The organism is Alteromonas sp. BMJM2 (genome assembly GCF_027257845.1).
Taxonomy (GTDB): domain Bacteria; phylum Pseudomonadota; class Gammaproteobacteria; order Enterobacterales; family Alteromonadaceae; genus Alteromonas.
The window spans coordinates 1-230686 of sequence record NZ_JAPVOT010000006.1; the positions used below are offsets into that span (position 1 = coordinate 1).

The following is a 230686-nucleotide window of genomic DNA, read 5'->3' on the forward strand; positions in this document are numbered from 1 at the left end:
CAATTTGCCTAACATCAACCATGACAGACGAAGTAAACGAGTTCTAAAAAGGCAACGGTATTGATCTTGAAATAGCGGTCAAAGGGCTATCTTTTTTCATTGACAGCCCGGAGGCTCATATGTGTTAACCGCCTATTGTCAAAACCGCTGCTTGAACCATTTTATACATACCATATGCGAACGAGCCAAAAGCAACTAAACCTAACGCCCAAGAACTATATTTATCTTAAACAAATGCTTATTTATAAGCTGCGGCTTAAACTGCCTAGTCATAGCAATGCTAATAAAATAAACTTTAATTAGTAAGAAGCAAATAATCGCTGTTAGCAGGAAATACTATGCAAGCGTGATATTTTCGAGAAGAGGCGCAGAGAGCTTAAGTTTGCTTTTGTTGCCCACCATAACATTTATCGACAACGACAACGCACCTCCCGTAAGCAAAAATACTGCCGTGGCTATTGAATCGGCCCTTGACCTAATTTCCTTCCACTCCTCGTAATCATTTTCTATTGCCATACAACCTCCTTAGTAGCTAACTAGTTTTCAATAAACCATTCTTGAGTATCGAAACTCATAAAAGAAAGAGTCACTATGCTCCCTTCCTTTAAGTCTGCGAAGAATGATGCCGTTGTAGCCAATCTCTCCCGCTTGTAAATTGGTACATCTATCTTCATGCCCTTTACCAGCTTTGTTTCAATACCCAGTTGGACATAGACGCTAAAGCTCAGTTCTAACTGAAGGCTGCAATAGTGATTGTTGTCAATGGAATAACCATTATTGGGCAAAAAGTGAAGCTTCTTAAAATCTGTCAAATTGACGTTGCTCAACTCAAACTGCTCACAGTGTTTAGGAGATAAATCTTGAAGCTTGCGTCCCACGTAAATTTCAAACGAGGTCATTTCTTTAAACTTTTCTACAACCAACTCATTTAGTTCGATAAAGTTTTGTCCCGATAGTAATGCCTGTTTAAGGGTAGCTAAAAAGCTAGATGATTCAGTTAGTCTCTCATCAATGAAAAAGGGCAGAGACTTATAGCAAGTAAATTTGTCTTCGTTTTTACAGAATTCTACCCAATCTTGATCGGCAGTTATCACATACAGCATCCCGTATTGAACTGTTTTGAGGGCTAGAAGAGAAATAGCATCAGGAAATTCGCTTTTTTTCGCGTCACTAAAAGGTGGCTGCCTATTGAAGTAAAGTTCTAAAACATCATCAACCTTTACTGATTGGTTACCAACCACTTTGACTCTGAATTTTAATTTAAACTCATCGTAAGCTGTTAGAGCTTCTTCCAAAGCATCTTCTAAAGAAATTTGGGGAACTTTAAAATAACTGAGGTAACTCTTTTCTTTGAGAAGGCCAGCGTGAACTTTCCTAATCCTTTCACTAAGTCGTTTAGTTACTTCCCTGTCTACGACTGTCGGCAAGATAATATCAAAGTCATAGAAGGATTTTAGATTCTTAAGCTCTGTAAAGTAAGAATGCAAAAAGTTAAATTTTAGATTCTCGAATACTTGTGTATCTAGAACTAGAGCACTCCTGTGATCATCCATGAAGTTAACCTGTAATTGTATGATTGTCTGTCTAAAATAACACTACCAGAAACCATTTCACTCTTGTAACAAAAGAATTGCTCCCTCTATCGTAGTCACTACATCATCAAAGGGTATCTTAAAACATTGCTTATCATTATCGAGAAGCCTTAAAAGGCTAGTTAGAACAACTTCAGCATATTCATTACGCTTTCTTGAATCAAGCAACTCAATTTTGAGAGTATCAATGTTGTTCATCGTTATCCTTACTGTTTGAAGTTATTAGAGGCTAACGCCCCCCTTTGTTGAGATCTAGCTGTACCCATATACGTTTTAATACGTTAAATACTTCTGACAACCCTATAAAACCACTAGCTTAATTTATTGTAAAACTTTGATATGAAATGAATTAGTGAAAATTAAGCAGTATTTTTTAAACGATTTTAACTATCAAAGAGAGTCTTGATTTGCTTAAAATAATTAGAGGTAATTGAATAAGAGCTGTAACCCTTTTAACGCATAAAAGTCTCCAGCTAGAAAACCTCACTAATTGAAAAGAAGGGTACTGGCGAGATAAGTAATCTCTACAGGCTACCTGTACATTAAATTTCAGTCTACATAAAGAAACTCACTAACGCCCCGAGACCGAAACTTCTTCTCTTCACTCACGAAATTATCGGTTAACTCTGCTTTGAATGAAATTTGGTAGATACTATTTCGTTTTAGTTTGGCTAACGTCTGAACGCTTATTGTAGCATTTGGAGGCACTTCGTTTGAGAGGACTTGCTTTGATCCATCAAAATGATGCGATACCAATTTAGGTAGTATAGTAGATGAGCTATCGATTGTTAATCCATAGTCTTTGACGTCTGTAATTAAAGTTAATTGAAATGATTTTTCGGCTGAGTATGAGAGTTCAAGAATCTCATTTCCAATGTTGGTTACTTCAACTTTTATCTGATAAATGCTCTCTTTCTCTTCCTTTTTAATCAATCTAGTTTTCAAAGAAAGTGCAGGTATTTTAATTTTCTTTATTCTATTGTTTATTTCTTCTAACTGCCCTTTGGCTATTTCTCTTTGGTTCAGAGCTTCAAATGAAATTAAAGTCCAGATACCTCCAATCACCACAGCTAACGCAACGACGATATGTTGAAAGCCGCTGCTGTAATTATTGAACTTTTGACTATCCATGTTTCAATCCAACTTTAAGCTATATTATGGGAATTTAAAGTAGACTACAGCGATGAAAAGTCAAACGTTGACTATTGATAAGCTAATTTGTCAGAGCAGTTACTTTCAAATAGACAATTAAGGCCTGCAAGCCATTATGAGAGATTAAAAATACAACCCACTCTATAATGTATAAATTATACAAGATCCCTCCCCACAGCGCCTTACAGGAACCTTAAATAGCGCCTTCAGAAGCACTCTTTAACCCATACTTTTCATAGGCTTCTAAATACTCATTTACTTTTGCTGTACCATCGGTAATCTCACGCTTACGCTTAGCTGTTAATTCCTTATCCACCAGCTTAGACATCCCGTACATTTTTTTATGATTTGGTAATGCATGTTTAGTAACAGTCTTTGCGATGTAACTAAGAGCATATATACACTCTTGAAGTACCCCCCCGATTGGTTCTCCTTTTAAGTGAATGCGTTTAGCTATCACATCAAGTCTTAGATAAGCATATCCTTCGTTAAACTTGGTCTTATCCTCTAACTTAGATAACGCCTCAGTAATTCTGAATTTTTGTGATTCACTCTGTTCAAAAGGTAGCATGGAACGTTTCAACCAAAAGTATCCAGGAATGGTAACGTAAGGGCAATTAGGTTTTTCGTTACTATTGCTCAGTTTGAAAGGCGTTATCTGTTGTAGATAACTTTCTAAGAGTTTCTTCTTTCGCTTACGATTAACGAACCCCTCTTTTTGCAACTTTGCATCGATTAAACCTTTAAGAGACTTTGCCGCGCTTTCTCTAAACTCGTCATTTACCTGTTTCTGTGTCATCCTATCTGGTGTGCGAAATACAGCAAAGCAATGGTAGTGTATTCCCCCACCAGCTTCATGACCACCTCGTTCTCTTACCCAGAAATATTTAAGATCTTTGAAAATGGCGATACCCTTATCTGATTTCAACGTACTCTTTGTTTTATCGTTAACTCTACGAAGCCTTTTTAGTTTCTTAGTAAGACTATTGTGAAACTCAGAGATTGTTATATCTGAATCAGCTGGATAGAAGTCATAGCGCAGCACTGTTATTTCGTTGTGTCTGTAAAGAATCCACTTAAGGACTTCAAAGATACTGTCTAATATCTCAGGTACGTGACTACCACGTATTCTATTGTCTTCGGTATCTTCTGGTACTTGTAGCTTGAAACCCCTATCGTATTCTTTCCATTCTGAGGTGGGAGTAGTGGTGTATTCATTGTCAAACTTTCTAAGTTCAGGGTCTTTTACTACTACGGCCACTTCTTTACCAAACTTGCTTTTGATAGTCATTACTCTTCCTTGTATTAGCTGCTCTTTTACTAAGATATTATGTAGACCGAATAAAACACAATAAAAGCTTTAAAACCTTTCAAAGCAAAGGATAGAAGCTAACAAAAAGATACTAAAAAGTGGCAGACTTAATTTCACCACTAATCAGAAGTGTTTGCGATTGACTTAATTTGTAGAGCTAAATGCCTATTTTTACTTTTTCGATATTTAACTTCAGTTCATTAAGTGGAACTTCATGAGAATACTGAGAGTCAGTTAGCGTTGTTATTCCTTGATGATGTCCAACAAGAGCTTGAGTAATGTGTCTATTAACGTTTAGTACTTGCAATTCTGTGATAACAAAGTGCCGTAAACTGTACAGTGAGAGCGGCTCTTCCTTGTCGTTGTAGTCTGGGAGATGACAAGCTCGTTTGATTTCGTTAGCGTAATATCTAGTTAAGAATTTGCTATTAGCATCGAACAAAAACATAGTTTTGGTTTGCACATACTCAACAAAACTATGTTTGATGAGTAAATTTGGTAGAGGAACTTTCCGCACACTAGCTTCTGTTTTTACGCTCCCATTTCTACCGTGTACGTCAATATACCAAATACCTTGTTCCAATTTAATATCATCTTTGGTTAACTGCATTACCTCCTGATTTCGCATACCTGTTACGCACATTATTAACACTGGCCACTTCTTATCTCCCCCCTGTCTCATACAGTATTCAGCAATAGACTTTACTTGCTCTCTGGTAAAAGCTCCTCTTCTATTCTTGTCACCTCTAACGGTATATCGCATGTCAGGCAAAGGTGACTTTTCGTAAAGATAGGAATCAAATAAAAATCGATAAAATGACTGTAAGGTTTTGAGATACTCTCTAACTGCCTTTTTGGAGATAAGAAGCGAATCACCTTTGTTGTCAAACTCTTCTACTTCGCCATTGAGGACAGAGTTGATTCGTTTCTCCCAAGTCATTGTATTGTAGGGCTTTTTGTTTGATAGCGGCAGGTTACTAATTACTTCTTTGAACAGATAATCTAGATCTCTAGCTTTAATAGCTGATAACTTTAAGTCTTTCCAGAAAAACTCAAAAACGCCTAGATGGCGTGAATGCATCTTATATGTTGAGTCATCCCAAGGTTCGCGCTTGCCTGACTTTAGATCTGAAAGTCTTCCATTCTTACCAGCAACAAGAAAAAGTTCTTTAGCTTCCATAAATAGGGGAGAGGTATCAGTTTCACCAACATAATTAGCTTTCTTTTGCGCTGAAGAATAATCCCCTTCAACAATACTGTCATGTATCGATTTTGCGATAGTAAGGAGTTGTTCTAAACGCTCTCCAAATTCATGAAATGATTTTTGTTGCCATTCAAAATTATGTTCTCCAGTTTCAGAATCTACAAACATACTCACTAGCAAGTCACTCGCCTTTTCTAAAGGCGTTTTAGTATCATCATGTAGTCGCTTTAATTTATAAGCTTTTAAAGACATCGGAGCTGGAACTTCTGCAACATTCTTTAAGAAATCAGGAGGAGTATTCATGTAACCATCATAAGCGACCATAGCGTTACTGTAATACGCCATATAATTTTCGCTCGCTTCTTGTGCTTCAGCGCTATCCAGATCAATTAAAGAATTTGTCGAATCTAAAACTTCTCTCCGCACTCTATCTATTAACGACCTAACCTTTTCTTTATCCATGAAAACAAGCTCACTTATTGACTTGGTACAAAGTATCAACTGATTAACTATTTTAAAAGCAAGGGATGAGTCTTTTGTGCCCAATGAAGCTTTGAGCCAGTATTCACCATTTCTGATGTTGAGATAATAATAATTGTTACGCAGATACGTGTAGGGGACTTTGATGTGTCTCATATTGTGATTCACCTAGTGAAACACATAGCTTTTGACAAAAACAAACCTTCTCCAAAAGACTGAAAAACAACAACTTATGGATAAAGGTGGAGTTGGCCGATAAGCCGGGTTCTGTCGTGGGCAACCATTCCTCTAGATCAGCAATTACTCACTGATTCAAGCAACCTACCCGATCCCCATGCGGGCCACACGTTAAGGGATCCTATTTGGTCTTGCTCCGGGTGGAGTTTACCTCGCCACACTCTGTTACCAGAGGTGCGGTGCGCTCTTACCGCACCCTTTCAGCCTTACCGGCATGTAAACATGCTTAGGCGGTCTTCTCTCTGCTGCACTTGTCGTCGGCTTGCGCCGCCCAGACGTTATCTGGCACCCTGCCCTGTGGAGCCCGGACTTTCCTCCCCTTTCTTGCGAAAGCGGCGATTGCCTGGCCAACTCCGCGGCGCATTCTACAGTATGCCAACATGAATAGCGACTAGGTAACGCCTTTGACGAGAAAAAATGCAGCTTCATCTTTATTTGTAATCGTTTCGGCTTCTACCGTAGAATCAGGCCTCTCATTTTTTCTATAAGCGTATCAATTGATGTTTACTCAAGCTAAATCAAACTCTTTGCGAGTAGCGGGTGTTTTAGGCCTGTTAATGACCAGTACAGTGCAAGCCACTGTGGTTGAAGTACGAACCGTGCTAGGCGACGTACAAATAAACCTTTTCGATGAAAGAACGCCGGAAACTGTCGAAAACTTTTTGGAATACGTAAACTCAGGTGCATATGCAAATACAGTGGTACATCGTTTAGAGCCAGGCTTCGTTGCGCAAAGCGGCGGTTTTGTTTTTAACGGCATGTTCCCTCTTGATAGCGTAGCCACGGGCACTCCAGTTATTAATGAGCCAACGTTGTCTAACGTTCGCGGCACTATTGCAATGGCAAAGCTCGCTAGCTCGCCTGATAGCGCCACATCACAATGGTTTATCAATTTATCTGACAACAGCGCGAACCTAGATGTGCAAAATGGCGGATTTACCGTATTTGGCCAGGTGTTAGGTAATGGCATGGAAGTGCTTGATGCTATTGAAGACCTACCGCGTTTTAATTTAGGCGGGGCAGCGGACTCTATTCCCCTGATAGACTATACCAGCGCTGATGCAAATAATGATGTTGAGGTAACGGGCGACAACTTGGTGATTATTACTGACATAGTAGTGACAGATAGCGCAACAGTGACCAATCCAGATATTGTTCCTGTTGAAAATACGCTGATAAACGCAGGCACTCCGGATGTTCCAGGCTCTGGCAACAGTTCGTCTGGCGGAGGAAGCTTAGGCTTTTTCTTACTTAGCTTAGCGCTGGTATGTCGCTGCGTTAAGTTTAAGCGTTCATAAACTTCTAGCTGCTTTTGCAAAGCCTTTAGCTTTAATGGAAAGCCTTTAGCTTTAATGGAAAACCTTTAGCGCTATTGTAGAGCCTTTAGCTATATAGAAAAGCATTTAGCGGCCAAATAAAAAGCCACCTCTTGTGTAAGAGGTGGCTTTTTTAGTATTGCGAAAAAAGGCTTCTTCTAAACTCAAATCAGCCTTATCAACAACATTTATTTCTGAGGATTGATTAAATACTTTTCGCCGGTTTTCTTTGCATTATATTGAGCGATTCTTTCAGGCTGCAATGCCTCTTCTAAGCTCAATACATCAGTAAAATCGCTCTTAAACGTGGTGTTAATTTCATTTGCCACGCGATGGTGTAGCGCACCCACTTTTTCAGGGGCTAATTTGCCTAAGAAGCGCATTAATAGCCACCCGCCAATTCCCCAAGTCATGCCATAGGCACGGTTTAAGATAGTAGGTGAGAAGTCTAGGCCGCCGTAAATATACACTTGTTTGTTGGCGTCTGAGCCGTAGGTATTAAAACCTTCAGCGTCTTTGCTTCCAACCGCTTCCATTGCCGTTAGAATGTCGCTAACCAACTCGCCCCCACCAATGGCATCAAACGCCAATGTGGCACCGGTTGCTTCAATAGCTTTGTAGAGGTCCTTTTTAAAGCTATCGCTTGACGAATTACATACGTATTTCGCGCCAATTTCAGTCAATAAATCTGCTTGAGACTGCTTGCGTACTATATTGACCAAGGGCACGCCTTCGGCAATACAAATTTTGTTTAGCATAATACCTAAGTTAGAGGCCGCTGCTGTATGAACCAACGCGCTATGTCCTTCCAAGCGCATAGTTTCAACCATCCCCAAGGCCGTTAGGGGGTTAACAAACGATGACGCAGCTTGCTGGGGCGTAGTCCCTTCTTTATGAACAATACACGCTTGAACCGGCACGCAGCAGTACTGCGCAAAACACGCCCCCGAGAGCACTGCTACTGTTTTACCCAACATAGATTGAGCTGCTTCACTTTCACCGGCAGCCACTACCACGCCAGCACCTTCATTACCGATAGGTAATGACATGTCCAAGCGGGATTTTATACGAGGTAGTAAACCGGCATGCACGGGTGCCGTTAGCTGACCCTTGTCTGCATCGAAGGTCGCTTCATTCAAATTTGCTGGGCCAAACATAGGCCACATATCCGACGGATTGATAGGTGTGGCTTCAATTTTAACAACAACCTGGTGTGCTTTTGGCTCAGGAATATCCGAGTCAACGAGGTTAATTTCTAGCTGACCTTGCGAAGTAATTTTTGTTAGTAGTTGTTTTGATGTTGTCACAGTAATCATTCTCCGTGTAATTATATTGAGTAATAGCGTTTGCTTATAACCTTACGCTAGCACTAAGAAAAGCGGTACGCGAATCACTTAGGTGGATAGGCAACCATAAGAATTTTATCGGTATACGGTGCTGACTGTTGTACTTATGCAGTCAGTTGTACTTTACAAAAACGTACTGTCGTCTCTTTATAAAACCACCAGCAACTTGTGCCTACTATCAATAGTTACTATTGTAGAGCGACTAAAGCGTGTCGCTCTACCATCCACCTAAGAATAAATAGAAGGGATTACTCCATGAAAGCAGGTACTTACCTCTTTGGTATTATTGCTTTGGCAACTGCGATAACCGCATGTGCCCCTACTGCGCCATCCTCCAAAGATAGTGTAAAAAAAGAAGCAAAGACGGAAGAGCCAGGTCTTAATATCGAATATGAGAAATATCAGTTAGACAATGGTTTAACGGTCATTCTGCATGAGGATAAGTCTGACCCTATTGTATCGCTTGCCACTGTGGTGCACGTAGGCTCCAACAGAGAGAAGCCTGGAAGAACAGGGTTTGCCCACTTCTTTGAACACATGGCCTTTAACGATTCTGAAAATGTGCCTAAAGGCGCCAATCGCAAAATGATCCCTGAATTAGGTGGGAGTCGAAATGGCGGCACCTGGAGTGACGGTACTATTTACTACGAAGTGGTGCCAAAAGATGCGTTTGATAAGCTGCTTTGGATAGACTCAGACCGTTTAGGCTTTATGATCAATACGGTTACCGAGCCTACTCTTGAGCGCGAAAAACAGGTGGTGAAAAATGAAAAGCGCCAGCGTGTGGACAACCGCCCTTACGGCCATACCGACCACGTTATTCGCAAAGCGCTTTACCCCGCTGAACACCCTTACAGCTGGACGGTTATTGGCGATTTAGAAGACTTACAAGCGGCTACGCTGGAAGATGTAAAAGGCTTTTACAACGAGTTTTATACCCCATCAAACGTAACGCTAGTGATTGCCGGTGATATCGACATTGAAACAACAAAAGAAAAAGTGGCTTATTGGTTTGGCGAAATTGATGCCGGCAAGTCGGTGGCGCCTATAGAGCCTAAGCCAGTGTCGTTAGATAGCGATATTACTTTGGTGCATGAAGATAATTTTGCTCGCCTTCCTGAAATTAGAATTACGCTACCTACTGTTGAGCAATATCATCCCGACGCATACGCCCTTGATATGCTTGGCGAATTATTGGCAGGGTCTAAAGACACACCGCTATACGAGTTACTCGTTACTGAAAAGCAAGTGGCTCCAAATGTATCGGCTTATCACTCTGCGCAGGAAGTTGCTGGTACGTTCACATTGCGAGTACGGGCAAACTCAGGCCAACCGTTAGATGAAGTCCATGCCCTTATTAAACAAGGTTTAGCTACTTTCAAAGACAAAGGCGTTACCGAGGCCCAACTAACTCGCATACGCGCGCAAACCGAAACCGCGTTTTATGAACAGTTTGAAAGCATTCTTAACAAGTCCCTGCAGCTTGGAATATACAATGAGTATGCACAATCGCCTGATTTTTATAACACTGAAATTGCGCAGATAAACAGTGTTACTACCGAAGACATCATGCGTGTGTTTAACCAGTATGTGCTAAACAAGCCTGCCGTTATTACCAACTTCGTTCCTAAAGGCAAAATTGAACTTGCTATGGACAACGCCACCAAGGCAAACGTGGTTGAAGAGCAAATTATAGAAGGGGCAGAAAAGGAGTTTAACGAGTCGGATAACGTCGTATTCAAACGTACTAAAACCAACAACGATCGCAGTGAACCCGCACTAACAGACCTGCCTGCTATTAACGTACCTGATGTGTGGCAGCATACTACTGAGTTAGGTATCAATGCCTATGGTATCGAAGATACCGAGCTGCCATTAGTGAATTTCAGCATGCGTTTTCCAGGTGGCCAGTTGTTAGACCCAAGCGGTAAAGAGGGCACATCAGCGCTGCTTGCCGATATGTTATTCGAGGGTACGGAAAAAAGAACGGCGGCAGAGTTTGAACAAGCACTTGGTCTACTTGGTGCGTCGGTTAATGTAAGCGCATCGAAGTATGATATTACGCTTCGAGGAAGTGTGCTCGCTAAAAACTACCGCGAGACAATGGCGATGGTCTCTGAAATGCTAACCATGCCTGCCTTTAAACAAGCTGATTTCGATAGAATAAAACAAGCTCAGCTGACGAACATCAAGCAGAGCTTAAGTAACCCATCGCGCACAGCATTCAACGTTTTCTCTACCAAACTTTATGGCGATAACCACCCATTAGGCGTTGCCACAGGTGGTACGCTAATTAGTATCGATACCATTACATTGGATGATGTTGAGGCCTATTACGCAGCTAACATTAAGCCGCTAGGTAGCCAATACCACAGTGTGGGTGCAGTCGATAAAGCGTCGGTGATTGCCGCGCTTTCTTCGTTCAGCGATTGGTCTGGCGCAACGGCTTCACTGCCTAAGCTAAAACCTGCCGGTACATCGGCAGATAGCCGCGTGTTCTTTATTGATATTCCAGATGCAAAGCAATCTGTTATCTATATGGGCAAGCTGCTTCCAAATGCACAAAACGACGACATTTACCCCATTGAATATGCCAACACATCACTTGGCGGTGGAATTAGCGGACGTTTAGCTCAAACATTGAGAATTGAGAAAGGTTACACCTACGGCGCTTATTCGTATGTAAGAGGTGGCCCTTATCATTCAGCATTTATTGCAAGTTCTCAGGTGAGAAGCAATGTAACTAAAGAATCGTTAGAAGAATTCAAACGTCTTGTGGGCGATTACAAAGACACCTTTAACCAGCAAGATTTGTCTGTCATGCAAAACATGGTGCTTAAAGGCAATGCGCGAGCGTTTGAAACCTTGGGAAGCAAGTTACGTATGCTAGAGGAGATTAGCGAATACAACCGCCCTGCTAATTACGTAGAGCTACAGCAAAACTATGCACTAAATGCCAACTTAGATGAGGTGCATCGGGTTATCGAGCAGTATATGCAGGAGCCAGCTATGATTTATGTTATTGCGGGCGACGGCGCGACTCAGCGAGAAAAAGTAGCTGCATTCGCGGTATCTCTAGACTCGCCTCTGGTAGAACTGGATATTCACGGCGCCAAACTCTAGTAAGCTTTAGTACGCTTTAGACGCCTAAATACTCTGTAATACTGAGAATAAGCCAGAGGCTACAATGTGCCCTTCGGCTGCGGCATTGAAAAGCGCTAGTACCAAAAGTGCGAGTATCAACAGTGCTAGTATCAAAAGCGCTGCCATCTTAATGCCCTAGCATCTTAAGGCCCTAGCATCGTAAAAGCATAGGGCCTTTTCTTTGTGTCGAGAAAGGCTTAAGTTTACAATTCACATCACAAAGATGATTTCCTTTTGCACATTCTTTTAGCAAACAGGGTAATTTTTGATAAACTCACCGCAGTATTTTTGAGAACACATAAACAGGAAACCCCAATGGCCGTATTCGGTACCGTATTCATGCCTGAGATGGCGCTTACCCGCTTTGAAAACGACGCATGGTCTGAGACTGAGTTTGTCAGTTCAGACGCCATACAAATGCATCCTGGCGCGCATGTTCTTCACTACTCGAGCACATGTTTTGAGGGTCTTAAGGCGTTTAAGCACGAAGATGGCAGTATTAACATTTTTCGTATGGACAAAAATATCGAACGCTTTGCGCAAAGCAGTCGTTTACTCAACTTGCCTGAAATAGATAAAGCGCAAGTTGAAAAAATGATCCTCGATGTTGTGGCAAAATACAGCTTGGAGGTGCCAGAGCCTCCTGGTTCAATGTATATTCGTCCAACGCATGTGGGTACTGAAGCGTCTATTGGAAAAGCAGCCGCACCGTCGGCCACATCAATGCTATACGTGCTTTTATCACCCGTTGGTGATTATTTTGCCGGTGGTTTAAAGCCGCTTCGTCTTTTGCTAGACGAAACGGGTATGCGCTGTGCGCCGCACATGGGTATGGTAAAAAGTGGTGGCAACTACGCCAGTGCATTACCGCCTATTCTAAAGGCAAGAAAAGAAGTACAGGCAGACCAAATTCTGTTTTGTCCAAATGGTGACGTACAGGAAACTGGCGCGGCAAACTTTTTACTTATCGATGGCAACGAGATCATCACCAAAGGCCTAGACTCCAGCTTCCTGCACGGTGTAACTCGCGCGACAGTTTTACAACTAGCAAAAGACCACGGCATGACGGTAAGCGAAAGAGAGCTTACGGTGAGCGAGCTGCTAGAACGCGCAGCCAAGCCTGGCGCAGAGGCAGCGTTATCTGGTACTGCGGCGGTGCTAACGCCTGTGGGCACGCTTATTCACAACGAAAAAGAGTATCAAGTAGGTAACGGCGAGGCAGGCCCAGTTACTATGAAGCTTCGTCAAGCGCTGAACGACATACAGTGGGGCAAGGCAGAAGATACGCATAACTGGTTAGTAAAAATTAATCCGTAGCCGTAGGCAACTGATTAAGAACCGTTGATTAGGCTCGTTAGATATTTCCTCTCGAGCCGCTATTGACAGCACGGAGAGGACGCATGTTGTGCTGTCAGAGTCTCTATCACGGTGCGCTCAAACTATTAAGAGCACGCTTTGGACTAAGGCGCACTATATTGCTTCACCTGATTTCTCCCACGGGTTTTCGCTTGGAACAGTGCTATGTCGGCCTGTTTATATAGCACATCGTATTGAGCCACTTTCATACATCCGATAGCAACACCTATACTTACCGTAACGCTTATATCTTGCGGGCATTCACTTGGTGGAATCATCGCCTCCACGTGTCCTCTCAAACGTTCAGCAAACGCCATTGCGTCAACTTCGCTTTTGTTGAAAGTCATAATGACAAATTCTTCGCCCCCAATACGGGCAAAAATATCATCACTTTGACATAGCGCTTTCACTGCATTAGCCAACGCAACCAGCACTTTATCACCAGCATCGTGACCGTGAGTGTCGTTTATGGCTTTAAAATAATCGATATCTAGTAACAGAAAGGCCATGTCTATATTGATGCCCCGCTGACTTCGAAACTTACGGTCAAGGTAACGACGATTGCCAATTCCTGTTAAATAATCCGTTTCTGAGGCATCGATTAACACCTCATTGGCATGCTCAAGTCTAAGTAGCTTTTGTCTTCGCAATAATAACGTGAGGAACAATAGTGCGCATATTAATGAGATAACTACAGCAGAAAATAAATAGAACGAGGAATGACGAGCCTCACGCTCTCGTTGTAACAGGTTTTCTTGAAGCTTAATCAACTCTTGTTCGTTTTTAATCTGAGCTTCGAGTTTTTTGATAATACCCGACTGAGTCACTGGCTGAATTGCATTTCGCCTGTCAATATATTCCGCCTGAACTTTTGCTGCTTCTTCGTAGTTTCCTAGCTTTAATTCAAGCATGGCTAAGCTTTCATACAGCGCTATTTCACTCTCAACTGAGGTCTTGTTTTTAACAGTGACAATGCCCTGGCGATACAAACGCAGCGCATCATCATACCGTGTTAATGACTGGTACAAATCGCCTAACCCGAGATAAGCGGAAGCTAAAGCTTGAGGGTAAGAGCCTGCGCGAGCATTTTCGATAACGTATTTGTACATATCGATAGCTTTGTTATTCAATCCTCGCTGTTGATATACATGCGCCAAACTTACACTAGCTTCGCTGTAGGTGAAATCAACAATGACATCATCACTGGCAAGAACGCTTTCAAAAATATCTTGTGCCTTATCTAATTGCCGAGACTTTAGGTAAGACATACCCAAACCAACGGTCATATTCATCACCATCTCAGTGTTGTTGGTTTGCTTGTGAATGTCCCTCGCCTTTTTAAAATAATCGGCAGCCTCATCGTAGTCACCCTGAGAGTTGAGTACGTTGCCTAAATTGCCATAAACCATGGCTAAATCGGTAGTATCTTCGCTAAGCTTTGCAAACTTTAGGGCGTCTATATAGAACTTCATGGCATTATCGTAATCCACCGTTAACTCGTAAAAAACACCAAGAGATCGATTACAAACAGAGAGTAGATGAGGATTGTTCGTGTTACGTGCGGCGGTAATTGCTTGGGTCAGATACGTAAGAGCTTCTTCGTTTTTACCTTGATACATAGTTGCCATACCAAGTAGGCGAGACACCTCAGAGCGGCGGATATCATCTGTGTTCTCTACGCTTAGAGGCAGAGCTTGTAAAGCATAGCGCTCTGCCAAGCTAGGATCTTTGTATAAGTAAGTCGACGCTAGCTCAACCAACAAAGGTAACGTAGCAACACTTTTTTCATCTAGCTCAGAAAGTTGCTGCTCTACCGTTGCGATACGCTCTTCATTAGCAACTCCGTACTTAACCGGTAAAATGAGTAACAGGGCGATAATAAAACGATACGGCATTTTTCTTCCAGTTACATGTTATGGACAGTGCTTCTTGTTTTTTATTGGATTGAGAGGAGGCATTAATGCCATAGCCCCTTCTCGCAAGCATAATAGATAGGTTAACAATTGAACAGAAGAAATAAAGCTTTCAACCATTTATAATCGCTTTTGCCTGATCAAACGTTAGAAAGTGCAACCGTTAGAAAGTGACAGAACCGCGAATGAAAAATGTTGTTCTGACCCCCTTTATGCTTTTATCTTAGCGCTGCAAGCGTGCGGGCTAAATCATTCACGTCTGACACATTGTAGTTAGGCTTTTCCGCTAACGGAAAAAGGACTTTACCAGGGCGACGAATAAAGGCGGTTTTAAGACCAGCTTTGTTCGCACCTGCAATATCCCAACCGTGGGCCGCTACCATAAGCGCGTCGCTAGCATCGACGCCCAAGTCATTAAGCGCCCATTGGTAGGTTTTTAAATGAGGTTTAAATACACCCACAGATTCTATGCTGAGGTTAGCATCAAAATATTGGCTTAAATTGGCATTTTTTAGCTGTAATTGAACGCCTTCAAGAGATGAGTTAGTTAAGGTTACTAACTTATATCCTTGTGCTTTTAATGCCGCTAGCCCTTCGGCAACATCTGGGTGCGCCGGCAAAGAGCGCAGCGGTGTCACGATGGAGGTTCGTGCCTTATCGTGTGTAATAGCAATATCATTATTTTCTGCCACCATTTCTAACGCTGCAACACCGATATTTCCAAAAGATTGGTATTCGCCTGTCGCTGACACCACTAAAGAATGATGCAACATAGTGGAAAACCACAATGGCAGTAAATCGTCTCGACCATTGAGCGCCTCGCCCACTGAGGTGCGCATGTTTTCAAGGTCTAACAAGGTTTCGTTAACGTCAAAAATAATCACTTTGGGTTTTGTGTGTTGAACCGTTGCCTCTGCTGAGTCGTTGGCAAATACGCTGTTATTAAACAGCCAAAATACGCTAAAAAGGGATAGTAGTGTGCGATTCCTCATAATACCTCTGTCTATTTACGTTAAAGGTGAATGTCTATTTACGCTAAAGGCAAATGTGTATTTACGCTGAAGACGAATGAATTGAACGACCGTTCAGGTCATTCCTAGACTAAATGAAACACCGAGGAAAATCACGGGTTAATTGCAACATTGCGTAAATCACAGCTAAACGCATTGTTGAAGTAAGTAGGGGGGATAAGCGCGTTTTTATCTTTTCAATTAGCCCTTTATAAAGAATCGCTCAGATGCAATCTAGTACGATACATCGAGTGTAATTTTTATATTTAAACGCTAGGCTACGCACCCACACAGCACGTTAAAAAGGAAAGACAAATGAGTTGGATATATTTGATATAAGTACAACCTAAATAAATAAAGTGAATACAATGGTCATTGTCTCAATTCCGTACGGTAATAACTACCGCTGACAAAGGTGAGAGAGACTTGTTGGTGCTTTGATATGACGCAAACGCATATGCAGATACCACATTGCCCTTGTGTAAAAGCGTGTTACTTCTCCCAATCATTCGGAGTATATCTTCAAAACACCAAGGCTTTTGGCAAATCCAGTAAATTATCGCCCTCTCGCCAAAGTGAACATCAGATATACCCAATAAAAAATAGCTATAAATAAAGCACATCTGCCACAGGTGGATTACACTAGTGTTGCGACATACGCTAAAATGTAAAATAACAACGTGTTTGCTTGGGCGTACTTGCTTGGCTTTTGCTTTGTGGCTGAGCTTACTCAATAAAATACATATTCGACTGATACAGCAACAGGTTAACGTTTTGAAAAATATGAGTTTACTTAACAATGCCTTGAGCCTGCTTGCGCTCTGCTGGTGTTCTGCTTCTTTTGCAGACAACAGTGATATAGAATTTTCTGGATTTGCGCGTGCGGTAGGCGGTTATTTAGATACGTCTTCAGCAGAGTATGAGGGCTACGATAACTCAGTCAGTTTTTCAGAAAAGTCACTACTAGGGCTTCAAGCAGATTACACGCTAAATCAGTATTTTTCGGCATCGGTTCAAGTGCTGCTTCACAGTGATGAAGACCGTGAATCTGGCATTGAATGGCTTTATCTCACCTATGCGCCAACCGATTCTCTTCAATTTAATATTGGTCGCTTACGTACTCCCTTTTTAAAGTATTCAGACGTCACTGACGTTGGCTTCGCCTACCCGTGGATTAACGCCCCTCAGCAACTTTATAGCAGCTATTTATTTTCTCAGTACGAGGGTGGAAACGCTCGCTATAGAGGGCGATTAGGCAATTTCACTTACGACATTGAAGGGTATTTCGGCCAATACAACGACGAATTGAGAACCAGTGGTATTACCGCAGATGTGGACGTTAGTTCGCTTTATGGTGGCGTTTTAGAACTTAATTATGGCGGCTTTCAGTTGAGAACGGCTGCAGTAGAAGCAAAAACAGTAAAAGCTCAAATAGAGGGAGTCGCTCCTCTTATAAATGGATTACAAGCCGCTGGGTTTGATGATATAGCCGAAAACTTCATTATTGACGACAGTGCGAGTTCATTTTTAGTGGGTGCAAGCTACGACGGACTAAAATGGTACGCGAGTGCAGAATGGATGAGCGTGAGTTCAGACATTGAGACACTGGCTGAGCTTAAAAGCTACTATGTCTCGGTAGGCTACTACATTGACAATGTGCTGTTACACGCGACGTTTGCATCTTCAAACCAGTCAGTTAATAACATTGAGAACACCATACCTTTTGGGGTTAATCCCGACTTAGACAACCTATTTTTTGCCGTAGAACAGCTAAACACTTTCTTTCCAACTGATAACCTCGATACGATAACGCTTGGCGCTCGTTGGGATTTCAAAACCAATATGGCATTGAAAGCCGAAGTCTCCTTTCTTGATGGTGAAAAAGGCAATACCTCATTTTTCGAAGTGAAAGCGGGAGAGGAAGACTTTGATAGGCAAGCCACACTCTATCAAGTGGCATTGGAGTGGGTGTTTTGATGAAGCAGACTCTCCTTCTTTTCGCACTATTAACACTATCAGGAGCCTCCTTTGCTTCTGAGCGTGTGGTCGTGGTGGCCAACATTGCCCACAGCAGCGTAACATTAACTAAATCTCAAGTAAGAGACCTATTTATGAGCGGGACTTCTCCCGAGTTATTATCTCTTACGCCAGTGTCGATTGTGCCAGGAGAGCAAAGCAGAACGATATTCAACACACGCATTATTGGATTACCAGAATCTCGCATACAGGCGTACTGGGCACAAATGCGATTCAGTGGACGTTTGACGCCTCCTAAAGAAATGGAGAGTGCAGAGCAAATGCTAAACTATTTGAGAGCGAATGAAGGCAGTGTCGGTTATTTGCCTGAGTCGACCCAACTGCCTGAGGGTTTAAAAGTGGTGTACACCACAAGGTAAAGTAGCACCGTACTATTTCGCTGTAACCTGCTGCTGTAACTCACTAAGTGTAGAGGGCCGGCTATATAGAAACCCTTGTAATAAATCGCAATCGTGCGTAAGAAGAAAAGTTTCCTGCTCTTCGGTTTCAACACCCTCCGCACATACGGCAAAATTGAGACTTTTTGCCATAGTAATAATAGCAACGGTTATCTTCTCAGACCGCTCAGACTGACCTATTTGACTAACAAACTGCCTGTCAATCTTAAGTGTGTCGATATTAAACTCGGTGAGATAGCTTAGCGAGGAATAGCCCGTACCAAAGTCGTCTAGGGATAAATGGCAACCGTGCTTTTTTAGCGCCTCAAAAAAACTATTCGCTACACCAAAGTTATTCATATAAGCAGTTTCTGTAATTTCAAACTCGATATGTTGAGCGGAAATCTCTCCCGAATTTAACCCGTTTAAAATACAGTTAGTCACTTCGGTATTGTTAAGATCGTGAGGACTCAGATTAATAGACACACGAATATGGCTACCAAACCGCGCTAATAGCTGTGGCAATTCCTTACAGGTTTGATTAATAACCCATAGCGAAATAAGCGATATTTTGTCGGCTTTTTCTGCAACAGGAATAAATTCAGCAGGAGAAACGTGGCCTAATATTTCATCATGCCAACGAAGCAGTACTTCAACACCTTCAATATTTTTCTGCGGGCCGACTTTTGTTTGGTAGGTAAGGTAAAAGCTATCATTCTCTAGTGCATTAGCAAGACGCATCGATATCTGCATCTTTCGCTGTGTATCTTCAAACATGGCACTGTTAAACCAAACTAGGCGACCCTTGCCTTCTTTTTTGGCGCGATACATTGCCACATCAGCATTAGTAATTAGGGTCGAGGCTTCGTAATTACACTCACTCGCGACAGCAATACCGATACTTAGGCTAGAGTCTAACCTCAGCCGGTTAACATCGTGTGCTTTCATTACCGAATCAATGAGATTTGTTGCTATATGCTCCACATCTTCGTGGGTGCTCACGCTGTCTACAATAACGAGAAACTCATCTCCACCCAGTCTTCCCAATGTGGCATTATCTGGCAACGCACGACTCATAATAGCGCTAATATGGAGTAAGAATTTATCCCCGGTGTCATGACCAAATGAGTCGTTGATGCTTTTAAAGCCATCAACGTCTAAAAACATAAGGCATAACTCGGTATTTTCTCGCTGATTTTTTGCTAACCGTGATGATAAGGTTTTCATTAAGAACTGCCGATTTGGCAGGCCCGTTAAAACGTCAAAATTGGCAAGGGTTTCTAGCTTTGACTGTTGCTGTTCAAGTAACAGGTTTTTCTGTGCATTCATCTGTGACTGAGATTTGATATTAGCCATCATATTGTTGAATGCGTGGGACAGTGCCGCAGTCTCTGACTTATTCGTTTCTTCTACCGTAACATCATAACTTTGTTCATCCACGACACTATCCATTGTTTTTATCAGGTTTTCTAACGGACGTAGGGAACGACGATGGAGTCGTGTAGAAATAAATAATGATAACAGTGTAAGTGCAATAACCGATGGAGCAACTAAAATCACATACCGTTTGCGGTTTTCATGAAGCGCCTCTTGTAAGTTAAACGTGAGAACTAACTTACCCATTGGAAAACTCATTTCACCAATGTTTTTGACAACGACAACTTTAGATTCAAGATTATGCATTCCCAAAGACAGCTGGCTGTAATCGCCATTTTCAGGGGTGCGATCAAATTCCATTGACGACTGAGCGAGCGCTTCATCGCGACTGTTTTTAGCAACCGATAACCCTGCTGCACCCACATAGCTATTTAGCAGGTTGTTTTCATCATCGTACAAGTTGGCTGTTTCAACGTACTCATATTCTTCAAGTCTAAGTAAGATTTGGGTTTGATTGAATTGGCCTGCAGGCTCATCGATATAATCAAGCAAGTCGATGGCCATATTTTGTGCAATCGCTTCAACTTCTGTTGCTATAAACTCGATATATAGCTTTTCATACACATAAATCGACAGGCTGATAATGAGCGTGCTCACAACCGCTATCGATGTAATAGTAGTAAAAGAAATTTCAAAACGAAGACTTTTCAAAGGTACTCTCTATTTATTTACCAACTCATTAACAGCAGAACATATTGGCAGACGCTGTCGAAAAATCATTTTGTATAGTTTTTGTTTTAACGTTTTGTATTATGACAAAAAAACAGCGCGGTAAATCGCACCCAAAAAAGCGGGACGAATAGTAGCAAAACGTACAGTGAACACTAATTATACTTTAGATGCTTCCTTTGTTTGCGCAAGTATAGTGAGCTTACGAGCTGCGAGATAATTAGTCTTGAAACAGAAAAGCCCACTAAGAAGTGGGCTTTGGTAGTCTAATCGACTGCTTTCATTTAATTAGGTGTTATTGCGTTGTGATAAACGTCTTGAACGTCATCACAATCGTTAAGCATGTCCATGAACTTTTCAAACATTGGCATATCATCTTCGCTGATTTCCGTTTCTGTTTGCGGCATCCAGCTCATTTCATCGGCTAGGAAGTTTATATCTGGGTAAGCCTCGGTAAGCGCAGTTTTAACTTGATAGAACTCAGTATGTGGTGCGTATACTGTTACCTTGCCGTCTTCTACTTCAACGTCAGTAACGTCCACATCAGCTTCCATCAATACTTCTAAAATGGCATCTTCGTCGTCACCTTCAAACTGAAACACAGCTTGATGGTCAAACATGTGTGATACCGCACCTTGCGCACCAAGTTTTGCATTGGTTTTAGTAAAGCAGTTACGCACCTCAGTGATAGTACGGTTAGCGTTGTCAGACAAGCAATCCACAATAACCATACAGTTACCAGGCCCGAAACCTTCATAACGCATGGGCTGAAAATCTTCTCCAACACCGCCCGCCGCTTTATCTATTGCTTTATCTATAACGTGGCCAGGCACTTGATCTTTTTTTGCTTTTTCCATCAAGCGACGCAGTGCAAGGTTCGTGTCTGGATCGGCACCGCCATTTTTGGCGCACACGTAAATCTCTTTACCGTATTTAGAATAAACCTTGGTTTTAGCGCCAGCAGTCTTTGCCATGGCGTTTTTTCTTACTTCGAATGCTCTTCCCATCTTAAAATTCTCTTCCTCGCAATTTTTAGTGCAACGTTGCGTATATTGTATCCAGTTGCTGCGCCTACCTTCACCAAAACGTTACATTGGTTGACAACACGTGTCGTCACAACAGGCGAAACACCGACATTATGGTAAAATTCTACCTAGTTTATGCACAACAATACAGTGTTTATAGCGTTTTACTTGGCTCGTTTTCTTATGGTAAATGTTCAGTAGCTAGGTATTCATGAGATTGCATTTCTTTCAGTCTGCTTAAACAACGCCTAAATTCGAAACTAAGCAGCCCCTCGGTGTAGAGTTCTTCCAACGCCACCTGCGCAGAAATAATTAACTTAACGTTTCGCTCGTAAAACTCATCAACCATGGCAATAAAACGCCTTGCAACATCATCCGTACCCAGCCCCATTTGTTCAACGTTAGCTAACAATACTGAGTGATAACAGCGGCTAAGCTCTATGTAGTCGCTTTGGCTTCGCGGCCCTTTACATAAACTGCCAAACTCAATCATGAGTACGCCATCGGCGTTTCTTATCGTGGAAATTTGGCGATGATTGACTTCTATACTTTCGTTTTGCGAGCCTGATTCTGGAGCCAGCTGGGTAAAGTAGTTATTAAGATTTTCCGTTGCTTGAGTATCCAAGGGGTAATGATAAATCTCGGCTTGCTCAAGGGTTCTCAATCGATAATCGATTCCGCTGTCTACATTCACCACGTTGGTATTTTGATTGAGTAAGTCTATTGCAGGTAAGAAGCGTGCCCGCTGCAGCCCATTTTTGTAAAGTTCGTCGGGAATGATATTAGAGGTTGCCACCAGCACAATACCGTGACCGAACAACTCTTCCATTAACGTACCAAGTATCATGGCATCAGTAATATCTGACACAAAAAACTCATCAAAACATATAACCCGCGCTTCTTTGGCAATTTTAAGCGCAATCGTTTTAAGCGGGTCTTGTGCGTTTTTCAACAATTTAAGTTCGTCGTGAATTCGATGCATAAAGCGGTGGAAATGCACTCGCATTTTTCGCTCGAAAGGTAAGCATTCAAAAAAGGTGTCTACGAGATATGTCTTCCCCCGTCCTACGCCACCGTAAAAATAGATACCTTTAATATCTGCTTGGGCATCATCTTTACCAAAGGCTGCTTTTAACTTGCTTCGCCAACTCGCTTTGCTTTCTGGCTGAGTAAGTTCATCGTATAAACGTTGAAGCTCTTTCACCGCAGTTTCTTGCGCTGCGTCGTAATGAAAATCGGCTAATTCGAGATCTTGCTGATATTTTTCCCAAGGCGTCATCGCCAAAACCACTCCATACGAATGTCAATAGTGGTGCACGCTGCACCGACCTGCTTGAATTTCTCAATTATGACCTTAATTTTAGTGAAAATCACGGTAGAATCACTCGTTCACAGTGCGCTATCTCGTAAGCATGAGAATTAATGTTTACGAACAATGCGCTTTTCAGGTTCGACCTTGCTATATTCAAGGTTTGGTCGAAAGCAGCAAAACCTACGTATCAAGGGTTGTGCTGTGGGATGTAGATTGATTCGGAGAATATAATGGAATTGTTAGTATCTCTTGCGTTGTTAGTCGTCGGCTTAATTATCGGCTTTTTTGTCGGTCGTTTTGCTCAGTCGAAAAAAGGGGCAGGTAATGCTGCACAAACAGAGAAGCAAGTTAAAGAGATCCTTGCACAGCAAGCGCAACACCATATACATCAAACCCGTCAAAGCCTTGAAAGTATCGAAGGCCAGTGCGATGTGTTAAAGCAACAACTTGAAGAATATGAAACGCTGCTTGATCAAAGCGGTGATGATAATGATAGCAAGGTCCCTTTTTACGGGGAGCAAGCAACAACCTATTTACGTAATAACTTAAAAGGGTCTGATGGGTCTAAGGTTAAACGTGTGTCAGACACTCAACCAAAAGACTTTGCAAATTCAGGTTCTGGGCTGTTCGTCGGCGGTTCTGGTGAGAATACCGCAGAAAAACAGTAACATCGGGAACTTTTGAAAGGCCACAGACTCTTTAAGTGAGATCATGCTTTATTGCATATAACATTAAGGAGTGTATACGAACATGAAAATGTCTTTCCGCCATTGTGCTTTGGCGTCAGCCGTTGTTGTAAGTTCATTAGGCTTTACCGCTAGTACACAAGCGGCGTTGCCTTTCTTTTCTGATAAAAAAGCAGAAGTGCCCTCTTTAGCCCCCATGCTTGAAGAGGCCACACCTGCTGTTGTAAGTATTGCTGTTGAGGGAACGCAAACTTCTCGTCAACGAGTGCCTGAAATGTTCCGCTACTTTTTTGGCGCACCGCAAGAACAAGCACAAGAACGTCCTTTCAAAGGACTTGGCTCGGGCGTCATTATCGACGCTGAAAAAGGCTACGTGGTAACCAATAATCACGTTGTTGATAATGCTGACGAAATCACGGTTAAGTTAACGGACGGCAGAGAGTTCACTGCCAAAAAACTTGGCGCCGACGAGCAAAGCGATATAGCACTTCTTAAAATCGATCCTGACAATTTAAAAGCACTGCCCTTAGCTGACTCTGATGCCGCTAGAGTGGGCGATTTTGTTGTAGCAATCGGTAATCCATTTGGGCTATCTCAGACTGTGACCTCGGGTATTGTAAGCGCGCTGGGACGCTCTGGTTTAAACATTGGCGGCTACGAAGACTTTATCCAAACCGATGCAGCTATTAACCGCGGCAACTCTGGTGGAGCCCTTGTAAACCTTCATGGCGAACTCGTGGGTATCAATACCGCTATATTTGGCCCTAATGGTGGCAATGTGGGTATTGGTTTTGCCATTCCTGCCAACATGATGAAAAGCTTAGTCGATCAAATTGCAGAGTATGGTGAAGTTCGTCGCGGTTTACTTGGCATTTTAGGCAGCGATATTGACGCAGGGCTTGCTGAAGCCATGAATGCTGAAGTTAATCTTGGCGCTTTTGTTAGCGAAGTACAGCCAGAGTCAGCAGCGGAAGATGCAGGCCTTCAAGCTGGTGACATTATCACCGCCATCAATGGAAGGAAAATCAACAGCTTCCAAGAGCTACGTGCGAAAATCGCAAGTATGGGCGCAGGCGCAGAAGTTGAACTAACCGTGATGCGAAAAGGCGACGAAATGAGCGTTGATGTCACCTTAGACGACGCCACAGAACAAACAGTCACCGCAGCGCAAATTCATCCTGCATTAGAGGGTGCGACGCTGACAAACGGCAGCGATGGTGCTGGAAATGCCGGTGTTATTGTTTCTGATATCGAACGAGGCGCACCTGCGGCTCGCATTGGCTTACAGTCTGATGATGTCATCATTGGTGTTAACCGCGTTCGCGTGGCGAGTGTAGCGGATTTCCGCAATGCCCTAGAGGAAGCAAAAGGGGTTATAGCACTTAATGTGAAACGTGGTAATTCAACCCTTTATTTGGTGATTCGCCAATAAACACTTTTCGATGTACTGTGATTTGAAAAATTCACTTTCATGAAATGAACATCGATAAATTAAAGCAGCGCCTCAGGGCGCTGTTTTCTTTTCTTGTATTTCTTTCATTCCCCCTATTCCCAAAGGCCTATAAAAAATAATCTGGGTTAGAGTAGTTTAGTAAATAAAATGATATCCTCATTTCACGAGTTATAATAAATAGCTGTTTTTCGTATCGGTGTGACATTGAGTGAGTGGAAAATTGTTTTTTTTACAGTTAACCCATAACTTCAAATACGCTAACGATAAGAGAACACCGTGCTAACTAACAAAAAAGTGTGATCAGTGACAAGCCGCTCAATTATTCGTTTCTTCATTAAATCTGTTGTTCTTGGCGCCGCGGTAGCAGCGCTTCTACTCTTATTGTTGCCCGACTTACGTCAGGGTAATGGCTTTACAAACGGCCTATTCACAGAGCCGTCGGTGAGTGCAAGTAGAGAGAGCTACTTCGCATCACTCAGTCGTTCAGCGCCAGCTGTGGTCAATATTTATAGTGTTAGCATTGAAACCGATGCAGGCCTATTTAGAAATCAACCTCGTGAGCGAGCAAGCTTGGGTTCTGGTGTGATAATGACTGAAAACGGCTATATTCTTACCTGCCATCACGTAGTGGAAAATGCAGACAGTATTTATGTAGCCGTGCAAGATGGGCGAGTGCTTGAAGCGCAGATAGTGGGTAACGATCCGCTTACCGACCTCGCGGTATTAAAAGTTACCGCAGAAAGCCTTAATATTATTCCGCAAGTTGCCGAACCCGATACACACGTTGGCGATGTGGTAATGGCTATCGGTAATCCTTTCGATCTTGGTCAAACTATTACACAAGGCATTGTGAGCCGTGCTGGTCGCAATGGACTATCGAATTATGTCGACTTCATTCAAACCGACGCCGTGCTAAACCAAGGTAACTCTGGCGGTGCACTTGTTGACAGTAACGGTATTTTGTTAGGAATTACCAATGCTAACTTTCAGGTGAGAGATTCTCGCAACAGAGTACGAAATGTTGATGGAATTAACTTTGCAGTTCCTTATGAATTGGCAAAGCGGGTTATGGATGAAATTATTAGTAACGGCAGGGTTATTCGTGGACAGCTTGGCTTTATTGGCAGTGAAAGGCGTAATTTAGCCGGCATATTGGGTATTGATGTGACCGCTGTCGCTAAGGGCAGCCCTGCTGATACCGCAGGACTACAACCTGGGGATATCATACTGTCTATTGACGGCGTAAGAGCAGAAAGTGCATCAAAGACTCTAGATATGATTGCTGAGACAGAGCCTGGCACCAAACTTGAAATTGAAATTAGTCGTAATGAAAAATCGATGATATTAACGGCCACCGTGGCTGAGCTTCGTACCAGTCAATAAAGATCTGAGCTAGTCACAGTGTACGTAAAATCTCAGTACGTAAAATCTCAGCAAGCTTTTAAGCTCAGCCAGTGTGCATGCTTATAAGCTACCATGATGAGAAAAGTGAGAAACAAACAGACATAAAAAAAGCGCCTAAGGCGCTTTTTTTTATGTCTGTTTCGCAGAGAATTAGCTCTGCATTCTTTTCCTTTACTCTTTATTCCTTTACGCGCTCGATGATAGCGCCAAGGCCACGTAGCTTTTCTTCAATGGATTCATAACCTCTATCTAGGTGATAGATACGATTAACGTGGGTCTCGCCTTCTGCAATAAGCCCGGCAATAACTAAGCTTGCCGAAGCACGCAAGTCGGTAGCCATCACTGGAGCCCCCTTGAGTGCTGAGCTTCCTTTAGACACTGCAGAATTCGCTTCAAGCGCTATTTCAGCTCCCATCCGCTGTAACTCAGGCACATGCATAAAGCGATTTTCGAAAATGGTCTCTGTAATAACACCCGTGCCCTCGGCAACGCAGTTAAGCGTAACAAATTGCGCCTGCATATCCGTTGGAAATGCCGGATGAGGCGCAGTTTTCACTCTAACCGCTTTGGGCTTTTGGCCTTTCATATCAAGCTCTATCCAATCCTCACCAACAGTAATGTGGGCACCGGCTTGTTCAAGCTTATCAATAACGGCATCAAGGGTATCTGGCGCGGCATGGGTGCAGCGCACTTTCCCGCCAGTCGCTGCTGCCGCCACTAAGAATGTGCCCGTTTCAATCCGATCAGGAAGCACGGCATAGTCACAGCCATTTAGAGCTTCTACGCCTTCAACGGTAATTTTGTCGGTCCCTGCGCCTTTGATTTTAGCTCCCATTTGAATGAGGCAGTTGGCAAGGTCAACAATTTCAGGCTCTCTTGCAGCATTTTCTAATATAGAGGTACCGTCTGCCAGTGCTGCTGCCATAAGCAGGTTTTCAGTTGCACCGACGCTGACCATATCCATAAAGATACGGGCACCTTTCAAACGACCATCTACGTGGGCACGAATATAGCCTTCTTCTACCTCAATGATAGCGCCCATTTTCTCAAGGCCAGTGAGATGGAGATTCACCGGGCGAGCACCAATGGCACATCCACCGGGCAAAGACACATTTGCCTTCCCTTGTTTTGCAAGTAAAGGACCAAGCACTAAAATGGAGGCACGCATGGTTCGAACAAGGTCGTAAGACGCCGTCACACTCTCAAGCGTGCTAGCATCGATTAACACGTCGTTAGGAGATGGCTGAGCTACTTCAACACCTAGTTCCCGCAGTAATGCAGTTGTTGTATTAATATCTCGAAGGCGAGGTACGTTGCTGTAACGACAAGGAGAGTCTGTCAGCAAACTGGTCATCAACAACGGCAGAGCCGCATTTTTAGCACCAGAAATTCGCACTGTTCCATTAAGTGCAGGACTCTTTTTAATAACAAGTTTATCCACGAAAAGCGCCTATTACTGAGGAATATTGAACTGGCGCTCGCGCTCCCAGTCTTTCACTGAAAAAGTTTTGATTGAAATCGCATGCATTGAGCCATCTGCGATTTTATCGGCAAGCGGCGCATAAACAGCTTGTTGGCGCTTAACACGGCTCATTTCATTAAACGCATCACTGACGGCGATAATGTTAAAATGAGAGCCTTCGGCTTTTACGTGAACTTCGTGAAGGTCTAATGCATCCTTCAAAATGCTTTCGATTTCTGACAATTCCATAATGTACTTCTTTATCTTAAAAATTGGCGTTATTTTACCGGCAAAAAACCATCCACATTACTTATTTTCGCAAGCTTGTGTAGTTTTTCAGGCATATGCTGTATGACCATGCTAACACCGTTTTGGTTCGTATCCCTAACGGCATTTATTAGCCAAGCCAATCCAGCACTGTCCACCCGCTCTACATCGCCTAGGTCAACGGTACAAGTGCCTGCGCTTTTCAGGCTGTCTTGCTGCTGTGAACTGAGACGCTGCCAAAGGTTCGTAGACAGGGTTTCACGGTCTAAGTCACCGTGAACAACAATATCTCCGTTTCCGCCAACGTCGAAAAGGCTCACACAGATTCTCCGTCAATTTCGATAGATTCACCGGCATTGAGTTCTACTGGCTTGCCAATTTTTTCACGCATCAGCGAGATAACCGCGTCAATACCGTCTGTGCGTAGGATAGACTCAAACTCGCTGCGCTTGCTGTTCAGCATACTGATACCTTCAGCAACCATATCGTAAGCTTTCCACTCATTGGTTTTACTATCTCTGCGCACTTTAAACGCAATTTTGATATCTGGACGGGTAGGATCTTTTACCACAGCACGCACCGTGACTGACTTTTCTTTAGAGAAGTCTGACTCAGGCTCAAAAATCACTTCTTGATTGTCATAATATCCCATTGCTACGGCGTAGGTAGTCACAAGATACTGGCGGAATACACTGATGTATTCGCCCATTTTTTCTTTAGGCACTGACTTAAAATGTTTGCCCAACACCATAAATGCAGCAAACTTATAGTCGATATGAGGCACTAATTCTTCTTGCATAATTGTGCGCAACATCTCAGGGTCAGCTTTTATTTCAGACTGATTTGCCTTAATTCGCTCAAAGGTTGTATTCGCTACACCGTGAACTAATTTATAGGGATTCTGCTCGTCTATCTCTTGTGCACTGACGGCACTTGATAACGACAACACAACTATGCCCAATATGGCGATTAATTTTTTCAACGTAATTCTCCTAACAAAACATGCTATACAGCAGACTGGCCTGATGCTTGATAAGTTTCACCCGCGCTGCTGATAAATTTTTAATAATCTTCTACCCTATTCGTCGCTACCGCGATTGAATAAGAACTGGCCGATGAGGTCTTCAAGCACTAATGCTGATTTGGTGTCTTGTAAATAATCACCGTCTTGCAAATCTGCCACGCCGTCAAACGAAAACCCCGGTTGGAAACCAACGTATTGCTCGCCAAGTAAACCAGACGTCAATATTGATACTGAGCTTGTCTCAGGAAAGCCGTTGTACTGCTTAAGAATGGACAACTCTACTATTGGGGTGAAATCGTCTTTATCTAGCGTAATGGAAGAAACTCTTCCCACTGTAACACCGCCCACTTTCACCGCAGAACGTGCTTTTAAGCCGCCAATGTTGTCGAATTTTGCGTAAAGGGTATAGCTGTCGCCTTCAGTGGCAACAGACTGCTCGGCAACTTTCAGTGCCAACAACAGTAATGCGCTAATAGTAAGGGCAACGAAGAACCCCACCATGACTTCCGTTTTATACTTGTTCATTCTATCCTCTACTCGATACCAAACATGAGGGCGGTTAGCACGAAATCCAGCCCCAATACTGCTAATGATGAATAGACCACTGTTTCAGTAGTCGCTTTACTGATCCCTTCCGATGTAGGAATAGAATCGTAACCTTTAAATATGGCAATCCACGTTACCACCAAGGCGAATACGATGCTCTTTATTACGCCGTTGATAACGTCTTGGTTCCAATCTACTGTGGACTGCATGATAGACCAGTAGCTTCCTGAATCTACGCCTAACCAATCAACACCCACCAAGTGCCCGCCTAAAATACCAATGGCACTGAAAATAACAGCTAACATTGGCATGGCAAGCATACCCGCCCAAAATCGCGGAGCCACTATTCTGCGAAGCGGGTCTACCGCCATCATCTCTAAGCTGCTTAGCTGTTCAGTTGCTTTCATCAACCCAATCTCTGCCGTTAACGCAGAGCCTGCGCGCCCGGCAAATAGCAGGGCCGTTACCACTGGACCAAGCTCTCTCAGTAAAGACAGTGCCACCATGGGCCCAAGGCTTCCCTCAGCGCCGTAGTCAACCAAAATAGTGTAGCCTTGCAGCGCCATTACCATGCCGATAAACAAACCCGACACCATGATGATAAGCAAAGACTGCACGCCCACCACATAAAGCTGCTTTATAACAAGGGGAATATTTTTAACCCGTGGCACCGCAACTAACGCACCAACAAGCATCAATGTAGCTCGTCCGATAGCGGTTAATTTTGAAATAGTAGAAGCGCCTAAAGACTGCAAGAATTTCATTTACGCTCTCCCAAGAAACTCTTTTCTAGTTCTGGCGCAGGATAATGGAAAGGAACAGGCCCATCGGCCCTTCCGTTCAAAAACTGCTGCACTAACTCGGAATCGCTGTCTCTGATTTGCTGAGCAGTTCCCTCACCAATCACCCGCTTATCCGCCAAAATATAAATATAGTCAGCAATAGTAAGTACCTCTTTCACATCATGGGTTACCACGATGCTGGTGAGGTTTAGGGCATCGTTGAGTTCGCGAATAAGCTTAACTAATACGCCCATAGAAATAGGGTCTTGGCCTGCAAAAGGCTCGTCATACATTATAAGGTCGGGGTCCAATGCTATAGCTCGTGCTAACGCTGCACGCCTTGCCATGCCTCCAGATAACTCGCTTGGCATCAAGTTGGCAGCACCACGCAAGCCCACTGCCTGTAGCTTTAATGCGACAATGGTTGCAATGACGTCATCAGATAAGTTGGTATGCTCTTTAAGTGGAAAAGCGACATTGTCGAACACGGTCATATCAGTAAACAGCGCACCGCTTTGAAACAACATACTCATTTTACGCCGTGCTTTATAAAGTGCCTTGCGAGACATAGACACGATAGATTCGTTATCAAAAAGAATATCGCCCTCGTCTGGAGTCAACTGCCCGCCAATTAAGCGCAACAGGGTGGTTTTACCTATTCCGCTAGGCCCCATTACCGCAGTAATTTTGCCCTTAGGTACGTTTAGCGTTATACCGTCGTAAATAACGCGGTCACCCCGACTAAAGGTTAAGTTATCTATCTCAACTAAATGTTCCATAGTGTTTTATTGTCGGCCCTCGACTAGACATCGCTGCTTGAATAACGCGCCATTTGAAAAACGCGTTGTGCAAATTAGATATAAATCGTCCAAAAGCAATACAAGATTCATGCCCTCGAACAGTTACTGACCCCGGTATAAGCGGGAAGTTTAAATTTTTCAGCATTGTACGCTTTTTTGAATCACTCGCCAAAGTCAAAAAGTTACAAGTTATGTTCGATGAAGACGAATGATTCATAACATAAGCTGAATCTCATTAACAAAACCTGAACACGAGTTCTTTTTGAACAATTCAGCTCGATAATGAAAAATAAAAGCCTAGCAGCATAGGCAAAGGGCACCGTTTTTGCGACAATCTTTCTAAATTGATATTTAAATACAGGTCGTTGTGCTTTTAAACATTGTTATTTTCATCATTGGATTGATTGTTTTAAGCTGGAGCGCTGATCGTTTTGTTTACGGCGCCTCTGCATTAGCAAAAAATATTGGCATTTCCCCCATGATGATAGGATTAACTATCGTTGCCATGGGCTCTTCCGCGCCTGAGATTGTCGTATCGGCTATTGCATCTATTAATGGCAATATGAATACTGCTGTAGGTAACGCACTAGGTTCTAACATTACCAACATCGCGTTAGTACTTGGTATAACCGCGCTCGTAAAGCCCCTTCTTGTTTCATCAACAACACTTAAGCGTGAACTTCCCGCTTTATTGATAATCTCACTTATTGCCATCGCATTTATGTTTGACGGCGAGCTAAAGTCTTATGAAGGCGTGATTTTGCTCGGTTTGTTTATTTTCGTGCTGGCAATGATGGCGTGGCTTTCTCTGCAGGTAGATAAAGAAGACCCTCTTATTGCAGAAACTGCTGATGAAATTCCAAAAGGGGTATCTAATACCGCAGCTCTAATTTGGATTGGCTTGGGTCTAATTGTTTTGCCCGTCAGCGCACACTTTTTAGTAAACTCGGCTGTTGAAATAGCCCGATACATGGGGCTTTCTGATTTGGTTATCGGACTGACTATAATTGCATTCGGCACTAGCCTTCCAGAACTTGCTGCGAGTATTGCAGGCGTTTTAAAAGGCGAGGATGACTTAGCACTGGGAAATATAATCGGGTCTAACATTTTTAATTTGCTTGCGGTTTTAGGTATGCCTGGTCTAATCGCTCCAGGGCTGCTTGACCCAGGTGTGCACAATAGAGATATGTACGTCATGCTGGGGTTAACATTACTACTATTTTTGTTTAGTTTTGACTTAATTGGTAAACGCAAAATATCTCGCACAAACGGTGTAATACTTTTAGCCTGCTTCGTTGGCTATCAATTTTGGCTGTTCGGATAATGACAAATAAACAAAACGACTACATTACCTCGGCAAAACGTGTCATCGATATAGAGGCTCGCGCAATTAGCAATTTAGCACAGCGACTGGACGAGAGTTTTGTTACTGCTTGTGAAATGCTTTACGCCTGCTCTGGCAAAGTGGTAGTTAGCGGTATGGGCAAGTCGGGACATATTGGCAATAAGATAGCGGCTACGTTAGCAAGCACTGGCACACCAGCCTTTTTCATGCACCCTGGTGAAGCGAATCACGGCGACTTGGGAATGCTCAGTAAAAATGATGTGCTTTTGGCTATTTCAAATTCAGGCGAAACTGGCGAGTTAGTGAATTTACTGCCGGTTGTTAAACGCCTTGGCGTAAAAGTCATCGCCATGACTAATAGTATTTCAAGCACCCTTGGCCAGTACGCCGATGTGGTACTGAATATTAGTGTAGAACAAGAGGCCTGCTCATTGGGGTTAGCACCGACCACAAGTACCACCGCTACATTGGTCATGGGCGATGCGCTCTCGGTTGCATTACTCGACAAAAAAGGGTTTACCTCCGACGATTTTGCGTTGTCACACCCTGGGGGCTCCCTAGGACGAAAGCTACTGCTTAAAGTCAGTGATATCATGTTAACCGGCAGTGATATTCCGCTGATTGAACCGACAGCAACCGTTGCCCAAGCGCTTCTTGAAATATCGCAAAAAGGCTTAGGCATGACAGGGATTGTAACTGAATCCGGTACACTAACGGGCGTATTCACCGACGGCGACCTACGCCGTATCCTTGATGCTAGGGTTGACCTTCATGAGGCAACCGTGAGCGAAGTCATGACCAAAGGTGGTAAAACAACCACCGCCGACCAACTCGCCGTTGAAGCTCTCAATGTCATGGAAAGCTGTAAAATAAGTGCATTAATGGTCGTTGATGAAAGCGATCATCCCGTGGGCGCGTTTAACATGCATATGCTGTTAAAAGCAGGAGTGTTGTAATTAGATGATAGACTGGCGTGGGATAAGAATTTGGAATTGGACATTAGCCAAGAAATGAATAATAAAGTTGAAATGACAAGCACGCTTTACACCGAACTCAATACGAACTTATTTGATGCACTAGCCAATATTAAACTGCTGGTGTGTGATGTTGACGGTGTTTTTTCAGACGGACGGATTTATCTTGGAAATGACGGTGAAGAATTAAAAGCCTTTCACACTCGCGACGGGTACGGCGTTAAAGCACTTGTCAGTCATCATATTGATGTTGCAGTTATTACCGGTAGGCGCTCAGCCATTGTTGAAAAAAGAATGAAGGCGTTAAACGTAGCGCACATTATTCAAGGTGAAGAAAATAAATTTGACGCGTTAAAGCAGTTAATGGACCGCCTTGAACTAACACCTGAACACATTGCCGTTGTTGGTGATGATATGCCTGACACAGGTATGTTTAAACATGCTAGCGTGAAAATAGCCGTTGCTGATGCGCACCCATACGTTATCAAACAAGCAAACTGGATCACAACCCTACCAGGCGGCTTTGGTGCAGTCAGAGAGATTTCTGACACACTACTACAAGCCCATGGCGTCACCGATGGGATATTTGGGGCTAGCGTATGAATCAATTCGGCTTCAACCGTCTTGGCGTCAGTATTTCAGCGCTGTTTATTTTAGCTATGCTGATGTACATTCCTACTTGGATGGAAGAAGACCCGGTGTTAGAAACATCTGAGGGGTTAAACGCGTTAAAGCCGGCTTATAGAGCCAAAAATTTAACGACAACCCTTTATAACAGCGAAGGGCAACTTAATCATAAGGTATTCGCTTCTTCTATGGAGCATTACGACCAGCTTGGCTTTGTTTCTTTTGAGAGGCCAAACTACACTCTCTATACCAATGATGCCGGCTCACCGTGGATAGTGACGGCGTTAGAGGGAACCTTGTATAACAATGAATTAATACAATTAGAAAACAATGTGACAATTGAAAATCAAAGTCGTGACGACTTTGTAAAATCAATTACCACCGAATATATTCAGATTAATTTGAATGACAAACAGATGACGTCAGATCAACCCGTAGAGATACGCGGCATGCAGTATGTTATTCAAAGCAACGGATTCAACGCAAACCTGCGTACCCAAAAATATGAGCTCATCGACCATGTACAAACTACGTATTCTCCTAGCAATTAGTGCGCTGCTAGTGCTATGCACTCGCTCTGCATTTAGTAATGAAAACGACTTCGGCCTACCCATTGAGATTGGCTCTAACTCTCAATTCATCGATGGTAAAAATAAGACTGCTTTATACAAAGATAATGTACTTATTACTCAAGGCTCACTCACCATCGAGGCAGATGAAGTTGAAGTTATCGCGTCAGAAGGAAGTGGGCGTGAGATTTTTGTAGCTCGTGGAAATCCAGCAAGTTATTCGCAAGAGCTTGAGGACGGTAACCCGGTGTCTGCGAAAGCGAATGAAATACGCTATGAAGTGGCTAAGCGCACGATTTCACTCAATGGAAATGCGGAACTTAAACAGGATACTAGCCAAGTTAAAGGCAACAGCATAACCTTCGATATGGTGACTGAACAGCTGCTGGCAACTGGTGGCGCTGATGATGCCAGTGGACGTGTTACTACCGTATTCACACCAGAGTCTATCCGCAAAGTGAAGGATGAGCGCAGCCAAGATAATGACGGTAATAGCAGCAATAACGATGGCAAAGGCGAGCAGTAACAATGGCAACTCTCAGCGCAAAGAACCTTGCTAAGGCATATAAATCTCGACAAGTAGTCATTGACGTCAGTCTGTCAGTCTCTACCGGGCAAATTGTCGGGTTATTGGGGCCTAACGGCGCGGGAAAAACCACGACCTTTTACATGATTGTGGGGTTGGTTCCCTCAGACAAAGGCCAAATATCTATTGATGATAATGAATTAACTCATCAACCAATGCACGAACGTGCACGAGGCGGTATCGGTTATTTGCCACAGGAAGCGTCAATCTTTAGAAAGCTGACTGTGCATGAAAATATTATGGCTATTTTGCAAACTCGAAAAGAGTTAAATTCTCAGCAACAAGAAGAAGAAGCTGACGCGCTACTTGATGAATTTAATATCAACCATATACGTAATAGTACGGGTATGAGTCTTTCCGGTGGAGAACGCCGTCGAGTGGAGATAGCACGTGCATTAGCAGCAAAACCTGAATTTATTTTGCTCGATGAACCATTTGCTGGTGTTGATCCAATATCAGTTAATGATATAAAGAAGATAATACAGCACCTTCGTGACAGAGGGTTGGGTATACTCATTACCGACCACAACGTGCGGGAAACGTTGGATGTCTGTGAAAAGGCATACATCGTAAGTCATGGTGAACTTATTGCGCAAGGAACGGCGGAACAGGTTTTAAGTAATCAAAAAGTAAGGGATGTATACCTAGGCGAACAATTCAGGCTATAGTTATTGTATGTAACCTAATTGTCCTTTTTCAAAAACAGCTCAGGTATATTCACTCAAGAGCATTAAAATAAGATATAGATGAAACCATCTTTACAGCTAAAATTTAGTCAACAACTAACGATGACTCCGCAACTTCAGCAGGCAATCAAGCTGCTGCAGTTGTCTACACTTGATCTTCAACAGGAGATCCAAGAGGCTCTCGATTCCAATCCTCTTCTCGAAATAGAAGAAGGTAATGACGAGCCTCAGGCAGAAAAAAACAACATGGACAATGACGATAGCCAAAATGAGGCTACCGCGTCAGCGTCCAGCGACACCCTAGAATCGGGCGATGCTCTCGAAAAGAATGACTTACCCGATGAGCTGCCAATCGATAGCACTTGGGACGAATATTACTCAGCTTCTTCAGCGCCAGCACCAGGTCCATCTAACAATGATGATGATCATATTTTTCAAGGCGAAACCACTGACGACATTCAAACTCACCTTCTTTGGCAAATGCGTTTAACGCCTTTTTCTGATATCGATAGAGCAATAGCCATTGCCATTATCGACTCAATTGACGAGTCGGGCTACCTCACCGCTTCGCTAGATGAAATATTAGAAGCGGTAAATTTTGAAGATATTGAAACAGAAAACATAGAAGAAGAAATTGAGCTTGATGAAGTAGAATGTGTATTAAAACGCATTCAAATGTTCGACCCTATTGGTTCAGGCTCTCGCTCTCCACAGGAATGTTTAATGGTGCAACTGCGCCAGTTTGCCGACGATACACCTTGGCTAGAAGAAGCGAAAAGGCTAATTGAAGACTACTCTGACCTTTTGAGCAGCAAAGACTACAGAACGCTTATGCGCAAGAGTCGATTGAAGGAAGATGAACTTCGGGAGGCCATGCGTTTACTTCAAACCTTGAACCCTCGCCCAGGTAGTGCTTTAGTTACTAAAGAGCCTGAGTATGTTATTCCTGATGTATCTGTGGCGAAGAAAAACGGTCGCTGGACTGTTGAACTTAACCCCGACAGTTTACCTAAGCTTGGTGTAAATCAGCAATACGCGGCAATGAGCCGTAAAGCAAAAAACAGCAGTGACTCTCAGTTTATTCGTTCTCATATGCAAGAAGCTAAATGGTTTATAAAGAGTTTAGAGTCTAGAAACGATACCTTAATGAAAGTGGCTAACTGTATCGTTCAACAGCAAATGGGATTTTTTGAGCACGGACCAGAAATGATGAAACCAATGGTGCTCAATGATGTCGCAGAAATGGTGGATATGCACGAATCCACAATATCGCGAGTAACGACTCAGAAGTATATGCATACGCCGCGCGGTATTTACGAATTGAAGTATTTCTTTTCGAGCCATGTGGCAACTGAGTCTGGCGGCGAATGCTCGTCAACGGCCATTCGTGCATTAATTAAGAAATTGGTAGCAGCAGAAACGCCAAGCAAACCATTAAGCGATAGCAAAATTGCTTTATTGTTGGCAGAGCAAGGCATAAAAGTCGCTCGGCGGACAATAGCAAAATACCGGGAGTCTTTATCGATACCCCCGTCTAACCAACGCAAAAGCCTTATCTAAAGGCGTAATATTAAAAGGAAGACGAAATATGCAAATCAACCTAACTGGTCATCATGTGGAAATCACCGATTCTTTGCGTAATTATGTCGATACGAAGTTTAGTAAACTCGAGCGTCACTTTGATCACATTTCTAATGTGCATGTCATCCTGAACGTAGAAAAAATAAACCAAAAAGCAGAAGCTACGATGCACTTAAGTGGTGCCGAAGTATTTGCATCCTCAGAAAATACCGATATGTATGCGGCGATTGACAGCATGGTTGATAAACTCGACAGGCAGGTGATCAAGCATAAGGAAAAGCTGAAAAAGCATTAATAGATAATTAAGCATGGATATTAAAGCCATCGTAAGCCTGAACCGCACCGAGTGTGCGGTTCAGTGCAATAGCAAGAAGCGAATATTAGAAATCATTTCTGACATTGCTGCCCAAGACAATGAAAGCATTGACCAAGTCACCGTGCTGAACAGTCTCTTATCAAGAGAGCGGATGGGCAGTACAGGAATAGGTAACGGTATAGCGCTCCCCCATGGCCGCCTAGCGGGTTTAGAACACGTTATGGCCATCATTGTAACCTGCATTCCAGCGATTAATTTTGACGCCCTCGATGAAAAACCTGTCGATATATTTTTTGCACTTCTAGTGCCTGAAGAACAGACAGAGGGACATTTACAAACCTTAGCGACAGTGGCTGGTAAGCTCAGCGACAAAGACACTGTCAAAGCGATACGCAGAGCCAAAACCAACGAAGATATTGTTTCAGCACTTGGCATGTAAAGACAGTTTCAAAAGATACATTGACGTTTTCGTCATTTTTTTGTTTAGGGAGAAATATCGGTGAAGCTGATCATTATCAGTGGTCGTTCAGGCTCAGGAAAGTCGGTGGCATTAAGAGCACTGGAAGATTTGGGCTACTATTGTGTCGATAATATTCCCGTCAATTTGCTACCAACGCTCACCCATACTGTTGTGGATGAATACGATCAGGTAGCGGTGAGTATCGACGTACGCAATTTGCCAAAGAATCCCAACGATTTGGTAGAAATATTAGACTACCTACCCTCCTCTTGGTCGATGACGATTGTTTACATTGACGCCAGTGACGACGTGTTAGTAAAGCGCTTTAGCGAAACTAGACGTTTACACCCTCTAGCGAAATTAAATAAATCGCTCTCTGAGGCCATAAAGGCAGAATCAACGTTGCTTGGGCCTATTGTTGAGCGTGCTGACCTCTACTTAGACACAGATAAGCTTACTATACATCAGTTGGCCGAAATTATTCGCGAGCGGATTTTAGGTAAAAAGAGTTCTCGTTTAGTGTTGGTGTTTGAATCTTTTGGCTTTAAGCACGGTATACCTAAAGATGCTGACTATGTATTTGATGCTCGTTTCTTGCCGAACCCTCACTGGGAGCCTGATTTGCGGCATTTGACGGGTTTAGACGCACCTGTAGAAGTATTTCTTGGCTCACAACCTGTGGTAACTAAGTTTGTATGGCAAATCCAAAACTTAATGACCACATGGCTGCCTCATCTTGAGCGAAATAATAGAAGCTATGTCACGGTAGCTATTGGCTGTACGGGTGGTCAGCACCGGTCTGTCTATATTGCGCAGACGTTGTCAAAAACATTCGGTGAAATTCATCCTGATGTGCAGATACGCCACAGAGAGCTAAATTAACCACTCGCAATAATAAACAAGAGCGTAAATACTAGTGACTATTGAGAAAACACTCACCATCGTCAATAAACTTGGCCTTCATGCGAGGGCAGCAACCCAACTGGTTCAGCTTGCTAATCAGTTTGATGCCAAAATAATTCTTGAAAAAGGTGATAAACAGGCCGACGCAAGCAGCGTGCTTGGGTTGATGATGCTTGAAAGCCATCAGGGTGAGCAGGTTAACGTGATTGTTGAAGGCGATGATGCAGAGGACGCCTTAGCCGCTATTGAAACACTCATTGAAGGTCGCTTTAACGAAGACGAGTAACCTCGTAGGCCTTCTTATAGGTCAGCTCTTCACTGGCCGCTGGCTAAGCGTTTATATAACGTCTTATATAAGTGCTCTGGTAAACGCTTATATCACCGATGATATAACTGCCGACAAGACAGCCAACATAAGCGCTGACACGTAAAAACCCATTTTAAAACAATGTATTTATCATGACACTGCTAGGGTAAATACGCTATTCTATAAGCTCAATATATTTGGTCATTGTCTACGGCGTGAAATACGCTTTCTTTGGGCACACTCTTGGTTAGGAATTGCTTTTCATGGCAGAAGCTCTCGTTTCTAAATATGTACAAACTCAATTGCGAACGCTCAACAATGCGCTGAGTAACGGCCAGTTTGTGTCGGTTAGAAAGCTCCTTCTCGAACTTCCGCCTTCCGACGTAGCCCACATTTTAGAGTCTAGCCCTAGCCGCACTCGTGACGAGCTATGGGAGTTGATTGACGGCGACTTTCACGGCGATATTTTAGAAGAGCTTTCTGACGATGTGCGAAACGGTATCATCACTAAAATGCTGCCTGCAAACGTCGTTGACGCGCTTGAGGAAATGGACACCGATGATTTAGCAGAGACCCTAAGCAGTCTGCCAGAGACTGTACTACTCGATATCTTGGATTCTATGGACGCACAAGACCGTGTGCGCGCCGAACAAGCCTTGTCTTATGGTGAAGAGACAGCAGGCTTCATCATGAATACCGACACTATCACCCTGCGTCCCGATGTCACTATTGATGTGGTGTTGCGTTACATCCGCCTTAAGGGCGAACTGCCAGAAAACACAGATACCTTTTATGTGGTCAATCGCACTGACAACCTGGTTGGTATCGTACCGGTTACCAGACTATTAACTGCCGACACCAGTGACAAGGTGTCTGATGTGATGGACGAAGAGTCAGAGGCCATTCCGGTCAACATGCCAGACGATGAAGTCGCAAGTCTGTTTGAGCGCTATAACTGGCTTTCGGCACCTGTTGTTGATGAAAACAATCGCCTTGTAGGGCGTATCACCATTGATGACGTGGTTGATATTATCCGCGAAGACGCGGAACACTCCATGATGAGTATGGCTGGACTAGACGATGATGAAGATACCTTCGCCCCCGTTATGCAAAGTACCAAGAGACGTTCAGTGTGGCTAGCGGTAAACCTTGCCACGGCCTTAATGGCTGCAATGGTGAGCGACTTGTTCGAAGAAACGTTAAGCGCATTAGCTGTACTCGCTATTTTAAACACCATTGTACCAAGCATGGGTGGTGTGGCAGGTAACCAAACTCTGACTCTTGTTATACGCGGTATGGCATTAGGCCATGTCAACGCGAATAACTCCCGCTGGCTGATTAGCAAAGAGATTGCCATTGGTGTATTAAACGGCATTATTTGGGCGGTATTAATAGCGTCTGTCATCGCACTGTGGAAGCAAGACTATATGCTAGGCGTCATCATTGCATTTGCTATGCTTGTTAATATGATTGCGGCTGCATTAGCCGGCGCTACATTGCCCATGATAATGAAACGATTGAAGATAGATCCAGCACTTGCAGGAAGCGTCATTTTAACCACCATCACAGACGTGGTGGGTATTTTTGCATTCTTAGGTACCGCCACTCTTTTTTTGGTGTAGCGCCAAAATAAGATTGTCAGCAATTCGGGGATATACTCATGAAACGCATAATATTAGCCGTTGGTTTACTTACTCCCTTCTTAGTAGCTGCTGGAAACGTTAGTTACACGTCAACGCCTATTCAAATTGATGGTGTTTCAGAAGATGCTTGGGATAAAGCCACATGGCACGATATGCCCTATTTAATGGATGGAGCACTCCCTGATTCAGATGGAGACTTTAAAGGCCGCTATCGATTACTGTGGGATGAAAACTATCTCTATTTGCAGGCGAGTATCAGCGATGATGTGCTCATTGACACTCATGCTAACCCCACTAAAAAATATTGGAATGATGATGCGCTTGAAGTATTTATAGATAGTGATGCCTCTGGTGGTAATCATCAATTTAACCATACTGCATTTGCCTATCACATAGGCCTTGATAACCAAGCGGCCGACTTTGGGCCTGACAGAAAACCCCACCTGTACACAGAGCATCTTACAAGCCGATGGCAACGACAAACATCGCCGCCTTATAACATCATCTGGGAAGTGGCGATTAAACTCTTTCCCAATAATTACCAAGAAAGTGCCGATAACGCCCCATTAGTGTTACATAAACACCAAATTGTTGGTTTCATGCTGGCTTATTGTGACAATGATGGCAGTGAATTACGTGAGCATTTTATGGGATCTCATGAGATACAGGCGGTAAACGGTGACAAAAACCGTGGATACATCGATGCAGATGTTTTCGCAAAGATAACCTTACTACCTAAAGAGTAGCGGTTGTGACCTAACACTTTTAATAACTATCACGATTAACAGCTACCGCTCTAAAAAATCAGCCTTAAACACAAAAACCGCAGTATTTCACAATACTGCGGCTTTTGAATAGTTCGGGCTTACAAGTAAGCCATTACTGTTATCAATGCTACTTAATGACCTTCAGCGTAGGCTTACCTTTTTTAGGTGGTACAGGCGCATTGCTTGAAGCAGGCCCATCAGCATCTTCAATAGAAGTTGGCCCTGTTTGTTCTGGCTCGCTAAGAATGCGCTCTTCCGACTCCAAAGAATCTGAACGTGCTACGTCTTCTTCTGTGGCAAAAACAGTACCAGCACCATTCTCACGTGCGTATATTGCAATTACCGCTTCGCAGGGCATGCTTAGACGACGAGGTTGGCCTCCAAAACGCGCTTGAAAAGACAAACCGTTTATATCGAGGTTAAATCCAACGCAGGCACTCGGCGATACATTAAGTACAATCTGGCCGTCTTTAACAAATTCTTGCGGAACTTCAACCAATTCGTTTGTTGCATCAACAACAACGTATGGCGTCATATCGTTATCCACTATCCATTCATAAAAAGCCCTAAGTAGATAGGGCTGGTTTGACGTCATAGATGTCATAATGGGTTGTGGATCTCGCGCTCTTGGTCAGTCAAAGATGCTTTGAACGAACTGCGAGAGAAAATACGGTTCATGTAAGTACTAATTTCCTTGCTACCTGTTCCACTAAGCTCGATGCCTAATGCAGGTAAACGCCATAATAGCGGCGCTAAATAGCAATCTACCAAGCTGAACTCTTCACTCATAAAGTAAGGCATTTCAGCAAAAACAGGTGCTAAAGATAGAATAGCTTCACGAAGTTCATTACGTGATGACTCAACATCGCCTTCACCGCGGAAAATGCGTGCAGCTAGTGAATACCAATCTTGCTCGATGCGGTGCATCATTAAACGACTAGTACCACGAGACACTGGGTATACCGGCATCAATGGTGGGTGCGGGAAGCGCTCATCAAGGTATTCCATGATGATGTGAGACTTATAAAGTACGAGTTCACGATCAACAAGAGTGGGTACCGTACCGTATGGGTTTAACTCCAACAGATCTTCAGATAAGTTACTAGGATCTGTGTAGCTGATTTCAACACCCACACCTTTTTCTGCCAACACAATACGAACCTGGTGGCTATAAATATCAATTGTGTCAGAGAACAACGTCATGATAGAACGTTTATTCGCGGCTACGGCCATTCAATTTCCTCCGTCGAGAAACAAGTTAATGCCCACTGTTAAAATGAGCGAATTACAAATGCCAAAAAAGGGGGCGAGAAGCCCCCTTTTGGTATTATACATAAATCTGTGCGATTAGTGCACTTCTCGCCAGTAATCTTTCTTGAGCAAGTAAACAAACACAAATAATACGGCAATAAAGATAAGTACCCACTTACCAATTTTGTGCGACTCAAGTTTAGATGGCTCGCCGGTATACTCCAAGAAGTTCACGATATCAGTAACCGCTTGGTCGTATTCGTCAGGAGACATTGAACCTGTGCCATCTGACTTGATACCCACATAGCGCTTAACCATCTCGCCATCTACCATCTGCTCTTCATAAGTACGCGTCGGCGTGCCTTGAAGAGGTTGTAAAACGTGAGGCATACCCACTTCCGGGAACACGGTATTGTTAACACCAAACGGTCTGCTTTCGTCCACATAGAATGCACGCAAATAGGTGTATATCCAATCTGTTCCACGAACTCGAGCGACTAACGTAAGATCAGGTGGCGCAGCACCAAACCAACCGGCAGCAGCGTCTTCAGGCATTGCACGAGTGATATAGTCAGACACTTTTTCACCTGTAAACTGAAGGTACTCTTCACCTAACTCATCTGGAATACCCAAATCAGTGAATGAACGTTGATAGCGCTGATACTTCATTGAGTGACAGCCCAAGCAATAGTTCATGAACAACTGGGCACCGCGCTGCAATGAAGCCTTATCTGACAAGTCATTCGGCGCTGAGTCCAAGTGCACATTCCCACCTGCCGCCATCGCGACGCCAGGTAGAAAGAATGCTAAAAAGCATATCATTTTTTTCATTTAGGAATCCTCTCTGGCACAGGTTTAGTATTTTCGTTTTTGCTGTACAAGAACAATGCGATGAAGAAACCAAAGTACATGATTGTAGCAACCTGCGACGCAATGATTTTCCAGTTTTCTTGTGGCGTACCGCCTAGGTAACCTAGGAAGATAAACACAATAGCAAACACGATGAGGTTCACCTTGTGTAAACCACAACGATAGCGCCATGATTTAACGCGACCACGGTCTACCCACGGCATCGCGAACAAGGCTGCAATAGCACCAAACATAGCAAGTACACCAAACAGCTTGTCAGGTACTGCTTTCAAAATTGCGTAGAAAGGCGTGAAATACCAAACAGGGAATATATGCGCTGGTGTTTTCAGAGGGTTAGCAATTTCAAAATTAGGGTGTTCAAGGAACTTACCACCCATTTCTGGAGCGAAGAACAATACGTAAGTAAATAGCGCCAAGAATACACAGAACGCCACTAAGTCTTTCAACACAATGTGAGGGAAGAACGGTAGAACATCGTCAGCAATGTCGTATTTGCTCGTATAGTACTCGTGAATTTTGTACTTTGTTTTCTCTGACTCTGGCAGTGAGCCCTTCTTATGCTTAATGGCTACGCCATCCGGGTTGTTAGAGCCCACTTCGTGAAGCGCAATAATGTGCAAGAACACAAGAATTACAATCACTAATGGCAATGCAATAACATGCAATGCAAAGAAACGGTTTAGCGTGGCACCTGAAATAACGTAGTCGCCCTGTAACCAAATAACGAGGTCAGGACCCACTACCGGAATTGCACCAAATAATGAAACGATTACCTGAGCACCCCAGTAAGACATTTGTCCCCATGGAAGTACGTATCCCATGAAGGCTTCAGCCATCAGTGCAAGATAGATAAACATACCAAACACCCACAGTAGCTCACGTGGCTTTTGGTACGAACCGTATATCATCCCGCGGAACATATGCATGTATACAACGATGAAGAACGCTGATGCGCCTGTACTGTGCATATAACGGATTATCCATCCGTAATCAATTTCACGCATGATGTATTCAACAGATGCAAAAGCGCCCTCTGCTGAAGGTACAAAGTTCATGGTTAGCCAAATACCAGTAATTATTTGGTTGACCAGAACGATGGTTGCTAAAAACCCAAATACATACCAAAAGTTCATGTTTTTTGGCGCTGGGTATTGAATAGCGTGCATGTTTGCAACGCGCATCACCGGGATGCGGTCTTCAATCCAACCTAGAAAAGCGTTCATATAATTAAGCCTCCGCTTCTGAACCAATGATGATATTTGTATCATCAACGAACTGATAAGGCGGCACTACTAGGTTTAATGGTGCAGGAACGTTTTGAAATACACGTCCTGCCATATCAAACTTAGAACCGTGGCACGGGCAGAAGAAACCTTCAGGAACACCCTCGACGTATTCTTCAAATGCACCGTCTTTGAGATGCTGTGGAGAGCATCCAAGGTGAGTACAAATACCCACTAAGATTAAGTATTCTTCTTTCAAGGAGCGGAAGCGGTTTTGAGCAAACGTAGGTTGCTGTTCGGCTTCTGAATTTGGATCTTTAAGCTGATCTTCGTGCCCACTAAGTGCTTCTAAAAGCTCAGGGGTACGACGCACAATCCACACGGGTTTGCTTCGCCACATTACACGCACTAACTGTCCAGGCTCAATCCCGCTGATATCTACTTCAACGTCAGCACCGGCCGCTTTCGCTTTGGCACTTGGATTCCAGGACGCAATAAAAGGCACTGCAGCACCAACGACACCTACACCGCCAACAACCGACGTGGCAACGGTCAAAAACCGACGACGGGTGTTGTTCTCAGGCTGATCTTCGTTATGTGCAGACTTTGTTGCATCTACAGATACATTGCTCATCCACATTTCTCCAGGTTTGGATAATTATGATGCCATCTTAAAGGCTTATACTGGTTTTATCTCGCCTGTATTACCGCATCATATGGCTTGTCGTGATAGCGAACACACAGCAAAATGCGCTGTTTGATAACTCCACGAAAGTTTTCAAATTTTTCGACTGTAAATGATAAAAGAAAAGCCCTTATAAACACAAGGTTTTACTGGTATTTAAGCACAAATTTAATTCATTAGAATTGAGGGCGAAACTGATCATAAGTGTGCTAAATCAAGGCTTTGCTGCATATCGCGGTTGAAAAGCTGAGGAAATTAAACCTTTTTTATTTTATTCAATTTCTTACAGGCAATAAAAAACCCGGCATAGCCGGGTTTTTGCAATACAAAAAACGTAGATTAACGTTTTGAGAATTGTGGACGCTTACGCGCTTTGTGTAGACCCACTTTCTTACGTTCAACCTGACGAGCGTCACGAGTAACGAAGCCAGCTTTGCGTAGTGCAGGACGTAGTGCTTCATCATACTCCATAAGAGCACGAGTGATGCCGTGACGAATAGCGCCAGCTTGACCATTTGAACCACCACCTTTAACAGTGATGTATAGGTCAAACTTTTCTAGCATTTCTACAAGCTCTAGAGGTTGACGAACAACCATACACTCTGTTTCGCGACCAAAGTACTCATCAAGAGCACGTTTGTTTACCTGAATGCTACCTGTGCCTGGACGCAAGAAAACACGAGCGGTAGAACTTTTGCGGCGGCCGGTGCCGTAGTATTGAGTATCTGCCATGTCGAATTCCCCTTAGATGTCCAAAACTTGTGGTTGCTGTGCTGCATGATTATGCTCTGCACCAGCGTAAACTTTCATTTTACGGAACATTGCACGGCCTAGAGGACCTTTTGGCAGCATTCCTTTCACTGCTTTCTCAATAACCATTTCTGGTTTGAAAGCTAGCAGCTTTTCAAAGTTAGTTTCTTTCAGACCACCTGGATAGCCACTGTGTGCATAGTAGATTTTGTTTAATGCTTTACGGCCAGTAACCGTAATTTTGTCAGCATTAATAACAATAATATAATCACCAGTGTCTACGTGAGGCGTGTACTCTGGCTTATGCTTACCACGAAGGCGCAATGCGATTTCTGAAGCCAAACGGCCTAGAGTTTTGTCTGTGGCGTCAACCACGTACCAGTCACGTTGTACCGTTTCTGGCTTTGCAACAAAAGTTTTCATTTAAATATCACCCGAATAATATCGTCGTTACTGATTTCTGAACACCAGAAATCACCATAAAATCAACACAAAGACCCCTTCGAGCCGGTCGATTCTTCCACCTTCCCAAAGGTGGGCGTAACTGGGCAGGGCGCGAATTATACAGATTTTATCGCAAATGCGAACCCCTATAGTGAAAAAAATGTACAGTTTTTCTGCTTTAAACGGTGACTTCCATTTCAATATAAGATAATGTTTATCTGCTTTATTTTTGACCAATTATAATAACGACAAAAATAACTAAACAGATAAATAGAAAATAACGACAGCATCATGAATCGCCCTACAGCATTTTTTATTGTCAACCTTATGGCTTGTGCCGTAACGTTGTCTGTTTTGCCTTACCCAGCGACTGCCCTCTTCTATGAGTCGGCTCAAGATGTAGTTAATGATGATGGTGTTGAAAGGATTAATGAAAATTCTGATGACGCACCTAGCGACTCGCTTGACAAGAAAGACGGTGCAGCGAACACGGTTGTTATATCCAAAGCCTTTGCGAACAATGACTTTGGGAAATACCAAATATCAGTGTTGTCCCGAGCCCTTGAAGTCACTTCAGATTTCGGCGAACTAACCGTTTCCCTTCACCCACAGCCAATGTCCCAAAGCCGTCAATTGCGAAGCGTACTTGAGGGCTCTGTCGATATTATGTGGAGCGTAACGAGTAAATCTAGAGAGAGTAAACTCACTCCAATACGCTTACCCTTACTGCGTGGCTATTCTGGTCATCGCATCATCGTCGTGAACAAAAAGGAAAAAGCACAGTTCGAAGGCATAACTTCACTGAAAGTTTTAAAAGAAAAGAAGTTTGTGCAAGGTTCTGATTGGCCAGATTTGAAAATACTCAAAGCCAACGGCTTCGGCGTAATGAGTGAAGATTGGAGTACGTGGTTTAGCTCTATGTACCTACTCGTTGAGCGCAATGTGGTAGACGGCTTTCCTAGAAATATTATTGAGATACATAACGACATTCAGTACTTTGATAGTAGCACCTTAGCCATAGATGAAAATCATCTCATTACTTATCCCAACTACGAGTATTTCTTTGTACGCTCAGACAAACAGCAATTAGCCAATAGGATCCGTCTTGGACTTATAAGGCTGATTCAATCGGGGGAGCTAGAAGAAATTTTCCATAGTATTGATACTCACTTACTCGCTAATGAGCTACTTAATGACACCAAACGCCAAGTACATCAATTAGAAAACCCCCTCATTCCTGGCCCCCTTGACTATGCAGATTGGGTCAAAACTCCTCAGCTTGCAGTTAAAGCTATGGAGCTGGAAATGGGTTCCCCCTCGGTGGCTATTGATGTGAGTAATTAGTAACTATAAGTTCTTAGCAGTTCCAATTTAACCAGCGCGCTCCTACTATATTTAAAAAATAAAAAGGATTGTTTATGCCTAAAATCCCCCGCTCTCCAACGCATGATTACACCCGTGACATGAGCGAAAAACGCAGACAGTTTATCGAAAACGAAACCAATGCATCGCTTGCTCATTCGAGCCAATTTTCCATTGAGCCGGAATCGTTGGCTGGAAATATTGAAAACTTCACCGGTGTGGCGCAAGTTCCTATTGGGTTTGCAGGTCCGATGTTGGTTAACGGAGAAGCTGCACAGGGTGATTTTTATGTGCCTATGGCGACCACTGAAGGTACGTTAGTGGCCAGTTACAGCAGAGGAATGCGTTTAACTCGAGAAGCAGGCGGCATTAAAACCACGGTAATAGACGATGCAATGCAGCGCGCCCCTATGTTTGCTTTTGCTGACGCAAGAGACGCCCTCGCCTTTGGAAAATGGGTTGATGCCAATTTTGATCATATTAAAGTTGCATGTGAAGAAACCACTTCAGTGGGAAAGCTCAGAGACATCGAACAATATGCAGTTTCAAAACTGCGCTGGCTGCGCTTTAACTTTACCTGTGGTGACGCTGCTGGGCAAAACATGGTGAGTAAAGCAACAAAAGCAGGATGCGACTGGGTATTAAAAAACTACCCTCAAAACGTTGACCACTTTGTGCTTGCCGCCAACTTAGACACCGATAAAAAGCACTCTCACCTTAACTCATTGCACACTAGAGGTAAGCGAGTTGTTGCTGAAATCACGCTGCCTAAACAATTGATGACAGACATCATGCATTGTCCCCCTGAGGCGCTTTTTAAGCAGCGTCAATATTCTAATATGGGAGCCTTTATGGCTGGCAGTGTAAACAACGGTGCTCATTTTGCTAATGGCATTACCGCGGTATTCATTGCCTGTGGCCAAGATGTAGCCAATGTCGCTGAGTCATCTGCAGGCTTCACCTATGCTGAAATTTTACCAAACGGCGACTATTACTTTTCAGTTACCATACCATCGCTTATCGTTGCAACCTATGGTGGAGGGACCGGCTTAGCAACACAGAAAGAGTGCTTAGATGTACTGGGCTGTGCGGGTAAAGGAAAAGTGAATAAGCTTGCAGAGATTATTGCGGCAACTGTGCTATGTGGCGATTTATCTCTTGGCTCTGCCATTGTGGCGAACGAATGGGTGTCTAGTCATGAAAAACTGGGCAGAAACCGTTAAGCATTAGCGCATTCAGGGCGCGATATCACAAAGTAAGCGCCTGCGCTCATAAATACTACAACACCAGCATATGCATAAAGCGGCGCGTTGGCGAATATACAAAATACGATAAAGCTAAGCAGCATGCTGCAGCAAGCCACGCACTTTGTCCGTTTAGATATTGCGCCATTGTCGCGCCATGCGCGCAGGGTTTGGCCGAAACGAGGATGCTGCAACAACCAGCGCTCGAGCTTGGGCGATGAGCGCGTAAAGCAATAAAGCGCACCAATGAGAAAAACGGTGGTTGGCATAACGGGTAAGAAAGCACCAATGACACCTAAGAGTGTGAATAACGCACCGAGTACAGCGAAAAATGGCTTACTCACTTTATTAATGATGCGAACGCTCAATTAACTCCCCTTAAGACCGTTGACAGTGACGCGTAACAGAAGCAAGTCAGCACACTGACGATTCAACAACGGTCAAATTTCGATTTGATAATAGTATTAGCGTAGCACGGGTTTGTTATTACAGCGCTGAAATCTCGCTACTTTTTTTGCGATTTTTCCTGCGCTTTTACTTTCCCCCATAGCAACTCCATCTCCTCTAGCGATAAATCGGTTAATGAGTCATGCTGAGCGTGAGCCAGATCCTCTACCGCGCTAAAGCGCTTTGCAAACTTAATACTGGCTTTGCGCAGTGCTGTATCCGCGTCTATGTTGCAATGCCTGGCTAAATTCACCATTGCAAAGAGTGCATCGCCAATCTCTTCTTCAATAGCGTCTTGGTTTCGGGTTGAGGCATTAAGCTCTTGCTTAATCTCCTCTAACTCTTCTTCCACTTTATCTAGCACGGGCAGAGTATCTGGCCAATCAAACCCTACTTTGGCACATTTTTTTTGCAATTTTTGTGCGTACATTAGTGCAGGCATTCCTTTAGGCACACTATCTAAAAGAGGCTCATTGTTTACTCGATGAGGCTGGCTGCTGTCTGTGTTGGCTTGTTTTGCTGCTTTTCTCTCTGCTTTTTCTTGGGCCTTAATGGCCTCCCATTGCTGAACCAAATCTTCTTGAGATAGCCCTTCTTGAGATAATCCTTGTTGAGAAAAGGAGGATTGACTGGTTTTGGTGCCGGTTTTTACGCTGGCCTGTCCCTGAGCGAATACATGAGGATGGCGACGTTCCAGCTTATCGCTAATGGCTGTTGCCACATCGTCAAAGTCAAACTGCCCGTCTTCTTGTGCAATGTGGGCATAAAAGACAATTTGAAACAGCAAGTCACCTAACTCGTCTCGGATATCGTCTATATCGCCACTGGCGATTGCATCGACAACTTCATACGCCTCTTCAATAGTAAATCCCGTAAGGGACTCCATGGTCTGTTGTTGATCCCACGGGCAACCGCCGTCATCAGAGCGCAATGCGTCCATAATTGACAACAGACGCGCCATGCCAGGCAAATCAGCTTTGCTTGCGTCTCGCATCTGTAACTCCTTTTAGCTGACGTAGTCGAGTGATAACTTTGGACAAACTGTCTAACGTCAACACCTCAATAGATATGGTAATTAACGCGGTTTGACGGTTTTTATCACTTAAGCTATTGACCCCAAGTAACGGTACATTCTCGTTTGCCAATACAGTGGTGACATCGCGAAGCAGCCCGGTTCTATCGTGGCAATGAATATCCACAGCGGTTTCAAAACCCACCTTGAGTTCTTCAGACCAGTTAACTTCTATTTGGCGCTCAGGGTGCTGAACCAGTAAGTTCTGCAATTGGTCACAACTTTCTTTGTGAACACTCACTCCCCTGCCCTGAGTGATATAGCCCATAATGGGCTCGCCAGGTACGGGCTTGCAGCAGTTAGCCAACTGACTCATCAGGTGTCCAACGCCCTGCACAACGACAGCGTCTTTTTTACCTGTTCCAGCAGCCGTTTTGCGGGTTTTAACTTTAGGGCTAATCTCAGGCTCAACCTGAGGCGGCTCTTGTAGGTGATGAATGAAATTGACAACCTGCATCACCCTTACATCGCCTGCGCCTACCGCTGTGAAAAGGTCGTCTTTCGTCTGCAGATTAAACTTTTCACACGCCTCAGCAGGGACCTTCGTTGGTAAATGGGCACGATGAAGCTCTCGCTCTAGCAGCTCTTTACCGGCGGCAAGGTTTTTCTCTCTGTCTTGTTTTTTAAAGTAAGAATGAATGGTAGCGCGTGCCCGAGAAGAATGGACATACCCCAGCCCCGGATGCATCCAGTCCCTGCTTGGATTAAGCTCTTTTCCAGTGAGTACTTCCACCTGATCGCCACTTTGCAGCAAGTAGGTAAAAGGCACGATCCTGCCGTTTATTTTAGCACCGTTACAGCGGTGTCCTACATTGCTATGGATGTAGTAGGCAAAATCTAACGGTGTAGCACCTTGCGGTAAATCGATTACATCGCCTTTTGGTGTGAATACATACACTCTGTCATCGAATACCTGACTGCGAAGTTCTTCAACCAAATCGCCCGACTCTGCCACTTCTTCTTGCCACGCTAAAATACGACGTAGCCAGTTTATCCGCTCATCGTAACCAGATTGTTTACCCGCACTCCCCTCTTTGTACTTCCAATGAGCAGCCACCCCTAGCTCCGCATCTTGATGCATTTGCTGTGTGCGTATTTGAATTTCGATTGGCTTGCCCTTCGGACCAACAACAACCGTGTGGATAGATTGATAACCATTGGGTTTTGGCGTAGCGATATAGTCATCAAATTCAGTGGGTAAATGTTTATAGTTGGCGTGAACGGTGCCAAGGGCGGCGTAGCAATCTTGTAGTCTATCGGCAATAATTCTCACCGCACGAATATCAAAAAGCTGCTCAAACGTGAGCCGCTTTTTCTGCATTTTTTTCCAAATACTGAATATGTGTTTTGGTCTACCGTAAACCTCTGCGCGGATGTTTTCGGTATTCATGATTCCCTGCAGATCATCAACAATGGAATCGATGTATTCAGCCCGCTCCTTGCGTTTGCCATCAAGCTGCTTGGCGATTTGCTTATAGGTAACCGGATGCAGATAGCGAAAGGCTAAGTCTTCTAATTCCCACTTTAATTGCCCTATACCTAATCGATTCGCTAGCGGCGCATAAATGCTAGCGCACTCCCTGGCCACCATCACTCGCGTTTCTTCATCGGCAACTTTGGCCTGCTGCAACGCACATATTCTTTCTGCCATTTTAATAACAACGGCTCGCACGTCCTCGACCATGGCCAATAACATTCTACGAATACTATCGGTGTGCTGTTCATCTGAAGAATCTGCGCGTTCTTTACCGCTTAGCCTGCGTGCATGAAGCGACTTAATTGCATCCATTCTGCGCACACCAACAATAAGCTCTTTTATTTCTGAGCCAAATTCATCGCCAATATCGTCTTCATTTAATGCGTGTTGCTCACAATAGGGAAAGACCAATGCGGCCTGTAGCGTCACGTCGTCCATATTGAGCTGACAGAGTATTTCCACCATCTCTTGACCCACAAGCAGTCGCTCGGGGGCAGCAGACACTACTCGTAATTTTTCTTTAGTGTGACTATGAAGCCCTAAGCTATCTAACCATGCCTCAAAGGGTGGTCTGTGCGCTTCGTGTACCTTTCTTGTTGAAACCATATCCGTAACTCACTGCGACTACTAACGTGTGAAAAGAGCCATCATTTCCATGTGATGGGTATAAGGAAACATTTCCACTGCCCCTGCTTTTTTCATCGAATACCCTCCCTGTATCAATACGCTTGCATCTCTTGTAAAGGTGCTTGGGTTGCAAGAAACGTACACTATTGTACTCGGCTTCGCATTAACTAATGCCTGACAAACGGTTAAGGCACCTTCCCTCGATGGGTCCAGCAAAACTTTATCAAAGCCGTCATTAAGAGCATCACTCACGTTTTTGTTATTGCTTAAATCTAAATGCAGCCACTCTACGTTATCTACGCCCTGTTGTTGCGCATTATCCTTAGCACGCTGCACCATTTCAGCCACACCCTCCACGGCCTGAACAACAGCACCGCGCTTTGCAATAGACAAAGTAAAATTGCCTAGACCACTAAACCAGTCGGCTATTCGCTCTTGGGGCTTCGGCGCTAGCCAAGACAACGCCTGCTCTATCATTAGGGTATTAACGGATTTATTGACCTGCACAAAATCGTTAGGCGCGGGGCTTAACGTGAATTCATCAAAACTACTCATCGTTAGCGCAGCCTCAAAATGCAGTATGTTGCATCTGCCTTTTTTGTTTTCCAGCACCACGTTTATGCGTTCTTGCTTGGCAAACAAAACTAACTCACTGTATAACTCGGAGCTGAGAGCTTTAGTATGCTTAATAGTTACCTGACACACGTTATCGCCAGCAAGCAGACCAATATGACCTATGAATTTTGTGCTTTCGCACCTTGATAATACTGCACGCAGCGGCGTAATAAGGCGACTTAATTCATCAACAAGTACAGGGCAAGCAGCAATGTCAACAATCTCACTACTCGCCTGCGCCCGAAAACCGAGCTTGAGTTTATCCATTCGTCTAGCGTCTAGTGCCAAGCGCGCCTTTCGTCTGTAGGCAGGTTTGTCGCCAGCAAGCGGCGCTTGCCACACGCCTTCTTCCATCGCCAACTGGCGCACCATCATCGACTTAAGCGCCATATCCCGCTCTGTTAGGGCATGCTGAGGATCAATATGCTGAAGCTGACATCCGCCACATTGGTCAAACACAGGGCAAAATGGCGCTGTTCTCATTGACGATGGCTGAGTTATTTTGGTTGCTCTAGCGTTTACCACATTCTTTTTTGCATGCAAAACGCTGATCTCACAAATTTCACCAGGGAGTGCGCCCTCTACAAAATGCACCGGTGTAGTTCGCGCTATTCCCTGTCCCATCCAATCAAGACTTTCTACAAGAAGCTGTGAGTGCTTTTGACTAAAAGTACTGTTTAAGGAGGAATCATATTCAGATGCTGCGGCAATAGACTCTTTAGAACTAGAATCTTTGGCCTTATCTGAAAAACGCAGGTTCGCCACTTGCGCATTGGCACTGGTTTTACGTTTCAGTGTTGGGGTATTAAAAAGCCCATTTTGTTTTTTGCCTTTTGCAGGCTTCTTGGGGTTTGACAAGGAAAGCTCCGTAAGGAAATTATATTTTATGCTGATTCAAGAATAACAGTAGCAACAGCATAGTGCTGTTCGTCTGAAATACTAATAACACTATTCGTTATTCCCCGAGCTTCGCAACGAGCCGCAAACTCACCATTGAAGGCAAGTGTAGGCGCACCCAGTTCGTTGTGCTGAACCTCTACATGCTGCCAACTGATCCCATTGCCAATACCTGTGCCCAACGCTTTTACCGCCGCTTCTTTAGCGGCAAAACGCTTGGCTAAAAATCGCTGTGGAGTTCGGTGCTGCTCAAACTGCTGTAGCTCACTAGCGGTTAATACGCGTTTAGCAAGCCTTAGCATTGCTCCCTCGTCTTTACCTAAGCGCGCAATTTCAACAATGTCGGTGCCTAACCCTGCTATGGCCACTCAACCTTCCTTTTTCATAAAACCAGATAATAGGTATTAGCAGATGCTAAGCGCTGACTCAAAGCTCAGTCCTAAAGCAAAATAAACACCGCTAGTACCACAGTGCATTAAATACCGGCTCTTGCTTCCAACATAAGCTTGCGCATGTCGGCAACGGCAGTGTGCAAACCATCAAAGGCGGCGCGGGCGATTATAGCGTGTCCAATGTTAAGCTCTACTAGCTGCTTAATGGCAGCAATAGGTTTCACATTGTGATAGTGCAAACCGTGTCCTGCATTTACCTTTAAGCCCAAGCTATCGGCATACTCAATACCTTCTATTAATCGAGCAAGCTCTACTTCTTGTTGCTGCTCGTTTTCTGCCTCGGCGTATTGACCCGTGTGAATTTCGATATAAGGCGCTTTACATGCTACCGCTGCATCAATTTGTGCTTTGTCGGCATCGATAAACAGCGATACCTGAATACTAGCTGCGGCAAGGCGCTCGCAGGCCGTTTTCATCACATCGAGGTTACCCGCTACGTCAAGGCCCCCTTCTGTAGTAAGCTCTTCGCGTTTTTCAGGCACAAGGCAGCAAAATACAGGCTTCACTTCTTCAGCAATAGCTAGCATTTCATCGGTTACTGCCATTTCTAAATTTAGACGTGTATTGATAGTTTGAGCAAGGATTCTTACATCTCTATCTTTAATGTGTCGGCGATCTTCACGAAGGTGAACAGTTATCCCATCGGCGCCCGCGCGCTCCGCAACGTCTGCTGCATGTACAGGATCTGGATAGTGTGTACCCCGCGCATTTCTCAGTGTTGCAATGTGATCAATATTAACGCCTAACAAAATTGAGCTCATATACCTGCCTAATAAGTGAATGTTTACCGCGTGAAGTGTATCAAATTTTTGCTGATAGTTAGCTTGCTAACGGCTTGTGTTAACTTAAAATAATTTCTGATCTCGGCTATTAAAACAGATTTCGCTAGCGTTTGGGCGTCATACGGCTAAAAAGCTCTCTACTTTTTAACGGTTTGTCGCCAATTAATGGCCGCAGTAATTCGCGACAAAGAACTTTCGCCACTCGTTTACTCAGTGGTGTGAACTCACCTTGTGCAAGGTCTAACAAGGCTTCACCAGGAAACCCTTTAAGGTGCAATGCGTCTTCAGGAATTACCACAAAACCAGCTTCTGCTTGAAAGTTGTACTGACGAGACGCTTCTACGGGAAGTTCGTACTCTACATCTAAGGTAAAATCGGGAAGTAGCCCCATTTCATCGAGAATGGAAAACTCGAATTGGCGCAGTGTTATCTCTATGTCGCCTTGCTCACTTAATGACGCAAGGGCGTCTTGATAGGCCTCAAAAACCAGATCGCTTGCCAACCCATTAGGCATAATGCGATTACAAAGCTCATTGATATACATAGCACAAAATAAGGTAGTACCCGGCAGAATAATGGAAGGAGCGGTACTTTCTACGTGGCGTAAGTTTTTTAATTCCGATTTACCGCTCAACTGAAGGCGCAGCGCTTGAAAAGGCTGCAATAAGCTTTTTTTGTCTGACTTACTATTTTTAACGCCTTTAGCTACCGCGCTTACCCTACCTTCTTCTAGGGTAAAAAAGTCCACAATATAGCTGGTTTCTCGATAAGGACGACGGTGGAGTACGTACGCAGTTAACCATTCATTATTCATTATTTTTCGCCCAACCGTAACGTCTTGTACGTGTCTACTCTAGTTTACTCGAAGCCTTTATATGGCCTTTACATGGCCGTTTTAGGCTTCTATCAGGCTCTTTTCTGGCTAATATTTAACCTGAGCTAACTGTGTTAACTCATTGACCAACTCAACCACCTTAACTGCGTTTTACCCGAACCACTTTCATGGTTTCAAACTCAATACCGGCAACCTCTTCAACCTGTCGATAGTAGGTTAGGTTTACCCTAGCTCCGGTGAGTGATTTGTAATTATGCTTGCGCCGATAAATAAAAGGCACATCAATGCCGTCTAACATAATAGTGTGTCGGATCCAGTCTCCGTCTTTTTCTTCACGTTGAACGTGAGACACCACTTTGGCGTTGTCTGTTTGATTAAGCTTGCTATGCTTTTCTACAAGCTTTTCCCTTTCACTTTTCATCGTTAGCAACCTTTTGTGCGAGCTATGTATAACCCGTGCTTTGCTAATACAAGTCTCTCACTACTGACAAAAGCGAGGTCAACATACACGGAGCAAATATGCTAGGCAGCATCAATCTGTTCAATGATAAGCTGCACAGACTCCTGACCGCGAAACACGTTAATATCGAGTCTATAAGCAATATGCACATTTTTCACCATGGCATTTGGCCACATTTTTAAATCAACATTAAACGCAATGGCATCGATTTCCGCGCCCTCTTTTGACTTAACAACCATTTTGAGGTGCTTTTGCCCTACCAATCGCTGGTCAACTAATCCAAACTCACCATCAAAAAGCGGCGACTCAAAGCCCTGTCCGAAGGGGCCTGCTTGGCGCAGCAGATGAGCAAACGACAACGATAATTCTTCTTTGCCCAAGTCTCCGTCGGATAACAGCGCATGAGCAGTGTCGAGTTTATCCATGTGAGATTGAGTAATGGCCACAAAAGCTTGTTCAAATTCTGCAAGCCTATCTACCGGCAAACTCAGCCCGGCTGCCATCGCGTGACCGCCAAACTTATCGATAACATTGGGGTAACGGGTGTTAACTTCATCAAGTACGTCTCGAATATGCACACCTGGAATAGAGCGAGCCGAGCCTTTAATTACCGCTTCATCTTGGTGAGCAAAGGCGATAACCGGTTTTAAATATTTTTCTTTTAATCGCCCTGCCACAATGCCGATGACGCCTTGGTGGAAGTCTTCGCGGTACACGACCAGCGCTGCGGGCATATCGCCTTCATCAATGGACATTTTTTCAAGTGCTTCTTCAGCCTGCGCCTTCATGCCGGTCTCTATTTCCCGACGCTCTTTATTTAACGCGTCAAGTTCAGCTGCTATCATTCTGGCCTGAATCTTATCCTCTTCTAGCAAGCAGGCAATGCCTTGAGACATGTCGTCTAAACGCCCAGCAGCGTTTAAACGAGGCCCAACAACAAATCCTAAATCGGTAGAAGTAAGATGTGAGCACTCTCTATTAGCTACTTCCACCAGCGCTTTTATGCCTGGTCGACATTTACCCGCGCGTATACGCTGCAAACCTTGGTGGACCAGAATTCGATTGTTCTTATCAAGAACCACCACATCAGCTACTGTACCCACGGCAACAATATCAAGTAAAGAGGCTAAGTTTGGGGGCACTATACCACTGCTCTCAAAGTAACCGCGTTGCTGTAACTCAGCCTTGATGGCCAGCATAATATAAAAAGAGACGCCAACACCGGCCAAATTTTTTGATGGGAAGGTACAGCCGGGTTGGTTCGGGTTAACGATGGCATCGGCAGGCGGAAGTGTGTCTCCAGGCAAATGGTGGTCGGTAACGATTACCTCTAAGCCTTTTTCTTTGGCATGAGTGACACCGTCGATACATGAAATACCATTATCTACGGTAACTATAACATCGGCATCGCGCTCTATGGCTACATCCACAATAGGTACGCTCAAACCGTAACCAAAATCAAAGCGGTTCGGTACCAAATAATCGATATTGGTAAAGCCCATTAACCTCATTGATAACAAGCATACGGCAATACTGGTTGCCCCATCAGCATCGAAGTCTCCCACAATGACTATACGCTTGTTCTGCTCTACCGCATCAGCAAGCAGCGTCGCTGCGGTTTCTATTCCTTTTAGTGCTTTGTAATGAGTGAGCCCTTTGAGGCCGTTTTCAAGTTCATCGGTATGATTAACTTGCCTGCCACGATAAATTCTATCGATAACAGGGTGTAACTTTGAACTAAGCATTGCTGGGCTTAACTCTCGGCGCACAATAGGCAATATCATGAGTACCACTAAATAATGAAGAATTGTATCAAGACTTTGATTCTAACGCAGAGGTAGAAAGGGGTACAAGGATTCAATAAAGCCAGTGTGCGTTGGACTTAAAATTCACTGAGCTTTAATACTCAGCGTAAATTTAAAATACGCGGTGAGGAAAAGTAGGAGCGGGAATGATTCCCGCTCTTTCATTGTTTATTGACGAGCATTGCTTTTTAACGAGCACAGCCTATCAACGAGCCCTATTTTAACCCGCTTGCTCTAAAGCGCTAACGATAAGCGAGGCTGGTTGATAACCTGGAATAAGTGAGCCATCAGGTAATATAATATTGGGGGTGCCGTTTACACCAAGCTTCTGACCAAGCTTGTATTGCTCAGCCACTTTGTTTTTACACGTAGCCGATGCAACATTATCGCCGGCTTTTGCATTGGTAAGTGCTTGCTGAGGGTTCTTAGCGCACCATACCGATACCATGTCATCATAATTTTCACTGTTTAGCCCAGCGCGAGGAAATGCTAAATAGTTTACCGTAATACCATTGTCGTTTAATTCGCCAATTTCATTGTGAAGCTTGCGGCAATAACCACAGGTAATGTCGGTGAATACCGAAATAACGTGTTTCTCATCTTTGGCTTTAAACGTAATAGACGACGCTTCCATTTCCTCTACACCCTTAAGTCTTAATGACGTCATTGCTACCTCGGTCTCATCTCGCATTCCTTCATCGATATTGAGCACGCGGGCTTGGATAAGAAACTGACCATCATTACTGATGTAGAAAAAGCCTCTATCTGTAGAAACTTGAACTAAACCAGGAACAGGGGAATCCGCAATTGAATCTACCGTTAAGCCTAACACTGAGCTAAGCTTTTGTTGAATTGCCGCATCATCTGCAGCCTGAGTAATGCTACTCACCATAGCAGCTGCAACTGCGATGGCGCTAACGACGATATTTTTTACTACTTTCACTTTACACTTCTCCAATTGGACTCACATGGCCGCGGATGATGGCGCATTATAAAAATGGGGTCAGACCCTGTTTATTTCTTATCGGCACTATACAACGACCGGACGAAAGCCTAAAAAGTTTCAACCGCTTGCCTATAAATTTAAGTTTTAACATCTAAGAGAGCTTATAGCATAGATATGCGCATTAAAATGTGGTTCTGACCCCGTTTATTTCTTCAATCGTATCACAGGCGGTTGGGCTTGAGGTAGGTAGGAGCATCCGTTGGTCGCGGCTTTTGCCTATTCCACAGCTTTAGGAACTAGCAGCCTTTTTGGTTATCTGCCTCATTCTCTATACACTGCTAGCCTCTTGGGTGGTGGCTGTGGATTAACGTTTGCAATCTTTCGGTGGCAACATGCGTGTATATCTGTGTGGTCGATAAATCGCTGTGGCCAAGTAGCATTTGCACTACTCGTAAATCAGCGCCGTGGTTTAAAAGATGGGTCGCAAAAGCGTGTCTCAATGTATGGGGAGACAAATGCTGTTCTATTCCCGCTTTCACTGCATAATACTTAATGCGATGCCAAAAAGTTTGCCGAGTCATTTGCTGGCCTCGACGACTTAAAAACACGACGTCAGATTGCTTAGTAGCTAGCATAGGCCTTGCCGTTTTTATGTATACTAAAAGCCACTCGATAGCTTCTTCGCCAAGGGGCACTAAGCGCTCCTTATCGCCCTTACCCACCACGCGAACCACGCCTTGCTGCAAACTGATCTGATCCATTGTCAGCCCAATTAGCTCGCTCACTCGAAGGCCAGTGGCGTAGAGTACTTCAAGCATACTTTTGTCACGACATTCAATAGGATCATCGGTCAGCGGAGCAGACAGAAGATCTTCCACTTGCTGTTCACTTAACGAAGTCGGCAATGCTTTGGGCGTTTTCGGGTTAGATAGTGTAGATACCGGACTGTCTACGCGAACCTGTTTAGCAATCAAAAAGACATAGAACGACCTAATAGCGCTTAACGCCCGCTGGGTACTTCTACTAGATAGGCCCTGTTCGTAGCGATAGGCTAGATAGTCTTGCAGCTGCTCGGTGGTAACCACAGCAAGGTCCTTTATTCCCTCGTTATTGAAGTAAATCGCCAGCTTTTTCAGGTCAGTTCGATAACTCTGCTGAGTATGCTCAGATAATCCTTTTTCTAGCCACAGCATCTCAATAAAGTTATCAATATGCGCTTGGCTAGCGGCAGGAACATAAGTTAACTGTTTTGTTGTCTGTGTCATGGACGTATCACAATAGCGTTAGCATTTGAAAACCTCAAAAAAAGCCCATCAAAAGCTCCGTTTAAATCCCCGTTTGAAAACGCACTGCACCACATATTAAAAGTCACGTCGCTGTTTAATAAGCTCATAAGCAGACTGTATATCCTGCGCTTTTCTCTTCGCAATCTCCATAGCCTGTTCGGGTAAACCTTTTGAAATCAACTTATCCGGGTGATGCTCTGACATTCTTTTACGGTAGGCCCGTTTAATGGTCTTTTCATCGTCTGATGCGCTTACGCCCAATATACTGTAGGCATCATCGAGAGTCTGCTGCGCTGAATAAGGCGCTTGCTGCTGGCGTGAATGCTGTCGTCTACCGTTTGATTGTCCGCGCTGGTCTCCTCTGTGGCCTTCCCGCTGACGAAAGCGAAGTTCAGCTTCGAACATCGAAATTAAGTAATCGAGGTCACGACGTCTAAAACCAAGAGGCTTAGCGACCTTCTCAAGCACCACATACTCTTCTTGTGATAGCTGACCATCCGCAAAAGCAGCTTGGATCAATATTTCTAAAAACACCTGAAGGATATCTCGTCGGCCATGCGTTGCCTCATAAAAGCCTTTGAGCATATCGGTAAGCGGAAAGTCTCTTGCTTTGCCCTCTCTGAATGCATCTTGGGCCTCGCGGCGTGCATCACCGGTTAACTGCATTTCGTCCATAAGAGAGGTGGCTATCTGAATTTCTCTGTCTGTCACTTTCCCATCAGACTTTGCAAGATGCCCTAGAGCGCTAAACAAACTATGAAAAAATATGGCCTGCTGTTTGAGAGAGTTTTGATCACTGAAGAAACGGCCAAAGCCTCCCATCCGATTGAAGTTTTGGCTGTAGGCTTTATCGAAGAAGTGGCCGACCACTAATCCTAAAACGATACCAAGAAAATGTTTCAAAAACATGAAACCAAAGAGGGCTCCGAGAACCTTACCCCAAAAAGACATTAAATTACGCTCCTATCGTGTCACCTTTGGCAACATCGGCTTTATGATTGTCGCAACAACTATATCAAAGACATGCCAGCATTGAAGTAGCAATGTATGATCTATTTGGCGTCGAAATAGGGTTATTGTGCGTAAAATGCGCTACTTCAAGGTAAAAATGCTTATTATTATGATATTTTTTAGACGAACGGTTGGTAATTGGTTCAGAAGTGCTTAGAATTGGGCGGTTGTAGTTTAAATCGAAATATTGACAGTCTCTTGGCAGTATCTCGACAGTCTCTCAACTTGGCCTGCTGCGTTTTTAAAACGTCTGCTGCCAGCACATTTTAAAAATAGCACCGAACTAAAAAAGACCCATAGCGTCTTACACGGGGTTAAACGCATTATAATAGTTAACAGGCCGCCTTTTTACGCATGAAAAATACCTGCGCCGTGCTCGTTTTCGCGACTCTACTGCCTACCGTCGCGTTTGCACAGGACACCTCCACATCGTTAGCTGATCCGTTGGCTTTTTGCAGTGCTGAACCGGTTTCGTTCAGTAGCAATAAGCTAATGGAAAAAGGCCATATAAAGGTAGAAGCAAATCGTACAGAGATAGTGGAAAACAAGGTCGCCCTGTTCTCTGGCAACGTTGATATAACCTCAGATACTGCTGTTATTAGTGCTTCTCAAGCACAAGTGAACAGCAGCGGCAAAGATGTTATTGCTAAAGGCGATGTGACTTACCAAGATTCAGCGTTAAAAGTACAAAGCGATACTGTATCACTGCGCTCTGTGGAAGAGCGCCTCGAAATGACAAACACCAAGTATAAGCTTACCGGTTTTGTAGGACAGGGCGCAGCAAAAGACATTGTGTTAGACACTGATACCGGAATAGTGCTCAAAGAAGTAAGCTTCACCACATGCCCAGAAGGCGATGAAGACTGGTTGATTAGGGCTAGTGAGATAAGCTTAGAAAAAGGTACCGCTTGGGGCCAAGCCAAGCACACTCGCTTTTATATCGCTGATGTCCCCGTATTTTATCTTCCGTACTTCGCATTTCCTGTGAGTAACGAGCGTCAAACCGGTCTGCTTTTTCCTGAAATAACCAGCTCTAGTCGAACTGGCATAGACTACACCCAACCGTTTTACTGGAATATTGCTCCCAATTACGACATGACCATTTCTCCTCGTTTGATGACAAGAAGAGGGATTCAGCTCAATACAGAATTTCGTTACTTAACGGAACAAAGTGAGGGCATGGCTTATGTAGAATACCTTCCCAGCGATAGCGATATTGACGGTAATCCAGACCGCTATTTTTATCGATTACAGCATCAAGGGCTCGTTGGTGATAATTGGCTTCTCAATGTCGACTTTAATGGGTTAAGCGACGATAACTATCTACTCGACCTAGGTTCTGATTACTACAGCCGTGCTGACACTCATTTATATCGCAGTGTAGGACTCAGCTATTATGATGAAAACTTATCGGTAAATGTTGAAGTTAAAGACTTTGAAGTATTAGGAGATACCGCCGACAGTTATCGCGCTGTACCTCAAATAAAAGTTAATTACAGTACCGCAATGTGGCGCTATTTTGAGTTCAGCCTAGACTCAGAAATAGCCCATTTCGACAACACACTTGCTACTGCGCCAACAGCCACCCGTTTTCACTTAGCCCCGACTCTAGCATTACCTTTGCGAGCGGCATGGGGAGAAGTGGTCGCTGAGACGACGCTATTTCAAACCGTTTACAAGCAAGACAATGTTGAAGGGACCGCGTTAGAAGAAGATGTTGAACGTAGCCTTGGACAAGCTAGGCTTTATGGTGCGCTGTATTTTGAAAGAGATACCTCTTGGTTTAATGATGAACTTTCCATGACCTTTGAGCCAAAAGTACAGTATTTATATACCTCATTTGAAGACCAAACGGCTATTGGTTTATACGACTCAACAGCACTTTTAACCGACGTTGAAGGCCTGTTTCGTGGGCAGGAATTCACTGGCCTTGATCGTATTAACGACAACAATCAAATTACCCTTGGCGCAACGACTCGCATGCTAGATAAAAACAATCGGGAACAATTTGTTCTTAGTGTGGGTCAGATATTCTATCTTGAAGACAACAAGGTGATAGCAGCAACGAAAGATCAGGACCGTTCTGCCCTTGCCGCCGAAATAGACTGGCGCTTTGACCAAAACTGGTATTTCCACTCCGACGTTCAGGTGACCACGGATACCGATAAGGTTGACTTGAGCAGTGTTGGAATTGAATACAGAAAAGATGCATCTCGTTTTCTCCAACTTAGCCACCGCTATGTTCGCAACCTAAGTGGTGAAACGATTGATCAAATTGGAATATCTGCCAGTTGGCCGATCAACAAAAACTGGCAGTGGGTTGGCAGAACGTATCGAGATTTAGAAAGAAACCGCAGTGTCGAAACTTACGCAGGCCTTCAATATGAATCCTGCTGCTGGGCTGTGCGCTTTGTGGCTCAACGAACCCTTAACAATCGCTTCAACGACAATGGTGAGCAAACTACAGACGATTTTGACTCAGGGGTTTCACTGCAGTTTATTTTCAAAGGAATTGGCTCGATGGCGAGCAGAAGAAGCATGCTGGAAGACGGTATGTTTGGCTATCGACAGCCTTATAGTTTAAATTAACCCGTAATTACGTTCGTTAGTAGCGCGCGTTAATTCATTAACCAAAAATAAAAGAGTGTGTATGAAGTTCATTATCCGTGCATTGATGTTAGGTGCAGTACTCTCGTTTAGCAGTATGGCACAAGAGGTCATGCTTGATCGCGTTTCCGTGATTGTTGACCAAGGTGTAGTACTTGAAAGCGAAATCGCTGCACTAGTAAAAGAAGTAAAGCGCAACGCTGAGGCGAACAATCAAGAGCTTCCATCTGATCGCGCCCTGAGAACTCAGGCCATTGAGCGCTTAATAACGAAAAACCTTCAGCTTCAAATGGCTGAGCGTATGGGTATTCAAATTAGCGATCCGCAGTTAGAGCAAACCATTGGCAACATTGCGGCAAATCAAAACGCGTCTATGGAACAATTGAGAGCTCAACTTGCTGCAGAAGGCATTGCCTATGACGACTACCGTGAAGACATTCGCGAAGAAATTATCATGGGCGAAGTAAGACGGGCCAATGTTCGTCGTCGTGTTTACATTACCCCGCAGGAAATTGATACCTTGATGGGCCTTATAGAGCAGCAAGGTGCTGAGCAAGCAGAATACCGCCTTGGTCACATTCTTATCGGTTTCCCTGCCGACCCTACCGACGAAGACATCCAAGCCTCTCGTGAACGAGCGGAAAAGGTTATCTCGTTGCTAGAGTCTGGTTCAGACTTCACTAAAATTGCTATCGCCTCATCATCGGGTAATGAAGCCCTTGAAGGTGGTGACATGGGTTGGTTAAACATCAACGCAATGCCTACGCTGTTTGCAGAAGCCGTGCAAAACAAAGACGTTGATTCACTGGTAGGCCCTATTCGAAGCGGCGCGGGTTTTCACATACTTAAAGTGGTTGATACCCGCGGTATCGAGAAAGTGACGGTACAAGAAGTTAACTCTCGCCATATTTTGGTTAAGCCCTCTATTATTCTCAGCGAAGACAAAGCGAAAGCCATGCTTGCTGGATTTAAAGAAGACGTGATAGCCGGCGAAGCTGAATTTGAAGAGCTCGCTAAAGAGTATTCAGAAGATCCAGGCTCAGCCCTTCGCGGTGGAGACTTAGGCTGGTCTAACCCTGATAATTATGTACCTGCATTTAAAGATGCCCTGGCAAATTTAGAGCCTGGCGAGTTTAGTGAGCCTGTACGCTCTGTTCACGGTTGGCATTTGATTCAGCTTATTGAGCGTCGCATTGACGATGCAACGGACAAGCGCAAAGAAGAAAAAGCCTACCAGCTGATCTTTAACAGAAAGTTTGCCGAAGAAACAGAAAACTGGCTTCGTGAAATGCGCGACGCCGCGTATGTCGAAGTTATCGAGTCTTAAACTATAAGTTATTCATGAGCAGACCAATTAAAATAGCAGTAACGCCGGGCGAGCCGGCGGGGATTGGGCCAGATTTGATCATCAAACTGGCTCAGGAAGAATGGCAAGCTCAGCTTGTTGTGTTTGCCGATAGTGATATGCTGACGGCACGGGCCAAGGATCTCGGCATTCCACTAACCCTTCTCGATTACGACCCCGACAACGTTGATATTCAAGCTCCGGGGTCATTGTATATAAAGCACATTGATAAATCGGCAGAAGTCGTTGCAGGTACACTAAATAGTGAAAACGGCCTGTATGTAGTAGAAACGCTAAGACAAGCCTGCCAAGGCAACATTGATGGTGATTTTGATGCCGTAGTGACCGGCCCAGTACACAAAGGTATTATCAATAAAGCCGGTGTTTCTTTTAGCGGTCACACTGAGTTTTTTGCCTATCAGTCGAACACGATTGATGTGGTGATGCTACTTGCCACAGAAGGGCTCAATGTAGCGCTTGCTACCACACATATTCCTTTAGAGTATGTTGCAAAAGCCATCACGGGAACCCGTCTTCACAAAGTTATTCATATTATTCATACCGATTTAAAGCTTAAATTTGGTATTAAAGAACCACGTATTTACGTGTGTGGATTGAACCCCCATGCGGGAGAAGACGGTCATATTGGTACTGAAGAAATCCGTACCATCACGCCTGCCCTTAACGAGCTTCGCGAAGAAGGGCTTGATATTATTGGGCCACTCCCCGCTGATACTATTTTTCAGCCTAAATACCTTCAAGATGCCGATGTTGTGTTGGCGATGTACCACGACCAGGGTCTTCCTGTGTTAAAGTACAAAGGGTTCGGCGCGGCGGTAAACATCACTCTGGGTTTACCTTTTATTCGTACATCGGTAGACCACGGTACCGCGCTTGATTTAGCCGGCACAGGTAATGCCGACGCCGGTAGTTTCAGAAAAGCATTGGAAAAAGCCATTGAGCTTGCGCAGCATCAACAATGAGTAAAACACACTTAGGCCATACGGCACGAAAACGATTTGGGCAAAACTTTCTTCACGACGATTATGTGATTGGAAAGATTGTCGCGGCTATCGCGCCCAAAAATGAACAAAACTTAGTTGAAATTGGACCGGGTTTAGGCGCGCTTACAGACCCAGTATGCGAAGAAGTAGACAGACTCACTGTGATTGAACTGGATAGAGACTTAGCTAAGCGCTTGCGTCAACATCCGTTTAACGGTGGAAAGCTCAACGTCATTGAACAAGACGCGATGACGATGGATTTCTCTGCATTAGCAAAAGAAATGCCTGATAGCGATCGTAAGCTTCGCGTGTTTGGCAACCTCCCTTACAACATTTCAACGCCACTTATGTTTCACCTTTTTGACCATGCACCTGCAATTGAAGATATGCATTTTATGCTGCAAAAAGAAGTGGTAAACCGATTGGCCGCGGGTCCAGGCTCAAAGAGCTATGGTCGCCTATCGGTAATGGCGCAATATTACTGTCATGTTATTCCGGTATTAAATGTACCACCAGGTGCGTTTAACCCTCCGCCGAAAGTAGACTCTGCGGTGGTTAAACTTGTCCCTCACAGTGTACCGCCTGTTCAGGTAGAGTCGTTAAGCACCCTTGAAAGAGTATGTGCTCAAGCGTTTAACCAACGCCGAAAAACAATCCGTAATTCTTTAAAAGACTGTTTAAGCGAAGACGAAATAACTGAACTCGGTTTAGATCCAAAATGTCGTGCTGAAACCCTCTCGCTAACAGATTTTGCTACTATTGCAAATGCCGTTTCAAGCAAAGAATACAATCAAGAGTCTTAGTTTTTCTATGCATGAATTAGACATTCAAGTGCGAGTGAAAACTCGCCACTTGCCTGAACATCTTCCTTCCGATTCCGCGCAATATGCGTTTGCCTATCACATTACGATTGAAAACAAGAGCGATGAAACCGTTCAGTTAATCAATCGCTACTGGCGCATTACTGATGCAAACGAAAAAACCTCTGAGGTTGAAGGCGCAGGTGTAGTGGGAAAACAGCCTATACTAAAACCTAATGAAAGTTTTGAATATACCAGTGGAGCGGTAATCGATACCCCGGTAGGTAACATGGAGGGCTACTATGAAATGGAGCGCGAGAACGGCGAGCGCTTTAAACTTCCTATCGATGTGTTTAGGCTGGCAATTCCCCATATACTGCATTAAGGACAAATGATGTCTAAAGGCAACACTTATGTCATTGGTGATATCCAGGGCTGTTATGATGGGTTAAAACGCATTCTAGACAAAGCCGAGTTTGACCCTTCCAAAGATACGCTTTACGCCGTGGGCGATTTAGTGGCTCGGGGGGAAGACTCCCTCAGCACTCTGCGCTTTCTGAAGTCCCTTGGAAACAGTTTTTTTAGCGTTCTTGGCAATCACGATCTCCACTTTTTGGCGACGCTTAACAATATCCATAAAGCTAAAAAGTCTGACAATTTAGACCCCCTACTAAACGCCGCCGATGTCAGGGAACTAGAAACATGGCTGCGCCAGTTTCCCTTAGCTGCCAAGTTAGATAAACATACGCTGATTGTGCACGCTGGACTCTATCCAAGCTGGTCAATGAAAAAAGCGCTGTCACTCAGTAACGAGGTGTCTGACGCCTTAAAGGGGCCTGATTACGTCAATCTCTTAAAAACCATGTATGGCAACACGCCATTAAAATGGTCAAAAGAGCTTAACCAAGAAGAGCGGCACAGATTTACCGTCAATGCGTGTACGCGAATGCGCTTTGTCACGGAATCTGGCGAGCTTAATTTTGACAACAAATCTCACCCAGATAGCGCCACGGGTGACATCAAGCCATGGTTTAAACTGCAAAACCCTAAGCTAAAAACCAAACAAAAGATCATATTTGGTCATTGGGCTGCCCTTTCTGGTGAAACCCAGTCTCCACAATTTATTGGGCTTGACACTGGCTACGTATGGGGACAAACGCTAACCCTACTGAACCACACTTCTGGGGAATTGATCACGCTCAGTGCATAAGTATGTTTGAGCGTGTTGTTTTATATGAATTAGAATCGTAAGAGTAAGATAATTACTCCTTGCCCTCCCTCTTTCTTCAATAATTAGCTACGCTAATATAAGCCGTTTTTCGATAATACTTTTTTGACCAAAAAATAAATGTCATAAATTTAAGATTAAAGATAAACATTAAGTAGTTGTAGTCGATACATTATTTAATATGTCGCAATAAGAGCGTTCAATAAATATCCCCATGACTAAACCACACCTTAGACAACGAGGTATATTTTGAACTATTTGCGAGGTAATATTGTGGAAAAGAAAAACAAAAACACCCATCAGGAGTTCCGATGAAAATAACCGTAGCCACTCGCGTCATTGGTGGATTTGTAGCGATCAGTGCTTTGCTCATTGTGGTAAGTATTGTGTCTCTCGTCAACCTCAACTCCATTGGTTCAGCAACTGAAGAAGTTAACGACGTAGCTTTGCCGAGTGTTGCAGGAAGTAATGCGCTTAAAGCGAGCTTCCTGAATATGGGGCGACTGACCTTTGAAAGCTATATAGAAGAAGAGCTATCTGGTCTGTCAGAAAAGCGTACCTCGTTTAATGCCGCAAAAGGTACCTTTGACTCTGAATACAACCAACTAGCGCAAGCTGTTAGCAAAGACGCTGAACTAAAAAGCTCCCTAAATTCAGTTCGCGACGCCTATGAAGCCTACACCAAAAACGTGGATGCTATGTATGCCAATCACAAACAGTATCTGGATTTACGAAACAGTATAGGCGAGCGTCTTGGTGATGCAGAAGATAATGCTGATGACGCATCGACCTTCCTTCTCGACTTTTCTGATTTGGACTCAGTTCAGCGTATTCCAGAACTGCGTCGCGCATCTGAGATTGGCGGACAACTTGAAACGTCTCTTCTGTCATTGCTCACTGTATCTTATGAGTATATTAAAACGCAGACACTACAACGCTCTCAAACACTGGGTAATGAAGTTGATTTAGTTGTCGACAAGGTGGTTACTCAGTTAAGCGAAATGAACGCCGCTGCCGATGGCCGCGACGATTCTGGAACCCTTGATGATATAAACGATTTAGTCAACAACGCCATAAACGCGATTAAGGCAAGCGATGGGGTAATGCAGCTTCACGTAAATCGCCTCGAGCGTCGTAACGAAGCAGAGCGAGCCCTAAACGCCTCTGACGCTAATATAAGTCAAGGTACGTTGGAGCTAAGCCGTTTGTTGACCTTAGCGGACAAAAAAGCCAGTGATATAGAGACACAGGTAAACTCAGCCATAACCACGGGCAACACTATCGTTATTGTTGTTGTACTTGCGTCAATCGCCGTTGCTGCGTTCATTGGTTACATCACTGTTCGCGCTATTACACTTCCGCTAAGCCGAGTAAATGAACTGCTTACGGTAGCATCCTCCGGTGATCTTACTCATCGTCTTGACGATTCTGCTCAGGATGAATTTGGTTTACTAGCAAGAAACTGCAACACGCTTATCGGCAATTTGAAGGAGCTTATCACAGGTATTAATGTGCGAGCAGAGCAATTAGCTGCAGCGTCTGAGCAAACCTCTGCCGTGACGGCGCAAACGACCCACTCAATTCAAGATCAGAAGTCTCAAATTGGTCAGGTTGCTACTGCTACTACAGAAATGCATTCTACATCTCAATTAGTTGTACAAAGCGCTGAGGACACACTTAGCCAAATTCGTCATGCTGACAAAGAGGCGGAAAACGTGCGTTCTATCTCTTTAGAGAATAAAAACACCATTGAGATATTGGCGAAAGACGTGCAAGACGCTGCAGACGTTATTAATAAACTACACCAAGACAGCGCAAGCATTGGCGGCATCCTCGATGTGATTCGTGGAGTTGCAGACCAAACTAACTTACTTGCGCTCAACGCTGCCATTGAGGCCGCTCGTGCTGGTGAGCAAGGCAGAGGTTTCGCGGTAGTTGCCGACGAAGTAAGAACCTTAGCAAGCCGTACGCAGCAATCTACGCAGGAAATCAATGCCATGATTGAAGTGCTTCAGGCAGGCGCGGAGCGCGCAGTAGCGGTTATGAATCAAGGTAAAGAGCAGACCGCTGCATGTGTTTCACAAACTGAGAAAGCAACGCAGGCGCTTGATATCATCTCTGATGCGGTTCACAGAGCCCACGATGTAAGTTCTCAAATTGAGCAGTCTGCCCGTGAGCAAAATACGGTTTCACAAGAAATCAGTCAGAAGCTTGAAACGATTGTAGGTATTGCTGAAGAGACTACCGCAGGTGCTCAGCAAACGTCTGATTCAAGCCATGAGGTTGCAAGGCTAGCTGATGAACTTCAGCAGTCTATTCGCCAATTTAAAGTGTAGAGTACACGCTAGCCACTTTAAAAGCCGCCGTATTAATTTGTTAATTCGGCGGTTTTTTATTACTTAAGCTTTCGACATCCCACTTCCTACACTCGCCATCCCTATCCACACAATCATGTGACCAAATATCGATGCAACCGCGTATAAGTTTCAACTACCACTTACGTATAGCATCACCATGAAACTTCTAGCGCTTACCTTACTTTGTGGGTTACTCATGTCTAGCTTCTCTGCTCGTGCCGATAAAACCTATTATAAAGACAGCGAAACCATCGCCTACAAAACGATTGACTCTCTTACAGAAGAAATAGAAGTGAGAGAGTACTCAGCTTCTCTTGCGGTAATGTCGAAAGGTAACAGCGACAATGGCGCATTTAGGCTTTTATTTAATTACATATCTGGTGAAAACAAAGCACGCAGTGAAATTGCGATGACATCGCCGGTGGAAGTGGGAAACGAACAGGTAGAAAGTGCAAAAATCGCCATGACGTCGCCCGTTGAGATTACCTCAAAAAACACCATGATGTTTTTCCTGCCAAGTAAATACAACATGGATAACGCGCCGGTCCCCTCTCATCCTGCGGTATCATTAGTTGAAGTTCCGGCAAGGAAAGTGGCAGTAATTCGCTATTCCGGATTCAATAATGACGATAAGCGACAGGCGTATGCCGAAACACTATTGCGAACACTTAAAGAACAGGGTTATGACATTGCCGGTAAACCAAGTTACCTAGGCTACGACTCCCCTTTTACCCTACCTTGGAATAAACGTCACGAGGTCATTGTTCCGGTAAAATAAAGTAATGTAAGTAGCGCTCTACATTACTCTGGAGAGATAAAAAAACGGCCCGAGAAAGGGCCGTGTTTGATGTGTTTTTAACTACTCGCTCTTACCTACAAGCTTTTACTCACAGGCTTTTATCCATAAGTTTTACCCACAAGCACAAAACAACTTGTGAGTACTCACCCTACACGTTAATGCTATTCAAACAGCGCTTTATGAAGCTTTTTCACCACGTCATCGCTATTTGTTTCGTTAACTAAAAACGATAAATTGTGCGGGTTTGCGCCAAAGCAGATCATACGTAAATTAAAATCTGATACCGCAGCTAAAATTTTACTGGAAACGCCCACAGCAGTTTGCATATGATTACCAACCACTGTGACCAGGTCGTACCCTTTCTCAACGGTAACATCACAAATTGTTTCTAATTCAGCAATGGTTTCTTTATTAAGACGCTGAGCAACAGAGTTGGCTGGGTTATCCAACGTAAATGACACGGAAATTTCAGATGTCGTCACCAAATCAACGCTTAGCTTATGCTTGGCAATAATAGCAAACACCTGCTGCAGGAAGCCCTGAGCGTACATCATCTTAGGTGTTTTTACCGTCACCATAACTTGCTCTTTACGACGTGTAATCGCTCGGTAAGGCGGCTCAAATTCACAGTCGCGAACAATCCAGGTACCGCCTTTCTCAGGCTCTTTGCTTGAACCAACAAACACCTTAATGTCTTTGCGCAGCGCCGGTTCCATAGTGGCTGGGTGAAGCACTTTGGCACCAAACGTAGCCATCTCAGCCGCCTCTTCAAAGCTTAACTCTGGTAGTGGTCGTGCGGTATCGGTTATGCGGGGGTCGGTGGTGTATACACCAATTACGTCAGTCCATATTTCACAAGCTTCGGCATTCATGGCTTCAGCAAGAAGCGCAGCGGTAAAGTCAGACCCCCCACGCCCAAGCGTAGTGGTATTGCCATTTTCGTCTGCACCGACAAAACCCTGTGTTACCACAATGGCATTTTCAATTTCAGGTGCAAGCAACTGCTCAGCTAAAGTGGCAATTTGCTCAATCTGCGGCGCTGCTTCGCCAAACTCGCTGTCGGTGCGCAGTACCTTTCTTACGTCAAAATTAATCGTCTTCACCCCTTGCTCTGCAAGTACCGATGAAAACATAAGAGAAGACATTCGCTCGCCCATTGACAGCAACTGGTCTTTTAAGTCATTGCGATGCAAAATTTCTTCGTGAAACGCTAAAGCGCGGACTTCCTCTAGAAGGTCATTAAGCTTAGTTTCTACCGACGGTTTATCTTGTAACTTGTCGAGTATGGCAAGTTCAATGTCAGTAATAGCTTGGCATGTTTCATCTATCTGCTGCTGCGTCATAGGGGTATGGGCCAGACTAACCAAGTGGTTAGTTACGCCCGCTGATGCGCTTACCACAACAATACGCGTATTTTTATTACCGGCAACAATTCGAGCACAGTTTTGCATTACTGCATAATTGGCAACACTGGTTCCGCCGAACTTAGCTATCGATAAGGCATTTGTCACTTTATTTAACTCCAGATTAGTACCAGTGTTTCACTGGCGTACTGCGCAATGATATAGCGCAGCTTAACGATGAATTGTTATTTGGTCTCCAACCTTCACGTTGTGATTGGCAAACCACCCTTGGTTCATTTCCAGTGCGTACAGTACCTTTTTCGATGAGCCTACAGATTCTAGGCTATGAGGCATCAAAGGTTTTATATCAGTAATGACACCGTTTCTGTCGATAAATGCTACGTCTAAGGGTATAAACGTGTTCTTCATCCACATACCAGCGTATTTCGCGGTATCAAAGGTGAAAAACATGCCGCAATCTTCACATAATTCTTTTCTAAACATAAGCCCCTGAGCACGCTGCTCAAAGGTTTTTGCATACTCTACGTCGTATTTTTTATCACCCATGGTAATGGAGATACGATCAAAACCGACCTCGTTCATTTTAGCGACAGGATCCACTTGCGCCTGCACGCAACCAGCAGATAAACAAAGAACCATTAATACAAAAAGAAGCTTGTCCATTAGACGTTCCTATAAGCTCAAAAAGTCGACAATTTCAACTCATTATTAGGTAGGTAGTTTATACACTAATCTGGGTAACATCCAATAGTGCAGTTACCTCAAAAACTTCTTAGTAAAGAACCACTGGTTGCAGTCCCAAACGATATGAATGCTTTATTTAATGCAATTGACACTTCGCATAGCAACTCAGGTTCAGCCACATATGACGCGGGAGAAGAAACCACATTAATATATGAGTCATTTTGTTCGCGCATAACAGACAGCACCTTTTGAATATACTCTTGCTGAGTCTCTTCATCCATGACGAGGTGGGCTTCCCGATGCGTTCGGATCAACCCAGCAATCGCATCTTGCTCCTGTGCCCTAAGTTCAGGGGAAACGGTTCCTTCATTGCCATAGCGGTTTTCTTCAGGGACCTCTTCAGGATACGTAAACGACGCACACGCTAGGGGAAAATCTTTTCGCAGCTCTCTCATTTGGGCTATTTGCGACTGCCAAAAGTCAATGACCGCCTTGTCACTCGCCGAAGATAGGTAAATCGGCAATAACTCATCGTATAACAAGGTCCGAAATTCATTACTAATGTGATTTTGGCTTTTCCCCGTCAACATGCCATCAAGATTAATATCGATGGCTCGCTGGTATGCGTTAGGGTCGTGCTGCTTCATTGCCACCATAAAATCTAACGTTAGAAGACCAGACTCTATTTCTGCTGGTGTTATCGAAGACTCAAGCCCTAAACCGCTTATTGGATATAGCCTTGAGTCTACAATATCGTTAACAATGTTGGCTTTTAGCAGCTCTTGGGACGTTGGCACCCAAAACGTGTCGTTAGGAGTTCGCATTATTTTTGTTATAAACCAGGCAGGAAGGTTTTCGCCCTCGTACGCTTTTTTCATATCAGCGCCAAGCTCTGTATAGTCGTGGGCTGATGCAGTCCCAACACCTGGAGCATGGAATTTGAGCTTACCATTTTCGCCAAGTGTTCTTTTTGCCCCAGCAACAAAAAGTAAGGTGCAGGCGGATGCACATTCAGTTTTCACGTAAGTCTCTGCACCACTGCGTTTAATGGTATCCATCATGCGGATTGCCGCAAGAATACGACCGCCTTGGCTGTGAAGATGGATTCGATTAATGTTTGGATACAGCGACAGCTGCTCTTGAAGCAGTTCGTTTGAGCCAATTTCGATGTGCCCCATTAGTTCCAGATCATACCCGTCATTGAGGACTCTGAATTCAGTCTTCTGATAGGGTCCATTACCCACCAGCATTTGAATACTGGCCTTTATCAGTGGAACCCCCGTGTTATACATGGCAATTGAAAAGGTAAGTAAACTAATACCCAGCATAATAATCGCAACATTAGCCCATCCTGAGCGGCCGGTGCGCAAGGGGTGCTTTAAGGCCGTTCTGAGTAAACCAGCAGACTGCCATGTAACGACGGTAATAATGAACGTGTAAAGTAAGAGAGAAAGCCCTCCGAACTGCCACTTAGCCGTTGTTTGCTCCATTGCCACTGCTATAAGCGCGTTAAAAGCATAGATGAGTAGCGACGTCGCAATACCAACTACCCAATAGCTTATTGGCAGCGATACTTGTCCACGCCAATATCTAATGAACCAGTTTGGATGAAGTGTTTCCACGAGAGGTGTGAAGTGATTTGTTGATTGGCTAAGTTGCCCTGCATTGTTTTGCTGCACGCCTGAGCTATCGTGTCGTGAGGCAATTTCTTTTAGTATCTGCTTCACACGCTCTGGATGCGCATCTTTATCGATATTTGATAAGGCATCGTTAAGCTCGTAAAGCGAGTATTCAGCATAGTTAGGATGGTCCAAGTGCAATTCCATTTGTTATTTTATTTTGTTGGCGCGCCTGATAACGCGCTTTGATTACGTGCATCCCCCGCACTAACAGAGCGGTAAATCGCCTTTAATATACTGAATAAGCGTGCCCCCTAACAGTTAACAAACAGCGTTGGCTCTATGCTCTTTAGTCCTTGATCTTTACCCTACACAATGCTCACCCTAATCTAACTCATTTTCTATAATATGCTGATATTCACGAATTCGCTGTACGTACCTTACAGGCTCTGTACCGCGGGCGTAGCCGTAGCGCAAATCTTTGTAATATCGCTTATCGCTAAGTAAGGGCAATACTTGCTTCATATCGGCCCATTTATGGGGGTCTAAATTAAGTTTGCGAGCCAGAGTTTGCGCATCGTGTAAATGGGCACGGCCTACGTTATATGCAGCTAGCGCAAGCCAGGTGCGATCAGGCTCTTCAACCTCATCGACAAATCGGTGGGCTCTGATTTTAGCAAGGTAGCGCGCACCACCAAAAATACTTTGCTTAGGATCTAGCCTGTTATTTACTCCCACCTCTTTGGCTGTTTGTTGTGTCAGCATCATTATACCGCGCACGCCTGTGGGGCTTATTGCATCAGCTAACCAATGGGACTCCTGATACGCCTGTGCAGCTAATAAGTGAAAGGGTAAGTCATATTTTGCTGCGGCGTCGCTAAAATACTGGGTATATTCTGGAAACCGCTTTTCAACTCGGCGAATAAACGTGCGCGTATCCACATAGTCAAATACCTCAAAAAAACCGTAATATTGGTCTAACATGCTCTCCAAACGACCGCTTTTCTCATATTCGAGATACCAGTTATCGAGTTCAGCGCTCAGCGCAGCGCTAGATTTATGTAACATCCACGCTAAATTTTCGCTTCTGGCGAGGTTAAAAGGAGCGATCAATTCTGGAAAGTACCGACGGTTAAGATCAACAATATTGGAGTCGGCTACACTACAATCAACTTCCCGTTGCCATACCTTGTAAAGAATTTGCTCGGTGGATAACTCTGAGCTCTCCACCCAGCTAAGCGCTGGGTATTGTTCTTGTAACTCTTTAAGTCGCTCACTGTAGGCAGTGCCCTCAGCCACCATTATGTTGAGCCCTATTAACTCATCTATGGTTTCTGGCTGCGCGTTATCTCGTCGGCAAACTACCTGCTGTGTAATATCTTGATAGTTAGGCCCAAACATAAACTCCTTTGCTCTTGCTTTTGTTTGAGTGAGCCCCGCCGCAGCAATATGCCCTTCTTTGTTTCTCAACGCTGCTATCACCGCTTGTATCGAGGGTTTTTCAATTATCTCTAGCTCAACACCTAAGTGAGAGGCAAACGCTTCGGCCATATCAAACTCTGGCCCTTTAGGCTGAATATCTCGGCTTATAAAGTATGTGGTGGGAGCATTTCGAGTAATCACTTTTAAGACGCCTGACGCCTTAATGTGTGAGATGAGTTCACTTAATGCAATATCTGAATTTGCGGCCTTTTTTCCAGTCTTTTGCTCAGTATGAACAGCAGAATTATCTTCCTCACTGCCATTCGGTGACTTTTCACATGCGGCAAGTGAAAAAACGATTACAGCGAAGAACAACATTTTCCATAAAGACTGCATTGCGACTACCTTATCTATCCTGCCTTAAGCCTCAAAATCAACGTTACCAGTTTGAGCAAGGCGCTAGTAAAGAAATACAACCGTATAGCACATATCTCTATTTTGCAATTTAGCGGCAATATGCGCGTTCACTTCACACTACCTTTCAATCACACGCCCTAGTTAACATAAGTCGTTGAAGCTTCTGGCAAATCTTTTTCAGGGCGAATATGCATAAAGCTAGCAAAACGAGGCTTTCCTGAATTGGTATACCCGTAAAATTTATACGTAACCCACTTACCAATCTCTGGCGGATGCCGCCTCTCGTTGTTTGAAAATCCGCTACCAAGTTTAAATTGAACGCCATCAGCCCGCTCAACTAACAACGAGCCCATCATGGTTTTAAATTTGCCCTTTCCCTTAATATGGGCAATGACCTTTGCCTCGCTATCCTGATGGCGCTTCAGTTTAAGTAAATGGGCGCTGCGACCATCAACGTATCGAGCTTGGCGATGATGAAGCATAAGCCCCTCGCCACCGGCTTCAACCACACTATTTAACTTTGCTTGTAAAGCGTCATGGGTGTGCAGCACAAATTGAGGCATTGCGAGTAGCGCTGGACTGTTTGCTGCGTCAGTAAGTCGCTTTATCTCTTGCGCTCTTTGTTCAAAAGGTTGCATGAGCAGCGGCATATCAAACACCATAAATTTTATTTGTTCCCAGCGCTCGTCAGGAATATCAGTAAGCACGATAGACGCTGTATCTTCAAACTTTTTGCGGGCAAACCACAGTTCGCCATCTAACGTAGTGTTTGGCCAAGCCCGCGTAAACCAATTCGGGGCATGAATAACATTACCCTTTCGAGTGAGAAGCTCTGTTCCCGTCCATCTTGCACGAATGCCATCAAGCTTTTCACTTATCAAATAATCGCTAAGTGCTACAGTATGGTGAGAGGCGGTGTATAAGTTCGCCGTCTGTGTAGGTGCGCGCTTGTGAACATCATCGAGCGTCTCGGCACTTGCGATTGCGACTGCTGCTATCCATACCACTATCCCTAATGCCCATTCGAATAATAATGCCAGTTCTAATTTGCATGGCATAAATGCCATTGCATTACCCCGTTTTTTTGTGCTCAAGCCTCAATCCTTAAAAAACTGTTTAGTCAGGTTCAGCGTATTGATATTCGCGATTAAAAATACTGTGCTTCAGGTGGGTTTTGCCTGTTGTCCCTTAACTTTGCACAAATCAGTGAATGGAATTAAGGTAAAGCTAGGGCGTGTTGATCTTTGCTGTACATTTTTGCAGCGGTCTGTGAGCTATTTAGACAAGGCGAATGGTTGAAGGTCTAGCAGGCTAAATCGAAACCATTCAACGCGGGATAAATAGCTCACAGGCGCTGCCCGAAGGGGGCGTTATGGAAGCATTTTACTCTTTGTCGGCGCTTTTTTATTTGGGCCCTTTGACTTAGCCCACTAGGTCTACAGGACTGTTTCGCGACTAAAATGCTTCCATTTAGCCCAAAACTCGTACAACAAAGATCAACACGCCCTAAATAAATGAAAACGGATATAAATTCATGAAAGCATTTAAAATACAAAAAGCCCTTATCAAAAGCCTAACCGCGCTCACGGTAGCAGCCTACGCGCCATTGTCATTGGCCCATGACTTTTGGCTTGAGCCGACGCAGTTTCATTTTGAGGACGCATCGCCAGTAGCAGTGCAGTTTAAAGTAGGTCATAAAGAAGACATTGATAGCTGGAATTTAACGTGGGATAAAATAGTGGCTCTTCGCAACTACACCTCAACAGGGGTTGAGGATATGGCAGCAGGCATTATTCCCAAGTCTAGCTTATTGCCCGGCGTGGCTAAAACCTCCGTCTTGCAGGCAGGGAGCTATGTTATCGGCTTTGAAAGCTATCACAGTACAAGCGTGCTAGAAGCAAATAAATTTAACGACTACGCTGAGAAAGAGGGGCTTAAGGAAGTCCTCGAGTATAGAAAAGACAAGGGTCTTGAAGGCTACGATGGAGAAGAACTTTACTCTCGAAAAGCAAAAGCGATTGTACAAGTGGGGGAAACACTTACCGACAACGTTACCAAGCCTATTGGTCATACATTAGAAATTGTCCCCCTTAGCCACCCTTTTAAATTAAAGGAAGATAACAGCCTCACCGTTCAGGTGCTTTTCAAAGGCAAGCCTTTACAAGATGCACTGATTGATTCAGTTCCTCTTAAAAATGCAACTCACGAAACCCAATCATTTCTCACTGATGAGAATGGGCAAGCTACATTTACATTCAAAGAGTCTGGCGCAGTTAAGCTAAATTGCGTGTGGGGAGTGCCGCTTCAAAGTAATATCAAAGCTGACTTTGAGACGTACTTTTCAAGTCTTACGTTTACAGTAAACCGTGAAAAATAATGCAATGACAGTGCGCTGACGCTTCAATCCGCCATCTCGATATTGAGTGGCGGAGAGCAAACCACAACCTGCCCTAATTAGGATAAGGCAGGCAGCTTTTAGAAAAGACAGCTTCTTCAAGAAAAAACATAGCGTTCAATGAGTGTAGACAATTCCTTGCTGTCCACGGGTTTGGTTATATATCCGCTCATTCCCGATGAGAGTGCTTTGTCTATTTCATCTGACACTACTGATGCTGTAAAAGCCACAACAGGTGCGGTAACACCTGCATCTCGTAGCGCCGCTGCTGTTTCTGCACCCGTCATTTCTGGCATTTGTAAATCCATTAAAATCAAATCGAATGTTTTTTGATGCGCAATAGTTATCGCCTCTTGACCATTGCTTGCAAGCGTAACAGTTACCCCTAAGTCTTCTAACAACGATTGCGCTACCACTCGGTTAATCTCGTTATCATCGACCACTAACACTGAGCCTTTACTCATACCCTCAGTATGAATTTCTTGGTCAACGAACGGGGTGCTATCTTTGGGTTCTGTTTTTGGCTCACTCTCAACATTTACTGTTTGATCCGGAACGGCGAACGCTAACACAAAGCTAAAATCGCTTCCCTTACCTATTTCACTGCGTAAGGTGACATTGCCGCCCATTGCCTCGACTAAACTCTTCACAATTTGCAGGCCCAACCCTGTTCCGCCATGAGTGCGATTTATACTGTTATTTGCTTGAGTAAACGCGCCAAAAATATCGACTTGCTCAGACTGCTCTATCCCTTCTCCAGTATCGATGACAGAGAACTTTATGGCTTGCTCACGGGATGAGGCAGTAACACGCTCAACCACTAACGATACACTGCCCTGTTGCGTAAACTTAATGGCGTTACTAATTAGGTTATTCAGTATTTGCGATAAGCGAACTGCGTCACCGAAAACGTTAGCGCTAACGTTATCAGCAATACTTAAGTTAAGGGCAATATTTTTGTTTTGCGCAAGTTGAGAATAAAACGATACACAGGATTGCACCGTGGAAACTAAATCAAACGGCGTTGATTCCAAAGAAAGCTTTCCCGCATTGAGTTTAGATACATCCAATACGTCGTTTAATATACGATTTAACGATATCCCTGACTGTTGAATTCGCTCTAGATTTGGCCTGGCGCTTTCGCTTATTTCTTTAGACAACACAACGTCAGTAAGCCCAAGAATTCCATTTAGAGGCGTACGTATTTCGTGGGACATAGTGGCTAAAAAGTGAGCCTGTGCTGCAGATGCCTTTCGCTCTTGCGCAAGAGCGTGGTTAAGTTTTATTGTTTTGGCATTACTTTCAATTAACGCAGCTTCCAATCGGCTCACCAACTGATAGATAAGTATTGATACCACAACATTTGTAATGCATAACCTTACCCATACCGCATGGTCGTATTCTCCCTCGTAAAACGGCACGAGAAAGGTACTGCCTGCGATCACTGCCATAGAAGCCACTCGCCATCTGCCAGAAAGAAACACAATGGGAAATATCGTCATCAAGGGAAGCAAGGATGCGGGTAAAAGGCCGTTGTTTACAACGAGGTAAGGCGCAACAGGACATGCAACTATTGCCCACAGCTTCGCAATTGATGCGTCAAGGTTTGAAAAATACAGCGCTGCGCAAGACATGATAAGACACCAAATACCAATACCGAGCGCAACAACAATGTTGTCAGGGCGGGCAACCGCAATAGCCACGATAATAACTAGCGAAAACACCAGCATCAGTCGAAAACCGGTTTTGCGAAGTGACAGTGTTACTGTGTCAGCAGAATTATTTAGGTGAGCGTTTTCCGTGGGTGCGTTATCGGCAGATGCCTTATCTACAGGGGCTCTGTCTACAAGTGCTTTTGCCATTAAAACCAGTTATCCAACGCTTAAAAATCGGTATGCGTTTGAGTATAGGTGAAAAGGCCAATATGTAAATTAGTCGTTAGTCACGGTAAGTGGCGTGATTGATTCTGTATATTGATGCTATATGTTGATGCTATATAGAGGCACTCTTTCTTTGCGTTAACGCACTTTAGAACGTGACAGAAAAGCAAAAAAAGCCCCAAAATTGGGGCTTTTTTTAAGGTTTACTGTATTTCACTAAAACGTCTTAGAGCATACGTTTTTGTTTATACGTTTTGAATCGCTACGTCTGGCGTGAACTTAGGCGCAACGGCCATGTCTTCAGCCGGTGGAGCGAAGTCTGTTAGGTTAATACCCTCAACCGCCGCTTTGTACTCGTCCATAGTTGGGAAGCGACCAAGCACCGCAGATAGCACTACGAGCGGTGTTGAACCAAGAAGTGACTCACCTTTCTTCTCGTTAGAATCGGCAACAACACGACCTTGGAACAAGCGCGTAGAAGTAGCAATAACCGTATCACCAGGCTCTGCTTTTTCTTGGTTACCCATACAAAGGTTACATCCTGGACGCTCTAAGTACATGATGTTGTCATACTTAGTACGCGCAGACTCTTTTGGCTTGGCATCATCAAACTCAAAACCAGCGTACTTGGTAAGGATATCCCAATCGCCTTCCGCTTTTAGCTCATCAACAATGTTGTATGTTGGTGGTGCAACAACAAGTGGTACGTTGAACGACACACTGCCATTTTGCTTTTCTAAGTTACGAAGCATTTGCGCAATAATCTGCATGTCACCTTTGTGAACCATACAAGAACCAACAAACGCAAGGTCAACCGCTTTACCATTGTAGAAAGACACAGGGCGAATAACATCATGAGTATAACGCTTAGAAACGTCATCGTTATTTACGTCTGGGTCAGCAATCATTGGTTCGTCAATTTGGTCTAAATCAACAACCACTTCTGCGTAGTATTTTGCATTATCATCTGGAGCAAGCGCAGGCTCTTCGCCTGACTTGATTTCAGCAATACGCTTATCAGCAAGGTCAATAAGGCCCTGAAGCATGTTCGCTTCGTTATCCATACCCTTGTCGATCATGATCTTAATGCGTGTTTTAGCAAGCTCTAGTGATGCAATCATGGTCTCATCATTTGAGATACAGATTGACGCTTTCGCTTTCATCTCAGCCGTCCAGTCAGTAAACGTGAACGCTTGGTCAGCAAGCAAAGTACCAATTTGCACTTCAATAACGCGACCTTGGAACACGTTCTCACCGCCAAATTGCTTAAGCATTTGCGCTTGCGTTGCGTGTACCACATCACGGAAGTCCATGTGGCTCTTCATCTCGCCTTTGAACGTCACTTTTACCGACTCTGGAATGGGCATTGCCGCTTCACCAGTCGCTAGTGCTACCGCTACCGTTCCTGAGTCAGCACCGAACGCGACACCTTTAGACATACGAGTATGTGAGTCACCACCAATGATGATAGCGCGATCGTCAACAGTAATGTCGTTCAATACTTTGTGAATTACGTCAGTCATTGCATGGTAAACCCCTTTAGGGTCACGAGCCGTGATTACGCCAAAGTTATTCATAAAAGACATAAGCTTAGGAATATTAGCTTGCGCTTTCTTATCCCATACCGATGCTGTGTGACAGCCCGATTGGTATGCGCCGTCTACAAGCGGAGAAATAGTTGATGCTGCCATCGATTCAAGCTCTTGGCATGTCATCGGACCGGTTGTATCTTGTGAGCCAACAATATTTACTTTAACGCGAACGTCTGAACCAGCGTGAAGCGGGGTCTCAGATTTAACGCCTACCGCATTGCGGTTAAAAATTTTTTCAACAGCCGTTAGGCCTTGGTTCTTTTCTGATACTTCTTTGGAGCGTGCGTACACTTCTGGTACGTCTGTACCTAACACTTTCGCTGCAAAAGTTTGTAATTGCTTACCAAAGGTTACCGCGTAAGAGCCACCCGCTTTCATAAACTCCATTTTTTGCGGAGTGAAAGCGCTGGATATATCGGCAAGTTCTTCTTGGCCGTTGTACAGCTTCTTCGCTTTAGTATCGATAGTTAACACGGTGCCAGTAGCAACAGAGTATGCTTCTTCTAGCACTGGGTCGCCATTAGCATCGCGAACTACTTCACCGTTAGCATCGGTCTTTTTAACCCAGTTTTTAAGGTCTAGGCCAATACCGCCGGTAACGTCTACGGTTGTTAAGAAGATTGGAGCGATACCGTTAGTACCTGCAACCACTGGTGCTTTGTTTACAAATGGAATGTAAGGACTTGCTGCCTCACCGGCCCAAAGTGCAACGTTATTCACACCAGACATGCGCGAAGAACCTACGCCCATTGTGCCTTTTTCTGCAATAAGCATGACTTTGGCATTCGGGTGCTTTTTACCTAGCTCAACAATTTCTTGCTGTGCTTCAGGGGTGATCATGCATTGACCGTGTAGCTCGCGGTCTGCACGAGAGTGAGCTTGGTTACCAGGAGACAGTAAATCAGTAGAAATATCGCCTTCCGCAGCAATATAAGTGACAACATCAATTTTTTCTGGAACGTCAGGTAATTTAGTAAAGAACTCTGCGTTTGCGTAGCTCTCTAGAATTTCTTTTGCTATTGCATTGCCTGCGTTGAACGACGCTTCTAAACGTTCTGTGTCAGCTTCGTAGAGGTAAACCTGTGTTTTCACGACTTCAGCAGCTGGCTTCGCAACCGCTTCGTTATCTGAAAGTGCCAAATCAAGAAGCACTTCAACAGATGGCCCACCTTTCATATGAGAAAGAAGTTCTAATGCAAACTCAGGCGTGATTTCATCAACCTTTTCTTCGCCAAGTACAATTTCCTTCAGGAAAGTCGCTTTTACGCCAGCTGCACTCGTTGTGCCTGGAAGGGTGTTGTAGATGAAGAACTTAAGAGAATCTTCGCGATGCTCATTACTTGTGTCTTTAATTTGAGCAATGATTTCTGATAGTAAATCAGCACTATCAATGGGCTTAGGGTGTAGACCTAATTCCGCTTTACGGGTCTCGATTTCTGCCAGATATTCTGAATACAAACTCATAGGGTTCTCTCGGTCATAGTTTTACGTGGGCGTAGTGTTAAGTCGGTCTTAGCTATACGCATATAAAATTGGTGCTTATTTTAACTGATTTTTGCTCGTTACGTAATCTTTGAAGTAAATCAGCCCATGTGGTTTAGTAACGACTTCATCACATATCGACGCTAGCAGTGACAGCGTCAGCGATTTCCTACAAACAGCTAAAAACCCAATTATTCCATACTATTCATAAACTTAAATAATACAAAAATAACAGACTGTGGAAAAACTGGCCAAGTCACTTGCTGAAGACAAATAAACAATGGTGTTACATTTATGTCAGACATTTTTGCTGGTTATGGTTGTACCAGTTCAAATAACACACAAAAACGATTATTTTAGCCCTAATCAGGCTTGATTAATTCCGATCATTGAATAATTCACATTTCATGGTGCTGGTGAAATTCTAATGACCTTACCGTTGTCGCCATCGGTCAGCAGTAAAATATCGCCGTTTATATCTACAGCCACGTCTCGCATACGAGTTTCTATTGTATCTAGCAGTAACTGTGCGCCTTTTATCATACTGCTTTTTCTCAATTCACTTAAAGGCACCGCATAAACGCGCTGAGTCTTGAGTGCTGTAACAATAGCCGTATTTTTCAAAGCCGGAAAGGCTTCATGGTTATACACAGTCATCGAGGAGGGCGCTATTGAGGGTGACCAGTCAAGCAGTGGATTTACCATGCCCTCATACTGATTAAAGGGCGATATTTTTGCACCTGAATAATCTATCCCAAGAGTAACCACCGGCCAACCGTAGTTATTGCCGCGGATTATTTTGTTAATTTCATCACCACCGTCTGGACCGTGCTCATTGAGCAAAATCTCACCTTTATCGGTAATAACAATTCCTTGAGGATTTCGATGCCCTAAAGAAAAAACAAACGGGCTTTTAGGAAATGGAGCATTGGCAAGAGGCTTACCGTCAATGGTAAAGCCAAGTACTTTTCCAAGGTGCGAACTTATTACCTGTGCCTGCTCACGATAGTCAAAGCCATCTCCAGAGGTCAGCAGGTATTCTTCATTACCTAAACTTAGCAATTTAGCGCCGTAGTGCACAGGAGTGTCTCTAAACGTATTAATTTCAAACACTGGCTGAATATTCGTCACGCCAGATGCTGAGGAAAACTGGCCAGATACCACCACCAGTTTATTCTCTAAGTCTGTTCCTTTTGAGTAAGATAGCAACAAGATTGATGATGTATCAAAATCGTCGGTGGGAATAACATCTAACCAGCCGCCCTGCCCTTTGGTATAAAGTTCGGGAAGGTTAACTTTGACGCGAGATACTTCATTCGACTGATTAATAGTGACCAACTCGCCGTCTCGTTGGGTGATCAGGATGATTCCATCTGGCAGTACTTCAATCGACTTGGGAAATGACAGCCCGTCAATGACCACATTTGTTGAATATACCTTATCTGCCAGCAACGCCTTTGCTGACAGTGCTTCTTTTGGTAACGCCTCTTTTGACAAGACTTCTTGAGCTTTTGCATTCATTGACACGCAGGCTATTAGCAGCGTACTTGCCGCCACAAGGGCACTCGTTATCTTCATCTTCACTCTCGCGATTAGTTTCTTTAACAACACTATCATGGTATACCCACTTTATAAGCTAAATTTATACACACTTAACGTGGTGCTTCATGCTCGCTTTTCTACGTCATACCTTTTTTTGCTTCGTTCCTGCTTGGCTAATTGCTTTTATTGTTGCGAGCGTAATGCATTCTCATTTTGTACTGTTTGAACTAATGGCACTGAATATCGATATTCCCACATCTAAGTGGCTATCCATGGTAATAGACGATTTATTTGGTTTACTACCCTCTTACGGTGGCATAATTGCAGTCACTCTCATTATTAGCTTTTTTATCGCTAGTAAACTGAATAGCGTCGTAAAGAAACGTACCCTCACTTTGACAATCAGCAGTAAAGCCGGCGTTTATGGCGCGGCGGCCATTTTTGGTGCGGCTGGCGCTGTCGGCTTTTTAATTATGCTAGCGGCTATGCAGCCTATTTTAGATGTGACACTTATAGCAGGCGCTAGAAGTCACCTAGGCATTGCAGCTCAATGTATTGCTGGCTTTGTATCTGGCTTAGTCTACGGCCGCCTACGCTAAGTCACAGTGATAGTTCACAAGCAATAACATTACTTTTATTTATAATAATTTATAAACTAACAAAGATGTAAATGAAAAGTTAACTTTGCTAATGTTACGCTATTATTGAAAAACTGCGCCCTACTAGGAACAAGCAATATGATAACTTATCCAGAAAACGTAACCTGCTTAGCTGATTATATCGAAAGTGTATTAACGAAGTTTGCTGATAGACCCGCATATACTGCATTGGGGCAAACGCTTACGTTTAGCGAGATTGATGAGAAATCATCCGCACTTGCCCGTTACCTTGTTAATGAAGCCAAGCTTGAGCCTGGCTCTCGTGTTGCGATTCAGCTTCCAAACCTCATACAAAACCCTATTGCAGTGTACGCAGCCCTTCGTGCTGGCCTGGTAGTGGTTAATACCAACCCGCTCTACACTGAGCGTGAAATGAAGCACCAGTTTACAGACAGCGGCGCCACAGCACTCATTATTCTTAGCGACTTACTTCCTAAGTATGACGCAATTAAAAGCGATACCAATATTCGCACTGTTATTGCAACGTCTGCCACCGAACTGCTAGATCCTAGCTCGGCACCGTCTATCGAAGGCACAGTATCACTATCAAGCGCCATCGAGACCGGCGCTAAAACCGCAGAATTCAAACGCCCAGCGGTAGAAAAAGATGAATTGGCCATGTTGCAATATACCGGCGGAACCACTGGGGTAAGTAAAGGGGCGGCACTGAGCCACAATAACGTGTTAGCCAACTGCATCCAAATGCTCGACAGAATAGGTCAGCAGTTTAAAGACGGTGAGGAAGTGGTAGTGTGCCCACTACCGCTTTACCACATATATGCTTTTACGGTGTGCATGATGGCGCTGTTTTCAAAAGGCAGTCAAATAGTACTTATCCCGAATCCAAGAGATATCGATGGCTTCATTCAAACGCTTAAGCCACATTCAATAACGGCTTTTGCTGGTATTAATACGTTATTTGTTGGTTTAGGTCGCCACCCTGAATTTGCTAAACTCGACTTCTCAAAACTACACCTAACTATGTCAGGTGGCACTGCATTAACCCAAGCCGCGGTTTCTATTTGGAAAGGGGTTACCGGCAATACCATTACGGAAGGATACGGCCTGTCTGAAACTGCCCCCGTGGTATCGTTTAACATCCCAGGGAAAGAAGAAATTGGCACAGTGGGGCATGAGCTTGAAGATACCGAAGTCGCATTACTCGACAGTTATGATAAACCCGTTGGCAATGGAGAGTCAGGCCAAATTGCAGTAAGAGGTCCGCAGGTTATGCTAGGGTATTGGCAGCGCGACGATGAAACAGCAAAAGTAATGACTGAAGACAACTTCTTTAAAACCGGTGATATCGGCGTACGCACTGATTCAGGCGCGATAAAAATAGTCGACCGACTTAAAGACATGATTATTGTTTCAGGCTTTAACGTTTATCCAAATGAAATAGAAGAAATTCTCACCTCCCACCCCGACGTTATGGAAGCCGCGGTAGTTGGCAAGCCAGATGAAAAAACAGGGGAGCGAGTTTGCGCCTTTATTACCGTGAGTAACGATATCAAAGTGGAAGACGTTACCGCCTTTTGTAAAGAGCAGCTCACTAACTACAAGGTACCTAAGTCTATTGAGATTTTAGAAGAGCTACCTAAATCGACGGTGGGCAAGATTCTTCGCCGCGAACTTAGAGACAAAGGTTAAAAACAAAGAGTAAGAGACAGATATTAACTCTACCTCGAACTATGGCATGTCGCTGACGATTTCAGAGGCATGCCGTGTTAACTCACGCCACATTAACTCATGCCATATTAATTCACTTCCCCTTCCCAATACCGCTGCTCTATAACACCACTAAATCTAAGCAGCTGAATTTAAACGCTCAGCATTAGGGCGAGTTGGCCTAATTAAAAACGAGACAATAAGCGGTAATAAGTTGATGCAAGTAGCATTTATCACTATAAATAACCTATAGATAATATAAAAGATTACCGCCTATGCTTTCCACGTCGTTTACCTTTGAATCGCTTGAAGAAATCAAAACTCATCAGAGCGCGCTAGAACAGTTCAATCCGTCCTTGATTATCTTTTATGCCGCACCGGCATTTTTCAGAGACAACTCACGTCCAACGGAACGCTTCAGCACAATTATTGAAGACCTGAACCATATTACAGCTAACATTGTGGGTTGTAGTACGGCAGGAGAAATTAACTCCGACCAAGTTTCAAACGACACTATCGTTATGATTGCTATGAAATTTGAATACGGTAGCTCAGTAAAAGTTCACACCTCAACACTTACCAGTATGCAAAATTCCTTTGATACCGGAGAAAAGCTGGGACAACACATCAAGCCGGAAGGTTTAAAGGGTATTTACGCACTAGCACCAGGGCTTGCCATTAATGGCTCGGCACTTATTCACGGGCTAGCGCATTCACTTTCCAGTGATGTAAAAATAAGTGGCGGCCTCGCTGGCGATAACGCCTCTTTTGAAAAGACCTATATTATTTGCCCTCAGGGTATACGCGAGGATACCGTGGTGGCGGTATGCTTTTATGGCGACAACCTATCTTTTGGCTATGGCGCATCGGGCGGATGGCGCTCTTTCGGCCCGTCTCGCAGCGTTACAAAAGCCAAAGAAAATGTCCTCTACGAATTGGACAACGCGCCAGCTTTAGCTATTTACAAAGAGTATCTGGGTGAATATGCCGCAGACTTACCTGCAAATGGCTTACTGTTTCCATTAGAGGTAATCGGCGAGGATCAGAAAGGTACTGGCCTTATCCGCACCATACTTGGCATTAATGAAGAAGATGGCAGTTTAATACTCGCCGGAGATGTGGAAGAAATGCAGTACGTAAGGCTTATGCACGCTTCTACCGACAACCTGATTGATGGCGCACAACTCGCCGTGTCTAACGCCTTAACAGCCCCTAATTCTCAGCCAGCACATAGCGTGGCATTAGTGACCAGCTGTGTTGGCAGAAAGCTGGTGATGGGCGACCGCGTTGAAGAGGAGCTGGAGTGTGTGCAGGAACATTTACCGACGAACACCTGCATTGCTGGTTTTTATTCCTACGGCGAAATTTGCCCTTTTAATAATCAATCTGATAGCAAGCTTTACAATCAAACCATGTCAATGACGCTAATTCAGGAAGCAACCTCTTGAACTCATTGCTCACGCGGCAGCTAAGAAAAGCATTCGGATTGAAAAGCAACGAACAGCTTGAGCAATGGCTATCGTCTTTAGATGACACACAAACCAGTGAAATGTCTCAACATGCGTTACAACGGGGGTTAAAACACCTTATCAAGCGGGTAGACGATTCTTATCAGTTTCACGAGCGTGATATCACGCTGCGCGAGCGCAGTCTAGAACTTAGCTCTAAAGAACTTTTTGCCGCAAACGAACAAATACGCAATGAGCTAGTGGTGCAACAGAAAGTAGTGGATACACTGCGCTCTTCTGTGAACTTGCTATTAGTCGATCAGAACAAGCCTCCTATCAAAGATAATCTTGCCAACATTTCCACGCTATCAGAAATGATGCTTGAACTGACGAATGAACAAAAAGCAGTGGAAAGAAAGGTACAGCGCGCACTGGACGATGCAGAAAGTGCAAATAAGGCAAAAAGTGAATTTTTAGCCACTATCAGCCATGAAATAAGAACGCCTATGAATGCCGTCATTGGCCTCACTCATTTGGCACTCGATACTGAAGATGCAGAACACAAACAGGCATATATAGAAAAGGTAAAAAAGAATGCGGCCTACTTGCTCGACCTTATCAACAATATTTTAGATTTATCAAAGGTGGAAGCAGGCAAAATTGACGTTGCAAATGACACTTTTTCACTGACCGATACAATAGAAAAATTGGCTCATGTGTTCCAGATAAAGGCGAGCGAAAAACACCTTCAATTGCTGTTTGATATACGCATAGACCCACACCAGCCGTTTAGAGGAGACAGTGAGAAGATTTATCAGGTGTTGCTCAACCTATTAAGTAATGCAGTGAAGTTCACTTCCACCGGCACTATTATTATGACCATATCAGCACGGGCCAAAGATGTGTTTTTCAGCGTAGCTGATACCGGCATGGGAATTAACGAAAATAGTAAGGCTAAGCTGTTTGACGCCTTTGTACAGGCCGACACGTCTATTTCGCGAAAATTTGGAGGCACAGGGTTAGGGCTTACTATCTGCAAAAGTCTTGTAGAGCACATGGGCGGCCAGCTAGATTTTACCAGCGAAGAAGGAACAGGTAGCGAGTTCTATTTTTCTTTACCTATTATCAAAGATACTATTACTTCATCCATTGCCACTGACCAAGCATCTATAGCTAATTCAAGTTTGGCTCCAGATCTAGCTTCAGACCTCGCCTCAAAAGCATACCCTAAAAAAGTGTTATGCATCAAAAGCTGCCCGACTGTTGCTCAAGGATGCGAAATTTTTAAACAGACGCTGCACCGACTGCACATCGATTGTGAAATTATAGACAGTACCCAAGATACACTTCCAGATAGTGCAGATACATCGGTGATTTTTTTACCTGACGGCAATGAAGCATGGCAACGCTTTATCACTCAATTGAAAATGGGTGAGTTTACACACCTCAACTTATGCACAGTTATAAGCTCTCGTGCAAAAGTGAACGTAAAGAACAAGCTCAAAAACGCTCATGTTGAAGACATTGATGTCATTGAACTCCCCTTTACCGATTTAGACCTCCTAGCGACTTTTTCTCCATCAAATGATCATAAAATAAACCTTCATCACGACGGTCTGGAAACCAACAAGTGGCGTAAAAGGCGTCTTACCGGCAAACATGTTCTTATTGTTGACGATGACACTATAAGCATTGAAATAAGTCAGCAAATACTGCGAAACATGGGTATGAAGGTAACCTCTGCATTAACCGGAGAACAAGCTCTCGCTGTGTGTGATGAGAGTGACTTCGATGCCATACTGTTAGATTGCCACTTACCTGATATTCCGGGACAAGAGGTTGCTAATAGGCTTTCTATGAAGGATGCGTGGTCGGCTCCCATTATTGCACTGAGTACCGATGAATCCGTAGCTGCAAGAGAAAAAGCCTTCGAATCTGGAATGTGCCAATACCTGGTGAAGCCCGCTATTGCAGATTTTATTATTCATGCCATCGATAAACATATTCACTCAGGTTACACAGATATTAAAGCACCGCCCGCTGACAATGCTTTTTTAGCATCGTTAAATAGTTTTTATAACGCGTATAAGCATCCTTCCATAATAACGACGTTGCTCGATATCGCTGAGAGTTCAGAAAATACCATTCCTGCGGGCTCGCCGCTAATAAGCCAAATACTAGATGATACAAAACGAATCGGTGCTTTTTCGCTACATCGTTACTTAATTGAGCTACTCAATAAACACTTTGAGTCGCAAGAAGGTATCAAGCATGCCATTGTCACCCTATCTCAACACCTCGACGCCACCCTTCGTCTTATCGTCCATACCCTTGAAGTTGAGGCAGCGGTTCCAACGGTAACTTCATCACAAGAAGCAAAGCAGCCACTGATAGAGAGTATTCAAGAGCTCGTGCTGCTATTGGAATCATTTGACGCTCAAGCAATAACGCAAATTGAAGACATACGCAGAGAGTACCGCGATAGTCAATACCTCGATTATATCGACAATATACAGCAGCTTTGCTCTGTGTACGATTTTGAAAACGCACTTAAATTTTCAAATGAACTATTGGAAATACTAAATAATGAGAAGTAATTTGCAGGTAACCAAAAAGCAATTTAGCGTACTGGTGGTTGACGACGAGCCTGCGAATATAGATTTACTGAGCGGGATTTTGGGTCCTTTTTACGATATAAAAGTGGCTCCATCAGGGAAGATTGCACTAAAAATTGTACAAAAATACACGCCAGATCTTATTTTACTTGATGTCATGATGCCTGAAATGGATGGTTTCGAGGTGTGTCGAAGACTTAAATCAGATAAGCGATTATTAGACATACCCGTTATTTTTGTCACGGCTCTGATTCAAGCGGCTGATGAAGAAAGAGGCTTCGCATTAGGCGCAATCGATTATATTACTAAACCCGTTTCGCCCAGTATCACCCTAGCCAGAGTAAAGACGCATATCTCCCTCGCCCATCAAATGCGAACGACAGAAGAACTCGTAAAACAACGTACTGCTGACTTACAGCTTAGTCAACAAAGCGCTATTACTATGCTTGCCGCTGCGGGACATTACAACGATAACGACACAGGCCATCATATATGGCGCATGGCCGCGTACAGTAAATGTCTAGCGCTAGCCAGTGGATGGGACTATGACAGTGCAAACCTGCTCGCTCAGGCCGCGCCCATGCACGATACAGGAAAAATCGGCATTCCCGATAACATATTAAAGGCGCCTAGAAAGCTTCACATCGATGAAATGAGCATCATGAAAACCCATGCTGCAATAGGTCATAAAATACTGTCCCGAAGTAAGACTCCACTGTTTGATATGGCCGCTGAAATTGCGTTGTGTCACCATGAAAAATGGGACGGCTCGGGTTACCCAAATGGTCTTGAAGGAAACGACATTCCACTTAGCGCAAGGATAGTCGCTATTGCTGATGTGTTTGATGCACTTACCATGAAGCGTCCCTACAAGAAGGCTTGGGCGAATGAAGAAGCATTTGATTATATTCTTAAAGAGTCCGGTAAACACTTCGACCCCAACTTGGTAGACGTATTTTTGGATATACAAGAAGACCTACTCAAAACCAAAACCTATTGGAACAGTCTTGAAGCCCGAGGCATAATGCCGTCGGTCGCTAGTTTCATACCCGACGAACAATACTAATACCAGTCCACCACAAAATAAAAAGACCACAAAGCAGTGTCTGCTTTGTGGTCTTTTTCAGTGTTTTAATAAGTAGCTAGAAACGATTACAGTTAGCGTACATTGGTCTAGCTAGTGCCTTGGTCAATCTAGCTTGCACCTAACTCTTCAGCAAGGCGCTCTGCCTGATTCTTTTCACCTTGCACAAAAGACTTCCATTGCTGCGCCATAGCGCGGCTCTTCTGGTGTTTTTCTGCCTCTGCAAGCTGATTCAACGCCAATGCATACTGTTTTTTGTTAAACAGCGCCATGCCCTTTACCAAATACACAAGGCCTGGGTTTCTCAAATCGCCCTTTTCAATGGCTCTATCAACAGCATTAATAGCATCATCCCAGCGCTCTTCGTTGAGCAATATCTGCGCAAGTTGTGCATCAAGCTCGCCATCGTCAGCCAAATTAGCGGCCTGCATCATGACTGGAATGGCTTTGTCTTGCTCTTTGGCTAGTGACCAGCTTTGACCTAAGAACTTTAAATTACGCAAGTTCTTCTCTAGCACGCCGTCATTCATAGCTTGTTCCATCAGCTTCGCACCTTTATACGGTGCCCTGTGATAGTAATAAAGCTGTGCCATATTAAATATGTCGGCAGAGGACTCTACAAAACCACGCTGATAGGCAGTTTCCATAATAGCTAACTGCTTTCGCTCTTCGCCAAGCTCGCCGAACATACCGGCTAACTGGATCCAATATTTAGGCTCATCGAACAGCTTTACCAATTTAACCAGTACGTCTTTCACCTTTTCAGGCTGCTTTAACTCATAAAACACAGCGCGCTGAAGGATCAACCAAGATTCATCAGGTAACATCCCCTCAGCTTCGTGGTCGACAACGGCCTGAGTAATCCAGTCTGCCGCAAGTTCGTATTGTTTATTTTGATAATACGCTTGGGCCTTAATCACTTTGTTCTTTGGTGGAACTGGGCCTGAGTTGAGCGACTCCCAACGTTCTATGTACTTAATAGTATCGTCGTAATTACTCTGCATCAGATTAAGCTGTGCCAAACTGAAAAGCGTCGTCATTTCAAACTTTTCAGGAATAGGCTGCTGTTCTACTACTTTTGCAAAAGATGCCAGCGCTTTGTCGTAGTCTTCATTGTTGTAATAAATGAAGCCGAAAAAGTTGTACATCATCGCTTTTTCGTATGAATTCATTGAATCAGACTTGTCTTCTACCTCTTTTAAGATAGCAATAGCTTCATCAACGTTACCCGCTTCATCCGCTGCCGTTTGCGCGCGCGATAGTTGCTCGTATACCTTACCTCGCAGCGTAGGTACGCGGCGTGTTTTCTTTTCGCTGGCTTTTTGCTCTTGAGCGTGTGCGTCGGTTGCAACAAACATACTTGGTGCAGATACCGCAACTACAGTAAATGTAAATACTGCAGCGCTAAGCAGCATGCTTGGCAAAATACTCGATAAAGGCCTAGCCTGTTTCTTCATCATGTTCTGCTACCCGTCAATTTGGAACGAAATGCGGTTTTGAATACCGGATACTTCGGTCGCTTCGCCATTTACCACTCGAGGTTTGTATTTGAACTTCATTGCAGCGTCGATAGCCGCTTGCTCGAAAATACCCTCTGGATTAGCTTCAACTACTATTGGGTTGCGCACTGCACCTTGCTTAGTCACAGTGAACTCAACAATTACAAACCCTTCAATACCACGTTGCAATGCGCGGCGTGGATATACTGGGGCTACTTTAACAATAGGTAAGTATTCGCCATCACCCGACTCAAGCGCGAGTCCGCCGTCTAAAGAAATATCATCGCCAACATCTGCGCCAAAATCCATTGAAGAACCTTCGGCATTTGGTGTAGGTGAATCCATTTGCGGCTGCTGCATCTGTGGCGGCGGCTGCTCAGGCTTTGGTGGCTTCTTAGGCTTGCGATCTTTTTTCTCGACCTGCTCATCCTGCTTAACCCTTACAAAGTCAAGCACGCTTCCCTGAGGCGGCTCAGTTAGTGCGCTGCCACCCATCTTGATCAATGACTGCATCAAGAAGAACAGGCCTAACGTGATCGCAAGGGAAATTACAAATGCGATTATATATCGTGGCATGATTTATGGCTCTTGAGCTGCAATCGAAACGTCATACACACCTGCAGCACGGGAGGCATCCATCACTTTAATAAGGGTCTCAGTTGTCGATTCTTTATCTGCTTGAATCACAACCGTACCCTGAGGATTTTCTGCGTGCAAGCGCTCGATATTTGCCTGAACGGCACGAACATCGATGCGGCGTTTGTTAATCCAAATTTCACCTTTATCTGAAATGGCGATAAGGATGTTCGCGCGATCCTTTTTAACAGCCGTTGCTGCTTCAGGACGGTTTACATCGATACCCGCTTCTTTCACAAACGATGCAGTCACGATAAAGAAAATCAACATGATAAATACGACGTCCAACATGGGCGTCATGTCGATGGTTGCTTCTTCTTCATCGACCAAATTTTGAAAGTGCTGCTTCATAATAAATACCTTACCTTAATGCGACGTCGCATTAACGTTGAATAATCAATGCATCCTCAAGATGCGTGCGTTCAGACTTCACCATACGATTTAACCAGGTAGCAGCGAAGACACCAGACAGTGCCCCAACCATTCCTGCCATAGTAGGAATAGTCGCTTTCGATACGCCTGAGGCCATAGAACGGGCGTTGCCCGAACCAGAGATAGCCATAACGTCGAATACTTCTATCATACCGGTTACTGTACCCATCAAACCCAACAGCGGACAAAGCGCTACAAGTGCCTGAATAATTGGGATACTGCCATTTAGCCGTATAGTTAACTGCGAAATCGTTTTCTGACGTACTTGCTCAGCAAACCAAGAGGAGCGATCGTTTCGTGCTTTCCACATCGCGACCGCATCTTTTTTTGCTTGCTTGTGCCAAACCAACAGATACATTGCACGCTCGAGGATCAAAAGCCACATAACGAATATCAGCAGACCGATGACTAGGAGAACCTGGCCACCTGTTTCTGTGAAATCGCGAATTGCTTCTAGAAACTCGATCATAATTAGCCTCGCTCAGAACGCTCTGCGATAACGCCAGATGCTTGTTCTTGAAGAATGTACACAATGTTTTTAGAACGTGTGTTAAGCATTGCGTAAAGCAATGTCATCGGAATCGCTACCACAAGACCAAGAACCGTTGTGACAAGTGCCGTTGAAATACCGCCAGCCATCAGTTTCGGGTCACCTGTACCAAATAAGGTAATTGCTTGGAAGGTATTAATCATACCCGTTACCGTACCGAGTAGACCCATCAGAGGCGCTACTACCGAGATAATCTTGATAATAGTAAGGTTGCGACCTAACTTAGGTACTTCACCTAAAATTGCTTCAGTAAGATGCAGCTCTAGCGCTTCAACATCGGCGTTAGGATGATCGTCACGTACTTTAAGAACGCGACCCAGTGGGTTATTAGTTTTCACTTCTTTGCTCTTAAGCTGCTTGTTCACTTTCATGCGAATAAGAGAAAGAGACACCAAACGCTCTAAGGCAAGTAGAAGGCCAATTGCACCAACCACTAGAATGATGTATCCAACCGGACCACCCTGCTCCACACGCTCTTTCATGTTAGGCGCTTGAACAAGAAGACCAAGGATAGAACCACCCGTTGGGTCAATACCAAACTGCACTAGCTCGCCACTTGATGCTTGAAGCTCTGCCGCTGAATCGTTGTAACGGTCGGCTGGCTGACGAATAAGTTCTGATACTGTGCCAGTGACACCGTTGTAATCTAGGTATTTACCGTCTGATATCAAGGCAAATGGACCTACGCGAACTACAGGCTTATTCACTTTCTCACCACCGGCTTCAACAACGTCGGTTGTGAAGGTAGTGACTTTGCCAGATTCCGTCATTTCACGCTGCATCTCAAACCATACGCGCTCAATCTCTTCAATTGATGCGAGTTTTGAGCTTGAGCCCATGTCCTGCGCCATCTTGTCTAAGAAGTCAGAGCGACCTGGGATTTGCGCTGAAATAACAGAGTTATAAAATTTATTCTTAGTATCGCCAGCAATTTGCTGTAATACACCGAACAACTCTTTAAGCGAACCAAGACGAGTGTCTAGCGCACCGTTAAGGTCTGCCAATTTAAACTCATTTTCTTCAAACTGTGTTTCAAGTTGCTCTGATTGCACTAACATTTGGTCGCGTTTTTCACGGGTTTCGCGAAGAATACGGTCTTGCTCTGCACGTTGCGCTTGGAAATCGCGCTCGCGCTGTTTGTTTTGCTGTGATTGTGCAAATTGGCCTTCTTCAAGCTGCTTTAGCAGGGCGTCTAGGTCCATTGCACGGTCACTTTGTGCCATTGCACCAGCGCTGATACTAAGGGCTACTAGACCAACAGCGATACGTTTTACTGTATTAAACATTCTCATCAACCTCTTAGTCTGTAATTGCTACTGGCAGCATTAGCAAGTCTGGGGCAAGCTGTTTCTTCGCCATGCGCAGACCTTTTGTGATTTGTGTACGGTAGCTGCTATCAAGCTCTTCCCACTGACGGGTTTGCTTGTTCCACACGCCCTGCATGCTCGCGTCGCGTGTTTGATAAATAAGTGCCGTGCGACCAAGTCGTAAAAACTCTACGTCACGTTCTTGACCGTTAATTGAATGAAGACCGCTGTATGACTCCATAGTGCGTCCGTAATCCATTTCAACTTGGAACGCTTCCATTACGCGACGGAATTTTTCAGACGCTGCAACATCCGCTCTATCCATCATCGCTCTTAAATCAGCAACGCGGTTAGCACGCTCTTCTGGAAGAAACGGCATGTCTAGCTCGATAAATTGAGCCAAGCCATCAATCATACGCATCATTAGAGGCGTAATTTGGCGCTCAACAACAGACACTTCATCAATTGCGGCGTTCAAGTCATCCATTTCTTGGTTTTGACTGTTAATTTGCTTACGAAGCTGAGTGTTATAAACCTCAAGACCTTCGATTTCTTTCATTAACGTTTTGAACTGTTGAAGTTTGCTGTCAATCTGATCGGTAATACCGTTTATTTTTTCCTGCGATTTTGCCGCAGACTCATTAATTTTCGCTGCCTCATCGACAACGGGTTTTAAGACTTCATCGTCTTGTGCTAGTGCTGGTGTCGCTGAGAGCAGACCTGCAACAAGCAAAGCGTTGATAAGCTTCATACATTCAAACCTTTTAAGTTAAAAGAAATCGGATGTAACCGACTATAAGTTTCTGCGCGTAGGATAGGAGTTTTCTGTGACAGTTTTATTACGGAACTGTCATAAATAAACCGAAAATGTTATCTGTTACACATAAAAAAGACCGCTGAAAAGCGGCCTTTGTATTAGATTAAATTTTAAAAGTCGTATTTAAATGACAACCTAATTCCTGTACCGCGTGTCTCTGACCTAAGCAATGCATCGTTAAACTCTATTTCACGATCCTCACCTAAGATATTCTGAACTCGCAATGTGACAGTGCTATTAAAATCTGGATAGTACTTGTACACCATATCTAGCGAGTGAAACGGCTGCTCGTAGTTGTCGTCGAAGCCATCGATACCCGCTATAAGAATACGCTCACCAAATACGTTGTATACCAGTGACGCAGTGTGCTCACCGTTGTCTGAGTCGTAACCTAACTGCATGTTCAACACATACTGAGAGTGACCCGTCATACGTCGTACCACATTCGTAATTGCTGCAGATACGCCGGTTTGATCCACAATACTTTGGCGATCTAATACAATTTCAGAGTCGCTCACAGTAATGTTACCGGTAGTAAATAGATTGTCCCATATACCGTCGCCAATGAAGGCCAAGTCTTGTAGGAACTCAAATTCAACCCCGTAAACCTCACCAGATTCAGCATTTGCAATACGAATAAGCGGTGGACCGTCCTGAGCCGGCGACTGAACTGACTCGATTGGCGCTTCCATATCTTTATAGAAAAGGCCTACCGATAAGTTGTTGCCTGCTTCGCGATACCATTCCCAACGTAAATCGTAGTTAATAATATCCGTAGTGCTAACACCTGGCGTTCCCGCAATTGGGAAGTTCGTTAACGGGTCTAAGTAAGTGGCCGATGACACTTCACGAAGATCTGGGCGAACTACCGTTTGACCTATGCTTGCACGTAGCTGCATATCGTCTTCAAGGAAGTAGGTTACAGCAAGCGCTGGATAAAACCCGTCTTCTTGGAACGCTAATTGTGCACGATCGGCTTCGTCACTTAAGTCAAACTGATTAGTACGCGGGTCCAATGGCGCTACGACCTGACGGAAATCTTCATAACGTGCACCACCGGTGAAACGCCATTTGTTGTCGTAGAAGAAATCGGCTTCAAAATAGTAAGCATCAACTTTTTGACCTGCTACGTAATCATCGCCCGCGATTGTAGTATCACGAATAATTGGTCGACTCGATAACTCTAGAGAATCGAGAACGCTATCGCTGAAAATCTCGCCAAAGTCGTTTCCGTCTAAAATAGAACGGTTTTCAACACCTAGCGTGTTTATGTCAAAGCGACGGTTTTCAGCAGAACGTGTTTTAGTGACAAAACTCGCTCCAACCTTTAACTCAGTTTCCCAATCACCAAAGGACATCGGGTAAGTCACGTTATAACCAAAGTTCTCTAAACGGTCGTGAAGGTCTTGGAACGTGTAACGGGCCGCTGTTTGCGCATCTGACAAGAAAATTTCATTTTCTTCGTCAAAAATACCGTCTTGATTCACGTCTTCCATAACGAAACGCGCGTTAAAGTTACCTGGAGCATGACGTACAGAACGACCCAACGAGTATGTCCAGTCAACGCCCATAAAATTTAATTCAGGGAATGTATGCTGACCTTTTACTTGGTTGGTATAAAGTGAACGCTCTTCATACTGTATGTCGATATCGCGAATACGCAGGCCTTCTGCCTGGTTTAAGTTTTCAGTGTTACCAAACATTTCACGAATTTCATCGCGGGTATCGTTCAACACGATGAGGCTGTAATCGATGCGATGCTTTCTATCGTAGTCTACGCCTAGAGTTAAAAGCGAAGACCAGGTTACCGTTTGCTCTGTACCTTGAATATCATCAAAGAAGCGTACATTGATGATTTCATCGCCGACCAAGTCTGGGTCTTGCAGTTCATATTCTTCTGATGATCGGGTCTGCGTAGAATAACGTGACGTGGCTAAGAAACCAAAACGCCAATCATCATCGTAATCGTAGCTATCACCATAAGTGACGTTGAAGCGCATGTCAGGATCCGCTGACGTCGTTTCAAGACCGTATGCTCGGTTTGTTCCCTTAAATAGCTCTAACGCTTCTTCAGGCTCTAAATCATCTAAGAAGTTCTTTGAATCCCAACGCTCTTGAATAGCCGCTGAAGCTGCGCGTGTACCATCATCTTCACCTGTCCAATCACGACCGCCACCGGCGTAATCTAGAACATCGCCAGAGTTTTCTGTGTCGATACCAAAAGCGGCAGATACATTGAATACTCGCTGTGTAGGAATAGACTTCAAGCGGATATTAACGTTACCACCACCAAATGCCGCTGGCATTGAGGGAGAATACGATTTTTGAACCGCTAGACTCTCGATTATGCTCGATGGGAACAGATCCAGAGGTATTACGTTACGCGTCGGATCTGGACTTGGAACGATGGCACCGTTTAGCTGTGTTGATGAGTAACGCTCACCAAGACCACGCACATAGATAAATCGTCCATCTACCAATGTTAAGCCAGTTACACGACGAAGGGCTCCCGCTGCATCACTATCACCAGTACGAGCTATTTGCTCAGCACCCATGATGTCAGCTACGAAAGCTTGATTTTTACGTTCTTCCATTACTGCCGTTGCGGTGCCCTTTAGGCGCGTTCCGGTAGCCACTACTTCTTCAATCACTTCATCTTCATCTGATTGAGCGTAGGCCATAGTCGTTGGAAACAAGATACTTGCTGCAACAGCTAAGCTGATGGGTTTTAGAAGAAACCTGTTAGCAGGTCTGTTCATGATGAACCTCTTTAAAAAGGAATACTTTTACGAATAAAAAATTCGTATCTTACAAACTTAAAAGCAAGTGCGTCACTTTTGCAACGCACTTGCTTGTTTTTAGCTAGTGAACTAGGTCTTATTCAAGACCTACAGTCCAACCTGCAGTCCAATCGTTGTCAGCGTCTTTAACTGCACCGATAAAGTCCACAGAAGAGAAGAAGCTATCTAGTGTTGAAACGTCTGTCGCCGCTGTCGCATCTACTGTGTAGATTCCGTCAAGTACAGTTGCAGTTTCGTCTAGTAAGCTGTTACCAGTTTGAGCCGTGAACCACGCAGTTTGGTCGAAGTCACCCGAGTCACGAACGTTTTCCGCACATGCTAGTACTGATGTCTCAAAAGTTAGTTGAGGATCGTTAGTCCCATCCATGTTAGCTAGTAGCGTAGTGTCGCCATCGCTTAGGTCAGCTTCGAAACACTCACCCATGCCTGCTGGACCTGTTACAACAAAGTTGTAAAGTTGCGCGTTGGTTTGGTCTCGAAGTAAAACACCTTCTGAGTCAGCATTAGCCGTATCGAACTCGTTACCGATAATTGTCATATTAGCAACCATTGGGTTAGAGAACGCTAGGCCGTCACCGCCATCGCCGTCACCTTCAATGGCACGATTAGCGTCAGAGTTATCGTCTGCATGCTTAACAAGTACAAACTGTAGCTTACCTTCGTAACCGTTGTCCCAATCTACAGAGTCATCTTGAATGCCTGTAAGAGTAAGGTACTTAACGTTTACTGCACCACCGAAGAACTCAACACCGTCATCAGCGTTTTTGTGTACTTGTACATACTCAACAGTAGTACCAGAACCAACGCCGCCGAAAGTGATACCGTTTAATTCGTTATCTGGAGCTATTTCGAAACCACCGTGCATTACGCGAACATAGCGAAGTGTACCAGAGCTGTCTTCGTTGTCTGTTCCACCGAATACCGCACCTTCTTGCGCACCTTCAACTTGAAGTGCACACTCAGTACCGTCTTGAGGACACTTAGTCGATTCGCCGTTACCTAGCACGATCATACCGCCCCATTGACCTGCTTCACCCGCTTCAAGGCCACCAACAACGTGGTCACGTGAAGTAAAAGTAATTGGACTTTCAGCAGTACCGTTTGCATCAATTTCTGAATCACGGCTAATTACTAGGTAATCGTTACCAGATGCACCGTAAACTGTTACACCAGGCTCAACAGTAAGTGTTGCGCTGTTTTCTTTGTCGCCACCGATGAACACTGCACCAGAAAGCGCATATAAATTGCCCTCTGTAAGTGTTAGGTCTGACGTTACCGTACCTGAGATTTCACACGTCGTCGTTTCGCCGTCTACTGGCGTAATAGTGGTTGTACCTGAAGGGCAACCAGACGCTGATTGAACGAGGTCGATGGTACCGCCACCGAATCCAAATGCCCAACCTTGACGCCAGTCAGTTTCACCAACGGCACCAACGAACGTATTTGCTTCAAAGAACGTATCTAAAAGAACAGATGCGTCGCCGCCAGCTGTAAGAAGTGCGCTTTCTGAAGTTAGTGTGCCATCTGGGTTAAGACCAAGATTTGCACGGTCTTCAAACGCGATTAGCTGGTTACCTTCTTGTCCAGTAAACCAAGTTTCTAGGTCAACTGCACCTTCAGGTGAATTAAACGGCTCAGAACATGCTATTGCAGAGTGAGTCATTGTAAGGTCACCGTCAGAAAGGTTGGCTTGAACCGTTTCATCAGTGTCCATTTCTAAACACTCGCCCATCGCTTGGGGACCAGTGATAAGGAAGTTCATTAAGTTCGCGCCAGTTTGGTCGCGAAGTAAAAGACCTTCTGAATCAGCATCAGCTGTATCGAACGTGTTACCAATAACTGTCATGTTAGCAACCATTGGCTTAGAGAAATCCAAGCCGTCACCACCATCACCGTCACCTTCAATGGCACGGTTAGCATCAGAATTGTCAGCCGCATGCTGAACGTAAACGTACTGAATTTTACCTTTGTAGCCGTTATCCCAATCTACTGAGTCATCTTGATTACCAGTAAGCACTAAATGCTTAGCATTTACCGCACCACCGAAGAACTCTACACCGTCGTCGGCATTGCTGTGTACCTGCACATAATCAACCTCTGTACCAGAACCAACACCACCGAACGTAATACCGTTAAGCTCATTGTCAGGTGCAATTTCGAAACCCGCATATTTAACAACAACGTATTTAAGAATACCTGAGCTGTCGGTGTCATCATTACCACCGAATACTGCACCTTCTTCTGCACCTTCTACTTGAAGCGCACAGTCAGAGCCGTCTTGAGGACACTTGGTAGAGTTACCGTTGCCTAGGATAACCACACCACCCCATTGGCCTGCGCCAACTTCGTCACCAACCACGTCGTTGAACGATGTCATGATGACTGGAGCAGATGCAGTACCTTCTGCTTCGATTTTTGAATCACGACTTATTACTAGATAGTCCGCACCAGTGCGACCGAAGATAACGGTACCTTCTTCAACAGCAAGCGTTACGCTGTCTGCTTTGTCGTTACCTACAAATACAGGCCCTTCAAGTGCCCATACAGTGTCGTTTGTTAGAGTAATAACACCTTGGTCGTCTGCATCATCAGCGGTTAAACGACCAGAAAGAACGCGAACTTCAACTGTTTGACCAAATGCGTCAGAAACTTCGCCGCTAAGGAAAGAACTTGCTTCGCCAGGCGCGTTGCTTACTGGGTCGGTTGTACCGCCGTCGCTGCCGCTATCATCACCAGCGCCGTTATTGTTATTTGTTGTAGTTGTAACGCTGTTGTCAATATCGCCTTCGCTGATATTGATATCGCCACCACAGCCTGCTAGCACTAATGCTGTAGCAATTGCTGAAGCTTTAAAAAGTTGCTTAAGTTCCATCTGTTTCTCCAAGTGCGGTATTTTTATGGATTTTGAAAACGACGAAACTGTACCTAAGCTAAATGACACATTTGTTACATAAAAAAACTGTCATAAAAGTTTCACATAAAAAGCCTGAACTTTAGACTAATAGCTAAAAAAAGAAGAAAATCAGAAATAATAAAGACTTAGGGGCTTTCAGCGCTGATTTTCGTGCCTCTTGAGGAACAAGCAACAACGGCTATAGATACAAAATAAGGAGAAATATTACAGCCTCACAATGATCGAACCACGCTGCATGACACTTTAGTTACAGTCTTCATGTCAAAAATTACGCTTAATTACCCAACAGACGGCGCTGTCGCAATAACACATCTTCGCGAATGGGAAAGTATCCATCTCGGATAACTTGGTTTTGTCCCTGCTGCGATAAAATATAGCGAATAAACTCTCTTTCAAGAGTAGGCAATGGCTCACCGGGTTTTTTATTAATTACCAAATAAAGAAAACGTGCAAAGGGGTAAGTCTCATCTCGCACGGTATCGATAGACAGAGGAATCAAGCTATCCAAGGTTTCACCTAACGCAAGTGCCCTTACTCCCGCGGTCTTATATCCATAGGCTGCATAGCCAATAGCGCCAGTTCCACTTGCAACCGACAGTACTACCGATGCCGAACCCGGCTGTTCATTCACCGTATTTTTAAAATCGCCATCGCATAACGCCGTTACTTTAAACAGCCCATACGTACCCGATACCGAGTTACGCCCATAAAGTCGAATTGGTGAGCGATACCCACTTTCATCAACGCCTAATTGCGACCAGCGGCTAATTTGCTTTTCTGCACCACAATATAAGGTTTGAGAAAAAATGGCGTCAACGTTTTCTAACGTCATGCCTTGAAGCGGGTTTCGTCTATCCACGAAAATAGCAATAGCATCCATGGCTACTTTTAATACCGTGGGTGGATAACCATGTACATTAATAAAGTCTCGAATTTCACTGGGCTTTAGCGCCCTACTCATTGGCCCGATTGTCGCTGTGCCTTCAATAAGCGCGGGCGGTGCGGTTGATGAGCCCGAAGCTTGAATTTGAAACCCTACCTGTGGATATAATGCCTTGAATTCTTGTGACCAAAACGTCATTAGGTTGGCAAGCGTATCTGACCCTACTGACGAGAGTTTACCGGCAACGCCGGGTACTCTTTTGTAGTCGGGTATCGTCGGCTTAGTCGAAACAGCTGGCGTATTAATTCCGTTGCTTACTGCGTTGGTCAATGACTTTTGAACACTACTGGTTTGAGTACTGCTGGCTTGAATACTGCTGGCCTGCACGGAGCCCGCAACAATTAACGCAGCTAATACGATTACCATATGTAATGCAGAAACCCTGTTGACCAAACTCACTCTTTTCATTCAAACGCCTTCATTCACCCACCTGCATTCACACGCTTTTTTCTACACGCTTTTTTCTACACGCTCTTAGTAAAAACCCGTTTTCATTACCTGTGATCACGATTGATCCGCAATAAGCTCATTGTCTAACACAAATGAAAAATGACTGCCTCGACCAATCTCACTACTTATATCGAGAGACGAATTATGATGGCTAAGCACGTGTTTCACAATAGATAGCCCTAATCCCGAACCACCGGTTTTTCTAGAGCGTGCTTTATCAACTCGATAAAAACGCTCGGTAAGTCGATTTAAGTGCGTTGGCTCAATACCGTCGCCATTATCAATAACAGAAAATTGAGCACCGGCAGATTGGCGGCTCCAATAAACATTAATTTCACCACCTGGAGGCGTGTAATGCACGGCATTAAATACTAAATTAGAGCAAGCGCTGCGTAATTCAGTTTCCACACCATATACAAACAAGTCATCTTCGATATGAAAGGTAATGGTATGCTGCTTTTCTTTATTTAACGCTTGGGCTTCCCGCTCTATTAACGCAAGCATAGAGCTAAAATTAACCACGTTTTCATATACTCTTTCTGAGCTTGCCTCTATTCGCGAAAGTACCAAGAGGTCTTCTATCAAATTTTGCATGCGATGGGTTTGTGTTTCCATTTCACGCATTGCTTTTTTCATGAAGGGATTAGCATCGTCACTTTCAGGCATTATCTCTAAGTAGCCGTTGATCACCGTTAACGGCGTTCGAAGTTCGTGAGATACGTTGGCAACAAAGTCCTTACGCATAGCCTCTAATTGGGATACTCGGGTAATATCCCTGGCAATGAGCAGCAAATGCTCTTCACCATAAGGCATTATTCGATATTCAAAGGTTTTGTTTGCATTGGTAGGCGACGGTACTTCTATGGGGTATTTATAATTCCCTGCATGAAAATACTGGATAAACTCTGGGTGTCTAATTAAATTGTCTAGCCGACGCCCTGCGTCTTTTGGCCACTTTAATCCAAGTTCCAGTCTAGCCAAACGGTTACACCATAAAATACAGGCTTTCGAGTCAACCACCACGGCAGCATCGGGTAGTGCCTCCGACCCTTCGCGAAAGCGCTTAACCAGCTCTCCTAGCTCTTTTCGCTTGTTGCGATTTCTGCGCTGTAAATAGTAAATCCCTTCGTAAATATGCTCCCATACACCGCGAACGGTAGGAGGTGACATTTTTCGGCTATGCCACAACCAGCGGTTTAATTTGTACAAATGCCAGTAATTAAATAGCAGTAAAATGACAGCGCCAAAGGCCACAGCAAATACCATATCGTTAATTAACCATCCTCCAATGGCAAACGCCACTAAGAATAATAATAAACGTACGGTACTCCTGAACCATGAGAAGGGGTAATACATAGTGGAACTCGTGTTGCAGAAATTTACGGGCACATAGCTAATAGCCGATGTGCCCCTGTTGTAGCGTGCTAGGACTTACCTGAAAAACGGTATCCGGCGCCACGAACGGTTTGAATCATAGCATCGTGACCATGAATAGAGATAGCTTTGCGCAATCGTCGAATATGCACATCGACTGTTCTATCTTCAACATACACATTGGTACCCCATACGTTATCGAGCAGTAACTCTCGACTATAAACTCGTTCTGGGTGTGTCATGAAGAAATGTAAAAGTTTGAATTCTGTCGGCCCCATATCTAATGGATCGTCGTTTGCCGTAACGCGATGAGAAACAGGTTCAAGTTTTAATCCATTGAATTCGATAGGCTCTTCATTTGATGTAGGCGTTACGCGGCGCATTACGGCCTTAATGCGTGCAACTAACTCTTTAGGAGAGAATGGCTTGGTAATATAATCGTCAGCACCTGCATCTAAACCGCGAATTTTATCTTCTTCCTCGCCCCTTGCGGTAAGCATAATCACTGGAATATCCCGTGTAAACTCATGCTGTTTCAGGCCTTTCGCTAGCTGTACACCACTTCCACCGGGTAACATCCAGTCAAGTAGAATAAGGTCTGGGTATGGCTCGCACACTTTCTCCTTGGCAATATCATAATCCTCTGCTTCGATTACATTAAAACTAGATTGCTCTAAAACGAATTTAAGCATTTCACGAATGGGGGCTTCGTCCTCAACCACCAATATTGTGCGAGACATATTTGTTTTCCTAGTCATTTTTAATTTTTCGCTATTATTAATGTGGTCTGTGACAGTTTTATTAAAGTCATTACAATTATGTGTCAAGTTTTGCATATATTCTACTCAGTACATAGTTTGAACACATAATCTTGTTAATTAATAGAAATTTGCATATTCTTACGAGGTAAAGCGCACAGAGCTACACTACTCGACTTAAGAAAGGGGCAAGTTTACTGATGGCTGCGGTTAAAACAGGGTTATCAAGAAAGCTCTTAACAAGAGTACTTTCAGTGTATTTTGCGCTAACACTTATTGTGACGGTAGGCCAAATATTCACCGAATATCTCAGCACTAAGAACCACGTTGAAGAAGAGCTCCAAACCCTCAAAAATACCTTTTCATCTAGCTTGACCCGCGCCATGTGGGAAATAAACGATGAGCAAGTTAGAGCAATTGCAGAAGGCCTTATGTCTATCCCCATTGTAGAGGGTTTGCAAGTACGCGGCGAAAACGGCAACTTTATTACTGAGCAGGGCATTCGCAAAAGCCGCTCACCCAATCCAGTGGAACGGGAGGTTATTGAAGACCATTCTGGTGGCGTATTTAGCTACAGTTTTCCTTTAGTGTTTAAATTCGCAGGTCGAGAATCTACCGTAGGCGATGTCACCCTATACTCAAGTTTCGATACTATTTTTAGTAGGATAGAGGTGGGGGTATTTTTCCTTATTGGTAACGCTATTGTAAAAACCACGTTTCTTGTCTTCCTGTTTATGACCGCCTTTCGCACTATGTTGTCTGAGCCTTTGCAAAACATTACAGAGCAAATGGGCATGTTCGACCCTGAACGTCCTGAAGAGAGCAAATTGAAACTCGAAGTTAGAGACGACAATGAACTACTGCAGCTACGAGACTCATACAATGGCGTCATTGATGACTTAATTGCCTCAAATCACAAGCTAAAAAGCGCTCAAAAAGAACTTACCGCTGCTAACTCCAAGCTTGACGACCAAAATCTGGTACTCGAACAAGAAGTCGCGAAAAAAACGGCGTCGCTATCACAAATTATGTTAGACCTTGAGCAGCAAAAAGATGAGCTGATTGCTCACCAGCGAGAGTTGCGTCAAGAGAACAAAAATCGACAGTATATCGAAAGCGAACTGCGAAAGAAAAACGACGAACTTGCCGGGTCAATGCAAACATTGCATCAAGCGCAACAGCAACTTGTTGAATCAGAGAGAATGGCCTCGTTAGGTGGCCTCGTTGCTGGTATTACTCACGATATAAACACCCCTTTAGGCGTAAGTGTTACCGCAGCAAGCTTTTTACAAGAGCGACTTATTAACCTTAAACAAGACTTTGAAGATAACAGTTTAACGAACAAAAACATGGCAAGTTTTATTGACGAAGCCGACCAGACCGCTAAATTGTTACTCAATAATCTTGGTAGAGCGTCAGATTTAATCGCAAGCTTTAAACAGGTTGCCGTAGATCAAACAAGCGAAAATGAACGAGACTTTGACCTTGGTGAATATATTGAAGAAGTACTTCAATCTCTAAAATCGGGTTATAAACAAACTAAGCACAATATTACGGTTAATTGCCCACCTGAATTAGTGGTTACCTGTGCCCCTGGCGCCATCGCGCAAATTGTTACTAACCTTATCGTAAATTCTCTTAATCATGGGTTCGAAGATAAAGCGGTTGGAAACATCAATTTAAATGTGGAGGCAGTTGATGGCCAGGTAGTTATGCATTTTGAAGACGACGGAAAAGGCTTAACAAAGAACGAGCTTTCACAGTTATTTGACGCCTTTTTTACCACTAAACGAGGCTCCGGAGGCAGTGGTTTGGGTACGCATATTGTATACAACCTAGTCACTCAATCATTAAATGGAAAAATTGATGCCCAAAGTGAGCCTGGCAAGGGTCTCCGCTATACGATAATTTTTCCAATTAGTCAGCACTAGGACCTGCTCACCTTTTCTGGCATTTCCAATTGCGCGGTGACGCGTAGGTTGATACGCTTGCGCCCTAATTTTTGACTGAGATACTCCCCTCTATGTGGTTTAAAAATATAAAAGCATTTCAATTAACACAGCCACTGTCGTTGGATGATGACGATCTAGAGCGTATGCTTAACGAGCATGCATTTAGACCTTGCGGCAGCCAAGATATGGCAACTATGGGATTTGCTTCACCCTTTTCTCAAGCAGGCAAGTCGGGCACGATGTTTCACTGTGTTCAGCAGCGCTATTGGATAACGTTGAAAAAGCAGGAAAAGATTTTACCTGCGGCAGTAGTCAATGCTGAACTTGAAGAAATGGTTGCCAAGATAGAAATGGAAACTGGCGCTGCGGTTGGCAAAAAAGCCAAAACAGATTTAAAGCAAGAAATTCAAACGCGTCTGCTACCACAAGCCTTCACCAAGAACAGTTACACTCATGGATTTATATCATTGCCAGACAACTTAGTTGTGGTTGATGCCTCATCAGATGGCAAAGCCGAGGCGTTTCTCGCTATGGTAAGAAAAGCGATTGGTTCACTGCCTGTTGTGCCATTTACCCGTCATAGCCTACAAAGCGAGTTAACTCATTGGGTAACAGACGCGACTCCAGACAACATCGATTTACTTGAAGAGGCAGAATTAAAATCTGCTGACGACACTGGCAGTGTCATTCGCTGTAAAAATCAGCCTCTTGATAGCGACGAGATTAGCCTGCATTTATCTGCTGGCAAACTCGTTCAAAAAGTGGCATTTGAATATGCTGAGAGCCTGTCGGCTATAATGTGTGAAGATGGTGCGGTAAAACGCATTAAGTTTACCGATCGCATAAAAGAAGAAACAGAAGACGTTCCAAAAGATCAGGTTGAAGCTCGTTTGGATGCAGAGTTTGCACTGATGTCAGCGGAAATAACCACGCTGTTAAACTTTCTTCGAGACACACTAAAGCTTAATGACAGCGACCTTTAATAGTCAATAAGGCACGTCACAAAACAATTACCCCCACAAAGGCTTATTGGGGGTAATGTATTACTGCTATAAACCGAGTCTCACCCGCGTTATCTCTGTAAGCATGGGGCTGATCTGCCGCTAGAACGCATTGTTCTCCTGCTTTTAACGTTTTCCACTGGCCGTTATGCATCACGCTCAGTATGCCTGACAATACATGAAGACGCTCTGTTACACCGACTTGGTGGGCAGTAGAATGTTGGGGTTGCTAATCCTGTCTTTAATAGTGACCGTTTTTATGCAGAGCCAGGCCAGTAATACTGACTTCGGTTTCGTATTCGCCGCCCCTATCCCTGTATGGGTAACCCCCACATTTTCATGGTCGGCAGTTATCGGCTTAGGGGTGCCTCTATTTATAATCACAACGCTATCGCAGAACTTACCAGGTATTGCCATTCATCATATCCATGGTTACTTCCCAGACCATAAACCCATACTTTCTGGCATCGCTGTTGTGCAGGCAATACTGTCCCCTTTTGGCGGTTTCACGTTTAGTCTTGCCGCGATTACTGCCGCAATTTGTATGGGAAATGAGGTAGATAATGATAAGCAGCAACGTTACAAAGCTGCAATAGCTGCAGGTATTGCGTATTTGATAGTGGGCCTTTGTGCATCGGCCATTGTGGCATTATTTGTCAGCATGCCTAAGGTAATCATTCATCTATTAGCAGGGCTGGCTTTGCTAGCAACACTTCAGGGAGCATTTTCCAAAAGTATGGAAACGCAGTCTCATCGCGCACCAGCACTGTTAACACTGCTGTGCACGGCATCTGGATTCAGTTTGCTTTCTTTGCCATCTGCAGTGTGGGGGCTTGGGCTCGGACTGCTTGTTATGCAAAAAACAGAGGGAAAGCCTTCTTAACCTTGTATTTTCGAAAACTTTAATTTAGCGTCGCTCAATAAAAAGCCAGCACGTGTTGACTTGTAGAGACTATCTACTACAAAACACTGTATGCCGGCTATTATTCAATTTCACGCCACTTAAAGGTGGGGCGTTTAACGCTATACGCTTTACATAAATATTTGTTTTGCTGAGTTAGCCAGCTCTGTAAACTCATCGCTATGCAATACGCCAATGTCGTCAACCACGTTGCGCTGCATTGCTAAGTTGAGTACAGCATCTTTTTGATTGTTCATCGCGCCAGCTAGGGCTGCGCCCACGCGAACAAAGTCAATGTATTCTACATTTTCAGGAATAAAGCTTAGGTCTTTCCAGTGCTGTGAAACGTTGACAAAGGTTTCGCCAAATCCCCATTCTTTCATAATGCTCGCGCCCACTCGACCCGATAGCTTATCTATTGCGACATCGAGGAACGATGAGTTGGCAAAGACTTCTGGGTGACGTTCGGCTTCAGTTAATACAGGAAGCACACCGATATTATGAACCAGCGCTGCCAGCGTCATGGTATCCAGGCTCATCTCGCGTTTTTTCGTTCTCGCTATATATAACTGCAGCACCGCCATGGAGTTCGCAACGATATCAACGGTACGCACCCATTCTTTTTGCAAATAGCGCGTGACAATGTCATTTTTTGACACAAACAGCTGTTCCATGGCCAACGCAGTAGAAATATTTTTAATTTGGCGAAGACCAATTCGCGTAACGGCTTGGCCAATCGACGTTACTTTTACGCTACGCCCCATGTACGCACTATTCGCAATTTTAATCATGCGGGCGCCGAGTGATGGGTCTTGACCAATAACATCGGCCATTGCATTGAGGTTTATATCAGGATCATCAGCCGCTTTTCTAACTTTTAACGCAATTGCTGGAAGCGTAGGCAGTACAAGCGTGTCATTATTTATTTTTTCAACAAGAATAGTTGAGAGTGCGTTCTGTGTAGACATAGTTCTACCCTTAGACTTTTATGGCTCGTTCAAGCCAATCACTTACTAAAATATAAATATCGTTTATGTTATAAAGCATTTTGAGCTAAAGACATAATCGATAGTCGTGCATTCGACTTTCATTTTTAATACAGCATCCCTTCGTATTTTCAGCGGGACAGGCTTTTCATAATAGTATAACTTTACCCATACTATCGCAGTGTTTCAGTTTCGACCAACTAAATATGCAACCGCACAACCCGCATGGTTAAGTATAGATAATTGATACAGAATCACTGTTGATTTCAAACAACAAAGTGAATTGTAGAAGCTGTTTGGCTTTGATGTAAAACCAAATTAGTACGATGGATAAAATTAACGACAGACGGTAAAACAACCTATGACAAAAATAATAAAATCAGGGCTATCTCCTGTAGCTTCCGCCATAGCCGGTGTTCTTATGTTAAGTGCATGCAGCCAACCCGCAAACACCACGTCAGAAAATACAGCGCTTAAACCAACAGCGGATAAAGAGCAGACCCTACTGGTGGATGAGTCAAGACTTTCCATTTATCACCCCGTTGAGCTTACCGCTGATTTAGACCATCTCAGCAGTAATCAGCATAAGATGCTATCGCTTCTCATTGACGCATCAAAAATAATGGATGATCTATTCTGGCAACAAGCCTTTTTTGGCAGCAAAGCCTCATTTTTAAGTAGTATCGAAAGTGAAGCGGTACGTCACTTCGCTTCAATTAACTATGGCCCATGGGATCGTTTAAATGGTGACACACCCTTTATCAGCGGCTTCGACACGAAGTACGCCGGCGCACAGTTTTACCCCCATGACATGGAAAAGGCTGAGTTTGCTACGGCTGAATTTGCTGACAAGCAGGGGCTATACTCCATGGTTAAGCGCGATGAAGCAGGTAACCTGTATTCTCAACCTTATTCAGAAGCCTTTAAAAGTGAGTTGATGGAAGCCTCTGAACTTCTTCTTCAAGCCGCAGAGCTTGCAGAAGATGCGAGTTTTAAAGCGTATTTAACATTGCGAGCAGAAGCGCTTTTAACCGATGACTACCTTGCCTCAGATATGACGTGGATGGATATGAAAACCAATCCTATTGAGTTAGTTATTGGCCCCATCGAATCATACGAGGATCAGTTATTTGGCTACCGCGCCGCGTTTGAAGCGTACGTACTGGTAAAAGATTTAGCATGGAGCGAAAAGCTTGCTAAATATGCAGCATTTTTACCCGAGTTGCAGCAAGGACTACCCGTAGCAACAGCTTACAAAGCAGAAGTGCCGGGGTCTGACGCCGACCTTAATGCTTATGATGTTATTTATTATGCAGGTCATTCTAATGCAGGCAGTAAAACCATCGCCATCAACTTACCTAATGATGAACGTGTACAGCTAGAGAAAGGGACTCGTCGACTACAGCTTAAAAATGCGATGCAGGCAAAATTCGACAATATCCTCGTGCCCATTGCAAATACACTAATTGTACCTGAGCAACGCCAGCATATTACCTTCGACGCGTTTTTTGCCAACACCATGTTCCATGAAGTGGCTCACGGTTTAGGCATTAAGAATACCCTTGATGGTTCAAACACCGTTCGCCAGGCGTTAAAGGAGCACGCATCTGCGTTAGAGGAAGGTAAAGCCGATATTTTAGGTCTCTACATGGTGCAAAGTCTTCTTGAGAAAGGCGAGATAACCGAGGGTTCACTAGAGGATTACTATGTCACCTTTATGGCGGGCATATTCCGCTCGGTTCGCTTTGGTGCAAGCTCAGCCCACGGTAAAGCGAACATGATTAGGTTTAACTTTTTTGCACAGCAAGGTGCCTTTGAAAAAACTGAAGACGGACTTTATCGTGTTAACATGCAAAAAATGGGCGCAGCCGTTGAAGCGTTATCAGAGTTAATTCTTACCCTTCAAGGTGATGGTGATTATGATGGCGTTGCTGAACTTGTCGAGACAATGGGCGTTATTAAACCGCAGCTAAACTCTGACTTAGCCCGTTTAAGCGATGCTAACATCCCAGTGGATATACACTTTAACCAAGGTAAAAAAGTGCTGGGATTACCCGAGTGATCGCAGTTTAATTTTTAATTTTTGCTTTTATAAAAAAACGCCGCGTTATTGCCAATAACGCGGCGTTTTTCATTATTTCACGGCTTTGTAGGCTGCTCGCTATTCAACGTGCTTTTTCATATCTTCTGTGTACGGAGGCCACCCTAACGGTTTCCCAGCCAGTACATGCAGGTGAATATGGTAAACCGTTTGGCCACCAAACTCGTTGCAGTTCATGACGGTTCTAAAGCCTTGTTCGGCAACCCCTAAATCACTAGCTACCTTTGCCGCCACTACCGATAAATGACCAACCACTTCCCTGTCGTCAGCAGTGATATCGTTGACTGTGGCAATGGCCTTTTTGGGAATAACAAGAAAATGGACTGGAGCTTGGGGGTTAATATCCTTAAACGCTAAGGCCATGTCATCTTCGTAAAGAATGTCCGCGGGGATTTCTTTATTAATAATTTTGGTAAAAATAGTGTCCGACATACTTGTTGCTCCTTTTGTTCGTACTTCACTCTGGCGCGCTTAATAGCGTTATGCCGTTCTGGCGTGCTGTTTTTTTGTAAAGCGAGTTTTATTGAGCCAGTTTTGACATATCTGTCTTTCAAAACTGGCTTGTTAATCGTGATCTAGCTGTTTGTCTTTACTCGATTTTCTTTTTGAGCTTTTCTGTTCAAGCTTCGCTTTTGAACCTCAGATTAAGCAAAAACAAACCATAATAGTATTCCACCAAGCGCGAGGCGGTATATCACAAAAGGAAGCATGCCGATGCGCGCAATCCAGCTTAAGAACAAGTAAATGCACAGATAAGCACTCACAAAAGAGAACATAGCCCCATACATTAATGCTTGCCAGTCCACGGCTTCATTGGCTTCAATCAAATCGTAGGTTGCCAATAGGCCAGCACCCAATATCACTGGAATGGACAATAAAAACGAAAAGCGGGCGCATGCTTCACGCTTTAAGCCAAGCATCAACCCTGCAGTCATAGTTATTCCCGAACGAGACGTGCCGGGTATTAATGCCAACACTTGTGCCAAACCAATGAATATGGCTTGTTTCATGTTCAGTGTATCAAGCTCGTGCTTTCGCTTGGCGGTCGCATCGGCGTACCACAATACCAGGCCAAAAATAATGGTTGTTGCGGCAATAACCAGCGCTGTACGGGCGTTGTCTTCAATCCAGCCTTTCATAAGAAAACCCACAATCACCGCAGGAATGGTCGCAATAATAACGTACCACGCCAGCTTACTGTCAGTGGACTGCTGTTTACTGAACCCTTGCGTACACCATGCAACGGTCATCTGCATAATCTCTTGGCGAAAATAAATCATTACCGCTAACAAGCTGCCAACGTGGACCGCAACATCGAAGGCCAAACCTTGGCTTACCCAGCCAAAAAGCTCGGCCGGTAACAGTAAATGCCCTGAGCTACTTATAGGTAAAAACTCCGTTACCCCTTGGATAATAGCTAAAATTATAATTTCAAAAAGTGTCATTCCCTTGCTTAGCTCCAGGTAAAGTCAACAGGCCAAAGTCGCTGCTTCTGCTTATCGAAAGACGCCCACATATGGGCATAGGTTTGTTGTGTTTCAGGATGAATACTATTGGGTACCAGCTCTGCCAGTGGCCATAATACAAAAGCATTGTGACAGATTTCCTCTCTTGGCAACACAATGGGTGAACGAGTCACGGTGTCATCATAGGTAAGAAGATCTAAATCCAGTGTGCGAGCACAAAACTTTTTATCTGTGTGAACTCGTCCATTGTCCCGCTCTATGTGTTTCAAGGTTTCGCAAACCTGCTCTATTCTCAGTGTTGTATTTGCTTTAGCCACTAAATTATAAAAAGGACTGCCGTTAAACCCTACCGCCTCACTTTCGTATACTGAAGAGAGCGACACGTTTTGAAAATACTTTTTTAACGCAATAATGGACTGTCGAGTATAATGCTCACGCTCAATATTTGAGCCTACACTAATTAAAATGGTGTGTTGGGACATTAATTACGCTCTCGATAGAGCTCAACAGCCACAGTTTGGGCATTGGGTAATATATTCGGCTTTACAATTTTAACCGTGATGGCATCTACAGCAAAAGCATCGAGCACCGATGTCATTACGGCGTTGCCAAAGGCTTCTAAAAGTTCAAACTCGCTACGCTGGCCAACGTCGACAATGCACTCGGCCACTTTTGCGTAGTCAATGGTGTCGTTAACGTCGTCGCTTTGCATAGCTGCATTAAGGTCGGCGGTTAGCGTAACATCTAGGAGTAGCGCTGTTTGTTGCGTACGCTCCCAATCATAAACTCCAATTAACGTATTTACTGTTAACCCAGTTATATATATTTTACCCATGAATGTGTTCAACTTATGTGTTTACTGGTCTTACTACTGCGAATTGACCAACATTAATGCAGGTCAAAGGTGGTATATCGTATTTGGATGAAGTAGCGTTATGCTGATACAAAGCTAACCGCAGTAAATGATGCACAACTATACCGCTGTATGGCAATAGGGGGCAACTTAGGTTTTCATATTTAACGAAGACAAAAACGTTAAGTGAATCTGACAGTGCATTATGTGGAACTGTATTTTAAAGAGTAGGTTTTCGACTCATTGTTTAAAACCTAATAGCCTAATTACAGCCAGAATCTTAGGAAAGTAAAATACCAATGTGTGATAAAACAAATTGATGATCTCTTTAACAGTATTAATGGTTGCCGTCGCGTATCTCTTTGGCTCCTTGTCGAGCGCGGTGCTCATCAGCCGAGTATTTCTTCTTCCCGACCCCAGAACCGCCGGCTCCAAAAACCCAGGAGCGACTAATGTGTACCGCCTTGGTGGACGTATGCCTGCCCTGCTAGTCTTAGTCATGGACATCTTAAAGGGAACGATACCTGTTTATGGCAGTTACTTTTTAGGGATCGAACCTGTTTTACTAGGCCTGATTGCAATAGCGGCATGTCTTGGTCACATATTTCCGTTGTACTTTGGCTTTAAAGGCGGAAAGGCGGTGGCGACAGCATTTGGTGCCATGCTGCCAATCGGTTTAGACTTAGCTGGATTACTTGTTTTGAGCTGGGTACTTGTCGTATTTATCACAGGCTACTCTTCCTTAGGTGCACTCATTGCCGTCAGTCTAGCTCCCCTTTTTACCTGGCTTGTAAAGCCCCTCTATACAATTCCGGTGGCAATGTTATCCATACTCATTATTATCAGGCACAAAGACAATATTTTGCGGCTTCTCAGCGGCTCTGAAAGTAAAGTGTGGGATAAGGGGTCTATCAAGGAATGACTCCCCCTGCGTAAGTGTTAATTGGCTAACCCTTGGTTAAGAATATCAAGCTTGCCATCTATTGGTGTGAAGGGCGCTATTCCCATGACCTTGGCAAGAGCAGGATAAACCTCTAAGTTACTAAATACAGGAAGTGCAACGCCCTTTTTAAACGCAGGGCCAGCGGCAACGAATGTGGCCCCCATATCAGTCAGTGTATTGAGGTAACCATGGCCGCCTTTACTGATATGACCGGCTGCATCATCAATAAACCGTGCAGGAGGTGCTACCTCTAAGAGTATGTCGCCCGTTCTATTTCCCTTTTCAAAGTGTCGCATTTTTCGCTGAGCATCGCTAACCACAACGTAGCGTTGATTTGCAATAGAGAATAACCTACTCGCTTCTTTCGCTATCGCTTCGTCACTTGTTTCTTTTTGTGCGTAAATGTGAACTTGCGCCCCCTCATTTTCTACCGCAAACGACTCAGGAATAGACAATGTTGACACATCGATAGCCTTGTTGCTGTCAACGGATGTCATACCGTGGTCCGACACAATCACTACATTAACGTCGATATCTAATGCTTGAACTCGGTCGTACAACTCCCCTACCAAAGCATCTACCTTTTGAACTGCTTCTTTGGTTAAGGGCGAATAAGGACCCTCGTCATGACCGACAGTATCGGTTAGCGAAAAGTAGCCGGTGACAAAGCGAGGGCGAGATACTTCTGGCAAACTTAACCATTGGATCATTTGGTCCACTCGCTGTTGGTAGCTTGCATATTTAGAATAGGGGAAGCTATAGGTGGGAAGTGCGCCACCAATTCTCGCATCCGATTCTGGCCAGAAAAAAGTCGCGGCTTTTAGCCCGTGTAACTCGACTAAATTCCATAGCGGCGTTGCCGCTATCCAAGTACTATCGGTTTTTCCTTTGCCCATACTGTAATGAGCATAGCCGTCTTTTGTTTGTCTTGTTTTATCAAAAAAACGATTATTCACAATGCCATGATTCTTAGGCAGTAGCCCTGTTATCAATGACAGATGGTTAGGAAATGTATTTGCGGGGTATACCGGTGTCATACTCGATGCACGCACGCCTTCTTTCGCTATGCGAGAAATGTTGGTAGCGCCATGTAACTCGATATAATCGTGTCTAAAACCATCCAGTGAAATTAAAACAACGTATTGATTACGCTGTGTACTGGCGTCTTTTGCATGTGCATTTGCCTTACACAATGGAATCAATAATAGCCATGCAGATAACATCGCTGTAATGAGTTTGGCCACGTTTTTATCTCTTTATTCGTTGTCGTCAGCATATTCGGCGCGAGTAGAGTTTTGATAAGTGGGTTACGCGCCACTTAAATTTAAACTGCAGTGAGTGTGTCTAGCGGCCAGCGAGGTTTTGCCTGCGAACTAAGTTCGAGCACTTCGTTGGCTTTCAACCTTTGCATACCGGCGTAGGCAATCATCGCTCCATTATCGGTACAGTATGCAAGGCTAGGGTAAAATACCTCGCCATGCAGTTCATTCATCAACACTGTCATTTTTTGCCTCAGCATTTGATTGGCGCTCACGCCGCCTGCAATGACCAGTCTTTTCATACCCGTTTGTTTCAGCGCCCGCTTGCATTTAATCATCAGCGTATCCACCACGGCCTCTTGAAAGGCAAATGCAATGTTGGCTTTCACTTGGTCGCTACCGTCGGATGCTCGAATAGTATTTGCAGCAAAAGTTTTAAGGCCACTAAAACTAAAATCCAGCCCCGGCTTGTCAGTCATAGGTCGTGGAAACTTATAATGACCTGGCTCACCTTTTTCTGCTAGTTTGGCAAGTAATGGTCCGCCTGGATAATCTAAACCAAGTAATTTAGCGGTTTTATCAAACGCCTCACCCGCGGCGTCATCTACCGACTCTCCAAGCACTTCGTATTGACCAATGCCCTTCACGTTCACCAACATTGAGTGGCCGCCAGAAACCAGTAACGCTACAAAAGGAAATGAGGGCGCATTGTCTTCTAACATCGGCGCTAAGAGGTGACCTTCCATATGATGCACACCAACGGCCGGTACGTTCCACGCATAGGCTAGCGAGCGTCCAACTGAAGATCCGACGAGCAAAGCGCCAATTAAGCCTGGCCCTTGCGTGAAGGCAACGCCATCAATGTCCTTTGCGGTTGTATTCGCATCGGTTAGCGCTTTTTCAATAAGGGGAATAATTTTCCGAACATGATCGCGAGAAGCCAATTCGGGAACCACTCCCCCATAATCGGCGTGTAGCTTAACTTGGCTGTATAACTCATGAGATAACAAGCCTTTCTCATCATCATAAACTGCGATGCCGGTTTCGTCGCACGACGTCTCAATTCCTAAAATTCGCATTAAGCGCTCACCTTTTTACAACAAAAACCAATAATTTTACTAGCGATCTGCGGCGATCATCTTTATGATCCGCCCGTGATTATCTTTCTAACCTGAAATTCAATCCCCCAGACACGCTCTAAAAAGGCAGCGTAAATGGGTCTGAATATAGGTAGCTTATGTTTCTTAGGCGCAGAGTTTACCTGTAAACCTGCATTCATGGAATGCTAGCAAAGGAGTAAATGCACGATATTGGCTATTTTTTAGCAATTCATCCTTTACTTTCTTTGCAGAAATGATTAGAATTTCGCACCATTTTTAACCCGGGTGGCCTTTTTAGCGCACAATTTTACCCGGATATACACAGTAAAGTTTTGAGGTGAGTGTTTAAATGCCTATCGTTAAAGTTAGAGAAAACGAGCCGTTTGATGTGGCGCTGCGTCGTTTTAAGCGTTCTTGTGAAAAAGCAGGTGTTCTATCTGAAGTTCGTCGTCGTGAATTCTTCGAAAAACCTACGTGGGAACGCAAGCGCAAGAAAGCTGCCGCTAAAAAGCGTCATCTTAAGAAGCTAGCTCGTGAAAACGCACGTCGCGTAAAACTCTACTAAACTAGGGTTTAATTACGAGTACGAAGGGTGTTGCTATTGCAGCACCTTTTGCGTTTCTGAAATATCAAAAAGATCCTTATTAGGGTCTTTTTTTGTATCCGTTAAAAAGGACACTGTTATTTAACTCGTTTTTTTATCCTCTTTATGTAAGCCCTGCTAGTCACTTTTTCATTAAAAACATTCATTGGGTCCTTTGGCTTTTAAAGCTTCCATTTATCATTCTATTGATTATCCTATTACACATAACGATATATCCAACTAATATCCAACAACGACCAACTAACAAAGGATACTGAAACTATCATGGCACTCATTGATGATTTAAAGTCGGCCCAAAAAGATGCAATGCGCGCAAAAGAAAAACTGCGCTTAAGCACTATTCGAATGGCGCTTGCCGCAATCAAACAAAAAGAAATAGACGAGCAGATCACATTAGATGATCCTGCTGTTCTAGCGGTACTAACAAAAATGGTAAAGCAGCGTCAAGACGCCGCATCACAATTCGATGCTGCAAATCGCGACGACCTCGCTAGCAAAGAGCGCGAAGAAATTACCTATATTGAAAACTTTTTACCTCAGCCACTTACTGATGATGAACTCAATGCCTTAATCGATGACACTATGGCCTCAACCGGCGCATCTGGTATGCAAGATATGGGAAAAGTCATGGGTGGATTGAAACCTAAGGTACAAGGTCGTACCGATATGGGGGCACTAAGTGCAAAAATTAAAGCCCGTTTGAACGCCTAAAAATGTAAGCGTAATAGTCAATAAAGACGAACGGCAGCATTAAAACGTGTTGACGTTTAATCTCAAATTCATGGGATAAAGACTACTACGGTTTAATTACCGCAACTAATATACTTGGGTGCGGTAATACGTTCTCATTTTTAGCTATCCCTGTTAAAGTAACCTCCGTTTTATTTATACGAATCCCTCATGGCTGGAAAAATACCTCGCGACTTTATTGATGATCTTCTCTCACGTACCGATGTGGTAGAAGTGGTCGACAGTAGAGTAAAATTAAAAAAAGCAGGTAAGAACTATCAAGCTTGCTGTCCTTTTCACAACGAAAAGTCGCCCTCCTTTACCGTCAGTCAAGATAAGCAGTTTTATCACTGTTTTGGCTGTGGTGCCCACGGCAACGCCATTTCTTTTATTATGGAGTTTGACCGCCTTGAGTTTGTTGAAGCCATTGAAGACCTTGCTAAATATCATGGGCTAGAAGTTCCTCGGGAAAAGGGCAGCCGCCCGGCTATGAGTGAGGAAAAGAAACAGCAGCTGCAAGACGACTACACATTGATGGAACAAGTTACGCGCTTTTTCCAGCACCAACTTCGCCAAAACGGAAACAGCAAAAAAGCAATCGATTACCTTAAGAATCGAGGTTTAAGCGGCGATATAGTTAAACAGTGGGAAATTGGGTATGCCCCAGATGGATGGAGCGCACTACTCGACACATTCGGCAAGAGCCCGCAACAGATAAAGCAGCTTATTGATTTAAGGTTGGTCAACAAAAATGATCAGGGTCGTACTTATGACTTTTTCCGCGACCGCATTATGTTTCCTATTCGAGACAAACGAGGACGTGTAGTGGGCTTTGGCGGGCGAGTACTAGAAGACGGTGGCCCTAAATATCTTAACTCGCCAGAAACCCGAATTTTTCACAAAGGCAACGAGCTGTTTGGCTTTTATTCTGCGCGCCAGCAAAATAGGCAATTAGATACTGTAGTCGTTGTAGAGGGCTACATGGACGTAGTTGCCTTGAGTCAGTTTGATATCAATATTGCAACTGCCGCCCTTGGCACAGCCACGACCTTAGAACATATTCAAATGTTGGTTCGGGCAACGTCGCATATTGTATGTTGCTATGATGGCGATCGCGCCGGTCGTGAGGCCGCTTGGAGGGCGCTAGAAAATGCGCTACCAGCTTTAAAAGACGGTGTTCGCCTGTCCTTCTTGTTTTTACCCGACGGTGAAGATCCGGATACCATGGTGCGGCAAGTCGGTAAAGATACGTTCTTAAACATGCTAAACGACGCCATGCCGCTATCACGCTTCTTTTTTGAGAATCTACTCAAAAGTCACAATGTAGGCACACCGGAAGGCAAAATAGCTCTTAAGAAAGCGGCAATGCCTCTTATTGAGTCAACGTTAGGCGCAGACCAAAAAAATATGCTGCTTGAAGAGCTTGCAAAGCACACCGGCGAATTCGACCGTTTCAAACTGCAGCAGGATATCTCAAAAGCGAATCAAGGAAGCAAAAAAGCCTACTCACCCAATTTAACCCAGGTGAACAAACCTAAACTATCCCCCCTTCGGATGCTTATTCGCTTGCTCCTAGACTCACCAAGGCTGGCTGCGGCGTGTGACGATGTGCAAATTGGCATTTTCACCGGCAGTGCGGCAGCGGGCATGGATTTGTTACGTGATATACACGCATTTTGTTTGGCAAACCCGCATGCTAAAACAAGTCAGCTTGTTGAAAACTTCCGCGACCACCCCCACTCTTCTACTATTGCAAAACTATTGTTGCAAGAGCATTTAGTTAAAGATGAAGACGCTGAACGGGTCTATAATGATAGTTTCACACGTTTACTCGATGCCCATCTCGAGAGCCGTATAGAAACCTTATTGTCGCGCTCTCGAGTGCAATCCTTGAGTAGGGCAGAAAAAGAAGAATTAACGTTATTAATGAAAGAACGTCAAAATGGTTAGGGCGTTCTGAGCGCTGTAAAAACTGACAGAAAAAGTTGTTGCGGGGCGGTCAGTCCTAATTGCTAATTATTACTGTTTAAAAAATCAGCCAGCAATCTGGTAAAACCACCCGTTTTTCTGTTATACTGACTAATTCGCTGTGTTCAATCGCAATTTATCCAAAGCATTTTATGCTTGTCTACCTTGTGAACGAAAAATCAGCAATGTGAGTAAACAATAGATAGCCGATAACACGAGCAAAACCAAACTCGGGCGGATGCGCATCGCAAACATAAGCGTCGCATTGGGCACAAACGGCATTGATACGAACATCAGTACTCCAGCAGATAAGATGGAACATACGTTAACGTATGTTGTCTTGTCTATTGCAAACTAATTGAATGTGAGAAGTGTAGGTTATATGGCGCAAAGCAAGCAGTCTCAGATTAAGCTCCTGATTGCAAAAGGTAAAGAGCAAGGTTACTTAACCTTTGCAGAAGTTAACGACCACCTGCCGCAAGATATTGTCGATTCTGATCAAATTGAAGACATTATCCGCATGATTAACGACATGGGAATTCAAGTTTCTGAATCAGCACCTGATGCAGATGAACTTCTCATGCAAGAAGCAAATGCAGACGAAGACGCAGCAGAAGCTGCAGCGCAAGCACTTGCAACCGTAGAAAGTGAAATTGGCCGAACTACAGATCCTGTCCGCATGTACATGCGTGAGATGGGGACGGTAGAGCTTTTAACACGTGAAGGCGAAATTGAAATAGCCAAACGTATTGAAGATGGCATAAACCAAGTTCAGTGTTCTGTAGCAGAATACCCAGAAGCAATTACGTACTTGCTTGATCAATGGGATTTATATGAAGCTGAAGAGATTCGCTTAAGCGATATTATCTCTGGCTTTGTTGATCCTGATGACGACCAAGACCTTGCTCCAACGGCAACGCACATCGGTTCTGACCTGTCAGAAGAAGAGTTAGAAGATGAAGACGATGATAGTGATGACGAAGAAGAAGAAGAAGAAGACACTGGCGTAGATCCTGAACTTGCGAGAGAGCGTTTCGACGAACTTCGTACTCAATACATCAAAACTCGCGATGTCATTGAGAAAAAAGGTCGTTCACATGCAGACGCTCGCAAACAAATAAACGCATTAAGTGACGTCTTTAAAGAATTCAGACTTGTTCCAAAACAATTCGACCGCATGGTGAAAAACATGCGTCACATGATGGACAAAGTACGTATTCAAGAACGTCTTGTCATGAAGTTTTGCGTAGTCAACGCAAAAATGCCAAAGAAAGACTTTATCAAAGCCTTTGCAGGTAATGAAACATCAACAGCGTGGCTTTTTGCTGCAGTGAAATCTGGTGCGCCTTACGCCGATGAACTAGCTGTGTATCAAGAAGAAGTTGAACGCTGTATTAGCAAGATGAATCAAGTTGAGCAAGAAACTGGCTTGGTTATCGCAGACATTAAAGACATTAACCGTCGTATGTCAATCGGTGAGGCAAAGGCCCGCCGTGCGAAGAAGGAAATGGTAGAAGCTAACCTTCGTCTTGTTATTTCAATTGCGAAAAAGTATACCAACCGAGGACTTCAGTTCCTCGACCTTATCCAAGAAGGTAACATTGGTCTTATGAAAGCGGTTGATAAGTTTGAATACCGTCGTGGTTATAAGTTTTCAACCTATGCAACGTGGTGGATTCGACAGGCTATTACGCGATCAATCGCCGACCAAGCTAGAACAATCCGTATACCTGTACACATGATTGAAACGATCAACAAGCTAAATCGTATCTCTCGCCAAATGCTCCAGGAAATGGGCAGAGAGCCAACGCCAGAGGAATTGTCTGAACGCATGTTAATGCCGGAAGATAAAATCCGTAAAGTACTTAAGATTGCAAAAGAGCCGATCTCTATGGAGACGCCAATTGGTGATGATGAAGATTCACACCTTGGTGACTTTATTGAAGACAGCACTATTGTGCAGCCTTTGGACTCGGCAACGGGCGGAAGCTTGAAAGGTGCCACTCAGGAAGTGCTAGCGGGTCTTACTGCCCGTGAAGCGAAAGTGCTACGCATGCGCTTCGGTATTGATATGAATACCGATCATACACTTGAAGAAGTGGGCAAGCAGTTTGACGTTACCCGTGAGCGTATCCGTCAAATTGAAGCCAAGGCATTGCGTAAGCTTCGCCACCCTAGCCGCTCTGAGCAGCTTCGCAGCTTCTTAGACGAGTAGCTTTTTAGATGGGTATCTGGTCGCACTAGGTATTCGTTGAGGTACTCAAGGTACTAGACTAATGAGTGCCAAGATAAACGAGTGATTAAAAAGTAAAATCCCTGGCGAGAGTCGGGGATTTTTTTTGCCCATAATAATACACAGCCATAGCTCAGCTGCTCCTAATACCTCTAACCCATATCAGGTAAAGCCTTGGTTTACCTACCGGCGTTAGGGACAATAGGAGCTATAGCTCCTCTAAAATTTTGGCCCTCGATAATTTGGTCCTCTAAAACTCAGCCCTCAACGCTTGGCTACTGCAGACCTTACGTTCTAGAGTAGGGCTATAGATAAGAAATCTACACTGAATTTTTTCGGCAACTTTGAGAAAAATGAGTAAAAAACACGAGAAAAAAGACGTTCAAAGAAGAGAAACCGTCAGAGATGAAAATGTAAGGCTTTCTTTTCTACTGACCGCCAAGGAGAAAAGAAAAAGCCTCCGAACGGAGGCTTTTAAAAAGTTGGGCTACACTAGCAATACCGTTACACGCGGAACTGTTTAGCAATTGATTCTAAGTGCTGCGCTAAATTGGCTAGCTCATTACACATACTACCAAGCTCACCTGAGCGCGTCGCCGTTTGTTCCGTGCGCTGATGAATCTCATCTACATGACGCACAATATCAATGGCAACGGTACGCTGATCTTCGGTGTTGTGCGCAATTTGCTCGTTCATGTTGTTAATACGGCCAATGGTGCTGGTAATGGTTTCAAGACTACTACCCGCTCGGTTAGCGGTTTCTACACTATTAGACGCTTGTTCAGTACCCTTAGCCATAACTTGCACAGCTGACTGAGCAGCGCTTTGAAGTTGCTCGATGGTATTTTGAATTTCTTCTGTTGATTGCTGAGTACGTGACGCCAAGGTTCTCACTTCATCAGCCACCACTGCAAACCCACGCCCTTGTTCTCCAGCACGTGCGGCCTCAATAGCGGCGTTAAGTGCTAGTAAGTTCGTTTGCTCTGCTATTCCTTTAATCACATCTAAAACAGAGCCGACTTTGTTTGAGTCAGACTCTAAACGCCCTATTACATCGGCCGTTTCTCTCACATTATCTGCAAGTTGTTGGATACTGGTAACCGTTTGCTGAACAATTTGACGACCCTCGCTTGCAGCACTCGTCGCTTCATTAGCATCACTCGCGGCCTGCGCTGCACTTTGCGCTACACCGTCTACAGAGCCACTCATCGTATCAACTGCTTGTTTTGCATTAGTTGCTGACTTTTGCTGAACGTCAATGGTGCGCTGTGTTTCTTCTGTCACACCACGCAAGTTTTGCGCTAAGTTTGATAGGGGAAGACTTGCTTCAACAACGTCTTTCACCACGCCTTGCAGTTTGTCCATAAATTGGTTGAACCAATGAACGAGTTCTCCAATTTCGTCTTCGCTTTTAGTTTCAATACGAACCGTTAAATCACCGTTCTCTTGGGCAATATCTTTAAGTGAGCGAACCACATCGTCAATGCTTTGCTTTATACCGCGAACAATCGGGATCGCGGTAGCGAATAATAAGATGGAGACCACGATGGCTAAAATAACGCCAGTGCTAATCAGTGAAGTATTCGCAGAATCAGTGTTTTCGAATGCTTTTTCAAACGCATTTTGCTGATCATCTCTAAAGCGTGTCATTGCCGCGATTACGCCGTCATAAGAAGCATTCATTTGGCTTGAAAGCTCGCCTAATCGACTAAAATCGGCAGTACCATCGACCATAGATTGGGACACATCAAATGCCACTTTAAAATAGTCGTCAAAACCGGATGATATTTTAGACATGTCAGAACGAAAATCAGCGCTAATACCCGCAATTTCGTCCATTCCGTCCTTTGCTTCCTTCGCCAAATCTTGCGCAACGATGAGAGTATCTTGGTCACCCGTAGTCACTGCACTTGAAAGCGTATCTCTCACCTTTTGCATTTCAACGAGTGTAGAAGCAGAAAGTTGAAGTGCGGGAAACTGCACTTTTTGCACTTTTTCTAAGATAGCGCCATTGTTCAGCGCAGTATAGACAGTGATTAAAAGGTAAATAACGAAACTCAAAACAGCAATTCCTGGGATCAGGAAGATTTTTGACGCTATTGGCATTTTTTTAAGAAAACTCATCTGCTATCTCACTATTTTTAATCATCGCCCAACTACAGTTCAGAAATATCTGACTAGACACTACTATAGTAATATATCTACAAGAATCACGAAAACTTTAATAAATAGTTGAAGCTTGGCGCTTTATGTACTCGTTTAGTACTCGCGCCAAGCTCAATTAGCGGTTTAAAACGTGTAGTTCACGCCAACTTTAAGCAGCGTAGCGTCGTTTAAGTCGTTTAGATCATCGCTGTACCACGTTACATCAGCTTTGAGCGCAAAGCCAGGCTCAACATCATAACGAAGACCAGCAGTTACTGCTGAAACGTCTAAGTCCTGCTGTGCAGCAATGCCACTAGCCGCCTGATATATACCAGACCATGTTGCATCGGTTATGGCATCACCAGTAGCAATTGTTGGAGGAAGACCTGCAACTAAACCAAGCTGCGTACCGTTGTCCGCCTCTTCAACTTCATACGTGATGTGTGGAGTAAACTTACCAAAACGTAAACCCGCAGTGACATACCATGCTTTGTTGTCAGCAATGACAGAACCGTCAACTTCAGTTTGCGTGTATTCTGCACCAACAAACCAATCGTACTTATCCACACCAACGGCTACTTCGAAGAAGGTTCCAGTGTCTTTTTCTACGCGCAAACCAGATGCTAAATCTGATGCACCAGGAACAACTGCACCAAACTGACCTGCACCGTCTACAAACGCATCAAACTCAGGATTGGCAGCACTTGTACTACCGCGAGCGATTAACGTGCGGGCACTAAACCAATCTCTAGTCGCCTCGAACGATAATGCTAGAACGTTGTCTAGGGTAAGTGCTGCGGGTGTTCCAGAAATGGTGGTGTCTGCTTTCGCACGACCTGTCGTAAACTGTGCGCCATACTCCCAGTCGCCAGAGTAATTTGTGTAATCAACTCTCACGCCATCGATGTTGTTAAAGTCGATACCGTATACCGAGTCTGGCGGCGTTAACCAGTGATAAGAATAACCAACGTCTAACGAAGCAGAGTATTTGAATAACGGCATACGAATGCGGCCAGCGCTCACGCTTGTAGTATTAGACACATTATATGTCATGTATGCCCATTCAAAGTCAGCGTCGTAATCATCTCTACCACGTCCCACAACCTGCGCAGTAGCAGACAGTTTGTCGCTAATTTCACCACGAACTTGTAAACCAAATACGCTTGCAGGGTCAAAATTCAAATCACTTTCATAGCCGTAAACAGATTCGTTGTCGTCGAGAGTCATTCCGCCAATAAGGTTAGCGAAGCCATTAATTTGAACTTCTGCCAAAGCGGGTGCGCCCACAAGGCTAGCCATAGATAAGATAGCAAGTTTTGTTTTCATGCTTGTTCCTTTGATTCAGAGTAATACGGTAAATTAAAACGTTGCTACTACGCGAACACTGTCATTCACAGCGCCTGCGTCTACAAATCCGATAGCTCCAGGATTTGATGCTACTTCAGCAATCACTTCTGCGTCAGTGCCTAATGATTTTGGCGGCTGACCTTTCCCCGTAAATACAAGCTTCGACCAAAAAGCCGTTAATTGAGACGCTGTTTTATTTAGAACCTTACCGTTAAATTCGTCAGTGGCAGCCTGACCGTCGCCAAGCGCTACTGGTTCAGCCTGAGTGCCGTTAGGAAACGCCTTAGCTTTATTCAAAAACAAACGAGTAATTGTTGCTTTATCTAGCGAATCACTATTGCTTGGGTGCACAACAACCGCTACATCAGCAAATGCCATGTTGCAGCAAAGTCCTGCTGCAAGGATCCATTTTTTCATAAGATATCCTCTTAACTAATTCACGGTGTCATTCACCGTATCTGTAAAAATCAGCTTGCGTAAAACGTGATACTCGCTTCAAACATGGTGCGAAAAACCACATTATTCAGTCGCGACTCAACAGCCGCTTAAGTATTGGTCACAAATGCCATTAACGCCAATTTAGTCGTGAAGTTTTTATAACTAAAAATTAGCAACTTAGGCATAGCAAGTTGTGTTGGCGCGCAGTGTAAAGGGAAGGAAATATTTGACAACTAGACTAAGGACTAAGAAGAGGTGACAGTGGTAAGATAAGTATTAACATATTGGATACAAAACGAAGAAAACTTTAAATTAGTCATACAAAACAACACCCTATAAAAAAACAAACCAACCCCAAACGCATCGAAACCAATATCAATGTATTAAATAATATACTTATCTGATTGAACTAAAAGGCCTTGATTTGCCCAAATTGGCGCGAACAAGTTAAAGATGAATTGGCTCGCAGTGGGCGTATTGAACTTTGCTGAACGGATTTTTGACTAACTATTCAGCAATGATCAACACGGCACAACTTTAGCCCGTTTAAACATCGCCTTTTGTATGGGGAATATCGCTATCGAGCTTTTCAATTTCCTGGGTTCGTTGAAGGGGTGAGTCTGTATTTCTTGCTAGCCAGCTGTATGCCGTGGGCACAACGTACAATGTCATAAAGGCTGATACCAATACTCCGGAGAAAATTACCATGCCGATTACCATACGGCTTTCGGCGCCTGGTCCAGTGGCTATAACTAATGGTAACGCGCTGAATACGGTTGTAAATCCGGTCATAACAATGGGACGCAATCGTTGTGTGGCCGCACGTTTTAATGCTTCTTCAAACTCCATACCACTGTCTCGAAGCTGATTGGCGAACTCAACGATTAGAATACCGTTTTTGGCCGCAAGGCCTATTAACATGACCAAACCAATTTGGCTGTAGATGTTGATCGTCATACCTGAGAAAAATAGTCCAATATAGGCACCAACGAGTGCTAACGGCACCGTTAGCATGATAACGAGCGGATGGACCCAGCTTTCAAACTGCGCCGCCAAAATAAGGTAGGTAATAGCCAGTGCAAGCATAAACACGTAGATAAAAGAGCTGCCCGCCTCTTGGTATAGCTGTGACTCACCTTTGTAATCTATCGAAACGTTATCGGGTAACTCAGTACGAACAATGTCTTCTAGATATGTCAGCGCTTGCCCTAGTGTATAGCCTTCAGCTAAGTTTGCTGAGATTGTCACCGCCCGCATTCTGTTGTAGCGGTTTAATTGCGAAGACGTTGCTTGTTCTTCAAAGGTAAGCAGGTTATCCATAGGGATAAGTTCACCCGTTCTTGCGGAACGAACGTACAGATTTTCAATGTTATTTGGGCTTCTAAAGTCATCTTCAATCCCCTCTAAAATAACATCGTACTCCTCTCCCCTATCGAGAAACGTTGAGACTCTGCGCTGTCCAAGCATTACCTCTAGCGTTCCACCAATATCGCTGATGGACACCCCTAAATCGGCCGCCCTGTCGCGATTGATATTCACTAAAAGCTGAGGTGACGTTTCTTTATAGTCTGAATCTAATCGGATAAGCCCTGAGTTTTCAGCGGCTTTTTCAAGCACGGTATCCCGCCAGGCAACTAGGTTTTCATATGTGTCGCCTTTTAAAACAAACTGCACAGGACGACCAAACCCTCCGCCAGACACGCCACTTCGCATAATGGAAAACGCCCGCACATCAGGTACAGCGGTGAGCTTCTCGCTGAGCTCGTCCATAAGTTCAAAGGTACTGAAATCTCTCACATCCCAATCAGCAGAACCCACAATGGCAATACCAGCGTTACCGCTAAATCCAGGCGTTCTCACCAATAGGCGCTTAATTTTTCCACTCTCGCGGTAGGGCATAAGAATATCTTCGATTTGCTTGAGGTTGTTTGCGTTGCTCTCAAAGCTCGCGCCTTCCTGTGCGTTCATTAGAATAAAGAAATTCCCCCTATCTTCTTTGGGCACAAACTCGCTGGGCACTTTTTCTGAAAATTGAACAATAGCGATAACGGCAAACACCAGCAGCAACAGCATAAGAATGGGCTGATGCAGGGTGTTGCCCAAACTCGAAAAGTAACGATTTTCAAGAGCTGAAAAACGCGAGTCCATCCAGCTTCCAAAACCAGAAGCACGCTCCCGCTTTTTCAAAATTTTGGATGCCATCATTGGCGTTAGCGTAAGTGCAGTAAAGCTGGAGAACGCTACAGCAGCAGCGATAGCCAAAGCAAACTCAGTAAATAAACGGCCGATATTGCCTTCTAAGAATACCAGCGGAACAAATACTGAAATAAGCACAAGCGTGGTAGCAATTACTGCAAACCCCACTTCTTTTGCACCTCGATAAGACGCTAAAATTGGCGGCTCGCCCATTTCAATTCTGCGATAAACATTCTCTAGAACAACAATGGCATCATCGACTACTAGGCCGATTGCTAACACCATCGCTAGCAGGGTAAGTAGGTTGATTGAAAATCCAAGTGCGTACATCACCACAAAGGCGGCAATAAGCGAAACCGGCACGGTAACGGCAGGAATTAACGTTGCGCGAATATTGCCAAGGAAAAGATAAATCACGATAACAACCATAAGCATAGCAATGCCAAGGGTTTCGTATACCTCGTCAATAGAAGCTTCGATAAACACAGAAGAATCGTAGCTTGGCACGATAAAAATATTATCTGGCAGTGACTCCTCTATCTTAGCTATTTGTGCTTTTGCGGCTCTGGCTACTTCCAGCGTGTTTGATTTCGACTGCTTGATTATACCAAGCCCAATCATGTTAACACCGTCGCCGCGAAACTCAGTTTCATCGTCTTCTGCGGTTAATTCTACGTTGGCAATTTCGCCTAATCGGACTAAATACCCGTTTTCGCCTACTGCAATGGTTAGTGCCGCAAAATCGTCTGGTGTAAGAAACGTGCGTGCTACTCGTACTTCAAAGTCTCTATCAACAGATTCTACTTCACCTGCCGGTAGCTCAACATTCTCCGCTCGAATAACTTGCTCTACGTCGGCTACGGTAATGCCTCGGGCAGACATTGCCGTTCTGTCGAGGAACACCTTCATGGCGTAACGCCGTCCGCCCCCTATCTGAACCCGTGCAACACCGTCAACAATGGAAAGTCGGTCGACGAGGAAGCGCTCTGCGTAGTCGGTGAGTTCCATCGTATTGAGGTTAGTGCTTCGCAAGTTGTACCACACGACGGCACTTTCATCGGAGTTTGCTTTTGATACTTCAGGAGGATCGGCTTGATCTGGCAAATTATTTAATGCGCGACTGACTCGCTCTCGTACATCGTTGGCGGCGGCATCAATATCTCGAGTGAGTTTAAACTCGATAGTAATATCTGAGCGGCCATTGCGCGACGTAGAGGTAACGTTTTTGATACCTTCTATACCGGAAATTCTGTCTTCTAACAGCTGGGTTATACGCGTTTCAACAATGTTGGCAGAGGCTCCAGCATAAGTGGTATTCACCGATACAATGGGTGGGTCTATATCAGGGTATTCTCGTAGCGACAGCATTGAAATGGCAACCACACCGAATATAACCAGTAACAGGTTGATAACAGTTGCAAATACCGGGCGTTTTACAGAAACGTCAGACAATAACATAGTGCTGCGCTCCCTTATCGATTCAGAACATTAACGGGGGACTCATCACGCACCCGCAATGTACCTTCGGTAATCACTTCATCGCCCTCACTAATACCTTCTATAATTTGCACAACGCCGGGTCTTCTTTCTCCAATGCGTACTTCTGTTTGGTAAGCCACGTTGTCTCGCACCACATAAACAAACTGTTTGTCTTCTACAGGCACAAGGGCCTTTTCAGGAAGGACAAGTGTATTGAGCACACGCTTTTCAACCGTCACGGTTAGCAACATTCCCGGGCGTAAGCGATTGTCTTTGTTTTTTATCGTTGCGCGAACATTGATAGCGCGAATGACCGGGTCAAGGCGAGTATCCACATTGCTGATCACTCCCTCAAACTCTACCCCAGGGTAGGCAATGGAAGCGGCGGTGAGTCGCTGCCCTGCAGCAACACTGGCAAGATGAGTCTCTGCCACACTAAAATCGACTTTTACCACGCTAATATCATCAAGCGTGGTAATGGTGCTCCCTGGCTGGACCAATGAGCCTTTACTGATCATTCTATTGCCTAACAAGCCGGTAAACGGCGCGCGGACCTCTAGGTCGCTAAGCTGTGCCTTGGCAATATCTAACTGCGCTTCTAGTGCTTTTACCCGAGCGTTTTGCTCGTCGAGCAATTGCTCTGACGTGGCGTTTGTTTGGCGCAAGTCTGAAATACGGGTGAACTGACGTTTAGCTTCGTCAATATTTGCTTTTAATTCCTCAACGCGAGCACGCTCTTCAGAGTTATTTAACTGAACTAACAGCTCACCTTCTTTTACCTTATCGCCATCTTCAAAATTGATGCTCGCAATGGTTTCTGTTACTTGCGCCGTAATATTTACCGATTCATTGGCAACCGCGGTGCCAAGCGACTCTATCGTGATAGGCAGCGCTTCGATAGTTGCATAGGAAGTGTTGACAGGAGTAGCACGCTGGCCACCTTGCTGCTCGACATTGTCCTCTGGTAAATTCAAATACACGACAATGCCTGCCAATAATACAACGCCAATTAACAGTGGTGATAAAGAAAAACGTGAAGACATAACCTTTCCTATAGGTAAAATAACAACCCGTGATAGAGTTGTTATAAGGCAGCTTAGTGTAATAGCTGTATTCAAGCGCTACACTCAAAACCCTATACACATAGAACGAAGGCGACTACGGGCATTCCGTTCAATGGGTTTGTCATGTACAGCGCTATTAATTATTTATTTTGTTGAGAGTATTCTACCTTTTTCAATGACTTTCTTTTTTCGCTTATCACCTATTTTGGCAGTTTTAACGCTTTTAGGTTGTTCACAACAGGTACCTAGCAAGCTCCTATGTCGACAATCTGCGTTACTTGAATCACAAACTGTCGATATAAGCTTTAATAGTAACGACACCCAAGCTGCTGTGTGCCTTATCAAAACCCAAGATAAAGTGGTGCTTATTCGCCATCGATTAAGCGGAAAACTCGATTTCCCCGGTGGAGGCGTGGATGAGGGTGAATCGCTATCGTGTGCTGCACACCGAGAAACATGGGAAGAGACAGGCTTTAATGTGCTTGTTCGAAAGCAACTAGGCAGAACATCGAACGGGCTTGCCTTGTTTGCTTGCGACCTTGACGCGGGTATCGATTTAATGCCTGAACATTTTAGCCCGCCATCATGGGCAACACTTGAAGTAGTTGCAATTGAAAAGGTGGACCCGTTTTCACTTAGCCATAAATCCTTGCGCTATGCAGATGATCTTGCTTCACTTCGCGATGGGTTTATAGCGTTTGACACTAACTAATAGCCACAGCAGAGTGAGATTTAAACCTGACTTTTGGTACATTGTAAGCAGTGGTTAGAGCGGCAGGTAGTTTCTCATCCCTCGTTAAAAAAAGAATAAATAAAAGAAACCAACCGTCCAGATTTACAATATTAAGGAGCAAAGCGTGTTTTCATTGCCGACTCAAAGCCTTAAGGGCACCGTATCAGAACAAGAATGGCAAGCCCGTGTCGACTTGGCAGCGTGCTACCGCCTAGTGGCGGATATGCGCTGGGGCGACTTAATTTACACGCATATATCAGCCAAGGTACCGGGAACCGAGCATTACCTTGTTAATGCCTTCGGATTAACATTTGATGAAGTGACCGCGTCGAATTTAGTAAAAGTAGACCTAGACGGTAATATTCTTGATGATACGCCCTATGGCATAAACCCAGCCGGCTTTACCATTCACAGTGCAATTCACGAAGTACGTCATGATGCAGAATGCGTCATTCACCTTCACACGCTGGCCACTATCTCAGTGGCATCGGTCAAAGGCGGTTTGAAGCCATGGAGCCAGTACTCAATGTTTTCACTACCTTCATTGTCATACCACGAGTATGAAGGGCTTGCCGTTGACGACGCTGAGCGAAAACGACTCCAAGACGATTTGGGCGATACTAATCACATGCTGTTGCCCAACCATGGCGGCCTTACATTAGGACCAACTGTGGGTGATGCGTTTATGCGCTTCTACGACCTTCAGCGAGCATGTGAGATACAACTTGCATTAATGCAGTCTAATGAAGAGGTGATTGAGATCCCCCAACCTATCATTGACGGTATCTATGAGCAGGCCAAGGTTGTACACAGCGGCGCAACCGGCGGGCAAAAAGCATGGCCTGCTATGTTGCGCAAGGCGTACAAATTAGACCCAGGATTTTGTGAATAACATGACTACGTACTTGTGATCACAGCCACCTGCTGATGTTTACAATGCAACGGTATAGATTGAAATAAATAACGGAACTGAACCTACATTATGAAAGTGACCAAAGTAGAAATATTCGACATCGAATGCCCGAAGCGCCCTCAGTGGAACCCTGTGTTTGTCAGAGTGTATACCGATGAAGGTATCACCGGCGTGGGCGAAGCAGGTCTTGCCTACGATTGGGGCCACAGCGCCGCCGCTAATATGGTGAAGGAAATAGCCGAAGCTCTACTTATTGGCTTTAACCCCTTCAACACAGAACTTTTATGGTCTCGCATGCTGCGCGAAGGCTTCTGGGGACTAGGTGGAGGCCCGGTTTTCTATTCAGCAATGAGCGCTATCGATACTGCGCTTTGGGATATCAAAGGTAAAGCTCTAGGCTTACCGGTTTATGAACTTCTTGGTGGAAAAACTAACGGTAAACTTCGCAGTTACGCCAGCCAGCTTCAGTTTGACTGGGATACGGAAATTACCAAACTCAATGATCCAGCCGACTACGCTCGTGCCACTGAAAAAGCACTTAAAGATGGCTACGATGCGGTTAAAGTTGACCCAATCGTTTACGACAAAGACGGCAATACTCACTTTGATAGAACCAAATTGTTTACCAAGCCAGAACTCAAATTGTTTCGCGCACGTTTACAAGCAATGCGTGACGTTATGGGTGAAGACGGTGATATCATTTTCGAATGCCACAGCTTGCTAGGTGCCTCTACCGCTATTCAGTTAGGCAGCATTGTAGAAGACATTGGCTGCTTATATTACGAAGAACCAGTGAATTACTTGAACTCTAAGCTACATGACAAAGTAGCGAAAAATGTGAAGGTGCCGATTGCTGGCGGCGAGCGTTTGTACCATCGCTGGGACGTACGGCCTTACCTTGAAGACCAATCCATTGACGTGTTACAGCCTGATGTTGGCCTTTGCGGTGGCTTTACTGAAGCTAAAAAAGTGTGTGATTACGCTGACATTTACGATGTGCGCATTCAGGCACATGTATGCGGTGGTCCTGTGGCGACGGCAGCAAGCCTACACCTTGAAACAGCCATACCGAACTTCCTTATCCACGAGCATCATACCTATGCCACTAAAGCGTGGAATAGAGAGTTGTGTATTCAAGACCCTCAGCCAGTGAACGGCTTTATTGAAGCACCTGATACTCCAGGAATTGGCATCGATTTAAATGACGAAGTAGTTTATCGCTCTCCGCACATGACGGTAACTGAACTGAAATAGCGAGTGATATAAAACTGGGGCACCGCAAACAAGTCAAAAATTCTACTTTTCGCGGTGCTTTTTTATTAGTTAAGGGTCTTTCCCCGTCAGCGTGTCACCCTAAAACTGATACCACTTGTATGCATTTTTATAACGCAGCTTATCTGCATCATCCTTACTGAGACAAAAAGCCGTAGAGGTCCTTTGAGACTGCATGCGCTTGAGCATGTCGTCATACCCTTTTAGTAGTTGAGCGTAAGGCATTCGCCAGGTACATAAAGGAAAATTGCTCGCCAGCATAATGTTATCTTTAGGAAGTATATTTAGAGCGGTATTAAGCAATCGCTCAACATAGGGCCACGTCCATTGTCTGTTCTGCATCTCCATACCTGAAAATTTAAATGCCACATTGCCGCACTGCGCCAATGCACGTAAATTACGCTGCCACTTTGTGTAGGCAAGGCTGGAATAAGCGTGCCTGCTTGAATTAGCGCGCTTGCAATCAGAGCCTTCAGCGGGTAAGGAGCCCTCAGTGAATAAGGAGCCCTCAGCGGGTAAAGCTTCAGCAGGCAAAACGTCAGCTAAAAAAGGCGCTGCCGCGACATGATTAACTATTACCGCCAGCTCTGGAATACGCTCAACCACATTTAATAACGCGCTGACGCTTGTCACATCGGTAATATCGAATTGCGCATCAAAAGATAGGTTATTGGCAGCCATGTGTTTCAGGCTATGCAGCACCTTAGGGCTTCGCAATAAATTGGCTGCATCATCATCGAGAATATGGCGAAGCCCAACTACAGAGCGAAACCGTTTTAATCTATCAATGTCTGATAAGGAGGTAGACGACTGCAAGTCGATATTAGCAACACTGCGAAACGGCTTTATGCAGTGCTGCTCTAAAAACGCTACCTCTTGCCACGGTTGCTCGTTATCAAAACCTGCTTCAATGTGAACAAACCCGCTTAGCGTTGCGTGGTTTCCCTTAAACAAATCCCTTTCGTATACACTTCGTGCGATGACAGACTTGTCGTGCCAAAACGGCGCATTATTCGGCTTGAGCCAGTCGTATTGACCACGTTCAAGTGCGAAAAAATGTATGTGAGGGTCAATCCAGTTCATGTTTTTTGGTCCACATCGTTATTGCGCCGTGTACCCACCATCCACAGCATGAAGACTTCCAGTGATAAAAGACGCTTTATCGCTACACAGGAAATAGGTGAGTTCGGCGACGTCTTGAGGTTGACCTAGCCTGCCTACGGGTTGGGCTGCCGCTTCTTCTGCTACAACGTCATTTTTATTTGCCCCGGAGCGAGCGACATAGTTATCAATGGCATTGTGAAATAGCGGGGTTTCAATAGTGCCAGGACACACTGCATTCGCTCTTATATTATAAGAGGCATAATCGAGTGCGGTACTTTTTGCTATGGAGGCCAATGCAGATTTTGTTAGTCCGTACGCGAAGGAATTCTTTTTGCCAACAAAGGATTGATCAGATCCCATCACCACTATCGCACCTGATTGCTGTGCTTTCATAACGGGTAATGCATGCTTTATTGCGGCGTAAGCCCCTTTAATATTTAGGCTTATTATACTGTCGAGTAACGCTTCGTCAGTATCTTCGATAGTAGCTGATACGTGTTTGCCTGCATTACACACCAGTGCATCAATGCGTTTATAGTCTTGTGCCACAGACACCAGTGCTTTTTCCACCTCGCTCACATTGCTTACATCACATTTTATCCACTCACAATGCAGGGGAGCGACGTCAAAGTGCCTAATGTCTAAATTCACCACGCGATAGCCGTTTTCAGCAAATGTTTTACACACGGCAAGGCCAATTCCTAAACTGCCACCCGTTACCACGCATACTGGGCTATCATTAAACTTAACGTCAGTATTAATGCTAATGTCAGTATCAATTTCGGTATTCGTTGTGGTATTGGTCATCGCTCACGTTACCCCTAGTCTATTTCTGTTTTCTCTGTGCTTTCTTTATGATTGCGCTAGCTTCTGTGGCGTAAGCATGCCAGCGAGCAGGATAAATGCAAGGAAAAGCCAAAAGGCCATAAGTAATAGTTAACCCGAGTCTTGTTTAAGAAGCGGGATACAGGTAATTAATTATTAACTTTGAGTTAACGGACTACTCTGACCACTTGTTTTATGGCTATAATAGAGAAATTAAAACACTTGTTTGAAAAAGGAGTCATCCATGCCTTTACACCATGCCCCTACTGCTGATTTTCAGTTTCTTTTAAAAGAATGGCTTGGACTTGATGCCCATTATGAAAAGCTTGGCATCAGTGATTTTGATAGCGACCTAGCGAATGAAATTATTTCGCAAGGTGCTAAATTTGCACTCGATGTTGTTGCCCCATTAAACCGAGAGGGCGATGAAGAAGGCTGTAAGCTTGAAAATGGTCAGGTTACTACACCAAAAGGTTTTGCCGACGCCTATCAAGAATATGTGGCCAACGGCTGGAATGCCATGCTTGGCTCTGCTGAGTACGATGGTCAAGATTTGCCCTACACCATGGCCGTGCCGGTTCACGAGATGTTGAATGCCGCAAATTTAAGCTGGCGCTTAACGACTATGCTCACCGAAAGTGCCACACTTGCGGTAACGAAACATGCAAGTAAAGCGCTTAAAGATACGTATCTTGCGAAGCTGATCAGCGGCGAATGGACAGGTACAATGAACCTTACCGAGCCTCATGCTGGCACAGACTTGAGCTTGCTAAGCACTAAAGCACTGCCACAAGAAGACGGCAGCTATAAAGTGACGGGTAACAAGATATTTATCACTGGAGGCGATCAAGATTGGAGTTCTAACGTTATTCACTTAGTGTTGGCCCGCCTACCTGATGCGCCTAAAGGTGTTAAAGGTATTAGCTTGTTCTTGGTACCTAAATTTTTACCTGACGCGAGCAATGAGCCGGGCGAAGCAAACAGCCTGTCAGTGGGCAGTATTGAACACAAGATGGGTATAAAAGCCAGCCCTACCTGTGTTATGAACTTCGACGGTGCGACAGGCTGGTTAGTGGGTGAAGAAAACCAAGGGCTAGCGTGTATGTTCACCATGATGAACGATGCTCGCTTCCAAGTGGGTTTGCAGGGCTTAGGTACTGCTGAAGCGTCTTATCAAGGTGCGCTTACTTATGCACGCGACCGTGTTCAATCTCGTGCACCACAGGGCATTCAAAACCCTGAAGGTAAAGCAGACCCTATCGTGTTTCAGCCAGATGTAGCGAGAATGCTGCTAACACAAAAGTCCTTAATTGAAGGTTGCCGCGCTTTATCGCTTTTCTATGCCAAATTTATGGATATCGAAAAGCACACAGAAGGTGAAGAAAAACAAAACGCAGAGAATGTGCTTCAGTATTTAACGCCTATCTGCAAAGCCTTTATGACTGACATGGGCCTTGAAACTACTAACATTGGTGTGCAGGTATATGGCGGCCACGGCTTCATTCGCGAGTGGGGAATGGAGCAACTGGTGCGCGATGTGCGTATTGCCATGCTGTATGAGGGAACCAACGGCATTCAAGCCCTCGACTTAATTGGCCGTAAGCTCACCCGAGATGGCGGAAAAATGATGGAGTCGACCTATGCTGCATTTAATGAACTGGTTAACGACATTGAAGATGGTGAGAGCAAAGCATTAGCACAAGGTCTATTAGATGACTGGCGCGCTTCTTCTGCAGACTGTTTGGGCATGGACCCAACCACAGCTGCATCGGCGGCATGCGACTTTCTAAATTACAGCGCATACTCGCTAATTGGCGTATTGTGGTACAGCATGGCTGATAAGGCGCAGCACTCAGATAATGCGGTATTAGCAGCCTCCAAAGTGAAAACCCGAGACTTTTACATGCAGCGCATTCTACCTCGCCGCGACGCACACAAAGTAGCGTATAAGGCAGGGTCTGATAGTACTTTAGCGATTAGCGGCAGCGAGTTCGACTACTTGTAATATTATTTGCATTTGTCCTTTAGGCACGTGTATTAGAAAACAAAAAGGTCGGCTTGAATTACAGAGTTAATGCTATGTAATTCTAGTCGACCTTTTTTATACCGTTTTCACATGCTTTTAAACTATAAATATTGAAACCATGAACGTTAAAATCGCAGTCTCACGCGACTGCCATTGAGCGGCAGCACGATGGATTAGTAAACCTTATTAGCCTTAGTTCTTAGTGGTATCCATGTCAGAAAACGTATCGTCAAACCATTCATCTAACATGGCCTTCTCATAAAAAAGATTTTCATTTCTCATGTTTCGGATATTCGTATCCATAAAACCCATGTCTTTTAGCTGAAAATCCTCTTCACTTTTCAGTACTTCACCACTGCTGTCGGTCAATGAATAACTAAAGGTCATTCTTGGGATATCAACTCGCTGTATTACACGCACGTCGGAACCCATGTTATTTCCAAAACCAATAAATTGACTTGGCCACACTTGACCGGCCAAATCAATATTGGTGACAACCATTGATAGTGTTTGAGATTCGGGTAAAGCGGCAGCTAACTCAACTAAATGGGCCTCTAACGCTTTGAGTGTACGCTCTCGAAAACGCGCCCGAGATTCGTTTGAGGGGCGAACATCAGTAAAAGACGTTGGCTCTTTCCACGTTACTTTTAATTCGCCGGCATGAGATGGCACCACGACAGCGCTACTCAACAAAACGGAGCATATAGAAGTTGCGGTGATAGATAACTTATTCACGTTGACTCTCCTCATTTCAATTTTCTCGCAGACGTTTTAGCGTTTTTAGTTATTAACCAGGCTTTCGCATTAACGAAGACTGCGCAATGGTATGACAAAGCTGAGCGCGCTTGGCTCCTGAGAAATTCGGGTTTATATCGTCTGTTTGACAGTAATTCGCATAAAAGCGCTTAACACTATCTGTAGATACGGTGATTTTTTCAACATAGTTTTGTTGGTATGGCTTTAGTGGCTTTAACTGTGTGTTAATTTCACTTCGCAACCCTTCTAAAGCCCGCTGTTCCGGTAGAGTAGAAAGTGAAATGAACCAATCAGATACAGAGTTTTGAACATCTTCAAACAAATATTGAACAAAGGGAGAGCGCAGAATAAGCACTAGCACTATAATTTCAGCAGTAATAATAAAAAACCGGAGCATAACGTTTTACATAACCTTTCTAGTGGCGGCTTTAAATAGCTGTAATAATCACTGACATGGTTAACATACCCATCATAAAATCGTTTAGTCTTTCGCAACGTTGCGAGCAATGGTATTTAACATATTACTCAATTAAAGCCTTCTGGCTTTATTCGTAAAAGAGCATATAGAGGATAATACACTATCCTAGTGGCTTATTAATACACAATAAACGATACCCCGGTATGCAAATGTGCCCGCCTTTCATAGTTTAAGTTTACGCTGACTGAATTTACATCTTGATAGAATTTTACTTTCTGAACTTTCAGTATTGACTGAAAGTTTAAAAAGTACGATCATAATGAATATTCTTGATCTACATTAATCATGACAATCCTGTTGCTGTTATACTCCACACGCCACTAAAGGATGTTAGCTAAGGTTTATTTATGAACGAACAAATACCGGTCAAAAATGTCACTCCGGTAAAAGTGCACAAGCCAAAGGGAGACGGTCAAGGTAAGCGCCACGACTCCCGCAGTCGCATTTATGTACGAGCCGTAAAAGGGCCGTTGGAATCGTTCCGTCGATTTTTTGGGCTTATTTTTCTTGGCTTGTTCGCTATCATTCCATGGCTTCAGTTCAATGGCCAGCAGGCGGTCTTGCTCGATATTGGCCAGCAACGCTTCACCATATTCTCGCTAACACTTTGGCCTCAAGATCTTACGCTATTAGCTTATATATTTATTGTGTCGGCATTTGCCCTCTTCTTTGTGACCACTTTTGCAGGTCGAGTGTGGTGCGGTTTTATGTGTCCGCAAACTACCTGGGTATATATTTATACGTGGTTTGAAGAGAAGTGTGAGGGGCCCCGCAATAAGCGAATTAAGCTAGACGAGCGCCCAATGGACGCCGATAAGTTTATGCGTAAAACGGCGAAGCACACTGCATGGGTAGGCGTTGCTTTGTTAACGGCGCTTACTTTTGTTGGGTATTTCACGCCTATCGGCACGCTATTTGTTGATTTCTTCACCTTCAACGTAAGCTTCTGGGCTGGCTTTTTTGTTATTTTCTTTGCTGTATGTACCTACGGCAACGCAGGTTACATGAGAGAAATTATGTGTACTCACATATGCCCCTACGCTCGCTTTCAATCTGCAATGTTCGACAAAGATACCTTTACCGTATCTTACAACGCCAACCGCGGCGAAAAACGAGGGCCACGCCCGCGCAAGCTTAGCCACGAAGAAGTAAAAGAAAAAGGGTTAGGCGATTGTATCGACTGTAACTTGTGTGTGCAGGTATGTCCTACCGGCATCGATATTCGAAATGGATTGCAGTACGAATGCATAAACTGTGGTGCCTGCGTTGATGCGTGTAACGGAGTTATGGACAAAATGAATTACCCCAAAGGACTCATTAGCTTTACTTCTGAAGAAGAGTTGGCTGGCGGTAAAACCCATATTATACGACCTAAGCTCATTGGCTACTTTGTGGTACTTGTGATCATGATTGGCCTGTTGTTCGCCAATATCTACACTCGCAGCCCTACGGAAGTGGATATTATTCGCGATAGAAACTCTTTATATCGCGAAACTAACGAAGGGCTAATAGAAAATGTGTATACCATCAAGGTATTGAATAAAACGCAGACGCGTCAAACCTACACCGTAGAAATAAAAGGCCTTCCTGATTATGAATATATTGGTAAGCAGGAATTTGTCGTTGAAGGTGGCGCGGTGTATTCAACGCCGATATCGGTTGCAACCGACGCCTATAATCTGGAAGATACGGTCACTGACATATTCATTAGTGTTACCACCACCGTAGACGGTGATATTGTAACCATTGATGAGCCAACTAAGTTTCTTTATCGATGACAGATTTTTCTTTCTCGGGCTTGAGCCCAGATACGATACTAGATGCCCTGGAAACCCAGGGCATTTTTCTTCAAAGCGGTCTATTAGCCCTTAATAGCTATGAAAACAGGGTTTATCAATTTATTGCCGAAGACGGCAAACGTTATGTGGCTAAATTCTATCGACCGGGCCGCTGGTCTGATGAACAAATTCAAGAAGAGCACAATTTCGCTAAAGAATTAGCCGACAACGAAATTCCCATCGTCGCGCCCATGGCCGTGAATGCAAAGACGCTGCACCACCATAGCGTTGGAGGTACAGACTACCGTTTTGCATTATTCCCCTCGGTGGGCGGTCGTCAATTTGAGAACGACAATTTAGACCAGTTGGAGTGGATGGGACGGTTTATTGGCCGCATTCACCTTACGGCTCAAGCGTCTGCATTTTCTTCTCGCCCTGCAATTGATGTTGAAAGCTACTTATTAGAACCTCAACGTGTATTGGAGCAAAGTGAGCTATTGCCTGAAGGCCTTAAAACGGCATTTTTTGCTATTTTAAACCCCGTTATTGAAGCTACACAAAAAGCGTACAAAAACGTGTCATCCCCTATTCGTCTGCACGGCGACTGCCACCCTGGCAATATCTTATGGCGCGATGGACCTACCTTTGTTGATTTAGACGATTGCAGAATGGGGCCTGCCATTCAAGATTTGTGGATGATGTTAAGCGGAGATAGGCAGCAGCAACTGCTTCAGCTAGATACTTTAGTAGAGGCCTATGAGGAGTTCCAACCATTTAATAAAGCGGAGCTCGCGTTAATAGAGCCATTGAGAGCCATGCGAATGGTACATTATATGGCGTGGCTTTCCCGTCGTTGGTCAGACCCTGCGTTCCCCCGTGCATTTCCCTGGTTTGCAGAAGATAAATACTGGGAAGGACAAATTTTAGCGCTCAAAGAACAAATGTCTGCACTGCAAGAGCCTCCACTAAAATTAGGCATGTAGTTTCGTCACATTATTCCACTCGCTACATGCATCAATACACCTGCTGCTGTCGTAAGTCGCCGTTAAAGCCTATATACTCGCCCCCGCGTAGGTGCACATAAATCGGCCTTGCTAGCTCATGCTAGCCCACTTTAGCCAATAAAAGGCGAGACAGGGCTAAGCATTAAGAGACTAGGCACTAAAAGGCAATGCCGATAATTGTGTTAAACGGGAAATCAGTTAAATGCTGATGCTGCCCCCGCAACGGTAATCTCAGTACGATATAAGTGCTATATCAGTGCTACATCAGTACTTCTTTTTACACGCCACTGTCGTTAAGCCAATGTGATCGTTGACTTAATCGATGGGAAGGCAAAAGAGTGTCAGTCTCATAGCTATACGCTTATAAACAATGAGCAGATGACGAGAAAGCCCGGATACCGGCCTGTGCTTCACGGCCCCTGCACTATCAATGAGTGTGCGGTGCTTTCGCTTAATCATGTGCTCGGGCGGAGCGCATAAGAGACTATTATTGATTATGGAATTATCTTTACTACAGGCTGCTTTTACTAAAACTGCAACGGCCGCTGCAATCCTAACGTGTATCACTTCAACTTCTGTTTTTTCTCAAGAACGTTCTAAAGACACCGACGACGTAGAAACCCTCACCGTAACAGGCACTCGCCTACCGATAACGCTTACAAAGCTACCGGGTGCGGTATCGGTATTAACCGAGAGCGACATAAAAGCCTCAGGCGCGTTGCAACTTACCGAACTTATACGGGGACTTCCTGGCGTTAGCTTATCTCAATCAGGAAGCCTAGGTGGCCTAACCGAGGTAAGAGTGCGAGGCAGTGAAACTAATCATCTTTTGGTACTTATCGATGGCGTTATTGCTAATGATATCGGCCAAGGTAGCTTGATTGATTTAGCCCATTTAACCGCTGCAAATGTAACACGCATCGAGTTATTGAAAGGCCCACAAAGCGCCCGTTGGGGCAGCGGCGCTATTGGTGGAGTATTAAGTATTACCACTAAAGCCGGTGCTCAGGGTGACGTCACGCCTCAGCTAAGCATGTCGGCAGGAGTGGGTACGCAAAACACCTACAGAGGAAGCGTAAACACATCATCACAACACGACAACCTCGGCGTGTCGGCGTACGCGAGCTACATGCAAACCGATGGCGATAATATTGCAAGAACGGGGAGTGAAGACGACGGTTATGACAACCTTACCGCTGGACTGAACCTTCGCTTTGACGCCAATGATGAGCATAGGTTTTCTGCCTACCTGCGTACCGTAGACTACGAAAATGAGTATGACGCTACAGACTTTGCTACCACGGGATTGCCCGCGGATGCAGACAACGTTACAAAAGGGGTTCAAATTAGCTCGAAACTGAAGTGGGATTACCAAGCTAATAACAGCGACTATCGCTCAGCGCTTACTGCACAATACAGAAAAGATGAAAATGACAACACGACGTCCGGCGCTGACGCAGGCGGCACTACCGGTGAACGTATTGAGCTAAATTGGACCAATTTCTACCGTGTAAATGATTGGCAGTTAGCCGCAGGAACTGAATACCTTCAACGTTTGTTTTCACAGCGTGGGCCTGTGGTTTTCGGCGATCCTAACCAAGACCAACGGGATGATACCTACAGCGTTTTTGCCGAGGCTACTGGAGAGTTAAGTGATAAGGTTTTCACCTCGCTTAGCGCACGCTTCGATAATAATAGTGAATTCGACAATGCATCTAGCTATCGCGCCGGACTTACATGGCAGCTTGACCGTCATATCGCTTTATTCACCAGCTACGGAAAGGCAGTTAAAACCCCCACCTTCACCGAACGCTTCGGATATACCCCAGCCAGCTTTATCGGCAATCCTTACCTTATTCCGGAAAAAAGTGAAGAAGTTGAGGTAGGCGTTAAAGGTCGCTGGCAAACCGTGACGGCACAAGTCAGTGTTTTCAATACTCAGCTACAAGATGAAATAAATGGATTTGTATTCGATGCACAAAGCGGCGCATTTACCGCGGGCAATGTAGACGGTGAAAGCCAGCGAGACGGTGTAGACGCAGAATTTAGCTGGCGTGGCGACTTTGCTGATATTACTGGCTCTTACAGCTATCTTGATGCCCAGCAAACCAGTAATGCACAAAGCGCCATTGAACTTAGACGTGCTCGGCATCAAGGTGCTATTACGGTAACGTCAGATTTTGGCCTTGAGAAATTTAGCTTTTACACAAAGCTTGCCTATACCGGCACACGCTTTGATACGTTTTTCCCTCCATTTCCTGCGCCTTCAGAAACCCTTGCGCTATCTGCTTACACACTGACAAGCGTTAATGTGAGCTACCAGCTTAGCAATCAATGGCAAATGTCAATAAAAGTGAATAACCTGTTTGATAAAGAATACGAAGATATCATTGGGTATGTGGGACAAGAACGACGCGCCCTGCTTTCAATCAGTTACACGCGCTAGATCACAGGCATGGTATTACACACAACTAGGCACACGATTTAACTAAACGTGTGTCTGGAAAAGCTCATTGAATAGCGCAAATAAGAAGTAGTGCCTATCTGCACCAGCATGGTTTACCGTGTTGGTGCTACTTTGTTTACCTTGCGTGTTATTCAACTTACTTGGTGCTCAACTCCTGTGGTGCGCAATTTCTGTGATGTTCAGCGGGGATTAAGCTTTCTACTGTATCATTTCGTTGTGTTTTTTAGCTTGCTGGTCGTTCAAATCTAGTTAACGCTCAAAGCCTGTGATAGTCTTTTGCCGATAAAAATCTTAAATATAAAGGAACTTATTCCATGAAAAAGTTTGCAGTAATGTTTGTCATGGCAATGCTTTTGCCATTAGCCGCTTGTGCTCAAGAGTCAGGCGCAAAATGGAAAGAAGGTACTCATTATAAAGTGGTTAATGAAGAGGCTACTGATAAGCCAGTTATTACTGAATACTTCTCGTTTTGGTGCCCACACTGCTTTCAGTTTGAGCCAATTGTTGAACAAATAAAACAGAAGAAAAGTGACGGTACTGCGTTTAACAAAGTACACGTAAACTTTATGCGCTTTACCGGCCCAGACGTGCAGGATGCAGCGACAAAAGCGATGCTTATTGGCCGTGCAATGAAACAAGAAAATGCGATGAATGGGGCAATCTTCAATTACATTCATAAGCAAAAAGCTTCTGTTACTAATCTGAAAGACTTACGCAACATCTTCGTCGTAAACGGCGCCGATGGCGAAGAATTCGATAAGCTTGCTAAAAGCTTCGGTGTTAACAGCATGCTGCGTAAAAACCAGCAGCAAATTGATGCTAACCGCGAGTTATTAACCGGCGTACCAAGCTTCATTATTAATGGAAAGTATCAACCTACTTTCACATCTGACATGTCTTATGATGATATTGCAGATTTAATTGTATGGCTGTCTGAACAAAAATAGGTCTGAACAAAATAAGCCTGTAGCGAGCCTGCCCAGTCGCTATTGCTGAGCAAAGCACAAGGCAAAATACGACCATCGAAAATGGGCGCTTTCAAAGCGCCCATTTTTATTAAGCCCGGCTTTTTATTGAACCAGCTTTCTAGGGCAAGACCTAGTGAACAAGGAACCTTATGACAACAGTAGATTCGTTTGCAGACTTTATTTGTGAACTTGATAAGCTTAAGGCCGTGAAGCGAAAAATCACTCTACCGGCAGATAATCATCGGGAAGAAAACTCTGCCGAGCATAGCTGGCATGTAGCGCTTATGGCCTCAATGCTAAGCCAATATGCTGCAAAACCTATAGACATCCAGCGCGTGATACAGATGATCCTTATTCACGATGTGGTAGAAATTGATGCGGGCGATATGTTTGCCTTTAATACGCAGCAAGACCACGCGGCTCAGGCTGAAAAAGAAATAACAGCGGCAAAACGAATTTTTGGTCTTCTTCCGTCGCCGCTTAATGAAACGATGCTGACGCTGTGGCTAGAATTTGAGGACGCGGCAACACCTGATGCCGAATTTGCTAAGGCGATGGATAGGGTACTTCCCGTATTTCAAAACATGAAAAATCAGGGCGGAAGCTGGGCGACCCATAAAATTACTCGCCAGCAGATAGAAAAGCGCAATGCACACCTTAAAACCTGTGCGCCGGCACTCTGGGATTACGTAAGCAGACAGCTAGACATTGCCGTGGCAAATAAATGGTTGTTAGACTCGCCCAAAAGCTAGCGACCAAACGGAAGGCTAGTTTTATCACGCTGCTGCCAAAGTAGTTGAGCTTCTTCTATGGCGGTGTTTACCTCAATACTGCGTAGCAAAACGAGGTAACTTGCCAGCGAGCTAATAATAGCCTGCTCACCGTAATCGCTTGCTGCTTTGCCATGCCATACCTCAAGCATATCGCCAACGTTCATGGTTTTATCTTTTAGTGCCCAGCGCTTGGCAATAACAGGAAGAACATATTCATCAGTTTTGCCGCCACGGGTAACAAATAACTCAGTTTCCCGCTCGCCATTTACCTCAGGATCGCCCCCGTCACCGCGAAAACACAGTGCATCTATGTTGTCGTAGTTTTCGTTCACTCGGCAATGTTTATGATCGAGGTGCATATGATACACCCCTTGCACACAATACTTCGCGCCAGTGGGGTTTAGCAACCGAGCCAGCGTATTGGCACACGAGCGCAACCCAAATACCTCGCGTAGTTTAATAATATGGTCTAACGATGGCAGCAGACACGATAGGTCGAGGTAAGTCACCAAGTGTTCATCCATCTGGGATTTAGCCTGTGTCACCGTATTCACTGCTGGCAAACCTAGCGTTGGCAACACCGCGCTTGCATATAGTCGCCCTGAACCTGGCTCATGGGCGCCGTGCAACATAACACGCGTACCGTTTTTAACGAGCACTGCCACGGCGAGTAAATACCACGGAAGCTGTCGCCGCTTTCCTGCATAGCAACCAATATCTAGCACAGGGGCTAGTGTTTGCACCTCGGGCTCAATAAGCTCTCGACAAGCATCCACAAAGCCTATTACTTCTTCGGGCGTTTCTTCTCGGGTACGTAGCAACATTAAAAAGGCACCACGTTGATCGCCGGTAACCTTATTGGCAAGCACCATTTTCATGGCGTGGTATGCCTCTTCGCGCGTTAGGCTTCGACCGCCCCGCTGTCCTTTTCCAATAATTTTTATGTAGTCACTAAATGGAAGCTGCATGGTGTGTTAGGAACGCTTTTTATTAAGTCATTAATTCTATTCACTCTATCATTTTTAAAAAAATAAGGGGAAATAAACCTGCGTTCAGTAATTCATTAATTTCGCCCTTTTCGTTTAGTAAGTAAAAGCCCCCCCCTAAGCGCACCTTAGAGTTTAATCTCGCTCATGTTCGCGATTATGTAGACGTTGAAATTCATACTTATATTCACACCTGCAAAAGTGCGTTTGCATAGATACGTTTACATTGCTAACTATAAGAAGCTTGCCACGCTATTGCCTTTTACCCCCATTGTTGGATGATTCAGCGGTATAAAATTTTCCTAATCATTACTGGTATAAAAACAAAAATAAGGAATTTGCGATGTCTAATTGCTTACATCTTGCTATCCCTGCAGGCGACTTAGAAAAAGCCAAGGTATTTTATTGTGACGTATTGGGCTGTAAAACGGGTAACAGTGAGGACGGGCACTGGATTGACATTGACTTTTGGGGCAATGAACTCACTTTGCATGAAAGTAGTGAACGGTTACCTTCAGTACGTCATGAAGTAGACATGGGTACGGTTTCAGTACCGCATTTTGGTGTTCATATGAGTGAAGATGAGTTTCAAGCGTTGAAGAAGCGTATTGAATCGGCAGGCTTACCGTATTTAGATAAACCCTACCGCCGCTTTAAAGATACAGAGTTCGAACAAGAAACGTTTTTCATCGAAGATCCTAACGGCAATGTACTTGAAATGAAAACAATGACTAACCCTGAAGTATTGTTTCGCACTACCAAATAAAGCGCATGTAAGTTCGTGAACACACATCGAGCTTAGCTATGAAGACAAACGGATAACATGCCAGCGTGTTGCTCGCTGGCACGTTTATTTGAGTACTTAGGTTATTGTTAACCGCAATGTATAAGAAGAAAACCTAGCCGAAGAAGTTGAAGCATATCTTGTTACCGTCAAAGTCTCTTACGTAAGCCGCATAAAACTTTCCCGGTACTCGTTGTCCAGGCGCGCCATCGCATGTTGCCCCAAGAGACAGTGCTTTTTCATGCATTTTATCTACTTTCTGCTTATTGCCTGGTGCAATTGCAAACATATTGCCGTTGCCCGGTGAAGGCTCTTTCTCATCCCACGGAATACACACGGCAATCATTGGCTCTTTCATCGATTTACCAATGTATTTAATCCGGTCCATATTCACTAACCGCTTAACGCCAAAATCTTCTAATAGTGACTCGTAGAATGAGGCTGATTTTTCTATATCGCTCACGCCCAAGGTTACGTAATTAATCATCAAGCTTTCCCCAAAAAGTAGGTTAGAAGTAATTTGAAATTTACTGTGTGGTAAAACCTACGGCAGGCGATACGAAATAGCTCAGTGAGGAATATTTAATAAAAAACCGCACTAGTATGCACTAGTGCGGTTTTGTGTTTTTCATGTCGCTCTTAGGTCCCTGCTTGCAAACACCTTGCGCCAAGACACTAGACGACCATTTTAATAGGAAGCCTTAGGCAAGCTTATCGGAAGCAACGCGATAACGAGGGTCTTCGTTAACGTTAATTTCTACAAACTTATCGGCTTTACGTAGCAAGCTGCGACACTCGTCGCTGATATGACGTATATGCAGCTTCTTGCCCTGCTCGAGGTATTTATCTGCAAGCGTATCTAGGGCATCGATACCCGACGAATCCCAAATACGAGACTCTCTAAAGTCGATAACCACATCTTCTGGATCGTTGGCGATATCAAACAAGTCTCTAAAATGCGTTACCGAGCCAAAGAACAGCGGCCCTTCTAGCTCATATACCTTCCAGTTGTCATCGTCGATATGCGATTTTACGGCAATATGGCGTGCGTGCTTCCAGGCGAATACAAGGGCAGATACGATAACACCAACAACAACAGCAATGGCTAGGTCGGCAATAACAGTAACGCCAGTTACCAAGAAGAGTACAAACGCATCTTCTTTGTTAACACCGCGCACAATGCGGAATGATGCCCATTCAAAGGTAGCAATAACCACCACGAACATAACGCCAACCAGTGCTGCTAATGGAATCATTTCAATAAGTGGTGCTGCAAAAAGAATGAAGCCAAGCAGTACAAGTGCAGCAGTTATTCCAGATAAGCGACCACGTCCACCAGAATTGATATTAATCATACTCTGACCAATCATGGCGCAACCGCCCATACCGCCAAAGAAGCCGTTAACAGTGTTAGCAACGCCTTGTCCAACACACTCTTTATTGCCGCGACCACGGGTGTCGGTCATTTCGTCAATAAGCGATAGGGTAAGCAGCGATTCAATAAGACCAACCAAGCACAAGATAATAGATGTTGGCAGCACAATCATTACCGTTTCCCAGGTGAAAGGCACCATTGGAATAGCAAAGGTTGGCAACTCACCCGCCAAGGTGGCGCTGTCTTTTTGATCAGCCGGTAGCAAGTCTCTTACAAAGTCGATAACCGTGCGCGCTTCTAAATCTAATCCGTGTACTAAAGCGGTAACCGTTACAATTGCTACCAACGAGGCAGGTACCGCCTTGGTAAGCTTTGGCAGTAAATAGATAATTGCCATGGTAAGGCCTACAAGACCTAGCATCCAGTACAGCATTGAACCCTGCATCCACTGCAGTTCGCCAAGTGAATTGACTATTTTAAATTGTCCTAGCTGCGCTAAGAATATAACGATAGCAAGCCCGTTAACAAAACCCAGCATAACCGGGTATGGCACCAAACGGATAAACTTACCGAGCTTAAACACGCCGCAGAGTATTTGCAGCAGCCCCGCTAAGATGACGGCCGCAAACAGGTATTGCACCCCATGCTGCGCCACAAGTGCCACCATCACAACGGCCATGGCCCCTGTTGCACCTGAAATCATGCCTGGGCGACCGCCAATGGCAGAAGTAATTAAGCCCATCATAAATGCAGCGTATAGACCAATCATAGGTTCTACACCTGCAACAAATGCAAAGGCTACGGCTTCAGGAACTAGCGCTAAGGCGACAGTAATTCCCGAAAGCACGTCATTTTTTACGTTGCTATCTTTACTGGTTATTAAATCGAACATGTTTTCTCAGAATATAAAGCGTGTTAAACAAAAAGCCCCATTGGCTAAAAGGGCTTACTGGAGAATTGTTGGCGATTCTATCACCATTGCAGCTTAAAATCTTTTAATAGAATGTTAACCATGCAGGCGTGTTGACACGTATTGAAAGCTTATTTGCTAATCATACAGCTAGATCAAACTTTGGACATACTGGCGATATTATTTGTTAAGGCAGTCGAAAACTCGTACAACAAAGATCAACACGCCCTAATATAAGAGCAGGCATAAAATCTGACAATCTGACAATCTGACATAAAAGCTGACACAGGCGCTATGACGTGGCATCGTATCGGGCAAAATTAGCTGCTTATCCTTAATTAATTTCTTATCGCTCAAATCCTTTGTAGTCTGTCGGCTAATAGACTGCGCAAGAGAAATACACAGCAGCTATTGTTTAATATCAGCATCAACGTCAACAAGAATATCAATTTGGAGTTATTGTGGTCCCGTACATCCTTACTATTTTATGTGTGCTCGTAGCAGGTGCAATTCATTGGGTTTCGCCGAAGGCGTATTGGAAAGCAACTTTTATGTCTACCGCCGTTATTCTACTTTTCTCAGTAGCAGCACTATTCATATTTAAAGCGTCGGGAATGCTTGTAAGTGAAAAAACAGGCGCTAACGCCGACTTTTCTGGGCAGCTTTTAACAATAAATATACTAGTGGCTTTTTTCGGATTTCTGATTTCGTTGTTTGTTGGATGGTTTCTCCGCGTAGTGAGAAATTGAGAAGAGAAATTAAGGCTTCACTGTAAGCGTTGGCCAAATCTCACACCAGCGCTTCTTTTGAATCCGCTCATTAAATACGTCTGGCCGAGGGTACTTGGGGTTTATACTGATGGTGCCTGCAAAATTAGCCTGCAAACCAAAGGGCGCGAGTATCTCAAACGGCCTTGCTGTTTCAAACGACGAGCGTGCACTGGCACTGCTACTAGCATTAGCACTGGAGCTGCCACTAGAACTGGCACTGGTACTGCTAGATAGAGCTTCGCTGTCTGCGGTTGATAACGCTATCGCCACACAGGTTTCTTTCTCAATCCAATATGAAATAGCCTCTTCGCAGTTTTTATAAGGCGTATGTCCGTGCAGTACATGCATACGCGCCTGATTTTTTACCTGCCACTTAACCTGCGGTAATACCTCATTTAACTGCATTTCATAAAAGGTGTCTTTCGCGCGCTGTGTGTTGTTTGCATCAAAATAGATAACATCAACGTCGTTTAACGGCGTGGGTGTGCTCTTTTGGTGTAAAAAATCCCAAATAGCGTTACGAAGAAAGCCTGCACCTAGGTAACCTTGTGGCAACGCGAGTTGTTGAAGCGAATGTAAGCACGACATGCGCTGATAGTCTGCCTGTATAATTTCGCAAACGCGCTGATAAAATTTAAGACGTTCGACATTGCGCAAAGTGCCTTGCATTGACCTTACTGACGCTTAGATTGCTGTGGCTCACTGTTGTGAATATGCAGCTTTTGCTTCCATTTAATAGTGTAAAGGCATAGCGCCACAACACTGCCACCAGCAAACCAACCTCCAATCACGTCGCTTGGCCAGTGAACCCCTAGCATCACTCGAGATAACCCTATGCAAAACACCAATAATGCTGCAGTTGAGTATATCCATGTGCTGACCGCCCTTTGGCCAGAGAAATGGCAAATAAGATAAGCGAGGTAGAAGTACACTAATGTAGACAGGGTTGCATGAGCAGACGGGAAACTGTGGGTATACACATCCACATCGTGCTGACTAACCGGTGGACGAGGTCTCGCGATCCCCGCTTTAAGGGCAAAGGCAACAAATAACCCCAACGCTACTGCCAACACAAAGGTATACGCCTTATTGCGCTGGTTGTGCATGGCGAGACCAACCGTAACGGTAATAGTCACAAAAAGCAGCACAATATTACTGCCAAGCGCGGTAACATCTCTTAATGCATCTGATACCCATTTAGGCGTGGAAGCCTCCAGTTTAAGGGCTTGGAATAATGCTTCGTCTATTGGCTGCGCAACACCTAAATGCACAAATAGCATAACCAATACAAAGCAGGTTCCAAGAAGCAGAACCTGAACTGAAGGGGTTTTAAGCATATTGATATAGTGACCAACTTCACTGTTTTGTTTCATGACTAACATCCATTTGTTGCATTTTATTTCACTAGCTGTGTTTTATATCACAAGGAAGTGTCGACCTAGTCGTGCTTACTTCCGCCAAGGCACTTAGGTGATGACAAAGGCTCCCCTCCCCTTTTTACCCACTCTTCAGGGGTATAAGTGTGAAGCGCCAGCGCGTGAACAGGCCCCTCTAAGGCCGGTGCTGCCAATGCGTTTATTTGTCTATGCCTGCCAATTAAACGCTGACCTTCAAAGGCTTCACTCACAACCGTTACTTTGAAATGACTTTGCGCTCCGTCGGGCACATTATGCATAAAGCTTTCATCAACGACCTCTAAGTAGCTTGGCGCAATAGCATCCGTGATGGCTGTTTCTAGGAAATCTTTTACTTGCATATCGTCTACCTGCATATCTTTTACCTCAATCTCTTTTATTCGCGTGACTGGCGAACCCATTGAAATTTTTAAGGTGAATTCGCGACTATTAATCGTCTGAAAGTGAGGTTTATTCTACCACCTATCGGTTTAACCGTCTTCGAAATGCCGTGTAAATAATGGCTTTGTGTAGCGCCAGCCATAACCAAAAGACTGCCGTGTTCTAGCAAGTGCGTATAGCGCGCCTTCGTCTCTTTATGCTTAAACACAAAAGGACGTGCCTCTCCCAACGTTACAGAGCCAATAACGGGGTTTGGCCCAAGCTCGGGTTCATCATCAGCGTGCAGGCTCATGCTGTCTTGACCGTGTCGGTACCAATTGGCAAGCACACTATTAAAACGGCTGCCGCATGCTGCACTACAATAATCCCGTATATCAGCTAAGGTTGATGTCCACGGGTTAGGCACCATGGTCAGCCCTGAATAGGTATAGGTGCACTGTGGGTCGCCATGCCAGCTCTGTAACCGGGGGATGGGAATAGATTTACCAAACATGCGCAATGAGTCTTGTCTCCACGGCAGTTCGCTTTGCAGGTTATCGAAATACGTATCGGCAGTAGATTGACTGAAAAAGCGAGGATAATACACAACATCCCCCTCAGGCAGTGGCAGGCGTTGAGGCTCTGGCTTATCAGGTTGATTAAAAAGTGAATATTGCATGTCTTCGCCTAGGTCGCTCTTTTATCCAGTTCTATTGAATATGATTTTTCTCTACCGCCAAGGTTATTTACGTGCATTGTACCAATCTGATCATGCTCTTTTTGCTCGCGAAATGTTACCCTACGCCCATTGCTAACTCCAAAGCACGCCAAGGCATGACATACGTCATCGCTGTTGCCGTCAGAATTTTCGCTAATGAATACAGAATTTATCTTTGCAGACCGAAACTTGTCTCTAATTCGCTATCCTGAAAAGCATCAACATGTGAGCTTACAGGCATGGGACAGCGCCGATGAGTTGCTCATCGACCATGTAGAATCACTGCTCAACGACAATGTGGTCTCTACAGACACTGCCCAGTCTCAGCTAATGATTTTTAATGACGACTTTGGTGCATTGGGGTGCTGGTTTGAGCATTTGAATCCACTTTGGGTATCAGACTCTTACATATCTCGACGCTCTTTGCTGGAAAACTTAGGGCGTAATACAATAAGCGCAGAGGCATCGGTAACAGAAACGGCTCCCGTCAATACTATGACCAGCGTTGACAGCTTAACGTTTTCTCCGCAAGCAGCCCCGGCTATTGTGGTACTGAAGGTACCAAGAGCACTTGCGCTTTTAGAGCAGCAGCTTATTGATTTGAAACGTTATATATCTGCTGACACACAAGTGATTGCCGGCGGCAAAGCAAAAGCCATTACCAAATCGGTTCTGGCATTGTTCGAAAAGTACATTGGCCCCACCACCACCTCTCTGGCAAAGAAAAAGTCGCGACTGGTGTTTTCTCGTCCCGACCTTACCCTTCCATCATATCCTTCGCCCTACCCAACTCGATGGGAATGCAAGGGAACCACAGGCGCGAAAATGACGTTAGACAACGAAGCAAATGTGTTTTCACGTCAGTCGTTAGATATTGGTGCCCGTATTATGATGAAACACATGACGGTGAGCAGCAATGATACGGTTGTCGATGTGGGGTGTGGTAACGGCGTTTTAGGTATTAACGCGCTAACACTTGCCCCAGACTGCAAGGTCATTTTTACCGATGAGTCTTACATGGCATTGGAAAGCGCACGTTTAAACGTGTTGACTAACCACCCAGATAAAATAGACCAATGCACCTTTATTGCTACCAACTGCTTGGAAGGCCTTCTTAACGAGCCGAACACGCCTGCGGTCACTAAGGTGTTGTGTAATCCTCCTTTTCATCAACAAAATGTGATCACCGACCACATTGCATGGCAAATGTTTACCGACTCTCGCGACTTATTAGTACGAGGCGGACATCTTGTTGTGGTGGGGAATCGTCACTTGGATTACCACATAAAATTGAAAAAACTGTTTGGTGGTGTTGATATACTGTCAAACGATAAAAAGTTCGTTATTTTTAGCGTCGCTAAACAGTAAGATTATTTAAAGGATTTACTATGCTAAAGAAGATAAACAACATTCTTTCTAGCCTATTAATGGTGTGTGTTTTTTTGAGTGTTAGCCCCCTTGTTGCTGCGAAAAAAGACGATGGATCTCAAATACAGCCTGACAACTATTACCCTCGCGTAAAAATGGAAACCACCATGGGTGATATTGTGGTGGAGTTAGATAGAAGACGCGCTCCTATTACCGCGAATAACTTTTTGCGTTATGTAGATAAGCAGGCTTACAACGACACTATTTTTCACCGTATTGTACCGGGATTTGTGGTGCAAGGTGGCGGCTACACCTCTGATTTCAACGGTAAGTCGAACTTTCCCGATATATTTAACGAATCGGGCAATGGGCTCACTAACGACTTACATACCATTGCACTGGCACGTCAAAACGGCCCTCACACCGCTAACCGTCAATTCTTTTTTAACGTCAATGATAATGAAAGCCTGAACCCTGGACGAGACTGGGGCTATGCGGTGTTTGGCTTAATCGTAGAAGGGTCAGATGTCGTTGATGCTATGTCAGAAGTGGAAACCGAGTACTCAATTCGCTTAAACGCGAACAACGTTCCCATTGAGCCCATCGTGATCAAAAAAGTGACTGTGCTTCCGCCGCTGTAGTCACACTTTTGCATTAAACGCCCTGCATTAAACTTGTCTGTAGCCGGTTTGCGGTAGTCTCTAAAATATATATGCCACCGCCTTGGTTATGCAACTTTCCAAGGTTGGTGGCGTGTGACGCGTTAATTATCAACGTTCCGTCAAATTCCCGTAAAGACGGTATTCATTAGATACACGCCAATTGATAGACACACCAAGCCTAACGTGACCATCGGTATCATCATTGTCGCAACAACTTTTGCCGTTTCTTTGCTCGTATCGTTTTTCTGTTTAGTCATGTCTTAGCCCTCAAGAATTAGGCCTTAATTATACGTGATCGCGACCTGTAGCCTTAAGCGCTAAACCGCTGATTTTGAGACAATAATTTTTAACTTTTGTTTATGAAATGTTAAAGGTAACTGGCTAATTTTTCTGACAAGTGCTCCTTGATGCCATTAAGCCTATAGAAAAGTTGTTATTTTACTAATTGCCCATAAATCTGACAGATGAAAACGACGTCTCTCAAAAACAGTATATTAATCACCGCATTCGCCGTGGGTTTTATTTGGTGCTTTAAAGCTTTTGAACTCAACTTTAACGTCGACCTAAGTTGGCTCGGGGTTTATCCTTTAGCGCTGCATGGTTTGGTTGGAATTATAACAGCGCCCCTTATACACGGCTCATTAGAGCACATTTTCAACAATACATTGCCCATGTTAGTTCTTGGCTCATCTCTCATCTACGGTTACCCAAAAACACGTTGGCGTGTGTTAATAACACTGTGGTTACTATCTGGTATTGGTGTGTGGTTGTTTGGACGCGAAAGCTATCATATTGGCGCTAGCGGTTTAACTCATGGTGTATTTTTTTATCTATTTGTAGTGAGTATATTTCGCAGAGAAAATACCAGTCCGCATAGATACTTATCCACTCAGCGAGACTTAAAATGTTCGTAATCGCGGCGTGTTACCGCAGGTATAGTGGTTCTACATCAAGGTGACACAACAAAGAGTACGGACATTTTAAACTCGCCCTTCGGGAAGGTCTGGCAAGCTCCCTAGCTTCATTCTGGGAATTTGAAAGGGAACAACCATTCCTGCATTCCCACGCTTTGCTAGGAAACTTGCCAGCGCCTTCTGAGGGGGTAATTATCTATGCGGACTGGTATCGTCGTTCAGTCGTGCTTATGATGGTTGCTTTTTTCATGTACGGTGGAATGACGATGAGCATATTTCCCCGCCAAGAAGGGATTTCGTTCGAATACCATTTATTCGGTGCTTTGGCTGGTGTTCTTTGTGCCTGCTTATGGCATTCGCTAGATCCAAAACCGACAGTTAAGGCATATTCTTGGGAAGTAGAACCTAAATCGGAAGACCCTATTATCGGCGATCAGTGGCGTCTTGATGGACAAGCTGAAGAAAATGAGGGGAATATAAAAACTGTGCCGAATGAAAAGGAAAACATGAATGACCAACGTTAAGCCTAATGCATTTGAATTACTGCTAAGAGTTCGATATGCCGAATGCGACCCTCAAAATGTTGTATTTAATGCGCGATATGCTGACTACGCAGACTTAGCCGCTACTGAATTTATGCGAGCGCTAATAGGTGGGTATCAAGCACTAACAAACCAAGGCTTAGATAATCAAGTCGTCAATCTCAATATATCATGGCAAAACTCAGCGAAATTCGACGACATTTTGTGCTTGTCGGTGCATGTCAGCAAAGTTGGCAATACATCTTTTACGATGCAAATTAATATGCTGAATTGGCAAACTAACCACACTGTGGCATCAGCTGAAATTGTCTATGTGATGATCGATTCACTGACATTTAAAAAGAAACCCGTACCCCATGAGTTTAAAGCAACGTTACTGAAAGGAGCCCCAGGAAAAACGATGAACCTGGCAGGGATTGAGCTTTAGTTTTGACGCTTCAACATTAGCTTATCTCGCAGCATCCTAAAGCGACAGCCAGTAAAGCGCCTGGACAGGGAATGACTTATCAAAATACCATCCTTGCCTTTCATACCCTAATTTCGTTAGCAGCGCCTGAGAACGCGTGTTATCTGGATGAGTCATTCCCGTGAGAAAGCGATAACCTTGATTTCTTGCCCATTGAATCACGAGTTCACAGGCTTCTTGGCAAATGCCTCGTCCTCGCGCTTCTGGCAGCAGGGCAAAGCCTAAATCCGGGCAGGTGAATGCGAAGCGATTAAACAGCCCGCAGACTCCTAATGGAAGCGCAGTCTCGCTGTCCTCAATAGCCAGCAGTCCGTAGCCCCATTCTTTGCATTGGGCATTGGTACGGGCAATATAGTCGCAGGCGTCTTCAAGTGAATCGACTCCGCGACTTCCAATGAACTTTACCCACTGAAGGTCTTGCTGCAGTGCTAACACCCATTCTTTGTCGTCAAAGCTGAGCGCCCGCAACCGAACTCGTGTTCCCTGAAACCCTATATTCATCTTAATGACGCCCTAACCGTTTATTACAGGAAAGAAGTTAAGATAGTAGATTATTCGATAAGATGGTGTCTATTTTGTCTTGTATGGTCTTATCTACGTTGGCAGCCCGTGGATATTTAGGCAAGGCTCTGTCGTTAACACGAGGGTGATCCCACAGTGAGGTATGCGTTACAAAATCTGTGGCGGCCTTTTCGCCTGCGTGCTCTAAGCATCCGGCTAAACAAGTATCAACATAAGTTTGGCTTACCGGAAACTCATCATTCGCAGGGCTACAGTGCAATGTCTCACATACCCATAGTGTGCGACCGCTAAGGGCTTCATAAAGGGCTGTTTCGCTATTTATGTCCATTGTAGCGTAGAAGGCAATTTGCTCTGGCGACACTTGCGTAAATCGATAGTCTTTTTCTCGTTCTTGCAGCGCAGGATTGAGCTCGGCGGGGATCAGTTGCGCATTCAGCTTTTTAGCGGCGTTTTTGATTGCCCCAACGTAGGTTTGCTGCTCTTGAATACTTCTTGTTACCCAGGCACGCTCGAACCCATCTACCATTACAGGAATGCCGTAGGTTTTTATACCCGAAAAGCGCTCTCTGCTGTCGCGGCTTAACAAACTTCCATAGCCAAGAACGATATGGGACTCATCGAGCCCGTTTAAATAATTAACAATGTCATGTGCAGAGGGTGCATCAGCGTTGTTCACACTATCTCCTGTATGATTTTATGATGTGACTATTAATAACAGAACTTACTCCTTCGCAACTTAAGTTTACAGCCTCATAGCCCAACATGCTTGCTCTGATTCATTAAGACGAGGTCATAAAAAAAGGCGGTACCTTTTGAGTTTACCTTGATGCGATAACCTCAAAAAGCACCGCCTTTACAGCATCTACCTTATGGCATGTTGCTGTTATTTAGCGATAAACTAAAAACAGCCCATCATTAATGATTAGAACAAGGCTCTTACACCCACGCTGATATTTCTACCTGGTAGCGGCGCTTGGTCTTTAAGGAAAGACGTGTGCACTCGCGCTTCTTCATCAGTCAAGTTATCACCTCGAGCAAACACAACCCAATCGATGCCTTGACTCGCAAATTCATACTGAACGCTGGCGTTTAACAGGGTGTATCCGTCTGTAGCCGTTTCAAAAGACGCGGTATCAGTTTGGTCGTCAACCCAAGTAAAACCAGCATCTGCGCTAAGCCCGCCGTTAACGTAACTTAGCTCACCACCAATTCGCATTGGCGGAGTACGTGGCAAATTGTCGTCTTCTATTTCTGCGCGAATATAATCGGTAAATACGGTCAAACGGAACGCATCATTAAGGTCGAAGTACGCTTGCGCTTCAAGTCCCCAAATGTCGGCGTCGGCTTGCTGGAAGTAGTACACAGGCAAGCCTTCATCGCTGTGCGACTCATGACCTTCTTCATGTTCACCTTCGTGCTCACCTTCAAGTTCTCCGCCGTGATCATCATCGTGCTCTTCGTCGTGTTCATCACCATGTTCTTCATGCTCAGATAACGCGATTAGGCCCGTGTTAGTTTGGAAAACATAGTTGTCGGCTTGGTTATAAAACAAAGAAACGCTATAGCCCCAATCGCCAGTAAACTTGCGGAAGGTAACGTCTAAATTAGTGCTAACTTCTTCAGTCACCCCTTTTAAGTTTTCTTCAATATGGCCTTCTTCGTCCAAGTCGAATACAAGTCCAACTTCATAACTTTCTGTTGCCAAATGCTGACCGGCAGAAAATAGTTCCTGCTGACTCGGAGCACGTTCGCTTCTAGAAAGCGTAATCGCTACTGACTGGCCGTCGGTGTACTCCCAGTTCGCACCTGCAGAAAGGGATACTGCTGTGAAGTCATATTCTGGGAACGTAAACTCTGTACCGTGAGCTTCATGCTCTTCGCCTTCATGTTCCTCACCTTCGTGTTCTTCGCCTTCGTGCTCTTCACCCTCGTGATCTTCGTCATGATACACATCAAGCTCTACTTCACTGTCTGCAACATCAATAGAGGTTGATTCTAAACGACCACCAATTTCAAACGTTACATCACCCACTTTCTTTTGCTCAATGAGGTACAACGAAAAGCTGTCTGTCACGTTAGCTGGCGTAAACGCCTCTTCACCCACAGCGGTGTAATCGCTTGATGTAAACTGTAGACCAAACACACCGTGCCAGCCTGCCACTTCTTCATGATAAGCCGATAGGCGAATATCAGTAGACTCGTTGGTAAACACAGTTCCCGGCATGCCGTCTTCTATTTCAGCGTGCTCGTAATCGGTGTAGGCAGCGGCGAATTTCAGGTTAGTTAGCCCTTTAATTGGCGAGTGCCACTCACCTGCGGCTTGGTAACGAGTCATATCGACATCGAGCAGCACGCCTTCTTCTTCGTGCATGTGCTCTTCGTCGTGCTCTTCATCGTGAGAATCGTCTAAGCCTTCATCATGGTCTTCATCGTGTTCGTCGCCATGACCGTGACTGTGCCCTGGAACACCATATTCGTTATCGAGCTTTTCAACGGCGAAACCGAAATAGCCTTCCTCGGCAACGTAAGAAAGCCCAGCAACAATGTTAGTTGTCTCCATGGCACTGCTCTCTAATTCGCCGCTTTCCTCGTCATCATCTGGCTCTAGAGATGCAAAACCCGGAATGTCTGCGTTTTCTGTATCACGGATAAAACCGTCAACATGCCAAACAAAGTTACCTTGTCCGCCAGTTACGTCACCACGGGTATATTTACCTTCGTTTACGGTGCTGTAGCTTGCTTCGACTTCCCCCTCAACACCGTCTACTTGGTATTGCGGTATGCGCTTATCAACAACGTTAACTACACCGCCAATTGCACCACTTCCATATTGAAGTGTTGCCGGGCCGCGAAGCACTTCAACCTGAGTCGCACTTGCCAACGTGGTGGCCACGTTGTGATCTGGACCAACGCGAGACACGTCAGATACATCCAAGCCGTTTTGTACAATTTTTACTCGTGGGCCATCGTTGCCACGAATGATAGGGCTGCTTGAAACAGGACCAAAATAGGTACTGTGTACCCCTGGGGTATTCTTAAGCGTTTCACCAAGAGTAGGCGCTTCAATTTTGCGAAGTTTTTCAGCACCAATAACAGTAACAGGCGTTACTGACTCAAGCACAGATGACTGCAGGGCTGTTGCCGTCACTACAATGTTTTCTACCGACGCAGACTGTAATACAAAGTCAGCTTTCTGATCGCTACTCACATCACCAAGGTCGTTATCACCATGAATGTAGTCGCTTGAATAAACATGTAAATGGATATGAGGTTGCTTTACATCGTTAAAACGATAGATGCCGTTTTCGTCGGTAACTGCTACGCGGCGCGTGCCTTCAATTTTAACTTCCGCGCCTTCTACTGGTTTGCCTGACGTATCAGTGACAGTTCCCGTCACTGTGGTTGCTAAAACCGGAGCGCTGAGTAATCCCGCTATCGTAATGCTTAGTAACGAACGCATTTTCATTATTTTCCTCTACTGAGTGTCTTTAGCTGTGATTTTACCGTTTCTACGGCATTGCCAATGAGTGTGCTTGAGCAATATGTGATGTTATAACATTTTTCAGCATACGGGTTATAAAGTCAACAGCAAATAATCGCAGCAAAGCAGCCATTAGCCGATGAAGCGTGTTGAAGTGTTTACGCATAGACGAGGTTTCTTAGAAGGGATTTCGAAAGAAGCAGAACTAAAGGCGCCAGGGACGGGGGCAATGGACGCGTTAAGGAGAGCACCTCAACAAGACCAACTTATGCTTGAGTGGGAGAATGAATGACCAAGGATTAGCCTTTCCTTCATTGAAATAGAAGACTGTAGTGTGTAAGCCTGTGCTTTACTCTATTTTGCTAGGCGCGGCTAACGGGAAAGTTAATGACTTCTTGAATGTGTGAGGCGCCGACTTGCAACATCAACAGTCTGTCTATGCCAAGGGCAACCCCTGCGCAATTTGGCAGACCCGACTCTAGCGCCTGCAAAAAGTGCTCATCGATAGGTTTTTCTGGCAACCCTGACAACACGCGCTTTTTATTATCTTGATTAAACCTCTCTCGCTGCTCAGCGGGTTCACTCAGTTCATTGAACCCGTTAGCTAGTTCAACACCTTTAAAATACACTTCAAAGCGCTCGGCAACGCGACTGTCAGACGGACTTATTTTCGCCAGTGCTGCTTGTGAGGCAGGAAAGTTATAGACAAAACACGGCGCTTTCAGGCCTATTTTAGGTTCAATGCCATAGGAAAACAGAAGCTGCAGCTGACTGTCTCTTGATAAACTCTCCATGCCATCAATATCAATACCGCATTCGAGCATTTTTTGATGAATTGAGCTTGTTGGGCTGGTAAGCGGGTCTATGCCAAGATGAGTGATAAACGCATTTTGGTAAGTGATCATTTCACTATCAGTTGTTGCGCCTAACACCTCATGTAAAAGGGCATCTACTTCTTTCATAAGCATGAAGTGGTCAAAGCCTGGTCGATACCATTCCAGCATGGTGAATTCAGGGTTGTGCCACCGCCCTTCCCCTTCATGACGAAATGCTTTGCCAATTTGATAAATGGCACCGCTTTGTGCACATAACAGCCGCTTCATTGCATATTCAGGCGATGTTTGAAGAAACAAAGAAACGGGCTTTCCCGTATTAGCGTACAAAAATTCAGTGCTAAACCCGTCGATATGCTCATCGGTAACAGTTCCGCCAGATAGCACTGGGGTTTCTACTTCAAGAACGTCAAGGCTGTGGAAAAACGCCCTTATTTGACGAAGTAATTCAGCTCTCGCCACTCTGGTTTTGTGGGTGGTGGTAGGTTGCCAAGATTGCTCATGTTTCATAGTCGCACCAACGCTTTTAAGAAGAAGATGAAAGCCATAAATTAAAAAACCGGTACGTGAACATACCGGTTTTTGAACGTTGCTAGTAACTCGCTTTTTGGCAATGTTACTGATTATTAAGCGATGCTTTTTTAAGTATGACTTATTTAAACGCTACTTATTTAAACTCTACTTATTTTTGAACTCGTGACACGTATTCGCCAGAGCGTGTATCTACACGAATAACTTCGCCTGTCTGAACGAACAAAGGTACACGTACAACGGCACCTGTAGTCAGCGTTGCAGGCTTACCACCGGTTCCAGCTGTATCACCCTTAAGACCTGGGTCAGTTTCAGTAATTTCTAACTCTACAAAGTTAGGCGGCGTTACCGTAATTGGAGCTCCGTTCCACAGCGTAATAGTACAAACGTCGTTTTCTACCAACCACTTAATATTCTCACCTACCGCTTTTTCATCAGCCGCGATTTGTTCGAATGTATCATTGTTCATAAAGTGGTAGAATTCGCCGTCGGTGTATAGATAGGCCAGCTCAGTATCCATAACGTCTGCGCCTTCTACGGATTCACCAGAGCGGAACGTTTTTTCTAAAACTTTTCCTGAAATAAGCTTGCGAATTTTCACGCGGTTGAACGCTTGGCCCTTACCAGGCTTTACATATTCGTTTTCTAAAATGTTGCAAGGTTCGCCATCCAGCATGATTTTCAGGCCGCCTTTGAACTCGTTAGTGCTGTAATTAGCCATAATTCCTCTGTCTAAACATAAGGTGCAAAAAGTTTCGTGGAACAAATAATACCTAAAAAAGCGATTTCTGTAGAGCATAACTGGCAAAAAGAATTATCAAAAAGCTTTACGGACCCCTCGAAGCTGCTTAGTTATTTGCATTTAGATGAAAAAAACTACTTACAGCACATAAAAGCACGACGCTTATTCCCAATGCGCGTACCCCGCCATTTTGTGAATTTAATGGAAAAAGGAAACCCTAACGATCCACTGCTACTGCAAGTTATGCCGTTGAGTGATGAGTTTTTAACGTCACCGCATTACAACGAAGACCCCTTAGAAGAGCATGACACTGCAGGTAAAGGACTATTGCATAAGTACGACTCTCGCGTGTTGCTCATGGTTCGCACCGGGTGCGCAGTAAACTGCCGATATTGCTTTAGACGTCACTTCCCTTACGCAGATAATGCCGTTAGCAAAGCGCAGTGGACAGACACATTATCGTACATTGCCAATAACCCAAACATTAACGAAGTCATTTTTTCTGGTGGCGATCCATTAATGGCAAAAGACGATCTTTTAGCGTGGTTGGCGTCAGAAATTGCAGCAATCGAACACGTGAAACGCCTTCGTATTCACACGCGATTACCTGTGGTATTACCCGAGCGAATTTGTAGTACCTTTGAAGATTGGTTTGCCGAGCTACCCATTCAAAAAGTATTAGTGCTTCACGCGAATCATGAAAATGAAGTCTCAAATGAATTAGTCGATGTACTGGCACCGCTTCGAGGCAAAGGCGTGACCCTGTTAAATCAATCTGTATTGTTGAAAGGAATTAATGACAGTGCTGATGCCATTTGCGCGCTGAACGAGCGGCTTTTTGAAGCAGGCGTATTACCTTATTACTTGCATGTACTCGACAAGGTACAGGGGGCGAGTCATTTCTATGTGAGTGATGACGATGGGAGGGCTATTATGGAGCAAGCGATAAAGCGCCTGCCGGGATTCTTAGTGCCCAAACTCGTAAGAGAAATTGGGGGACAACCCGGCAAAACGCCTATCGACTTACATTTGCATCCCTGACCTACGCGAAAGTATCAATATTAGCGCCTAACGCGGGGTTTGAAGAGGATGCTTTTGGTACGTCAGCGGCTGATTCCAGCAACTGAAGCGACGCTTTTCCCTCTTGTTCTTGTTGGCCTTTTGCCAACTTAAGAGAAGCCAATTCAAGCGAAGCACCGGACGCTGCAGAGGCGTTTGCACCTTGTAGTTCCATACCGTTTTCCTTTGTTGCTTGTAGCAAAGTGAAAAAATGGGCAAAATTGCCCACCTTAGAGTGTATCGGCAAAAACCGTCGAAACTTTAATCAGTTTTTGAATCAATTTTACATTAAGCAATTAAAGGCGTTTTCATGCAAGAAATGCAAACCGTAAATCAACAACTTCAAGAGACCATGCAAACGCTTTACCGAAAGGCCGTGGATGCAGACCAAGCATTAGACGTGTTGCAGCAGGATAAGAAAGGTAAATTTTCTGCCGTATTTGCCTCTGACAGTGGCTTTACAACGTCGTCGAAGCGCTTTGTTCCCTATGTAGAAGAAATAGCGTTAGATTGGCAAGCCATGAAAGACATGAACGAAGAGCAAACAAAAGCAGCACTTGCTCCGCTAGTGAAGAAAATAGAGTTAGCGCTTATCACCGTTACCCAATTTCAACAAAGCCTTGCAGGTAAGCCAAAGGAATAACGCTTACCTGTGCTTACTTAGTTTGGCGAAAATATCTATACCTCATTGGCCCATTGTCCGCAAAAAGCCAGTTTAGCTAGCGGCTAACGTACCCATGAGCCACACTTGGTTATTGGCTAGTTGACGGATAGTCAGCATAAAGCGGAATGCGCTTTATGCGCTGCTTTAACCTTTCCACCTCACGTAAATACGCGTCGCTATCTACACGTCCATACTGCTCAGTAAAAGCTTGCTTACTGAGCCCTTCTGGCACATCGTCAATAGCAGGAATAATGTCACTCTCACTGCGAATTCGGGCTAGCGCATTTTGAACGCTTTCGGCGTGTACTGGTGATGCGGCGCTTTGGGCAAAAGCCGTGCCGGACATATCGGCAACTAAATCAACAAAGCTGTACCCAGAACCACCAGCCCCGCGGTCCATCAATTCTTTAAATTCACCAATGGCAAAGGACATACTTTGCTCTGATAAAAGCTCTAGTGCTGCGGATATAATAAAGTGTCGCGCTAAATCGTTGCGATTATGCAAAACGGCGCCAGAACGAGGGCGAAGGGCTTTGTCTTTATCAGGCTGAATGTCACCCACGAGATTTCCAACTCTGTGGTGCCCCACATAAGCGGCTAGCGCGAGAATTACCGCTTTATTGTGCAGTACCGCTTGAGCAGCCGATGCGCTTTGCTCGCGGGCTCTAGCCATGCCTTCACGCAAGTATTCAGTCAGAGATACCGGACTTGTAGATAAGGCGATTTCCCTACCCGAAATATACCTGAGGTAGTAGGCAGTAAGCGTTTGCAGCTCGGTTTCTTCATCAAAAGATAAGTTGGATGCTACCGTATTTAGCTCCACAAGCAGCGTATCTAGACGCCCTACGTCCAACGTTAGCTCGCCTGGCTGCATAGACACTTTCTCTACGCGACTAAGAGCAATTGAGGCAATTTCTGTATCGGTGTAGCTATTTACAGCATATTCGATCATGTCGAGTAAGAGGCTACCAGGAATACTCAAACTTCCCACTTGCACATGTTCTATGCGCAGGCTGTCGCCGGGTAATACTAGGGCCGACGCATTAAAGAAGTAGCCCGTATCTTTCAGCGCATAGGTAACACTTACCGTTCCGCCCATCGAAGTAATATTAACCTGCCCTTTAAACTCTGGCAGCGCGCGCTGCAACACGCCTACCAAGCTCTCTACCTGGGTTTCACTTAAAGTTAATTGATGGCCTTCTTCACGGCGGGAGAAAGCACGTTTTAGCTGGCTGAGCAATACATTCACACTGTCGGCCCCATCAAGCTGGCTTGATGCACTACTTGAGACCAGCGGTGTAGTTTGAATGGCCATTACAGTGAGCGTTGTCGCGCCTACAAGCACAAGAAAAACAACTATAGCTAAACCAATAAAAAACCATTTTAAAAATCGCAAGATCATATTCGTGGTAGTAAACCTTTACTAATCGTGACACGGGGAGCTGACGTGTAATGCATCTGAATCAATGGAGTAGAGCTTGCTTCAATGCAGGCAGCAGTTGATTGCTATACGTTACCATACACGCGTTTTTTACACGCGGTGATAAATTCCTTTTTTCTGATAATATCAAAAATTATCGCATCATTTTATTTGCGCGCTTCTTTATTTGCGAGCTACTCTAATTACGCACTACTCTATTTACGCATTAGTGTATTCACGCACTACTTTGCCCATTATTAAAACCTATTTTGGGCGCTGTGTATCAACAAATAACGTGCTAATTCGTAACGCAATGTTACCAGTTTACGGCAATAGTGCTGATGGTAGCTCCCGTTAATAGCCCCCTTCTATAGAAAACGCAATGCTGTGAGCGATAAAAAACCTTCACTGAATCGCAAACTCAGTAGTAATGCCTTTGGCTGCGTGGCGTCGTAATACCAGTCCGCATAGATAATTGCTCACTCAGAAGGCGCTGGCAAGTTTCCTAGCAAAGCGTGGGAATGCAGGAATGGCTGCTCCCTTTCAAATTCCCAGAATAAAGCTAGGAAACTTGCCAGACCTTCCCGAAGGGCGAGTTTAAAATGTCCGTACTCTTTGTTGTGTCACCTTGATGCAGAACCACTGCACCTGCGGTAACACGCCGCGATTACGAACATTTTAAGTCTCGCTGAGTGGGTAACTATCTATGCGGACTGGTATAATTAACAAAAAGGCCCAACGCGTTAGCGTCAGGCCTTTTACTCAGTATATCTATGTGAGTTTTAGTCTTAGTAAATAGGCAGTACCGAAACCGATTCAGGTGCAGTGAAAGACGCACTGTAACTAGGCGCTATATCGCCAGAGTCTGCGTTCAAAATATTATCGAATCGCAAGATAGCGCCGTTCGATTTTTCTGCCACATACACATGTCCGTTGCTTAGCATTAAATCAACGGGGTTCCCAAGCATTGACGATGGGCCGGCGATATTTACCGATACGTCAGTAATGCCGTCTGCTGACTGCGCTCCTGAAATAACATAAAGCTTGCCGTCGGTAGCGTCTGCCGCGCTGCCTACATCGGAGATGACCAAGCTATCGCTTTGGCTATCATAGTCGATGCCGTGTATGTTAGTAGGCGCTGAAAACGCAGTACCACTACTTGCCGGTACAATCAGTCTGTCTTCTCCTGTCAGCACAGATTCACCACTATTCAAGCGTCGTACTACTTCCTCAAACACAGCAACCGTGCCGTTTGTTAGCGCTAAGTAAGCGCTGTCAGTTGCTGGGTCATAATCTACATCCCATGGGCGAGCGCCATTTGATGCTTCAAGGGTTAACAGCGGCGCTACATCACCCGATGCGCAAGGTGAAAAAACGCGTACAGCAGGTGTTGTTTCATTCACGTCGGCAACAAAAACAAGGCCCTCTGTTGATGCAATATCAAGCCCTTTAGGGGCAATAAGCCCGGTATTCGCGCCCGCTATCATATGATCGTAGCTATCGCTGTACATCATGCCATCGCGACTTGAGGCGAGTCGATTTACCACTAACAGCCCGCCTGTTGATGTATCTGGGTTGTCGAAGGTAATAACGCCATCGCCTTGCGATGTATATGACGCACTTTCTATGCTCATGCTGCTATCAAAGCTGCGTAATTCGCTGCCTAAAAGCGCACTAAGTTGTGCAACCTGCCCTGTGGTATCGCCTTCTGCAGATGGATTACTCGATGCAGAAAGCCCTGAGATTGGCATGGTGGTTATACCGTCATCCGATGCATCCCACTTCACCATTGCGTCAGTAAACTCAACAAGCGATTCTGGCTTAACAGATGGTGTAGAAAGCGTTGGCGCAACATCGCCACTCGCACCGGTGAAGATATTTGAAAAGACCAAAATTGCGTCATTCGATTTTTCGGCAACACGAAGGTCAGAGCCCGATAAAATGATATCAACAGGGTTACCTAATTGCGTGCTAGCGCCGCCCACTACTCTTGTGGGGATTACCATGCCATCAGCAGATGCTGCACTTTCAATAACAAACAACTGCCCATCGTCAGCCACACTTGCATCACCCACATCTGACACCACGAGTCGATTAGACATTGCTTCATACACAATACCGTGAAGATTGATTGAAATTTGGTTGCCGTCGGCATCTGATGGAACAATGGTTCTGGTTACCGTTGGCGCAAAACCAGAAGACGTGACATCGTCATACACGGCAACTGTGCCGTCGGTTAACGCCACAAACAAGCGGTCAGCGTCTTCATCAAATGCTAAGTCCCAAAGGCGAGCAGAGGTCATAATTTCGGCAACAGGCGCTACGTTTCCTGCAGCTTGACCGCCGAAAACACTAATTCGTTGACCATTAAAGTCGGCAGCCATGACAAGGCCGGCTTCTTCAGCAAATACAATACCTTTAGGGTTTACTAGGCCAGTTTCTGCCCCGGTGATGTCGTGACCAAAGTTTGCATCGAAGTCGCTGTTTCCTGTAAATGAACAAAATGAGCGAATAAGAGGAAGGTCGCTATCTCCTGCTTGGAACAGCGTATTGCTTTGAGATAACGCAACGCCTTCATTGGCGCCGGTTGATACTGTGTTAATAACACTGGCGTTTTGATCTACCGTCGATACGGTATTGCGATTGCTATCGCCATTATTAGCCACTAAAAAAGTCGCCGCTGCAAAACCTGGGCTTCCGTCTTGTCCTGGCGCGCCGTCTTGACCATCGGCGCCATTTACGCCGTCAACGCCATCTGCACCATCATCACCGTTACAGGCTGATAGAGAAAACACAACTGCCGCTGCAAGAAGTGAAAGTTTGATATTGCGCTGTGAAGTATTTGATAAATCCATAACCGTCTCCGTTGTCTTTTTGATGTAGTGACGTTGTACTGCTCACGTTCTATTCAAAAAGCCAAACGACCGAAGATAACGATTGGATGCAACAAATATTAAAAAAAAGATAAAAAAAAGCACATCGCTGTGCTTTCTTTTTATAAGGCTCTGAAACCAGAGCGTGTTGAACTTTGCTGTACGAGTTTTGGGCTACAGCACGACTTCAGCCATATTCCCCTTACTTTCAAGCCATGTTTTTCTATCGCCTGAGCGCTTTTTCGCTAACAGCATATCCATCAATTCCATCATGTCTTCAGCGTCGTCAATAGTGAGCTGAACGAGGCGACGGGTATTAGGGTCCATGGTGGTCTCGCGAAGCTGGAGCGGATTCATCTCCCCTAGCCCTTTAAAACGCTGTACGTTTACTTTGCCGCGCTTTTTCTCTGCTTCGATACGATCTAATATGCCCTGCTTTTCACTTTCATCCAGCGCATAAAACACCTCTTTGCCCACATCTATGCGAAACAAAGGAGGCATAGCAACGTAAACGTGACCTTGGTTTACTAGCGTTCTAAAGTGCATTACAAAAAGCGCACATAGCAAGGTAGCAATGTGCAGTCCATCTGAGTCGGCATCTGCCAGGATACAAATTTTACCATAACGCAACCCAGACAAATCTGTTGAGTCTGGGTCGATACCCAAAGCCACTGATATGTCGTGAATTTCTTGGGACGCCAACACCTGAGAAGAGTCGACTTCCCAACTGTTAAGAATTTTACCTCGAAGGGGCATAATTGCTTGGAACTCACGATCGCGCGCTTGCTTGGCAGAGCCACCCGCAGAATCCCCTTCCACCAGAAACAATTCTGAATGGTTAATATCTTGTGATGAACAGTCGGTAAGCTTTCCGGGTAATGCTGGGCCCTGAGTCACTTTTTTACGCGCGACTTTTTTGGTTTGACGCAACCGACGCTGAGCATTATTAATGCACATTTCAGCAAGGGCTTCGGCAACGTCCGTATGCTGGTTTAGCCATAAGCTAAACGAGTCTTTCACTACGCCAGACACAAAAGCACTAGACTGGCGAGAAGATAACCGCTCTTTCGTTTGTCCAGCAAATTGAGGGTCCTGCATTTTTGTCGATAAAATATAGGCACAGCGGTCCCAAATATCATCAGGGGATAGCTTTACGCCACGTGGCATCAGGTTTCTGAATTCACAAAACTCGCGCATCGACTCCAGCAGGCCTTGGCGCATTCCGTTCACGTGAGTACCACCTTGAGCGGTTGGAATAAGATTCACATAGCTTTCTGTAATAAGGTCACCGCCTTCTGGCAGCCACATCACAGCCCAGTCAGCCCCTTCAGTGTTGCCTTTAAAGCTACCGACAAACGGCGTATCAGAGGGTAGCGTTTCGAATGCTTCCACCGCTTGATAAAGATAATCTTTCAAGCCGTCTTCGTAATACCACTCTTGGCTTTCTTTTGAAATTTTGTTGTCAAAACGAATGCGAAGACCTGGGCTTAATACGGCTTTAGCCCGCAGGTTGTGCAGCAATCGACTGACAGAAAACTTGGCAGAATCAAAGTATTGAGAGTCTGGCCAGAAGTGTACCCGCGTACCTGTGTTGCGCTTACCGCAGGTGTCGATAATCTGAAGGTCTTCTACCTTGTCGCCATTTTCAAAGGCAATTTGATACACGTTGCTATCACGGCGAATAGTGACCTCAACACGATGGGACAGTGCATTAACTACCGAGATACCAACACCGTGTAACCCGCCCGAAAAAGCATAGTTTTTATTTGAAAACTTACCACCGGCATGCAGCTTACACAGAATTAGCTCTACCCCAGACACACCCTCTTCAGGGTGAATATCTACAGGCATGCCGCGACCGTCATCAATCACTTCTAAAGACTGATCTTCATGCAAGATAACTTTGATATTAGACGCATGACCAGCAAGCGCTTCATCCACACTGTTATCGATAACCTCTTGCCCTAAATGGTTAGGACGTGAAGTATCGGTGTACATACCAGGGCGGCGTTTAACCGGGTCGAGGCCATTTAAGACTTCAATAGCATCTGAATTATATTGATTTGACATAGTTATGATTATTATTTAAGCCAGAAACATGAGTAAACGTACGCAGAGTTCATCTGCAACGCAAGGTAAAAAGATGGTAGCAGGGCGATTTAATCCTGGCAACGACGTTGACCCGTTGCCGCCCCTACTCTCTATTCATATATCTTAATCGAGAAGGAAATCTGCAATGCCAGGTAAATGATTTTCATAACCCACAAAGCTGTGATCTCCCCCTTCCTCTATGACTAATTCGCTTAGGGCGTACTTTGCGGCGGCCAATCTATAGTCGAGGGTTTCATCATCGGTTTGCAGCAACACCTTATACGCTTTTTGCTCGCTCAGCGTGTTGGCATCTAGTGCTCTAATCACATCAATATCGGATGCTTCAATAGTAAACTTTTCACCGCTGTAAGGATTAACATGAGGGCCGATAAACTGCTGAAGCAGTTCGTAAGGTCGCACTGCTGGGTTAATCAACACAGCTCGCCCCGAATACTTTTCAATTAAAAACGTGGACAAATAGCCGCCCATTGAACTACCAATGACTTTAAGGCCGTTGGTTAAAAGCGCTGGCGTTTGCTCAATTAACGCGGTGAGCTGTGCTTCTACCTTACTCGGAAAATTAGACAGCGCAGGAATATGAACCTGAACGTCTGGATGATGGGCAGCAAAATAGTCTTTGGTTGCCTGCGCCTTAACCGATGATGGAGAACTTAGAAATCCATGAAGATACAAAATGTGCTGCATGTTGCGTCCCTGTTTGTACAATAAAGTGGTGTTTGTTGAATGTTATTTTTAAAATATGCTTTGGTAAAAAGCCGTCTTATGTAAAAGACATACTCTTTTTTATTGCGATTAACTTAGTCTTTTAATACTCACCGAGGCCTCGCCATCGTCATAAAGACAAATCTGATGATACCCAGGCTGTTCGTTACTCACACCGAAATCAGCTTGCATTGCCCATTGCCAGCAGCTTGAGGGGCACCCGAAACTATTAACGTTGTCTCTGCCTACTTGCTGCCTAAGTGGAGAGTGCACGTGCCCGTGAATAATATGGTTTATTACCTTCACACTATCTAGCCACTCAATTAAACGTTCTGCATTCACTAAGTTATGCTTATCCATCCAACTATTTGACGGCAAAATATGATGATGAAGGGCAAGCAAATGATGTTGATGCGTTTGAGCGCTAAGCGCGCGTTCAATGCATGTGAGCTCAAGGGTGTCTATTTCTCCCTGCGCTCCTTTGGCCATTTGCTTTGGCCGAGTATCTAGGCCGTGAATACACCAATTGCCAATATGAAGTGGTGAGTCAGCCAACAGCATGTGTGGTGCTAAATATTCGTCATAATGGGGGTTTGCGTCGTGGTTACCAGCAATGACATACCAAGGTACATCCACAAAGCGTTCCATTAAATCGAGAAAATGGGTATAGCTTGCAGGGGAGTCATCGCCACTGATATCACCGGTAACTAACACCACATCAGCCGCATCTGGTGACACTTTTTCCGTATTGCCGCTTTGGGCTAGCTGCCTAAGAAGGCGTTCTAACGAATGATAGGGAGAAATACCGCCATAGCCCTTTCTTGAAGTGTCTTGCAATAAATGGCAGTCGCTAAACTGTATTACTGTTTTCACGCTTCAGAGGTTACCCTTGGTGTGTGTTTTAAACAAAAATCTAACCACTCAGCCAGAAAGATGTTCACCATCTGCTTCTCGTTTCGCTGGCGCATCTTCAAATTAGGATACTCATAAGAAGGCTCTAGCGCGCCCGTATTTTGGCTATTAATCACTTCAGCCAGTCTGGCGTCATGGTACAAACGCACTGTCATCGACGGAGTTAAGTAATCCGGCATGTCTTTTGTGGTTTGCTTGATACTTAACGAGCTGGTGTAGCGAGATGACTCAACTATTTTAATTTCGTACGCTAAATGCTTACCAATCGAGAAACGATAGCTCAAGTCTTCCGTATCGCAATCGGGCAAAATACGCAGAATGTGCGCATAGTTCACCTCGCATACTGCCTGCATGGTAGGAAGATGAGGAATGTATTTTCGTTGTGTACGATAAGTCACGGTGTTTTCCACTGCTCTAGAAGTTGAGTTTTATGCATGAAGAACCATTGTAGCGCAATTAACGCCGCAGCGTTGTCTATGCGACCAGTTTCCAGCCATTCAAGTGCGGTATTTTCTTTGACTCGATGCACCTTGATATCTTCAGACTCAGTTTCTAAGCCGTGTATACCCTGTGCCTTAGTGGCATCTGTCTTCGCTATAAAAATATGTAACCTTTCTGTTGTGCCGCCCGGACTCGATAAATAACTTAATGCTTTGGTAAGATTATCGAGCTCTATTCCCGCTTCTTCCATCGATTCCCGATGACAAACATTTTCTTCAGTTTCGCCCTCGTCAATCATGCCGGCAATAATTTCTATCAACCAAGGGCTTGAAGACGTTGGCAATGCCCCAATTCTTACTTGCTCAATAAGTACAAACTCTTGGGTTATTGGATCATAAGGCAACACACCGACGGCATGGCCACGCTCAAAAATTTCGCGGCTGACCAAATCGCTCCATTCGCCGTTGAAGCATTTGTGCCTAAAAATGTATCGATTCATGGTGAAAAAACCGCGGTAAACTGGGCTAACTTCGGTAATTTCAACGTCATTTGAGGTAAACGAAAGGATTTCCTTGCTCATTTGCTGACACTTATGGTTCAAATAGATTTATCATGTAGTCTACATTTGCACACCACACATGTATACGCGTGATAAACGCCGTATTTTAGATGTACAAATAACAGAAAACTCAAGTTACAAGTCGTTTATATAAAAATAATGAGCGTGGGTAGATCACATATTCTGTTACAGTTAAAGCAATACTGTTACGAGTTTGGACTTTCGGTTTGTGGTTGATTTTTCATACACTTGGTTTTAACAGGTCGGTGCGATACTTTACAGTGAACACAGTAAGCCGACACAACTCGAACACTACAGGAATACGTAAGCATGAAACGAACACTTCTATCGCTGGTAATCGGCATGTCGATAACCACGGGCGCGATCGCTGATGACCTAATGCAGGTTTATCAACAAGCACTCGCCAACGACCCGCTGGTAAACCAAGCGAAAGCGCAACGCAATGCAGCGTTCGAAGGGATAAGCATTAGCAGAGCTAATCTTCTTCCTCAAATTTCAGGCTCAGTAGCCTACAACACCTCAACGTCTGAGCGCGCTCAAACCTTAGGTTCGAACGCTGATAATTTACAAATTGTTGTGTTTGAAACCGACGTAGACAGCTACAGCTATGGCTTACAAATGTCGATGTCGCTGTATGATCATGCGAATTGGCTTGGTTTAAACCGCGCTGAGAAAGTTGCGGAACAAAGCGATGCACAGCTTGCATCCAGCATTCAAGACGTTATTGTTCGTACCGTTACCTCTTATTTTGGCGTGCTGCGCGCCAGAGACAACGTTGAATTTGTTGGCGCAGAAAAGCGCGCTATAGAGCGTCAGTTAGAGCAAACTCGCCAGCGCTTTGAAGTTGGACTAACAGCAATTACTGATGTGCACGAAGCACAGGCAAACTACGACCGTACAGTAGCGCAGGAAATTCAGGCTAAAAACGAACTTGAATTCGCACTAGAAGCTCTTCGCGTCATCACCGGTAAATACCACGATAAGCTGTTTGGCCTAAACACAGAGAATTTCTCTGCGACTATGCCAACGCCAGCTAACGTGACGAACTGGCTAGAAACTGCTGAAGAGAAAAACCTTGCGTTGCTTGTAAATCGCTTCGCAATGGATATCGCAAAAGAAGATATTTCCATTGCTCGCTCAGGGCACCTTCCAACGCTTTCGTTATCTGCGAATGCCACAAGAAGCAAAGATGAGATTGAAAACCCGGTATTGCAGTTTGAAACGCCATACCTAGACAGCCAGTCAATCAATGTGTCGCTTAACGTACCCATTTACCAGGGCTCACGAGTCACCTCTCAAACAGACCAGGCTAAATTTAACTATGTTGCAGCTAGTCAGGCGACAGAACAGACTTATCGTCAAACCGTACAATCAGTTCGTAGCTCGTTTAACAACGTAAAAGCGTCTATTTCGACCATACGTGCGTTAGAGCAATCTGTTGTGTCTGCAGACAGTGCGTTGAAAGCTACCGAAGCCGGGTTCGATGTAGGTACACGTACGGTTGTTGACGTACTAGACAGTACTCGTAACTTGTTTGATGCACAGCGTAACCTTGCTGGCGCTCGCTACGACTTTGTACAGTCAGTGATTACGCTTAAGCAGGCAGCGGGAACGTTAACAGCAGAAGATGTTGAAATGATTAACCGCGGCCTTAAGCCTGTGGACATGTCATCAGACAGCTAAGTTAGCTACGCCTGTAGATTTAGCAAGACAATCAAGGGTAGCGATATGCTACCCTTTTTAATGCCTTAAAAAGCGCTGTGTCATTTCAAACCTAATATCAGTGCTACAAAGACGACCTAGCAATGTTAAGCCATCCTAGCAATTTTTCTTGCAACACGGGTCTCACATCATCGATGATACTGCCCGCCTTATTTTGGATAGATAAAGCGACTAATATAGTGCTCCCGTGATTGGCTCGCCCAAGCTGGCTCATTGCGTAACATTGAGCGGCGAATATAAGCACTAAAACTAGCCACTAATTAACTTTAACTTTGTTTTACTTCGAGTGATTTTTAAAGATGCAAGCCTCTGTACTACAGAATAAATTTGAACGCATAAGAGCCAATAAGTGGTTCGAAATATTTGTTGTTAGCGTCATTGTGGTTTCAGCCCTTTTGGTAGGCGCTAAAACCTATGAATTGCCCACCGGCATGGCTTCAGTCACGGTTTTTCTCGACTGGTTTATTAGTGCGTTTTTTCTTACTGAAATTACCATTCGCTTTCTTGCAGAAAAGCGGAAAATGCATTTTTTCAAAAGCTTTTGGAATTGGTTCGACACCCTCATTGTCATCATAAGCTTAATACCAGCCGATGACGCAGAGCTTGCGCTTATCGCGCGTCTAGTCAGAGTATTTAGGGTGCTTAGAATGATATCCATCATTCCAGAGCTGCGTATTCTTCTTGTGTCGTTAGTTAAAGCGCTACCCCAGCTTGGTTACGTTATGCTGCTGATGTTTATTATCTTTTATATCTATGCAGCCATCGGAAGCACCTTGTTCGAAAACATTAACCCCGTGTTGTGGGGCGATATCACCATATCCATGCTCACGTTATTTAGGGTAATGACCTTCGAGGATTGGACCGATGTAATGTACGAAACGCAAGAGGAATACCCGCTAAGCTGGATCTACTATCTCACGTTTATCTTCTTCACGGCCTTCGCGTTTCTCAACATGGTCATTGGTATTGTGGTGAACGTAATGGAGCGAGAAAACGAAAAAGCGCGAGCAGAAAAACAAGCCGAGCTTCTCGCCGAGCTAGAAGCACAAGGTAATGTTGAACCAACCCTAAAAGACGTCATGGCCGAACTTAACGAGATTAAGGCGCAGCTCAAACAGGGTGATAAATAGTAAACGTTGGTTGTAAGCGGTTGACTGCTAATGGCTTTCACCCTTAGCTATGCTTATTGCCAAGAGACAAAAAGCCACGTTTATTACGTGGCTTTTTTAGCTAGCGTGTTTAATTAGCACTCATCCATTTCGTACTAATTCATTTAATTATTCGTCAAGGTTAATACCAAGCTGGGCTCTTAGCGCCTTTGCGCGTTGCTTTGACGCTTCACCCTTAAACTCTCTTGCTAGCAAACGACGCTTCGCTAATGTGGTTTTATCAAGTTCAGTAAGAAGTTCGACGTGGTTCAAGTACACCTCTTCATTGGCAATCGGTCGCGTTGCTATTTCCTCATACAAAGAAAGCGCAGCGTCATTGTCGCCTTTAGCGATGTAAATCTGGGCAAGCGTGTCTACGGCATCAGCGTTGTCACTGCGTAAGGCCACGGCTCTTTTTGCTAAGGTTTCTGCTCGAGACAAATCATTATCTTCAAACGCTAGGTAAGCAAGGTTATTCAATACCACAAAGTTATCGGGAGTTTGCGCTAATATGGCTTCATAGGTTGCAAGCGCACTTTTTCTGTCTTGCCTAATTTGGCGCTCTGCCAACAGCATACTGCTTGAAATATCATTCGCATTTTCTGCTACGTGCTTTTCTAAAAAGCTAAGAGCTTGCTCGCCTTTACCCGACATTTCGTAAGACGCCACTAGCAACATGGCATTGTCAGAGTTTGGCGTGGCGTCGTAGGCAGCTTCAGCATGACTAACAGCTTGCTCTGGCGCTTTATCAATAAGATGTAAGCGCGCAATAATCCCCCGTACAAACGGCAGCTCTTTCACACCCTCAGCGCTTGCATTGATAATATTCCACGCAGGCTTACTTTGGCCTATGCGACTGTGAAAATAAGCTTTTAACAAACTAATTTGTGCATCAGGTCGCTTTTCCAACACTCTACTTGCTAACGCCAATCCTTCGGTAAACTGTCGTTGCGAGTCTAGGATTAACAACTTGCCTAATACGGCACTTTTATCCTGCGGATAGAACGACAGCCATCGGTCGAAAAAGGTGTCTGCGGCTTTCACATCGTTAGCAGCAATGAGCGCCTGCCCTTTTATATTCCAAAACGCCCTAGGCGTTTCTTTATTTCCTTCAACGTTAGCAAGCAGCGCTACCGTTTTATCAATAGCATTATTGAATGCATAAAGTCGTGCCAGTAATAAACGCATTTCAACAAAATCTGGCGCCTTATCAAGCTCATTCTTTACATGATTAATGACTGGCTGCACTGCTTTTTGCTCGGCTGCCAAAGCGTACCACATCGTTAAGGCTCTTAAATCTGTTGGATTGTCATCGATAAAAGCGCGAATAAAGGCCGTTGCAGATTCGTTGTCACCCTGCGCAATAAGCAATTGAGTACGCGCATAAACCAGCTGTTCTTTGGCCCCTTCCCGCGTACTTGCGTCGTCAAAGTAAGACGCTGCTTTAGTGAAGTCTCTTTCTACCGTGGCTATGCCACCTAAGTAAACTAGCGGAAGCGCTTCATCTGGGGATTGTTCAACCCACTTTGTTGCCGCCTCTTTTGCTTTATCTAATTGCTGAGTGGCGATGTAAGCACGCACTAACGTGCTTTGGGTAGTGGCCGACTCTGGTGCCTGATTTACCGCTTCTTCCAAATTAACTAGCCCTGCTACATCATTAAGCGATAGTTGCAAAACGCCTAAACGAGCGAGGTCTTCTGCAGAGGTACTAATTTCTTGAGAGCGCTCAACCATTTGTTTCGCCCCCACCATGTTGCCGTCGACAAGCAGTTGGTAGCTTGCCTTAGAAAAAAGCGCGGCGTCTGAGGTTTGCTCACCCTCAACGCGCTCTAAAATTTCTAGCGCGTTATCGTTTTCGCCTAATTGCAGCATGCTATCTGCTAACATGCGAAGGCCAGGATGATTATCAGGTAAGCTAGACGCAATCATGGTGAGGTGGCGCTGAGCTGATTCAAAGTCTTGTATCTGATAAGCACTGAAACCCGCGATTAGGCGCACAGCCTGATCGCTTCTGCCGTTTTGTACGGCAATTTCCAAGCGCTCTAACGCTTGTGCGTAATTGCCCTTGGCTGATTCAATAATACCTTTAAACGTATTTAGCAGCGGGTGACTATCGTTAAGCGCGAGTAATTCTTCTACTACGGGCTCTGCGGTATCAAGCGCTCGCAGTTCAATTAACAGTGCTGCGTAGGCAAATTTGCTTGCCGTATCGTCTGGGTAGCTTTTGAGGTAATCCCCGTACACTACGGCAGCTTTCTCAGGCGCACCGCTTTGTAAATAAAGCTTCGCAAGTTGCTGCAACACGTCTTTATTGGTGGGAGCCTGCTCTCTTAATGCTTCTGTAGAAGCAATGGCCGCCTCTACATCATTGTTGAGTACGAATACGTAGCTATCGACAAGCCCTTTGTACACTGAGCTGGTATCGATAGTAGATAGGTCGGCAATTAACGCTTCCGCCTCTTCTCTTTTATTGAGCTGCAGCAACGCCTGTAGCTTATAAAAACCCACTTCGACAGACTCTACCGCCGTCATGCCCTCTACGCGATAATCTACCTCTGAAAGGGCATTTTCAGCCCCCGACTGCTGATAGGCAACCGAAAGCAATGGAATGACTTCGCTAGCGGCATAACCAAGCTCCATGGCTTTGTTGAGTTCTTTTTCAGCTGCGACAAAATTATTGGTTTGTAGATACAGTTTACCGAGTTCGAAACGAGGAGCCGCCGCATTAGGAGATTTCTGAATTGCATTTTTATATTCGACTATGGCGGCATCAGGCTGCTGCTCGGATACATAGTTGCGGGCGTCAGCCAAATGGCTTTCCATGGATTTTTCACTGCACCCTGATAATAGAGCTGTTAGCAAAAGCACAGCTACAGAAGAGCGTTTAAATATTTTATTTGAATTGTTTTTACTCATGGTAATTCCTTGCCCTATTTCGAAAATTCTTCAAAAACTTTATTGTTTTTCTGCCGCCACCCGCAAAACTTGGTCATTATTTCAGCATTATTGTGCAATTTCATGGCAACCTGACCATTATTCGAATATAATATGTTTTTTTGCAACACTGCAGGCACACTTCAACGTTTTTCAGGCGTTACTCTCGTATGCCGCACCCTCCTTACTAATAACATCAGGACCCTTAATGACAACAACTGTCGACATGACATTTAAAGACCTAAATTTACCAGAACCTCTCTTACAAGCCATTGAAAAAGTTGGCTACGAGAAACCGTCACCTATCCAAGCTGAGAGTATTCCACTTTTGCTTGAAGGTCACGATTTACTCGGTCAGGCACAGACAGGGACAGGAAAAACCGCTGCGTTTGCCCTGCCCATGTTGGCAAATATCGATCCTGAGCAACGTAAGCCGCAATTACTGGTATTAGCCCCAACTCGTGAATTAGCTATTCAGGTTGCAGAGGCATTTCAGGTTTATGCGAGCTTTAGTCAAAAAATTAAAGTACTTCCAGTATACGGCGGTCAGTCTTACGACAACCAAATTCGCCAGCTTAAGCGCGGCGTTCAGGTTGTAGTAGGTACTCCAGGTCGTATCATTGACCATATTAAGCGCAAAACATTGGATTTAAGCGAACTTAAATTCCTTGTGCTTGACGAAGCTGATGAAATGCTTCGTATGGGCTTTATTGATGATGTAGAGCTTATTCTAAGCCACGCACCTGCCCAGCGGCAGACGGCGTTATTCTCAGCAACCATGCCTGGACCAATCAAGAAGATAACGCAGCGTTATCTCAAGGATCCGAAACACGTAAAAATTGCGTCAAAAGTTAGCACGGCGAGCACCATTCGTCAGCGCTTTTGCCAAGTTGCTCCTCATCATAAACTTGAGGCGCTTACGCGTATTATGGAAGTCGAAAAATTCGACGGCATGATTATTTTTGTTCGCACCAAAACAGCCACTGTTGAATTAGCAGATAAGCTTTCAGCACGCGGTTTTGATGTAGAACCACTGAACGGCGATATTCCACAGTCTGCTCGTGAGCGAACTGTTGATAAGTTAAAACAGGGCCACATCGATATTCTGGTGGCAACTGATGTTGTTGCACGTGGTCTTGACGTTGAACGTGTTAGTCACGTTATTAACTATGACATTCCGTATGACAGTGAATCTTATGTTCACCGTATTGGTCGTACAGGCCGTGCTGGTCGTCAGGGTGATGCGATTCTGTTTATCTCTCACCGTGAAAAACGCTTGTTGTTCTCTATTGAGAAAACAACGAAGCAGGCTATTGAAGCAATGCCTATTCCTTCAATTAGCGAAATCAACCAGACCCGTCTTACGCGCTTTAAGCAGTCGGTAATGGAAGCAACGCAAGACGATAGCATTGAATCGTTGATGCCAATTGTTGAGATGATCAAAGAAGAAAATGAAGCTTCTCCAGAAGTCCTTCTTGCTGCAATGATCAAAATCGCTCAGGGCGACGAGCCATTGGTGCTTAAAGAGTCTGATCGTCCAGACCTTAACAGCAAGCCGCCTCGCGATAGTCGTGAGCGCAGCGACCGCCCTGGTGGTCGTGAAAGTCGCGACCGAAAGCCAAGAGCGCCTCGTGGCAATCGCAAGCCAGATGAAGGTATGCAACGTTTTCGCATAGAAGTTGGCCATGTACACGGTGCTAAGCCGGGTAACATTGTAGGCGCTATTGCAAACGAAGCTAACATTGACTCGAAGAACATCGGTGCTATCGAGATATATGACAACTTCAGTACGGTTGACTTGCCAAGCGGCATGCCTAAAGAAACACACTCTACGCTTCAAGGAACGAGAGTAGCGGGTCAACGTCTTAACCTTCGCGAGTGGTCGGATACACCGCCGCCTAAACGTGAACGTGGCGACAACCGTGGTGAAAACCGCAGTCGTGATAACCGCGCACGTCGCAAGTCGTAAGATCGAAATAAAAGCGACTTCCGCCTTTATATAACGTTGTGGAATATAAAGGCTGATTTCGTTGTTTCTAATTAAAAAGAATTAGCGCAAAATAGCGTTAGTTCTTTTTTTTTATGTGCCCCCTATGGATTACTTCCCCCTATTTCTAGATGCTCGTTCGCTAAACTGCCTTATTGTTGGTGCTGGTGAAGTAGCTGCTCGCAAACTTGAACTGATCATGAAAACGCCGGCAACTATTACCGTGGTAGCGCCGTGGGTATGCGATACGGTAAAAGCCCTTGCAAAGAGTGACAAGGTGACTTTAATAGAGCGTGAATTTATCGATAGTGACCTAGCGCATAAAGACATGGTGTTTATTGCTACCGATAAACCCGATATAAACCAATACATTCACGACCTAGGTCGCGAGCAGAAGGTGCTGGTGAATGTGGTTGATAACACCCCCTTGTGCCAATTTATTACACCTTCCATCGTAGACCGTTCACCTATCATTATTGCCATGAGTAGCGGTGGTGTTGCACCGGTCTTGCTACGCTATTTACGTCAGAAGTTAGAAACCGTTTTGCCCGCCAATTTGAGCAGACTTGGTTCATTTTCTGAGAAGTTCAGAGACAAAGTGAAACAGGCCCTAGATGGCGTCACTGCCCGTCGGTATTTTTGGGAAGATGTGCTAGATGGCGACATTGCCGAGATGGTTGAAAAAGGGCAAGACGAAAAAGCAGATAACGCCTTTGAAATAGCCTTGCAAGCGGCAGCAGAGAATAAGAAAGTGACTGGGCAAGTGTACCTTGTGGGAGCAGGCCCTGGCGATCCTGACCTACTCACCTTTCGCGCACTGCGTTTAATGCAAAAGGCCGATGTGGTAGTTTACGACCGCTTAGTCTCGCCACAGATTCTAGAATTGGTACGTAGAGACGCTGAAAAAATCTATGTGGGAAAAGCCATGAGCAATCATACCCTTCCTCAAGATGACATTAATAAACTGATGGTAGATGAAGCGAAAAAAGGCAACCGCGTTGTGAGATTAAAAGGCGGCGACCCGTTTATTTTTGGTCGCGGCGGTGAAGAAATTCAAACCCTTATTGAGCACGGCATTGAGTTTCAGGTAGTGCCGGGTATTACCGCGGCAAGTGGCGCTTCTAGTTATGCAGGTATACCACTTACCCACCGAGATCACGCGCAGTCGGTGGTGTTTGCTACTGGTCACTTGCGAAACGGTACCATCGACTTGAATTGGCCTGCATTAGCCCACAAAAATCAAACCGCAGTATTTTATATGGGGTTAACCGGGCTACCCATTATTTGCGAAAAACTTATTGAGCATGGCTTACCTGCTTCTACGCCTATCGCTTTGGTACAGCAGGCAACAACCGACGACCAACGTGTACTTATTGGCACACTAAGCGACATTTGTGCTAAGCAAAAAGAAGCGCAGTTAAAGCCGCCTACGCTAGTTATTGTGGGTACCGTAGTAAACCTGCATGACGAGCTTAACTGGTTTCAACAATAGTCGAAACGGACGGCTGCTCATTTAAATAAGCTTGTATTTTCTGGCATGAACGACATACTCAGTAAACGAGAGTAACACTCTATTTCTTGAATATGTCGGTTATGGCGGAGAAATGACAAATTTATATGGCTTTTTATCTGTGTCTATTTACCCCCGCGTGCTAGCTGCGCTAAAGCTGCTCTTGCTGTTTGTTGCTTCGGTTACCGTCAGTGCAAAAGCCTGCGCCGAGCAACTTGATTTTAGCATCACAAATAAACAAGACAGCGTGCGTTTTGACTACACATGGACAGACAGACAGCAAACTATTCACTCAATTAGCTTTGCACTTCCTCGAGAAACGATTAAACAAAACCCCACGCTGCAGCCAAATTACAAGCCCAAGATAGCCCAGCGCTACGTAATGGTGGCCCTTTTAAAAGAAACTCAAAAATTAAACCCAAAAGAGGCCCGCGTGAATCTAAAGCGCCAGCAAGACGGTATCAACATTGAGGTGAAATCACCAAACCCAGAAAAAGCCGCTGAGGTACTCGATAAGCTAAAAACTGTGCAGCAAACGGCGTTTGATGACTACCTGGCAACCCACTATTTTACTCGCTTCACTACCCTGTTTAATCAACGGGCAGTTAAACCCGACCACCTGCGCTATATTAACGAGTCGGTAAAGCCCATGGTCCCCGTATCTCAAGCGTTTTATGAAAAGCTAGCACCTGAGTCTGATTCACGAGACTACTTTGCGCTTTTGCTTAGTTGGCTCCAAAGTATTCCTTACAACGCCATGGACGACAGAGTGGCCAGCAATGGTTCAGGGTTTGCGCCCCCCATTGGCTTATTAATGCAAAATCAAGGCGACTGCGACAGTAAAGCTGTGCTGGCATCGTCTATGGTAAGAGCTTTTTTACCCACAACGAAAATGATTATGGTGCTGTTGCCCGAGCATGCTCTTCTTGGTGTGGCGCTTACTCCCTCGGCTGGTGACGAAACCATTGAATTTGAGGGGAAAGAGTATGTGCTTTACGACCCCACAGGTCCTGCGCAAATCCCATTTGGTGAAGTGTCTGATAGCACTAAACAGTTTATTGATACGGGCAGGTATCAAATAGAATTAGTGGAATAAGCTTCCCTGTGCCCGATGGCCTCTGCGTATAGGCAAGGGTTTAGATAAGGTTATAGGCAAGCTTTTCTATAAGGAAACCGGTGGAGCAAGGTGACTGATAATTTAAAGAAGTAGGCTGCTTGAAGGCATGATGAAACTCATTACCTTCAAGCAAAAGTCAGCTAACGCTACAAGTTCTCTTCTGCAAAGCTGGCAAGGCGGCTGCGTACCACGCCATCGAGGTTAATGGTGGCACTACCTGAGAAGTCTTTAAATTTCTCGACTAAATACGTTAAACCTGACGTAACCGCGCTAAGGTAGTTGCTGTCTATTTGCGCAAGGTTGCCGCCAACAATCAGTTTTGTACCCTCACCACATCGGGTAATGATGGTTTTAAGCTGTGATGCCGTTAAATTTTGCGATTCATCAAGAATCACGATGGCGTTTTGAATACTGCGGCCGCGCATAAAGTTTACTGATTTATACTGAATATTGGCCTTTTCCATAATGTAATTCATAGAGCCTTTGGTATTTTCATCGTGCTTGTGCAGCACTTCTAATGAATCGGTAATAGCGGCTAGCCACGGCAGCATTTTCTCCTCTTCCGTTCCCGGTAAAAAACCAATAGATTCGGCAATTTCTGGAGTACTGCGAGTGACGATGATTTTGTCATACATATTGCGCTCCACCACCATTTCAAGGGCGGCGGCAAGCGCTAGAAGCGTTTTACCACTGCCCGCAGGCCCGGTGAGAATACACATATCAATATGAGGGTCTAACAAGGCATGCAGTGCCATACCCTGGCCAATATTCTTCGGCGTTATGCCCCATGCATGACGGCTCATTAATCTTTCGTAGCCGAGGTCGAGTACCGCTAAGGTATCATCAGAAATTTCTTCAACAAGGCCAGCAAATTCTTTACTGTCATCCAGTAGAAACTCGTTGATATAGGCCTCTGGCAGTATCGACTTTGGCACGGTGTGAATGGTGTCCCGCCCCTCGGTTCGGCTATCAACACTTTTCACGTTATCCCAAAAGTTACCTTCAAAAGTATGGAAGCCTCGAGACAGATACTTAATGTCGGTGATAAGTTGGTCGGTGCGATAATCTTCAACATGCGCTAAACCGGCGCCTTTCGCCTTTAACCGCATATTTAAATCTTTCGTCACCAACACCACTTTTTGCGGTGCGTAAACCTTTTGAATATGAAGCGCCACGTTGATAATGCGATTATCGTTTTCATTACTTGTGAATACTTGCTGCGCTTCTGCCATATTCAAATCGGCAAATATCGATAGCTTTCCAGTAGGCGCGTTATCACCTGCCCCCAACCCTTCCATTGATACACCCACAAGCATTTCTTCTGGCGTGGCCTCGTGCAGCAAGTCTTCCATTGAACGAATGGAGACACGGGCGTCTCTAGCCACGTCTTTTTTACTGTCTTTGATGTAATCGAGCTCTTCAAGAACCGTCATAGGAATAACAACATCGTGTTCTTTAAAGGAAAGATAGGCGTGAGGTTCGTGAAGCAAAATGTTGGTATCGAGGACGTATATTTTCGTTTCGGTAGAGTTTCTTCTTGGCATCCTTCACTCCATAAAATAAAGCCAAGCTAGCCGTTGTTTGGCAATGGCTAGCGAGCTACAGCTGGGTAACTACGGGGATGCCGCTCGAAACAGGACATCTCCCCTACTCGCGTCGACTGAGAAGCAGCAATAACCCACTGCTTCAAGCGTTTGATAACTATTTCCTAAACGCTAATTCCACCATAAGCCAGAAATACAGATTTCGCACTGTTTTTATCTTTTTATTTTCACTCGCTTACACAGGTTAATACTCACTTGGGCACTGGATTTACCTTATGAAGTAGCCAATGGCTTGATATCTAGCACTGGTTTTTATGCGCATTAAGAGGTCAATATAATTCCTTCTTTGACTTTACAGCAACAGTGACGTGCTCACCAAATTAACAGAAAAGCGTGCCAAATAAGCTAGTATTAATGACTTATTACCATGCAATGCGTACAATACCGCCCCCGCAAAAAGGTGAGTGATTTATGAGTTCAGACAGTCAATTTTCTATTGGTCAGCGTTGGTTAAGCAATACAGAAACCGAATTGGGATTGGGCGCCATTGTTGGCATTGATTTTCGTTCAGTTGAAGTGCTGTATCCCGCCACTGGCGAAGCGCGTATCTATACAAAAACAGAAGCGCCACTAACGCGACTCACCTTTGAAATTGGCGACACCGTAAAAAGCCAAGACGGCTGGGAAATGACGGTGACTGAATCTGAGGAAAGCCAAGGTGTTTTCATCTACCACGGTCTGCGGGAAGATACAAAGGCGCAGGCAAGACTGCCAGAAACAATGCTAGACCATCACATTCGCTTGAACCAACCTGAAAAGCGTTTGTTCAGTCAACAGCTCGACCACCCAAAGTGGTTTGACTTGCGAGAAAGCGCGTTGCGCTATCACTATGAATATCAGCGCTCAAATACCATTGGCGTAGCCGGGGCACGAATTTCACTGATTCCCCACCAATTGCACATTGCCTCTGAAGTAGGTGGCCGCCACGCTCCGCGGGTGCTCCTTGCCGATGAAGTCGGTTTGGGGAAAACCATTGAAGCTGCGCTAATCATTCATCAGCAGATCAAGACCGGGAGAGCCTCTCGCATTCTTATTTTAGTGCCAGACTCACTCGTGCATCAGTGGTTGGTAGAAATGCTTCGTCGCGTTAACCTGCCTTTCGCTATTTTCGATGAGAGCCGCTGCGAAGCGCTGGACGAAGAAGATATTAACCCCTTTGACAGTGAGCAACTTGTTCTGTGCAGCATCGACTTTTTAAGCAGCAATGAGAAACGACAGCAGCAGGTTCAGGCTGCAGATTGGGATTTGATGGTTGTGGATGAAGCACACCACTTGTCTTGGTCGCAAGAAGCGCCGTCGCAAGAATATCTTTGTGTTGAGGGGCTTGCCCAAAGTACGCCAGGGGTGCTTCTGTTAACAGCAACCCCCGATCAGTTAGGTCACGAAAGTCACTTTGCTCGCCTGCGTTTACTCGACCCTGCACGCTTTCACAGTTACGAAGAGTTTCTTACCGAAGAATCGCAATACAGTCAGCTTGCCGATGCGGTTGCTCCGTTATTGTCAGACGCTGAGCCGAACGAAAAACAGCGCGCTACCCTTTGCAACTTTGCACCGGATGTCATGGAGCACGCTGGCAACCTCACCAGCTCTAAAAATAGACATGAACTGTTACACCAACTCATAGATTGCCACGGTACAGGCCGTATGCTGTTTAGAAACCGTCGCGCCAATATTGAAGGCTTTCCCGAGCGCAAACTGTCTGCCTACGAGCTAGCCATGCCACAAGAATATGAAGCGGCCGTGAATAGCGACGATTTGCTCAACGCGCTTTATCCCGAACGTGTGCCAAGCGTGGTAAACAGTTGGACTAAACTAGACCCCCGCGTTAGCTGGCTAGTCGACTTCATGCAAGAGGTTAAGCCCGAGAAGATACTGCTTATTTGCGCCAGTGCCCGCACAGCACAGGAACTCGGTGAGGTTATTCGTACACAGACTGGCGTTAGACACAGCGTGTTTCATGAAGGCATGAGCATTGTTGAGCGCGATAAGGCAGCTCACTACTTCGCTGATGAAGAAGATGGCGCACAAATTTTGCTGTGTAGTGAAATAGGCAGTGAAGGGCGTAACTTCCAGTTTGCCCACCACCTGGTGTTGTTTGATTTACCCATTACACCTGATTTATTAGAGCAGCGTATTGGTCGCTTAGACCGTATAGGTCAGACGCAAACTGTGAACATTCATGTTCCCTATCTCGCAAAAAGCGCACAGCACGTATTGCTCGACTGGTATCACGAAGGCTTGAACGCCTTTGAAAAAACTTGCCCCACAGGGTCTGGCGTATTTGAAGACGTCAAGCCATTGTTGATGAGTGCATGCTTACACCCTAACGATATGACGGCAAGAGACGAACTGATTAACTTAAGTGTTAAACTGAACAGTCAGCTGGTTGCTCAGCTAGAAGCAGGTAGAGATCGCTTGCTTGAGCTTAATGCCTCGGGTGAAGGCCGAGTTGAAGCACTATTAGAGGACATTATTGCCCTTGATAGTGAGCAAGACCTTTCGCGCTTTATGGGCCGTGTTTTTGATGCCATCGGTGTTCAGCAAGATGAGAAAGGCAACGACTGCTTTATTCTCATGCCAACAGAGCAAATGGTGAGTCAGCTACCTGGGTTAGACCCTGAGGGAATGACGGTAACCTACAAGCGTCGTGTGGCTACAACCTTAGAAAACGTGCAGTTTTTAAGTTGGGACCATCCCCTTGTTCACACCGCGATTGACGTTGTACTCACCGACGTACATGGCAAGAGCAGTATGGGCTTTATTGCCGACCCAGATTTACCTAAGGGCGCTTATTGGATAGAAGCATTGTTTGTGCTTCATGCACAAGCACCAAAAGCCCTTCAGCTAGGCCGTTTTCTTCCGCAAACGCCGGTACGGATATGTCTTGATGCCCAAGGAAACCCTGTGGATTTAAGCTTTGATGTGAAACGAAAAGTCGGGCGCAAAATATCGTCACAGCTATTAAAAGCATTACAGCAGCCTCTTAGCATTGCGATAGAAAATACACGTAAACTTGCACACCAGGCAGCGAATCAAAAGCTACACGACGCGCTTAACACTATGCACACCACACTAAATGGTGAAATACAGCGACTCAAAGACTTACAGAAGCGCAACCCTGCCGTGCGCGATAGTGAGATAGTGTTTATTGAGCAGCAGATAAGTGCGCTAGATAAAGTTATTCAGGGCGCCGATGTGCAGTTTGATGCCATTCGTATCATAGTGAATAATCCGTAATGGCTAATCCATCGTTTGTTTACAACCCGCCTTACACCCCATATCTCAACTTTTTGTATCGAGATGACTTTATGGTGGTGGCCCTAAAACCAAGCGGGTTACTCAGTGTACCGGGCAGAATAGAAGCCCATAAAGACGCACTGATTACCCGCGTTAATAAAGTACTGCCTACCGCCACTGTGGTACACAGATTGGATATGGCAACATCCGGCATTATGGTAATGGCACTGACTAAATTTAGTCATCGCGCCATCAGCAAGCAGTTCGAACTTAGAGAGACGAAAAAGCGCTATTTCGCCAGAGTATACGGCCATGTTGATGTGGATAACGGAGAAATAGATTTACCGCTTATTGTCGATTACCCGAATCGACCGAAGCAAATGGTTGACCACGAACGGGGAAAGCCATCGGTAACACACTTTGATGTGATAACCCGTGCATATGATAGCGAGAATAGACCTTACTCTTTGGTTGCGCTACGCCCCATTACCGGGCGCTCTCATCAGCTTCGCGTGCACATGCTCTCACTCGGTCACCCCATTTTAGGGGATAGGCTGTATGCTCACGACGCCGCATTAGCCATGGCGCCCCGCCTGCAGCTGCACGCGGAAAGTTTAAGTTTAAAGCACCCAAAATCGAACAACTGGCTCAACTTTCAAAGCACTATTCCATTTAGTGACTACAAGCCAACGCCATTAACCACGTTTTCATCGGTAAAGCTTTTTGGGTAGAAGGCTTTTCAGGTAAGAAGCTTTTTAGGAAGTAGGCGTTGTAGATAGAAAACGTATCCACAATAGGCTTGCTGAGTAAACGAGACGACAAACTTGCTGGTTAAAATACGCTTTGGTATCTAGATTTTTATGGTTTTGCCGATACATTGTTATCTAACTCTATTGCGAGCCGAAAGGTTTTTTAAAACATGCGTAAATGTATTGCCTCTATATTGTGTCTGCTTGCACTGGGCTTTTCGCCTAAAGCGGCCTTTGGCGATTACTTTACCGATATCAGTCACGGGTTTGCGTTAGGCGAAGTACAAGAGCTTTTGGTGGGCGAACGCGTAGTACCTATTATCGAAGTTGAGCCTCAAACCCCGTTATCGCAAGGCGTTGCCATTATACTGGTTGAGCCTTTTCTCTCCAGCTTTTCACTCTCTCAAAGCAAGGAGCTTGCGGGTTATCTTTCAGAGAAAGGGTGGCGCGTTGTCATAAGCCCTTTTAACCTCAATATGATGCCAACAGGTTCTGGCATAGAATCAGCCGACACTTCTGGGCAAGGGGCTGATAATCAAGGCACCGATACTCAAACGGCAGCAGAACCATCAGCAGCAGAGCAAGCGCCAAGCAGTAGCGGACAGGGTAATAGCGTAATTCATCCGCGAAGTACAAACCTCACTCAACACTTTGATTTTGAACAAACGTCAGACAAGTTAACTGAGCAGCTTATTGCCTTAAATAACCGTTTGCAAAACGTGCAAGGCTATCGGCTAGTGGTTGCGCAAGGTATGCTGGCTGCTACATTTTTGGACGCCACCAGCAATGATTTGGCATTTGAACCAGATAGCTTAGTCACGATTTCCCCCTATTGGCCAGAGGCCGATGTGAATAAAAGCATTAGCGACCTAGTGGCTAATACTTCCTTTCCCGTACTCGACCTTTCTGTAGACGGTTTGAGCGATTGGGAAAATAACACGGTAGCAATGCGTAGAAATCGCGCAAAAAATAGCTTAAAACTGCATTACCGACAGGTGCTTCTCCCCTCCTCAAATTCAGTCTTTAGTCTAAATCAAAATCAGAAAACCCCTTACATTCAGTTAGTTGCAAACAACACCATTGGTTGGACTCGTTATTTAGGCTGGTAATTTTTAAAATCTACTATTAGTCTAAAAAAATACGCAGATCAGTTACATATCGATAACATCGCAAAAATTAACAACCATCCTAAGCCGGTGACAATGTAATGGACTATAATACGCTGAGTAGTAAAAAAACGGTTGGAGCCTTATGACTGTCAAAGATTTTGTTGATGCCAAGTCAAAACAACTGTGCTTTTATCTCAATGCTTTTTGGAATGAAGGCTTACCGGTTGAAGAGCTCGAACTCTTTTTTTGGGACTGCATGGAAGAATGGGGTCAGGTCAATTGCACACTTACGCAGCCATACACGCAAAAAGAGCGAGTGTTCTGGCATGTGCTGCATCAAATTCACTATTGGAACGAAGAAAAACTAAAAAACGACCCTATTTTAGTAGATGAGTTACGAACCTGTGTCAAATTTCTCGAGGACGCAGGCACGTGTCCTTTAGACTGTGTAGGCATAAGGCCCTAGCAAGGCCTTCCCTCCTGTAATTCTGCATGTAAAGAACCTGCACACATCAAACATAAAACTATTGCGGCCGTACTGCTCCACATGTCCTCTTCCATAAGCACATACACATTTTTAAAAAATCCATGTCGAAATAAGGCACCTGCAAACACCACTCATATGTTGCCATTTAGTTGATTACATGGCTCAATACCAAGCCTTGGAGCATCACTAGGCCGTATTTTGTTAAGCGCGATAAAAACATATAACGACAAACGCTTTTTGAGTATCTTCTGTTTCGGGATTGCCAGTGGCTTTCCTTGGATCATGATTGGCTCAGTGCTGTCTGCCTGGTTGAAAGATGACGGGTTATCACGCTCAGCAATCGGCTTGTTTGGCATCATCTTCGCCACCTATTCAATTAACTTTCTTTGGTCACCGCTGGTAGATAAGTTAAAGCCACCGAGATTAGGTCAGCGCAAAGGGTGGATTTTTTCCATGCAAATAGGCATCGTCTTGTGCTGCCTTGCGATGTCTCAACTAACCACTACGTCTCACCTTTTCTATATTGCATTAGTCGGTTTACTCACCGCTATTTTCTCCGCTACGCAAGACATCGCCATTGATGGTTTTCGTATAGACTGTATTGCTGAAAACGATAAAGACGGAATGTCAGCTGCGTCTTCGGTAGCAACCGCAGGTTGGTGGACAGGCTATGGGGGCTTAGGTGCTATTCCTTTCTTTCTTGCAGACCTTACCGATTGGAGCTGGGCTAATATCTATCTATTGCTCGGCGTATTAATGGCCCTACTTGCTATAGCCACGTTACTTGCGAAAGAGCCGGATATTGACAGAAGCGCGCTTTTTGACCGCATAGATTCTGAGGGCACTGACGATGCTAACGCCAGCACTCAAGACAAGATTGCACGCTGGTTAAAGAGCACGTTAATAAGCCCATTTTCTGAGTTTTTTGCGCGAAACGGAGTCAAGCTTGCGCTTTCCTTCTTGTTGTTTATTTTTCTATTTAAAATAGGTGAAGCCTTCCTTGGGCGAATGAGCATTGTCTTTTATAAAGAAATTGGCTTTAGCAACAGTGATATCGCCACCTACTCCAAGTTGCTGAATTGGTGGGTAACTATTGTATTTTCGCTGTTAGGGGGAATTGTAAACATACGCTATGGAATTTATCGCGGCTTAATGGTGGCTGGCATCGCGATGGCTGCGTCTAATCTGTTGTTCGCTGTAATAGCTCAAACAGGGCCTTCCACTTCGTTACTGGCCTTCACCGTGATTGTAGACGGTTTTACAGGGGCGTGGAGCACGGTAGCCATGGTTGCTTTCATATCGCTACTGTGTAACCGCGCCTTTAGCGCCACACAATACGCACTAATGGCATCTTTAAGTGTGGCAGGAAGAACATTTGTCGCTTCTAGCAGCGGTATTGTTGTAGACAGTTTGAATGGAAATTGGAGTCTTTTCTTTATACTCACTGCGGTGATGGTAATACCAAGCCTAATGTTCCTCTACAGCATTCGCGAGCACATTAAAAACGTGCAGAATCCGCTAGCGCCGAAAACGTAATGCCTCTACTAACGAGGCGATTACCGATACGAAAAATACTGACATTGCCGGTATAACCTATACCGTACAAGTTATGCTGTATCTGGCCTACGCTGTATTTTTAGCTATAACTCAACCTCATGGACGCAATACTGGTTACGCCCGCTTTCCTTGGCGCGATAAAGTGCTTGGTCGGCCAGCTCAAGCCATACCATAGGGCTTTTCACATTCTGCTCAAATTGTGCAAGGCCTAAGCTAACGGTGAACGTAATGGTTTGCCCATCGTGCTCCACTTCAAGACGCTCGGCTAGGGCTCGTATTCTCTCGGCAACATGCGTAGCACTTGCTAAGGTGGAGTCGGTGAGTATAACGGCAAATTCTTCGCCGCCGTAACGCCCTGCCAGGTCAGTTTCCCTTACGCAACGCTTGATAAGCGCGGCCAGCATCTTAATAACCTTATCACCCGCTTGATGACCATAGGTATCGTTGACCCGTTTGAAATGGTCGATATCCAACATCATTGCGGTACTGGGTTTGTTTCTGCGTTTAGACAGCTTATAAAGCTCTTCAAACCGCTCCTGCCAATAACGTCTGTTGTACAAACCGGTTAAACCATCTACCCGACTTGTAATTTTAAGCTCTTCGTTAAGCTTTGCCATACCTCGTTTACCAAGGGCCTGCTCTGTCACGTCGTAAACCAAAATACAGAACTTTTCTACACTGCCGTTATCGCCAACAAGGGGAAACATAGTGACGTTTTGATACATGTGCGACGCCGCACTCGTTACTGGCCTACTACACCCAAACTTAAATAAATACGGGCGCTGTTCCCAAATAATAAATACGGGGCTTTTGAGACTAAAAACCGGGTCTACTTTTGCCGTTAGCCACTGCTTATCTATTTCGGGAAAATGGTCAAATAATGAGGTGCCCAACAGCGACGATTCCCGTTTGCCGCTGTGGTTTGCCATAAATTTATTCCACACTTCAACGTCGAATTGCTTGTTGAGAATAACAATACCCACTTCAATAGAGTCTAGTAGTTCATCAACAACATTAGGCGTGGAAGAAAGAGTAACACTGCTATGCATCGCTATTGACGCTCCCTGTCGGTGTTCATTAATCGCGCATAAATTTGATTCATTGCATCACCGGGAAACAGCAATAATAAATCAAAAGAAATATCCTTGGCTTTTATGGCATAGCCAATTTCAACGGCCATGACTTTGCCCCATTGATGCACATTATCACTTAAAAGCGTAGACAGGCCCTGGTGCTGTCCTAACAATACGGGGTGAGTATGACTGAATGCCACTGCAAGCTGCTCTGACAGACCATTTAAACAGGCACCAATAAGAATATTAGACACATCCATGAGTGCCTCAAGTTCTAGGTTTTCAGATGACGCAGAGGGAGCGTACTTCAGTAATTCAACGATATTCTGCGATTTCGTGTCGTTAAATATTACCAAGGCTTCGCCACTTATTCCCTCGCTAACGAACCCTTTAGACACAGCAGAAACGCTATCGCTTCTGTTGATATCGGCAACAGCCATAGAGAGTTCGTTGCTCTCTATTAAGTTAACATTGGGAATAGGTAAATCGATAAACTCACCAAGCAGCTTGGCAAGGTCTTCACCTGCTCGTCCCATGGCAACGTTCACCATTTCGCGATAGGCGTCTAATTTCTCTTCTTCAGTAACTACCGCTTCGCTATTCGCTGTCGCACTTGCTTTCGCGATATTATTTTGGTCTGCGCGACCTGTGGCCAAGCTGTCGCCACTGTAAATACCGTAGGAGGTAAGAATGTGCATGAGCTTTGCGTTATCTATGGGCTTTCGAATAAAATCAATAGCGCCTAGAGCCAGCATTCGCTCTCGTGCTTTTTCTTGAACATCCCCTGACACCACAATAACTAAACAAGGCAGATCGTCTTTGCGAATAACTTCCATTGTTTCGTAGCCGTCCATCACCGGCATATTCAAATCTAAAAACAGCACATCGCCTTTCCCCTCTCGAATTTGGGTTAAGGCATCTTGTCCGTGCTCGGCAAACGACACCTCAACATCCCAGTTATCGGGAATACTGCGGGCCATCTGACGCCTTGCGAAACCGGAGTCGTCACAAATCAAAATGGGAGTACTCATTGTATCTCCTCAGATAGCGACGGGAGCTTTTATGTGCGGATGAGATTGATAGTTTTTAAGTTCAAAGTCTTCGTATTTGAATCCAAAAATATCCTTAACATCTGGATTGATTGCCATAGTCGGGCGTTCAAACGGTTCGCGGCTTAACTGCAATTCCACCTGCTCTAGGTGGTTTGAATAAAGGTGCGCATCGCCCAAGGTATGAATGAAATCACCAGGCTCTAGGTCACACACTTGTGCAATCATCATCGTTAGCAACGCATAGCTTGCAATGTTAAATGGCACACCAAGAAAGATATCTCCACTGCGCTGATACAGCTGACAGCTTAGCTTGCCATCAAGTACATAAAACTGAAACATGGTGTGACACGGCGGAAGTGCCTGTTTGCCCATTTCGGCATTTTCTTTTGGCGAATACTGCGTATCAGGCAGAGCGGCAGGGTTCCAGCCACTTACAATAAGACGTCTTGAGTCGGGATTATGTTTAATTTGCTCGACCACATCGGCAATTTGGTCGATAGACGTGCCATCGCCACACTCCCAGCTTCGCCATTGCTTGCCATATACTGGTCCAAGCTCGCCCTCGTCCGTGGCCCATTCATCCCATATGCGAACGCCGTTTTCCTTGAGGTAAGCAATATTGGTTTCGCCTTTAAGAAACCATAGCAATTCGTGGATGATAGACTTTAAGTGGCATTTTTTAGTTGTCACAAGAGGAAAGCCCTCTTGTAAATTAAAACGCATTTGGTAACCAAAAACGCTGAGCGTTCCCGTGCCTGTGCGGTCTTCCTTTTTCACACCCGTATCACGTACATGGCGCATGAGAGCGAGATATTCTTTCATCGTTTTTATATCTTCTTAGTTTTATCTGTATTCTTGACGCCCATATAAGCACGTACAATCAATCCTAATCCCAAAGCAATCATAGGTAAACACAGAAGTTGCCCTTGGCTTAGTCCCATCTGATAAAGGCCAATATGTGCGTCGGGTTCCCTGAAAAATTCAACGATAAAGCGGAAACTTCCGTAACCTAACAAGAACAAGCCGCTCACAGCGCCAACAGGTCGCTTCTTCGCTGAGAAAAGCCATAAAATAACAAACAGCAGTACCCCTTCAAGGGCGAATTCATAGAGTTGCGAAGGGTGGCGAGGCACATTGCCAGCGCTAGGGAAAATAACCGCCCACGGCACATCAGTAGTTCTTCCCCATAATTCGGCATTGAGAAAGTTTCCAATACGCCCGGCGCCAAGGCCAATCGGCACAAGTGGCGCTACAAAATCTCCCAGTTCCAAAAAGGTGGCTTTCATGCGCTTAGCCTGCCATGCGAGGGCAACTAATACACCGATGAGACCACCATGGAATGACATTCCACCTGCCCAAATTTTAAATAGGTAGAGAGGGTCGTCAAGGAACAGACCAAACTGATAGAAGAATACGTAGCCAATTCGCCCGCCAAGAATAACGCCGACAAAACTCCAAAACAGCAAGTCGCTTAGCTGATCTCTATTCCACGGCGTTTGCGATAAACGCTTTTGGGCCAGTAAAAATGCGGCAATAAATCCAACGAGATACATTAACCCGTACCAGCGTACGCTTAATGGTCCCAAGCTAAAAATAATGGGGTCGATACTGGGGAAAACCAGATAACTGCTCTGTTCCATTTTATTATTCAATTCCTAAAATCATTCTAATACTTACCAGCACTAGCAGGCAGGCTAGCATGGCTTTTAACACACGAACATTCACTTTTTGGCCGAGTTTAGCACCGATGTTCGCGGTAATCATCGACGTTGTTACAATTCCTACCATTGCGGGCAAATATACGTACCCTAAGCTGTATTGAGGTACATCGGGCGCATTCCATCCGGTAATGACGAAACTTGCGGTTCCAAACAAGGCAATAACCAGCCCGCAAAGTGCTGCACAGCCAATAGCTGAACGTACGTTTACCCTAAACCACACCAAAGCGGGTACAAGTAAAGCACCTCCTCCAATACCCATTAAGGCGCTTACCAATCCGGTTCCGCTGCCCACTGCAGCAAGAGAAAAACGAGTAGCGGTATTATCAGACGTCTTCTGTTTGCCGAAGATCATTTGCGCCGCAATCAGTATCACAAGTACCGCAAAGATGTCTTTTAGCAACTCACCAGATATACGGCTGGCTATCTGCGCGCCTAATATGGCCCCAACGGCAATACCAATGCCGGTGAACAATACGATGTTTTTTTCAATGTTACCTAACCGATAGTGTGCAAATGCAGATGACATACTGGTAAATATAATGGTGGAGAGCGATGTGGCAATTGCCACCGGCATCACCGTCTCTGTCGTCATTCCCAGAGTATGCACCAGTAAATAAGACAACACAGGTACAATGATTAAGCCGCCACCAATCCCCAACATACCCGCTAGCAAGCCCACTATCGCCCCCAATAGTACGCAGCAAACTATGATGATAACGACGGGTTCCATTCAGTGTCCTTTAAATTTTTGACGTTGATGAGAGTAGCACAATTGCGCCCCTCGAGCAGGTAAGCCAAAGCCCAATGCCGTGACTTCATAGAAAACGATTTTATTATTGCAGTGCTGTTTTACCTAAGTAGCTGACTATCACAAGACATAGCTTTAGAAACACTCGCTGTAGGCATGTTAGTGACAAGCATCTTAGCTTCAGGTTTCATAAGGCACAGATTTCAAAAGCTAAAGGCCTGCTAGGCGCCAGCACGAATGAGCCCAGCCAGTTCTTTTGTTTCTAGGTATTCATTAATGTGCGTGAATACCTCTTGCTGCGAGGACGACGTTAACGCGAGAGAAAGCAGCTGCTTACACTCTGATAGCGTTACTTTTCGCAACAGCCAATTGATTTTACGTAAATTAAACCCGTTCATACTTAAACGGCGGTACCCCATTCCCATCAGTAAAAGAGCGCCCGCTGGCTCACCGGCAATTTCTCCGCAAATAGTGACGGGCGTTTGACTGGCGTTAGCCTTTTGCACTATATCGTAAAGCGCACCAAGCACCGATGGGTGATAGCTATTATATAAGCTTGCTACCCGGGTGTTATTTCTATCAACTGCCAACAAGTATTGAGTAAGATCGTTACTTCCCACTGAGAAAAAGTCGACGTACTTAGCCAGCTGCGGCAACTGATAAAGCACCGACGGCACTTCTAGCATAATGCCCAACTTGGGCCGACTGATCACGTTGTCAGTGCCTGAGGATTCGTCAGATACTTCTAGAAACGCTTGGTTGATTAACCGCTTTGCTTCGACAACTTCCGATACCGTTGAGATCATCGGCAGCATAATTTGCAAATTATTGAGCCCGATGTTGGCGCGCAACATGGCACGTATTTGGACCAGAAAGATCTCTGGGTGATCAAGAGTAAGGCGAATGCCCCTCCAACCCAGAAACGGATTTTCTTCGTTAATGGGAAAGTATGGCAACGGTTTATCGCCACCCACATCAAGGGTACGCATGGTGATAGGTAGTTCAGGCGCGGCTTCGAGTATTTGTCGGTATAAGGTAACTTGCTCTTGTTCTGACGGAAAGCGCTCGCGAAGCATAAAAGGAATTTCAGTACGGTAAAGCCCTACGCCGGCGCCTATCTGCCCAGCATCAAGTTCAACCTCTGCAGACAACCCTGCATTAATATACAAAGACATTCTGCAGCCATCGAGACTCTCACACGGTTTATCGGCTTCTGCTTCAATTTTCTCTGTTATTGCTGACTCTTCTTCTATCAGCTGAATAAAGTCAGTTTTTACCGTTCGGTTTGGCGATATTATGACTTCACCAGAGTAGCCATCGAGCAGTATCTCTTTATCTTCAAGCAGCGCTGGCGATACGCTCTGACACCCCATTACCGCCGGTACGCCCATGGCTCTGGCTAAAATAGCGGCATGGGAATTATTCGAACCGCGAACAGAAATAATGCCCTGTAATTTATCTCGGGGGCACTCGGCAAGCATGGTGGCTGACACTTCGTCTGCCACTAAAATGCATGGCCCAGCGACCGCTTTTTCCGATATTTTGTGACCACTTTGTTCCTGAAGAATGTTAACCAAAATTCGGTCAGATAAATCAATAATATCAATGGCCCGTTCCTGCATGTACGGGTCTTCCATCGCGCGAAAACGGGCAGCATAATCTTCCACCACTATTTTTAGTGAAGAGGCAGCATCCCAGCCTTGGCGGATTTTCTCTTCAACTTCGCGGCCCAAACTGTTGGCATCTAAAAGATGATGGTAAAGCTGAAAAATAGATTTAACGTCTTCAGGTAACCCGTCGTCTAAACGCTCTGAAAGCGTATTGACATGTCCACGGGTTACTTCAACGCCTTTGCGATACAGGGCTATTTGTTCGGCGGGTGAACCGGTTTGCTTTACTACCCAGTTCTTTAAATTAATTGATTTGTCGGGAGAAAAGCCCGTGCCGATAGCAAGCCCAGGCGACCCTGCTATACCGCGCACATTCTTTTGCTGAGCAATATTACCGGCTGTATGGGATAAGGTGAGTGCGCCTCGAATATCTGCATTGGTGATTTCAAGAGCAAGCTGAGCCGCTAGGGTAACTAAGAATGCTTCTTCGTCTTCGCTAAAGCGTCGCAGATCAGTTTGCTGCAGGGTAATAACCCCAAGCACTCTGCGTTGATTAGTAATTGGTGTACCAAGAAACGCATTGTAATTGTCTTCTTTAACTTCGGGATAGTGCTTGAAGCGGGGGTGGTGCTGCGCATTGGCGATGTTAAGGGGTTCTTCACGCTGTCCCACTAGGCCAATTAGGCCTTCGGTAAAACCAATGCGAACGTTTTCCACTGCGTCTGGATGTAAGCCATCGGTGGCTTTGAGAACGAAGGTTTTCGCTTCGTTGTCGGCTAGATAGATAGAACAGGAGTCGACATTTAATGTCTGCTTTACCCTGGATGCAAGTCGAAACAACGCAGTATCAAGTGCGGAAATTTGATTCATTTCCTGCACGATACGCTTGAGCGTGGTTAGCATTGCACCTGAGTTACTAGAGGTATTCACCGGTTACTCCTGTTTGTGTATCCACGCCTTTGCTTATCCACGCCTTCGTTTCTTGCCGCGTTTAGCGGAAACGTTACCCTGACGCTGGGGAACGCGCTGCTGTGCAGACATAACAACCGGAGAAAACTCCTTCATTACCCTACGATAAACATCACGCTTAAACGACACAACGTTTCTTATGGGGTACCAATAACTTACCCACCTCCAGTCATCAAATTCTGGATGGCCTGTTTTTAATACATTTACATCACGATCATGACAATCGAGTTGCAGTAAAAACCACTTTTGTTTTTGTCCTATACAAACAGGATTGCTACCTTGTCGAATTAATCGCTTTGGCAGCTTATATCTAAGCCAATTACGGGTAACACTTAAAATAGTTACGTCTTTAGACGTCAACCCTACTTCTTCGTGCAACTCGCGGAACATGGCTTGCTCGGCAGTTTCCCCTTCATCAATTCCGCCTTGAGGGAACTGCCATGAATGTTGGCCATAACGTCTTGCCCAAAATATTTGACCCATTTTGTTGCAAATCACTATACCCACATTCGCACGGAATCCATCGGCATCTATCACATAGACTCCCGGGTACGCAATACTGGTAATATGTTTTCATTCTTCCACAAACTATGCTCCAATCATAGTGTTAATATTCAATGACTCAGCTCAGCGAAGGAATTTTTGATAACAATGCTGCCTCCTAAGTCGCCGCCTAACACTCCCGACGAATTACTCACGCGATGCCATGCAATAGCGGGGCTAACCTTAGGTGAGCTTGCCCATATGGCAAATGTCGCTATTCCAGCCAACCTGCAGCGCCATAAAGGCTGGCCCGGAATGCTGATAGAGAAGTGGTTAGGGGCAAGTGCAGGCTCAAAACCACAGCAGGATTTCCCAGAGCTTGGCATTGAGCTAAAAACCATTCCCATTGATGCCGCCTTTGCGCCTCTTGAAACCACGTACGTGTGCTTTGCTCCTTTGCTAATGCAGCCGGGCATCACGTGGGAAACCTGTAATGTGCGCAACAAATTGCAGCAAGTTTTGTGGCTTCCTATTGAGGGAGACAGACGAATCCCCCTTGCAGAAAGACGGGTCGCCACAGGGTTTTATTGGCGACCTAGCGAAAAAGAAGACGAGTTACTTAGGCAAGACTGGGAAGAATTAACAGAAAAAATAGTCACCGGGCATGTGGAATCGATAACGTCAAAGCAAGGCACGGCACTGCATATACGCCCAAAAGCAGCAAATGGTAGCGTACTCACCGAGGCCAGAGGAGTAGAGGGAGAGAAAATAAAAACTCGACCACGGGGGTTTTATTTACGCAAAACCTTCACCCACCACATTCTTGCTTCGGCGTTTGGGTACTAGAAGGCCGATTTACGCCATGAGTAGGGCGACGCCTACAGCGAAACTTATAGTACGCTGCCGTTTTTGGTTAAATGTTTAACTAAGTAATCGCTTAAGAATTTTTCTGAATTCAAACCTAAACGTTTCGCTATCGCTGCTACCTTAGTGTCGGTTCGCAATAGTACCTTCTTGGCGTACTCTAAGCGAAAATGGTAAATAAACCGTCGAAAGCTTTTTTTATCAGACACCCGTAATGAAATTGCGAGGGTCGTTGCATCTAGCTCGGCCTCGTCACAAAAATCAGCAATAGTGAGCCCTCTTATCTTGTAGGCTTTACTGTCGATAGTATGACGCTCGGCTTTGGAAATAATGCTGCTTATTTCGTAAGGCGTTGCCTTTCCCTCGTCTAAACGATCATGATCAAAAGGAGATGGTGAAGTATTTTGAGTAAACAGTAACGACGTCAAAACCGATAGCAGTGCCGCTCCCAACATGAGATGGTAATAACTCTCCCACGCCGCAAGCTGAAAAAAGCCAAAAGTGGCTGCAGTTACCAGTAAAATACTCATAAACGCAATGCCCACCGTAATGCCCATCACGCTGGCAAGACCTGTTACTTTAAATTCACGAATATCTACCGCTTGCTCAGGGAGATGTCGGTGATAGGTTTGCATATGTTCAGTAATCAATATCCCAATTAACAACACGCTAAAGCCTGCGACTAATGGTGCTGCATAGGCTGGCCACAATACTAGCGGGTCGCCAATAGGTGATGCCAGCAACCACGTTTGTTTTTCAGCTGCGGGGATGAGTAGAGCCGTTATTTGAAGTAGTGCAGTGAAACCCGCAGGCAGCCACAATCGTTTTTTCGCAGAGGGGCGAAGATATAGCAATGGCTTTATGGCGCGGTAGCAACACGTAATACCAATAACGGCGAAGATATCAGATAAACCATAAAGCACAGCAAGCTCGTTGAGCCCGCTCATCCTCAACCATTCATCGTTCATAAACAGCGGCCAGCATAGTAGTGCAGCCAATACCCATCCTGCGCCGCTATCACGCTTTTGTTGGCGGACAAAAAAACCAAGGCTTAATAGGTAAATCACCAGCAGCATAAGCACGCAATAATCTTGAATCGAAAAAATCACCACTATCACCTGTCCGTGTGAATCAAAGGAAAAAAGATCTGTGGATTACCCACAGAGCGCTTACTAATGCACACATTACCAATATACATCTCGCTGCATTGCTACTTTTCGCGTACGCTCCATAATGATGATAAGCGTTGTCAACTTTTGCGCCGTCCATTTGCGCAACTCATCCTGAGACTCAACCTCGGCATCATCGATAGACTTGTGCAACATTAATAGCGCATTTAACTCGTCAATCCCGGTAAGCAAATCTAGCCAAGGCGCTCTGAAATTACCGCGCTCTTCAACAAATAAATCACCAAGTAAAAAACCACTCCACAGGGTTTGACGAAGCAGGACTTCCACCGCGGAATAATTGGCCGGCCCCATGGTTTTATTTAGCGGCATGCTTTGCTGAACCGTTTGCCATCCTTGGGACAACCAACCTTTTGCGTGGTCTAGCACCTTGTGGTCGTACCCGGTTGAACGCCCCTGCCAAGGCTTTTGCTGTACCAAGCGAATAGCTTCAATTTTGATATCAGTAGCATCGTTATCGAAAAACAGCTGCTTGGGTTCATGAGCATGCATTAAGCCTGTTTTTCGACCTTGTAAATAACTCACAATGGCAGGATGCTTCCCCAAGGTTTTACTGAACATGCTTTTTTTAGACAACAAATAACGCAGGCTTTGCAGGTCATCCTGCCAGCTCCATTGTTGTGCATAAGCAATGAGCTTTTTGTGCAGGGCTAGCAGTTCAGGGCATTGCAATATTGGCAAATACAGCGATACGCTTTGCAATAATAGGTGAATGCTTTTCGCTACCTCAGCCAGCATCTTAATCGAGCCGCTTTCGCAAAACACATGTTCGTGATGTTGCCAATGTGATAGGGCTATTTGCACAGCAAGACAGAAGGCGTCTTCGGTGGAAGTTGCATCTTCTAGCGCAAGAAAATCGGGTAATGGTCGAATTTTCGCATTGAAGCCATGCAGCAACTGATATCCCTGAGCGGCCTTAGACACATCGCTTAGCCGCACTTCCATATTACTGTTTATCAATAGCGCTAGCGTGAAAAGGCTGTCCACGTCACCATCGATTAATTCCAACTCTATTTCATTAATGGGAGAGCTGTTCTTATCGGTAATGGCTTCGCCGCAATCGAGCACAATCTCTACCCTACTGCCATCAACCTCGACGTCATAGGCATGACGAGTGAAGTGCGTACTAAACTGACGTGTCAGACTGGCACTTTTGCTATCAACATCCCAGTTTTGAGGCCACACCGAGGCATCGAACAAGCTTAAATCTGGTGTAGGATTTTGCAAATCCACATTATATTCTGAACGAGTATGGAGACCGCCGCTGACTACGCCGTTGGTTTTTAAGGTTTGTTCATAGCGACCGTTATTTCCTCGTACGCGGAATCCCATTTTCTTTTGCTGAAAATCAAATTTTTCTGTGTCGTAATAGTCGTTTTCCAGTCGCATCTCTTTGTGTGAGATTACCGTAACCTGATGTTTATCAAAAAGCGGGAGTACACGCTCAGAAAACCGGTGTTGTGCATGTGCACCGGTCACAAATTTCAATTCTATTTCGGACATTGTTCTTTTTCGGTCATGATTTTATATCGGTAACGGCTCTTGTTCGGACATTTGGGTTCTCCGCTATCATTTGTCTTACTTTAAAAATAGTTACGCTGTAGGGAAAACACAATGCGTTTGAGAATACAGGTATGCTGGCGCATTTGAAGTTACCACACCTTACCCTTGTCACATCTTTTTGGCAATATTTGCAGGCGGTATTCATATCGCTGCTACATATCGCTACTACATATCTCTACTATGATAAACCGATGCCAACATAAGCCTTGGTAAAGTCGCATGTTACCAATCATTTTCAAATGCACTAGCACTATGATGAGTTTAGGTCATACACAACCATTAGCTTAGTGTAAAAATACAAGTATTCGTCACTCAATGCAGGAACAAACTTGCCTTTATGTCAGTCAACCAATACCATCTTTAAGATTTAAACGAGTAATTGGACTTCATATGATTCGAAAGTGGTTAGCCGTAGCCCTATTCACATGTACTTTTCAAGCCCTAGCGCTGCAAGACATGCCTGAATTGGAAGCATCATCATCTCACTACATCAAAGATGATTTGTTCATTTTTATGCATACGGGACCGGGTAGAAATTACCGCATTCTGGGCTCTATAGAGGCAGGAACGCCAATAGCAGTAGTATCAACAGATAGCGATGCTGAATTTACCCAAATCACCGATGACGATGGTCGCGAGGGATGGGTAGAAAGTAAGTTCGTATCAAATACGATGTCACGAGCAGAAAAACTTCCTATCATCAGCGAGCAATTGGCTGAGAACCAGGCTGAGCTGCAAGCATCTCAATCGGATAATGCACGTCTTCGCCAGCAGTTAAACGATGCTCGCCAGCAAATATCTCAACTCTCTACCGAAAATGAAGCTCAGGCCAGTGAAATTGTTGGCTTGGCCAACAAGGTAGAAAGTGCCAACAAAGATGAGTTGGTCATGTGGTTTACACGAGGCGGATTTGTTGCCGGCGGTGGTATATTGTTAGGCGTCCTGCTGACCTACATCCCCAAAAGAAAGCGTCGCAGCAGTGAATGGATGTAATTATTAAATATCACTGTTTTTGACATAAAAAAGCCAGCTTACGCTGGCTTTTTTGTCTCTTCACTATGTTCACATAGCGTGCTGTAAATTAATGACTACTCGTCATCTTCTACCATGGTCATTAACGACGTATTACCGCCTGATGCTGTAGTATCAATACTCACGGCTTTTTCCGTTACTAAGCGCTGGATAAGGTTATCGTTATACTCTGCACTGATCACCGGTAGTATTGCGCCCTCTCGTGAAGAAAGCATTGCGGTGATACGCGCTGTGCGCTCTGTGCTTGAGTCAACAACCACGCCCGATAAGTCTTCGTCCATCAGTAGCGTGTCTAAGTGTGCAAGACGCGCTACTTGGAAAAGCCCTTTAGGAGCACCCGTTGCTTCAAACTTATTCTGAATCTCTACCGCTTCTTCATAGAAGATTTTTGACACCACAGACACAACAGGGTTACCCGTTGATAATGCCGTTACGATAGACAATAACCAGTACTCAAATGTCACTTCTTTATCGGCGAAACAGACAAGAATTCCTCGTGGCTCAAGATACAGCCTGTTGGACTCACCTGTTGGCCCCGGTAACTCCTGCGGCTTAGCTAACTTGCGTTCAATACTGGTTAACTGCTGACGTGCTGTTGCTAACGTTCTGTTCAAATCGTCAGCTAAGTCATCAACAATATCTACTTTAGCAATTTTGGCTAACAGCTGGCGAACCATAGAAATACGGTCGTTTAGTGCAGTATGTCGCCACTGAATTTCAACCGCTTTCGCTTTGTCCATCATCACGTGAGCACGTTCTGCAATTTGCTCATCGCCCACAAGTGCCTCATCGGTACCGTCTACATCGTCGATGTGTGATGGTTTAGGTGTTGCTCGCTCCATCAATAAGCGCGGCAAGTAGTTAGGTCCACCTGCTTTTGGCCCCGTACCTGACAGACCGCGCCCACCGAAAGGCTGCACGCCAACAATGGCGCCAATCATATTGCGGTTAATATAGACATTACCCGCACGGCTCTTCGCAGCGAGTTCATGGGCACGCTCTTCAATACGCGAATGAATACCCATAGTGAGTCCATAGCCAGTGCCGTTGACTTGCTCTAGTACGTTATCTAAGTTTTTAGACTTGAAGCGCACCATATGCACCACAGGCCCGAATACTTCTTTTTCGAGCACATCGATATTGTCAATTTCGTAAAGCGTTGGCGCGAAATACGTTCCGTTCTCAAGGCCTGCTGGAATGTCATTGCGATACAGTATTTTAGCTTTGCCTTCCATAAACGATGCATGGTCAGTAAGGCTTTTCAGCGCTTTCTCGTCAATGACGGGTCCAACATCGGTAGATAACTGAGAAGGCTCGCCTACGGTAAGCTCTTTCATTGCGCCTACCAACATTTCAGTTAGTTCATCAGCAATATCTTCTTGTACAAAGAGTACGCGAAGTGCTGAACAGCGCTGGCCTGCACTTTGGAAGCCTGAATGAATCACATCGTCAACCACTTGCTCTGGCAATGCAGTTGAATCCACAATCATACAGTTTTGACCGCCGGTTTCGGCAATCAGCGGCACCTGCTCACCACCACGTTCGGCGAGCATTTGCGAAATTAACGTACCGGTTTGAGTAGACCCGGTAAACATTACCGCTTTCACTCGCTCATCAGGAAGCAGGGTATCGCCCACTTCTTTTCCAGGTGAAATGATAAGTTTAAGAGCATCTTCAGGAAGTCCTACAGAATGCATAATATCGACAGCACGCTGAGCAACCATACTGGTTTGCTCGGCCGGCTTAGCAATCACCGTGTTACCGGTTACCAATGCAGCAGCAACCTGGCCTAAGAAGATGGCCAGAGGGAAGTTCCACGGGCTAATACACAGCACAACACCGCGAGGCACTAAACGCTGATCTTCAGCAAGCTCTCTGCCTCTTACTGCGTAGTAGCGGCAAAAATCTACTGCTTCCCGTACTTCATCAATACTGTCTTGGGCAACCTTGCCCGCTTCGCGCATACAAATAGCGATGAGCTCCGCCATATGACGCTCTAGGGCATCGGCAGTTCTATCCAATATTTCTGCACGTTCGCTAACGTCTTTTTTCGACCATGCATCAAACCCAGCGGTGGTGGCATCAAGGGCTTTAACCATGTCGTCAGGCTTAGCGTAATAGTGATAGCCCACAATATCGTTTTTATCTGCTGGACTTACTACCGCTGTGGCGCCCTCAGGCACACCGTCAGTTACTTTGTAATAATCTTTCCAGCGCTCTAACTCATGCTTAAGTGCGGTGACGGCGTTGGTATCTGTTAAATCCAAACCACGCGAGTTGTCGCGCTCTGGGGCGTATAGACCACGAGGCGTTTTGATGAGTTTGTTGTAGCGCACTTTTAATCGCTGTGTTTTTTCAACCGGGTCTTCTAACAGCGTTTCCACCGGTTTTTCATCGTCGACAATGGCATTTACAAAGGATGAATTAGCGCCGTTTTCTAGAAGTCTGCGCACGAGGTATGCCAACAAGTCTTCATGCTCACCAACGGGGGCATAAACACGACACTGTATTTTATCTTCTTTCACAACTTGGTCGTACAAGGTATCACCCATGCCATGAAGACACTGGAATTCAAACCCTTCTTTGTCGTCCCCTGCCAGTTCTATAATCACAGACGCAGTGTAGGCGTTGTGCGTTGCAAACTGAGGGTACAAGGTTTCGCGATACTCTAGTAGGCGGTTGGCACAGGCATGATAAGACACGTCTGTTGATGACTTACGTGTAAACACAGGGAACTCTTCTAAGCCCGCCTGCTGTGTCATTTTAATTTCTGTGTCCCAGTACGCGCCTTTTACTAAGCGCACCATTAATGGACGGCCCACTTCAAGGGTAAGCTCTCGCAAATGCTCAATCACGTGAATTGCGCGTTTTTGATAAGCCTGTACGGCCAAACCAAACCCTGTCCAGCCGTTTAAATCTTCATCGCGGAAGACAGTTTCAATGATATCCAAAGACAGTTCGAGGCGGTCTGCTTCTTCGGCATCTACAGTAAGGCCAATGTCGTGCTCTTTTGCCATTAAACACAATGCTTTCAAACGCGGAGGAATTTCTTCCATTGCACGTTCGCGGTGAGAAAATTCAAAGCGAGGGTGAATAGCAGATAACTTAACTGAAATGCCAGGTGAACGTTTAGGGCCCCTGCCCTTTGCGGCTTTTCCGATGACTTTTATTGCCTTGACATACGCGTCGTAATAGCCGTCTGAATCGCCCATTGTGCGGGCTGCTTCGCCAAGCATGTCGTATGAATATACATAGCCTTTCGTTTCTTTTTCTTTCGCTCTTTCTACTGCATCTTCGATGGTTTCGCCCATTACAAACTGACGACCCATTACGCGCATCGCAATGTTCATTGCGCGACGAATTACCGGCTCGCCTAAACGGCCTAGCGTTTTCTTCAATAAGCCGAACTGTTCGGTCTTACGCTTATCTGCGTAATTCACCATATTACCTGTGAACAATAATCCCCATGCAGACGCGTTAACAAAGAGAGAATCTGAATTCCCTAAATGGGGTGTCCACTGTCCTTTAGACAATTTGTCGCGAATAAGCTCATCTTGCGTATCTCTGTCTGGCACGCGCAGCAGCGCCTCGGCCAAACACATCAACACCACACCTTCTGAGGTGGAGAGCGAATATTCGTTTAACAGTGCATCTACACCTCCGTGCCCCTGCTGTTCGCGGCGGATTTGTAGCACCATTTTTCTTGCTCGTTCCCACGCCCTACTTCTCGCGCGAGGATTAACCTCTGCGATAGGTAGAATTTGGTCGACCGCTACCGACTCGCTGATGCGGTAGTAGTCTCTGATACGCTGGCGTAGTGGCGAAGTTGTATGAAGTGTATCGTTTATGAGCATTGCAACCCTTTCGTAGAAATAGCTGTAATAAGAAAAGCGTTTCCGCCGTAAAATATGACCTACGGTTACATGGAAAACGCGAGAAAACAAGTGAAGTCGATGCTTCACTTTTAAGCCTATATGGTGTTTAAACTTCACACTGGGTGATGAAGATCACGATGGCCACCAATTTCGGCGGATGATAGCACACAAAAAAGCGTTACAACGCACTGTTTACGCTAACGTTTATACAAACTATCGCAGCGTATTTCCCACTCTACGCCTTAGCTCAACAAGACCCACTATTAACGTTTCACTGTCAATTTAATTACAAATATTAATAGTCTCAAAAAAAGCGACTACACTTGCTTACAAGGGCTAGAGCATATTGATTTTTGCTTTTATATTTTTAGGGTAAATGACAGCACTTTAATCGTGAATAAGCCCTACAACTCTAGTGAGCGAATTCAAAGGGGCAGACGGGACGCCGTGAACAATGCGATAGCAAACACAAAAGAATAGTTTAAAAATGGTATAGGCATTATGTGGTTAAGAAACTTTAGTTTATTTCAGCGTCTTGGAATGATCGTTGCCCTGATTACACTTTTATTCATCGTTCTAACGAGCGTTATTTTAACGAAGCATTACGATGCACTAAAACAAAAATCCTACGGTGAGAATAAGCACTTGGTTGAGGTTGTGCATACTATGCTTAACACCTTTGCCGCGATGGAAGCCGATGAGACGGTAGCCAAAGAAAAAGCCCTTGCCGCTGTGAAGGGGCTAAGGTATGACAAAGGCAATTACTTCTGGATCCAAGACGCTACGCCCACCATGGTAATGCACCCGTTAAAGCCTCAATTGGACGGACGAGATCTTCGCACGTTTAAAGACGTTAACGGCAAATCATTTTTTGTTGATATGGCTAACAGTGTGAAAGCACAAGGCGATGGTTTTGTCGATTACGTTTGGCCTCTTCCTGGTGAGGATGCGCCCACTGAAAAAATATCCTACGTTAAAGAATTTAGGCCTTGGGGCTGGACGATTGGGTCGGGCATTTACCTTACACACTTAAATGAAGAATACGCCCATATGCGAAACCTCATGATCGTGTTTTGTATTGTGAGCGTGATTTTGGTGGTGGCCTTGGTGTACATCATAGGCGGTAGCATTGCCAAACCAGTACAGGAAATTACCGAGCGTATGAAAGACATCTCTCAAGGCGAGGGAGATTTAACCCGCATGCTGCCTGAGAGTGGTCAAGACGAAGTCACTCGCCTTGCTCGTTATTTTAATCAGTACACCGATAAAATGCGCCAGTCGCTAATTGGAATTCGCGACAATATTGCACTGCTTAATGAGCAAGCGGAGCTCGTGCAAAACTCCAGTGATAGCAGTAATCAACAAGCTCAAACGCAAAACGAAAATATGATGCAAGTGGCTGCTGCAATGGAAGAAATGACCACCCAAATTAACGATGTAAGCTCTAACACAGACTCCGCTGAAAAAAGCACGAGTAGCGCAAGAAGCAATGTGCAGCACGGCGCCTCGGTGGTGGAGAGTACCGTTGATGATATTCGCTCACTCACAGCAGATATTGAGAGCGTGTCTAGTGTAGTGACTGAACTTGCAGCCCAAACCGAGAACATTGGTGCGGTGCTTGACGTGATTAGAGGCATAGCAGATCAAACCAACTTATTGGCACTAAACGCTGCGATTGAAGCGGCGAGAGCCGGAGAGCAAGGCAGAGGCTTTGCGGTTGTGGCCGATGAAGTTCGTACGCTCGCGAGCAGAACAGGGCAAAGTACTGATGAAATTCAAACCATGATTGAGAAACTGCAGCAACATGCGAAAAGTGCAGTAAACGCCGTGACTGTTAGCCAGTCAGCTTCATCAAAAACCGTTGAACGAGCCACACAAGCCAATCAAAGTTTACAAGAAGCAGACCGATTGATGACAGATATAGCTGATATGAGTAGTGAGATTGCTCGTGCCACAGAGCAACAAGCCGAAGCGGCTAACGAAGCCAATATGAGAATCAATGCGTTATCGGGCGCGGCCGATAGTAGCCTGCGCACTGCCGATGAATTAGCCGCATCGAGTCAATCTTTGCGTGCTAGCTGCTTGGCAATCATGGAAATAGCCAATCGATTTAAACTGTAATTTTTGCTTTTCGATAACATAAAGCCTACCTAAATCGCACAGTTGATATACGCACTTATATATGGAACTGTTTTGGGTAGTGCTTTACACTGGCTAAACGAGGCTTTTTCTTAGTCAGCGTAGTGTTATCAAGGAGTGGAAAATGAGTAGCAGTAGCAAGGGCAAATCAGTATTAAAATGGGTAGCTGGTTTTTTTGTGGTTATTTTTGCGGTGTACTTTTTGTTCGCCAACACCATTATAAAAGCTGTATTGGAATCAAAGCTTGGTGAATCCTATGGTGCCGAAGTGAATATCGACAGCTTCGATCATTCGCTATTTCCAACCACTGTTTCCCTTAAAGGTATCGCCCTTACCAATCCAACCAAACCCACTCGCAATCAAGTATTCGTAGGCGACGCCAATGCCGATGTTGAGCTAGCCCCTTTGCTAAGCGACCAAGTCATTGTTAACAACCTCAATTTACTCAATGTTCAATTTGACACTGAACGTACTTCACCTGGTGAAGTCTATCGCGTTCCTGAGCGCTCTCTGTCATTTGATGAAATGAAAGCAAAAGCACAAGATGCAGTGCCGTCGGTAGATGAACTTCTTGAGCGCAACCCCTTAAAAACAGCTGCAGCTGTGGAAAATGCTCGGGCCGCTTACGACACCTACGGTGAGGCATTAAAGTCTGATTATGCGTCGTTGCCTGACAAATCGCGGATTGACTACTACAAAACTCAAATTGCTCAACTTCAAGAAACCGACTTCAAAGACCCTCAGGCCCTTGTTCAAGCTAAATCAGCCTTTGATAAATTGAAGGAAGAAATGCAGGCAGATCGGGCTCTTATTTCCGACTTTACCGAAAAAGCCTCGAAAGCGAAAAGCGTACTTAGCGAAACTGCCAGCGCACTAAAAAATGCACCGCAAGAAGATTATGCCTTACTGAAAGGGGTGATTGCAGGCGACCAAGAAGCCTTATCTCAAGTTACCTACTTTGTATTTGGTGATAAGGCCGCGGAATACACTGAGTATTTAATGGCTGCCATGCAAATTGTTATGCCCCTAATTCAAGGCGAAGAAAAAAGTGAAGCGCCTGCGGATATTCCATCCATATTAGTAAAAGAAGCAAATGTATCGGTACTGTGGCAAGAAGAGTCTATTACGAGTAAGTGGAATAACATTACCAACGTACACGATGTGTTTGGTAACCCAACCACCTTTACTATTGAGGCCGCTGGTGAGTTATTGAAATCTTTTACCTCAAGCGGTGAATTCTACATTGATGGTGAGGGTGTAGACGCGAGCCAACAGTGGTCTCTTGCCGGCGTAAATATGGCCAACATACCGCTGTCTGGCAATGAGTCGCTTTCTGCAGTGTTGACTTCAGCATTAATGAAGACCGCAGGCTCTATGCAAATAACAGATAACAAGCTGACTGGTTCAGGAACCGTTGATTTGCAACAACTTGTTATGCAAGCAACTGGCGAGAGCGACACCACAAAGGTTATCGCCAAGGCTCTGCAATCGCTGTCTAGTCTTAATATGGACATGTTTCTTGAGGGCACATTGTCAAATCCAGACTTTAAAATTAAATCTGACTTAGACAATCAACTCGCTAACATGGCCCTATCTGAGCTTACCGCGTCACAGCAAGATAAGTTGGATGAGTTAAATCAAAAGCTCAACGCCATGATAGGCAATGAACAGTCGCTGATAAGCGGCGAACTAGGCGATGTAAACAGTATGATTAGCGCTGCTCAAGGTGATAGCGCAGCGATAGAAGAACTTCTTAAGTCTAAGTTGAACAACGTTGTTGAGCAGCAAAAAAACAAATTATTTGATAAATTAAAAGGCAAATTTGGGCAAGATGAGTAAAGCGTCTTTGACTCGACGCTGCTAAGCGGCATAATAAGAAAACGCAGGCGAAGACCTGCGTTTTCTTGCGCTCAATTAACTGTCAGGTGAACGTGTGTTAAAAGGTAAATGGCTTCCCATCGTGCTGTTATTATTTTTTGGACTTCTGCAGTACCGACTTTGGTTCGGTAAAAACAGTATTCCCGATTATTACAGCCGCAAGGCGGAAGTGAAAACACAGTCCCTTCAAAATGCCAACCTCTCTCAACGCAACGCCCTGTTAAACGCAGACATAAACGATTTAAAAATTGGCTTAGAAGCGATAGAAGAGCGTGCCAGAAATGAGCTTGGTCTAATTAAGCAGGGAGAAACTTTTTACCGAATTCTGCCTGCAGATGCGAAATGAATAGAATGACAAAGCCCCGTGTTATCGCGGTTATTCCCGCTGCGGGCGTTGGCAGCAGAATGCAAGCCGACCGCCCAAAGCAGTATCTTACCATCGCGGGAAAAACCATATTGGAACACACCATTGATGCATTATTAGCTCACAGCGACATCCACAGAGTCGTCATTGCTGTTAGCGCTGATGACGACTACTTTACCACCCTTAAACTAACCAGCGATGATCGAATAAGCGTTGTACAAGGCGGCAAGGAACGGGCTGACAGCGTGCTAAACGGCATTAAAGCATTACACGGTGATGAGTGGGCACTTGTTCACGATGCAGCACGCCCTTGTGTGTCACAAGACGATATTTCTGCGCTGCTTAATGTGATAAACGACAGCACCGTGACTGGCGGCATACTTGCTACGCCGGTGCGAGATACAATGAAAAGAGCAGTTTCAAATCAGGAATGCTCCACTACCCCTGCTAACTCTTCACTAAGCGTGGTGTCTCACACTGAAAGCAGAGCCAATTTGTGGCATGCTTTAACACCACAGTTATTTCCAGCACCCCTTCTGCTTAACGCATTGAAAAAAGGTTTATCCGACGGCGTTGAGATTACAGACGAAGCTTCGGCCATGGAGTATGCGGGATACAAAGTGGGTATGGTCAATGGCAGCCCGGCAAATATTAAGATAACGCACCCGGCTGACCTACCATTAGCAGAATTCTATCTACATCAAAAATTAAAGGCACCTTTTGCATGCGAATAGGACACGGATTTGACGTACACAAATTTGGTGGCGAAGGCCCCATCACCATTGGTGGCGTTAGTATAGAGCACACTCAGGGGCTAGTTGCACATTCCGACGGAGACGTATTACTCCACGCGCTGTGCGATGCCATATTGGGCGCTGCGGCACTTGGCGATATTGGAAAGCACTTTCCAGATACCGATGATGACTATGCTGGCGCAGACAGCAGAGTGCTGCTGAGACACGTTGTTAGTGTAGCGCGAGATAAAGGCTATTTGGTGTCTAATGCCGACATGACCATTGTTGCGCAAACGCCAAAGATGGCGCCACACATTGATGAAATGCGTGCACGGATTGCAGAAGACTGTAATGTTGATATTGATGATATTAACGTTAAAGCCACCACCACAGAAAAGCTTGGATATACAGGCAGAAAAGAAGGGATTGCATCACACGCAGTGGTGTTATTAAAAAAAGCATGAAACCATTAGATACCGAACACTGGCAGTATTATTTTGCCAAACCCGTCTCCACCGGCATTTTTAAGTTTCAGGCAGATGATTTTCAAGTCGTTGAAGACTTAGGCTACGAGCCATGTGGTGAGGGCGAACATCAGTTCATTTTTATCGAAAAGACTAACATGAACACTGCTTTTGTTGCTGAGCAACTGGCCAAGTTTGTCGAGCTACCGCTGAGACAAATAAGCTACGCGGGGCGCAAAGACAAATACGCCGTCACGCAGCAGTGGTTTGGCATACACGCACCGGGTGTAGAAGATTTTGATTTTAGCAATTGGGATCTGGAAGGGGTAAGAGTGATAAAGCAGTCTCGGCACAATAAGAAGCTGCGTACGGGCCAATTAAAGGGCAATCACTTTACTATTACTCTTAGACAAGTGGTGCACCCTGAAGCCATTACAGAGCGTCTCGAAGAAATTGCAACACATGGCGTCCCCAACTATTACGGTGAGCAGCGTTTTGGCGTCATGCGCTTAAACGACATGGGTGAAGTACAGCGCGGCGGCAACTTGGTGATGGCCGAACGCATGATTAACGGCGAAACCATACGTCATAGAAACAAGCGCTCTATGGCGTTGTCTGCACTTCGCAGCTGGCTATTTAATGAAGTGCTTTCTCAGCGACTAGAGCATAATATGTTTGATACTGCCCTTGCTGGTGACGCGCTTGTTTTATCAGGCTCGAATAGTTTTTTTATCAACCGTGACGATAAAGAAAAAAGCCAATCTCGTTATGTTGCAAAGGATGTATGTCCCTCAGCCCCATTATGGGGTAAAGGCAAACTTGCCACTGAAGAGGATGCAGCAAATATTGAAAATACCGTAGCGGCAGCTCACCCAGAAGTAACCGGTTTTCTAAGCGAATGTGGGTTTGAACAAGAAAGACGTGCCATCAAAATTTGGCCTTCAGACTTAACATGGCAGAGTAAAGGCGATTCGTTTACTATTTCATTCGGTTTGCCTAGCGGGTGTTTTGCAACATCGGTTTTGCGTGAATGTGTAGAAACGCTATCTCCTATTAACCGAGTATAAAATAAGCGTTTGTCCCTGTCGCGATGCGACCATTATGTGATGCATCATCACTCGCGTGGCGAAAATTAACAATATAGGAAAGTACGCAACATCATGAGAGCTTCTAGAAAAGGAGACGCATTAGCACAGCTGCTTTATAACGAAGGAATACGTTCACAAGCTGTGTTAAATGCTATTGCTGGCACGCCGAGGGAAGCGTTTCTTCCAGACGCATTGCAACATAAAGCATATCAAAACACGGCCCTTCCCATCGGTCAGGGGCAAACCATTTCGCAGCCTTACATTGTAGCGAAAATGACCGAACTTCTGTTAGAAAGCCCTAACAAGCCAGAGCGGGTTTTAGAAATTGGCACTGGTTCAGGCTATCAAACCGCGATTTTGGCACAGCTTTTTAGTCACGTGTTTAGTGTGGAGCGCATTAAATCTTTGCAATTTCATGCCAAGCGTCGCATGAACCAACTCGACCTACACAACATCGCTATGAAACATGGCGACGGCTGGAAAGGTTGGGAATCTAAGGGGTTGTACGATGCCATTATTGTTACTGCGGCTGCCGCTAGCCTCCCCCAATCTTTATGCGACCAACTCAAAGAGGGCGGCAGGCTAATTATACCTGTTGGAAACGAACAGCAATCGCTTCTTTGTATCGACCGCGTTGATGGTGAACTGCAAACCACCACAATAGAATCTGTCCGATTTGTACCCTTGGTTGCAGGAGATCTAATGTGAAAATTTTTGAGCCATGCTACGACATGGCCTTGCGGTGGGCTAAACACAAGCACGCATCAAAATACCTCGGTGGCCTAAGTTTTTCTGAATCTGTCTTCTTTCCTATACCTCCCGACGTTATGCTTGCGCCCATGGCAATGTCGCAACCTCATAAAGCGTGGCGATTTGCCCTTATTACCACCATCGCTTCAATTATTGGCGGAATAGCGGGTTACTGGCTGGGATACTTTGCCTTTGAAGCTTGGTTGGCGCCGCTTATCGAAAAATGGGGTTATACACACAAAATAGACACCGCCACGGGATGGTTTGAAACCTACGGTGTATGGATAGTGTTCTTAGCTGGCTTTTCACCTATCCCCTATAAAATCTTCACCGTGAGCGCAGGCTTCCTGCAGATGGCGTTTTTGCCGTTCGTTATTGCTTCTGCCGTTGGACGAGGCGCACGCTTTTTCTTAGTTGCAGGGCTGATGCGATGGGGAGGCGCCCCAATGGAACAAAAGCTCAGGCAGTATGTTGAAGTACTTGGCTGGGCAGTGGTTGTGCTAGCCGTTATTGCGTATTTAATTTTGCGATAAAATGAAAAACATTTTTTTCCGCCACTTGCTCATTTACACGCTTTTAACATTAATGATTGGGTGCGCGGGAAGATCTGCTCCTGCCCCCGTAGTATTGCTAAATAGTCAGGTAGAAAGCGGTAGTGAAGAATATACCGCTAGCACGTATAAAGTGCGGCCAGGAGACACCCTCTTTGCCGTAGCCTGGTTTACTGGAAATGACTATCAAGATATTGCAAAATTTAACAACATTTCAAAACCTTACACCATATTCCCCGGCCAAACATTACGACTAACAGCGCCTGTCAGCAAACCCGCACTTACTAAGCGATCAAATGTCACGACCACTCGGTCTACAGATCCGACCTCCCCCACTGTAACCAAAAGAGTGATTGACCAGTCGAAATCTCAGGCGTATGTTGAAGGTGAACAGGATGTTAAAGCACAAAAAAACACGAACGTCAAGAAGTCGACGGGCATTGTCAAAAAAACAGCGCCAACGTCATTTCCAGACAAAGTGGAAAAATGGATTTGGCCTGCAGAAGGTAAGCTTGTCGGTACTTTCAGCAAGGCGGAATCGGGAAACAAAGGAATTGATGTTGCAGGTGTACGAGGTAGCAAAATCGTAGCAGCTGCAAGCGGTAAAGTCGTTTACTCAGGTAATGCACTTAGGGGTTACGGTAAGTTAATCATTATAAAACATACCGACACATTCTTAAGTGCATACGCATACAACGAAACCATTTTAGTTAAAGAGCGTGAATGGGTTTATGCGGGTCAAAAGATAGCCACAATGGGTAGTAGCGGCACTGATTCGGTAAAACTTCATTTTGAAGTTAGGTATCGCGGGAAATCTTTAAACCCATTGAGATATCTGCCAAAACTATAAAATAACAAAAATAAATAATAATAATAAAAGACAAAGGAGAAACGTCATAAGGTAACCTTTAAGCAGGAGATTCACCATGGGTAAGTCAAATAAAGCCTTAGAATCAAAGTCTCAAGATGACTTAAACGTCATTGAAGTACCAGAAGAAGTTAATGAAGATGAAACAGTATCGAGTGATACTGATGCTGAAAGTAATGACACCGTTTTTAACAAAAACGAGCAACCGAAAAATTTAGACGCAACACAACTGTACTTAGGTGAAATAGGCTTCTCGCCACTGCTTACTGCAGAAGAAGAAGTATACTTTGCCCGCCGTTCACTCAAAGGCTGTGAAGCCTCTCGCAAACGAATGATTGTTAGCAATTTACGCCTAGTGGTGAAAATTGCACGAAGATATAACAATCGCGGTCTCGCCCTTCTCGATCTTATTGAAGAAGGTAATTTAGGCCTAATCCGCGCTGTCGAAAAATTTGATCCGGAACGAGGGTTTCGATTCTCTACGTACGCTACGTGGTGGATAAGACAAACTATCGAACGCGCTATCATGAATCAGACGCGAACTATTCGCCTCCCCATCCATGTTGTTAAAGAGTTAAATGTTTATCTACGGGCATCAAGAGAACTCTCGCAGAAACTTGACCATGAGCCAACCGCTGAAGAAATAGCGCTGGCACTAGACAAGCCTGTTGAAGACGTGACTAAAATGCTGCGTTTGAACGAGCGAATTACATCGGTAGACACCCCCATTGGCGGTGAAAGTGATAAAGCGCTTCTTGATATCATTGCTGATGAAAAAGAGTTCAGCCCTGAAGAGACACTTCAGGATAACGATATTAAGGGCAACATTGTTACTTGGCTTGAAGAACTAAATCCGAAGCAACGAGAAGTACTTGCACGACGCTTTGGCCTATTAGGCTACGAGCCCTCGACATTGGAGGATGTTGGTGCCGAAATAGGGCTTACACGAGAGCGTGTACGTCAGATACAAGTAGAAGCATTGCGTAGATTGCGTGACATGCTTAGCCATCAAGGGCTGTCTCTTGAGAGCTTATTTGATCAAATGAAATAAACACAAGCTAGTACTCAATTGGGAGTTAGCACGTAAAATAAGATGATAGTAAAATGCCGAGCTCATTTTGAAATGAACTCGGCATTTTTTTATAGCAGCGAAATCACTCCGAATTTGCCCGCCAATGACAACCTACTTAATGTCACGCTGAAAGGTAACAAAAGTATAAGCGTGCTTATTCTTTTCATCGCTCTTGTGTGACTCTCTTTGTGTTTCTATCCAACTTCCGCTAGCGTGAAAATCAGGGAACTGAGTATCTCCATTTACCTGTAAATCGATAAAGGTTAAATACAGCGTTGTGGCTGCAGGTAAAAATGCATCATAAATAGTTCCGCCGCCGATAACCATGACCTCATCGATATTATCGGCAGACTGCGCTTTTGCAGCTTCTAAGGCTTCAGCTTGGGTGTGCACTACTGTGGCGTCTGCCAGCGTATATTCTTTGTTGCTGGTCATTACAATATTCGGTCTGCCAGGTAACGCCCGCCCTATAGACTCAAAGGTTTTTCTGCCCATGATGACCGCCTTACCCAAGGTTACCGACTTAAAATGCTTTAAATCTGCAGGCAAATGCCACGGCATGTCGTTATCAGCGCCAATAATACGGTTTTCTGCCATGGCGGCTATCATTGCTATTTTCATCAATATCTCACTACAAGCATACGGTTACTAAATGATATATACAAAAAAGCACGACAATCATCGTGCTTTTGCGCTTTCAACTATAAGGGCGTATTGACCTTCGTATTAGCGACGGTATTCCACATCTACATCGTAGTCGTCTTCGTCCCAGTCTTCATCGTCGTCTAAGTCATCGACCAAATCATCATGGGCTTCAAGGGTATTACGATGATACGTATCCCACTTAAATTCAATGTCTTTTTTGTCGCCTTCTTCCTCAATTTCAGTAGGAAGAGTTTCAATAAAGTTCATTACATCGCGACACAGCGGGTCGAGATTGAGCTTTTGGAATGCTGATATTTGATACACCGGACCATCCCATTCAAGCGAGTCTACCACCTTCTGACAAATTTCAGCAGCTTCTTCCTCGAGTAACAAGTCGACCTTATTAAACACAAGCCAGCGCGGCTTCTCTGCTAATTTTGGACTGTATTTCTCAAGTTCTTGCACAATGGCTCGGGCATTTTCTGCAGGGTCGGTTTCATCAACCGGGAATATATCTACTACATGCAATAAAATACGGCAGCGTTCTAAGTGCTTTAGGAACTGAATACCTAAACCAGCGCCTTCTGCAGCGCCCTCTATTAGACCGGGAATGTCCGCAACAACGAAGCTACGCTGAGCGTCTTGACGAACCACACCAAGGTTAGGCACCAAGGTAGTAAACGGGTAATCGGCTACTTTTGGTTTAGCCGCAGACACTGAGCGAATAAAGGTGGATTTACCTGCGTTTGGCATACCTAGCAAGCCGACATCTGCAAGCAGCATTAGCTCAAGCTTTAGGTTACGAATTTCGCCCGGCGTACCGTTTGTCTTTTGGCGCGGTGCGCGGTTGGTACTACTTTTAAAGCGCGCGTTACCAAGACCGTGAAAACCGCCCTGAGCCACCTTTAGCTGCTGACCGTGACGAGTAAGATCGCCAAGGACTTCGCCGGTGTCTACATCGGTAGCGCGGGTTCCTACTGGAACGCTCACATTTAAATCTTGGCCTTTTCTACCGATACAATCGGAGCCTTGACCGTTCTTACCCCGTTCAGCACGATGAAATCGCTCGAAACGATAGTCGATCAATGTATTTAGGTTTTCATCAGCAACTAAGAATACGCTGCCGCCGTCACCACCGTCGCCACCATCTGGGCCGCCTTTAGGTACGTATTTTTCCCTTCTAAAGCCAATTACGCCGTTTCCGCCATCTCCGGCTTCAACACGAATTTCAGCTTCATCTACAAATTTCATTTATCACTCCGGGCAATGTTGCCTTGGGTTGTTGCTTAACACTAAGAACCTTTAGTTTACACCACAATACGCACTTTCGCGTAGTAGCAAACTCAAGGATATAAAAACAAATGACGTTTAAACATTCAATGCAAATAGCGCTATATGTACATAGGCGACGTTGCTGCATCAATATAACGTCTCATAAAACAAAAAACCCCGCAAACGCGGGGTTTTTGAAAGCTTTCTTGGCTAGTTAGCGTAATGCTTACTCGCCGATGATGCTTACAAACTTACGGTTCTTCGGTCCTTTAACATCGAACTGAACTTTACCGTCTTTAAGTGCAAACAACGTGTGGTCTTTACCGATACCCATGTTGTCACCAGCGTGGAAACGAGTACCACGTTGACGAACAATGATGTTACCAGCAAGAACAGATTCACCACCAAAGCGCTTAACACCTAGGCGTTTACTCTCTGAATCACGACCGTTTTTGGTGCTACCACCAGCTTTTTTGTGTGCCATGTGTTCGTGCTCCTCTTATGCGTTGATACCAGTGATTTTCACTTCCGTGAACCACTGACGGTGACCAGCTTGCTTACGAGAGTGCTTACGACGACGGAACTTAACGATAGTTACTTTATCGCCACGACCGTGTGTTACCACCTCTGCAGTCACCTTACCACCAGCAACGTTTGGTGTGCCGATTTTTACGTCGTCACCGTTGCTTACCATTAAAACTTTGTCGAATTCAACCGTTTCGCCTGGGGCTACTTCGATTTTTTCAAGACGAACGGTTTGGCCTTCGGCCACACGGTGTTGTTTACCGCCACTTTGGAAAACCGCGTACATAGTTAACTCCGCTCTGCGTCCACTGACGCTTCAATTCAAAAAACAGGGCGCAAATTCTACGTGAAACATCTGTAAATCACAAGCCCGATTCGTAGAAAAAATGATTATTTTTCCAACATGAGTTGGATTATGCCTCAATTGCCCATTTGATGCAGCTTTCAATCACATAAATATGGATAAAAAATGAAAAAAAATGAGATGACGATGTTTTTTAAGCGTGTTTTTCTACAAATTTGCGTCGAGTCGGGCCTTGCGATCATTTTAATTGGCTAGCTTTTATCAGTACGATCCCACTAATGGGATGCTTTCTTTCACTATCGGATCCCAACATCGATCACAAGAGATCGCGCCGGTGCACGGTTATGTAAATCGAAAACCGTTGTTTTGAAATACAGGAGTTCACTACTCGATGCAAAATCTGATTTATTTATTCTGCTTACCCTAGACAAAAGTAGTAATTTGGTGGGAAATACGCTCACTCACCAGGTAAAAAATAGGAAAAATACGTATTTTGACAAGAAAAACGGATAAAGCCGCTAAATTTAGCAATATCTGACATTACAGTAGAAAACCTATCGTGGATGCTTGCCTTAAAAGTGTCACAAGGGAATGGTAAGAAATTATATAGGGTATTGATCCTTCATGAATAAACGGTGCGAATTGTTTGTTCATAGTCAAAGTCATGGTTTTAACCCTGAGACGCATTTTACTCTTTATATTTCAAATACGTTAAACTGTGATTTTTTGGGACAATTGGGTGGATAGTATATGGTATTAGGGTACAATCGCCTTCAATACAGCACCAATCGTAAGAGTAAGTATTTATTGCCATGCCTATGGATATAGACCAAATTCGCGCACTGTCTAGTGACGATATGCAAGCAGTCAACACACTGATTCAAGAGCAAGTGGACTCTGACGTTGCACTTATCAATCAACTTGGCTTTTACATTGTTAACAGCGGTGGCAAACGCTTACGTCCTCTTCTTACGGTACTTAGCGCGAAAGCAATGGGTATTGATAATAACGATCATCATACGCTGGCTGCTATTGTTGAGTTTATTCATACCGCCACCTTACTTCATGATGATGTGGTTGATGAATCGACTATGCGCAGAGGTCGAGAAACAGCGAACGCAGTTTTTGGTAACCAAGCATCTGTTTTGGTTGGCGATTTTTTATATACCCGCTCATTTCAAATGATGGTAAGCCTTAAGCGCATGCGAGTTATGCAGATATTGTCTGAAGCGACAAACCAGATTGCCGAAGGCGAGGTGTTGCAGCTAATGAACTGTAACGACGCCAATACAACGGAAGCCCGTTATTTTGACGTTATCTATGGTAAAACAGCCCGCTTGTTCGAAGCTGCCACACAACTTGCGGCAGTATTAACAGATCAAAGCGAGGCCATTGAGCACGCAATGCAAGAATACGGTAAGCATTTAGGCACAGCGTTTCAATTAGCCGACGATTTGCTTGATTACATGGCAGACAGTGAAGAGATGGGTAAAAACGCAGGTGATGACCTAGCCGAAGGCAAACCCACACTGCCCTTGCTATACGCCATGTGGCATGCCCGAAACGAGGACGATAGAACGCTGATTAGAGACGCCATCGAGCAAAGTAATGGCTTAGCTCACTTAACTCGAATTCAAGGGATTATGGAAGCGACGGGCGCACTTGACTACACCAGACAGTGCGCACAAAACGAAGTTAACATGGCAATAGACAGCCTAGCGTCTATTCCAGATTCACAATACAAAGACGCATTAATTTCGTTAGCTTACATGTCCGTAGAGCGAACTAGCTAGTCAATATAATCCATGCGCGATTATAAGCAGACTCGGTTGCTTATTCAGTATAACAGGGTAGCCATTAGTTAAGTCGCTTTTACTTATGTCGCTACCCTTCTAGCATATGCCCGATAATGCCCACCAGAAAACCCAATATTCCTCCTAACGGCGGTAGCCAATGATTTTCCACTCGTATTTGCGGTGCAATATCCTGAAACACCGAATACAAAATGCCCCCGGCTGCAAACACCATAATGCCGCTAGTGATGACAGGAAATTGGGCTAGATAGAAGTACCCAACTAAGCTAAAAATGGGGCCGAGCATGGCCATCAACACAAAAATAAAAATTAACTTTGTGCTGCGCTTTTTATTCTTCGGCACCATTTCACGATAAGCATTGAACCCTTCTGGTAAATTTTGTACCACAATTAACGCGCCTAACAGCATGGTTGACCCACCAAGTGCCGCTGTTGCACCTAATGCAATAGACTCAGGCACAAAGTCACTTAGCATGGCGGCAAACTGACTGCCTGCGGTCTTCTTTTTCGCTAAATAGATATCAAGAAACATAAACGCGAGTGCGCCGCAGATGAAACACGCTATTGCTGCAAAAAGAGAGAGATTCTCTACCCCCTTTGGCACAAGCACTAGCCCTACCGCCGATATCAAAGCCCCTGCCCCTAAGGCCAAAATACCATGGCGTATCTCCTGCTCTCGCCACTGAGGCTGAATATGCTCATAGGTGGCCAGTACGGCTCCTGCTGGCATAGCTAGACCCGCAATGGTCACAACAATAAGTAGATTAATAATGCTGGCGTCGAACATAAATTTGCGCTTCCAATGTGCGTGTTAAAGGGGCTTATTGACTCGGTTACACCTGTTGATATCTATGAAAGCCAACCAAAAAGAGCAGCGATTCGCTGCTCTCTTTCAATGTTTGTGACTAGGCCGTTTAATTAAGATCGAGATCTCGCGTCATATTTTCGTTCTTATCACGATGCACAATAATGTTGTCTTCTATACGAATACCGCCAAATGGCTTGTACTTATCTACCGTGTCCCAGTTTATGTATTTTGACGCTGGCGTTGCTTTTAAGTCTCGCAACAAGCTTTCAATAAAATACAAACCTGGTTCAATAGTAAATACCTGACGAGGCTCTACGACACGAGTACAGCGTAAAAACGGATGATCTTCCGGCGCCGTTTTCGGTGTGCCTCTATCATCATTAACAAGCCCGCCTACATCGTGTACCTGTAAACCAAGAAAATGACCAATACCATGGGGGAAGAAAGTACGTGTTATTCCCATTTCAACAATGTCTTGAGGCTTTAGGTTAACTACACCCGTGTCGTGAAGAATTTGCGCAATACCGTCGTGTGCCAGTAAGTGAATATCGGTGTATGCCACACTAGGCTTCAGGCTGTCTGCTAATGTTAGCGTGACGTTGTCTACCGCTTTTATCAAATCTGCAAATAGAGATGAGTTTTGGCTGTAGGTTCTGGTGATATCTGCTGCGTAGCCGTTGTAAGTGGCGCCTGCGTCAATAAGAAACGAGCGCGATGTTTTAGGCGCAATATTGTCGCACTGCATGTAGTGCAAAATAGACGCGTGTTCATTTAAAGCAACAATACTGGTGTAGGGCACGTCGTTGTCGCCCTGTCTGCACGCAGCGGCATACGCCAAGTTGATATCAAACTCGCTCTTACCTTCGCGAAACGCTTGTTCTGCAGCTCGGTGACCGGCCACGGCAAGCTTATTCGCTTCACGCATAC

At 44.7% G+C, this 230686-nt stretch carries 199 protein-coding genes, 1 other RNA gene and 1 riboswitch (1 of these 201 cut by a window edge); of the genes, 87 read left to right on the top strand and 113 right to left on the bottom strand.

Going from position 1 to position 230686, the window contains the following annotated elements; translation table 11 throughout:
• Window positions 1-336: 336 nt before the first annotated feature.
• The 6 genes from O9X84_RS08155 to rnpB all read right to left on the bottom strand — a co-directional run bounded on the left by O9X84_RS08155 (window position 337) and on the right by rnpB (window position 6332).
• Window positions 337-516: a hypothetical protein gene (locus tag O9X84_RS08155; RefSeq protein WP_269519200.1), complete on the bottom strand. Its 180-nt coding sequence runs from the start codon at window positions 514-516 to the stop codon at window positions 337-339.
• 20 nt (window positions 517-536) lie between these two features.
• On the bottom strand, window positions 537-1553 hold the full coding sequence (locus O9X84_RS08160; protein WP_269519201.1) for a PIN domain-containing protein: 1017 nt from the start codon (window positions 1551-1553) through the stop codon (window positions 537-539).
• Window positions 1554-2141: 588 nt separating this feature from the next.
• A complete protein-coding gene (locus O9X84_RS08165; protein ID WP_269519202.1) occupies window positions 2142-2723 on the bottom strand; it encodes a hypothetical protein in 582 nt (193 codons plus the stop codon).
• 214 nt (window positions 2724-2937) lie between these two features.
• On the bottom strand, window positions 2938-4035 hold the full coding sequence (locus O9X84_RS08170; protein ID WP_269519203.1) for a hypothetical protein: 1098 nt from the start codon (window positions 4033-4035) through the stop codon (window positions 2938-2940).
• A gap of 178 nt (window positions 4036-4213) precedes the next feature.
• Window positions 4214-5722 (bottom strand): tyrosine-type recombinase/integrase, encoded by a 1509-nt coding sequence (locus O9X84_RS08175; protein ID WP_269519204.1) that lies wholly within the window; start codon window positions 5720-5722, stop codon window positions 4214-4216.
• 258 nt (window positions 5723-5980) lie between these two features.
• Window positions 5981-6332: RNase P RNA component class A (gene rnpB, locus O9X84_RS08180), an RNA gene on the bottom strand.
• 145 nt (window positions 6333-6477) lie between these two features.
• Here rnpB and O9X84_RS08185 point away from each other — a divergent pair.
• Window positions 6478-7275 (top strand): peptidylprolyl isomerase, encoded by a 798-nt coding sequence (locus O9X84_RS08185; RefSeq protein ID WP_442864517.1) that lies wholly within the window; start codon window positions 6478-6480, stop codon window positions 7273-7275.
• Between the two features lie 206 nt (window positions 7276-7481).
• Here the strand turns inward: O9X84_RS08185 and O9X84_RS08190 are convergent, their stop codons facing one another.
• The gene (locus O9X84_RS08190) at window positions 7482-8600 is read right to left on the bottom strand and encodes a zinc-binding dehydrogenase (protein WP_269519205.1); all 1119 of its coding nucleotides are present in this window, start codon (window positions 8598-8600) and stop codon (window positions 7482-7484) included.
• A gap of 294 nt (window positions 8601-8894) precedes the next feature.
• On the opposite strand from O9X84_RS08190, the gene O9X84_RS08195 reads away from it, so the two are divergent.
• Window positions 8895-11762 (top strand): M16 family metallopeptidase, encoded by a 2868-nt coding sequence (locus O9X84_RS08195; RefSeq protein ID WP_269519206.1) that lies wholly within the window; start codon window positions 8895-8897, stop codon window positions 11760-11762.
• Between the two features lie 309 nt (window positions 11763-12071).
• Window positions 12072-13100, top strand: a complete 1029-nt coding sequence (locus O9X84_RS08200) for a branched-chain amino acid aminotransferase (RefSeq protein ID WP_269519208.1) — start codon at window positions 12072-12074, stop codon at window positions 13098-13100.
• Window positions 13101-13243: 143 nt separating this feature from the next.
• On the opposite strand, the gene O9X84_RS08205 is transcribed toward O9X84_RS08200, so the two are convergent.
• Both O9X84_RS08205 and O9X84_RS08210 read right to left on the bottom strand, forming a co-directional pair.
• Window positions 13244-15034, bottom strand: a complete 1791-nt coding sequence (locus O9X84_RS08205; protein ID WP_269519210.1) for a GGDEF domain-containing protein — start codon at window positions 15032-15034, stop codon at window positions 13244-13246.
• A 236-nt stretch (window positions 15035-15270) separates the two neighbouring features.
• Window positions 15271-16044 (bottom strand): haloacid dehalogenase type II, encoded by a 774-nt coding sequence (locus O9X84_RS08210; protein WP_269519211.1) that lies wholly within the window; start codon window positions 16042-16044, stop codon window positions 15271-15273.
• 801 nt (window positions 16045-16845) lie between these two features.
• On the opposite strand from O9X84_RS08210, the gene O9X84_RS08215 reads away from it, so the two are divergent.
• The gene (locus O9X84_RS08215) at window positions 16846-18039 is read left to right on the top strand and encodes a hypothetical protein (RefSeq protein ID WP_269519212.1); all 1194 of its coding nucleotides are present in this window, start codon (window positions 16846-16848) and stop codon (window positions 18037-18039) included.
• Window positions 18039-18458 carry a hypothetical protein gene (locus O9X84_RS08220; RefSeq protein ID WP_269519213.1) on the top strand — a complete coding sequence of 140 codons (420 nt, stop codon included), beginning with the start codon at window positions 18039-18041 and terminating at the stop codon, window positions 18456-18458. The genes O9X84_RS08215 and O9X84_RS08220 overlap by 1 nt, the downstream gene beginning before the upstream one ends.
• 12 nt (window positions 18459-18470) lie before the next feature.
• Here the strand turns inward: O9X84_RS08220 and O9X84_RS08225 are convergent, their stop codons facing one another.
• The 3 genes from O9X84_RS08225 to zapE all read right to left on the bottom strand — a co-directional run bounded on the left by O9X84_RS08225 (window position 18471) and on the right by zapE (window position 22886).
• Window positions 18471-20564, bottom strand: a complete 2094-nt coding sequence (locus O9X84_RS08225) for an EAL domain-containing protein (protein WP_269519214.1) — start codon at window positions 20562-20564, stop codon at window positions 18471-18473.
• 302 nt (window positions 20565-20866) lie between these two features.
• Complete coding sequence (locus tag O9X84_RS08230; protein WP_269519215.1) at window positions 20867-21589, bottom strand: YebC/PmpR family DNA-binding transcriptional regulator; 723 nt, start codon at window positions 21587-21589, stop codon at window positions 20867-20869.
• A gap of 199 nt (window positions 21590-21788) precedes the next feature.
• Window positions 21789-22886, bottom strand: a complete 1098-nt coding sequence (zapE, locus tag O9X84_RS08235) for a cell division protein ZapE (RefSeq protein ID WP_269519409.1) — start codon at window positions 22884-22886, stop codon at window positions 21789-21791.
• 263 nt (window positions 22887-23149) lie between these two features.
• Between zapE and O9X84_RS08240 the strand changes: the two genes are divergently transcribed.
• From O9X84_RS08240 to O9X84_RS08250, 3 genes are all read left to right on the top strand, one after another.
• Complete coding sequence (locus O9X84_RS08240) at window positions 23150-23587, top strand: ZapG family protein (protein WP_032096350.1); 438 nt, start codon at window positions 23150-23152, stop codon at window positions 23585-23587.
• An 82-nt stretch (window positions 23588-23669) separates the two neighbouring features.
• A complete protein-coding gene (locus tag O9X84_RS08245) occupies window positions 23670-25037 on the top strand; it encodes a DegQ family serine endoprotease (protein WP_442864518.1) in 1368 nt (455 codons plus the stop codon).
• Between the two features lie 324 nt (window positions 25038-25361).
• Complete coding sequence (locus O9X84_RS08250; protein ID WP_269519217.1) at window positions 25362-26441, top strand: trypsin-like peptidase domain-containing protein; 1080 nt, start codon at window positions 25362-25364, stop codon at window positions 26439-26441.
• A gap of 199 nt (window positions 26442-26640) precedes the next feature.
• On the opposite strand, the gene murA is transcribed toward O9X84_RS08250, so the two are convergent.
• The 7 genes from murA to mlaF all read right to left on the bottom strand — a co-directional run bounded on the left by murA (window position 26641) and on the right by mlaF (window position 31322).
• The gene (gene murA, locus O9X84_RS08255) at window positions 26641-27903 is read right to left on the bottom strand and encodes a UDP-N-acetylglucosamine 1-carboxyvinyltransferase (protein ID WP_269519218.1); all 1263 of its coding nucleotides are present in this window, start codon (window positions 27901-27903) and stop codon (window positions 26641-26643) included.
• A 12-nt stretch (window positions 27904-27915) separates the two neighbouring features.
• The gene (locus tag O9X84_RS08260) at window positions 27916-28173 is read right to left on the bottom strand and encodes a BolA family protein (protein ID WP_032096347.1); all 258 of its coding nucleotides are present in this window, start codon (window positions 28171-28173) and stop codon (window positions 27916-27918) included.
• Window positions 28174-28202: 29 nt separating this feature from the next.
• On the bottom strand, window positions 28203-28511 hold the full coding sequence (locus O9X84_RS08265) for an STAS domain-containing protein (protein ID WP_269519220.1): 309 nt from the start codon (window positions 28509-28511) through the stop codon (window positions 28203-28205).
• Window positions 28508-29173: an MlaC/ttg2D family ABC transporter substrate-binding protein gene (locus tag O9X84_RS08270; RefSeq protein WP_269519221.1), complete on the bottom strand. Its 666-nt coding sequence runs from the start codon at window positions 29171-29173 to the stop codon at window positions 28508-28510. The genes O9X84_RS08265 and O9X84_RS08270 overlap by 4 nt, the downstream gene beginning before the upstream one ends.
• A gap of 96 nt (window positions 29174-29269) precedes the next feature.
• Window positions 29270-29740, bottom strand: a complete 471-nt coding sequence (mlaD, locus tag O9X84_RS08275; protein WP_032096344.1) for an outer membrane lipid asymmetry maintenance protein MlaD — start codon at window positions 29738-29740, stop codon at window positions 29270-29272.
• Window positions 29741-29748: 8 nt separating this feature from the next.
• Window positions 29749-30525: a lipid asymmetry maintenance ABC transporter permease subunit MlaE gene (gene mlaE, locus O9X84_RS08280; protein ID WP_269519222.1), complete on the bottom strand. Its 777-nt coding sequence runs from the start codon at window positions 30523-30525 to the stop codon at window positions 29749-29751.
• Entirely contained in the window at window positions 30522-31322 is an 801-nt protein-coding gene (mlaF, locus tag O9X84_RS08285; RefSeq protein ID WP_269519223.1) for a phospholipid ABC transporter ATP-binding protein MlaF, read from the bottom strand. Before mlaF ends, mlaE begins: the two co-directional genes overlap by 4 nt.
• Window positions 31323-31710: 388 nt before the next feature.
• On the opposite strand from mlaF, the gene O9X84_RS08290 reads away from it, so the two are divergent.
• The 13 genes from O9X84_RS08290 to O9X84_RS08350 all read left to right on the top strand — a co-directional run bounded on the left by O9X84_RS08290 (window position 31711) and on the right by O9X84_RS08350 (window position 42086).
• Window positions 31711-32667: a calcium/sodium antiporter gene (locus O9X84_RS08290; RefSeq protein ID WP_269519225.1), complete on the top strand. Its 957-nt coding sequence runs from the start codon at window positions 31711-31713 to the stop codon at window positions 32665-32667.
• Window positions 32667-33644, top strand: coding sequence for a KpsF/GutQ family sugar-phosphate isomerase (locus tag O9X84_RS08295; RefSeq protein WP_269519226.1), 978 nt, complete (start codon window positions 32667-32669; stop codon window positions 33642-33644). The genes O9X84_RS08290 and O9X84_RS08295 overlap by 1 nt, the downstream gene beginning before the upstream one ends.
• 72 nt (window positions 33645-33716) lie before the next feature.
• Window positions 33717-34265 carry a 3-deoxy-manno-octulosonate-8-phosphatase KdsC gene (gene kdsC, locus O9X84_RS08300; protein ID WP_269519411.1) on the top strand — a complete coding sequence of 183 codons (549 nt, stop codon included), beginning with the start codon at window positions 33717-33719 and terminating at the stop codon, window positions 34263-34265.
• Window positions 34262-34840, top strand: coding sequence for an LPS export ABC transporter periplasmic protein LptC (gene lptC / locus O9X84_RS08305; protein WP_269519228.1), 579 nt, complete (start codon window positions 34262-34264; stop codon window positions 34838-34840). The genes kdsC and lptC overlap by 4 nt, the downstream gene beginning before the upstream one ends.
• Window positions 34809-35384 (top strand): lipopolysaccharide transport periplasmic protein LptA, encoded by a 576-nt coding sequence (gene lptA / locus O9X84_RS08310; RefSeq protein ID WP_269519229.1) that lies wholly within the window; start codon window positions 34809-34811, stop codon window positions 35382-35384. Before lptC ends, lptA begins: the two co-directional genes overlap by 32 nt.
• Before the next feature lie 2 nt (window positions 35385-35386).
• A complete protein-coding gene (gene lptB, locus O9X84_RS08315) occupies window positions 35387-36112 on the top strand; it encodes an LPS export ABC transporter ATP-binding protein (RefSeq protein WP_269519230.1) in 726 nt (241 codons plus the stop codon).
• Between the two features lie 78 nt (window positions 36113-36190).
• The gene (locus O9X84_RS08320) at window positions 36191-37690 is read left to right on the top strand and encodes an RNA polymerase factor sigma-54 (RefSeq protein WP_269519231.1); all 1500 of its coding nucleotides are present in this window, start codon (window positions 36191-36193) and stop codon (window positions 37688-37690) included.
• A 28-nt stretch (window positions 37691-37718) separates the two neighbouring features.
• Window positions 37719-38006: a ribosome hibernation promoting factor gene (gene hpf / locus O9X84_RS08325; RefSeq protein WP_032096336.1), complete on the top strand. Its 288-nt coding sequence runs from the start codon at window positions 37719-37721 to the stop codon at window positions 38004-38006.
• A 13-nt stretch (window positions 38007-38019) separates the two neighbouring features.
• Complete coding sequence (gene ptsN, locus O9X84_RS08330) at window positions 38020-38466, top strand: PTS IIA-like nitrogen regulatory protein PtsN (RefSeq protein WP_269519233.1); 447 nt, start codon at window positions 38020-38022, stop codon at window positions 38464-38466.
• Between the two features lie 60 nt (window positions 38467-38526).
• On the top strand, window positions 38527-39369 hold the full coding sequence (gene rapZ, locus O9X84_RS08335; RefSeq protein WP_163107415.1) for an RNase adapter RapZ: 843 nt from the start codon (window positions 38527-38529) through the stop codon (window positions 39367-39369).
• Window positions 39370-39403: 34 nt separating this feature from the next.
• On the top strand, window positions 39404-39676 hold the full coding sequence (locus tag O9X84_RS08340) for an HPr family phosphocarrier protein (RefSeq protein WP_032096333.1): 273 nt from the start codon (window positions 39404-39406) through the stop codon (window positions 39674-39676).
• Between the two features lie 284 nt (window positions 39677-39960).
• Window positions 39961-41319, top strand: a complete 1359-nt coding sequence (gene mgtE / locus O9X84_RS08345) for a magnesium transporter (RefSeq protein WP_269519234.1) — start codon at window positions 39961-39963, stop codon at window positions 41317-41319.
• Between the two features lie 38 nt (window positions 41320-41357).
• The gene (locus O9X84_RS08350) at window positions 41358-42086 is read left to right on the top strand and encodes a CBM9 family sugar-binding protein (protein WP_269519236.1); all 729 of its coding nucleotides are present in this window, start codon (window positions 41358-41360) and stop codon (window positions 42084-42086) included.
• A gap of 148 nt (window positions 42087-42234) precedes the next feature.
• On the opposite strand, the gene O9X84_RS08355 is transcribed toward O9X84_RS08350, so the two are convergent.
• From O9X84_RS08355 to rplM, 7 genes are all read right to left on the bottom strand, one after another.
• The gene (locus O9X84_RS08355) at window positions 42235-42711 is read right to left on the bottom strand and encodes a ClpXP protease specificity-enhancing factor (protein WP_269519237.1); all 477 of its coding nucleotides are present in this window, start codon (window positions 42709-42711) and stop codon (window positions 42235-42237) included.
• Window positions 42708-43340 (bottom strand): stringent starvation protein SspA, encoded by a 633-nt coding sequence (gene sspA / locus O9X84_RS08360; RefSeq protein ID WP_032096330.1) that lies wholly within the window; start codon window positions 43338-43340, stop codon window positions 42708-42710. The genes O9X84_RS08355 and sspA overlap by 4 nt, the downstream gene beginning before the upstream one ends.
• Before the next feature lie 114 nt (window positions 43341-43454).
• On the bottom strand, window positions 43455-44189 hold the full coding sequence (locus tag O9X84_RS08365; protein WP_269519239.1) for a cytochrome c1: 735 nt from the start codon (window positions 44187-44189) through the stop codon (window positions 43455-43457).
• A complete protein-coding gene (locus O9X84_RS08370; RefSeq protein WP_269519241.1) occupies window positions 44186-45451 on the bottom strand; it encodes a cytochrome b in 1266 nt (421 codons plus the stop codon). The genes O9X84_RS08365 and O9X84_RS08370 overlap by 4 nt, the downstream gene beginning before the upstream one ends.
• Window positions 45452-45455: 4 nt before the next feature.
• Window positions 45456-46085, bottom strand: coding sequence for a ubiquinol-cytochrome c reductase iron-sulfur subunit (gene petA / locus O9X84_RS08375; RefSeq protein WP_269519242.1), 630 nt, complete (start codon window positions 46083-46085; stop codon window positions 45456-45458).
• A 390-nt stretch (window positions 46086-46475) separates the two neighbouring features.
• Window positions 46476-46868, bottom strand: coding sequence for a 30S ribosomal protein S9 (gene rpsI / locus O9X84_RS08380; RefSeq protein ID WP_269519243.1), 393 nt, complete (start codon window positions 46866-46868; stop codon window positions 46476-46478).
• A gap of 12 nt (window positions 46869-46880) precedes the next feature.
• Window positions 46881-47309, bottom strand: coding sequence for a 50S ribosomal protein L13 (gene rplM / locus O9X84_RS08385; RefSeq protein ID WP_269519244.1), 429 nt, complete (start codon window positions 47307-47309; stop codon window positions 46881-46883).
• 312 nt (window positions 47310-47621) lie between these two features.
• On the opposite strand from rplM, the gene O9X84_RS08390 reads away from it, so the two are divergent.
• Both O9X84_RS08390 and O9X84_RS08395 read left to right on the top strand, forming a co-directional pair.
• Window positions 47622-48674, top strand: coding sequence for a transporter substrate-binding domain-containing protein (locus tag O9X84_RS08390; protein WP_269519245.1), 1053 nt, complete (start codon window positions 47622-47624; stop codon window positions 48672-48674).
• Between the two features lie 74 nt (window positions 48675-48748).
• A complete protein-coding gene (locus tag O9X84_RS08395) occupies window positions 48749-49915 on the top strand; it encodes a hydroxymethylglutaryl-CoA reductase (protein ID WP_269519246.1) in 1167 nt (388 codons plus the stop codon).
• Here O9X84_RS08395 and O9X84_RS08400 read toward each other — a convergent pair.
• The 12 genes from O9X84_RS08400 to djlA form a co-directional block, all read right to left on the bottom strand.
• The gene (locus O9X84_RS08400; protein WP_269519247.1) at window positions 49912-50304 is read right to left on the bottom strand and encodes a YbaN family protein; all 393 of its coding nucleotides are present in this window, start codon (window positions 50302-50304) and stop codon (window positions 49912-49914) included. The genes O9X84_RS08395 and O9X84_RS08400 overlap by 4 nt on opposite strands.
• 137 nt (window positions 50305-50441) lie before the next feature.
• Window positions 50442-51377, bottom strand: coding sequence for a nucleoside triphosphate pyrophosphohydrolase (gene mazG, locus O9X84_RS08405; RefSeq protein WP_269519249.1), 936 nt, complete (start codon window positions 51375-51377; stop codon window positions 50442-50444).
• The gene (relA, locus tag O9X84_RS08410) at window positions 51355-53538 is read right to left on the bottom strand and encodes a GTP diphosphokinase (RefSeq protein ID WP_269519250.1); all 2184 of its coding nucleotides are present in this window, start codon (window positions 53536-53538) and stop codon (window positions 51355-51357) included. Before relA ends, mazG begins: the two co-directional genes overlap by 23 nt.
• Before the next feature lie 21 nt (window positions 53539-53559).
• Window positions 53560-55032 (bottom strand): 23S rRNA (uracil(1939)-C(5))-methyltransferase RlmD, encoded by a 1473-nt coding sequence (rlmD, locus tag O9X84_RS08415; RefSeq protein ID WP_269519252.1) that lies wholly within the window; start codon window positions 55030-55032, stop codon window positions 53560-53562.
• Window positions 55033-55058: 26 nt separating this feature from the next.
• Window positions 55059-55439 (bottom strand): holo-ACP synthase, encoded by a 381-nt coding sequence (gene acpS / locus O9X84_RS08420; protein WP_269519253.1) that lies wholly within the window; start codon window positions 55437-55439, stop codon window positions 55059-55061.
• A gap of 107 nt (window positions 55440-55546) precedes the next feature.
• Window positions 55547-56284 (bottom strand): pyridoxine 5'-phosphate synthase, encoded by a 738-nt coding sequence (pdxJ, locus tag O9X84_RS08425; protein WP_269519255.1) that lies wholly within the window; start codon window positions 56282-56284, stop codon window positions 55547-55549.
• A gap of 124 nt (window positions 56285-56408) precedes the next feature.
• Window positions 56409-57119, bottom strand: coding sequence for a DNA repair protein RecO (recO, locus tag O9X84_RS08430; RefSeq protein ID WP_269519257.1), 711 nt, complete (start codon window positions 57117-57119; stop codon window positions 56409-56411).
• 160 nt (window positions 57120-57279) lie between these two features.
• On the bottom strand, window positions 57280-57561 hold the full coding sequence (locus O9X84_RS08435; protein ID WP_269519258.1) for a hypothetical protein: 282 nt from the start codon (window positions 57559-57561) through the stop codon (window positions 57280-57282).
• A gap of 101 nt (window positions 57562-57662) precedes the next feature.
• Window positions 57663-59384 (bottom strand): single-stranded-DNA-specific exonuclease RecJ, encoded by a 1722-nt coding sequence (recJ, locus tag O9X84_RS08440; protein WP_269519260.1) that lies wholly within the window; start codon window positions 59382-59384, stop codon window positions 57663-57665.
• Window positions 59385-59625: 241 nt separating this feature from the next.
• Window positions 59626-60330 (bottom strand): bifunctional protein-disulfide isomerase/oxidoreductase DsbC, encoded by a 705-nt coding sequence (gene dsbC / locus O9X84_RS08445; protein ID WP_442864521.1) that lies wholly within the window; start codon window positions 60328-60330, stop codon window positions 59626-59628.
• A 359-nt stretch (window positions 60331-60689) separates the two neighbouring features.
• Entirely contained in the window at window positions 60690-61616 is a 927-nt protein-coding gene (xerD, locus tag O9X84_RS08450; RefSeq protein WP_269519262.1) for a site-specific tyrosine recombinase XerD, read from the bottom strand.
• Between the two features lie 96 nt (window positions 61617-61712).
• Complete coding sequence (djlA, locus tag O9X84_RS08455; protein ID WP_269519263.1) at window positions 61713-62588, bottom strand: co-chaperone DjlA; 876 nt, start codon at window positions 62586-62588, stop codon at window positions 61713-61715.
• Between the two features lie 414 nt (window positions 62589-63002).
• Here djlA and O9X84_RS08460 point away from each other — a divergent pair, with 414 nt between their 5' ends.
• From O9X84_RS08460 to O9X84_RS08495, 8 genes are all read left to right on the top strand, one after another.
• Complete coding sequence (locus O9X84_RS08460; protein WP_269519264.1) at window positions 63003-65237, top strand: LPS-assembly protein LptD; 2235 nt, start codon at window positions 63003-63005, stop codon at window positions 65235-65237.
• Window positions 65238-65298: 61 nt separating this feature from the next.
• Complete coding sequence (surA, locus tag O9X84_RS08465) at window positions 65299-66582, top strand: peptidylprolyl isomerase SurA (RefSeq protein ID WP_269519265.1); 1284 nt, start codon at window positions 65299-65301, stop codon at window positions 66580-66582.
• Window positions 66583-66596: 14 nt separating this feature from the next.
• Window positions 66597-67583, top strand: a complete 987-nt coding sequence (gene pdxA, locus O9X84_RS08470) for a 4-hydroxythreonine-4-phosphate dehydrogenase PdxA (RefSeq protein WP_269519266.1) — start codon at window positions 66597-66599, stop codon at window positions 67581-67583.
• Entirely contained in the window at window positions 67580-68407 is an 828-nt protein-coding gene (rsmA, locus tag O9X84_RS08475) for a 16S rRNA (adenine(1518)-N(6)/adenine(1519)-N(6))-dimethyltransferase RsmA (RefSeq protein ID WP_269519267.1), read from the top strand. Before pdxA ends, rsmA begins: the two co-directional genes overlap by 4 nt.
• A 7-nt stretch (window positions 68408-68414) precedes the next feature.
• A complete protein-coding gene (apaG, locus tag O9X84_RS08480; protein WP_269519268.1) occupies window positions 68415-68789 on the top strand; it encodes a Co2+/Mg2+ efflux protein ApaG in 375 nt (124 codons plus the stop codon).
• Between the two features lie 9 nt (window positions 68790-68798).
• Window positions 68799-69614, top strand: a complete 816-nt coding sequence (locus O9X84_RS08485; protein ID WP_269519269.1) for a symmetrical bis(5'-nucleosyl)-tetraphosphatase — start codon at window positions 68799-68801, stop codon at window positions 69612-69614.
• 329 nt (window positions 69615-69943) lie between these two features.
• A complete protein-coding gene (locus O9X84_RS08490; protein ID WP_269519271.1) occupies window positions 69944-71968 on the top strand; it encodes a HAMP domain-containing methyl-accepting chemotaxis protein in 2025 nt (674 codons plus the stop codon).
• A 178-nt stretch (window positions 71969-72146) separates the two neighbouring features.
• Complete coding sequence (locus tag O9X84_RS08495; RefSeq protein WP_269519272.1) at window positions 72147-72767, top strand: SOUL family heme-binding protein; 621 nt, start codon at window positions 72147-72149, stop codon at window positions 72765-72767.
• Between the two features lie 182 nt (window positions 72768-72949).
• Here the strand turns inward: O9X84_RS08495 and lysC are convergent, their stop codons facing one another.
• The 5 genes from lysC to O9X84_RS08520 all read right to left on the bottom strand — a co-directional run bounded on the left by lysC (window position 72950) and on the right by O9X84_RS08520 (window position 79388).
• A complete protein-coding gene (lysC, locus tag O9X84_RS08500; RefSeq protein WP_269519273.1) occupies window positions 72950-74299 on the bottom strand; it encodes a lysine-sensitive aspartokinase 3 in 1350 nt (449 codons plus the stop codon).
• 63 nt (window positions 74300-74362) lie between these two features.
• Window positions 74363-74815 (bottom strand): DUF192 domain-containing protein, encoded by a 453-nt coding sequence (locus O9X84_RS08505; protein ID WP_269519274.1) that lies wholly within the window; start codon window positions 74813-74815, stop codon window positions 74363-74365.
• A gap of 98 nt (window positions 74816-74913) precedes the next feature.
• Window positions 74914-76650: a hypothetical protein gene (locus O9X84_RS08510; protein ID WP_269519275.1), complete on the bottom strand. Its 1737-nt coding sequence runs from the start codon at window positions 76648-76650 to the stop codon at window positions 74914-74916.
• 189 nt (window positions 76651-76839) lie between these two features.
• A complete protein-coding gene (gene mltF / locus O9X84_RS08515; RefSeq protein WP_269519277.1) occupies window positions 76840-78273 on the bottom strand; it encodes a membrane-bound lytic murein transglycosylase MltF in 1434 nt (477 codons plus the stop codon).
• 158 nt (window positions 78274-78431) lie between these two features.
• The gene (locus tag O9X84_RS08520) at window positions 78432-79388 is read right to left on the bottom strand and encodes a DNA ligase (protein WP_269519278.1); all 957 of its coding nucleotides are present in this window, start codon (window positions 79386-79388) and stop codon (window positions 78432-78434) included.
• 440 nt (window positions 79389-79828) lie between these two features.
• On the opposite strand from O9X84_RS08520, the gene O9X84_RS08525 reads away from it, so the two are divergent.
• On the top strand, window positions 79829-80671 hold the full coding sequence (locus tag O9X84_RS08525; protein ID WP_269519279.1) for a DUF4198 domain-containing protein: 843 nt from the start codon (window positions 79829-79831) through the stop codon (window positions 80669-80671).
• Between the two features lie 116 nt (window positions 80672-80787).
• On the opposite strand, the gene O9X84_RS08530 is transcribed toward O9X84_RS08525, so the two are convergent.
• The 3 genes from O9X84_RS08530 to O9X84_RS08540 all read right to left on the bottom strand — a co-directional run bounded on the left by O9X84_RS08530 (window position 80788) and on the right by O9X84_RS08540 (window position 87221).
• Complete coding sequence (locus O9X84_RS08530; protein WP_269519280.1) at window positions 80788-82551, bottom strand: response regulator; 1764 nt, start codon at window positions 82549-82551, stop codon at window positions 80788-80790.
• 263 nt (window positions 82552-82814) lie between these two features.
• Window positions 82815-85625, bottom strand: a complete 2811-nt coding sequence (locus O9X84_RS08535) for a bifunctional aconitate hydratase 2/2-methylisocitrate dehydratase (protein ID WP_269519281.1) — start codon at window positions 85623-85625, stop codon at window positions 82815-82817.
• 423 nt (window positions 85626-86048) lie between these two features.
• Window positions 86049-87221: a PQQ-dependent sugar dehydrogenase gene (locus tag O9X84_RS08540; RefSeq protein ID WP_269519282.1), complete on the bottom strand. Its 1173-nt coding sequence runs from the start codon at window positions 87219-87221 to the stop codon at window positions 86049-86051.
• 164 nt (window positions 87222-87385) lie between these two features.
• Here O9X84_RS08540 and O9X84_RS08545 point away from each other — a divergent pair, with 164 nt between their 5' ends.
• From O9X84_RS08545 to O9X84_RS08565, 5 genes are all read left to right on the top strand, one after another.
• Window positions 87386-87784, top strand: a complete 399-nt coding sequence (locus O9X84_RS08545) for a hypothetical protein (protein ID WP_269519283.1) — start codon at window positions 87386-87388, stop codon at window positions 87782-87784.
• A 138-nt stretch (window positions 87785-87922) separates the two neighbouring features.
• Window positions 87923-89494, top strand: a complete 1572-nt coding sequence (locus tag O9X84_RS08550; RefSeq protein WP_269519284.1) for an AMP-binding protein — start codon at window positions 87923-87925, stop codon at window positions 89492-89494.
• A gap of 293 nt (window positions 89495-89787) precedes the next feature.
• A complete protein-coding gene (locus O9X84_RS08555; protein WP_269519285.1) occupies window positions 89788-90960 on the top strand; it encodes an FIST signal transduction protein in 1173 nt (390 codons plus the stop codon).
• Window positions 90957-93557, top strand: coding sequence for a hybrid sensor histidine kinase/response regulator (locus O9X84_RS08560; protein ID WP_269519286.1), 2601 nt, complete (start codon window positions 90957-90959; stop codon window positions 93555-93557). The genes O9X84_RS08555 and O9X84_RS08560 overlap by 4 nt, the downstream gene beginning before the upstream one ends.
• Window positions 93547-94641: a response regulator gene (locus O9X84_RS08565; RefSeq protein WP_269519288.1), complete on the top strand. Its 1095-nt coding sequence runs from the start codon at window positions 93547-93549 to the stop codon at window positions 94639-94641. The genes O9X84_RS08560 and O9X84_RS08565 overlap by 11 nt, the downstream gene beginning before the upstream one ends.
• A gap of 128 nt (window positions 94642-94769) precedes the next feature.
• Here the strand turns inward: O9X84_RS08565 and O9X84_RS08570 are convergent, their stop codons facing one another.
• The 11 genes from O9X84_RS08570 to phoB all read right to left on the bottom strand — a co-directional run bounded on the left by O9X84_RS08570 (window position 94770) and on the right by phoB (window position 109122).
• The gene (locus O9X84_RS08570; RefSeq protein ID WP_442864519.1) at window positions 94770-96119 is read right to left on the bottom strand and encodes a tetratricopeptide repeat protein; all 1350 of its coding nucleotides are present in this window, start codon (window positions 96117-96119) and stop codon (window positions 94770-94772) included.
• 6 nt (window positions 96120-96125) lie between these two features.
• Entirely contained in the window at window positions 96126-96734 is a 609-nt protein-coding gene (locus O9X84_RS08575) for an energy transducer TonB (RefSeq protein WP_032096299.1), read from the bottom strand.
• A gap of 3 nt (window positions 96735-96737) precedes the next feature.
• The gene (locus tag O9X84_RS08580) at window positions 96738-97145 is read right to left on the bottom strand and encodes an ExbD/TolR family protein (RefSeq protein WP_032096298.1); all 408 of its coding nucleotides are present in this window, start codon (window positions 97143-97145) and stop codon (window positions 96738-96740) included.
• Window positions 97146-97176: 31 nt separating this feature from the next.
• Window positions 97177-97695, bottom strand: a complete 519-nt coding sequence (locus tag O9X84_RS08585) for a MotA/TolQ/ExbB proton channel family protein (protein WP_032096297.1) — start codon at window positions 97693-97695, stop codon at window positions 97177-97179.
• A 2-nt stretch (window positions 97696-97697) separates the two neighbouring features.
• Window positions 97698-99062, bottom strand: a complete 1365-nt coding sequence (locus O9X84_RS08590) for a MotA/TolQ/ExbB proton channel family protein (RefSeq protein ID WP_269519290.1) — start codon at window positions 99060-99062, stop codon at window positions 97698-97700.
• Window positions 99063-99075: 13 nt separating this feature from the next.
• The gene (locus O9X84_RS08595) at window positions 99076-99834 is read right to left on the bottom strand and encodes a DUF3450 domain-containing protein (RefSeq protein ID WP_163107453.1); all 759 of its coding nucleotides are present in this window, start codon (window positions 99832-99834) and stop codon (window positions 99076-99078) included.
• Window positions 99835-100010: 176 nt separating this feature from the next.
• Complete coding sequence (locus O9X84_RS08600; RefSeq protein ID WP_269519291.1) at window positions 100011-102659, bottom strand: TonB-dependent receptor domain-containing protein; 2649 nt, start codon at window positions 102657-102659, stop codon at window positions 100011-100013.
• A gap of 118 nt (window positions 102660-102777) precedes the next feature.
• Complete coding sequence (locus tag O9X84_RS08605; protein WP_269519292.1) at window positions 102778-105573, bottom strand: hypothetical protein; 2796 nt, start codon at window positions 105571-105573, stop codon at window positions 102778-102780.
• 316 nt (window positions 105574-105889) lie between these two features.
• A complete protein-coding gene (locus O9X84_RS08610) occupies window positions 105890-106966 on the bottom strand; it encodes a PstS family phosphate ABC transporter substrate-binding protein (RefSeq protein WP_269519293.1) in 1077 nt (358 codons plus the stop codon).
• Between the two features lie 96 nt (window positions 106967-107062).
• Entirely contained in the window at window positions 107063-108364 is a 1302-nt protein-coding gene (gene phoR / locus O9X84_RS08615) for a phosphate regulon sensor histidine kinase PhoR (protein ID WP_269519294.1), read from the bottom strand.
• A 68-nt stretch (window positions 108365-108432) separates the two neighbouring features.
• Window positions 108433-109122 (bottom strand): phosphate regulon transcriptional regulator PhoB, encoded by a 690-nt coding sequence (phoB, locus tag O9X84_RS08620; RefSeq protein ID WP_269519295.1) that lies wholly within the window; start codon window positions 109120-109122, stop codon window positions 108433-108435.
• Between the two features lie 218 nt (window positions 109123-109340).
• On the opposite strand from phoB, the gene O9X84_RS08625 reads away from it, so the two are divergent.
• Both O9X84_RS08625 and rdgC read left to right on the top strand, forming a co-directional pair.
• Window positions 109341-111071, top strand: coding sequence for a sensor histidine kinase (locus tag O9X84_RS08625; protein WP_269519297.1), 1731 nt, complete (start codon window positions 109341-109343; stop codon window positions 111069-111071).
• 92 nt (window positions 111072-111163) lie between these two features.
• On the top strand, window positions 111164-112075 hold the full coding sequence (gene rdgC, locus O9X84_RS08630; protein WP_269519298.1) for a recombination-associated protein RdgC: 912 nt from the start codon (window positions 111164-111166) through the stop codon (window positions 112073-112075).
• Between the two features lie 43 nt (window positions 112076-112118).
• Here the strand turns inward: rdgC and O9X84_RS08635 are convergent, their stop codons facing one another.
• Window positions 112119-112247 carry a hypothetical protein gene (locus O9X84_RS08635; protein WP_442864522.1) on the bottom strand — a complete coding sequence of 43 codons (129 nt, stop codon included), beginning with the start codon at window positions 112245-112247 and terminating at the stop codon, window positions 112119-112121.
• Between the two features lie 63 nt (window positions 112248-112310).
• On the opposite strand from O9X84_RS08635, the gene O9X84_RS08640 reads away from it, so the two are divergent.
• Window positions 112311-112976, top strand: coding sequence for a benzoate/H(+) symporter BenE family transporter (locus tag O9X84_RS08640; RefSeq protein WP_269519299.1), 666 nt, complete (start codon window positions 112311-112313; stop codon window positions 112974-112976).
• Window positions 112977-113125: 149 nt separating this feature from the next.
• Here O9X84_RS08640 and O9X84_RS08645 read toward each other — a convergent pair whose 3' ends face one another.
• Window positions 113126-113962, bottom strand: coding sequence for an HDOD domain-containing protein (locus O9X84_RS08645; protein ID WP_269519300.1), 837 nt, complete (start codon window positions 113960-113962; stop codon window positions 113126-113128).
• A gap of 379 nt (window positions 113963-114341) precedes the next feature.
• On the opposite strand from O9X84_RS08645, the gene O9X84_RS08650 reads away from it, so the two are divergent.
• Window positions 114342-116042, top strand: a complete 1701-nt coding sequence (locus O9X84_RS08650) for a dipeptidyl-peptidase 3 family protein (RefSeq protein ID WP_269519301.1) — start codon at window positions 114342-114344, stop codon at window positions 116040-116042.
• Window positions 116043-116141: 99 nt separating this feature from the next.
• On the opposite strand, the gene O9X84_RS08655 is transcribed toward O9X84_RS08650, so the two are convergent.
• The 4 genes from O9X84_RS08655 to folB form a co-directional block, all read right to left on the bottom strand.
• Window positions 116142-116513, bottom strand: coding sequence for a histidine triad nucleotide-binding protein (locus O9X84_RS08655; RefSeq protein ID WP_269519303.1), 372 nt, complete (start codon window positions 116511-116513; stop codon window positions 116142-116144).
• A gap of 212 nt (window positions 116514-116725) precedes the next feature.
• Window positions 116726-117526: an undecaprenyl-diphosphate phosphatase gene (locus tag O9X84_RS08660; protein WP_269519304.1), complete on the bottom strand. Its 801-nt coding sequence runs from the start codon at window positions 117524-117526 to the stop codon at window positions 116726-116728.
• A gap of 8 nt (window positions 117527-117534) precedes the next feature.
• Entirely contained in the window at window positions 117535-118029 is a 495-nt protein-coding gene (gene folK, locus O9X84_RS08665) for a 2-amino-4-hydroxy-6-hydroxymethyldihydropteridine diphosphokinase (protein ID WP_269519305.1), read from the bottom strand.
• Window positions 118029-118382, bottom strand: coding sequence for a dihydroneopterin aldolase (gene folB / locus O9X84_RS08670; RefSeq protein ID WP_269519307.1), 354 nt, complete (start codon window positions 118380-118382; stop codon window positions 118029-118031). Before folB ends, folK begins: the two co-directional genes overlap by 1 nt.
• Before the next feature lie 337 nt (window positions 118383-118719).
• On the opposite strand from folB, the gene plsY reads away from it, so the two are divergent.
• A complete protein-coding gene (plsY, locus tag O9X84_RS08675) occupies window positions 118720-119322 on the top strand; it encodes a glycerol-3-phosphate 1-O-acyltransferase PlsY (protein ID WP_269519308.1) in 603 nt (200 codons plus the stop codon).
• 17 nt (window positions 119323-119339) lie between these two features.
• On the opposite strand, the gene O9X84_RS08680 is transcribed toward plsY, so the two are convergent.
• Together O9X84_RS08680 and tsaD are read right to left on the bottom strand one after the other, a co-directional pair.
• On the bottom strand, window positions 119340-120566 hold the full coding sequence (locus O9X84_RS08680; RefSeq protein WP_442864523.1) for an alkaline phosphatase family protein: 1227 nt from the start codon (window positions 120564-120566) through the stop codon (window positions 119340-119342).
• A gap of 101 nt (window positions 120567-120667) precedes the next feature.
• On the bottom strand, window positions 120668-121681 hold the full coding sequence (gene tsaD, locus O9X84_RS08685; RefSeq protein WP_269519310.1) for a tRNA (adenosine(37)-N6)-threonylcarbamoyltransferase complex transferase subunit TsaD: 1014 nt from the start codon (window positions 121679-121681) through the stop codon (window positions 120668-120670).
• 370 nt (window positions 121682-122051) lie between these two features.
• Here tsaD and rpsU point away from each other — a divergent pair, with 370 nt between their 5' ends.
• The 4 genes from rpsU to rpoD all read left to right on the top strand — a co-directional run bounded on the left by rpsU (window position 122052) and on the right by rpoD (window position 127218).
• Window positions 122052-122267: a 30S ribosomal protein S21 gene (rpsU, locus tag O9X84_RS08690; RefSeq protein ID WP_012517258.1), complete on the top strand. Its 216-nt coding sequence runs from the start codon at window positions 122052-122054 to the stop codon at window positions 122265-122267.
• 303 nt (window positions 122268-122570) lie between these two features.
• Window positions 122571-123017, top strand: a complete 447-nt coding sequence (locus O9X84_RS08695) for a GatB/YqeY domain-containing protein (RefSeq protein ID WP_269519311.1) — start codon at window positions 122571-122573, stop codon at window positions 123015-123017.
• Window positions 123018-123206: 189 nt separating this feature from the next.
• The gene (dnaG, locus tag O9X84_RS08700) at window positions 123207-124985 is read left to right on the top strand and encodes a DNA primase (protein WP_269519312.1); all 1779 of its coding nucleotides are present in this window, start codon (window positions 123207-123209) and stop codon (window positions 124983-124985) included.
• A 400-nt stretch (window positions 124986-125385) separates the two neighbouring features.
• Entirely contained in the window at window positions 125386-127218 is a 1833-nt protein-coding gene (gene rpoD / locus O9X84_RS08705) for an RNA polymerase sigma factor RpoD (protein ID WP_269519313.1), read from the top strand.
• A gap of 522 nt (window positions 127219-127740) precedes the next feature.
• Here the strand turns inward: rpoD and O9X84_RS08710 are convergent.
• From O9X84_RS08710 to O9X84_RS08730, 5 genes are all read right to left on the bottom strand, one after another.
• Window positions 127741-129360 carry a methyl-accepting chemotaxis protein gene (locus tag O9X84_RS08710; RefSeq protein ID WP_269519314.1) on the bottom strand — a complete coding sequence of 540 codons (1620 nt, stop codon included), beginning with the start codon at window positions 129358-129360 and terminating at the stop codon, window positions 127741-127743.
• A 165-nt stretch (window positions 129361-129525) separates the two neighbouring features.
• Window positions 129526-130707: a topoisomerase IV gene (locus O9X84_RS08715; RefSeq protein WP_269519315.1), complete on the bottom strand. Its 1182-nt coding sequence runs from the start codon at window positions 130705-130707 to the stop codon at window positions 129526-129528.
• A 33-nt stretch (window positions 130708-130740) separates the two neighbouring features.
• Complete coding sequence (locus O9X84_RS08720; protein WP_269519316.1) at window positions 130741-131145, bottom strand: phosphate ABC transporter substrate-binding protein; 405 nt, start codon at window positions 131143-131145, stop codon at window positions 130741-130743.
• Between the two features lie 567 nt (window positions 131146-131712).
• Complete coding sequence (locus O9X84_RS08725) at window positions 131713-134820, bottom strand: efflux RND transporter permease subunit (RefSeq protein ID WP_269519317.1); 3108 nt, start codon at window positions 134818-134820, stop codon at window positions 131713-131715.
• Between the two features lie 14 nt (window positions 134821-134834).
• Window positions 134835-135884, bottom strand: coding sequence for an efflux RND transporter periplasmic adaptor subunit (locus tag O9X84_RS08730; protein WP_269519318.1), 1050 nt, complete (start codon window positions 135882-135884; stop codon window positions 134835-134837).
• 133 nt (window positions 135885-136017) lie between these two features.
• Between O9X84_RS08730 and O9X84_RS08735 the strand changes: the two genes are divergently transcribed.
• From O9X84_RS08735 to O9X84_RS08745, 3 genes are all read left to right on the top strand, one after another.
• Window positions 136018-136617 carry an NUDIX hydrolase gene (locus O9X84_RS08735; protein WP_269519319.1) on the top strand — a complete coding sequence of 200 codons (600 nt, stop codon included), beginning with the start codon at window positions 136018-136020 and terminating at the stop codon, window positions 136615-136617.
• A 145-nt stretch (window positions 136618-136762) separates the two neighbouring features.
• Window positions 136763-137530 (top strand): class II aldolase/adducin family protein, encoded by a 768-nt coding sequence (locus O9X84_RS08740; protein ID WP_269519320.1) that lies wholly within the window; start codon window positions 136763-136765, stop codon window positions 137528-137530.
• Between the two features lie 90 nt (window positions 137531-137620).
• Window positions 137621-138805, top strand: coding sequence for a mandelate racemase/muconate lactonizing enzyme family protein (locus tag O9X84_RS08745; RefSeq protein ID WP_269519321.1), 1185 nt, complete (start codon window positions 137621-137623; stop codon window positions 138803-138805).
• Between the two features lie 99 nt (window positions 138806-138904).
• On the opposite strand, the gene O9X84_RS08750 is transcribed toward O9X84_RS08745, so the two are convergent.
• Together O9X84_RS08750 and O9X84_RS08755 are read right to left on the bottom strand one after the other, a co-directional pair.
• Window positions 138905-139906: an amidohydrolase family protein gene (locus tag O9X84_RS08750; protein ID WP_269519322.1), complete on the bottom strand. Its 1002-nt coding sequence runs from the start codon at window positions 139904-139906 to the stop codon at window positions 138905-138907.
• A gap of 18 nt (window positions 139907-139924) precedes the next feature.
• Window positions 139925-140734 carry an SDR family NAD(P)-dependent oxidoreductase gene (locus tag O9X84_RS08755; RefSeq protein ID WP_269519323.1) on the bottom strand — a complete coding sequence of 270 codons (810 nt, stop codon included), beginning with the start codon at window positions 140732-140734 and terminating at the stop codon, window positions 139925-139927.
• Window positions 140735-140996: 262 nt separating this feature from the next.
• Here O9X84_RS08755 and O9X84_RS08760 point away from each other — a divergent pair, with 262 nt between their 5' ends.
• Window positions 140997-142757: an acyl-CoA dehydrogenase family protein gene (locus O9X84_RS08760; RefSeq protein ID WP_269519324.1), complete on the top strand. Its 1761-nt coding sequence runs from the start codon at window positions 140997-140999 to the stop codon at window positions 142755-142757.
• A gap of 213 nt (window positions 142758-142970) precedes the next feature.
• On the opposite strand, the gene O9X84_RS08765 is transcribed toward O9X84_RS08760, so the two are convergent.
• Window positions 142971-143513 (bottom strand): DUF3016 domain-containing protein, encoded by a 543-nt coding sequence (locus O9X84_RS08765; protein ID WP_269519325.1) that lies wholly within the window; start codon window positions 143511-143513, stop codon window positions 142971-142973.
• Window positions 143514-143565: 52 nt separating this feature from the next.
• On the bottom strand, window positions 143566-143931 hold the full coding sequence (locus O9X84_RS08770; RefSeq protein WP_269519326.1) for a hypothetical protein: 366 nt from the start codon (window positions 143929-143931) through the stop codon (window positions 143566-143568).
• A gap of 428 nt (window positions 143932-144359) precedes the next feature.
• On the opposite strand from O9X84_RS08770, the gene ccoG reads away from it, so the two are divergent.
• From ccoG to O9X84_RS08795, 5 genes are all read left to right on the top strand, one after another.
• Window positions 144360-145790 (top strand): cytochrome c oxidase accessory protein CcoG, encoded by a 1431-nt coding sequence (gene ccoG, locus O9X84_RS08775; protein ID WP_269519327.1) that lies wholly within the window; start codon window positions 144360-144362, stop codon window positions 145788-145790.
• Window positions 145787-146773, top strand: coding sequence for a serine/threonine protein kinase (locus O9X84_RS08780; protein WP_269519328.1), 987 nt, complete (start codon window positions 145787-145789; stop codon window positions 146771-146773). The genes ccoG and O9X84_RS08780 overlap by 4 nt, the downstream gene beginning before the upstream one ends.
• 166 nt (window positions 146774-146939) lie before the next feature.
• Window positions 146940-147215: riboswitch (cobalamin riboswitch) on the top strand.
• Between the two features lie 75 nt (window positions 147216-147290).
• The gene (locus O9X84_RS08785; RefSeq protein ID WP_269519329.1) at window positions 147291-149240 is read left to right on the top strand and encodes a TonB-dependent receptor plug domain-containing protein; all 1950 of its coding nucleotides are present in this window, start codon (window positions 147291-147293) and stop codon (window positions 149238-149240) included.
• Between the two features lie 335 nt (window positions 149241-149575).
• Entirely contained in the window at window positions 149576-150208 is a 633-nt protein-coding gene (locus tag O9X84_RS08790) for a thiol:disulfide interchange protein DsbA/DsbL (RefSeq protein WP_269519330.1), read from the top strand.
• Between the two features lie 170 nt (window positions 150209-150378).
• Complete coding sequence (locus O9X84_RS08795; RefSeq protein ID WP_269519331.1) at window positions 150379-150981, top strand: HD domain-containing protein; 603 nt, start codon at window positions 150379-150381, stop codon at window positions 150979-150981.
• Here O9X84_RS08795 and O9X84_RS08800 read toward each other — a convergent pair.
• A complete protein-coding gene (locus O9X84_RS08800) occupies window positions 150978-151970 on the bottom strand; it encodes a glycosyl transferase family protein (protein ID WP_269519333.1) in 993 nt (330 codons plus the stop codon). The genes O9X84_RS08795 and O9X84_RS08800 overlap by 4 nt on opposite strands.
• A 361-nt stretch (window positions 151971-152331) precedes the next feature.
• Here O9X84_RS08800 and O9X84_RS08805 point away from each other — a divergent pair, with 361 nt between their 5' ends.
• Window positions 152332-152754 (top strand): VOC family protein, encoded by a 423-nt coding sequence (locus O9X84_RS08805; protein ID WP_269519334.1) that lies wholly within the window; start codon window positions 152332-152334, stop codon window positions 152752-152754.
• Window positions 152755-152887: 133 nt separating this feature from the next.
• On the opposite strand, the gene O9X84_RS08810 is transcribed toward O9X84_RS08805, so the two are convergent.
• From O9X84_RS08810 to O9X84_RS08835, 6 genes are all read right to left on the bottom strand, one after another.
• The gene (locus tag O9X84_RS08810) at window positions 152888-153259 is read right to left on the bottom strand and encodes a VOC family protein (protein WP_032095699.1); all 372 of its coding nucleotides are present in this window, start codon (window positions 153257-153259) and stop codon (window positions 152888-152890) included.
• A 214-nt stretch (window positions 153260-153473) separates the two neighbouring features.
• The gene (locus O9X84_RS08815; protein ID WP_269519336.1) at window positions 153474-155039 is read right to left on the bottom strand and encodes a SulP family inorganic anion transporter; all 1566 of its coding nucleotides are present in this window, start codon (window positions 155037-155039) and stop codon (window positions 153474-153476) included.
• Window positions 155040-155815: 776 nt separating this feature from the next.
• Window positions 155816-156496, bottom strand: coding sequence for a nucleotidyltransferase family protein (locus tag O9X84_RS08820; protein WP_269519338.1), 681 nt, complete (start codon window positions 156494-156496; stop codon window positions 155816-155818).
• Between the two features lie 5 nt (window positions 156497-156501).
• Window positions 156502-157200, bottom strand: coding sequence for a phosphatase PAP2 family protein (locus O9X84_RS08825; RefSeq protein ID WP_269519339.1), 699 nt, complete (start codon window positions 157198-157200; stop codon window positions 156502-156504).
• 65 nt (window positions 157201-157265) lie between these two features.
• Window positions 157266-157583 (bottom strand): BolA family protein, encoded by a 318-nt coding sequence (locus O9X84_RS08830; RefSeq protein ID WP_269519413.1) that lies wholly within the window; start codon window positions 157581-157583, stop codon window positions 157266-157268.
• 68 nt (window positions 157584-157651) lie between these two features.
• The gene (locus O9X84_RS08835) at window positions 157652-158281 is read right to left on the bottom strand and encodes an alpha-ketoglutarate-dependent dioxygenase AlkB family protein (RefSeq protein ID WP_269519340.1); all 630 of its coding nucleotides are present in this window, start codon (window positions 158279-158281) and stop codon (window positions 157652-157654) included.
• Between the two features lie 195 nt (window positions 158282-158476).
• Between O9X84_RS08835 and O9X84_RS08840 the strand changes: the two genes are divergently transcribed.
• Together O9X84_RS08840 and O9X84_RS08845 are read left to right on the top strand one after the other, a co-directional pair.
• A complete protein-coding gene (locus O9X84_RS08840) occupies window positions 158477-159688 on the top strand; it encodes a methyltransferase (RefSeq protein WP_269519341.1) in 1212 nt (403 codons plus the stop codon).
• Between the two features lie 59 nt (window positions 159689-159747).
• Entirely contained in the window at window positions 159748-160329 is a 582-nt protein-coding gene (locus O9X84_RS08845) for a peptidylprolyl isomerase (RefSeq protein WP_269519414.1), read from the top strand.
• A gap of 140 nt (window positions 160330-160469) precedes the next feature.
• Here the strand turns inward: O9X84_RS08845 and O9X84_RS08850 are convergent, their stop codons facing one another.
• Complete coding sequence (locus O9X84_RS08850; protein ID WP_269519342.1) at window positions 160470-160607, bottom strand: hypothetical protein; 138 nt, start codon at window positions 160605-160607, stop codon at window positions 160470-160472.
• Window positions 160608-160814: 207 nt separating this feature from the next.
• Between O9X84_RS08850 and O9X84_RS08855 the strand changes: the two genes are divergently transcribed.
• From O9X84_RS08855 to O9X84_RS08865, 3 genes are all read left to right on the top strand, one after another.
• Window positions 160815-161264, top strand: a complete 450-nt coding sequence (locus O9X84_RS08855) for a rhomboid family intramembrane serine protease (protein ID WP_269519343.1) — start codon at window positions 160815-160817, stop codon at window positions 161262-161264.
• 230 nt (window positions 161265-161494) lie between these two features.
• On the top strand, window positions 161495-161788 hold the full coding sequence (locus tag O9X84_RS08860; protein WP_269519345.1) for a rhomboid family intramembrane serine protease: 294 nt from the start codon (window positions 161495-161497) through the stop codon (window positions 161786-161788).
• On the top strand, window positions 161775-162233 hold the full coding sequence (locus O9X84_RS08865; RefSeq protein ID WP_269519346.1) for an acyl-CoA thioesterase: 459 nt from the start codon (window positions 161775-161777) through the stop codon (window positions 162231-162233). Before O9X84_RS08860 ends, O9X84_RS08865 begins: the two co-directional genes overlap by 14 nt.
• Before the next feature lie 36 nt (window positions 162234-162269).
• Here O9X84_RS08865 and O9X84_RS08870 read toward each other — a convergent pair whose 3' ends face one another.
• The 3 genes from O9X84_RS08870 to O9X84_RS08880 all read right to left on the bottom strand — a co-directional run bounded on the left by O9X84_RS08870 (window position 162270) and on the right by O9X84_RS08880 (window position 166260).
• Complete coding sequence (locus O9X84_RS08870; protein ID WP_269519348.1) at window positions 162270-162773, bottom strand: GNAT family N-acetyltransferase; 504 nt, start codon at window positions 162771-162773, stop codon at window positions 162270-162272.
• Between the two features lie 37 nt (window positions 162774-162810).
• Window positions 162811-163470, bottom strand: coding sequence for a gamma-glutamylcyclotransferase (locus O9X84_RS08875; protein ID WP_269519349.1), 660 nt, complete (start codon window positions 163468-163470; stop codon window positions 162811-162813).
• Between the two features lie 246 nt (window positions 163471-163716).
• Entirely contained in the window at window positions 163717-166260 is a 2544-nt protein-coding gene (locus O9X84_RS08880) for a TonB-dependent receptor (protein WP_269519351.1), read from the bottom strand.
• Between the two features lie 154 nt (window positions 166261-166414).
• On the opposite strand from O9X84_RS08880, the gene O9X84_RS08885 reads away from it, so the two are divergent.
• Window positions 166415-166567: a hypothetical protein gene (locus O9X84_RS08885; RefSeq protein WP_269519352.1), complete on the top strand. Its 153-nt coding sequence runs from the start codon at window positions 166415-166417 to the stop codon at window positions 166565-166567.
• A gap of 70 nt (window positions 166568-166637) precedes the next feature.
• Here the strand turns inward: O9X84_RS08885 and epmA are convergent, their stop codons facing one another.
• Both epmA and efp read right to left on the bottom strand, forming a co-directional pair.
• Entirely contained in the window at window positions 166638-167618 is a 981-nt protein-coding gene (gene epmA / locus O9X84_RS08890) for an elongation factor P--(R)-beta-lysine ligase (RefSeq protein ID WP_269519353.1), read from the bottom strand.
• A gap of 172 nt (window positions 167619-167790) precedes the next feature.
• Window positions 167791-168360 (bottom strand): elongation factor P, encoded by a 570-nt coding sequence (gene efp / locus O9X84_RS08895; protein WP_269519354.1) that lies wholly within the window; start codon window positions 168358-168360, stop codon window positions 167791-167793.
• A 36-nt stretch (window positions 168361-168396) separates the two neighbouring features.
• Between efp and epmB the strand changes: the two genes are divergently transcribed.
• Entirely contained in the window at window positions 168397-169422 is a 1026-nt protein-coding gene (gene epmB, locus O9X84_RS08900) for an EF-P beta-lysylation protein EpmB (RefSeq protein ID WP_269519355.1), read from the top strand.
• 1 nt (window position 169423) lies between these two features.
• On the opposite strand, the gene O9X84_RS08905 is transcribed toward epmB, so the two are convergent.
• Window positions 169424-169615, bottom strand: a complete 192-nt coding sequence (locus O9X84_RS08905; protein ID WP_032095683.1) for a hypothetical protein — start codon at window positions 169613-169615, stop codon at window positions 169424-169426.
• A 144-nt stretch (window positions 169616-169759) separates the two neighbouring features.
• Here O9X84_RS08905 and O9X84_RS08910 point away from each other — a divergent pair, with 144 nt between their 5' ends.
• Entirely contained in the window at window positions 169760-170083 is a 324-nt protein-coding gene (locus O9X84_RS08910; RefSeq protein ID WP_269519415.1) for a hypothetical protein, read from the top strand.
• Between the two features lie 109 nt (window positions 170084-170192).
• Here O9X84_RS08910 and O9X84_RS08915 read toward each other — a convergent pair whose 3' ends face one another.
• The 7 genes from O9X84_RS08915 to nudF form a co-directional block, all read right to left on the bottom strand.
• Window positions 170193-171419 carry a hypothetical protein gene (locus O9X84_RS08915; protein WP_269519356.1) on the bottom strand — a complete coding sequence of 409 codons (1227 nt, stop codon included), beginning with the start codon at window positions 171417-171419 and terminating at the stop codon, window positions 170193-170195.
• Window positions 171420-172312: 893 nt separating this feature from the next.
• Window positions 172313-174379 (bottom strand): hypothetical protein, encoded by a 2067-nt coding sequence (locus O9X84_RS08920; RefSeq protein WP_269519358.1) that lies wholly within the window; start codon window positions 174377-174379, stop codon window positions 172313-172315.
• A gap of 192 nt (window positions 174380-174571) precedes the next feature.
• Entirely contained in the window at window positions 174572-176467 is a 1896-nt protein-coding gene (gene parE, locus O9X84_RS08925) for a DNA topoisomerase IV subunit B (protein ID WP_032095680.1), read from the bottom strand.
• Window positions 176468-176611: 144 nt separating this feature from the next.
• A complete protein-coding gene (locus O9X84_RS08930; protein ID WP_269519359.1) occupies window positions 176612-177193 on the bottom strand; it encodes a YqiA/YcfP family alpha/beta fold hydrolase in 582 nt (193 codons plus the stop codon).
• Between the two features lie 108 nt (window positions 177194-177301).
• Window positions 177302-178084, bottom strand: a complete 783-nt coding sequence (locus O9X84_RS08935) for a metallophosphoesterase (protein WP_269519360.1) — start codon at window positions 178082-178084, stop codon at window positions 177302-177304.
• A complete protein-coding gene (locus O9X84_RS08940; protein ID WP_269519417.1) occupies window positions 178081-178476 on the bottom strand; it encodes a DUF1249 domain-containing protein in 396 nt (131 codons plus the stop codon). Before O9X84_RS08940 ends, O9X84_RS08935 begins: the two co-directional genes overlap by 4 nt.
• 41 nt (window positions 178477-178517) lie before the next feature.
• On the bottom strand, window positions 178518-179144 hold the full coding sequence (gene nudF, locus O9X84_RS08945) for an ADP-ribose diphosphatase (RefSeq protein WP_032095676.1): 627 nt from the start codon (window positions 179142-179144) through the stop codon (window positions 178518-178520).
• 309 nt (window positions 179145-179453) lie between these two features.
• Between nudF and tolC the strand changes: the two genes are divergently transcribed.
• Entirely contained in the window at window positions 179454-180827 is a 1374-nt protein-coding gene (gene tolC, locus O9X84_RS08950; protein ID WP_269519362.1) for an outer membrane channel protein TolC, read from the top strand.
• Window positions 180828-181165: 338 nt separating this feature from the next.
• Complete coding sequence (locus O9X84_RS08955; protein ID WP_269519363.1) at window positions 181166-181996, top strand: ion transporter; 831 nt, start codon at window positions 181166-181168, stop codon at window positions 181994-181996.
• A 147-nt stretch (window positions 181997-182143) separates the two neighbouring features.
• Here O9X84_RS08955 and prsT read toward each other — a convergent pair whose 3' ends face one another.
• Entirely contained in the window at window positions 182144-184930 is a 2787-nt protein-coding gene (gene prsT / locus O9X84_RS08960) for an XrtA/PEP-CTERM system TPR-repeat protein PrsT (protein WP_269519364.1), read from the bottom strand.
• Between the two features lie 226 nt (window positions 184931-185156).
• On the opposite strand from prsT, the gene O9X84_RS08965 reads away from it, so the two are divergent.
• The 3 genes from O9X84_RS08965 to O9X84_RS08975 all read left to right on the top strand — a co-directional run bounded on the left by O9X84_RS08965 (window position 185157) and on the right by O9X84_RS08975 (window position 189541).
• Window positions 185157-186917: a DEAD/DEAH box helicase gene (locus O9X84_RS08965; protein ID WP_269519365.1), complete on the top strand. Its 1761-nt coding sequence runs from the start codon at window positions 185157-185159 to the stop codon at window positions 186915-186917.
• A gap of 124 nt (window positions 186918-187041) precedes the next feature.
• Entirely contained in the window at window positions 187042-188427 is a 1386-nt protein-coding gene (cysG, locus tag O9X84_RS08970; protein WP_269519366.1) for a siroheme synthase CysG, read from the top strand.
• A 112-nt stretch (window positions 188428-188539) separates the two neighbouring features.
• The gene (locus O9X84_RS08975; RefSeq protein ID WP_269519368.1) at window positions 188540-189541 is read left to right on the top strand and encodes a hypothetical protein; all 1002 of its coding nucleotides are present in this window, start codon (window positions 188540-188542) and stop codon (window positions 189539-189541) included.
• A gap of 167 nt (window positions 189542-189708) precedes the next feature.
• Here the strand turns inward: O9X84_RS08975 and O9X84_RS08980 are convergent, their stop codons facing one another.
• The gene (locus O9X84_RS08980; protein WP_269519369.1) at window positions 189709-191106 is read right to left on the bottom strand and encodes a PhoH family protein; all 1398 of its coding nucleotides are present in this window, start codon (window positions 191104-191106) and stop codon (window positions 189709-189711) included.
• Window positions 191107-191577: 471 nt separating this feature from the next.
• Between O9X84_RS08980 and rapA the strand changes: the two genes are divergently transcribed.
• The 5 genes from rapA (at window position 191578) to O9X84_RS09005 (ending at window position 198284) form a co-directional block, all read left to right on the top strand.
• On the top strand, window positions 191578-194403 hold the full coding sequence (gene rapA / locus O9X84_RS08985; protein ID WP_269519370.1) for an RNA polymerase-associated protein RapA: 2826 nt from the start codon (window positions 191578-191580) through the stop codon (window positions 194401-194403).
• Entirely contained in the window at window positions 194403-195134 is a 732-nt protein-coding gene (gene rluA / locus O9X84_RS08990; RefSeq protein ID WP_269519372.1) for a bifunctional tRNA pseudouridine(32) synthase/23S rRNA pseudouridine(746) synthase RluA, read from the top strand. The genes rapA and rluA overlap by 1 nt, the downstream gene beginning before the upstream one ends.
• A gap of 188 nt (window positions 195135-195322) precedes the next feature.
• Window positions 195323-196261: a DUF3530 family protein gene (locus O9X84_RS08995; protein ID WP_269519373.1), complete on the top strand. Its 939-nt coding sequence runs from the start codon at window positions 195323-195325 to the stop codon at window positions 196259-196261.
• A gap of 142 nt (window positions 196262-196403) precedes the next feature.
• A complete protein-coding gene (locus O9X84_RS09000) occupies window positions 196404-196727 on the top strand; it encodes a hypothetical protein (protein ID WP_269519374.1) in 324 nt (107 codons plus the stop codon).
• Window positions 196728-196946: 219 nt separating this feature from the next.
• Window positions 196947-198284, top strand: a complete 1338-nt coding sequence (locus O9X84_RS09005; protein WP_269519375.1) for an AmpG family muropeptide MFS transporter — start codon at window positions 196947-196949, stop codon at window positions 198282-198284.
• A gap of 104 nt (window positions 198285-198388) precedes the next feature.
• Here the strand turns inward: O9X84_RS09005 and O9X84_RS09010 are convergent, their stop codons facing one another.
• The 7 genes from O9X84_RS09010 to rppH form a co-directional block, all read right to left on the bottom strand.
• Entirely contained in the window at window positions 198389-199354 is a 966-nt protein-coding gene (locus O9X84_RS09010) for a sensor domain-containing diguanylate cyclase (RefSeq protein WP_269519376.1), read from the bottom strand.
• 2 nt (window positions 199355-199356) lie between these two features.
• Window positions 199357-200409 carry a response regulator gene (locus tag O9X84_RS09015; protein ID WP_269519377.1) on the bottom strand — a complete coding sequence of 351 codons (1053 nt, stop codon included), beginning with the start codon at window positions 200407-200409 and terminating at the stop codon, window positions 199357-199359.
• A 9-nt stretch (window positions 200410-200418) separates the two neighbouring features.
• Window positions 200419-201252 carry a thymidylate synthase gene (locus O9X84_RS09020; protein ID WP_269519378.1) on the bottom strand — a complete coding sequence of 278 codons (834 nt, stop codon included), beginning with the start codon at window positions 201250-201252 and terminating at the stop codon, window positions 200419-200421.
• A 5-nt stretch (window positions 201253-201257) separates the two neighbouring features.
• On the bottom strand, window positions 201258-202070 hold the full coding sequence (gene lgt, locus O9X84_RS09025; protein WP_269519380.1) for a prolipoprotein diacylglyceryl transferase: 813 nt from the start codon (window positions 202068-202070) through the stop codon (window positions 201258-201260).
• A 4-nt stretch (window positions 202071-202074) separates the two neighbouring features.
• Window positions 202075-202881, bottom strand: a complete 807-nt coding sequence (locus O9X84_RS09030; protein WP_269519381.1) for a sulfite exporter TauE/SafE family protein — start codon at window positions 202879-202881, stop codon at window positions 202075-202077.
• 239 nt (window positions 202882-203120) lie between these two features.
• Window positions 203121-205412, bottom strand: a complete 2292-nt coding sequence (gene ptsP, locus O9X84_RS09035; RefSeq protein WP_269519418.1) for a phosphoenolpyruvate--protein phosphotransferase — start codon at window positions 205410-205412, stop codon at window positions 203121-203123.
• Window positions 205413-205472: 60 nt separating this feature from the next.
• Window positions 205473-206015, bottom strand: a complete 543-nt coding sequence (gene rppH / locus O9X84_RS09040; RefSeq protein ID WP_269519382.1) for an RNA pyrophosphohydrolase — start codon at window positions 206013-206015, stop codon at window positions 205473-205475.
• Between the two features lie 114 nt (window positions 206016-206129).
• Here rppH and mutH point away from each other — a divergent pair, with 114 nt between their 5' ends.
• A complete protein-coding gene (gene mutH / locus O9X84_RS09045; RefSeq protein ID WP_269519383.1) occupies window positions 206130-206807 on the top strand; it encodes a DNA mismatch repair endonuclease MutH in 678 nt (225 codons plus the stop codon).
• Window positions 206808-206851: 44 nt separating this feature from the next.
• Here mutH and O9X84_RS09050 read toward each other — a convergent pair whose 3' ends face one another.
• Window positions 206852-207934, bottom strand: coding sequence for a DNA mismatch repair protein (locus tag O9X84_RS09050; RefSeq protein ID WP_269519384.1), 1083 nt, complete (start codon window positions 207932-207934; stop codon window positions 206852-206854).
• Between the two features lie 75 nt (window positions 207935-208009).
• On the bottom strand, window positions 208010-209515 hold the full coding sequence (locus O9X84_RS09055; protein ID WP_269519385.1) for a CYTH domain-containing protein: 1506 nt from the start codon (window positions 209513-209515) through the stop codon (window positions 208010-208012).
• Window positions 209516-209965: 450 nt separating this feature from the next.
• Here O9X84_RS09055 and O9X84_RS09060 point away from each other — a divergent pair, with 450 nt between their 5' ends.
• Window positions 209966-210568: a TIGR04211 family SH3 domain-containing protein gene (locus O9X84_RS09060; RefSeq protein WP_269519386.1), complete on the top strand. Its 603-nt coding sequence runs from the start codon at window positions 209966-209968 to the stop codon at window positions 210566-210568.
• A 95-nt stretch (window positions 210569-210663) separates the two neighbouring features.
• Here the strand turns inward: O9X84_RS09060 and putA are convergent, their stop codons facing one another.
• Window positions 210664-214461 carry a bifunctional proline dehydrogenase/L-glutamate gamma-semialdehyde dehydrogenase PutA gene (gene putA, locus O9X84_RS09065; RefSeq protein ID WP_269519387.1) on the bottom strand — a complete coding sequence of 1266 codons (3798 nt, stop codon included), beginning with the start codon at window positions 214459-214461 and terminating at the stop codon, window positions 210664-210666.
• A gap of 522 nt (window positions 214462-214983) precedes the next feature.
• On the opposite strand from putA, the gene O9X84_RS09070 reads away from it, so the two are divergent.
• The 10 genes from O9X84_RS09070 (at window position 214984) to rpoS (ending at window position 224370) form a co-directional block, all read left to right on the top strand.
• Window positions 214984-216603, top strand: coding sequence for a methyl-accepting chemotaxis protein (locus O9X84_RS09070; protein WP_269519388.1), 1620 nt, complete (start codon window positions 214984-214986; stop codon window positions 216601-216603).
• Between the two features lie 142 nt (window positions 216604-216745).
• Window positions 216746-218461, top strand: coding sequence for a TIGR03545 family protein (locus O9X84_RS09075; RefSeq protein WP_269519389.1), 1716 nt, complete (start codon window positions 216746-216748; stop codon window positions 218459-218461).
• Window positions 218462-218555: 94 nt separating this feature from the next.
• Window positions 218556-218846, top strand: a complete 291-nt coding sequence (gene ftsB / locus O9X84_RS09080; RefSeq protein WP_269519390.1) for a cell division protein FtsB — start codon at window positions 218556-218558, stop codon at window positions 218844-218846.
• A gap of 5 nt (window positions 218847-218851) precedes the next feature.
• Entirely contained in the window at window positions 218852-219598 is a 747-nt protein-coding gene (gene ispD, locus O9X84_RS09085; protein ID WP_269519419.1) for a 2-C-methyl-D-erythritol 4-phosphate cytidylyltransferase, read from the top strand.
• On the top strand, window positions 219589-220062 hold the full coding sequence (gene ispF, locus O9X84_RS09090) for a 2-C-methyl-D-erythritol 2,4-cyclodiphosphate synthase (RefSeq protein ID WP_163107546.1): 474 nt from the start codon (window positions 219589-219591) through the stop codon (window positions 220060-220062). The genes ispD and ispF overlap by 10 nt, the downstream gene beginning before the upstream one ends.
• Window positions 220059-221129, top strand: a complete 1071-nt coding sequence (gene truD / locus O9X84_RS09095) for a tRNA pseudouridine(13) synthase TruD (RefSeq protein WP_269519392.1) — start codon at window positions 220059-220061, stop codon at window positions 221127-221129. Before ispF ends, truD begins: the two co-directional genes overlap by 4 nt.
• 93 nt (window positions 221130-221222) lie before the next feature.
• Window positions 221223-221858: a protein-L-isoaspartate(D-aspartate) O-methyltransferase gene (locus O9X84_RS09100; protein ID WP_269519394.1), complete on the top strand. Its 636-nt coding sequence runs from the start codon at window positions 221223-221225 to the stop codon at window positions 221856-221858.
• Complete coding sequence (locus O9X84_RS09105) at window positions 221855-222433, top strand: YqaA family protein (protein ID WP_269519396.1); 579 nt, start codon at window positions 221855-221857, stop codon at window positions 222431-222433. Before O9X84_RS09100 ends, O9X84_RS09105 begins: the two co-directional genes overlap by 4 nt.
• Before the next feature lies 1 nt (window position 222434).
• Window positions 222435-223301: a peptidoglycan DD-metalloendopeptidase family protein gene (locus O9X84_RS09110; RefSeq protein WP_269519397.1), complete on the top strand. Its 867-nt coding sequence runs from the start codon at window positions 222435-222437 to the stop codon at window positions 223299-223301.
• A 76-nt stretch (window positions 223302-223377) separates the two neighbouring features.
• Complete coding sequence (rpoS, locus tag O9X84_RS09115) at window positions 223378-224370, top strand: RNA polymerase sigma factor RpoS (RefSeq protein ID WP_269519398.1); 993 nt, start codon at window positions 223378-223380, stop codon at window positions 224368-224370.
• Window positions 224371-224502: 132 nt separating this feature from the next.
• Here rpoS and folA read toward each other — a convergent pair whose 3' ends face one another.
• From folA to rplU, 4 genes are all read right to left on the bottom strand, one after another.
• Window positions 224503-225012 carry a type 3 dihydrofolate reductase gene (gene folA / locus O9X84_RS09120; RefSeq protein WP_269519399.1) on the bottom strand — a complete coding sequence of 170 codons (510 nt, stop codon included), beginning with the start codon at window positions 225010-225012 and terminating at the stop codon, window positions 224503-224505.
• Between the two features lie 105 nt (window positions 225013-225117).
• Window positions 225118-226287, bottom strand: a complete 1170-nt coding sequence (gene cgtA, locus O9X84_RS09125) for an Obg family GTPase CgtA (protein WP_269519400.1) — start codon at window positions 226285-226287, stop codon at window positions 225118-225120.
• Between the two features lie 247 nt (window positions 226288-226534).
• Entirely contained in the window at window positions 226535-226792 is a 258-nt protein-coding gene (gene rpmA / locus O9X84_RS09130; RefSeq protein ID WP_032095643.1) for a 50S ribosomal protein L27, read from the bottom strand.
• 15 nt (window positions 226793-226807) lie between these two features.
• Entirely contained in the window at window positions 226808-227119 is a 312-nt protein-coding gene (rplU, locus tag O9X84_RS09135) for a 50S ribosomal protein L21 (RefSeq protein ID WP_032095642.1), read from the bottom strand.
• Between the two features lie 836 nt (window positions 227120-227955).
• On the opposite strand from rplU, the gene ispB reads away from it, so the two are divergent.
• Window positions 227956-228930 (top strand): octaprenyl diphosphate synthase, encoded by a 975-nt coding sequence (ispB, locus tag O9X84_RS09140; RefSeq protein WP_269519420.1) that lies wholly within the window; start codon window positions 227956-227958, stop codon window positions 228928-228930.
• 91 nt (window positions 228931-229021) lie between these two features.
• Here ispB and O9X84_RS09145 read toward each other — a convergent pair whose 3' ends face one another.
• Together O9X84_RS09145 and pepQ are read right to left on the bottom strand one after the other, a co-directional pair.
• Window positions 229022-229738 carry a ZIP family metal transporter gene (locus O9X84_RS09145; protein WP_269519401.1) on the bottom strand — a complete coding sequence of 239 codons (717 nt, stop codon included), beginning with the start codon at window positions 229736-229738 and terminating at the stop codon, window positions 229022-229024.
• Window positions 229739-229865: 127 nt separating this feature from the next.
• Window positions 229866-230686, bottom strand: partial view of a Xaa-Pro dipeptidase gene (pepQ, locus tag O9X84_RS09150; protein WP_269519402.1) — the 3' portion only. It continues 499 nt past the right edge of the window; 821 of the gene's 1320 nt are visible here — the last part of the coding sequence; its start codon lies off the right edge, out of view — the gene reads right to left on this strand; its stop codon occupies window positions 229866-229868.

Bases quoted from the DNA above. Each gene is read 5' to 3' on its own strand.
- O9X84_RS08155 (WP_269519200.1), bottom strand. From the start codon at position 516: ATGGCAATAGAAAATGATTACGAGGAGTGGAAGGAAATTAGGTCAAGG.
- O9X84_RS08160 (WP_269519201.1), bottom strand. From the start codon at position 1,553: ATGGATGATCACAGGAGTGCTCTAGTTCTAGATACACAAGTATTCGAG.
- O9X84_RS08165 (WP_269519202.1), bottom strand. From the start codon at position 2,723: ATGGATAGTCAAAAGTTCAATAATTACAGCAGCGGCTTTCAACATATC.
- O9X84_RS08170 (WP_269519203.1), bottom strand. From the start codon at position 4,035: ATGACTATCAAAAGCAAGTTTGGTAAAGAAGTGGCCGTAGTAGTAAAA.
- O9X84_RS08175 (WP_269519204.1), bottom strand. From the start codon at position 5,722: ATGGATAAAGAAAAGGTTAGGTCGTTAATAGATAGAGTGCGGAGAGAA.
- O9X84_RS08185 (WP_442864517.1), top strand. From the start codon at position 6,478: ATGTTTACTCAAGCTAAATCAAACTCTTTGCGAGTAGCGGGTGTTTTA.
- O9X84_RS08195 (WP_269519206.1), top strand. From the start codon at position 8,895: ATGAAAGCAGGTACTTACCTCTTTGGTATTATTGCTTTGGCAACTGCG.
- O9X84_RS08205 (WP_269519210.1), bottom strand. From the start codon at position 15,034: ATGCCGTATCGTTTTATTATCGCCCTGTTACTCATTTTACCGGTTAAG.
- O9X84_RS08210 (WP_269519211.1), bottom strand. From the start codon at position 16,044: ATGAGGAATCGCACACTACTATCCCTTTTTAGCGTATTTTGGCTGTTT.
- O9X84_RS08215 (WP_269519212.1), top strand. From the start codon at position 16,846: ATGAGTTTACTTAACAATGCCTTGAGCCTGCTTGCGCTCTGCTGGTGT.
- O9X84_RS08220 (WP_269519213.1), top strand. From the start codon at position 18,039: ATGAAGCAGACTCTCCTTCTTTTCGCACTATTAACACTATCAGGAGCC.
- O9X84_RS08230 (WP_269519215.1), bottom strand. From the start codon at position 21,589: ATGGGAAGAGCATTCGAAGTAAGAAAAAACGCCATGGCAAAGACTGCT.
- zapE (WP_269519409.1), bottom strand. From the start codon at position 22,886: ATGACGCCTTGGGAAAAATATCAGCAAGATCTCGAATTAGCCGATTTT.
- O9X84_RS08240 (WP_032096350.1), top strand. From the start codon at position 23,150: ATGGAATTGTTAGTATCTCTTGCGTTGTTAGTCGTCGGCTTAATTATC.
- O9X84_RS08245 (WP_442864518.1), top strand. From the start codon at position 23,670: ATGAAAATGTCTTTCCGCCATTGTGCTTTGGCGTCAGCCGTTGTTGTA.
- O9X84_RS08260 (WP_032096347.1), bottom strand. From the start codon at position 28,173: ATGGAATTGTCAGAAATCGAAAGCATTTTGAAGGATGCATTAGACCTT.
- mlaD (WP_032096344.1), bottom strand. From the start codon at position 29,740: ATGAACAAGTATAAAACGGAAGTCATGGTGGGGTTCTTCGTTGCCCTT.
- mlaE (WP_269519222.1), bottom strand. From the start codon at position 30,525: ATGAAATTCTTGCAGTCTTTAGGCGCTTCTACTATTTCAAAATTAACC.
- mlaF (WP_269519223.1), bottom strand. From the start codon at position 31,322: ATGGAACATTTAGTTGAGATAGATAACTTAACCTTTAGTCGGGGTGAC.
- O9X84_RS08295 (WP_269519226.1), top strand. From the start codon at position 32,667: ATGACAAATAAACAAAACGACTACATTACCTCGGCAAAACGTGTCATC.
- kdsC (WP_269519411.1), top strand. From the start codon at position 33,717: ATGACAAGCACGCTTTACACCGAACTCAATACGAACTTATTTGATGCA.
- lptC (WP_269519228.1), top strand. From the start codon at position 34,262: ATGAATCAATTCGGCTTCAACCGTCTTGGCGTCAGTATTTCAGCGCTG.
- lptA (WP_269519229.1), top strand. From the start codon at position 34,809: ATGTACAAACTACGTATTCTCCTAGCAATTAGTGCGCTGCTAGTGCTA.
- lptB (WP_269519230.1), top strand. From the start codon at position 35,387: ATGGCAACTCTCAGCGCAAAGAACCTTGCTAAGGCATATAAATCTCGA.
- O9X84_RS08320 (WP_269519231.1), top strand. From the start codon at position 36,191: ATGAAACCATCTTTACAGCTAAAATTTAGTCAACAACTAACGATGACT.
- hpf (WP_032096336.1), top strand. From the start codon at position 37,719: ATGCAAATCAACCTAACTGGTCATCATGTGGAAATCACCGATTCTTTG.
- ptsN (WP_269519233.1), top strand. From the start codon at position 38,020: ATGGATATTAAAGCCATCGTAAGCCTGAACCGCACCGAGTGTGCGGTT.
- mgtE (WP_269519234.1), top strand. From the start codon at position 39,961: ATGGCAGAAGCTCTCGTTTCTAAATATGTACAAACTCAATTGCGAACG.
- O9X84_RS08350 (WP_269519236.1), top strand. From the start codon at position 41,358: ATGAAACGCATAATATTAGCCGTTGGTTTACTTACTCCCTTCTTAGTA.
- O9X84_RS08355 (WP_269519237.1), bottom strand. From the start codon at position 42,711: ATGACATCTATGACGTCAAACCAGCCCTATCTACTTAGGGCTTTTTAT.
- sspA (WP_032096330.1), bottom strand. From the start codon at position 43,340: ATGGCCGTAGCCGCGAATAAACGTTCTATCATGACGTTGTTCTCTGAC.
- O9X84_RS08365 (WP_269519239.1), bottom strand. From the start codon at position 44,189: ATGAAAAAAATGATATGCTTTTTAGCATTCTTTCTACCTGGCGTCGCG.
- O9X84_RS08370 (WP_269519241.1), bottom strand. From the start codon at position 45,451: ATGAACGCTTTTCTAGGTTGGATTGAAGACCGCATCCCGGTGATGCGC.
- petA (WP_269519242.1), bottom strand. From the start codon at position 46,085: ATGAGCAATGTATCTGTAGATGCAACAAAGTCTGCACATAACGAAGAT.
- rpsI (WP_269519243.1), bottom strand. From the start codon at position 46,868: ATGGCAGATACTCAATACTACGGCACCGGCCGCCGCAAAAGTTCTACC.
- rplM (WP_269519244.1), bottom strand. From the start codon at position 47,309: ATGAAAACTTTTGTTGCAAAGCCAGAAACGGTACAACGTGACTGGTAC.
- O9X84_RS08390 (WP_269519245.1), top strand. From the start codon at position 47,622: ATGAATCGCCCTACAGCATTTTTTATTGTCAACCTTATGGCTTGTGCC.
- O9X84_RS08395 (WP_269519246.1), top strand. From the start codon at position 48,749: ATGCCTAAAATCCCCCGCTCTCCAACGCATGATTACACCCGTGACATG.
- mazG (WP_269519249.1), bottom strand. From the start codon at position 51,377: ATGCGAGACGCAAGCAAAGCTGATTTGCCTGGCATGGCGCGTCTGTTG.
- relA (WP_269519250.1), bottom strand. From the start codon at position 53,538: ATGGTTTCAACAAGAAAGGTACACGAAGCGCACAGACCACCCTTTGAG.
- pdxJ (WP_269519255.1), bottom strand. From the start codon at position 56,284: ATGAGCTCAATTTTGTTAGGCGTTAATATTGATCACATTGCAACACTG.
- recO (WP_269519257.1), bottom strand. From the start codon at position 57,119: ATGAATAATGAATGGTTAACTGCGTACGTACTCCACCGTCGTCCTTAT.
- O9X84_RS08435 (WP_269519258.1), bottom strand. From the start codon at position 57,561: ATGAAAAGTGAAAGGGAAAAGCTTGTAGAAAAGCATAGCAAGCTTAAT.
- recJ (WP_269519260.1), bottom strand. From the start codon at position 59,384: ATGATATTGCCTATTGTGCGCCGAGAGTTAAGCCCAGCAATGCTTAGT.
- xerD (WP_269519262.1), bottom strand. From the start codon at position 61,616: ATGACACAGACAACAAAACAGTTAACTTATGTTCCTGCCGCTAGCCAA.
- djlA (WP_269519263.1), bottom strand. From the start codon at position 62,588: ATGTCTTTTTGGGGTAAGGTTCTCGGAGCCCTCTTTGGTTTCATGTTT.
- O9X84_RS08460 (WP_269519264.1), top strand. From the start codon at position 63,003: ATGAAAAATACCTGCGCCGTGCTCGTTTTCGCGACTCTACTGCCTACC.
- surA (WP_269519265.1), top strand. From the start codon at position 65,299: ATGAAGTTCATTATCCGTGCATTGATGTTAGGTGCAGTACTCTCGTTT.
- pdxA (WP_269519266.1), top strand. From the start codon at position 66,597: ATGAGCAGACCAATTAAAATAGCAGTAACGCCGGGCGAGCCGGCGGGG.
- rsmA (WP_269519267.1), top strand. From the start codon at position 67,580: ATGAGTAAAACACACTTAGGCCATACGGCACGAAAACGATTTGGGCAA.
- apaG (WP_269519268.1), top strand. From the start codon at position 68,415: ATGCATGAATTAGACATTCAAGTGCGAGTGAAAACTCGCCACTTGCCT.
- O9X84_RS08485 (WP_269519269.1), top strand. From the start codon at position 68,799: ATGTCTAAAGGCAACACTTATGTCATTGGTGATATCCAGGGCTGTTAT.
- O9X84_RS08490 (WP_269519271.1), top strand. From the start codon at position 69,944: ATGAAAATAACCGTAGCCACTCGCGTCATTGGTGGATTTGTAGCGATC.
- O9X84_RS08495 (WP_269519272.1), top strand. From the start codon at position 72,147: ATGAAACTTCTAGCGCTTACCTTACTTTGTGGGTTACTCATGTCTAGC.
- O9X84_RS08505 (WP_269519274.1), bottom strand. From the start codon at position 74,815: ATGGACAAGCTTCTTTTTGTATTAATGGTTCTTTGTTTATCTGCTGGT.
- mltF (WP_269519277.1), bottom strand. From the start codon at position 78,273: ATGCAGTCTTTATGGAAAATGTTGTTCTTCGCTGTAATCGTTTTTTCA.
- O9X84_RS08525 (WP_269519279.1), top strand. From the start codon at position 79,829: ATGAAAGCATTTAAAATACAAAAAGCCCTTATCAAAAGCCTAACCGCG.
- O9X84_RS08530 (WP_269519280.1), bottom strand. From the start codon at position 82,551: ATGGCAAAAGCACTTGTAGACAGAGCCCCTGTAGATAAGGCATCTGCC.
- O9X84_RS08535 (WP_269519281.1), bottom strand. From the start codon at position 85,625: ATGAGTTTGTATTCAGAATATCTGGCAGAAATCGAGACCCGTAAAGCG.
- O9X84_RS08540 (WP_269519282.1), bottom strand. From the start codon at position 87,221: ATGAAGATAACGAGTGCCCTTGTGGCGGCAAGTACGCTGCTAATAGCC.
- O9X84_RS08545 (WP_269519283.1), top strand. From the start codon at position 87,386: ATGCATTCTCATTTTGTACTGTTTGAACTAATGGCACTGAATATCGAT.
- O9X84_RS08550 (WP_269519284.1), top strand. From the start codon at position 87,923: ATGATAACTTATCCAGAAAACGTAACCTGCTTAGCTGATTATATCGAA.
- O9X84_RS08555 (WP_269519285.1), top strand. From the start codon at position 89,788: ATGCTTTCCACGTCGTTTACCTTTGAATCGCTTGAAGAAATCAAAACT.
- O9X84_RS08565 (WP_269519288.1), top strand. From the start codon at position 93,547: ATGAGAAGTAATTTGCAGGTAACCAAAAAGCAATTTAGCGTACTGGTG.
- O9X84_RS08570 (WP_442864519.1), bottom strand. From the start codon at position 96,119: ATGATGAAGAAACAGGCTAGGCCTTTATCGAGTATTTTGCCAAGCATG.
- O9X84_RS08575 (WP_032096299.1), bottom strand. From the start codon at position 96,734: ATGCCACGATATATAATCGCATTTGTAATTTCCCTTGCGATCACGTTA.
- O9X84_RS08580 (WP_032096298.1), bottom strand. From the start codon at position 97,145: ATGAAGCAGCACTTTCAAAATTTGGTCGATGAAGAAGAAGCAACCATC.
- O9X84_RS08585 (WP_032096297.1), bottom strand. From the start codon at position 97,695: ATGATCGAGTTTCTAGAAGCAATTCGCGATTTCACAGAAACAGGTGGC.
- O9X84_RS08590 (WP_269519290.1), bottom strand. From the start codon at position 99,062: ATGTTTAATACAGTAAAACGTATCGCTGTTGGTCTAGTAGCCCTTAGT.
- O9X84_RS08595 (WP_163107453.1), bottom strand. From the start codon at position 99,834: ATGAAGCTTATCAACGCTTTGCTTGTTGCAGGTCTGCTCTCAGCGACA.
- O9X84_RS08600 (WP_269519291.1), bottom strand. From the start codon at position 102,659: ATGAACAGACCTGCTAACAGGTTTCTTCTAAAACCCATCAGCTTAGCT.
- O9X84_RS08605 (WP_269519292.1), bottom strand. From the start codon at position 105,573: ATGGAACTTAAGCAACTTTTTAAAGCTTCAGCAATTGCTACAGCATTA.
- O9X84_RS08610 (WP_269519293.1), bottom strand. From the start codon at position 106,966: ATGAAAAGAGTGAGTTTGGTCAACAGGGTTTCTGCATTACATATGGTA.
- phoR (WP_269519294.1), bottom strand. From the start codon at position 108,364: ATGTATTACCCCTTCTCATGGTTCAGGAGTACCGTACGTTTATTATTA.
- phoB (WP_269519295.1), bottom strand. From the start codon at position 109,122: ATGTCTCGCACAATATTGGTGGTTGAGGACGAAGCCCCCATTCGTGAA.
- O9X84_RS08625 (WP_269519297.1), top strand. From the start codon at position 109,341: ATGGCTGCGGTTAAAACAGGGTTATCAAGAAAGCTCTTAACAAGAGTA.
- rdgC (WP_269519298.1), top strand. From the start codon at position 111,164: ATGTGGTTTAAAAATATAAAAGCATTTCAATTAACACAGCCACTGTCG.
- O9X84_RS08635 (WP_442864522.1), bottom strand. From the start codon at position 112,247: ATGCATAACGGCCAGTGGAAAACGTTAAAAGCAGGAGAACAATGCGTT.
- O9X84_RS08640 (WP_269519299.1), top strand. From the start codon at position 112,311: ATGTTGGGGTTGCTAATCCTGTCTTTAATAGTGACCGTTTTTATGCAG.
- O9X84_RS08645 (WP_269519300.1), bottom strand. From the start codon at position 113,962: ATGTCTACACAGAACGCACTCTCAACTATTCTTGTTGAAAAAATAAAT.
- O9X84_RS08650 (WP_269519301.1), top strand. From the start codon at position 114,342: ATGACAAAAATAATAAAATCAGGGCTATCTCCTGTAGCTTCCGCCATA.
- O9X84_RS08655 (WP_269519303.1), bottom strand. From the start codon at position 116,513: ATGTCGGACACTATTTTTACCAAAATTATTAATAAAGAAATCCCCGCG.
- O9X84_RS08660 (WP_269519304.1), bottom strand. From the start codon at position 117,526: ATGACACTTTTTGAAATTATAATTTTAGCTATTATCCAAGGGGTAACG.
- folK (WP_269519305.1), bottom strand. From the start codon at position 118,029: ATGTCCCAACACACCATTTTAATTAGTGTAGGCTCAAATATTGAGCGT.
- folB (WP_269519307.1), bottom strand. From the start codon at position 118,382: ATGGGTAAAATATATATAACTGGGTTAACAGTAAATACGTTAATTGGA.
- plsY (WP_269519308.1), top strand. From the start codon at position 118,720: ATGATCTCTTTAACAGTATTAATGGTTGCCGTCGCGTATCTCTTTGGC.
- O9X84_RS08680 (WP_442864523.1), bottom strand. From the start codon at position 120,566: ATGTTATCTGCATGGCTATTATTGATTCCATTGTGTAAGGCAAATGCA.
- tsaD (WP_269519310.1), bottom strand. From the start codon at position 121,681: ATGCGAATTTTAGGAATTGAGACGTCGTGCGACGAAACCGGCATCGCA.
- rpsU (WP_012517258.1), top strand. From the start codon at position 122,052: ATGCCTATCGTTAAAGTTAGAGAAAACGAGCCGTTTGATGTGGCGCTG.
- O9X84_RS08695 (WP_269519311.1), top strand. From the start codon at position 122,571: ATGGCACTCATTGATGATTTAAAGTCGGCCCAAAAAGATGCAATGCGC.
- dnaG (WP_269519312.1), top strand. From the start codon at position 123,207: ATGGCTGGAAAAATACCTCGCGACTTTATTGATGATCTTCTCTCACGT.
- rpoD (WP_269519313.1), top strand. From the start codon at position 125,386: ATGGCGCAAAGCAAGCAGTCTCAGATTAAGCTCCTGATTGCAAAAGGT.
- O9X84_RS08710 (WP_269519314.1), bottom strand. From the start codon at position 129,360: ATGAGTTTTCTTAAAAAAATGCCAATAGCGTCAAAAATCTTCCTGATC.
- O9X84_RS08715 (WP_269519315.1), bottom strand. From the start codon at position 130,707: ATGAAAACAAAACTTGCTATCTTATCTATGGCTAGCCTTGTGGGCGCA.
- O9X84_RS08720 (WP_269519316.1), bottom strand. From the start codon at position 131,145: ATGAAAAAATGGATCCTTGCAGCAGGACTTTGCTGCAACATGGCATTT.
- O9X84_RS08725 (WP_269519317.1), bottom strand. From the start codon at position 134,820: ATGTTATTGTCTGACGTTTCTGTAAAACGCCCGGTATTTGCAACTGTT.
- O9X84_RS08730 (WP_269519318.1), bottom strand. From the start codon at position 135,884: ATGTCTTCACGTTTTTCTTTATCACCACTGTTAATTGGCGTTGTATTA.
- O9X84_RS08735 (WP_269519319.1), top strand. From the start codon at position 136,018: ATGGGTTTGTCATGTACAGCGCTATTAATTATTTATTTTGTTGAGAGT.
- O9X84_RS08745 (WP_269519321.1), top strand. From the start codon at position 137,621: ATGAAAGTGACCAAAGTAGAAATATTCGACATCGAATGCCCGAAGCGC.
- O9X84_RS08750 (WP_269519322.1), bottom strand. From the start codon at position 139,906: ATGAACTGGATTGACCCTCACATACATTTTTTCGCACTTGAACGTGGT.
- O9X84_RS08755 (WP_269519323.1), bottom strand. From the start codon at position 140,734: ATGACCAATACCACAACGAATACCGAAATTGATACTGACATTAGCATT.
- O9X84_RS08760 (WP_269519324.1), top strand. From the start codon at position 140,997: ATGCCTTTACACCATGCCCCTACTGCTGATTTTCAGTTTCTTTTAAAA.
- O9X84_RS08770 (WP_269519326.1), bottom strand. From the start codon at position 143,931: ATGCTCCGGTTTTTTATTATTACTGCTGAAATTATAGTGCTAGTGCTT.
- ccoG (WP_269519327.1), top strand. From the start codon at position 144,360: ATGAACGAACAAATACCGGTCAAAAATGTCACTCCGGTAAAAGTGCAC.
- O9X84_RS08780 (WP_269519328.1), top strand. From the start codon at position 145,787: ATGACAGATTTTTCTTTCTCGGGCTTGAGCCCAGATACGATACTAGAT.
- O9X84_RS08785 (WP_269519329.1), top strand. From the start codon at position 147,291: ATGGAATTATCTTTACTACAGGCTGCTTTTACTAAAACTGCAACGGCC.
- O9X84_RS08790 (WP_269519330.1), top strand. From the start codon at position 149,576: ATGAAAAAGTTTGCAGTAATGTTTGTCATGGCAATGCTTTTGCCATTA.
- O9X84_RS08795 (WP_269519331.1), top strand. From the start codon at position 150,379: ATGACAACAGTAGATTCGTTTGCAGACTTTATTTGTGAACTTGATAAG.
- O9X84_RS08800 (WP_269519333.1), bottom strand. From the start codon at position 151,970: ATGCAGCTTCCATTTAGTGACTACATAAAAATTATTGGAAAAGGACAG.
- O9X84_RS08805 (WP_269519334.1), top strand. From the start codon at position 152,332: ATGTCTAATTGCTTACATCTTGCTATCCCTGCAGGCGACTTAGAAAAA.
- O9X84_RS08810 (WP_032095699.1), bottom strand. From the start codon at position 153,259: ATGATTAATTACGTAACCTTGGGCGTGAGCGATATAGAAAAATCAGCC.
- O9X84_RS08815 (WP_269519336.1), bottom strand. From the start codon at position 155,039: ATGTTCGATTTAATAACCAGTAAAGATAGCAACGTAAAAAATGACGTG.
- O9X84_RS08820 (WP_269519338.1), bottom strand. From the start codon at position 156,496: ATGCAAGGCACTTTGCGCAATGTCGAACGTCTTAAATTTTATCAGCGC.
- O9X84_RS08825 (WP_269519339.1), bottom strand. From the start codon at position 157,200: ATGAAACAAAACAGTGAAGTTGGTCACTATATCAATATGCTTAAAACC.
- O9X84_RS08830 (WP_269519413.1), bottom strand. From the start codon at position 157,583: ATGCAAGTAAAAGATTTCCTAGAAACAGCCATCACGGATGCTATTGCG.
- O9X84_RS08835 (WP_269519340.1), bottom strand. From the start codon at position 158,281: ATGCAATATTCACTTTTTAATCAACCTGATAAGCCAGAGCCTCAACGC.
- O9X84_RS08840 (WP_269519341.1), top strand. From the start codon at position 158,477: ATGAATACAGAATTTATCTTTGCAGACCGAAACTTGTCTCTAATTCGC.
- O9X84_RS08845 (WP_269519414.1), top strand. From the start codon at position 159,748: ATGGTGTGTGTTTTTTTGAGTGTTAGCCCCCTTGTTGCTGCGAAAAAA.
- O9X84_RS08850 (WP_269519342.1), bottom strand. From the start codon at position 160,607: ATGACTAAACAGAAAAACGATACGAGCAAAGAAACGGCAAAAGTTGTT.
- O9X84_RS08855 (WP_269519343.1), top strand. From the start codon at position 160,815: ATGAAAACGACGTCTCTCAAAAACAGTATATTAATCACCGCATTCGCC.
- O9X84_RS08860 (WP_269519345.1), top strand. From the start codon at position 161,495: ATGATGGTTGCTTTTTTCATGTACGGTGGAATGACGATGAGCATATTT.
- O9X84_RS08865 (WP_269519346.1), top strand. From the start codon at position 161,775: ATGACCAACGTTAAGCCTAATGCATTTGAATTACTGCTAAGAGTTCGA.
- O9X84_RS08870 (WP_269519348.1), bottom strand. From the start codon at position 162,773: ATGAATATAGGGTTTCAGGGAACACGAGTTCGGTTGCGGGCGCTCAGC.
- O9X84_RS08880 (WP_269519351.1), bottom strand. From the start codon at position 166,260: ATGAAAATGCGTTCGTTACTAAGCATTACGATAGCGGGATTACTCAGC.
- O9X84_RS08885 (WP_269519352.1), top strand. From the start codon at position 166,415: ATGAAGCGTGTTGAAGTGTTTACGCATAGACGAGGTTTCTTAGAAGGG.
- epmA (WP_269519353.1), bottom strand. From the start codon at position 167,618: ATGAAACATGAGCAATCTTGGCAACCTACCACCACCCACAAAACCAGA.
- efp (WP_269519354.1), bottom strand. From the start codon at position 168,360: ATGGCTAATTACAGCACTAACGAGTTCAAAGGCGGCCTGAAAATCATG.
- O9X84_RS08905 (WP_032095683.1), bottom strand. From the start codon at position 169,615: ATGGAACTACAAGGTGCAAACGCCTCTGCAGCGTCCGGTGCTTCGCTT.
- O9X84_RS08910 (WP_269519415.1), top strand. From the start codon at position 169,760: ATGCAAACCGTAAATCAACAACTTCAAGAGACCATGCAAACGCTTTAC.
- O9X84_RS08915 (WP_269519356.1), bottom strand. From the start codon at position 171,419: ATGGCCATTCAAACTACACCGCTGGTCTCAAGTAGTGCATCAAGCCAG.
- O9X84_RS08920 (WP_269519358.1), bottom strand. From the start codon at position 174,379: ATGGATTTATCAAATACTTCACAGCGCAATATCAAACTTTCACTTCTT.
- parE (WP_032095680.1), bottom strand. From the start codon at position 176,467: ATGTCAAATCAATATAATTCAGATGCTATTGAAGTCTTAAATGGCCTC.
- O9X84_RS08930 (WP_269519359.1), bottom strand. From the start codon at position 177,193: ATGCAGCACATTTTGTATCTTCATGGATTTCTAAGTTCTCCATCATCG.
- O9X84_RS08940 (WP_269519417.1), bottom strand. From the start codon at position 178,476: ATGCAGGCAGTATGCGAGGTGAACTATGCGCACATTCTGCGTATTTTG.
- nudF (WP_032095676.1), bottom strand. From the start codon at position 179,144: ATGAGCAAGGAAATCCTTTCGTTTACCTCAAATGACGTTGAAATTACC.
- tolC (WP_269519362.1), top strand. From the start codon at position 179,454: ATGAAACGAACACTTCTATCGCTGGTAATCGGCATGTCGATAACCACG.
- O9X84_RS08955 (WP_269519363.1), top strand. From the start codon at position 181,166: ATGCAAGCCTCTGTACTACAGAATAAATTTGAACGCATAAGAGCCAAT.
- prsT (WP_269519364.1), bottom strand. From the start codon at position 184,930: ATGAGTAAAAACAATTCAAATAAAATATTTAAACGCTCTTCTGTAGCT.
- O9X84_RS08965 (WP_269519365.1), top strand. From the start codon at position 185,157: ATGACAACAACTGTCGACATGACATTTAAAGACCTAAATTTACCAGAA.
- cysG (WP_269519366.1), top strand. From the start codon at position 187,042: ATGGATTACTTCCCCCTATTTCTAGATGCTCGTTCGCTAAACTGCCTT.
- O9X84_RS08975 (WP_269519368.1), top strand. From the start codon at position 188,540: ATGACAAATTTATATGGCTTTTTATCTGTGTCTATTTACCCCCGCGTG.
- O9X84_RS08980 (WP_269519369.1), bottom strand. From the start codon at position 191,106: ATGCCAAGAAGAAACTCTACCGAAACGAAAATATACGTCCTCGATACC.
- rapA (WP_269519370.1), top strand. From the start codon at position 191,578: ATGAGTTCAGACAGTCAATTTTCTATTGGTCAGCGTTGGTTAAGCAAT.
- rluA (WP_269519372.1), top strand. From the start codon at position 194,403: ATGGCTAATCCATCGTTTGTTTACAACCCGCCTTACACCCCATATCTC.
- O9X84_RS08995 (WP_269519373.1), top strand. From the start codon at position 195,323: ATGCGTAAATGTATTGCCTCTATATTGTGTCTGCTTGCACTGGGCTTT.
- O9X84_RS09000 (WP_269519374.1), top strand. From the start codon at position 196,404: ATGACTGTCAAAGATTTTGTTGATGCCAAGTCAAAACAACTGTGCTTT.
- O9X84_RS09010 (WP_269519376.1), bottom strand. From the start codon at position 199,354: ATGCATAGCAGTGTTACTCTTTCTTCCACGCCTAATGTTGTTGATGAA.
- O9X84_RS09015 (WP_269519377.1), bottom strand. From the start codon at position 200,409: ATGAGTACTCCCATTTTGATTTGTGACGACTCCGGTTTCGCAAGGCGT.
- O9X84_RS09020 (WP_269519378.1), bottom strand. From the start codon at position 201,252: ATGAAAGAATATCTCGCTCTCATGCGCCATGTACGTGATACGGGTGTG.
- lgt (WP_269519380.1), bottom strand. From the start codon at position 202,070: ATGGAACAGAGCAGTTATCTGGTTTTCCCCAGTATCGACCCCATTATT.
- O9X84_RS09030 (WP_269519381.1), bottom strand. From the start codon at position 202,881: ATGGAACCCGTCGTTATCATCATAGTTTGCTGCGTACTATTGGGGGCG.
- ptsP (WP_269519418.1), bottom strand. From the start codon at position 205,412: ATGCTAACCACGCTCAAGCGTATCGTGCAGGAAATGAATCAAATTTCC.
- mutH (WP_269519383.1), top strand. From the start codon at position 206,130: ATGCTGCCTCCTAAGTCGCCGCCTAACACTCCCGACGAATTACTCACG.
- O9X84_RS09055 (WP_269519385.1), bottom strand. From the start codon at position 209,515: ATGTCCGAAATAGAATTGAAATTTGTGACCGGTGCACATGCACAACAC.
- O9X84_RS09060 (WP_269519386.1), top strand. From the start codon at position 209,966: ATGATTCGAAAGTGGTTAGCCGTAGCCCTATTCACATGTACTTTTCAA.
- putA (WP_269519387.1), bottom strand. From the start codon at position 214,461: ATGCTCATAAACGATACACTTCATACAACTTCGCCACTACGCCAGCGT.
- O9X84_RS09070 (WP_269519388.1), top strand. From the start codon at position 214,984: ATGTGGTTAAGAAACTTTAGTTTATTTCAGCGTCTTGGAATGATCGTT.
- O9X84_RS09075 (WP_269519389.1), top strand. From the start codon at position 216,746: ATGAGTAGCAGTAGCAAGGGCAAATCAGTATTAAAATGGGTAGCTGGT.
- ispD (WP_269519419.1), top strand. From the start codon at position 218,852: ATGACAAAGCCCCGTGTTATCGCGGTTATTCCCGCTGCGGGCGTTGGC.
- ispF (WP_163107546.1), top strand. From the start codon at position 219,589: ATGCGAATAGGACACGGATTTGACGTACACAAATTTGGTGGCGAAGGC.
- truD (WP_269519392.1), top strand. From the start codon at position 220,059: ATGAAACCATTAGATACCGAACACTGGCAGTATTATTTTGCCAAACCC.
- O9X84_RS09100 (WP_269519394.1), top strand. From the start codon at position 221,223: ATGAGAGCTTCTAGAAAAGGAGACGCATTAGCACAGCTGCTTTATAAC.
- O9X84_RS09110 (WP_269519397.1), top strand. From the start codon at position 222,435: ATGAAAAACATTTTTTTCCGCCACTTGCTCATTTACACGCTTTTAACA.
- rpoS (WP_269519398.1), top strand. From the start codon at position 223,378: ATGGGTAAGTCAAATAAAGCCTTAGAATCAAAGTCTCAAGATGACTTA.
- folA (WP_269519399.1), bottom strand. From the start codon at position 225,012: ATGAAAATAGCAATGATAGCCGCCATGGCAGAAAACCGTATTATTGGC.
- cgtA (WP_269519400.1), bottom strand. From the start codon at position 226,287: ATGAAATTTGTAGATGAAGCTGAAATTCGTGTTGAAGCCGGAGATGGC.
- rpmA (WP_032095643.1), bottom strand. From the start codon at position 226,792: ATGGCACACAAAAAAGCTGGTGGTAGCACCAAAAACGGTCGTGATTCA.
- rplU (WP_032095642.1), bottom strand. From the start codon at position 227,119: ATGTACGCGGTTTTCCAAAGTGGCGGTAAACAACACCGTGTGGCCGAA.
- ispB (WP_269519420.1), top strand. From the start codon at position 227,956: ATGGATATAGACCAAATTCGCGCACTGTCTAGTGACGATATGCAAGCA.
- O9X84_RS09145 (WP_269519401.1), bottom strand. From the start codon at position 229,738: ATGTTCGACGCCAGCATTATTAATCTACTTATTGTTGTGACCATTGCG.